Source organism: Nonomuraea sp. NPDC050404 (assembly GCF_040655495.1).
GTDB lineage: Bacteria > Actinomycetota > Actinomycetes > Streptosporangiales > Streptosporangiaceae > Nonomuraea.
Window position 1 is genome coordinate 456,036 of sequence record NZ_JBFAKB010000001.1, and the last position, 226,738, is coordinate 682,773.

At 72.2% G+C, this 226,738-nt stretch carries 203 protein-coding genes and 1 riboswitch (2 of these 204 only partly in view); of the genes, 90 read left to right on the forward strand and 113 right to left on the reverse strand.

Annotated elements, in window-relative coordinates:
• The 4 genes in view from AB0I81_RS02020 to AB0I81_RS02035 are tightly spaced (each overlapping or abutting the next) and all read left to right on the forward strand, a layout consistent with a single transcriptional unit that may run on beyond the window.
• Positions 1-250, forward strand: the end of a protein-coding gene (locus AB0I81_RS02020; RefSeq protein WP_360648322.1) for an oxidoreductase. Its footprint begins 551 nt before the window's first position; the window shows 250 of its 801 coding nt (coding positions 552-801); its start codon lies beyond the left edge, outside the window; it ends in the stop codon at positions 248-250.
• Positions 247-1,152, forward strand: coding sequence for an alpha/beta hydrolase (locus tag AB0I81_RS02025; RefSeq protein WP_360648324.1), 906 nt, complete (start codon positions 247-249; stop codon positions 1,150-1,152). Before AB0I81_RS02020 ends, AB0I81_RS02025 begins: the two co-directional genes overlap by 4 nt.
• Positions 1,145-2,263 (forward strand): aromatic ring-hydroxylating dioxygenase subunit alpha, encoded by a 1,119-nt coding sequence (locus tag AB0I81_RS02030; protein ID WP_360648327.1) that lies wholly within the window; start codon positions 1,145-1,147, stop codon positions 2,261-2,263. Before AB0I81_RS02025 ends, AB0I81_RS02030 begins: the two co-directional genes overlap by 8 nt.
• Positions 2,260-2,958: a hypothetical protein gene (locus AB0I81_RS02035; RefSeq protein ID WP_360648330.1), complete on the forward strand. Its 699-nt coding sequence runs from the start codon at positions 2,260-2,262 to the stop codon at positions 2,956-2,958. Before AB0I81_RS02030 ends, AB0I81_RS02035 begins: the two co-directional genes overlap by 4 nt.
• Before the next feature lie 111 nt (positions 2,959-3,069).
• On the opposite strand, the gene AB0I81_RS02040 is transcribed toward AB0I81_RS02035, so the two are convergent.
• Positions 3,070-3,912, reverse strand: a complete 843-nt coding sequence (locus tag AB0I81_RS02040; protein WP_360648332.1) for an aldo/keto reductase — start codon at positions 3,910-3,912, stop codon at positions 3,070-3,072.
• Between the two features lie 59 nt (positions 3,913-3,971).
• Positions 3,972-4,907 (reverse strand): PaaX family transcriptional regulator C-terminal domain-containing protein, encoded by a 936-nt coding sequence (locus AB0I81_RS02045; protein WP_360648335.1) that lies wholly within the window; start codon positions 4,905-4,907, stop codon positions 3,972-3,974.
• A gap of 183 nt (positions 4,908-5,090) precedes the next feature.
• Here AB0I81_RS02045 and AB0I81_RS02050 point away from each other — a divergent pair, with 183 nt between their 5' ends.
• Both AB0I81_RS02050 and AB0I81_RS02055 read left to right on the forward strand, forming a co-directional pair.
• Complete coding sequence (locus AB0I81_RS02050; protein ID WP_360648338.1) at positions 5,091-6,215, forward strand: serine hydrolase domain-containing protein; 1,125 nt, start codon at positions 5,091-5,093, stop codon at positions 6,213-6,215.
• A gap of 118 nt (positions 6,216-6,333) precedes the next feature.
• Positions 6,334-6,939 carry a DUF3159 domain-containing protein gene (locus tag AB0I81_RS02055; RefSeq protein ID WP_360648340.1) on the forward strand — a complete coding sequence of 202 codons (606 nt, stop codon included), beginning with the start codon at positions 6,334-6,336 and terminating at the stop codon, positions 6,937-6,939.
• On the opposite strand, the gene AB0I81_RS02060 is transcribed toward AB0I81_RS02055, so the two are convergent.
• From AB0I81_RS02060 to AB0I81_RS02085, 6 genes are all read right to left on the reverse strand, one after another.
• A complete protein-coding gene (locus AB0I81_RS02060) occupies positions 6,887-8,128 on the reverse strand; it encodes an MFS transporter (protein WP_360648343.1) in 1,242 nt (413 codons plus the stop codon). The two genes, AB0I81_RS02055 and AB0I81_RS02060, sit on opposite strands and share 53 nt — an antisense overlap.
• A 41-nt stretch (positions 8,129-8,169) precedes the next feature.
• Positions 8,170-9,321, reverse strand: a complete 1,152-nt coding sequence (locus AB0I81_RS02065) for a trypsin-like peptidase domain-containing protein (RefSeq protein ID WP_360648346.1) — start codon at positions 9,319-9,321, stop codon at positions 8,170-8,172.
• Between the two features lie 96 nt (positions 9,322-9,417).
• Positions 9,418-11,724, reverse strand: coding sequence for a penicillin acylase family protein (locus AB0I81_RS02070; RefSeq protein WP_360648349.1), 2,307 nt, complete (start codon positions 11,722-11,724; stop codon positions 9,418-9,420).
• 7 nt (positions 11,725-11,731) lie between these two features.
• Positions 11,732-14,011 (reverse strand): FtsX-like permease family protein, encoded by a 2,280-nt coding sequence (locus AB0I81_RS02075; RefSeq protein ID WP_360648352.1) that lies wholly within the window; start codon positions 14,009-14,011, stop codon positions 11,732-11,734.
• A complete protein-coding gene (locus AB0I81_RS02080; protein WP_360648355.1) occupies positions 14,008-14,688 on the reverse strand; it encodes an ABC transporter ATP-binding protein in 681 nt (226 codons plus the stop codon). Before AB0I81_RS02080 ends, AB0I81_RS02075 begins: the two co-directional genes overlap by 4 nt.
• The gene (locus AB0I81_RS02085) at positions 14,685-15,212 is read right to left on the reverse strand and encodes a PadR family transcriptional regulator (RefSeq protein ID WP_360648358.1); all 528 of its coding nucleotides are present in this window, start codon (positions 15,210-15,212) and stop codon (positions 14,685-14,687) included. Before AB0I81_RS02085 ends, AB0I81_RS02080 begins: the two co-directional genes overlap by 4 nt.
• A gap of 74 nt (positions 15,213-15,286) precedes the next feature.
• On the opposite strand from AB0I81_RS02085, the gene AB0I81_RS02090 reads away from it, so the two are divergent.
• The 11 genes from AB0I81_RS02090 to AB0I81_RS02140 all read left to right on the forward strand — a co-directional run bounded on the left by AB0I81_RS02090 (position 15,287) and on the right by AB0I81_RS02140 (position 26,611).
• On the forward strand, positions 15,287-18,277 hold the full coding sequence (locus AB0I81_RS02090) for a BTAD domain-containing putative transcriptional regulator (RefSeq protein ID WP_360648361.1): 2,991 nt from the start codon (positions 15,287-15,289) through the stop codon (positions 18,275-18,277).
• Positions 18,278-18,360: 83 nt separating this feature from the next.
• Entirely contained in the window at positions 18,361-19,011 is a 651-nt protein-coding gene (locus tag AB0I81_RS02095) for a DUF1905 domain-containing protein (protein ID WP_360648364.1), read from the forward strand.
• The gene (locus tag AB0I81_RS02100) at positions 18,998-19,387 is read left to right on the forward strand and encodes a YciI family protein (RefSeq protein ID WP_360648367.1); all 390 of its coding nucleotides are present in this window, start codon (positions 18,998-19,000) and stop codon (positions 19,385-19,387) included. The genes AB0I81_RS02095 and AB0I81_RS02100 overlap by 14 nt, the downstream gene beginning before the upstream one ends.
• A 3-nt stretch (positions 19,388-19,390) precedes the next feature.
• On the forward strand, positions 19,391-20,608 hold the full coding sequence (locus AB0I81_RS02105) for a sigma-70 family RNA polymerase sigma factor (protein ID WP_360648369.1): 1,218 nt from the start codon (positions 19,391-19,393) through the stop codon (positions 20,606-20,608).
• Between the two features lie 99 nt (positions 20,609-20,707).
• On the forward strand, positions 20,708-21,556 hold the full coding sequence (locus AB0I81_RS02110) for an SGNH/GDSL hydrolase family protein (protein ID WP_360648372.1): 849 nt from the start codon (positions 20,708-20,710) through the stop codon (positions 21,554-21,556).
• 24 nt (positions 21,557-21,580) lie between these two features.
• Positions 21,581-22,837, forward strand: coding sequence for an acyltransferase (locus AB0I81_RS02115; RefSeq protein ID WP_360648375.1), 1,257 nt, complete (start codon positions 21,581-21,583; stop codon positions 22,835-22,837).
• Positions 22,838-22,867: 30 nt separating this feature from the next.
• Entirely contained in the window at positions 22,868-23,428 is a 561-nt protein-coding gene (locus tag AB0I81_RS02120; RefSeq protein ID WP_360648378.1) for a GerMN domain-containing protein, read from the forward strand.
• A complete protein-coding gene (locus AB0I81_RS02125; RefSeq protein ID WP_360648381.1) occupies positions 23,425-24,117 on the forward strand; it encodes a response regulator transcription factor in 693 nt (230 codons plus the stop codon). Before AB0I81_RS02120 ends, AB0I81_RS02125 begins: the two co-directional genes overlap by 4 nt.
• A complete protein-coding gene (locus AB0I81_RS02130; RefSeq protein ID WP_360648384.1) occupies positions 24,114-25,604 on the forward strand; it encodes a HAMP domain-containing sensor histidine kinase in 1,491 nt (496 codons plus the stop codon). The genes AB0I81_RS02125 and AB0I81_RS02130 overlap by 4 nt, the downstream gene beginning before the upstream one ends.
• Positions 25,601-26,119, forward strand: a complete 519-nt coding sequence (locus tag AB0I81_RS02135) for a hypothetical protein (RefSeq protein ID WP_360648387.1) — start codon at positions 25,601-25,603, stop codon at positions 26,117-26,119. Before AB0I81_RS02130 ends, AB0I81_RS02135 begins: the two co-directional genes overlap by 4 nt.
• Before the next feature lie 81 nt (positions 26,120-26,200).
• A complete protein-coding gene (locus AB0I81_RS02140; protein ID WP_360648390.1) occupies positions 26,201-26,611 on the forward strand; it encodes a VOC family protein in 411 nt (136 codons plus the stop codon).
• A gap of 6 nt (positions 26,612-26,617) precedes the next feature.
• On the opposite strand, the gene AB0I81_RS02145 is transcribed toward AB0I81_RS02140, so the two are convergent.
• Positions 26,618-27,937 carry an FAD-binding oxidoreductase gene (locus AB0I81_RS02145; RefSeq protein WP_360648393.1) on the reverse strand — a complete coding sequence of 440 codons (1,320 nt, stop codon included), beginning with the start codon at positions 27,935-27,937 and terminating at the stop codon, positions 26,618-26,620.
• Positions 27,938-28,125: 188 nt separating this feature from the next.
• Between AB0I81_RS02145 and AB0I81_RS02150 the strand changes: the two genes are divergently transcribed.
• Positions 28,126-28,878 (forward strand): class I SAM-dependent methyltransferase, encoded by a 753-nt coding sequence (locus tag AB0I81_RS02150; protein WP_360648396.1) that lies wholly within the window; start codon positions 28,126-28,128, stop codon positions 28,876-28,878.
• Positions 28,879-29,008: 130 nt separating this feature from the next.
• Here AB0I81_RS02150 and AB0I81_RS02155 read toward each other — a convergent pair whose 3' ends face one another.
• Entirely contained in the window at positions 29,009-30,175 is a 1,167-nt protein-coding gene (locus AB0I81_RS02155; RefSeq protein WP_360648398.1) for a cytochrome P450, read from the reverse strand.
• Between the two features lie 250 nt (positions 30,176-30,425).
• Positions 30,426-30,854, reverse strand: a complete 429-nt coding sequence (locus tag AB0I81_RS02160; RefSeq protein WP_360648400.1) for a DUF6623 family protein — start codon at positions 30,852-30,854, stop codon at positions 30,426-30,428.
• Between the two features lie 270 nt (positions 30,855-31,124).
• Between AB0I81_RS02160 and AB0I81_RS02165 the strand changes: the two genes are divergently transcribed.
• Entirely contained in the window at positions 31,125-31,913 is a 789-nt protein-coding gene (locus tag AB0I81_RS02165) for an aminoglycoside 3'-phosphotransferase (protein ID WP_360648403.1), read from the forward strand.
• A gap of 3 nt (positions 31,914-31,916) precedes the next feature.
• Here AB0I81_RS02165 and AB0I81_RS02170 read toward each other — a convergent pair whose 3' ends face one another.
• From AB0I81_RS02170 to AB0I81_RS02185, 4 genes are all read right to left on the reverse strand, one after another.
• Positions 31,917-33,257, reverse strand: a complete 1,341-nt coding sequence (locus AB0I81_RS02170) for an FAD-binding oxidoreductase (RefSeq protein WP_360648406.1) — start codon at positions 33,255-33,257, stop codon at positions 31,917-31,919.
• A complete protein-coding gene (locus AB0I81_RS02175) occupies positions 33,254-34,153 on the reverse strand; it encodes an LLM class flavin-dependent oxidoreductase (RefSeq protein WP_360648410.1) in 900 nt (299 codons plus the stop codon). The genes AB0I81_RS02170 and AB0I81_RS02175 overlap by 4 nt, the downstream gene beginning before the upstream one ends.
• A 118-nt stretch (positions 34,154-34,271) precedes the next feature.
• Complete coding sequence (locus AB0I81_RS02180; protein ID WP_360648413.1) at positions 34,272-34,823, reverse strand: MarR family winged helix-turn-helix transcriptional regulator; 552 nt, start codon at positions 34,821-34,823, stop codon at positions 34,272-34,274.
• Positions 34,824-34,871: 48 nt separating this feature from the next.
• The gene (locus AB0I81_RS02185) at positions 34,872-38,105 is read right to left on the reverse strand and encodes a hypothetical protein (RefSeq protein WP_360648416.1); all 3,234 of its coding nucleotides are present in this window, start codon (positions 38,103-38,105) and stop codon (positions 34,872-34,874) included.
• Positions 38,106-38,239: 134 nt separating this feature from the next.
• Between AB0I81_RS02185 and AB0I81_RS02190 the strand changes: the two genes are divergently transcribed.
• On the forward strand, positions 38,240-38,896 hold the full coding sequence (locus AB0I81_RS02190) for a hypothetical protein (protein WP_360648419.1): 657 nt from the start codon (positions 38,240-38,242) through the stop codon (positions 38,894-38,896).
• Between the two features lie 112 nt (positions 38,897-39,008).
• Here AB0I81_RS02190 and AB0I81_RS02195 read toward each other — a convergent pair whose 3' ends face one another.
• Both AB0I81_RS02195 and AB0I81_RS02200 read right to left on the reverse strand, forming a co-directional pair.
• On the reverse strand, positions 39,009-39,686 hold the full coding sequence (locus AB0I81_RS02195; protein ID WP_360650158.1) for a response regulator transcription factor: 678 nt from the start codon (positions 39,684-39,686) through the stop codon (positions 39,009-39,011).
• Positions 39,687-39,744: 58 nt separating this feature from the next.
• Positions 39,745-40,572, reverse strand: coding sequence for a histidine kinase (locus AB0I81_RS02200; protein ID WP_360648422.1), 828 nt, complete (start codon positions 40,570-40,572; stop codon positions 39,745-39,747).
• 129 nt (positions 40,573-40,701) lie between these two features.
• On the opposite strand from AB0I81_RS02200, the gene AB0I81_RS02205 reads away from it, so the two are divergent.
• The 3 genes from AB0I81_RS02205 (at position 40,702) to AB0I81_RS02215 (ending at position 44,921) form a co-directional block, all read left to right on the forward strand.
• Complete coding sequence (locus AB0I81_RS02205; protein WP_360648425.1) at positions 40,702-41,397, forward strand: ABC transporter ATP-binding protein; 696 nt, start codon at positions 40,702-40,704, stop codon at positions 41,395-41,397.
• The gene (locus AB0I81_RS02210; protein ID WP_360648428.1) at positions 41,394-43,691 is read left to right on the forward strand and encodes an ABC transporter permease; all 2,298 of its coding nucleotides are present in this window, start codon (positions 41,394-41,396) and stop codon (positions 43,689-43,691) included. The genes AB0I81_RS02205 and AB0I81_RS02210 overlap by 4 nt, the downstream gene beginning before the upstream one ends.
• A gap of 108 nt (positions 43,692-43,799) precedes the next feature.
• Positions 43,800-44,921, forward strand: a complete 1,122-nt coding sequence (locus AB0I81_RS02215) for a cobalamin-independent methionine synthase II family protein (RefSeq protein ID WP_360648431.1) — start codon at positions 43,800-43,802, stop codon at positions 44,919-44,921.
• A gap of 9 nt (positions 44,922-44,930) precedes the next feature.
• Here the strand turns inward: AB0I81_RS02215 and AB0I81_RS02220 are convergent, their stop codons facing one another.
• From AB0I81_RS02220 to AB0I81_RS02245, 6 genes are all read right to left on the reverse strand, one after another.
• Positions 44,931-47,378, reverse strand: a complete 2,448-nt coding sequence (locus AB0I81_RS02220; RefSeq protein WP_360648434.1) for a WD40 repeat domain-containing protein — start codon at positions 47,376-47,378, stop codon at positions 44,931-44,933.
• A gap of 181 nt (positions 47,379-47,559) precedes the next feature.
• On the reverse strand, positions 47,560-49,383 hold the full coding sequence (locus AB0I81_RS02225; protein WP_360648437.1) for a glycoside hydrolase family 2 TIM barrel-domain containing protein: 1,824 nt from the start codon (positions 49,381-49,383) through the stop codon (positions 47,560-47,562).
• Positions 49,384-49,421: 38 nt separating this feature from the next.
• Positions 49,422-51,032: an alpha-L-arabinofuranosidase C-terminal domain-containing protein gene (locus AB0I81_RS02230; protein ID WP_360648440.1), complete on the reverse strand. Its 1,611-nt coding sequence runs from the start codon at positions 51,030-51,032 to the stop codon at positions 49,422-49,424.
• Between the two features lie 20 nt (positions 51,033-51,052).
• The gene (locus tag AB0I81_RS02235; RefSeq protein ID WP_360648443.1) at positions 51,053-51,901 is read right to left on the reverse strand and encodes a carbohydrate ABC transporter permease; all 849 of its coding nucleotides are present in this window, start codon (positions 51,899-51,901) and stop codon (positions 51,053-51,055) included.
• Positions 51,898-52,872 carry a sugar ABC transporter permease gene (locus AB0I81_RS02240; protein ID WP_360648446.1) on the reverse strand — a complete coding sequence of 325 codons (975 nt, stop codon included), beginning with the start codon at positions 52,870-52,872 and terminating at the stop codon, positions 51,898-51,900. Before AB0I81_RS02240 ends, AB0I81_RS02235 begins: the two co-directional genes overlap by 4 nt.
• A gap of 188 nt (positions 52,873-53,060) precedes the next feature.
• The gene (locus tag AB0I81_RS02245) at positions 53,061-54,530 is read right to left on the reverse strand and encodes an extracellular solute-binding protein (protein ID WP_360648449.1); all 1,470 of its coding nucleotides are present in this window, start codon (positions 54,528-54,530) and stop codon (positions 53,061-53,063) included.
• Between the two features lie 411 nt (positions 54,531-54,941).
• Here AB0I81_RS02245 and AB0I81_RS02250 point away from each other — a divergent pair, with 411 nt between their 5' ends.
• Both AB0I81_RS02250 and AB0I81_RS02255 read left to right on the forward strand, forming a co-directional pair.
• A complete protein-coding gene (locus AB0I81_RS02250) occupies positions 54,942-55,982 on the forward strand; it encodes a LacI family DNA-binding transcriptional regulator (protein WP_360648452.1) in 1,041 nt (346 codons plus the stop codon).
• Positions 55,983-56,092: 110 nt separating this feature from the next.
• Positions 56,093-57,274 carry a hypothetical protein gene (locus AB0I81_RS02255; RefSeq protein ID WP_360648456.1) on the forward strand — a complete coding sequence of 394 codons (1,182 nt, stop codon included), beginning with the start codon at positions 56,093-56,095 and terminating at the stop codon, positions 57,272-57,274.
• 141 nt (positions 57,275-57,415) lie between these two features.
• Here AB0I81_RS02255 and AB0I81_RS02260 read toward each other — a convergent pair whose 3' ends face one another.
• Positions 57,416-58,714 (reverse strand): VCBS repeat-containing protein, encoded by a 1,299-nt coding sequence (locus tag AB0I81_RS02260; protein WP_360648459.1) that lies wholly within the window; start codon positions 58,712-58,714, stop codon positions 57,416-57,418.
• 220 nt (positions 58,715-58,934) lie between these two features.
• Between AB0I81_RS02260 and AB0I81_RS02265 the strand changes: the two genes are divergently transcribed.
• Positions 58,935-59,939 (forward strand): endonuclease/exonuclease/phosphatase family protein, encoded by a 1,005-nt coding sequence (locus AB0I81_RS02265; protein WP_360648462.1) that lies wholly within the window; start codon positions 58,935-58,937, stop codon positions 59,937-59,939.
• A 198-nt stretch (positions 59,940-60,137) separates the two neighbouring features.
• The gene (locus AB0I81_RS02270; RefSeq protein WP_360648465.1) at positions 60,138-62,147 is read left to right on the forward strand and encodes an MMPL family transporter; all 2,010 of its coding nucleotides are present in this window, start codon (positions 60,138-60,140) and stop codon (positions 62,145-62,147) included.
• Here the strand turns inward: AB0I81_RS02270 and AB0I81_RS02275 are convergent.
• Positions 62,116-63,426 (reverse strand): wax ester/triacylglycerol synthase domain-containing protein, encoded by a 1,311-nt coding sequence (locus tag AB0I81_RS02275; RefSeq protein ID WP_360648468.1) that lies wholly within the window; start codon positions 63,424-63,426, stop codon positions 62,116-62,118. The two genes, AB0I81_RS02270 and AB0I81_RS02275, sit on opposite strands and share 32 nt — an antisense overlap.
• A gap of 156 nt (positions 63,427-63,582) precedes the next feature.
• On the opposite strand from AB0I81_RS02275, the gene AB0I81_RS02280 reads away from it, so the two are divergent.
• On the forward strand, positions 63,583-64,404 hold the full coding sequence (locus AB0I81_RS02280) for a phosphatase PAP2 family protein (protein WP_360648471.1): 822 nt from the start codon (positions 63,583-63,585) through the stop codon (positions 64,402-64,404).
• Here the strand turns inward: AB0I81_RS02280 and AB0I81_RS02285 are convergent.
• From AB0I81_RS02285 to AB0I81_RS02300, 4 genes are read right to left on the reverse strand one after another with little or no spacing between them, the layout of a single operon-like run.
• Positions 64,346-65,374, reverse strand: a complete 1,029-nt coding sequence (locus AB0I81_RS02285) for an NAD-dependent epimerase/dehydratase family protein (protein ID WP_360648474.1) — start codon at positions 65,372-65,374, stop codon at positions 64,346-64,348. The two genes, AB0I81_RS02280 and AB0I81_RS02285, sit on opposite strands and share 59 nt — an antisense overlap.
• Positions 65,375-65,408: 34 nt before the next feature.
• Positions 65,409-66,485: a hypothetical protein gene (locus AB0I81_RS02290; protein ID WP_360648477.1), complete on the reverse strand. Its 1,077-nt coding sequence runs from the start codon at positions 66,483-66,485 to the stop codon at positions 65,409-65,411.
• A 34-nt stretch (positions 66,486-66,519) separates the two neighbouring features.
• A complete protein-coding gene (locus tag AB0I81_RS02295) occupies positions 66,520-67,743 on the reverse strand; it encodes a beta-ketoacyl-[acyl-carrier-protein] synthase family protein (RefSeq protein ID WP_360648480.1) in 1,224 nt (407 codons plus the stop codon).
• Positions 67,743-67,991, reverse strand: a complete 249-nt coding sequence (locus AB0I81_RS02300; protein WP_360648483.1) for a phosphopantetheine-binding protein — start codon at positions 67,989-67,991, stop codon at positions 67,743-67,745. The genes AB0I81_RS02295 and AB0I81_RS02300 overlap by 1 nt, the downstream gene beginning before the upstream one ends.
• A 180-nt stretch (positions 67,992-68,171) precedes the next feature.
• Between AB0I81_RS02300 and AB0I81_RS02305 the strand changes: the two genes are divergently transcribed.
• A complete protein-coding gene (locus AB0I81_RS02305; protein ID WP_360648486.1) occupies positions 68,172-69,362 on the forward strand; it encodes an aminotransferase class I/II-fold pyridoxal phosphate-dependent enzyme in 1,191 nt (396 codons plus the stop codon).
• Between the two features lie 20 nt (positions 69,363-69,382).
• Here AB0I81_RS02305 and AB0I81_RS02310 read toward each other — a convergent pair whose 3' ends face one another.
• From AB0I81_RS02310 to AB0I81_RS02325, 4 genes are read right to left on the reverse strand one after another with little or no spacing between them, the layout of a single operon-like run.
• A complete protein-coding gene (locus tag AB0I81_RS02310; RefSeq protein WP_360648489.1) occupies positions 69,383-69,598 on the reverse strand; it encodes a hypothetical protein in 216 nt (71 codons plus the stop codon).
• Positions 69,599-69,601: 3 nt separating this feature from the next.
• Positions 69,602-70,336 carry an alpha/beta hydrolase gene (locus AB0I81_RS02315; RefSeq protein WP_360648492.1) on the reverse strand — a complete coding sequence of 245 codons (735 nt, stop codon included), beginning with the start codon at positions 70,334-70,336 and terminating at the stop codon, positions 69,602-69,604.
• Positions 70,333-70,944, reverse strand: coding sequence for a LysE family translocator (locus tag AB0I81_RS02320; protein WP_360648495.1), 612 nt, complete (start codon positions 70,942-70,944; stop codon positions 70,333-70,335). The genes AB0I81_RS02315 and AB0I81_RS02320 overlap by 4 nt, the downstream gene beginning before the upstream one ends.
• Positions 70,945-70,993: 49 nt before the next feature.
• The gene (locus tag AB0I81_RS02325) at positions 70,994-71,968 is read right to left on the reverse strand and encodes a YafY family protein (protein WP_360648498.1); all 975 of its coding nucleotides are present in this window, start codon (positions 71,966-71,968) and stop codon (positions 70,994-70,996) included.
• Between the two features lie 44 nt (positions 71,969-72,012).
• On the opposite strand from AB0I81_RS02325, the gene AB0I81_RS02330 reads away from it, so the two are divergent.
• Together AB0I81_RS02330 and AB0I81_RS02335 are read left to right on the forward strand one after the other, a co-directional pair.
• Entirely contained in the window at positions 72,013-72,765 is a 753-nt protein-coding gene (locus AB0I81_RS02330) for a DeoR/GlpR family DNA-binding transcription regulator (RefSeq protein WP_360648501.1), read from the forward strand.
• Positions 72,762-73,907, forward strand: a complete 1,146-nt coding sequence (locus AB0I81_RS02335) for an MFS transporter (RefSeq protein WP_360648504.1) — start codon at positions 72,762-72,764, stop codon at positions 73,905-73,907. The genes AB0I81_RS02330 and AB0I81_RS02335 overlap by 4 nt, the downstream gene beginning before the upstream one ends.
• A 54-nt stretch (positions 73,908-73,961) precedes the next feature.
• On the opposite strand, the gene AB0I81_RS02340 is transcribed toward AB0I81_RS02335, so the two are convergent.
• The 8 genes from AB0I81_RS02340 to AB0I81_RS02375 form a co-directional block, all read right to left on the reverse strand.
• Positions 73,962-74,723 carry a TSUP family transporter gene (locus tag AB0I81_RS02340; RefSeq protein WP_360648507.1) on the reverse strand — a complete coding sequence of 254 codons (762 nt, stop codon included), beginning with the start codon at positions 74,721-74,723 and terminating at the stop codon, positions 73,962-73,964.
• 54 nt (positions 74,724-74,777) lie between these two features.
• Positions 74,778-75,815, reverse strand: coding sequence for a 2-dehydropantoate 2-reductase (locus tag AB0I81_RS02345; RefSeq protein WP_360648510.1), 1,038 nt, complete (start codon positions 75,813-75,815; stop codon positions 74,778-74,780).
• Positions 75,812-76,576: an SDR family oxidoreductase gene (locus AB0I81_RS02350; RefSeq protein WP_360648513.1), complete on the reverse strand. Its 765-nt coding sequence runs from the start codon at positions 76,574-76,576 to the stop codon at positions 75,812-75,814. Before AB0I81_RS02350 ends, AB0I81_RS02345 begins: the two co-directional genes overlap by 4 nt.
• A complete protein-coding gene (locus tag AB0I81_RS02355) occupies positions 76,573-77,859 on the reverse strand; it encodes an MFS transporter (protein WP_360648516.1) in 1,287 nt (428 codons plus the stop codon). The genes AB0I81_RS02350 and AB0I81_RS02355 overlap by 4 nt, the downstream gene beginning before the upstream one ends.
• Entirely contained in the window at positions 77,856-78,881 is a 1,026-nt protein-coding gene (locus AB0I81_RS02360) for a polysaccharide deacetylase (protein ID WP_360648518.1), read from the reverse strand. The genes AB0I81_RS02355 and AB0I81_RS02360 overlap by 4 nt, the downstream gene beginning before the upstream one ends.
• The gene (locus AB0I81_RS02365) at positions 78,878-79,888 is read right to left on the reverse strand and encodes an AsnC family transcriptional regulator (RefSeq protein WP_360648521.1); all 1,011 of its coding nucleotides are present in this window, start codon (positions 79,886-79,888) and stop codon (positions 78,878-78,880) included. The genes AB0I81_RS02360 and AB0I81_RS02365 overlap by 4 nt, the downstream gene beginning before the upstream one ends.
• A gap of 204 nt (positions 79,889-80,092) precedes the next feature.
• Entirely contained in the window at positions 80,093-80,710 is a 618-nt protein-coding gene (locus AB0I81_RS02370) for an ATP-dependent Clp protease proteolytic subunit (protein ID WP_360648524.1), read from the reverse strand.
• 1 nt (position 80,711) lies between these two features.
• The gene (locus tag AB0I81_RS02375) at positions 80,712-81,275 is read right to left on the reverse strand and encodes an ATP-dependent Clp protease proteolytic subunit (protein ID WP_360648527.1); all 564 of its coding nucleotides are present in this window, start codon (positions 81,273-81,275) and stop codon (positions 80,712-80,714) included.
• Positions 81,276-81,419: 144 nt separating this feature from the next.
• On the opposite strand from AB0I81_RS02375, the gene AB0I81_RS02380 reads away from it, so the two are divergent.
• Both AB0I81_RS02380 and AB0I81_RS02385 read left to right on the forward strand, forming a co-directional pair.
• On the forward strand, positions 81,420-82,979 hold the full coding sequence (locus tag AB0I81_RS02380; RefSeq protein ID WP_360648530.1) for a histidine kinase: 1,560 nt from the start codon (positions 81,420-81,422) through the stop codon (positions 82,977-82,979).
• The gene (locus AB0I81_RS02385; protein ID WP_360648533.1) at positions 82,976-83,626 is read left to right on the forward strand and encodes a response regulator transcription factor; all 651 of its coding nucleotides are present in this window, start codon (positions 82,976-82,978) and stop codon (positions 83,624-83,626) included. The genes AB0I81_RS02380 and AB0I81_RS02385 overlap by 4 nt, the downstream gene beginning before the upstream one ends.
• Positions 83,627-83,746: 120 nt before the next feature.
• Here AB0I81_RS02385 and AB0I81_RS02390 read toward each other — a convergent pair whose 3' ends face one another.
• Positions 83,747-84,610: a DUF2268 domain-containing putative Zn-dependent protease gene (locus tag AB0I81_RS02390; protein ID WP_360648536.1), complete on the reverse strand. Its 864-nt coding sequence runs from the start codon at positions 84,608-84,610 to the stop codon at positions 83,747-83,749.
• Positions 84,611-84,663: 53 nt separating this feature from the next.
• On the reverse strand, positions 84,664-85,437 hold the full coding sequence (locus AB0I81_RS02395; RefSeq protein WP_360648539.1) for a hypothetical protein: 774 nt from the start codon (positions 85,435-85,437) through the stop codon (positions 84,664-84,666).
• Between the two features lie 55 nt (positions 85,438-85,492).
• Here AB0I81_RS02395 and AB0I81_RS02400 point away from each other — a divergent pair, with 55 nt between their 5' ends.
• The 9 genes from AB0I81_RS02400 to AB0I81_RS02440 all read left to right on the forward strand — a co-directional run bounded on the left by AB0I81_RS02400 (position 85,493) and on the right by AB0I81_RS02440 (position 93,028).
• Positions 85,493-86,494, forward strand: coding sequence for a MoxR family ATPase (locus AB0I81_RS02400; RefSeq protein WP_360648542.1), 1,002 nt, complete (start codon positions 85,493-85,495; stop codon positions 86,492-86,494).
• The gene (locus AB0I81_RS02405; RefSeq protein WP_360648545.1) at positions 86,491-87,432 is read left to right on the forward strand and encodes a DUF58 domain-containing protein; all 942 of its coding nucleotides are present in this window, start codon (positions 86,491-86,493) and stop codon (positions 87,430-87,432) included. The genes AB0I81_RS02400 and AB0I81_RS02405 overlap by 4 nt, the downstream gene beginning before the upstream one ends.
• Positions 87,429-88,376: a VWA domain-containing protein gene (locus tag AB0I81_RS02410; RefSeq protein WP_360648548.1), complete on the forward strand. Its 948-nt coding sequence runs from the start codon at positions 87,429-87,431 to the stop codon at positions 88,374-88,376. Before AB0I81_RS02405 ends, AB0I81_RS02410 begins: the two co-directional genes overlap by 4 nt.
• An 11-nt stretch (positions 88,377-88,387) precedes the next feature.
• Positions 88,388-88,978, forward strand: a complete 591-nt coding sequence (locus AB0I81_RS02415; RefSeq protein ID WP_360648551.1) for a methyltransferase — start codon at positions 88,388-88,390, stop codon at positions 88,976-88,978.
• A complete protein-coding gene (locus AB0I81_RS02420) occupies positions 88,975-89,514 on the forward strand; it encodes a TrmH family RNA methyltransferase (RefSeq protein WP_360648554.1) in 540 nt (179 codons plus the stop codon). The genes AB0I81_RS02415 and AB0I81_RS02420 overlap by 4 nt, the downstream gene beginning before the upstream one ends.
• 36 nt (positions 89,515-89,550) lie before the next feature.
• Entirely contained in the window at positions 89,551-90,351 is an 801-nt protein-coding gene (locus AB0I81_RS02425) for a glycerophosphodiester phosphodiesterase (RefSeq protein ID WP_360648557.1), read from the forward strand.
• Between the two features lie 50 nt (positions 90,352-90,401).
• On the forward strand, positions 90,402-91,835 hold the full coding sequence (locus AB0I81_RS02430; RefSeq protein ID WP_360648560.1) for an MFS transporter: 1,434 nt from the start codon (positions 90,402-90,404) through the stop codon (positions 91,833-91,835).
• A gap of 124 nt (positions 91,836-91,959) precedes the next feature.
• Positions 91,960-92,565: a hypothetical protein gene (locus tag AB0I81_RS02435; protein WP_360648563.1), complete on the forward strand. Its 606-nt coding sequence runs from the start codon at positions 91,960-91,962 to the stop codon at positions 92,563-92,565.
• A gap of 109 nt (positions 92,566-92,674) precedes the next feature.
• Positions 92,675-93,028 (forward strand): STAS domain-containing protein, encoded by a 354-nt coding sequence (locus AB0I81_RS02440; RefSeq protein WP_360648565.1) that lies wholly within the window; start codon positions 92,675-92,677, stop codon positions 93,026-93,028.
• Between the two features lie 4 nt (positions 93,029-93,032).
• On the opposite strand, the gene AB0I81_RS02445 is transcribed toward AB0I81_RS02440, so the two are convergent.
• The 3 genes from AB0I81_RS02445 to AB0I81_RS02455 form a co-directional block, all read right to left on the reverse strand.
• Positions 93,033-93,458 carry a hypothetical protein gene (locus AB0I81_RS02445; protein WP_360648568.1) on the reverse strand — a complete coding sequence of 142 codons (426 nt, stop codon included), beginning with the start codon at positions 93,456-93,458 and terminating at the stop codon, positions 93,033-93,035.
• On the reverse strand, positions 93,455-94,876 hold the full coding sequence (locus AB0I81_RS02450) for an Nramp family divalent metal transporter (RefSeq protein WP_360648571.1): 1,422 nt from the start codon (positions 94,874-94,876) through the stop codon (positions 93,455-93,457). The genes AB0I81_RS02445 and AB0I81_RS02450 overlap by 4 nt, the downstream gene beginning before the upstream one ends.
• Positions 94,877-95,004: 128 nt before the next feature.
• Entirely contained in the window at positions 95,005-95,775 is a 771-nt protein-coding gene (locus tag AB0I81_RS02455) for a FadR/GntR family transcriptional regulator (RefSeq protein WP_360648574.1), read from the reverse strand.
• Positions 95,776-95,949: 174 nt separating this feature from the next.
• Between AB0I81_RS02455 and AB0I81_RS02460 the strand changes: the two genes are divergently transcribed.
• Positions 95,950-97,029: a mandelate racemase/muconate lactonizing enzyme family protein gene (locus AB0I81_RS02460; RefSeq protein WP_360648577.1), complete on the forward strand. Its 1,080-nt coding sequence runs from the start codon at positions 95,950-95,952 to the stop codon at positions 97,027-97,029.
• A gap of 8 nt (positions 97,030-97,037) precedes the next feature.
• On the opposite strand, the gene AB0I81_RS02465 is transcribed toward AB0I81_RS02460, so the two are convergent.
• From AB0I81_RS02465 to AB0I81_RS02475, 3 genes are read right to left on the reverse strand one after another with little or no spacing between them, the layout of a single operon-like run.
• Entirely contained in the window at positions 97,038-98,291 is a 1,254-nt protein-coding gene (locus AB0I81_RS02465) for an extracellular solute-binding protein (protein WP_360648580.1), read from the reverse strand.
• A 23-nt stretch (positions 98,292-98,314) separates the two neighbouring features.
• On the reverse strand, positions 98,315-100,189 hold the full coding sequence (locus AB0I81_RS02470) for an ABC transporter permease subunit (protein WP_360648583.1): 1,875 nt from the start codon (positions 100,187-100,189) through the stop codon (positions 98,315-98,317).
• Positions 100,186-101,799: a beta-N-acetylhexosaminidase gene (locus AB0I81_RS02475; protein ID WP_360648586.1), complete on the reverse strand. Its 1,614-nt coding sequence runs from the start codon at positions 101,797-101,799 to the stop codon at positions 100,186-100,188. Before AB0I81_RS02475 ends, AB0I81_RS02470 begins: the two co-directional genes overlap by 4 nt.
• 180 nt (positions 101,800-101,979) lie before the next feature.
• Here AB0I81_RS02475 and AB0I81_RS02480 point away from each other — a divergent pair, with 180 nt between their 5' ends.
• Positions 101,980-103,131, forward strand: coding sequence for an ROK family transcriptional regulator (locus AB0I81_RS02480; RefSeq protein WP_360648589.1), 1,152 nt, complete (start codon positions 101,980-101,982; stop codon positions 103,129-103,131).
• 105 nt (positions 103,132-103,236) lie between these two features.
• On the opposite strand, the gene AB0I81_RS02485 is transcribed toward AB0I81_RS02480, so the two are convergent.
• The 4 genes from AB0I81_RS02485 to AB0I81_RS02500 are packed head-to-tail and all read right to left on the reverse strand — an operon-like array spanning position 103,237 to position 108,831.
• Entirely contained in the window at positions 103,237-104,718 is a 1,482-nt protein-coding gene (locus AB0I81_RS02485) for a hypothetical protein (RefSeq protein ID WP_360648592.1), read from the reverse strand.
• Positions 104,715-105,782, reverse strand: coding sequence for a hypothetical protein (locus AB0I81_RS02490; protein ID WP_360648595.1), 1,068 nt, complete (start codon positions 105,780-105,782; stop codon positions 104,715-104,717). Before AB0I81_RS02490 ends, AB0I81_RS02485 begins: the two co-directional genes overlap by 4 nt.
• Before the next feature lie 11 nt (positions 105,783-105,793).
• Positions 105,794-108,307 carry an Hsp70 family protein gene (locus AB0I81_RS02495; protein WP_360648598.1) on the reverse strand — a complete coding sequence of 838 codons (2,514 nt, stop codon included), beginning with the start codon at positions 108,305-108,307 and terminating at the stop codon, positions 105,794-105,796.
• Positions 108,304-108,831 (reverse strand): hypothetical protein, encoded by a 528-nt coding sequence (locus tag AB0I81_RS02500; protein ID WP_360648601.1) that lies wholly within the window; start codon positions 108,829-108,831, stop codon positions 108,304-108,306. Before AB0I81_RS02500 ends, AB0I81_RS02495 begins: the two co-directional genes overlap by 4 nt.
• Before the next feature lie 147 nt (positions 108,832-108,978).
• Between AB0I81_RS02500 and AB0I81_RS02505 the strand changes: the two genes are divergently transcribed.
• The 3 genes from AB0I81_RS02505 to AB0I81_RS02515 all read left to right on the forward strand — a co-directional run bounded on the left by AB0I81_RS02505 (position 108,979) and on the right by AB0I81_RS02515 (position 113,055).
• Positions 108,979-110,493 carry a hypothetical protein gene (locus tag AB0I81_RS02505; protein WP_360648604.1) on the forward strand — a complete coding sequence of 505 codons (1,515 nt, stop codon included), beginning with the start codon at positions 108,979-108,981 and terminating at the stop codon, positions 110,491-110,493.
• Positions 110,494-110,537: 44 nt separating this feature from the next.
• Positions 110,538-111,347: an FHA domain-containing protein gene (locus AB0I81_RS02510; protein ID WP_360648606.1), complete on the forward strand. Its 810-nt coding sequence runs from the start codon at positions 110,538-110,540 to the stop codon at positions 111,345-111,347.
• Positions 111,348-111,525: 178 nt separating this feature from the next.
• Positions 111,526-113,055 carry an endonuclease/exonuclease/phosphatase family protein gene (locus AB0I81_RS02515; RefSeq protein ID WP_360650161.1) on the forward strand — a complete coding sequence of 510 codons (1,530 nt, stop codon included), beginning with the start codon at positions 111,526-111,528 and terminating at the stop codon, positions 113,053-113,055.
• 709 nt (positions 113,056-113,764) lie between these two features.
• On the opposite strand, the gene AB0I81_RS02520 is transcribed toward AB0I81_RS02515, so the two are convergent.
• The 3 genes from AB0I81_RS02520 to AB0I81_RS02530 all read right to left on the reverse strand — a co-directional run bounded on the left by AB0I81_RS02520 (position 113,765) and on the right by AB0I81_RS02530 (position 116,514).
• Positions 113,765-114,892, reverse strand: a complete 1,128-nt coding sequence (locus AB0I81_RS02520; protein ID WP_360648609.1) for a hypothetical protein — start codon at positions 114,890-114,892, stop codon at positions 113,765-113,767.
• A 97-nt stretch (positions 114,893-114,989) separates the two neighbouring features.
• On the reverse strand, positions 114,990-115,700 hold the full coding sequence (locus tag AB0I81_RS02525) for a phosphonatase-like hydrolase (RefSeq protein WP_360648612.1): 711 nt from the start codon (positions 115,698-115,700) through the stop codon (positions 114,990-114,992).
• A gap of 46 nt (positions 115,701-115,746) precedes the next feature.
• Positions 115,747-116,514 carry a GntR family transcriptional regulator gene (locus AB0I81_RS02530; protein WP_360648615.1) on the reverse strand — a complete coding sequence of 256 codons (768 nt, stop codon included), beginning with the start codon at positions 116,512-116,514 and terminating at the stop codon, positions 115,747-115,749.
• 133 nt (positions 116,515-116,647) lie between these two features.
• On the opposite strand from AB0I81_RS02530, the gene AB0I81_RS02535 reads away from it, so the two are divergent.
• Positions 116,648-117,766 (forward strand): TIGR03364 family FAD-dependent oxidoreductase, encoded by a 1,119-nt coding sequence (locus AB0I81_RS02535; protein ID WP_360648617.1) that lies wholly within the window; start codon positions 116,648-116,650, stop codon positions 117,764-117,766.
• 67 nt (positions 117,767-117,833) lie between these two features.
• The gene (locus tag AB0I81_RS02540) at positions 117,834-118,115 is read left to right on the forward strand and encodes a hypothetical protein (RefSeq protein ID WP_360648620.1); all 282 of its coding nucleotides are present in this window, start codon (positions 117,834-117,836) and stop codon (positions 118,113-118,115) included.
• A 3-nt stretch (positions 118,116-118,118) separates the two neighbouring features.
• Here the strand turns inward: AB0I81_RS02540 and manD are convergent, their stop codons facing one another.
• The 5 genes from manD to AB0I81_RS02565 form a co-directional block, all read right to left on the reverse strand.
• Positions 118,119-119,306: a D-mannonate dehydratase ManD gene (gene manD, locus AB0I81_RS02545; RefSeq protein WP_360648623.1), complete on the reverse strand. Its 1,188-nt coding sequence runs from the start codon at positions 119,304-119,306 to the stop codon at positions 118,119-118,121.
• 22 nt (positions 119,307-119,328) lie between these two features.
• Complete coding sequence (locus AB0I81_RS02550; protein WP_360648626.1) at positions 119,329-120,159, reverse strand: carbohydrate ABC transporter permease; 831 nt, start codon at positions 120,157-120,159, stop codon at positions 119,329-119,331.
• Entirely contained in the window at positions 120,156-121,097 is a 942-nt protein-coding gene (locus tag AB0I81_RS02555) for a sugar ABC transporter permease (RefSeq protein WP_360648629.1), read from the reverse strand. Before AB0I81_RS02555 ends, AB0I81_RS02550 begins: the two co-directional genes overlap by 4 nt.
• Positions 121,098-121,167: 70 nt before the next feature.
• The gene (locus AB0I81_RS02560; RefSeq protein WP_360648632.1) at positions 121,168-122,472 is read right to left on the reverse strand and encodes an extracellular solute-binding protein; all 1,305 of its coding nucleotides are present in this window, start codon (positions 122,470-122,472) and stop codon (positions 121,168-121,170) included.
• A gap of 196 nt (positions 122,473-122,668) precedes the next feature.
• Positions 122,669-123,454 (reverse strand): FadR/GntR family transcriptional regulator, encoded by a 786-nt coding sequence (locus tag AB0I81_RS02565; RefSeq protein WP_360648635.1) that lies wholly within the window; start codon positions 123,452-123,454, stop codon positions 122,669-122,671.
• 402 nt (positions 123,455-123,856) lie between these two features.
• Between AB0I81_RS02565 and AB0I81_RS02570 the strand changes: the two genes are divergently transcribed.
• The 3 genes from AB0I81_RS02570 (at position 123,857) to AB0I81_RS02580 (ending at position 126,586) form a co-directional block, all read left to right on the forward strand.
• Positions 123,857-123,982, forward strand: coding sequence for a hypothetical protein (locus AB0I81_RS02570; protein ID WP_360648638.1), 126 nt, complete (start codon positions 123,857-123,859; stop codon positions 123,980-123,982).
• A gap of 226 nt (positions 123,983-124,208) precedes the next feature.
• Positions 124,209-125,849, forward strand: coding sequence for an ABC-F family ATP-binding cassette domain-containing protein (locus AB0I81_RS02575; RefSeq protein ID WP_360648641.1), 1,641 nt, complete (start codon positions 124,209-124,211; stop codon positions 125,847-125,849).
• A 392-nt stretch (positions 125,850-126,241) separates the two neighbouring features.
• Positions 126,242-126,586: an RNA polymerase-binding protein RbpA gene (locus AB0I81_RS02580; RefSeq protein WP_360648644.1), complete on the forward strand. Its 345-nt coding sequence runs from the start codon at positions 126,242-126,244 to the stop codon at positions 126,584-126,586.
• 135 nt (positions 126,587-126,721) lie between these two features.
• Here AB0I81_RS02580 and AB0I81_RS02585 read toward each other — a convergent pair whose 3' ends face one another.
• The 4 genes from AB0I81_RS02585 to AB0I81_RS02600 all read right to left on the reverse strand — a co-directional run bounded on the left by AB0I81_RS02585 (position 126,722) and on the right by AB0I81_RS02600 (position 132,653).
• The gene (locus tag AB0I81_RS02585) at positions 126,722-127,306 is read right to left on the reverse strand and encodes an FxsA family protein (protein WP_360648647.1); all 585 of its coding nucleotides are present in this window, start codon (positions 127,304-127,306) and stop codon (positions 126,722-126,724) included.
• A gap of 149 nt (positions 127,307-127,455) precedes the next feature.
• Positions 127,456-128,205: a polyprenol monophosphomannose synthase gene (locus AB0I81_RS02590; RefSeq protein WP_360648650.1), complete on the reverse strand. Its 750-nt coding sequence runs from the start codon at positions 128,203-128,205 to the stop codon at positions 127,456-127,458.
• The gene (lnt, locus tag AB0I81_RS02595; RefSeq protein ID WP_360648652.1) at positions 128,202-129,944 is read right to left on the reverse strand and encodes an apolipoprotein N-acyltransferase; all 1,743 of its coding nucleotides are present in this window, start codon (positions 129,942-129,944) and stop codon (positions 128,202-128,204) included. Before lnt ends, AB0I81_RS02590 begins: the two co-directional genes overlap by 4 nt.
• 516 nt (positions 129,945-130,460) lie before the next feature.
• A complete protein-coding gene (locus AB0I81_RS02600; protein ID WP_360648655.1) occupies positions 130,461-132,653 on the reverse strand; it encodes an ATP-binding domain-containing protein in 2,193 nt (730 codons plus the stop codon).
• A gap of 312 nt (positions 132,654-132,965) precedes the next feature.
• On the opposite strand from AB0I81_RS02600, the gene AB0I81_RS02605 reads away from it, so the two are divergent.
• The gene (locus AB0I81_RS02605) at positions 132,966-134,300 is read left to right on the forward strand and encodes an ROK family protein (RefSeq protein ID WP_360648658.1); all 1,335 of its coding nucleotides are present in this window, start codon (positions 132,966-132,968) and stop codon (positions 134,298-134,300) included.
• Between the two features lie 169 nt (positions 134,301-134,469).
• Here AB0I81_RS02605 and AB0I81_RS02610 read toward each other — a convergent pair whose 3' ends face one another.
• From AB0I81_RS02610 to AB0I81_RS02635, 6 genes are all read right to left on the reverse strand, one after another.
• The gene (locus AB0I81_RS02610) at positions 134,470-134,958 is read right to left on the reverse strand and encodes an Lrp/AsnC family transcriptional regulator (protein ID WP_360648661.1); all 489 of its coding nucleotides are present in this window, start codon (positions 134,956-134,958) and stop codon (positions 134,470-134,472) included.
• 255 nt (positions 134,959-135,213) lie between these two features.
• Positions 135,214-135,807, reverse strand: coding sequence for an ATP/GTP-binding protein (locus tag AB0I81_RS02615; protein WP_360648664.1), 594 nt, complete (start codon positions 135,805-135,807; stop codon positions 135,214-135,216).
• A 259-nt stretch (positions 135,808-136,066) separates the two neighbouring features.
• Positions 136,067-136,933 carry a terpene synthase family protein gene (locus tag AB0I81_RS02620; RefSeq protein ID WP_360648667.1) on the reverse strand — a complete coding sequence of 289 codons (867 nt, stop codon included), beginning with the start codon at positions 136,931-136,933 and terminating at the stop codon, positions 136,067-136,069.
• A gap of 251 nt (positions 136,934-137,184) precedes the next feature.
• The gene (locus AB0I81_RS02625; RefSeq protein WP_360648670.1) at positions 137,185-140,079 is read right to left on the reverse strand and encodes an AAA family ATPase; all 2,895 of its coding nucleotides are present in this window, start codon (positions 140,077-140,079) and stop codon (positions 137,185-137,187) included.
• Between the two features lie 81 nt (positions 140,080-140,160).
• A complete protein-coding gene (locus tag AB0I81_RS02630) occupies positions 140,161-140,919 on the reverse strand; it encodes a protein phosphatase 2C domain-containing protein (RefSeq protein ID WP_360648673.1) in 759 nt (252 codons plus the stop codon).
• A gap of 63 nt (positions 140,920-140,982) precedes the next feature.
• A complete protein-coding gene (locus AB0I81_RS02635; RefSeq protein ID WP_360648676.1) occupies positions 140,983-142,092 on the reverse strand; it encodes a Xaa-Pro peptidase family protein in 1,110 nt (369 codons plus the stop codon).
• A 141-nt stretch (positions 142,093-142,233) separates the two neighbouring features.
• Here AB0I81_RS02635 and AB0I81_RS02640 point away from each other — a divergent pair, with 141 nt between their 5' ends.
• Positions 142,234-143,436 carry a SpoIIE family protein phosphatase gene (locus AB0I81_RS02640; protein WP_360648679.1) on the forward strand — a complete coding sequence of 401 codons (1,203 nt, stop codon included), beginning with the start codon at positions 142,234-142,236 and terminating at the stop codon, positions 143,434-143,436.
• Positions 143,437-143,481: 45 nt separating this feature from the next.
• Positions 143,482-144,375 carry a 5'-3' exonuclease gene (locus AB0I81_RS02645; protein ID WP_360650164.1) on the forward strand — a complete coding sequence of 298 codons (894 nt, stop codon included), beginning with the start codon at positions 143,482-143,484 and terminating at the stop codon, positions 144,373-144,375.
• Positions 144,376-144,384: 9 nt separating this feature from the next.
• On the opposite strand, the gene menD is transcribed toward AB0I81_RS02645, so the two are convergent.
• Positions 144,385-146,046 carry a 2-succinyl-5-enolpyruvyl-6-hydroxy-3-cyclohexene-1-carboxylic-acid synthase gene (gene menD / locus AB0I81_RS02650; protein ID WP_360648682.1) on the reverse strand — a complete coding sequence of 554 codons (1,662 nt, stop codon included), beginning with the start codon at positions 146,044-146,046 and terminating at the stop codon, positions 144,385-144,387.
• Positions 146,043-146,969 (reverse strand): o-succinylbenzoate synthase, encoded by a 927-nt coding sequence (locus AB0I81_RS02655; RefSeq protein ID WP_360648685.1) that lies wholly within the window; start codon positions 146,967-146,969, stop codon positions 146,043-146,045. The genes menD and AB0I81_RS02655 overlap by 4 nt, the downstream gene beginning before the upstream one ends.
• Positions 146,970-147,017: 48 nt before the next feature.
• Here AB0I81_RS02655 and AB0I81_RS02660 point away from each other — a divergent pair, with 48 nt between their 5' ends.
• The 3 genes from AB0I81_RS02660 (at position 147,018) to AB0I81_RS02670 (ending at position 150,088) form a co-directional block, all read left to right on the forward strand.
• Positions 147,018-148,166, forward strand: a complete 1,149-nt coding sequence (locus AB0I81_RS02660; protein WP_360648688.1) for an AMP-binding protein — start codon at positions 147,018-147,020, stop codon at positions 148,164-148,166.
• Between the two features lie 44 nt (positions 148,167-148,210).
• A complete protein-coding gene (locus AB0I81_RS02665; RefSeq protein ID WP_360648691.1) occupies positions 148,211-148,570 on the forward strand; it encodes a hypothetical protein in 360 nt (119 codons plus the stop codon).
• 177 nt (positions 148,571-148,747) lie between these two features.
• The gene (locus AB0I81_RS02670; RefSeq protein ID WP_360648694.1) at positions 148,748-150,088 is read left to right on the forward strand and encodes an RNA polymerase sigma factor; all 1,341 of its coding nucleotides are present in this window, start codon (positions 148,748-148,750) and stop codon (positions 150,086-150,088) included.
• A gap of 55 nt (positions 150,089-150,143) precedes the next feature.
• Here AB0I81_RS02670 and AB0I81_RS02675 read toward each other — a convergent pair whose 3' ends face one another.
• A complete protein-coding gene (locus tag AB0I81_RS02675) occupies positions 150,144-150,545 on the reverse strand; it encodes a hypothetical protein (RefSeq protein WP_360648697.1) in 402 nt (133 codons plus the stop codon).
• Between the two features lie 117 nt (positions 150,546-150,662).
• Between AB0I81_RS02675 and AB0I81_RS02680 the strand changes: the two genes are divergently transcribed.
• Together AB0I81_RS02680 and AB0I81_RS02685 are read left to right on the forward strand one after the other, a co-directional pair.
• The gene (locus tag AB0I81_RS02680) at positions 150,663-151,223 is read left to right on the forward strand and encodes a TetR/AcrR family transcriptional regulator C-terminal domain-containing protein (RefSeq protein ID WP_360648699.1); all 561 of its coding nucleotides are present in this window, start codon (positions 150,663-150,665) and stop codon (positions 151,221-151,223) included.
• Positions 151,224-151,426: 203 nt separating this feature from the next.
• The gene (locus AB0I81_RS02685) at positions 151,427-151,618 is read left to right on the forward strand and encodes a DUF5999 family protein (protein WP_090931239.1); all 192 of its coding nucleotides are present in this window, start codon (positions 151,427-151,429) and stop codon (positions 151,616-151,618) included.
• 49 nt (positions 151,619-151,667) lie between these two features.
• Here the strand turns inward: AB0I81_RS02685 and AB0I81_RS02690 are convergent, their stop codons facing one another.
• Positions 151,668-152,258: an alpha/beta family hydrolase gene (locus AB0I81_RS02690; protein ID WP_360648703.1), complete on the reverse strand. Its 591-nt coding sequence runs from the start codon at positions 152,256-152,258 to the stop codon at positions 151,668-151,670.
• 83 nt (positions 152,259-152,341) lie between these two features.
• On the opposite strand from AB0I81_RS02690, the gene AB0I81_RS02695 reads away from it, so the two are divergent.
• Positions 152,342-152,686, forward strand: a complete 345-nt coding sequence (locus AB0I81_RS02695) for a hypothetical protein (RefSeq protein ID WP_360648706.1) — start codon at positions 152,342-152,344, stop codon at positions 152,684-152,686.
• 49 nt (positions 152,687-152,735) lie between these two features.
• Here AB0I81_RS02695 and AB0I81_RS02700 read toward each other — a convergent pair whose 3' ends face one another.
• The 13 genes from AB0I81_RS02700 to AB0I81_RS02760 all read right to left on the reverse strand — a co-directional run bounded on the left by AB0I81_RS02700 (position 152,736) and on the right by AB0I81_RS02760 (position 168,005).
• Positions 152,736-153,545 carry a hypothetical protein gene (locus tag AB0I81_RS02700; RefSeq protein WP_360648709.1) on the reverse strand — a complete coding sequence of 270 codons (810 nt, stop codon included), beginning with the start codon at positions 153,543-153,545 and terminating at the stop codon, positions 152,736-152,738.
• Positions 153,546-153,919: 374 nt separating this feature from the next.
• Positions 153,920-156,751 carry an aminomethyl-transferring glycine dehydrogenase gene (gcvP, locus tag AB0I81_RS02705; protein ID WP_360648711.1) on the reverse strand — a complete coding sequence of 944 codons (2,832 nt, stop codon included), beginning with the start codon at positions 156,749-156,751 and terminating at the stop codon, positions 153,920-153,922.
• A gap of 177 nt (positions 156,752-156,928) precedes the next feature.
• Positions 156,929-157,030, reverse strand: a riboswitch (glycine riboswitch).
• A 144-nt stretch (positions 157,031-157,174) separates the two neighbouring features.
• Positions 157,175-157,795 carry a MerR family transcriptional regulator gene (locus AB0I81_RS02710; RefSeq protein WP_360648714.1) on the reverse strand — a complete coding sequence of 207 codons (621 nt, stop codon included), beginning with the start codon at positions 157,793-157,795 and terminating at the stop codon, positions 157,175-157,177.
• A 147-nt stretch (positions 157,796-157,942) separates the two neighbouring features.
• Positions 157,943-158,413: a bifunctional nuclease family protein gene (locus tag AB0I81_RS02715; RefSeq protein ID WP_090771501.1), complete on the reverse strand. Its 471-nt coding sequence runs from the start codon at positions 158,411-158,413 to the stop codon at positions 157,943-157,945.
• 134 nt (positions 158,414-158,547) lie between these two features.
• Complete coding sequence (locus tag AB0I81_RS02720; RefSeq protein WP_360648717.1) at positions 158,548-159,201, reverse strand: MerR family transcriptional regulator; 654 nt, start codon at positions 159,199-159,201, stop codon at positions 158,548-158,550.
• Between the two features lie 52 nt (positions 159,202-159,253).
• Positions 159,254-159,766, reverse strand: a complete 513-nt coding sequence (locus tag AB0I81_RS02725) for an FHA domain-containing protein (protein ID WP_360648720.1) — start codon at positions 159,764-159,766, stop codon at positions 159,254-159,256.
• Positions 159,767-160,113: 347 nt separating this feature from the next.
• Complete coding sequence (locus AB0I81_RS02730; protein WP_360648723.1) at positions 160,114-162,618, reverse strand: mannose-1-phosphate guanyltransferase; 2,505 nt, start codon at positions 162,616-162,618, stop codon at positions 160,114-160,116.
• Positions 162,619-162,622: 4 nt separating this feature from the next.
• On the reverse strand, positions 162,623-163,204 hold the full coding sequence (locus AB0I81_RS02735; RefSeq protein ID WP_360648726.1) for a CDP-alcohol phosphatidyltransferase family protein: 582 nt from the start codon (positions 163,202-163,204) through the stop codon (positions 162,623-162,625).
• A 119-nt stretch (positions 163,205-163,323) separates the two neighbouring features.
• Positions 163,324-164,142, reverse strand: a complete 819-nt coding sequence (locus tag AB0I81_RS02740; RefSeq protein ID WP_360648729.1) for a GNAT family N-acetyltransferase — start codon at positions 164,140-164,142, stop codon at positions 163,324-163,326.
• Entirely contained in the window at positions 164,135-164,782 is a 648-nt protein-coding gene (locus tag AB0I81_RS02745) for a phosphoribosylanthranilate isomerase (protein ID WP_360648733.1), read from the reverse strand. Before AB0I81_RS02745 ends, AB0I81_RS02740 begins: the two co-directional genes overlap by 8 nt.
• A 198-nt stretch (positions 164,783-164,980) precedes the next feature.
• Entirely contained in the window at positions 164,981-165,394 is a 414-nt protein-coding gene (locus AB0I81_RS02750; RefSeq protein WP_360648736.1) for a hypothetical protein, read from the reverse strand.
• Between the two features lie 305 nt (positions 165,395-165,699).
• On the reverse strand, positions 165,700-166,386 hold the full coding sequence (locus tag AB0I81_RS02755; RefSeq protein WP_360648739.1) for a response regulator transcription factor: 687 nt from the start codon (positions 166,384-166,386) through the stop codon (positions 165,700-165,702).
• Entirely contained in the window at positions 166,383-168,005 is a 1,623-nt protein-coding gene (locus AB0I81_RS02760; protein WP_360648742.1) for a histidine kinase, read from the reverse strand. The genes AB0I81_RS02755 and AB0I81_RS02760 overlap by 4 nt, the downstream gene beginning before the upstream one ends.
• A gap of 289 nt (positions 168,006-168,294) precedes the next feature.
• Between AB0I81_RS02760 and AB0I81_RS02765 the strand changes: the two genes are divergently transcribed.
• On the forward strand, positions 168,295-168,882 hold the full coding sequence (locus tag AB0I81_RS02765) for an SAM-dependent methyltransferase (RefSeq protein ID WP_360648745.1): 588 nt from the start codon (positions 168,295-168,297) through the stop codon (positions 168,880-168,882).
• A 219-nt stretch (positions 168,883-169,101) separates the two neighbouring features.
• On the opposite strand, the gene AB0I81_RS02770 is transcribed toward AB0I81_RS02765, so the two are convergent.
• From AB0I81_RS02770 to AB0I81_RS02790, 5 genes are all read right to left on the reverse strand, one after another.
• Entirely contained in the window at positions 169,102-169,884 is a 783-nt protein-coding gene (locus tag AB0I81_RS02770) for an enoyl-CoA hydratase/isomerase family protein (protein ID WP_360650167.1), read from the reverse strand.
• Between the two features lie 14 nt (positions 169,885-169,898).
• Positions 169,899-170,813 (reverse strand): alpha/beta hydrolase, encoded by a 915-nt coding sequence (locus AB0I81_RS02775; RefSeq protein ID WP_360648748.1) that lies wholly within the window; start codon positions 170,811-170,813, stop codon positions 169,899-169,901.
• Positions 170,814-170,822: 9 nt separating this feature from the next.
• Positions 170,823-171,512: a gamma-glutamyl-gamma-aminobutyrate hydrolase family protein gene (locus AB0I81_RS02780; RefSeq protein ID WP_360648751.1), complete on the reverse strand. Its 690-nt coding sequence runs from the start codon at positions 171,510-171,512 to the stop codon at positions 170,823-170,825.
• Between the two features lie 164 nt (positions 171,513-171,676).
• Positions 171,677-171,973, reverse strand: a complete 297-nt coding sequence (locus AB0I81_RS02785) for a hypothetical protein (RefSeq protein ID WP_360648753.1) — start codon at positions 171,971-171,973, stop codon at positions 171,677-171,679.
• Between the two features lie 41 nt (positions 171,974-172,014).
• Positions 172,015-172,713 carry a DsbA family oxidoreductase gene (locus tag AB0I81_RS02790; RefSeq protein WP_360648756.1) on the reverse strand — a complete coding sequence of 233 codons (699 nt, stop codon included), beginning with the start codon at positions 172,711-172,713 and terminating at the stop codon, positions 172,015-172,017.
• Positions 172,714-172,778: 65 nt separating this feature from the next.
• On the opposite strand from AB0I81_RS02790, the gene AB0I81_RS02795 reads away from it, so the two are divergent.
• The 4 genes from AB0I81_RS02795 to AB0I81_RS02810 all read left to right on the forward strand — a co-directional run bounded on the left by AB0I81_RS02795 (position 172,779) and on the right by AB0I81_RS02810 (position 176,504).
• A complete protein-coding gene (locus AB0I81_RS02795; protein WP_360648759.1) occupies positions 172,779-173,150 on the forward strand; it encodes a helix-turn-helix domain-containing protein in 372 nt (123 codons plus the stop codon).
• A gap of 234 nt (positions 173,151-173,384) precedes the next feature.
• Positions 173,385-174,503, forward strand: a complete 1,119-nt coding sequence (locus AB0I81_RS02800; protein WP_360648762.1) for a globin domain-containing protein — start codon at positions 173,385-173,387, stop codon at positions 174,501-174,503.
• A gap of 144 nt (positions 174,504-174,647) precedes the next feature.
• Positions 174,648-176,069 carry a sialidase family protein gene (locus AB0I81_RS02805; protein WP_360648765.1) on the forward strand — a complete coding sequence of 474 codons (1,422 nt, stop codon included), beginning with the start codon at positions 174,648-174,650 and terminating at the stop codon, positions 176,067-176,069.
• Positions 176,070-176,213: 144 nt separating this feature from the next.
• Positions 176,214-176,504: a hypothetical protein gene (locus tag AB0I81_RS02810; protein ID WP_360648767.1), complete on the forward strand. Its 291-nt coding sequence runs from the start codon at positions 176,214-176,216 to the stop codon at positions 176,502-176,504.
• On the opposite strand, the gene AB0I81_RS02815 is transcribed toward AB0I81_RS02810, so the two are convergent.
• Positions 176,505-177,320 carry a helix-turn-helix transcriptional regulator gene (locus AB0I81_RS02815; protein WP_360648770.1) on the reverse strand — a complete coding sequence of 272 codons (816 nt, stop codon included), beginning with the start codon at positions 177,318-177,320 and terminating at the stop codon, positions 176,505-176,507.
• A 151-nt stretch (positions 177,321-177,471) separates the two neighbouring features.
• Between AB0I81_RS02815 and AB0I81_RS02820 the strand changes: the two genes are divergently transcribed.
• Positions 177,472-178,551 carry an exo-alpha-sialidase gene (locus tag AB0I81_RS02820; protein WP_360648773.1) on the forward strand — a complete coding sequence of 360 codons (1,080 nt, stop codon included), beginning with the start codon at positions 177,472-177,474 and terminating at the stop codon, positions 178,549-178,551.
• 15 nt (positions 178,552-178,566) lie between these two features.
• Positions 178,567-178,863: a hypothetical protein gene (locus tag AB0I81_RS02825; protein ID WP_360648776.1), complete on the forward strand. Its 297-nt coding sequence runs from the start codon at positions 178,567-178,569 to the stop codon at positions 178,861-178,863.
• Between the two features lie 57 nt (positions 178,864-178,920).
• Here AB0I81_RS02825 and thyX read toward each other — a convergent pair whose 3' ends face one another.
• Both thyX and AB0I81_RS02835 read right to left on the reverse strand, forming a co-directional pair.
• Positions 178,921-179,655 (reverse strand): FAD-dependent thymidylate synthase, encoded by a 735-nt coding sequence (gene thyX / locus AB0I81_RS02830; protein WP_360648779.1) that lies wholly within the window; start codon positions 179,653-179,655, stop codon positions 178,921-178,923.
• Between the two features lie 163 nt (positions 179,656-179,818).
• Complete coding sequence (locus AB0I81_RS02835; protein WP_360648782.1) at positions 179,819-182,449, reverse strand: M4 family metallopeptidase; 2,631 nt, start codon at positions 182,447-182,449, stop codon at positions 179,819-179,821.
• Positions 182,450-182,658: 209 nt separating this feature from the next.
• Between AB0I81_RS02835 and AB0I81_RS02840 the strand changes: the two genes are divergently transcribed.
• Positions 182,659-183,009 (forward strand): DoxX family protein, encoded by a 351-nt coding sequence (locus AB0I81_RS02840; RefSeq protein WP_360648785.1) that lies wholly within the window; start codon positions 182,659-182,661, stop codon positions 183,007-183,009.
• Between the two features lie 24 nt (positions 183,010-183,033).
• Complete coding sequence (locus AB0I81_RS02845; RefSeq protein ID WP_360648787.1) at positions 183,034-183,534, forward strand: MarR family transcriptional regulator; 501 nt, start codon at positions 183,034-183,036, stop codon at positions 183,532-183,534.
• Positions 183,535-183,619: 85 nt separating this feature from the next.
• Here AB0I81_RS02845 and AB0I81_RS02850 read toward each other — a convergent pair whose 3' ends face one another.
• Both AB0I81_RS02850 and AB0I81_RS02855 read right to left on the reverse strand, forming a co-directional pair.
• Positions 183,620-184,789 carry an amidohydrolase family protein gene (locus AB0I81_RS02850; RefSeq protein WP_360648790.1) on the reverse strand — a complete coding sequence of 390 codons (1,170 nt, stop codon included), beginning with the start codon at positions 184,787-184,789 and terminating at the stop codon, positions 183,620-183,622.
• A gap of 151 nt (positions 184,790-184,940) precedes the next feature.
• Positions 184,941-187,067, reverse strand: a complete 2,127-nt coding sequence (locus AB0I81_RS02855; protein ID WP_360650170.1) for an anthranilate synthase component I — start codon at positions 187,065-187,067, stop codon at positions 184,941-184,943.
• 267 nt (positions 187,068-187,334) lie between these two features.
• On the opposite strand from AB0I81_RS02855, the gene AB0I81_RS02860 reads away from it, so the two are divergent.
• From AB0I81_RS02860 to AB0I81_RS02885, 6 genes are all read left to right on the forward strand, one after another.
• A complete protein-coding gene (locus tag AB0I81_RS02860) occupies positions 187,335-188,528 on the forward strand; it encodes a cytochrome P450 (RefSeq protein WP_360648793.1) in 1,194 nt (397 codons plus the stop codon).
• A gap of 40 nt (positions 188,529-188,568) precedes the next feature.
• Positions 188,569-189,186 carry a helix-turn-helix domain-containing protein gene (locus AB0I81_RS02865; protein WP_360648796.1) on the forward strand — a complete coding sequence of 206 codons (618 nt, stop codon included), beginning with the start codon at positions 188,569-188,571 and terminating at the stop codon, positions 189,184-189,186.
• A gap of 107 nt (positions 189,187-189,293) precedes the next feature.
• A complete protein-coding gene (locus tag AB0I81_RS02870; protein WP_360648799.1) occupies positions 189,294-192,785 on the forward strand; it encodes a S8 family serine peptidase in 3,492 nt (1,163 codons plus the stop codon).
• Between the two features lie 99 nt (positions 192,786-192,884).
• Positions 192,885-193,754: a DUF4394 domain-containing protein gene (locus tag AB0I81_RS02875; RefSeq protein ID WP_360648802.1), complete on the forward strand. Its 870-nt coding sequence runs from the start codon at positions 192,885-192,887 to the stop codon at positions 193,752-193,754.
• 60 nt (positions 193,755-193,814) lie between these two features.
• Complete coding sequence (locus AB0I81_RS02880) at positions 193,815-195,401, forward strand: CocE/NonD family hydrolase (protein WP_360648805.1); 1,587 nt, start codon at positions 193,815-193,817, stop codon at positions 195,399-195,401.
• Complete coding sequence (locus tag AB0I81_RS02885; RefSeq protein WP_360648808.1) at positions 195,383-196,324, forward strand: WYL domain-containing protein; 942 nt, start codon at positions 195,383-195,385, stop codon at positions 196,322-196,324. The genes AB0I81_RS02880 and AB0I81_RS02885 overlap by 19 nt, the downstream gene beginning before the upstream one ends.
• Here the strand turns inward: AB0I81_RS02885 and AB0I81_RS02890 are convergent.
• Positions 196,321-197,214 carry an SDR family oxidoreductase gene (locus tag AB0I81_RS02890; protein WP_360648811.1) on the reverse strand — a complete coding sequence of 298 codons (894 nt, stop codon included), beginning with the start codon at positions 197,212-197,214 and terminating at the stop codon, positions 196,321-196,323. The genes AB0I81_RS02885 and AB0I81_RS02890 overlap by 4 nt on opposite strands.
• Before the next feature lie 78 nt (positions 197,215-197,292).
• On the opposite strand from AB0I81_RS02890, the gene AB0I81_RS02895 reads away from it, so the two are divergent.
• The 4 genes from AB0I81_RS02895 to mctP all read left to right on the forward strand — a co-directional run bounded on the left by AB0I81_RS02895 (position 197,293) and on the right by mctP (position 200,496).
• On the forward strand, positions 197,293-197,841 hold the full coding sequence (locus AB0I81_RS02895) for a VOC family protein (protein ID WP_360648815.1): 549 nt from the start codon (positions 197,293-197,295) through the stop codon (positions 197,839-197,841).
• A complete protein-coding gene (locus tag AB0I81_RS02900; RefSeq protein WP_360648818.1) occupies positions 197,841-198,467 on the forward strand; it encodes a carboxymuconolactone decarboxylase family protein in 627 nt (208 codons plus the stop codon). The genes AB0I81_RS02895 and AB0I81_RS02900 overlap by 1 nt, the downstream gene beginning before the upstream one ends.
• Before the next feature lie 215 nt (positions 198,468-198,682).
• A complete protein-coding gene (locus AB0I81_RS02905) occupies positions 198,683-198,892 on the forward strand; it encodes a DUF3311 domain-containing protein (RefSeq protein WP_360648821.1) in 210 nt (69 codons plus the stop codon).
• Positions 198,889-200,496, forward strand: coding sequence for a monocarboxylate uptake permease MctP (mctP, locus tag AB0I81_RS02910; protein WP_360648824.1), 1,608 nt, complete (start codon positions 198,889-198,891; stop codon positions 200,494-200,496). The genes AB0I81_RS02905 and mctP overlap by 4 nt, the downstream gene beginning before the upstream one ends.
• Positions 200,497-200,635: 139 nt before the next feature.
• On the opposite strand, the gene AB0I81_RS02915 is transcribed toward mctP, so the two are convergent.
• On the reverse strand, positions 200,636-200,980 hold the full coding sequence (locus tag AB0I81_RS02915; protein ID WP_360648826.1) for a DUF6285 domain-containing protein: 345 nt from the start codon (positions 200,978-200,980) through the stop codon (positions 200,636-200,638).
• A gap of 81 nt (positions 200,981-201,061) precedes the next feature.
• On the opposite strand from AB0I81_RS02915, the gene AB0I81_RS02920 reads away from it, so the two are divergent.
• The 3 genes from AB0I81_RS02920 to AB0I81_RS02930 are packed head-to-tail and all read left to right on the forward strand — an operon-like array spanning position 201,062 to position 204,034.
• A complete protein-coding gene (locus tag AB0I81_RS02920; RefSeq protein WP_360648828.1) occupies positions 201,062-201,844 on the forward strand; it encodes a CPBP family intramembrane glutamic endopeptidase in 783 nt (260 codons plus the stop codon).
• A gap of 40 nt (positions 201,845-201,884) precedes the next feature.
• Positions 201,885-203,075 carry an acyl-CoA dehydrogenase family protein gene (locus AB0I81_RS02925; RefSeq protein ID WP_360648831.1) on the forward strand — a complete coding sequence of 397 codons (1,191 nt, stop codon included), beginning with the start codon at positions 201,885-201,887 and terminating at the stop codon, positions 203,073-203,075.
• Positions 203,072-204,034, forward strand: a complete 963-nt coding sequence (locus AB0I81_RS02930; RefSeq protein WP_360648834.1) for a phosphotransferase family protein — start codon at positions 203,072-203,074, stop codon at positions 204,032-204,034. Before AB0I81_RS02925 ends, AB0I81_RS02930 begins: the two co-directional genes overlap by 4 nt.
• Before the next feature lie 15 nt (positions 204,035-204,049).
• Here the strand turns inward: AB0I81_RS02930 and AB0I81_RS02935 are convergent, their stop codons facing one another.
• Positions 204,050-204,646, reverse strand: coding sequence for a TetR family transcriptional regulator (locus AB0I81_RS02935; protein WP_360648837.1), 597 nt, complete (start codon positions 204,644-204,646; stop codon positions 204,050-204,052).
• Positions 204,643-205,122 (reverse strand): hypothetical protein, encoded by a 480-nt coding sequence (locus AB0I81_RS02940; protein ID WP_360648839.1) that lies wholly within the window; start codon positions 205,120-205,122, stop codon positions 204,643-204,645. Before AB0I81_RS02940 ends, AB0I81_RS02935 begins: the two co-directional genes overlap by 4 nt.
• A gap of 115 nt (positions 205,123-205,237) precedes the next feature.
• On the opposite strand from AB0I81_RS02940, the gene AB0I81_RS02945 reads away from it, so the two are divergent.
• The 5 genes from AB0I81_RS02945 (at position 205,238) to AB0I81_RS02965 (ending at position 211,306) form a co-directional block, all read left to right on the forward strand.
• Positions 205,238-205,528: a putative quinol monooxygenase gene (locus AB0I81_RS02945; RefSeq protein WP_360648842.1), complete on the forward strand. Its 291-nt coding sequence runs from the start codon at positions 205,238-205,240 to the stop codon at positions 205,526-205,528.
• 138 nt (positions 205,529-205,666) lie between these two features.
• Complete coding sequence (locus tag AB0I81_RS02950; RefSeq protein ID WP_360648845.1) at positions 205,667-207,199, forward strand: ABC transporter substrate-binding protein; 1,533 nt, start codon at positions 205,667-205,669, stop codon at positions 207,197-207,199.
• Between the two features lie 38 nt (positions 207,200-207,237).
• A complete protein-coding gene (locus AB0I81_RS02955) occupies positions 207,238-208,179 on the forward strand; it encodes an ABC transporter permease (protein WP_360648848.1) in 942 nt (313 codons plus the stop codon).
• The gene (locus AB0I81_RS02960) at positions 208,176-210,212 is read left to right on the forward strand and encodes an oligopeptide/dipeptide ABC transporter ATP-binding protein (protein ID WP_360648851.1); all 2,037 of its coding nucleotides are present in this window, start codon (positions 208,176-208,178) and stop codon (positions 210,210-210,212) included. The genes AB0I81_RS02955 and AB0I81_RS02960 overlap by 4 nt, the downstream gene beginning before the upstream one ends.
• Complete coding sequence (locus AB0I81_RS02965) at positions 210,209-211,306, forward strand: ABC transporter ATP-binding protein (RefSeq protein ID WP_360648854.1); 1,098 nt, start codon at positions 210,209-210,211, stop codon at positions 211,304-211,306. Before AB0I81_RS02960 ends, AB0I81_RS02965 begins: the two co-directional genes overlap by 4 nt.
• A 139-nt stretch (positions 211,307-211,445) precedes the next feature.
• On the opposite strand, the gene AB0I81_RS02970 is transcribed toward AB0I81_RS02965, so the two are convergent.
• The 11 genes from AB0I81_RS02970 to AB0I81_RS03020 form a co-directional block, all read right to left on the reverse strand.
• Complete coding sequence (locus tag AB0I81_RS02970) at positions 211,446-212,819, reverse strand: nucleotide pyrophosphatase/phosphodiesterase family protein (protein WP_360648857.1); 1,374 nt, start codon at positions 212,817-212,819, stop codon at positions 211,446-211,448.
• A 128-nt stretch (positions 212,820-212,947) separates the two neighbouring features.
• The gene (gene eboE, locus AB0I81_RS02975; protein ID WP_360648860.1) at positions 212,948-214,075 is read right to left on the reverse strand and encodes a metabolite traffic protein EboE; all 1,128 of its coding nucleotides are present in this window, start codon (positions 214,073-214,075) and stop codon (positions 212,948-212,950) included.
• On the reverse strand, positions 214,075-214,926 hold the full coding sequence (locus AB0I81_RS02980; RefSeq protein ID WP_360648863.1) for a TatD family hydrolase: 852 nt from the start codon (positions 214,924-214,926) through the stop codon (positions 214,075-214,077). Before AB0I81_RS02980 ends, eboE begins: the two co-directional genes overlap by 1 nt.
• Positions 214,926-215,516, reverse strand: a complete 591-nt coding sequence (locus tag AB0I81_RS02985) for an EboA domain-containing protein (protein WP_360650173.1) — start codon at positions 215,514-215,516, stop codon at positions 214,926-214,928. Before AB0I81_RS02985 ends, AB0I81_RS02980 begins: the two co-directional genes overlap by 1 nt.
• Positions 215,516-216,352, reverse strand: coding sequence for a sugar phosphate isomerase/epimerase family protein (locus tag AB0I81_RS02990; protein WP_360648865.1), 837 nt, complete (start codon positions 216,350-216,352; stop codon positions 215,516-215,518). The genes AB0I81_RS02985 and AB0I81_RS02990 overlap by 1 nt, the downstream gene beginning before the upstream one ends.
• Positions 216,349-217,323, reverse strand: a complete 975-nt coding sequence (locus AB0I81_RS02995) for an SCO3242 family prenyltransferase (RefSeq protein WP_360648868.1) — start codon at positions 217,321-217,323, stop codon at positions 216,349-216,351. Before AB0I81_RS02995 ends, AB0I81_RS02990 begins: the two co-directional genes overlap by 4 nt.
• Before the next feature lie 86 nt (positions 217,324-217,409).
• Positions 217,410-218,558 (reverse strand): inositol-3-phosphate synthase, encoded by a 1,149-nt coding sequence (locus AB0I81_RS03000; protein WP_360648871.1) that lies wholly within the window; start codon positions 218,556-218,558, stop codon positions 217,410-217,412.
• A 350-nt stretch (positions 218,559-218,908) separates the two neighbouring features.
• Positions 218,909-221,044, reverse strand: coding sequence for an alpha-galactosidase (locus tag AB0I81_RS03005; protein WP_360648874.1), 2,136 nt, complete (start codon positions 221,042-221,044; stop codon positions 218,909-218,911).
• Between the two features lie 13 nt (positions 221,045-221,057).
• Entirely contained in the window at positions 221,058-221,924 is an 867-nt protein-coding gene (locus tag AB0I81_RS03010) for a carbohydrate ABC transporter permease (RefSeq protein ID WP_360648877.1), read from the reverse strand.
• The gene (locus AB0I81_RS03015; protein WP_360648879.1) at positions 221,921-222,835 is read right to left on the reverse strand and encodes a sugar ABC transporter permease; all 915 of its coding nucleotides are present in this window, start codon (positions 222,833-222,835) and stop codon (positions 221,921-221,923) included. Before AB0I81_RS03015 ends, AB0I81_RS03010 begins: the two co-directional genes overlap by 4 nt.
• Positions 222,832-224,151 carry a sugar ABC transporter substrate-binding protein gene (locus tag AB0I81_RS03020; protein ID WP_360648882.1) on the reverse strand — a complete coding sequence of 440 codons (1,320 nt, stop codon included), beginning with the start codon at positions 224,149-224,151 and terminating at the stop codon, positions 222,832-222,834. Before AB0I81_RS03020 ends, AB0I81_RS03015 begins: the two co-directional genes overlap by 4 nt.
• Before the next feature lie 175 nt (positions 224,152-224,326).
• On the opposite strand from AB0I81_RS03020, the gene AB0I81_RS03025 reads away from it, so the two are divergent.
• The gene (locus tag AB0I81_RS03025; protein WP_360648885.1) at positions 224,327-225,499 is read left to right on the forward strand and encodes an ROK family transcriptional regulator; all 1,173 of its coding nucleotides are present in this window, start codon (positions 224,327-224,329) and stop codon (positions 225,497-225,499) included.
• 14 nt (positions 225,500-225,513) lie between these two features.
• On the forward strand, positions 225,514-226,738 hold the 5' portion of the coding sequence (locus tag AB0I81_RS03030) for a cellulase family glycosylhydrolase (RefSeq protein WP_360648888.1). It continues 719 nt past the right edge of the window; the window shows 1,225 of its 1,944 coding nt (coding positions 1-1,225); it begins with the start codon at positions 225,514-225,516; its stop codon lies off the right edge, out of view.

The window sequence follows — 226,738 nt, forward strand, 5'->3', positions numbered from 1 at the left end:
GCACCTGGACGCGGTGCGCGACCTGCTGCACGCCCGCGTCGACCGCTGGCTGGAGTGGGTGGCGGGGGCCGAGCCGGTGCCGGCGGCCGAGCGGGCGGGCCTGGCCGCCGCGGATCTGGCGGTGCGCCGCAACATCGCCGAACGCGATCCCGCGAACGTCATGGGCGTGCGTTACTTCGGCGAGGAGCTGACCGGCCGCCTGGTCAGAGGGCTCTGGGGCGGCGACCGCGAGCTGCCGAGGCCGTCATGATCCGGTCGTTGTGGTGGGCCGCCAAGACCGGCGGGCAGCCGCCCTTCGACACCGCCCACCTGAAGGTGCACTACCCGGGCGCCGCCGAGGGTGACCGGCTGAGCGGGGTCTTCGCGCCCGAGGGCGGGCCGTACCCGGTCGTGTTGTTCGTCTCGGGGATCAACGTCGGGCAGGACGCCTACCGCTGGCTGGCCGTCGAGATCGCGCGGGCCGGGTTCGTGTGCGTCACCTTCGACCGGGTCGGCGAGTTGCCCGGCGGGCACGGCCTGACGCCGGGGGTGGACCTGGAGGCCGCCGGGCCGGCCGCGTACGGGACCCGGCCGACGTGCCCGGCCATCGGCGCGGTGCTGGCGGCGCTGGCGGGGATCGACCTGCTCAAGGGGGCGATCGACCTCGACCGGGTGGCGCTGGGCGGGCACTCGGCGGGCGGCACCGTGGCGCTCCAGTCGGCCGGGCACTTCCCCTCGGTGCGGGCGGTGTTCGCCTACGGCGCGCACACCATGGCGGCCACGATGCTGGGGTGGCCGCCGGGCACCGTCCTGCCGGTGCGGGCGGACTGTCCCGTGCTGCTGGCGGCCGGCACCCGCGACGGCGTGATCATGGGCAGCGCCGGCAGGTACGGCGTGGAGGGGCACGCCCACGATCCGGTCACCCGTACCTTCGAGGAGGCCCTGGGCGAGGGCGAGCACCTGCTGTCCGTGCTGGAGGGCGCGAACCACTTCGCCATCGCCGACCCGGTGGACCCCACGGCGGCCCGCGCCTTCCTCGACCAGCCCGCCACCACCCACCGCCGGCCCGAGCTGGCCCGGCTGATCACCTCTTTCCTGCGCACCCACCTGCACGGCGACGCGGCGGCGCGTGTTGTGCTGGAGGGTCTGAACCTCAGGAGGAGCCATGCTTAAGAACTTCTGGTACGCCGTCGAGTTCAGCCACGCGGTGCGGCGCCGGCCGCGCAAGGTCACCTGCCTCGGCCAGGACTTCGTGTTGTGGCGGCGGCGCGACGGGCAGGTCGCCGTCCTGTCCGACCTGTGCGTGCACCGGGGCGGCGCCCTGTCGATGGGCACGCTCGCCGGGCAGGACCGCATCGCCTGCCCGTACCACGGCTGGGAGTACGAGCCGGACGGGACCTGCGTGAAGATCCCCGCCAATCCGCCCGGCCGCGGCATTCCCAAGAAGGCACGCGTGGACGCCTACCCGTGCGTCGAGCGCTACGGCCTGGTCTGGGCCTACCTGGGCGATCTGCCGGAGGAGCAACGCCCGCCGATGCCGCACGTCCCCGAGCACGACGACCCGTCCTTCCGCGCCGTCTACTGGGAGACGACGGTCGAGGCCAACTACGAGCGCACGATGGAGAACGTGGTGGACGCCGCGCACACGCCGTTCGTGCACGGCACCTCCTTCGGCAACCCCGACAAGCCGGAAATTCCCGATTTCGAGGTGACGCAGGACGAGTGGCAGGCGGAGGCGGACATCCGGCTCAGCCCGCCGCCGCCGAAGGGGCTGTGGGGCCTGCTGCGCTCCGGCACGCGGCCCGAGCACGTGGTCGTCACCAACGGCTGGTACCTGCCGAACGTCGTCAAGCTGCACGTACGGCTGCCGTTCGGCGACCTCATCCTGTACGACCACAACCTCCCGCTCACCCAGGGCCGCACCCTGGTGAAGATCGTCGGCTACCGCAACTTCTTCACCGGCAAGTGGGCCGACGGGAACGCGCGCAAGCGCATCGCCAAGATCTTCGAGCAGGACCGGCCCGTGGTGGAGTCGCAGCGGCCCGAACTGCTGCCCTTCGACCTGTCCGCGGAGCTGCACATCCGCAGCGACGCCCTCCAGGTCGCCTACCGGCGGCGGCGCGCGCAGCTCATCGACCGGGGCTGGTGGGTCGGGGGCGACGACCTGGTCATGGGCGACGTGCCGCGCCGCCAGGCCACCGTCATCGCCTCGCCGGCGCGCCGGGAGAACCCCGAACTGGCCCGCGCCTGGGTGCACAAGAACCGTGGAGGACAGGACGCATGAGCCTGCCCGCGACGCTGAGCGAGCACACCCTGGAACGCCTGGCCACCGCCCTGGACCTGCGCACCGGCGAGGACGTGCCGCTGACCTCGCCGATGTCACCCGCCCCGGTCGGACGCCTGCGTGTCCTGCGACCCGCCGCCGGCGAGGTGGCGAAGGTGGTCGCGGTGTCGCTGGTGGTGCCGCCGATCGGCCTGGACAGCCACATGATCTTCGCGTTCACCCGCTCCGGATCCGCGACCCCGCACTTCACGCTCGACGCCGTCGCCTCGGCCGACCACCACGCCCTGCACCTGGACCTGATCCCCCGCGCCGACCTGGCCGTCCACCTGCCCTACCTCGACCTGTGCTTCTCCCCGCTCACCGAGCCCCTGGAGGAGTCCTGGCGGATCGACGGCCTGTCCCCCGCGGCGGTCGGCCCGCGCCGGCGGGCGATGATGTCCCCCTGGATGCTGGTCTGCCGCGCCACGCAGGAGGCTTTCGCCAAGCTCGACCCCACCGTGGACGCCTACCTCACCCACTGGCTGGCCCTGCTCGCCTCGGACGTGCCGGTGCCGCCCGGCGCGGACCCGGCCGGCCGCGACCGTGCGAACAGGGCCAACCTGTTCTCCCCCGGCGTGGACCCGGTCTGGCACCAGGTGGGCCGGCTGCTGGGTGCGGAGCAGGCCGAACGCGTCCGCGGGGAGTTGCTCACGTGAGCGGGCCGAGCGAGTGACACGGCAGGCCGTCCCCGTTCGCGTTCGGGGTGACCGACGGCCTCTGGTTTCCCCTATGGAAACATTTCGGGCAGTCGCGCCAGGCCCCCGCATTTACCGCAATTGCGCCGCGTTCAGCCGGGCGATCTCGTCCGGGGTGAGCTCGATGATCGCCGCGTCCAGGTTCTCCTCCAGATGGGCGAGCGACCCCGTGCCCGGCGTGGGCAGGATGACCGGCGAGCGGTGCAGCAGCCACGCCAGCGCCACCTGCCCGGCGGTGGCCCCGCGGCGCCGCGCCACCTCCGGCAGGCCGGTCGTGGCCAGCGCGCCGTTGCCCAGCGGAAACCAGGGCAGGAACGCCAGGCCCTCGCGCTCGCACACCTCCAGCACCGGCGTCGATTCGCGATCCAGCAGGTTGAAGCGGTTCTGCACCGAGGCGATCGGCGTGATCTCCAGGGCCTGCTCCAGCTCCGCCACGCTCACCGTGTCCAGCCCGATGTGCCGGATCTTGCCCTCGGCCCGCAGCTCCGCCAGCGTGCCGAGCTGGTCTGCCGCCGGCACTTGCGGGTCGATCCGGTGGAGCTGGTAGAGGTCGATCGTCTCGGTCCGCAGGCGGCGCAGGCTCGCCTCGCACATCTCGCGCAGCCGTTCGGGCCGCCCGTCGGCGTGCCAGAGGTTGGGCCCCGTACGGACGACGCCGCCCTTCGTCGCCACCACCAGATCGTCCGCGTACGGGTGCAGCGCCTCGGCCACCAGTTCCTCGGCGAGGTCGGGCCCGTAGTTGTCGGCCGTGTCGATGAGCGTCACCCCGCGCTCCACGGCCCGGCGGAGCACCGCCACGGCGCGGCCCGGCTCCAGGCGTGGCCCCCAGTAACCGGGCCCGGTCAGCATGCCGGTGCCGTACCCCAGACGCCGCACCCGCAGCTCGCCCGCGATCTCGAACTCCTGGTTGATCATCGCGCCATTGTCCCACTCGCATCGATGACACATCTTCTGGCCGCACGTCTGTGAAAGCGTCACAGGGAACCGGGGGTCGGGTTGAGGATCAGGCTGGTGCGGTGGTGGGCCACCAGTTCGGCCAGGCCGGGATCGAACTCGGCGACGATCTGCTTGACGCGGAACTCGGCCAGAGGGCCCAGGGTGTCGTAGATCTCGACGAACACGCTCCTGGCCGCGCTCCTGGGCCAGCCGGCGGGCAGCAGTTCGGCGGGCAGATCGGGATCGTGGCCGGGGAAGGTGCGCCAGGTGTCCATGATCCCCGTACGCGCCACCAGGGCCTCGGACGCGCTCACCGCCCCGCCGCGGACGCGCTCCAGCAGCGGCGAGTACCGCGCCGTGAACTCCTCATAAGTACGCCGGAGCCGGTCGAAGTCCCACGCCTCCCGCGGCGCCCGCATGCCGGCCAGATCCACCGCCCGCACCCGGAAGATCGTGGACGTGGGCACCTCCAGCTCGGTGAGCACCGCCGCCGCGTCGTCGGCGTTCGCCGTGGGAGAGACCCACAGCCCGTCGTAGAGCGGGGCGAAGCCGAGCCAGCGCAGCCGGGAACGCAGCGCGTGGCGCAGGCCGCGCCGCTCCTCGGAGACGGAGAACGCGGCCACCGTCCAGGAGCCGTCCCACGCTTCCTGCCGAAGCCCGAACGACATGATCCGCTGCCGCCCCTCCAGCAGCACGGCGGCGGCCCGGTCGGTCAGCCGGTAGTACGTGCGCCGCCCCACCTTGGCCGACTCCAGCAGATCCCGCCTGGCCAGCCGGGACAGCCCGGCACGGGCCGCCACCGGGGACACGCCGAACTCCCCGGCCAGGCGCACCAGCGCCGCGGACGGCAACTGCTCGGGCCTGCCGATCCAGTAGTCGCCCAGCAGCGTCGTGATCAGATGTTGCGGGGGCGCCCCCGCCTGGAAGCGCGGAAGATCGACCTCGCCCGCCCCGGCCCATGCGCCGTCGGTCACGCCAGGAGTATATGAACACCGCTTACGCCAGCACCCGCAAACGATTCGTCGTACGTCGGCTCCTCCCATGGGACGGAAACGAGAAGGAAACGATCGCGGGTCTAGACATGTCGGCAACCGGCCGGACCGGCGCGTGCGGCTGACGCGTGTCCGGCGTACCCGTGACAGGAGAGGACCTTCATCGTGAACCGTGTGGCAACAGCCGGGCTGGCCGGCCTGGCGTGCGTGATGCTGACCGTGAGCCTCTCACCCGCCGCCACCGCGGGCCGCGCCCGGTTCGGTGACGTGCAGAGCGCGCTCGGCGAACTGGCGAGGAGCCAGGAGGTGGTGGGCGCGATCGGCGCGCTCTACGTGGACGGCAGGAAGGTCGGCAAGGGCTCGGCCGGGACCCGGCTGCTGAACGGGGGCGGGCGGATCCCCGCCGGCGCCCGCTTCCGGATCGGCTCGCAGACCAAGTCCATGACCCAGGTCGCCATCATGAAGCTGGTCACCGAGAACCGGCTCGGCCTGGACGACAAGCTCGCCGACCTGCTGCCGGAGGTCGCGGAGAAGGATCTGGTGAAGCTGGCCGACCAGATCACCGTCGAGCAGCTGATCCACCACACCTCCGGCATCCCCAACTGGTACACCGCCGAACTGGTCGACTTCTTCGACTTCGACACCTACTACTCGCCGATGGAGCTCATCGCGAAGACCGCCGACGTGCCGCGCCCCTTCGCCCCCGGCCAGGGGTACGCCTACTCCAACACCAACTACTTCCTGCTCGGCCTGATCATCGAGCGGCTGACCGGCCACTCCGTGGCGGCCGAGTTCTCCGAGCGTTTCTTCAAGCCGCTCCGCATGCGGGACACCTACCTGCCGGTGAAGGCCCCAGGAGGCATCAAGGGGCCGCACGGCCACGGCTACCACCCCGACGAAAAGGGCAAGCTCCACGACTTCGACCGCCTCAACGTGAGCTTCGGCTACGCCGCGGGGGGCGTCATCTCGACCACGGACGACCTCAGCACCTTCCACCGGGCCCTGGCCGGGGATGACCTGCTGTCGAAGGCGGAGAAGGACGCGCTGAACGCCGGCCGCTGGCGCCCGGAGCCGTCCCCGTCGGCGCCTCCGGGCGCGGACCCCCGCGTCTGCGGCGAGTACACGTCGATCAAGGGCGGCTCGACCGGCTTCAACGCCATCACCTACAGCTCGCGGGATGCGAAGGTGCAGTTCGTCGTGTCCCTCACGCTGGGCACCTCGCACACCGATCCCGCCCTCGACCCGAAGGTCAGGAAGGCGGCCGAGGCGATCCTCTGCCCTGCCGGATAGACCACCGGAGTGGGGTGTACTCAGCTACACCCCACCCGGCACCCAGCCGGATGTTCCCGCTCGCGTACGCGCCGTAGCTTGACTGAGACGGCGTCCCGGCGGGCGAGGAGGAAGACCGATGAGCGGTCCCCGGCACGAATCGGCGTGGGAGCGGAGCGGCGGCCTGTCCGGGCTGATCGAGTCGTCGCTGCCACCGGCCGCGCTGGTGATCATCAACACGCTGGCCGGGCTGACGGCCGCCGTGATCGGCGCGGTGGGTCTCGCGGCGGCGCTCACCGTGCTGCGTGTCCTGCGCCGCCGGCCCTTGCGCCCCGCGCTCGGCGGCTTCATCGGGGTGGCGATCGCCGCTTTCATCGCCTACCGCTCCGGCTCGGTGAGCGGGTACTTCCTGGCGGGCATCTGGTGGAGCCTGGCGTGCGCCGGCGTACTGACGTTGACGATCCTGATCCGCCGGCCGCTGGTCGGCGTGGTCTGGAGCGTGATGAACCGCGCGCCCTTCCACTGGCTCGCGGACCGGCGCGCCGTGCTCCGCTTCGATCTGGCCACGGCGACGCTCGCCGTGGTGTTCGCCGCCAGGTACGTGGTGCAGCGCTGGTTGTACGACGAGGATCTCACCGGCTGGCTGGCGTTCGCGAAGATCGCCATGGGTTTCCCGCTGTGGCTGCTGGCCCTCACGGTCGTCGTCTGGGCCGTGCGCCGCTCCCCCGCCCCGGCTCCGCGGTGATCGAACCGGGTGTGCCGAACGCGGCGACCAGCGCGAACGCGCCGACCCCGATCAGGGCCACACCTGCCGCACCCAGGTCGAACAGGCGCCCGACCACCAGGTCGCCCGCGAAGGAGAACATCCCCGCGCAGAACGCCACCACACCGTAGTACGAACCGAAGCGCTCGGCCGGGGCGTGCCGGGCGATGCGCTGGAAGATCGACGGCTGGATCAGCCCGTTCGCCACCCCGTTGAGCACGGCCGCGAGCATCAGCGGGGCCGTCTGCGTGCCGTCCAGCGGGGCGAGCACGAAGAACGTCGCCGCCGCGCACAACAACCCCAGGCGCAACACCCACGGGCGCTCGCCACGGCCGCCGGTGGCCACGAACGGCTGTGCGATTGCCGCGATCACGGCGAGCAGGCTGAAGCAGAGGGTCGCCGCCGCGGGCGCGAAGCCGAGCAGCGGCACGGCGGTCATGATGTGGTTGGCCAGCAGCGTCGTGGGCGCGGTCATCAGCGCGAAGAGCACGAACCGGCGGTCGCCGAGCACCGTGCGCACGCCCGTGACGACGTGGTGAAAACGCGCGGGCGCCGGCTTGGCACCCCGGCGCCGGGGCAGGAGCAGGAACAGCGCGCCGGCCACCAGCCACAGGGCGGAGGCGACTCCGGCCAGGAGCGCGAACCCGTTCCCGACGGACAGCAGCGCCAGCCCCATGGGCGGGCCCACGATCGTCGCGATGTGCTGGGTGGCGACATAGGCGGCGAAACCACCGGGCCGGCGGGCGGGCCCGACCCCGGCCAGCAGGCTCTGAGCCGCCGGGTTGTAGAGCGCGCCGCCCACGGCGATGACGACGGAGGCGCACAGCAGCCCGGCCACGCCGTCGGCGGCGGCGAGCAGGGCGAAGCCCGCCATCCGCAGGACGCAGGCGATCGCGCCGGTGTTGCGGGCGCCCAGCAGGTCGGTGACCGTGCCGACCGGCAGCAGGAGCGCGAACTGCAGGCCCACCCGCAGCCCGAGAATGAGGCCGACCGTGCCGGCCAGCAGGCCCAGGTCGTGCCGCAGGTGCGCGACCAGGTGCGCCATCACCGAGAAGAAGCCGAGGCAGGAGGCGAACTGGATCGCGACCACGGTCATGATCACCCGGCGGGCGGACGGGTCGGCGGCGGGATCCGGTGTCTGGGGAGCGGCTACGAGCACGGGATAGAGCACACCACAGAGATATAAAGCGGTCGAATTCCGGGATACGTGCGCTACTTCTTCTCCGCCATGGTGACGGTGACGGTGTTCTCCTTGCCCTCCCGCACGTAGGTGAGCCGCACCTGCTGGCCGACCGTGAACCCGCGGACCTGACCGATGACCGTGTCGCTGCCCTGTACGGGCGTGTCACCGATCCTGGTGATCAGGTCGCCCTGCCTCAGGCCCGCCCTCTCCGCCGGGCTGCCCGCCACCACCTGGCTGACCAGCGCCCCGGACACCGATCCGGTGGCGTCGGTGACGCTCACCCCGAGGTAGGCGTGCCGTACCGTGCCCTTGCTGATGAGCTGTTCCGAGACCTGCCTGGCGGTGTTCACCGGGATCGCGAAGCCCAGGTTCACCCCGTCGGGGGCGACCGCGCTGTTGATGCCCACCACCTCACCGGCCGCGTTCACCAGGGCGCCGCCGGAGTTGCCCGGGTTGATCGCCGCGTCCGTCTGGATCATGCCGCCCAGCGTGGTCGTCTCGCTCTCCTGCTGCCGGCCGCCCCAGCCCGGCGGCAGTTGCCGCTCGTCGGGGGCGCTGCCGGCGGTCACGGTACGGTCCAGCGCGCTGACGATGCCGGCCGTCACTGTGCCGTCAAGCCCCAGCGGGCTGCCGACGGCCAGCACGTCGTCGCCCACCTTGAGCTGATCGCTGTCGCCCAGCGTGGCCTTGGCCAGCCCCGAGACGCCCTCGGCCCGGATGACGGCCAGGTCGGTGGCGGGGTCGGCGCCGACCACACTGGCCCTGGCGCTCCCGCCGTCGTTGAACCGCACCGTCAGCCCGCCGTTCTGCCCGGCCACGACGTGGTTGTTGGTCAGGATCAGCCCGTCCTGGGACAACACGACGCCGGAGCCGCCGGTGCTCTGTCCCTGGATCATCACGACCGACGGCTGCACGCTCTCGGCGATCTGCGCGACCGTGAACCGGTCGGAGGCCGTACGGAAGATCGGGTTGGGTCCTGCCGGGCCGGCGGACGGCTGCGGACGGGCGTTCACCGTGACGTACGCTCCCAGGGCGCCGCCGCTGATCGCCGCCGCCGCGAGCGTGGTGACGGCGGCCAGCGCGAGCCCGGCGATGGCCGTGCGGGAGAGCACGAACCCGCCCTTCGGCGGCACCTGCGCGGCGGGGGGCGGCACCGGCTCCGGCTGGGGGTTCGTGTCCATGTCGCCTCCTGGGGTCGGTGGTCGAGCCGGGGATCGCCTCCCACTTTTACGGCCCGCGCCGTTTCCCCGGCGTTTCCGTGCCGCCGGGGCAACGGGTCAGCCGCTCACGGTGGTGACGCTCAGATGCGGGTCGGCCTTGATCTCCGCGTCGGTGAACCGCCCGGTGACCCACTCCCCGCGCGAGAACAGAGCCGTCTGGTCGGCGTGGTGGGGCGAGGACGGGTTGGCGGACAGGGAGTAGGTGAGGATCGTCCGCGTCCGGGGCCCGCCGGGGGTGAGCTCGACCGCCATCATGAAGCTGGAGCCGGTGTCCACGTCCGGATAGCGCCCGTTCGCATCGAGCGGCCCGCGCATGCGCACCCGGTCGAAGCAGCCCTCGAACTCGGTGCAGCCGGGAATCGGAAGCGAGGAGTAGCGCTGGGCCCGGCCGGGGGTGAGGGTCAGCGGGAGGTCGCGGGTCCGGAAATCCCGCACGGTGTCGGCCAGGGCCCGCAGCACCATCGGGTCGTCCCGCTTGAGCCCGCGGGGTGTGGTGAGCGGGTGATCGGGATCGAACGGCACGCGCCACCAGTACTGGGCGGGCTCGCCCGGCTTCACCGGGCGCGGCAGCCGGCTGTAGAACTCGCGCCACAGGATCGCCCCCCGGGCGTCCAGGGTGGCGCGCCCGTCCCAGGCCGCCAGGGTCCGGCAGGCCGCGCGGACATCGACGCGCTCGCCGCCGGTCGCGGCCGGCTTGGGGTGGGCGCGGCACAACGCCGCCACGTCCGGGCGCAGCAGTTCGAAGGTGAGGTTGCGTTTGCCCCGGGCGGTGGCCGACAGGGTGTCCAGCGTGAAACCGGGCGCGCCGAGCTTGTCGGCGCCGGAGATCCGCTGGGCGATCATGTCGAGGCTGACGCGGGGACGGGCCTCGACGTCGGTACGGCTCCGGCCCCACACCTGGTCGTAGCCCGTCATCGGCGCGGACGGGTTCGTCATCCAGGGAGTGTTGTTGGCGTTGGAGACATAGTCGGCCCTGGTCAGCCTCGGCTGGTTGCCGGGGCCGAAGATGCCGGGCACGACGGCGTCGCGGTCCTTGCCCCACAGGCACTTCGAGGTCGAGCCGTCCAGGACGTATGCCTCAAGGGACGGGTCGGGCGACGGCACGGTGCAGCGGCTCGCCCGGGCGTCGGTGACGTGGGGGACGACCGAGGCGTCGGCGAAGGAGGCGGTCCCGCCGGTGTCGGTGGCCAGCGTGTAGACGAACGGCATGCCCTGGTGGGCGTCCTGGGCCGCGCGCAACTCCTTGAGGTCGCCGGCCTTGCCCATCGCCAGCCATTCGTCGGCCGCGCGCAGGTTGGCGGCGTTGACGTCGGCGAGCGCGTAGGCGTACTTCTCGCTCCTCCCGGCGGCCAGCACGGGGCCGTAGCGGGAGGTGTGGAGGGTGCGGGCGACGAGGGTGCCGTCCTTGAGCGTCACGGTGACCTCCTGGCGGCCCATCGGCTCCACCTGGCCGTCCACCTCGTAGCCGCTCTCCCCCGCGAGCTTGAGCCGGTAGAGGCTGAAGCGGTGGGCGTGGGAGACGGTGTGCGTCCAGGCGACGTGCGCGTTGTGGCCGATCTGGACGACCGGGGTGCCGTACAGGCTGGCGCCCGCCACGTCCAGCACGCCAGGGATGGTGAGCTGCACCTGGTAGAAGCGGCGGATGCCGTTCCAGGGGAAGTGCGGGTCGGCCAGGAGCATGCCGTGGTCCGCGCGGGTGGCCCGGCGGCCCAGCGCCCAGCCGTTGCTGCCGGGCGCCGGGCCCGGCCGGTCCGTCTCCGGCTCGCCGCCGCCGGCGATGGCCTCCTTGAGCTGGGAGCCGCCCGCCATCTTGTTGAGGTCGAGGAGGTTGCTCCAGACGTCGGTGGCGGTGATGGGGCCGACCCAGGACTTGCCCCGGCAGGTGGGGTCGGGCAGGTTCGCCACTCCCGTACGGGCCAGGTAGCGGTTGTAGCCGGCCACGTAGCCGTCCACCAGTTCGCGGAGTTCGGCGCCGGGGCCCAGCGGCGGCGGCTGGGACAGGACCCGGCGGATGACGCCCGAGCCGGCGACGCTCTTGTAGTAGAGGTCGCTGGTGAGGTTGTCGACCGGGCGGATCGGGTCGTCCGACTCCGCCTCGGGGCCGAAGACGCGGGATCGTTCGCCCCGCAGCGTCACCGCCCATGAGGCCATGACGCACAGGTTGTCCTGGGCGAAGGCGTAGCCGTAGCCGAATCCGAGCCCGCCGTGGTCCTTGGCGGTGACGTGCGGGATGCCGTACTCGGTGCGCCGGATCTCGGCCGTGTAGCGCCCGCCGGCGACCGACGCCCGCGCGGGCGAGGCCACCGTGAGGGCGGCCACCAGGGTCAGCGCCGTCATCGCGGACAGCCGCTGTCTGAGCTTCATGGATCTCCTATTCGAAGCGCGCGTTGTCCGGCGCGGTCATGTGCCGCAGCAGCGGCAGGGCGGTGAGGACCACGAGCAGCGAGGCGGCCAGGCCGCCGCCGACGGTGGCGAAGTAGACGGGGCCGGGCATCGCGAGGGAGGCGCCCTTCATCGCGAGTTGGTCGATCAACGGCCCCGCCACGCCGAACCCGGCCCCCGCGGCGACGACGGCGGCCAGCACGAGCGGCAGCACCGACTCCAGCAGCACCACCGCGGACAGGGTGCGGGCGGGCGTGCCCGCCAGCCGCAGCAGGGTGAACGGCTGCCTGCGTTCCATCAGGCCGCCGCCGACCGCCACCACGAGGCTGCATCCGCCGGCGAGCAGGGTCAGCGCGACCATGGCCAGCGCGATGTTCTCGACCTGGGTGAACACCGTGGCCCTGATCTGGGCCACCTCGGTGAAGGTCATCGGCGGGCCGGCGCTGTGCCGGGCCAGAAGGGTGCGGACCTCTTCGAGCCCGGCTCTGTCATCCACGGTGTCGTCCATGCTCACCAGCACGGCGGCGAGGCTGAGGCCGGTCACGGAGACGGCCTCGCCGGCGGGACCGGCGAGCGGGAGCAGCCTGTCGACGGTCAGCGGGTTGTCCGTACCGACGAGGCGTTCAAAGTAGCCCGCCACGGCCTGCGCGCCCGCCGGGCAGTGCCCGAGTGCGGGGAAGCGGGCCAGGGCCGCGCACTCGACGGCGCTCGCGGGAGGTGGCCCGGCCTCGCTGATCACCCGGTTCTCCGTCTCTCGCGGCAGGGCGTAGATCGGCAACACGCCGACGCCCGGCCGGGCGCGCAGCTTGGCGAGCAGTTCGGCTCCTTCCCCCGGTGACAGCCCGCCCGCTTCCGGATGCTCGCTGAGCGGGGCGCGCAGCACGCCGGCCAGCGAGCCGCCGGCCACGGCCTGCTGGCCGGTGAGCACGGCCGGGACGATGCCCGCGATCGCCGTGCCGATGAACACCGCCAGGACCAGGCCGCTCACCGAGCGGAAGGCGGTCTTCGGGTCGGCCGCCAGCCGCTGGGCGGCCAGCAGCGTCGCCGCGCCGCGGGTCAGGCGGGCGGTCGCGCGGGCGGCCAGCATCGTCAGCCAGGGCCCCGCCAGGATCAGGCCCACCATGATCAGTACGAGTGCCGCACCGGCCGTCGCGGGATCCGGCTTGTTACCCGCGCCCCAGAACACCGGCCCCGCGAACAGACCGAGCCCGGCCGCCAGCGGAATGACCCGCCAGGCCCCCGGCGGGCGCGGGACGGCCTTCCTGGCGGTGCCGAGCGGCGAGATCCGTACGCGGCGCAACGACCACAACGCGGTGCAGCCGGCCAGGATCGGGACGCAGGCGAGCACGGCCGCGTACTGCCAGGGCGCGGGGGTGACGAGTTCGGGGAAGAAGCGCGAGCCGGTGACGCGTACCGTGGCCGCGGCCGGGCGCAGGAGCTGGAACAGCGCGACGCCGAGCAGCGCGCCCAGCAGCGCGCCGAGCCCCGCCTCCACCGCGGCGAACACGTTGACCTGGCGGGAGGTGGCGCCGGCCAGCCGCATCGCGGCGAAGCGCGCCTCGCGGCGGGCGGCGGCCAGCCGGGTGGCGGTGTTCACCAGCACGAGCAGCGGGACGAGCAGGCCGACGGCCGCGACGCCGAAACCGAACCGGTACAGGTCGGTGTCGTCGTCGCGCAGGGACGCCGCGGACGCGGTCTCCACCGTGTCCACCTGGCGCGTCCCGGCCAGGGCGGCGACCTCCTGCGGCGTGCGCCCGACCACGATGGCCAGCTCGTCGGGCCCGGTCAGCGCGGCCTGGCCGATGATCCCGGCGCGGGTGCCGGGGAAACGGTCGGCCAGCCGCTCGCGCGGCACCGAATCCAGCAGTTCGGCCAGCGCGGGCGAGACGGCATAGCGGCCGGGCGCGGGCATGTCCGCCAGACCGGGGATGACCGGCGCCCGCGCGCCGAGTCCGTTGCCGGGAACGCCCGACGCCTGGGGGGCGAGCGCGGCGGCGTCCAGGCGTTTGATCGGCCGGCCCGCGTAGTAGTCCTCGTGGTAGTTCCACAGCGCGCCACCGGCGGTGGCGTCGAGGGCCCAGCCGCTGGGCGCGGCGCCGGTGGTGCACTCCCAGCAGGGGCGGCCGGCGGTGGCCTCGAAGGCGTTGAAGAGCGACAACGTGATCAGCAGCACGGTGACGCCTGCGGCCACCCCGGCCACGATCAGTGCGAGCCTGGCCACCGCCTCCCTGCCACCGCGCAACGACAACCGCAGAGCCAGGGCGATCATCGTACAGCCCCGGCGGCGAACGGATCGGTGAGACGGCCGTCGCGCACGATGACCTCGCGATCGGCGAAGGCGGCCACGCGGGCGTCGTGGGTCACCACGATCACCGTCGTGCCCTCCTCGCGCGCCAGGCCGACCAGCAACTCCATGACGTGTTCGCCGGTGAGCGAGTCGAGCGCGCCGGTCGGCTCGTCGGCGAACAACACCCGCGGCCCGGTCACCAGCGCCCTGGCGATCGCCACCCGCTGCGCCTGCCCGCCGGACAACTCGCCGGTACGCCGGCCGCCCAGCTCGCCCAGCCCCAGCCGCTCCAGCCAGCGCCCCGCCCGCCGCCGGGCGTCCTTGCGACCGGCCCGGCCTAGCAGCAGCGGCAGGGCGACGTTGTCGGTCGCGGTCAGCTCCGGCACGAGCTGCCCGAACTGGAAGACGAAGCCGAAGGCGGTGCGCCGCAGCTTCGTGCGCCGGGCGTCGTTCATGGTGTCCAGCCGCCGCCCGTCGAACCACACCTCGCCGCTGTCGGGGGTGAAGATCCCGGCCAGGCAGTGCAGGAGCGTTGATTTCCCCGAGCCGCTCGGGCCCATGACCGCCAGGATCTCGCCCGCGTTCACCGTGAGGTCGGCTTCGGACAGTGCGGGCGTGCGCCCGTAGGAGCGGCTGAGCCCGCGTGCCTGGAGGATCATGACTCGCGCACCAGGTCCGCCAGCGCGCCCAGCCGCGCCGCGGTGACGTCGATCCAGCGCAGATCGGCTTCGAGGTGGAACATGCCGTGGTCGGCCAGCAGCGCGTCGGTCAGCGAGCCGGTCCGCTTGATCTGGGTGAACTCCCGCATGCGCCGCAGGTGCGTGGCCCGCTGCAGGTCCAGGTAGCCGGCCGCGTCCCGCCCCAGCATCAGCGCCAGCACGACCTTGGTGAACAACACCGTCTGCAGGTACGGCTCGGCCGCCACCGGCTCCGCCAGCCACGCCTCCACCTCGCGCGTGCCGACGGGGGTGATGGAATAGCGCTTGCGGTCGGGGCCGACGCCCGGCTCGCTCTGCCCGGCCGTGACCTTGCCGTCCCTGGCCAGCCGGCCGAGCGTCGAGTACACCTGGCCGAACGGCAGCGCCTTGCCGCGTCCGAAGAAGGTGTCGTAGTCACGCTTCAGGTCGTAGCCGTGGCTGGGCTCGCGCTCCAGCAGCCCGAGCAACGCTAGAGGAACACTCATGCCGCGGAAATATACACCAAGAGTATATACCCGGTGCATAAAAGGGGTTTGACGAGCGATTATGCTCGTTCGGGATGGACATCCGCGTGCTCGGCCCCGTCGAGGTGAACGAAGGCGGCGCTCAGGTTCCGGTCGAGGGGGCGCAGCTCCAGTGCGTGCTGGGCCTGCTGGCCGCCCATCACGGGGCGTACGTGCCGGTGGACCGGCTGATCGACGCGCTCTGGGCGGACGAGCCGCCCAAGACCGCCAGGACCATCGTGCAGCTCAAGGTCTCGCAGTTGCGCAAGACGCTGGGCGGGCGCATCGCCAGCACGACGGCGGGTTACTCGCTGGCGGTGCCGGAGCAGGAGCTGGACCTGGCCCGTTTCCGCAGGCTGGCCGCCGACGGGCGGGCGGCGGACGAGCCCGGTCAGGCGGTGCGGGACTGGGCGCGGGCGCTGGAGTTGTGGCGGGGCCGGCCGTTGCAGGGCATCGGCAGCGACTGGGTCGAGCAGCGCGTGCGTACCCCGCTGCTGCGGGAGCGGTGGGACCTGCTGGAAGAGCACGCCGCCGCGCTGATCGAGCTGGGCCGCCACCGCGAGGTGCCCGCCCTACTGGAGGACCTGCGCGGCGAGGAGCCGCTGCGCGAGACGCCGCACGCGCTGGCGATGACCGCGTTGTGGCACGACGGGCGCACGGCGGAGGCGCTGGAGCTCTACCACGGCGTGCAACGGCTGCTGGCCGAGGAGCTGGGCGTCGATCCCGGGCCGCGCCTGCGGGACCTGCACCAGCGCATCGTGCAGGGGCACCGGCCGGTGGTGCCGCGCCAGCTCCCCAGGGACGCGGCCGGCTTCGTGGGCCGGCGGCCCGAGGCGGAGCGGCTGCGGCGGTTGTTGCGCGACGGCCGGATCGCCGTGGTCACCGGCGCGGCCGGGATCGGCAAGTCCGCGCTGGCGGTGCACGTCGGCCATGAGCTGGCCGCCGGCTACCCCGACGGGCAGCTCCACGTCGATTTGGGCGGCCATGGCCGGGGCGAACCGTTGCCGCCTGAGCGGGTGCTGCCAAGGCTGCTCGGCGCGCTGGGTGTGCCCACGCCCGGCGGCGCGGCCGAGCAGCTCGATCTGTACCGTTCGACGCTGGCCACCCGGCGGGTGCTCCTCGTGCTGGACAACGCCGTCTCCGCCGAGCAGGTACGCCCGCTGCTGCCGGGCGGCCCGGCCTGCGCGGTGATCGTCACCAGCAGGGACGCGCTGCGCGGCCTGGCCCTGCAGGGGGCGCAGAGCGTACGGCTGGACCCGCTGAGCCGGGGCGAGTCCCGTGACCTGCTGGCCGACCTGGTGGGCAGGGAGCCCGTCGAAGCCGATCCCGAGGCCGCCGCCGAGCTGGCCGAGTTGTGCGGCCACCTGCCGCTGGCCCTGGCCATCGCCGGGGCCAACCTCATCGGCCGGGCCGGGCTGCGCGAGTACATCAAGGAACTGCGCGAAGACCGCTGGAACACCCTGGCCGTCGAGGGCGACGCGCGGGCGACGGTCGCCACGGCGTTCGCAGGCTCCTACGCGGCGCTGCCCCAGGACGCCCAGGTGTTGTTCCGGCGTTTCGGGCTGGTGCCCGGCTGCGACTTCACCGCCGACTCGGCCGCCCGCCTGGCCGGGACCGATCCGGGCACCGCCAGGCGGCTGCTGGCCCGGCTCGCCACGGCCCACCTCGTCGAGGAGCACGCCCCCGGCCGCTACCGGCTGCACGACCTGGTCGCCCTGTACGCCCGCGAGCGGTGCACGGAGCGGGACGACGATCCCGCGCGGCTGCACGCGTACTACCTGCACACCGCCCGCGCCGCCGCCCGGCTGGTCGCCGCCCCCATCGAACTGCTCCCGCTGACCCCGGACGACCCGCCGCACGACGCGGCGGAGTTCGCCGACGCCGACGCCGCCGACGCCTGGTGGCAGGCCGAGCAGCACAACCTGCTCGCCGTGATCGACCACGCCCGCGGGCGGGTGTTGTGGCGGCTGGCCGAGACGCTGCGGGCCTTCATGTACGTCGGGTTCAGCCCCGGCGTGGTCTTCGCACCCGTCGCCCGGGCCCTGGCGGAGGCCGAAAGGGCCGGCGACCACGCGGGCGTGGCCGGCATGCACCACACGCTGGCCAACGCCCACTTCGTGCTGAACGAGCCGGGCCCCGCCGTCGGCCACTACGAGATCGCCTCCCGCCTGTACGACGAGATCGGCTGGAAGACCGGCGCGCTGCTGGCGCTGACCAACCTCGTCGTGGTCACCGCCAGCCTCGGCGACCTGCAGAAGAGCATCGCCGGGGACGAGCGGGTCATCCGGTTGTGGGAGTCGTTCGAGCCCTCGGCCAAGCTGGCCGCCACGCTGGAGAACCACTCCATCAAGCTGCTGTGGGCGGGACGCCCGCGCGAGGCGCTGGAGCGGCAGCTGCGGTCGGTACGCCTGCGCCGCTCGCTCGGCGAGCCACCCGGCTGGGAGGCGCGGGCGTACTCCATCCTGGGCGACGTCCATCTGGCGCTGGGCGATCTGGCGGCCTCGATGGAGGCGTTCGAGCGGAGCATGGAAGCGGCGCGCGGCGCCCAGCTCGCGGACACGCTGTCCAGCACGGCCATGGCCCGGCTGCACCAGGGCGACCGCGCGCGTGCCGCCGAGCTGGCGCGCCGGGCCGTGCGGGTGGCGCGCGAGAGCGGGCCCGGCAACCACTACGAGGAGGCGCGCATCACGCTGTCCAGGGTGGACGGCTCGGTCGGCCTCGAAGAGCGTGTCGAGCTGCTCGAAGGTGTGCTGGCCGGCTACCGGGACGGGACCTTCCCCTACCTCGTCACCCGTACCCGGCTGTGGCTGGCCGAGGTGCTCCTGGAGGGCGGGCGGCTTGAGGAGGCCGCCGGTCACGCGCGGCAGGCCCGCGACTCCGCCGTCCGCCATGGGCTGCGGCGGCTGGAGGGGCAGGCGCTCACCGTGCTGGCGCGGGCCTGCCCGGACCGGCGGGAGGACGCGCGCAGGGCCGCCGAACTGCACCGCGAGTGCGGGCACCGGCTCGACGAGGCCGCGGCGCGGGCCGTACTGGACGATCTGACCTGAAAAAGTTTTTTCCGCGAGGTGTCCAGGGACGGGTGTGGCCGTTCGTCCTTCTAGTGAGCCCAACCCTATGAGGAGGAACAACCATGAACGAGCAGACTCAGCCCCGCGTCACCGGAATCCGCACGATCGGCGTGCCGGTCGCGGACCAGGAGCGCGCGCTCGGCTTCTACGTGGGCACGCTCGGCTTCGACAAGCGGCTGGACGTGCCGGTGGAGCAGTTCGGCGGGCGGTGGATCGAGGTGGCCGCGCCGGGGTCGCCGGTGTCGATCGCGCTCGTGCCCGCCCGCGAGGGTGTGCCGAGCGGGGTCGAGACGGGCATCCGGCTGACCACCGCCGACGCCGTGGCGCTGCACGCCGCGCTGCGCGAGGACGGCGTGGACGTCGGCGACCTGCTGCGCTGGGAGGGCGCGCCCGCCATGTTCGCCCTGCGCGACCCGGACGGCAACGGCCTTGAGGTGGTGGCGGAGGAGCCGCTGGCCACCTTCACCGCCGACCTGCTCAAGAGCCCCGCCAAGGGCGGCCACACGTACGTCGTGTGGCCGCGGTCCGTCGAGTTCTTCGGCACCGGGGGGCTGGTGAAGGTCCGGGGTACGATTGACGGCCATCCCTTCCAGAGTTCGTTCATGGCGCTGGGCGACGGCACCCACAAGCTTCCGGTCAAGGCCGACGTCCGCAGGGCGATCGGCAAGGAGGCCGGGCAGAGCGTGACCGTCGTGCTGCGTGAACGCGTCTGAGCCCGGCAGGAAAGGCACCCCGATGGCCCTGTACATCGCACTCACCTACAACAACGAGGTCGACTGGTCGCAGCCCGGGTTCGAGGAGGGCCTGCGCGAGTACACCGCGTTCGAGGAGGCGCACGCGACCGTGCTGAAGGGCGGCCACGCGCTCTACCCGACCTCGACCGCGACCACCGTGCGGGTGCCCGGCGGCAAGGGCGCCGAGCCGGTCGTCAGCGACGGCCCGTACGCCGAGACGAAAGAGGTGCTGACCGGCTACCTCCTGCTGGAGTGCGCCGACCTCGACGAGGCCATCGCGATCGCCGCGAAGATCCCGGCGGCCTGGTACGGCACGGTCGAGGTACGCCCGGTGCACCCCTCGCTCGGCGTCTGAGACGTGGGTGCCGGGGGTGCCGCGGAGCAGCTCGTACGTCAGGAGGGCGCCCGCGTCCTGGCCACGCTGATCCGCGTGACGGGCGATTTCGACCTGGCCCAGGACGCCGTGCAGGACGCCGTGGTCCGGGCGCTGGAGACGTGGCCGCGTGACGGCGTGCCGGACAACCCGCGCGCGTGGCTCACGGTCACCGCGAAACGGCGCGCCATCGATCTCCTGCGCAGGGAGAGCGGGCGCGCCGCGAAGGAGGCGGAGGCGATGTCGTTGCTGGACCCGGCGCCCGAGCCCGCCCAGGTCGTACGGGACGACCTGCTGCGGCTGATGTTCACCTGCTGCCATCCGGCGCTGGCGGCGGAGGCGCGGGTGGCGCTGGCGCTGCGGACGCTCGGCGGGCTGTCCACCGCCGAGATCGGCCGTGCCCTGCTGGTCCCGGAGGCCACCATGGCCAAGCGGCTCACCCGCGCCAAACAGAAGATCACGCATGCCCGGATCCCGTACCGCGTGCCGGCCGGTGAGGAGTTGCCCGGACGGCTCTCGGGCGTGGCCGCGACGATCTATCTGATCTTCAACGAGGGGTACACGGCCGGGTCGGGCGCCGAACTGGTGCGGGTCGCGCTGGCGGAGGAGGCGGTGCGGCTGGGCAGGGAGCTCGCCGCGCTGATGCCCGGCGAGCCGACCGCGCTCGGCCTGCTCTCGCTCATGCTGCTGCAGGCCGCCCGCCTTCCGGCCCGCCTGGACGGGCAGGGCCGTCCTGTGCTGCTCCCTGACCAGGACCGGACGCGCTGGGACGCCGCGCGGATCAAGGAGGGCGTCGAGCTGGTCGGCGCGGCGCTGCGGCACAGCCCCGACCGGCCGGACGCCTACGCCGTGCAGGCCGCGATCGCCGCCTGCCACGCCCTGGCCCCCGCCTACGCCGACACCGAGTGGGACGCCGTCATCTCCTGGTACGACGTGCTGCTCACCGTGCACGACACCCCCGTCGCGCGCCTCAACCGGGCCGCCGCGGTGGCCGAACGGGACGGGCCCGCGGCCGGGCTCGCCCTCGTCGATGAGCTCACCGGCCTTGAGGACTATCCGTGGTGGCACGCCGGCCGGGCCGAGCTGCTGCACCGGCTTGGCCGTGCGGAACCGGCGCGTTCCGCCTGGCGGCGGGCCGTGGAGCTGGGCCTGAACGAAGTCCTCGCCGAAGACCTGCGACGCCGCCTCGCCGCGACGTCATGAACCCGCGTCCTCGGTCTACCGTGACGGCCGTTGTGCCGTTGTGTGATGAACGTGTGACAACGCCACCGGCGGGCGATTCCCGCTGGTGTGGTGGGTGTCATGCAGATCGAAACCGGCCTTCGTGGCCGTTACTCCCGTGTCCGTGACCGCCGTTCCCCCTATGTCCGTAACGGCCGTCCCGCCGCTCTGGCGGCCGTGGTCCTGGCCGTGGCGGGCGTGCTCGCCGGTTGCGGCAGCGCCGACGGCTCCAGCGTGGGAACGTCCTCGTCGAACTCCGCGTCGCAGCAGGCGACGGGCAAGAAGGTGTTGTGGCTCGGGGACTCCATCGCGGGCGTCCAGGCTCCGGCCCTGGGCGCGGCGCTCGAGGCCAGCGGGGTGGAGTTCAGGAACAGCGCGTCCGACGGCGGGGGCACCGTCGTCGAGGGTGACAAGATGACCGCGCCGCTCGCGAAGTCGGCGTGGAAGGACCTGCGCGAGAACATCGCCTCCTTCCGGCCGGACGTGATCGCCTACCAGATCACCACCTACGACTGGGGCACGGTCCGGCAGCAGCGCGACTCCTACGACAAGCTCGCCAAGACCGCGCGGAAGGCCGATGCGGAGCTGGTGATCGTGTCGGCGCCGCCGTACAGGCTGGATGAGTTCTACAAGAAGCACGAGGGTGCGATCAGGAGCGCGCCGAAGGCGGCCGGGCAGGTCGCCGACGGCAGCGGCGGCGCGGTGCACTTCCTGGACTCGGCGGCGCTGTGGGGCGCCGACAGTGCCGCCGCCGAGGCCCAGCGGTCCTCGGACGGCATCCACTCGTGCCAGCAGGGCTCGGCGGCGTTCGCCAAGTGGTTCACCGAGCAACTCGGCAAGCGGTACGACTTCACGCCCGCCGCGCCGGAACAGTGGGCCCGGGGCTCATGGGTGTCGGACCCGCGCTTCGCCAAGCTGGGCTGCGGCTGACCGGCACGGCCTTCGAGGATCCCCATGAATCCGCATCACCTTTCCACCGCCCGCCCCGACGCCGGGCGGCCCGGTGGCCGTGTGCACATCGCCCCGCTCGACGGTCTGCGCGGGCTGGCCGTGGTGGCCGTGCTGCTCTTCCACGCCGGGCACCTCGGCGGTGGTTTTCTCGGCGTCGACCTGTTCTTCGTGTTGTCGGGCTTCCTGATCACCGGGCTGCTGCTGGGCGAGATCGGGAAGCGGGGCCGGCTCAGGCTGGGCGCCTTCTGGGGACGCAGGGCGCGGCGGCTGTTGCCGGCGCAGATCGTGATGGTGGTCGCCACCCTGCTGCTGGCCTGGGCGTTCGGTTCGCCCGCGATGCTGAGTTTCGCCCTCGACGACGCGCCCTGGGCGGCGGCGCAGGTGCTGAACTGGCACTTCATCGCCGAACAGGTCGGCTACTGGGACGCCTCCGGCACGCGCCTGTTCTCGCACCTGTGGAGCATCGCCGTGGAGTGGCAGTTCTACCTGGTCTGGCCGCCGCTGGTCGCGGTGCTCGCCCGGGGCCGTGGCGGCGAGCGGCGGGTGGCCGTCCTGGCCGTGGCGGGCGCGCTCGGCTCCCTCGCGCTGATGGTCGTGCTGGTGAGCGCGCCGGACACCACGCGGGTCTACGAGGGGACCGACACCCGGGCGTTCGCGGTGCTGCTGGGGGCCGCGGCCGCCACCCGGCCGGTGCGTACGCTGATCGCCCGCCTCCCCCGGACGGCGGCGGACGCCCTGTGCGCGCTGCTGACCTGCGGGCTGGTCGCCTCATGGGTGCTGACCGGCGGGCAGGACGCGCCCGGCCTGTTCCAGGGCGGGATGTTCGCCCACTCGCTGGCCGCCGCCCTGCTGATCGCGTTGCTGGCCCGGGTGCCGGACGGCCACACCGGGCGGGTGGTGGGCGGCGTGGTCCCGCGCCGGCTCGGAGAGGTGTCCTACAGCCTGTACCTGTGGCACTGGCCGGTGTACCTGCTGCTGCCGCCGGAGGTGCTCGGCTTCGGCGGGTGGCCCCGTACCGTGGTGCTGGTCGGGTTGTCGCTGGTGGCGGCCGTGTTGTCGAAGGTCCTCGTGGAGGATCCGGTGCGCTGGGCGGGGTGGGCCACCGGACGCCGCGGGCTGGCCGCGCTCGCCGCCACGGCCGTCGTGGCGGCCGGGGTGTGGGCGGCCGTGCCGCGCCCGCAACTGGGGACCGGGACGGTGGACCTCGACCTGCTGACGCAACCACGGCTCGGCGGGACGAGCGGCCTGAGCAGGGGCTGAGCAATGAGGGGCATGAGGGAGACTGGACGAATGCGGACCAAGCACACCCTGGCGCTCCTGCTGACGGCGGTCGTCGCGCTCGCCGGGTGCGGCGTCACGGACACCGGTCCGGTGCGGGCCGGTGCGCCGGCCCGGGGGCAGGTGACCGTTCCGGCGGCGGAGCTGCTGCGGGTGTACTTCCTCGCCCCGCACGGTACGTGGCCCGTCGCCCGCCCGGCGTCACCCGGCGCCGGGCCGCAGGCCGCGCTCAACGCGCTGCTGGCCGGTCCCACCCGTCCGGAACGGGCCCGCGGGCTGGTCACGGCGCTGCCGGGTGGTTCGCGGCGGGTGCAGGCGCGGCCGTCGGCGGGGGCCGTCGATCTCTACCTGCCGTGGGTGGTGTCGGAGCTGCGCAGGCTGGCGGTCAACCAGCTCGTGTGCACAGCGGCCGCCGCGCCCGGCATCCCGGGTGGCCGGCGGCCGGTGGACGTGGTCGTACGGGTGCACGAGTCGGGGCTGGCGGCGGGTCCCTGGCTGGTCGCGTGCGACGAGAGCGGCACCGCCGTACCCATCGATGTCCCAGCGCAACGGAAGGAAGGCGCCGCCTCATGACACGCGTCCTGCTGATCGAGGACGACCCCGCCGTGCGCCGCGGCGTCACGCTGGGCCTGCGCCGGCGCGGCCATGAGACCGAGGCGGTCGGCACGGGCGAGGACGGCCTGATGTCGCTGGCCGCCTGCCCGCCGGACGTCGTGCTGCTCGACCTGATGTTGCCCGGGATGAGCGGCCTGGAGGTGTGCCGGCGCATCCGGGAGATCAGCCAGGTGCCCATCGTGATCCTCTCGGCCCGGGGCGATGACGTGGACGTGGTCGTGGGGCTGGAGTTCGGGGCCGACGACTACATCGTCAAACCGGCCAGCGACGGCGTGATCGAGGCCCGGTTGCGCGCGGTGATGCGCCGCCTGGCCCCCTCCCAGCCCGTCGCCGGCACCGGCGACGAGCGCACCACCCACGGGGACCTGGAGATCGACCGCGTCGCCCTGCGGGTGCGCAAACGTGGCGCGGAGCTGGCGCTGGCGCCGTCGGAGCTCAAGCTCCTGCTGTTCCTGTCGGCCTGGCCGGACCAGACCTTCAGCCGTCAGCAACTGCTGGAACAGGTGTGGGAGCACAGCTACTACGGCGACTCCCGGCTGGTGGACGCGTGCGTGACGCGCCTGCGCGCCAAGACCGAGGACGATCCCCGCAACCCCCGCTACATCCAGACGGTGCGGGGCTTCGGCTACCGCTTCGGCCCATTGTGAACGACCGCGCCTTCGCACCCGGCCCACCCCGCCCGCGCCGCCGCGGTGTCACGCTGGGCCTGCGCCGTTTCTTCACGCCCGGCCTGCGTACCGGGCTGATTCTCGGTTTCGTGCTGGTGTCCGCGCTCAGCGCACTCACCACCGCCGCACTCACCTTCCACCAGGCGCGCACCGCGATCCTGCAGCGCGCACAGGACAACGCCGTGCACGACCTGCGCACCCAGGTCGGCTCCCTCGCCCCGGATCTTCCCGCCAAGCCGGACGAGACGGATCTGCGTACCCTCACCAGGCATCTCGACCGGGCGGGCGGCTCGCGTGACTGGCGCACCGCCGCCGCCCACGGCGACGGCCCGCTGGTGGCCGCGCACGGCGCCCCGCCCGAACTGCCCGCCGGGCTGCGGACGTCGGCGTCCGCGGCCACCACCGCGCTGGTCCAGCGTTTCCACCAGGGCGGGCAGCCCCGGCTCGCGGTCGCCCTGCCCGTCGCGTACGCCGACCACCCCGGCAGGCCGTCCGGCCTGGTCGTCTACGCCGTCTTCTCCCTGCGCTCCCAGCAGCAGGACGTGGACGCCCTGGTCGCCGCCGCCCGCGCCGGCGCGCTGCCCGTGGTGCTGGCCTCGGTCGTGCCCGCGCTCCTGCTGGCCCGCCGGGTCCTGCGCCCGGTACGGCGGCTGCGTTCGGCGGCCGAGCGCATGGCTCAGGGCCGGCTGGACGCCCGGATCGAGGTGAGCGGCCATGACGAGCTGGCCGACCTCGGCCGGGCCTTCAACACCATGGCGGCGACCCTGCAGGCCGACGCCGTCACCTTGCGTTCCATGGAGGGCAAGGCCCGCAGGTTCGCCGCCGACGTCTCCCACGAGTTGCGCACGCCCCTGGCCGCGATGACCGCCGTGACCGGCATCCTGGACGGCGAGGCCGCCTCCGGCCGGCTCGGCGCGGAGACCTCGGAGGTACTCGCCCTGGTCGCCGACGAGACGCGCAAGCTCGCCCACATGGTCGAGGACCTCATGGAGATCTCCAGGTTCGACGCCGGCGCCGCCCGCCTGAACCTCGACGACATCGACGTCGGCGCGCTCGTCCGCAAGAGCCTCGCCCTGCGTCACTGGCAGGACCGGGTGGACGTGGCCACGCCCGCGGAGCTGCGTGCCCGGCTGGACCCGCGCCGGATCGACGTCGTCCTGGCCAACCTCGTCGGCAACGCCCTGCGCCATGGCGGGGCACCGGTCCGCGTCCTGGCCGTGGCCGCCGGGCAGGACCTCGTCATCACCGTCAGCGACGACGGGCCGGGGCTTCCGCCCGACCTGCTGGCGCACGTCTTCGACCGCTTCACCAAGGGCGACACCTCCCGTACGCGCAGCGAGGGCAGCGGTCTGGGATTGGCGATCGCCGCGGAGAACGCCCGCCTGCACGGGGGCACCCTCACCGCCGCCAACGCACCGGAAGGAGGAGCGGTCTTCACCCTCACCCTGCCGCGTGACCCGGCATGACCCGACGGCACCCGCGCCTGGCGGGTCTCGGACTGCTCCTCCTGCCGCTGACCGCGTGCTCGATCACCGCCACCGGCCCGCAGGCGGCCGGGCCGCCCGCCGCCGGGCTGCGCGGCCCCGCCTCCAGCCTCTCCTCGGCGGTGCACGTGTACTTCTACTCCGAGCAGGGACTCGAACGCGTCTCACGCCTCTACCGGGGCGCCGACGCGCCCGGGGCCGCCCTGCGGCACCTCGCCTCCGGGCCCGACGCCGCCGAACGTGCCCGCGGCCTGGTCAGCTACGCCGACCGCGGCGCCGCCGCCCCGACCGTCACCGCTCGCACCGCCGGCACCCTGGAGGTGTACGCGCCCAGGGGGTGGGAGTCCCGCAGCGCGCAGCGCCAGCTCGTGTGCACGGCGGCCGCCGCGGCAGCCGGAACCGGTCTCCATGACGTGCGGGTGAAGGTGCACCGGGCGGCGGACGGGGACACCGTCACGCAGGTGTGCACGGGGGCCGTGCTCGCCCACCACGGGTGAACCCGGTCTTCGCGGACCGTTGACCCGATCCATCACGAATCGAGAAGCGCGGGCCGGTACGCCGCAAGTAGCGTGACCACCATGGACATCACCATTCAGGCGAGCTTCCTGCCGCACGACGACCCTGACCTGTCCCTGGCCTTCTACCGCGACGTCCTCGGGTTCGAGGTCAGGACCGACGTCGGGTACGAGGGGATGCGCTGGATCACGGTCGGCCCCGCGAACCAGCCGGGCACGTCGATCGTCCTGCAGCCGCCGGCCCCCGATCCCGGCATCACCGACGACGAGCGCCGTACCATCGCCGAGATGATGGCCAAGGGCACCTACGCCGGCATCCTGCTGTCCACCACCGACCTCGACGGCCTCTTCGAGCGGGTACGGGCCGGCGGCGCGGAGGTCGTCCAGGAGCCGACCGACCAGGACTACGGCGTGCGCGACTGCGCCATCCGCGACCCGGCGGGCAACATGATCCGCATCAGCGAGACCCGCTGAACCCTTTCACGCCCCGGCCAGCACGGGGAAGTTGGCGCGCAGCACGCCGTGCGGGTCGCGGTCCCGCTTGATGTCGCGCAGCCTGGCGAGATCCCCCTCGGCGAAGGCCGCGGCGGCGCGCTCCCCGCCGGCCAGCATCGTGTACGGCTTGCGCCCGCTGACCAGCCCGCCGAACTCTTCGACGAACCGCTCCTGCCGGGCGCCCACGGCCGCGGACAACTCCGGGTTGAACGCGAGGCCGAACAGGTAGAGCAGGTACGGCTCGGCCACGGGACCGCTCGGCCCCGCATCGGGCCGCGCCGCGGCCAGCGCCCCGCCCAGGTGCCTGACCTGCACGCCGACCAGCGGCTCCATCGGCGTTTCGAGCAGTGTCTCCACCGCCGCGTCGTCCAGGCCGGTGAGCAGTTCGGCCCGGGAGCGGCCGGGCGACGGGTCGGTGGGCTCGGCGGCGATGTTGCCCAGGTCGGCCACGGCCACCGGTCCCCGCTTGTCGGCGATCACGTCGCCGATCTTGTCCAGCCGGGCGAGCAGCGCGCGCCCCTCGCCCTCCTCGCCGAGGTAGGCGACATCCAGGGCGACCATGGGCGGCGCCTGGGGGAACTGCGCGCGGCCGAACCAGACCGACAACTCCTCCGGCGCCTCGGCGGTGATCTCGCGGAATACCTCGAACACCTCGCGGGCGCGGTGGGCGGGCCACATCATCCGGCCACCGTACAGGGCGGGCGCCGGGTGCAGGTCGAACTCGATGGCCGTGACCAGCGCGAAGTCGCCGCCGCCACCGCGCAGCGCCCAGAACAGGTCGGGGTCGGAGCCGGCGGTCACCGTGTCGGTCTCGCCGTCGGCGCGTACCACGTCGAAGGAGCGCACGCTGTCGGCGGCGAAGCCGTACTTGCGGCCGAACCAGCTCAGGCCGCCGCCGAGGGTGTAGCCGGTCACGCTCACGACGGGGCTGCTGCCCGCCAGCCCCGTCAGGCCGAGCGGCCCGGCCTCGGCGAGCACCTCGCCCCACCTGACCCCGGCCCCCACCCTGGCCGTACGCTCCTCGCGGCGCACCTTCATGCCGCCCAGCCGCCGGGTACGCAGCAGGATGACGCCTTCGGTGTCGCTCACGGCCCCGTGGCCGCTGGGCTGGGCGGTCACGGTGAGGCCGGTCTTGGCCGCGTACCGGACGACGGCCGCCACGTCGGCGGCGTCCCCCGCGTCCACGACGGCGGCCACGGGCTGGCGCACCGCCAGGTTCCACGGCTTGGCCGCCTGCTCGAACCCGTCGTCGCCGGGCAGCAGCACCCGGCCCTCGACCGTGCCGCGCAGGTCCGTGTTCGTCATATTTCCTCTGCTCTCCGTCATCGTCTCCGGCCCCGTCGTCGGGGCCCATCGGTATGACGGATGTGGCGGAGGAGATGTGACAGGCCAAAGGATGAAATTTCCGGCTTAGGGGTACTTGTCGCGGGGCGGCTTCCAGGCGGGTCAAAACGCTTTGCCATGGCGGCGGGCGCCCCGGCATAGTCCTCCGGATGGAACGTGAACTGATCAGCCACCTCGCCCACGGCGACCACCCCATCGCCGCGCCCATGAGCGAGGCCAACCTGGACCGCCTGCTCACCCGGGCGAAACTGCCGCCCGGGGCCCGCATCCTGGACCTCGGTTGCGGCGAGGCCGCCTGGCTGACCAGAGCGCTGACCCTCCACCCCGACGCGACGGCCGACGGAGTGGACCTCTCCGCGTCCGCCCTGGCCGGGGCGGCGCAGGCGGCGGAGGGGCTCGGAGTGTCCGATCGGCTCCGGCTGCACCTCATGCCCGCCGCGGACTTCGTCCCGGACTCCGCCGATGGCGGGGCCTACGATCTGGTCCTGTCCATCGGTGCCACGCACGCCTACGGCGGTCTCGCGCCGACTCTGCGGGCCGTACGCGATCATCTGCGTCCCGGTGCGCTGGCGCTGGTCGGAGAGGGGTTCTGGGAGCAGGCACCCACGCCGGACCTGCTCGCCGCGCTCGGCGAGGAGCCGGACTCCTACGCCGATCTGGCCGGTACGGTGACGCGCATGGAGAGCGCCGGGTTCGCCACCGTCTACGGTCATCGCAGCACGCTGGAGGAGTGGGACGAGTACGAGTGGTCCTGGACCGGCACGCTGGCCCGCTGGGCGCTGGAGCACCCCGGCCCCGACGGGGAGGCCGCCCTGGCCGCCGCCCGCGAGCACCGCGACCTGTGGCTCACCGGCTATCGGGGTGTCCTGGGTTTCGTCACCCTCCTGCTGCGCCGCACCTGAAAGCCGAAGCGCCTCCCCCCGCCGACCGCACAGAGCCGGAGCCGAGCGACCCACGGCCGGGCAGCCCGCAGCCGGGCAGCCCACCGTTGGGCTGCTCACGGTTGGGCTGCTCACGGTTGGGTGGGCCGGGTCACCAGGTGACGTGGAGGGCCGATGGTCCGATGTCGACCCCGTCGCGGTCCCATTCGACGTCGTCGGCCGTCCCCACCAGCCGCAGCCCTGGCAGCCGCCGGGCCAGCGCGGCCAGTGCGGCGCCCACCTCCAGGCGGGCCAGCGGCGCGCCAAGGCAGTAGTGCACTCCATGCCCGAACACCAGTGACGGGCTGGAGCGCCGCTCCGCCACGAACGCGTCGGGGTCGGCGAAGTGGGCGGGGTCCCGGTGCGCGGCTTCGAGCCGGACCAGCACCAGGTCCCCGGCGGCGATCTCGGCCCCGGCCAGGTTCAGGCCGGTCTGGGCGAAGCGCGGGAAGGGCTCGCCGGTCGCCCCGGCCTGCAGGCGCAGGACCTCTTCGACGACGGCGGCGAGCTGTTCGCGGGTGGCTCCGGCCAGGGCGGCCAGCCGGTTCTCCGACAGCAGGCGGAGCACGGCGGTGGAGATCGCGTTGCGGGCCGACAGGTGACCGGCCGAGACGATGGTCGCGGCCATGGCGACGAGTTCGCCGTCGCCCAGCCGCCCGTCGCCGGCGTCCCGTACCGAGATCAGCGAGCTGAGCAGGTCGTCGCCCGGCGCCGCCCGCCTGGCCTCGACCAGCGTGGCGGCGAACGCGACGAGGTCCTCCCACGCCTTGGCGGCCACGGCCAGCTCCTCCTCTCCCCCGAACACGAAGTCGGCTCCGCCCGCGCCCGCCACGTCACGGAAACGTTCGCGGTCGCCGGGGTCCACGCCGAGCAGGTCGCTGATCACGGTGATCGCCAGCGGCGCGGCCAGTCCGGCGACGACGTCGGCGGGCGGCCCTGAGCGGGCGAGTGCGGCGACGTTCTCCTCCGCGACCTGCTCGACGCGGACGCGCAGCCGGTCGATCGCGCGCGGCCCGAACGCCTTGGACACCAGGCGCCGCAGCCGCGCGTGCGCCTCGCCGTCCTGGAACAGGGTCTCGTTGCCCGGATGGGCGGTACCGGGCGGCGTCAGCCCGAACCGGCGGTCGGACAGGACGGTCGCGACGGCGTCGTAGGAGGTCACGAGCCAGGCCGTGCGGCCGTCCCCGATCTGGGTCCTGGCGACGGGCTCGCTCTCGCGCAGCCGCGCGTACTCGGAAGGGGGCGTGAGGGGATCGGGCCGGTCGAACGGCGCTGTCATGGCTTTGCGCACCTCTCGGAGTCGGTGGCGGTGGTCCGCCTGCCTTCAGTCAAGAGGTTGACGTCGCGACAAGGTCAAGCCGGAGCCGGGCGATCCGCCGCACCCGGAAGCGCGGCGGATCAGGCAGGCCCGCCATCAGCGCACCCGGAAGTACGGCGGATCAGGTGGCCGCACCCCAGCGCACCCCGAAGTACGGCGGATCGAGTGGCCGCAGCCAAGCGCACCCCCAAGTGCGGCGGGTCGGGTGGGCTCATTCCCAGTCGGCGCCGAATCCCGCGAAGAAGAACGACGCTTCAAAGGTCGAGGAGTCGATGAACATCGAGATGCCCAGCCCCAGGAAGATCGGGTGGTTCAGCTCGATCGTGTTGTCGGGCTTGATCTGGAGTTTGTCGCCGCAGATCAGTACCCCGCGGTCCTCCACCCGGTTGTTGTTGTCGAAGATGTGCACCCTGGTGATGCAGCTGCTGACGTCCGACCGCCCCAGGATGAAGACCCGCTTGAGCCGGGGCCGCACGCCCTGGAGGATCACCGGGGTGGGCATCGCGACGTGGAACCACTGCTTGGTGCCGCGGTGGAGCTTGGTCTGCGTACCGAACCCGAAGCGGGTGCATTCGTGGAGTAGGTGGGGAGTCTCGGGGATGACCGCGTTTCCGTGAGTCCACATCGCTGTGAGGGCCACGTCTCCTCCTTGTCGTTGGTCGTTGGAGGAAAGCGCTGCCGCGCGGCTCAGCTCAGACGTATGTCACCATGTCCCCCGGTACATGGGCGGCACCCGGCACGCCCGGCCTCGGCTTTCCCCTCATTGCCGAAGAGATCGACACCGGTCCGGCACCCCGCCAGCTCCCGTCCGGGTTAATCGACCCCACCGTAAAGGAGTTGTGCGACCTACCGGCAATCTCCGAACATGCACACTTGCCTATCGTGTAAGCCACATGTACAGGGAGTACCCATGATTCCCGAGACTCCGACCGGTCCCGTGCCCGTACCGGTGGTCGTCGCCGCGCTCGCGCGGGGCGCGGACATCACCCCCGTGTGGCGCAACGAACTGGGCGGGCTGACGTTCCGGCTCGGCCGGGCCCGCTACGCCAAGTGGGTCGCCGCGGGCACCCCCGAGATCGACCTGGCCGCCGAAGCGGAGCGGCTGGCCTGGGCCGCGCGGTGGGTGGCCGTGCCGCCCGTGCTCGAACACGGCAAGGACGCCGACGGACAGTGGCTGGTGACGGCGGCCGTGCCGGGCACCTCCGCGGTGCTGCCGCGCTGGGCCGCCGAGCCGGCCGTCGCGTGCGCCTCCATCGGCCGGGGGCTGCGCCTGCTGCACGACGCGCTGCCGGTCGCGGAGTGCCCGTTCGACTGGGGTGTGGCGCGGCGGCTGCCGCGCGCCGACGAGCGCATCGCCGGCGGCGAGGGTCCGGCCGGCTGGTCGCCCGAGCACCGGCGGCTCGGTCTCGCCGGGGCCAGGGCGCGCATCGGCGCGCCCCCGCCGATCGACCGGCTCGTCGTCTGCCACGGCGACGCGTGCGTGCCGAACACGCTGCTGCACGAGGACGGCACGTTCGCCGCGCACGTGGATCTCGGCTCGCTGGGCGTCGCCGACCGGTGGGCGGACCTCGCCGTCGCGGCGTGGAGCACGGTGCACAACTTCGGGCCCGGGTACGAGGGCCACGTGTACGAGGGGTACGGCATCGAGCCGGACGAGGAGCGCATAGCCTACTACCGGCTGCTCTGGGACCTGGCGTGACCCCTACCCGGACGGGGCGATGTTGAAGTTGTCGCGGAAGACGTTGTCCGGGTCGTAGCGGCGCTTGAGTTCCCGCAGGCGCGTCAGCGTCGTGCCGGGGTAGGCCTCGTGGAGGCGTTCGGGGCGCAGGTCGGTCTCGAAGTTGAGGTACGTGCCGTTGAAGTGGGGCAGCAGGCCGTCCCACGCCGCGTCCAGCGCGCGCCGCCCGGGGCCGAACGCCACGAGGCTGAAGTTGGCCGACCGGTTCGCGTACGCGGTCGCGTCGGGAGCGACGTCGGACACGGCGCCACCCACCGCCCTGACCTGGAAGAAGTACGTCAGCCCCGACGCGATCAGCTCTCCGGCCGCCGCGCTCAGCGCGGGCGTGAGGTGGTCGGCCAGCGCGGACCTGGTCACCGGGTCGCCCTGGGCCTGGTGCGTGGCGGGCGGGACGTGCATGATCGACTCGTAGGGGCGTACCTGGATGGAGTAGTCCAGCAGCGGGGCCGTCTCGGAGATCGGCCGCAGCCGGCTGACGATCGTGTCGGCGTCGTCGGAGTCCACCACCGCCAGGATCTGGGCGATGAGCGGCTGTCCCGGGCGGGGCCCGCCGATGATGACGGAGGCGGTCACGTCGCGCGGCGCGCTCTCCATGGCGGCGCCCCAGCGTTCGAGGAAGCCGGCCGTGTCCGAGGCGTCCATCACGAACTGGGCGAACCCCACGTCGCCCACCTCGTCCACCTCGAACTCGAAGGAGGTGACGATGCCGAAGTTGGCGCCCGCGCCGCGTACGCCCCAGAACAGCTCGGCGTTCTCCCGCTCGTCGGCGTGCACCTGGCTGCCGTCGGCCGTCACCAGGTCCACGGCGCGCAGGTGGTCGATGGTCAGGCCGTGCTCGCGGGCGAACCAGCCGATGCCCCCCGAGGTGGCCAGCCCGCCGACGCCCACGCCGCCATAGTCGCCGGAGCTCAGCGCCCAGCCGTGCGGGGCGAGCGCCGCGGCGACGTCGCTCCAGCGCGCCCCCGGCCCGACGCGGACGCGGCGGGTCTCCTTGTCCAGGATCTCGATGGCGTTCAGGCGCGACACGTCGATGACGATGCCGCCGTTGTTGGTCGATCGGCCGCTGATGCCGTGCCCGCCGCTGCGGATGCCCAGCTTCACCGGCTGCGTACGGGCGTAGCGCACGGCCTGGCCCACCTCGGCGGGCGTGCCGGGTCGCAGGATCAGGCCGGGGGATCCGCCGCGCAGGTACGTGGAGCGCACCCGCGCGAACTCGGCGTCCCCCGGTTCGACCGCCGAAGCGGCGAGGGCGGCGGGGATGGCGTCGTAGTCGATGCCCTCACGACGGCCGTGCCGGCTGCTCATCGCCCGGCCCGTTCCCCTGCCACGAGCTCCCGCACCTTGGGCGCCACCTGCTCGCCGAACGTCCGGATGGTGGCGGCGTCGTCGGTCGCGAGGATGTAGCCGGAGAAGCCGTACCGGAGGGTCAGGGCGGCGAGCTGCTCGGCCCACTGCTCCGGCGGCCCGTTCAGGAAGCCGTCCGGGTTCGCGGCGAAGCGGCCGGAGATGTTGAGCAGGCGGCGGATCGCGGCGGGGTCGCGCCCGGCCTCGGCGGCGGCCGCGTCGATGATCGTGTTGGCGTCGGCGAGCTGGTCGAGGCTCTGGACGTAGGACAGCGAGGGCAGCCAGCCGTCCGCCTTGGCGCCGATCAGGCGCAACATCCTCGGCTTGTAGGCGCCGAGCCAGATCCCGATGTCGTGTGCGGGCGCGGGCCCGCGCTTGGCCCCGTCAACCTGGTAGTACGTCCCATCCACCCGGAACAGCGACCGGTCGTCCGCGCGCCAGATGCCGCGGATGATGTCGATCGCCTCGCCGAGCGCGTCCACGGCCTGGCCCGGGGTCAGCCGCCGGCCGCCCATGGCCCCGACCGCGTCCCAGAAGGCGCCCGCGCCCAGGCCCAGCTCGAACCGGCCGCCGCTGAGCAGGTCGAGGCTGGCCGCGGCCCTGGCGAGCACGGCCGGCGGGCGGAGCGGGAGGTTGATGACGTTGCCCGACAGGTGGATGCGCTCGGTCCGCGCGGCGGCGTACGACAGCAGCGTCCAGGTGTCGAGGAAGGCCGACTGGTAGGGGTGGTCCTGGAAGGTCGCCAGGTCCAGCCCGGCGGCCTCGGACTCCTGCGCCAGCGAGACGACCTCTTTCGGGGAGGCGTTCGCGGGGGTGATGAAGGACCCGAACGTCAGGTCGTGCCCGTAGTCAGGCATGGTGTGCTCCTCCTCCGCCCGGGACGGGGCAGATATGTTGTCCCGCAGACTATCTTTGGGCCAGACGAGTTGCACAACAGCGCTTCGCGCGGGGGCATTCCCCGCACGTGGGAGGGGGTCAGGCGCCGTCCGAGAGCATCTCCTCGGCCACCTCGCACGGGTCCCTGACCGGGTCGATGTCGCGCACGTCGCAGGCCACCCGCCGCAGCAGGCTCCTGAACGTCTCGCGCTCGCCCGCGTCGAGCGCGCCGAGCAGGCCGTCCTCCGCGTCGCGGACCCGCCGTTCCAGATCGCCGAACGTGCGCAGGCCCGCGTCGGTGGCCACGATCCTGCGCTGGCGGCGGTCGGCGGGGTTGAGGCGGCGCTCCACCAGGCCGGCCTTGACCAGGTCATCGACGAGGTAGGTCATGACGGTCCTGTCGATGCCCAGGTGTGCGGCCAGGGCGAGCTGGGTGGGATGGGCGCCGCCGGCCACGGCCGCGAGGGTCTGGTAGCCGCGCGGGCCGTGCGGCAGATCGCCGATCACCGTGACGACGGAGCTCTGGTAGGCGCGCAGCAGCACCCCGAGCGTCCATCCGAGGTTGTCCTCACCGGAACCGCCGGACGCGCCGGACGCGCCCGACCCGCCGGACCCGTCGGATCTGTCGCCGGGCCGTCCAGTGGTGCTCATGCGCGCAGCATATCGCCGCACGCGACCGGCCCGGCCTACCCAGGCCCCTCACCTGCGGTAGGTGAAGCCGAACAGGCCCGCGGCGCCGGCCGCGCACACCCCGGAGCCGTCCGGGAACCAGGCGCAACCGCGCAGTTCGCCGTCCACGACGATCGCCGCCTCGGTGGTGCGGGTGGCGATGTCCCAGACCCGCAGGCAGCCGTTCATGGCGGTGGTGGCCAGGCGGTCGCCGTCCGGGGAGAAGGCGACGCCGGTCAGCCGGTCGTCCTGGCCGAACATCGCGACCCGCTCGCCACGCTCGTCGAACAACTCGACGACGCCCTCGGCGCCGCCCACCGCGAGGTGGCGGCCGTCCGGGGAGACGGCGAGCGCGTGAATGGTGCTCCGTGCGCGTGCCCAGCGGCCCAGCGGGCGCCCCTTGGCATTCCGAAGCCGCACGTCGAGGCCCGAGGCGACGACCAGCGAGGCCGAGTCGGGGGCGATGGCCACCGCGCTCACGTCCGCGCCGAAGGGGCCCACGGCCGTGGTGCCCTCCCCGTGCGTGTTCAGGATCCGCACGCCGTCGTTCATGGCCACGGCCATCCAGGTGCCGTCGGGCGCGATCGCCGCCGACGGGGCGGCCGCCATGATCCGGGTCGAGTGCACCTGTTCGGTCCTGCGTACGGACCCGTCGGGCTCGTGCAGGCGGATGCGGCCCTCGCAGTCGGCGGTCAGCACGAACGCGCCGTCGGGGGCGATCGCCACGCTGCCCATGTAGTCCCCCGGCCCGGAACCGCGCAGATCGCCGTCGGCCTCCCACAGGGTCAGCCCGTCGCGGCCGACGGTGGCCAGGCAGGAGCCGTCGCCCGCCACCGCGAGCCCATCGGAGTTCTGCCGGGCGGGCGGCGTGGATGGACCCTGCGACAGGGCCACGTCCACGTCCCAGACGCGGACCGTGCCGTCACCGCCCGCCGAGGCCAGCCGGCGGCCGTCGGAGGTGACGGCCAGGCCGGCGACCCACTCGGTGTGGCCCCTCAGCCGGGCCCGCACGGACCCGTCGAGGTCCATGATGACCACGTCGCCGTCCCAGTCGGAGGTGGCCAGCCAGCTTCCGTCCGGCGCGATCGCCAGGCCCCTGCCCGCGCAGCGGACGCCGTCGAGCAGGGCGCGCGGGCTGCCATCGGAGTTCACCAGGCGGATGTCGCCGTGCGGGTCGAGCACGGCCAGCCACTCTCCTGAGGGCGCGATGGCCACCGCGTCCGCGCCCACGCCCTCGTCGTCCTCGTCGTCGGCCGCGCGGACGGTCGCCCTGAGCGTCCCGTCGGCGTTGCGCAACTCGGTGACGTCCTCGCTCGCGGTGACCAGCCAGGCGCCGTCGGGCGCGATGGCGATGGCCTCGTAGTTCTCCCAGGTCTCCGCCACGTCCGCACGTGCCGTGCCGTCGGCGTTCCAGAACCGCAGGAACCCGTCCCCGCCCGCGACCAGCCAGGTCCCGTCCGGCGCGATCGCGACGGTCTCGGGCAGGTCCGGCAGGTCGTCGAGCACGGCGAGCGGCCTGCCGTCCTGCTCCCACAGCCGGACGGTGCCGTCCCAGCTCGCGGTGGCCAGCCACGAGGCGTCCGGGGCGACGGCCACCGACCTGACGGACGCCTCGTGGCCGAGCAGCGCGTCGATGCGGGCGCCGTCCGCACGCCGGCGCACCACCCGGCTCTGGTCCCCCGCGGCGGCCAGCCAGGCGCCGTCGGGGGTCATGGCCAGGCCGTTCATCTCGCCGCACCGGCCGTGGTGGGTGCGTACCAGCGCCGGATGCGCCAGGTCCGGCGGCGTCCAGCGGGGCTCCAGCCGGCTCTCGCCCCGGTCCGCGAGCTGCTCGCGCGCCCTCTCCTCCTCGCCGGGCAGCACCCGCAGGCGGGCGGCGAGCGTGGGCATGACGTGGAGGCCCAGCTCGCTCGCCGTTTCAAACAGATGGTACGAACCGCCCAGCACCCGCCAGAACGACTCGGCGGATCCACCGCCCGCCTTGGCCAGGTCGTCCAGCGCCGCGTGCACGCCGCTCTGCTGGATCCTGGCCGACAACCAGGTCACGTCGCAGACCAGGTCCGCCAGCCGCTCGCCCTCCCCCAGGTCGGCGTGGAGTTCCGCGAGGTTGCGCAACATCCACTTCCCGGTGCCGGGCAGCTGGGCCCAGCCTTCGGGGGTCTCCTCCGGGTCGGCCTCGACCAGCGCCCTGCGCGCCCGTTCGAGGCCGACCGTGCCGAGGAGTTCGCGCACCCGCTCGCCGACCGCGACGGGCAGGAGCAGCACCGGGTAGTCGGTGCGCCGGCTGACCAGCGACAATCCTTCCAGCCTGGCGATCAGCGCGCCGATCTGCCCGCCCGTGACGTCGCCGCCGGAGCTCCACAGCAGGGCGGCCACGCCGATCGGGATGGCCTCGTTCGCGCCGAACAGACCGAGTTGCAGGAAGCGTTCGGCGGCGATGGGATCGACCGTGCGCAGCCAGTCGAGCGAGTGGTCCACGACCGCCCCGATCAGCGCGGCCCTGGAGGCGGGGCTCGCGAGGTCCACGGGGCCGGGCAGGCGCGCGGCCAGGCCGGCCGCGGCCTCGGTGGCCGGTGCTCCCGTGACGACCTGGCTGATGATGACCCCGTGCGCCATGGTGAGGGCGAGCGGCCAGCCTCCGGTGAGCTCCGCCAGCAGCGCGGCCGTGCCCTCCGCCAGGCCGGGCAGGTCACGGCGGAGCAGCGCCGCCCCGTCCTGTCCCGTCATCGGGCCGACGGGCACGGTGGCCGCGAACCTCAGCCGCTCGTCGGCCACGCCCGCGGTGACCAGCCAGGTGCAGTCCGGCACGGTGAACGCCAGCGGCAGCACCATCCCGGCGTGGCGCAGGCCGTCGATCACGACCAGCCGGGGGGCCGGCTTGAAGATCTCCTCCTCCAGGAACCCGCCGACGGCCTCCTCGTCGTGCATGAAGTCCGCGAAGTCGAACGTCGAGAGCCAGGTGTAGGGCTCCACCTTCTCCCCGTGCAGGCGCTGCAGAACCTGGGTCAGCTCGTCGGCCCACGTCTCCGGATGGCCGCCGGCGCTCACCCAGCCGACGCCGTCGGGAAAGCGCCGGGCCACCTCGGGGCGGCGCAGGGCCGCCGCCACGACGGCGGTGACGCCCAGCCCCTCGACCCCCTCCACCTCGGGCACGACCATGATCAGGCCGCTGACGCCCGAGGTCAGCGCGGACACCACCCGGTCCACGTCCGCCGGCCGCTCGACCCAGCCGTCCGTGCTTGGAACCGTCCCCGCCTGCGCCACCTGCGCTCCCCTCCCGGCCCGCTGCTACCGGATCAACGACGAGCAGGGGTGCCGAAGTTCGCGCAAGCCGATTCGCTTCGGAAAAACCTGAAGCGTGACAGTACGGCTGCCGTCCGCGACTAACCTGACGGTCTATGACGTACGGGCCCCAGCAACCCTCCCATAACGCCCCATATCCCCCGCAGCAGCCCCCGGCGTTCGTACCGCCTCCCGTGCTGATCGACGTGGCCGGCGACGCCAAGGTCAAGGCCGTGGCGGGCGGCGCCGTCGCGGGCGCGATCGGCCTGCTCGCGATCGTCTCGGCGCTGACCGGGCAGACCACGGGCGGGGCGGGCACCGCGGTCGCCGTCGGGGTGCTCGGGCTGATCTTCCTGGCCATCGGCCTGCTGCCGCTCGTCACCTGGAAGAAGATCGCCCGCCCGCGCCGGCTCGTCTTCGACGGGTTCGGCGTGCGCTGGGACGATCCGCAGGGCCGGCCGTGGGCGGTGGCGTGGGCGGAGCTGTCCGGGGTCGGCATCTCGCGTACGCGGCAGCGCCGGGTCAAGCCCGCCGACTACCTGATGCGTAAGACGATGGTCCGGCTCGACCTGTTCCCCGCCGACCAGGGGTTCCGCTCGCGGCATCCGGAGATGGCGCACCTGTGGGAGTTCCACACGGTCAAGAACGGCTACCGGCTGCCGCTGGGGTCGAACCCCAAGTACATCCCGGTGATCGAGAACGCGATGCGGCAACACCGGCCCCAGGCGTTTCTGGGCGTCAAGGACGAAGGTTTCATGGTCGGCCTGGTCTGAGCCACGCGCCGCCGGTTTCATGGTCGGCCTGGCCCGAGTCACGCACGGCCGGTTTCATGGTCGGCCTGGTCCGAGTCACGCGCCGCCGGTTTCATGGTCGGCCTGGTCTGGGTCAGGTGCCGCCGGGTGAGACCAGACCGGTCTCGTAGGCGAGGACGACCGCCTGGGCGCGGTCGCGCAGCGCCAGCTTGGCGAAGATGCGGGCGACGTGCGTCTTGACCGTCGCCTCGCTGAGGGTCAGCGCGTAGGCCAGTTCCGCGTTGGACAGGCCCTTGCCCATCAGCGTCAGGACCTCCAGCTCACGTGGCGTCAGCGCGGCGAGGTCGCTGTGCGGCGGGACCGCCGGTGGCCCGTGGCCCCGGTCGGCGGCGGCGAAGCGTTCGACGAGACGGCGGGTGATGGAGGGCGCCAGGAGAGCGTCGCCGGTGTCGACCAGGCGCACGGCGGCGGCCAGGTGCGCCGGGGTGACGTCCTTGAGCAGGAAGCCGCTCGCGCCGAGTGCCAGGGCGGCGTAGACATAGCGGTCGAGGTCGAACGTGGTGAGCATGATCACCCGGCACCGCGAGTCGTGGGCGAGCACGCGGCGGGCCGCTTCCAGGCCGTCCATGCCGGGCATGCGGATGTCCATCAGCACCACGTCGGGCGCGAGCCGGCGGGTCTCGGCCACCGCCTGGGCCCCGTCGGCGGCCTCGCCCACCACGTCGATGCCGCGTGCCGTCAGTATGAGCCGGAAACCGGCCCTGACCAGCTCCTGATCATCGGCGATCAGCACCCGGGGCCCGCTCACCATCTCCCCGCTCGCCGCCGTTCCCGCCTCGCTCACGGTGGCCACCCCCTCCTCGCCGTGATCATGACCGTTCCAGGGGGATTCTGGCGCGTACGCGGTAGCCGCCGCCGAGCCGGCGCCGTGCGTCGAGGTCGCCACCGTACACCGCGACCCGTTCCCGCAGCCCCAGCAGGCCACGCCCGGCCCCGCCCGGCGGCCGCGCGCCCCCCGCGGGACGCCGGGCGGCGCCCGTGAGCACGCTCGGCCCGCTGTTCAGCACCTCCACCCGCAGGTACTGGTCGGTGTAGCGGATGCTCACCTCGGCTTTGGCGCCCTCCCCGTGCCTGAGCGCGTTCGTCAGTGCCTCCTGGACGATCCGGTACGCGGTCACGTCGATCCCCGCAGGGAGCGGCCGGGGCTCGCCGGAGACCCGCACCTCCACCGGCAGCCCGGCGAACGCGATCCGATCCGCCAGCCCGCCGAGCTGTCCCAGCCCCGGTTGCGGCGCGAGATCCGCCCCGGGTAAGTCGTCATCGGACCCGTCGGGAGCGGGCGCGAGCAGACCCAGCAGGTGGCGCAGCTCGGTCATCGCGTCCCGGCCCGCCGCCTCGACGGCCTTGAGCGCGTTCCCGGCCTCGCCCGGCATCGTGGGCAGCACCTCCCTGGCGGCGCTGGCCTGCACCACCATGAGGCTCACGTTGTGGCTGACGATGTCGTGCAGCTCGGCCGCGATCCTGGCCCGCTCGGCGTCCACGGCCGTCGCCGCCGCCCGCTCGCGCTCCCGTTCCAGCAGGCGGCCCTGCTCGCCGAGCACCGCCCGGTAGCGCCGCCGCGTACGCGCCAGCTCCACCGCCAGCCATCCCGCCACACCGCACGCCGTCACCAGGGCGGCGATCAGCCATTCCCGCACAGCGTTATCTTCGCGCCCCGCGCCGCACTCCACATCCTCCCCCGGCCCTACATCCACGGGATGACGGGCACCGCGATTACATCCCCCGCGGGATGCCGAGGCCGCCGTAACCGATCTAGGTTCGTGGCCATGAACTCTCCCCGCCCCGTCGTGCGGCTCGGCGACGTGCACAAGGAGTACGGCGCGGCCGGCGCCCTGGACGGTGTGTCGCTGCTGATCGGCGCCGGGGAGGCGGTCGCCGTGATGGGCCCGTCGGGCTGCGGCAAGTCCACCCTGCTCAACCTGATCGCCGGGCTGGACCGTCCCACGCGCGGCACCGTCGAGGTCGGCGGCCAGGACCTGGGCGCGATGAACGAGACCGGGCTCGCGCTGTTCCGCCGCCGGCACATCGGCATGATCTTCCAGTTCTTCAACCTCATCGAGGATCTGCCGGCGCTGGACAACGCCGCCCTGGCCGCCCAGCTCACCGGCACGCCCGCGCGGCAGGCCCGCGACCGGGCGATGGAGCTGTTCGAGGAGCTGGGCATCGCCGGTCGCGCGGACGTCTATCCGGCGGCGCTGAGCGGCGGGGAACGCCAGCGCGTCGCCGTGGCCAGGGCGCTGATGAACCGGCCCGCGCTGCTGCTGGCCGACGAGCCGACCGGGGCGCTGGACAGCCGCTCCGGCGAGCAGGTGATGGACCTGCTGATCGACCTCAACCAGATCGGCCAGACGCTGCTGATCGTCACGCACGACCCGGAGCTGGCCGGTCGCTGCGCCGGCCGGCTGGTCGAGATGCGCGACGGGCGGGTGCTCTCCGCTCAGAGCCTGGAGAGCACGCCATGACCGCTCCCGCGCAACGCCCGCTGACCGGGGCGGGGGCCGTGTGGCGGGCCGCGCGGGCGGCGGTGCGGCGGCGCAGGGTGCAGACCGTCGTGCTCGGCGTCGTGGTGTTCTGCTCGACGGTGGCGGTCGTGGTCGCGCTGGGCCTGCTGGAAGGCGTGTCCGCGCCGTTCGACCGGGCCTTCGAGGCTCAGCGGGGCGCGCATGTCGTGGCCTCCTACGACGCGGAGAAGGTCACGGCGGCACGCCTCGCGGCCCGCGTACCGGGGGTGGAGGCGGCGGCGGGGCCGTTCGCCCAGGCCACCGTCACGATTCCGGACACGTTCGAGCACCTGCCGCCCGGCCCGCTCACGCTCGTCGGCCGCGACGGCCCCGGCGGGCCGGTGGACCGGGTGGAGTTGTGGAGCGGCCGGTGGGCCGCCCGACCCGGGGAGATCGTGCTGGACCGGCCGCCAGGCTCCCACTTCGCCGGGCTCCTGGGGCTGCGGTTCGCCGTTCGCGAAGGACCGGCGTTCACGGTGGTCGGGCTGGCCTCCAGTGTGAGCGGGAGCGCCGCGTCCTGGGTCACGCCCGGTCAGGCCGCCGCGCTGAAACCGTCCGCGTACCAGATGCTCTACCGTCTCAGCGAAGTCAGGCGGGGGACGGCGGGGCTGCCGGGCGACGGGCTGCTGGCCGCGCGGTCGTATCTGGACGTCAAGCGGGAGGCGGGCCGCTCGGTCTCGCTCTACCTGCCCTTCCTGGCCTGCTTCGGCGTGCTCGGGCTGATCGTGGCGGTGCTGATCGTGGTGAACGTGGTCAGCGGCGCGGTCGTGGCCGGGCTCCGGCACATCGGGATGCTCAAGGCCCTGGGGTTCACGCCCAACCAGGTCGTCGCCGTCTACCTGACGATGGTCCTCATCCCGGCCCTCGCGGGCGGCGCGGCCGGCACCCTGGCGGGCGGCCTGGCCCTGCGGCCGCTGCTGGACGGCGTCGGCGGCGGGGCGTTCTCGGCCGGTGCGGGCCCCTGGGTGTACGCGGCCACGCTCGCCGGCATGCCGGCCGTGGTCGTGCTGGCCGCCCTGCCGCCCGCGTTGCGCGCGCACCGGCTGAACGCAGTCCTGGCGATCGGCGCGGGCGGCGCGTCCCGGCGGGGGCGGGGCCTGCGGGTGCAGCGGCTGCTGTCGGGGGCTCGGCTGCCCCGCTCGGTCAGCATGGGGCTGGGCCTGCCGTTCGCGCGGCCTGGCCGCTCCGCGCTCACCATGGCGGCCGTGGTGCTGGGATCGGCGACCGTGACGCTGGCGGCTGGCCTGACCGGCACGATGACCGCGTACGGGCAGGCCGCCCAGCGGGTCGGCCACATCCACACCGTCGTGCACGCCGGGCAGGCCCGCCAGGGAGAGACCCCGCCCCGGCACGGCGACGCCGAGATCGAGGCGCTGCTGCGCGCCCTGCCCGGCACGCTGTACGTGACCGCGGACGCCTGGATCGACCTGAACCTGACGGGCCAGCCGCAGCCCATCATGGGCAGGTTCCTGCGCGGGGACTCCGCTACGCTCGGCGAGACCCTCGTCGCGGGCCGCTGGCTGAACGGGCCTGGCGAGGCCGTGGCGACCTCGGCGTTCCTGGACAAGCGCGGCCTGGCGCTCGGCGACCGCATCTCGCTCTCCCTCGGCTCGGGCCGGGCAGGGGCGACGATCGTCGGCGTCACGATGGACGGCTCCGCCGACCTCATCCACGCCGGCTGGCAGACGCTGACCACGCTCGCACCCGCCCAGCGGGCCACCCAGTACGAGGTCCGCCTGGCCCCCGGCACCGACGTGGAGTCCTACAACGCCGCTGTGAGCAAGGCCGACCCCGGCCTGCGCCCCAGGACCAAGAGCCGGACGGACGAGACCGCCGTGGCCGTCATCAGCTTCGCCTCCCTGCTCACCCTGTTGCTGGGCACGGTCGCCGCGCTGGGCGTGCTCAACACCGTCGTGCTCGACACCCGCGAGCGGCGCCGCGACCTCGGCATGCTGAAGTCCATCGGGATGACGCCGCGCCAGGTCACGGTGATGATGGTGACGTCCATGGCGGCGCTCGGCGCGGCCGGCGGGCTGCTCGGCCTGCCGATCGGGATCGCGGCGCACCGCGTCGTCGTCCCGATGATGGCCGGGGCCGCCGGCGTGCTGCTGCCGGAGTCCATGCTGGCGGTCTGGCGGGTTCCCATGCTGGCGGTGCTCGCGCCGGCCGGCGTGGTGATCGCGGTGCTGGGGGCGTATGTGCCGGCCCGTTCCGCCTCGCGGCTCACCATCGCGGCCGTGCTGCACAACGAATGAGGCTGGACGGGGCTCGCGGGGCGGTGGACGCTGACCGTACGGGTCTGATCGTACGGGAGGCGCGGAGGCCCCTCCTTCTTCTTCGCGCCCCGACACCGAGGAGGAACCATGCCCGCGACCTACCACGCCGAACACGTAGGCAGCCTGCTGCGCCCGCCGGAGCTGCTGCGGGCCCGGCAGGCGCGTAAGCGCGGCGAAATGGGTGCGGAGGAGCTGGCGAAGGTGACGGACGACGCCGCGCTGGCCGCGATCGAGCTGCAGCGCGAGGCCGGGATCGAGGTCTTCACCGACGGCGAGGTACGGCGGGAGACCTGGCTGGCCGCGCTGCTGGAGGCGCTCGGCGGGGTCGAGCCCACCCCGGTGGACGGCGGCGGCTGGTTCCGCGGCGACGCCGAGGAGGTGCCGTCCGAGGAGACCGCCTGGGAGTCGGTGGTCGCGACCGGCAAGCTCACCCAGAAGGCCGGGCTCACCGCCGTCGAGGCCCGGTTCCTGGCCGAGCACGCCCCCGGGCCGTACAAGATCACCATGGTCAGCTCCTCCATGGGCAACATCATGTGGCAGCCCGCCCTCAGCGCGGCCACCTACCCGACGCCCGCCGACATGATGCGCGACCTGGTCGCGCTGCGGATCGAGGAGATCAGGGGCCTGATCGGGCTCGGCGTGCGGTGGATCCAGCTCGACTCGCTGGCCTACAACTCCGTGATCGATCCGCAGTTCCGCACCCGCGTGTTCGGCCCGGACGCGCCCGTTGCCGACGCGCTTCTCGACGCGACGATCGCCGTGGACGCCCAGCTCGTCCGCGCGACGAAGGAGATCGATCCCGGGGTCACGGTGGCCATGCACATCTGCCGGGGCAACAACCGCAGCGCGTGGGCGGCCAAGGGCGGTTACGAGCCGATCGCCGAGCGGCTGTTCGGCGAGGTGCCGGTGGACCGGTTCCTGCTGGAGTACGACACCGGCCGGGCGGGCGGGTTCGAGCCGCTGCGCTTCGTGCAACGGGGGACGACCGTGGTGCTCGGGCTGGTCACCTCCAAGGTGGCGCGCCTGGAGGAGCCCGACGAGCTGCGCCGCCGGATCGACGAGGCCGCCAAGTACGTGCCGCTGGAGCATCTCGCGCTCAGCCCGCAGTGCGGCTTCGCCTCCACCGCCAAGGGGAACCTGCTCACCGTGGACGAGCAGCGGCGCAAGCTGGAGCTGGTGGTACGGACCGCGGCCATGGTCTGGGGCTGACCGGTCCCGTCATGGGTGGCATACGTCCCTGAACGGAAGGTCGGGGACGTGCGCCGCCCACTCCTCGCGGGTGAGCGAGCGTGCCGCCTGGCCGCAGGCCGTGGCCGCCGGGTCGGTGGCGAGCGCGGCGGTGTCCCACTTCCAGACGGCGTAGGAGTCGCCGGTGACCTGGATGAGGTCGGCCGCGGCGGCCACCAGGGTCTTGCCGCCGTCGGCGAAGGCCAGCGCGCGCACCTCGCCCCCGTGCCCGGCCAGCGGCGGTCCGATCGCCTGCCCCGTGGCGGTGTCCCACAACCTGATGGTGCGGTCCTGGCCGCCGGTGGCCAGGTAGGTGCCGTCGGGGCTGATGGCGACGGCGCGGACCTGGCCGGTGTGGCCGGTGAGCGGGGGGCCGTGCGGGCGGGCGGCGGGCACGTCCCAAAACCTGGCCGTCCGGTCCTCACCGCCCGTCAGGAGCAGGGCGCCGCCGGGGGCGAAGGCGAGCGAGGTGACCGGCAGGGTGTGGCCGCGCAGTGTCGCGCGGCGTTTGCCCGTGGCCACCTCCCACAGCAGCACCTCGCCTTCGGAGGTGCCCACCGCGAGCAGCGCGCCGCCGTCGTCGAAGGCCGCCGCCGTCACCCTGCCGGAGTGCCCGGTCAGCGGCTTGCCCTTCGCCGTGCCGCCGGGGAGCGTCCAGAGCTGGATGGCGGCGTCCTGACCTCCAGCCGTCTCCTGACCTCCAGCCGTTTCCTGGCCTGTGGCAGGGTCCTGGCCGGTGGCAGGGTCCTGGCCTGTGGCAGGGGCCAGGCCGGTGGCCAGGAGGCGGCCGTCCGGGCTGTAGGTGAGGGGGCGGCCGCGGACCGAGTCAGGGCCGTCGAGGACGGTGGTGTGCAGGCCGCGGCCCGCGTCGCCGGAGCCGGAGGCGGCCAGCGAGCGGCCGTCGCGGTTGAGCGCCACCCCGTCCACCAGGTCGTCCGGCCGGATGCGCAACCGCTCGCCGCGTCGCCCGCGCGATCGCAGGTCCCATGACCACACGGTGCCGGCGCCCGCCCGGTTCGCCTCGTACGGCTGGACCACCAGGCGGCCGGCGTCGGCGCTCAGCACGGTCTGGGTGGTGTCGGGGCGGTCGTACCAGCGTGAGGGGATCGGCCGGTCGGCCGGGACCTCGCCGATGCCGTCCTTGCCCGGCAGGGTGAGCGGGCGGCGCACCCCGGCGGGGACGCGCCACAGGCGTACGGTCGCGTCGGCGCTCGCGCTGGCCAGCACGCCGCCGTCCGGGCCGAAGGCGACCGCGTTGACCGCGTTCGTGTGGCCGGTCAGCGGCTCACCGAGCGGCCGGTGGGTGCGCACGTCCCACAGCCGGATCGTGCGGTCCTGGCTGCCGGTGGCCAGGATGCCGCCGTCGGGGCTGAATGCGGCCGAGGTGACCAGGCCGGTGTGGCCGGTGAGCGGGCGGCCGGAGGCCCGCCTGGTGATCACGTCCCAGAGCTGGACGTGCTCGCTGCCCGTGGTGCCGGCCAGCAGCCGCCCGCCGGGGCTGAACGCGAGCGCGGCGACCTCCTCGCGCGGCTCCGGCCTGACGCTGCCCGCGGCCGGTTCCAGTGGGTCGCCCGTCAGCCTGCCCGTTCCCGCCTCGAACGTCCTGATCGGGCCGCGCGGGTAGGCGGCCGCGATGAGCGTGCCGTCCGGGCTGAACGCGACGGGGCCCGGGTCTCCTTCGAGTGAGCGCAGGGCGGCCACCTGCCTGCCCGAGGCGGCGTCCCACAACCGGGACGCGCCGCCGGTGCCGCCGGACGTGGCCAGCAGGTCGCCGTCGGGGCTGAAGGAGGCCCACTGCCTGGCCCAGGGCGCCTGCTCGCCGCCGGTCCAGGCGCGGCGGGTGCCGGTGTCCCAGACGCGTACCCGGCCGGTCGCCTCCGCCACGGCCAGGTGGCCGCCGTCGGGGCTGTAGGCCACGGACATGCCGTCGCCGCGCGACTCCCCCACCGGCCAGGGCGCGGGCGTCAGCCTGGCCACGTCCCACAGGCGCAGTGGGGCGTCGTGGCCGGCCGTGGCGAGGGTGGCGCCGGTGGGGTCGAAGGCTACGGAGTACACCTCGCCGGGGAAGCCGCGCAGTACGGCTAGCTGCGGCCGGGCCGTGGCCGCCCTGATCGCGGCCCTCGTCTCGGCCCTCGTCCCGGTGGATGCCGGTACGATCCGGGCGGCGGCGACGGCGAGCAGCCTGGCCGTCTGGGGTGAGGTGACGGCCAGGGCGTGGCTCTGGGCGATGAGCTGGCGGCTGAGTGCGAGGTCGCGCTGGGCCGCCACCCGGTCCCTTTCCGCACCCGCCCCCGCGTACAGGAAGGCCAGGGCGGTGGTCGCGGCCAGGAGCACGGCCACCGCGGCGGCCAGCACGACGATCATGGTCCGTCGCCGGTCCCGAGGGGATCCGGCGCGAACTGACGGGCGGTCCTGCGCGCCGGGCGGGAGGCGGGCCATCGCGGACCTCCACGGTCGTCAGGGGCCACCCGTCACGCTAGCCCACGCGGGCCCGCCCGCCCCTGACCGCCGACGTCTCGCTTCCGTTCTCCCATTCGCCAGGGCCTAGCCAGTAAAGGCCGGAGCCGAGGCGGGGCCGGGGCGGGGCGGGGCGGGGCCGGGGCGGGGCCGGGGCGGGAGCTCAGTCCTCCTGTCTGGCGGCGCGGCGGGCCGCGTCGATGGCCTCGGCGGGGGTCGAGCGGGCGGGCCTGGTGAGGATGCGGCGCACGGTCTCGACCGGCAGCTTGGGCTCGCGCCCCGCCGTCAGCAGCCCGTTGGTCTCCTGCTCGGTGTCGGTGAGCTGGGTCCAGCAGAAGCCGGCCAGCTCCACGCTGTCCAGCACGGCCTCCACCATCTGCCGGAACTCCTCGGCCAGTTCGCCGGCGGTGCCGAAGGCGGCGTACCCGTGCCAGGACTCGTCAGAGGCGGGCTTCAGGCTGAGGCCGCCGATCTCCGACAGCACCACCGGCCGTCCCGGCGAGGCGGGCTCGCCGAGCAGGGCGACGCGGCGCGCGGGCGGCCGGTCGGACAGGACGCGGGCGACGGCGTCCCGGTCGGCGTAGCGCTCGCGGATCGACGCGCCGGTCGGCGCGTAGTCGTGCAGGCCCCAGATGTCGCTCTCGGTGTGCTCCCAGCCGTCGTTGGAGATCACCGGCCGGGTGCCGTCGATCGCCTTGGTGAGGTGGTAGAGCGCGGTCATGGCGTGCCGCTGCTCCGGCACGTACAGCGCGTGCCAGACACCCCAGCTCTCGTTGAACGGCACCCACGTCACCACGCTGGGATGGCTGCGGTCGCGGGCCACGACCTCCAGCCATTCGCGGGTCAGCCGTTCGACGGTCCTGGGGGCGTACTCGTAGGCGCTGGGCATCTCGCTCCACACCAGCATGCCGAGCCGGTCGCACCAGGCCAGGAAGCGCGGGTCCTCGACCTTCTGGTGGATCCGCACGCCGTTGAAGCCCAGCTCCTTGGCCAGCTCCACCTCGCGGCGCAGCGCGTCGGCCGGGGCGGCCAGGTGGGAGTCGGGCCAGTAGTTCTGGGCCAGGACCAGGCGCAGGAAGCGGGGCTGGCCGTTGAGCAGCACGCGGCCGTCCTTGACGCCGACGCTGCGCAGGCCCACGTACGAGGTGACGGCGTCGATCTCCCGGCCGTCCTGGCGCAGCTCGACGCGGGCGTCCAGCAAGGTCGGCCGTTCGGGCGACCACAGCAGCCTGGCCAGCTCCATCTGGTGCCGGGCGGCCGGCAGCGCGATCACCCACCGGCCGTCCCTGCGCTCGGTGCGGCAGGTCTGGTCGGCCAGGATCTCATCGCCCAGGGACAGCACGACGTGCACGTCCACCGGCGTGGCCGGCCTGCGGGACAGCTCGACCTCCAGGGTCACCGCGGCGCCGGGCACGTCGGGCGTCCAGTGCAGGCCCTTGACGTGCAGCGCGGGCACGACCTCGGTCCAGACGGGCTGCCAGATGCCGGTGGTGCGGTGGTACCAGATGTCGTGCGGCTCGGCCCGCCAGTCCTGCTTGCCGCGCGGCTGGGTGGCGTCGTCGCAGTCGTCCTCGGCGCGTACCACGATGACCTGCTCCTCGCCCGGCACCAGGGACTCGGTGACGTCGAAGGAGAAGGGGGTGTGGCCGCCCTCGTGCCCGCCGACGTACACGCCGTTGACCCAGACGCGCGCCCGGTAGTCCACGGCGCCGAAGTGCAGCAGCAGCCGCTCCCCCGGGCCGGGCAGCCGGTCGGGGCTCAGCGCGCGGCGATACCACACCACGGGGTGCGGGGCGGTGTCGCGCAGGCCGGACAGCTCGCTCTCCGGCGGGTACGGGACGGTGATCGTGCGGGTGTACGGGCCCGGGTCGCCGTGCCAGCCGCCGGCCAGGCCGCGGTCCTCGTCGTCGGCGGCGAAGCCCCACGGGCCGCACAGATCCTGCCAGTGCGGGCGGACGAGCAGGGGGCGGGGGTAGTCGTTGCTCACAGTGCTCCGGAGGTGCTCGAAATCGTCATGCCGGGCGGTCACAGGCTCAGCACGGTGACCGAGTGCGGCGCGATGGTCCAGGTCCCGTCGCTGGACTTGACGTCTCCCAGGTCCCGTACGCCGATCGTGTCCGGCGCGGCGAGGGTGTTGACCGCGTCGAGCGCCGGCGCGTCGCCGCCCAGGCTGCGCACCCGGGCGGTCGCCGGCGTGTTCGCGCCGGAGCCGTCGAGCACGATCCGCAGCCGCGCGGCCTCCTCGCGGTGCCGGTTGACGACGGCGACGCGCACCGAGCCGTCCTCGGCGCGGGTGGCCGAGACGTCCAGGAAGGGGACGGTCATGGGCGCGGTGAGCAGGTCGCCGTCGGGGCCGCGGTTGTCGCCGAGCCTGACGGAGGTGGTCCGGGCCGGCCCCGTGACCTCGCACGGCAGCACGGTGCGGCCGGTGTGGTGCCGGTAGAGGTGCCAGATGTGGTAGATGGCGGAGCGCAGCGCGCCGCCGGGGCGGGCCACGATCACGCCGTTGGCGTTGACCAGGTTCACCGGGTTGGCCATCGAGACGGGGGCGGGCAGGCCGGCGGTGCGGAAGATGGCGTGGAAGACGCCGGCGTAGAACAGGGTGTCGGCGACCGACCTGGGGCTCCACCGGTTGACCCGCGTCTTGCCCGGCTCGTTCACGGGGCCGGTCTCGCGCGGGGCGATGCCGCCGTCGTCGCCGGGCAGCGGGGCGGCCCACTCCCGGGGTTCGAGGTGGCGGATGTTCCACTCGTCCAGGGCGAGCGCGGGCGGGCGGTCCAGCCCCGCCTCGGCGGACAGCGCGGTGACGATGCGGGAGTAGGTGTTCATCTCCTGCTCGAAGAAGAGCGACTGGGCGACGATGGCGTCGTAGTCGTCGCCGGTCCACAGGTGGGTGGCGGCGCCGTACAGGTGCAGGGACAGGTAGTCCAGCAGCTTGCCGGCCCGCTGGAGCACCGGGCGGGTCCACTCCTCCTGGTTCCACGGGATGCCGACGCCGATCGTCTTGATGTCGGGGTCGACGTGGCGCATGAACAGGGCGTGCTCGCGGGCCGCGGCGGCGTACTCGTCGGCGGTGCGGTGCCCCATCTGCCAGGGGCCGTAGACCTCGTTGCCGATCCCCCAGTAGCGCACCTTCCACGGCTCGGCCCGGCCGTTGGCGGCGCGGCGGGCGGTGAGCGCGGTGTTCCTCGCGGAGTTGGTGTACTCGACCCAGCGCACCGCGTCGTCCACGTTGCGCGCCGAGTGCGCCAGGTACGCCTCCGCCCCCACGGCCTCGCACCAGGCCAGGAACTCGTCGGTGCCGAACCGGTTGGTCTCCAGCTCGCCCCAGGCCAGCTCCAGCCGGGTGGGCCGCTCGTCCCGGGGGCCGATGCCGTCCTGCCAGTGGTAGGGCGAGGTGAAGTTGCCGCCCGGCCAGCGGATCGGGCCGGGGGCCAGCTCGCGGACGAGCTCCAGCACGTCGGCACGCACGCCGCGCAGCAGGCCGGGCTCGTCGATGGACAAGGGCGAGCCCTCGTCGAACACCCCGCCCTCGATGTTGCCGAAGAACGCCGACTCCAGGAAGTGCCCGTAGACGTCGTCGTTGATCCGGCCTACCGGACGGCGGGTGTCGATGGCGGCTATCGCCTCAGACATGAAGATGGACTCCGTTCCATTCATTGCTTGACAGCACCGGCGATGCTGTCGACGAACTTGCGCTGCAGGGCGACGAACACGGCGATCACCGGGAGCAGCGAGATCACGGCGGCCGCCGCCATGCCCGACCAGTCCGTGCTGCGTTCGCCCACGAAGACGGTCATGCCCACGGCGAGCGTGCGCAGATCGGGCTCGCTGAGTGTGAACACCAGCGGCAGCAGGTAGACGTTCCAGGCGTAGAGGTAGGTGAGGATCACCACGGTGGCGGTGATCGGCCAGGCGAGCGGCAGCATCACCCGGAAGAAGACGGTGAAGTGTCCCGCGCCGTCCAGGCGGGCGGTCTCCTCCAGTTCCTTCGGCAGGCGGCGGAAGTAGCCCGCGTACAGCAGGGTCGAGGCGATCTGGCCGCCCGCGCCCAGGCCGAGTATCACGCCGGCGTGCGTGTTGAGCAGCCTGAGCTGGTCGGTGAGCTGGGTGATCGAGATGATCGTGTAGCCCTCGGGGAGGAAGAAGGTGACCAGGAACAGGCCGATCAGGAACTTCTTGCCGATGAAGTCGTAGCGGCCGAGCACGTACCCGGCCAGGGCGCTGCGCACGACCACGAGCAGCACCGTGCCGGCGGTGATGATCAGGGTGTTGATGAAGTACGAGCTGAAGCCGACCTCGGTCCAGGCGCGGACGTAGTTCTCCCAGACCGGCGTCTCTGGCAGCAGGTTGAGTCCGCGGCCGAAGATCTCCGGCGAGGTCTTCAGCGACGCCGACACCAGCCACACGAACGGGTAGACCCACATCCCGCCCAGCACGGCCAGCACCACGACCGTCACGACCTGCCGCGTGCTCGGGCGGCGGGTCAGCAGCCGGGCCGTCATGAGGTGCCCATCCGGCTGCGCGCCCACCGCATGCCCAGCCCCTGGGCCAGCGCGAAGACCGTGGTGATCAGCCCGAACAGCACGGCGGCGGCCGAGGCGTAGCCGAGCTGCGGGACGGTGGCCTGGAAGGCCGTGCGGAAGATGAAGATCTCGATCACCTCGGATGAGAAGGACGGGCCCCCGCCGGTGAGGGTCTGCAGCAGGTCGAAGACGTTGAACGCGGCCACGGTGTCGATCAGCGTGATGATCACCAGGAACGGGACCAGCAGCGGCATCGTCACGTGCCGGAACTCCGCCCAGGCGCCCGCGCCGTCGATCATCGCGGCCTCGTGCACGCTCTGCGGGACCGTCTGCAGCGCGGCCAGCCAGTAGATCAGGGTGATGCCCAGCCACTTCCACACCCACACGGCGATGCCGGCGAACAGGGAGGTGCCGGCCTCGGCGGCGAAGTTCGCGGGCGAGTCGATCAGCCCGGACCACACCAGCGACAGGCTGATCGGTCCGCCGGCGTCGAGCAGCAGCGTGAACACCACGCCCACGATGGCGCCCGTGGTGACGACGGGCAGGAAGAACAGGGTGCGGAAGAAGCCCTTGAACGGGGTCTTCTTCGCGTTCAGCACCAGCGCCAGGAGGAGCGCCAGGCCGACCCGCGCCGGGACGGCGATCACGAGGAAGACCAGCGAGTTCCAGAACGCGTTCCAGAACAGCTCGTCACCGATCAGCCGCTCGAAGTTCTCCAGGCCGACGAAGGTGCCCGCGGTGGCGAACCCCGGCCAGTCGAGGAGGGCGAACCACCACGAGGCCAGCAGCGGGTAGATGGTGTAGGCGCCGTACCCGAGGATGGTGGGAAGCAGGAAAAGGTAGATCCACCAGTCCTTGCGCAGGCGGCGTGCCCACGACAGGCCCCGCCGGGGCGGCGGCGGGGCCTGCGTGGTGGAGCGGTGGTCGCGCTCCGGAGTTGTCGTTGTCATCGCATGTCCTCATCCGACGGGACGCGAGCGCCCGCCCGGGGTCCGTTCGGGGGTCCTTCGCGGGATCCGGTCGGAGGCCGTCGCGGCGTCCGTCCGGGTCCGTCCGGGGGTCCTTCGTGGGGTGCGTTCGGAGGCCGTCGCGGCGTCCGTCCGGGTCCGTCCGGGGGCCGGGCAGGGCTCGCGCCCGCTCAGCGCTCGGCGTAAGCCTGCTGGTCGTAGTCCTTGGTGGGGTCCCAGTTGGCGAACACCCATGCCTTCTGGTCGACCTCGACACCCTTCTCCTCGCGCACGACCTTGATGGCGCGCTCACGTTCGGCGCTGATCTGGTCGTTGTAGCGGCGCAACTGACCGCCGATGTCGGTGGAGGAGCCGGTCAGCACCGACTGGGCGATGTCACCGAAATCGGGGTGGATGTCGCGCATCTCGGCCAGCACCTGCCAGACGCCGGGGGTGCCGACCTCGGGCACCGGGTGCAGCCGGACGTCGGTCTGGAAGTTCTCCACGACCTTCTTGTACGTGGGGTGGACCTCCGCCTGGTCGATGACCTCGGCCGCCAGCGCGGGCGGCTGGTCCATGGCGGAGGCCAGCTTGGTCTGGAACTCCTTGGAGGTCATCTGCAACATGAGCTCGGCGGCGGTCTTGGCCTGCTTGGACAGCTTCGACACCCAGAACGAGCCGGGCTGCGGCGGGTTGTAGACGAAGTTCCTGGTGGTCTCCGGGCACGGGATGCGCCAGGTGCCGACGCCGCGCTCGACCGCCTCCGGCTCGTCCACCTTCAGGCCGCCGATGAACCAGGCGCCCCACAGGTAGATGGCCGCCTGCCCGGCCGCCCAGCGGGCGCGGGCGTCGCGCGGGCCCATCGAGGCGGAGGCCGGGTGCACGACCTTGTCCTTCTGCAGCGCGACCAGGAACTCGATGGCGTTGATGTACTCGTCGGAGTCGAAGTTGTACTCGCCGGTCTTCCAGTCGACGTCGCCCGGCGAGCCCGCGCTCATGGCGAGCCGGCGCACCAGCGGCTTCAGGTATTCCGTGTCCTTGAGCGGCACGACCATGCCGAAGACGTCGCCCTTGGTGGCGCGGCGGGCGAGCTCGCGGAGCTTGTCCCAGGTGGCCGGCTCCTCCTCCGGGTCGATGCCGGCCTCCTTGATCAACGCGGTGTTGAACCAGGGAACCGCGTCGTGCCAGCGGCCGGAGAACGTCGGGACGCAGTAGAGCTCGTCGTTGAAGCGGTGGATGCCGTCGTACAACATCTCGCCGACCGGGCTGCCGGCCAGGTCGGCGAGCTTGCCGATCGGCTGGAACCACTCCTCGCTCACCAGCGCGGCCGGGGAGATCCCGCCCAGTCCGGCCAGCGAGTGCACGTCGGGCATCTGGTTGCTGCGCCGCCCGACCTGTAGCGCCTGCCCGAGGTCGGGGCCCTCCATCTGGCGCCGTTCGATCTTGACGCCGGCGTGCGCCTGCATGAACGGGGCGAACAGGTCGTCCTGGAACAACTTCGTGAGCGGGCGGAACTGGTCCCACCACTGCAGGGCGCCGCTGCCGCCGCCCGCGCTCTGCTGGGCGGTCTGTCCGCCGCCCGTGCACGCGGACAGCGCGGCGGCCAGGACGGCCGCGCCCGCGCCACCGAACAGCGTGCGGCGGCTGATACTGCCGGTCATATGGTCAGGCCCGGCGCCGGTGGCGCTCGGGTGGGGTTGCTCACTGCGGTGATAACGCCGCCCCATGGCGGACTCCTCTGCGTTCTTCGACTCGGTAACCGAGAAGGTGCGCCCGGCCCCGGGACCCTCCGGAGCTTCCCCGTGGGCGGATCTATGTTTGCGCTAACTTAGGCCCGACGCCTATCAGCGTCAAGGACATGGCTGTGAGGTTTTCATCGGCGGATGGAAGTGAGGCCCGGAATAACCCTCTCTGCCTAGGGGAAATACATGTTAGCGGAAACACGAGGTAGGGCGTCGCGTGCCTGCCCGGCGCAGCGATTCCCCGACAGGATCACACGATGTAACCTGTCGGCGTTCCACCCCAGCGGCAGCGTAGGAAAGCGCTGCCCGAACGAAGGGAGACAGCCCGGCGTGGTACGACCACCGGGTACCAGGGCGTCGGGCGGGCCTTCCATGGCCGACGTCGCCAAGCTCGCCGGAGTCTCGGGCCAGACCGTGTCCCGGGTCGTGAACGGCAACGACCGGGTGACGGCCGCCACGCGGCTCAAGGTCGAGTCGGCCATGAGGCAGCTCGGCTACCGCGCCAACATCGCCGCCCGGGCGCTGGCCACCGGCCGGTTCGGCACGATCGGCGTGGTCATGTTCAACCTCAACGCGGTGCTCAACGTGCGCATCGTCGAGGCCGTCGTGTCGCAGGCGCAGGCGCACGGCTACTCGGTCAGCGTGGCCGTGGTGGACGCGCCCACCGAGAAGGACGTGCGCGCCGCCGTACGCGGGCTCACCGACCGGGCCGTGGACGGCGTGATCGTGATCGAGGCCCGCGTGCTCGACACCCCTCACCTGCGGCTTCCCGAAGAGGTGCCGCTCGTCATCGCCGACAGCAGGGCGGGCTACAAGCACCCCACGTTCGGCATGGACGAGGCCGTGGGCGCCCGCGCCGCCGTGGACCACCTGCTCGGGCTCGGGCACGCGACCGTGCACCACGTGGCGGGGCCGGCCGGCTCCAACCCGGCGCAACGGCGGCGGGCGGCCTGGCAGCGGCAGCTCAAACGCTCCGGGCGCGCGGTCCCGCCGCCTGTCGTCGGCGACTGGTCGCCGCGCTCGGGGTACGAGGCCGCCCACCGGCTGCTGACCTCCGACGACGTGAGCGCCGTCTTCGCGGCCAACGACCAGATGGCCGTGGGCGTGCTGCGGGCGGCGGAGGAACTGGGGCGGCGGGTGCCCCATGACCTGAGCGTCGTGGGCTTCGACGACCTGGACGTCGCGCCGTTCCTGTCGCCGCCGCTGACGACGGTCCGCCAGGATCTGGAGACGGTGGGACGGCGCTGCGTGAACCACCTGATCGCGCAGATCGAGGAGCCGTCGAAGGCCGCCACTTCGCAGGCCACCAGCCGGTTCGTCCGGCCCGAGCTGATCGTCCGGGCCTCCACCGCCCCGCCACGCCACGCCTGAACGCCGGCCGCCCCTTCCTCCGGAGGCCATTGACAGGCAGATCAAGTTAGCGCAAACATGAATCGCGATTCATGTCGATGGCACTCCCACCCACTGTGAGGAACGCACACATGCTTCGTCGACTGTCGATCATCGCGGCGACCACGGTGCTGGCCGTGGTCTCGCCCCTCACGCACGCAGCCACCGCAGACGGAGGCGAACCCCTGAACGACTCCCGATCACTTCCCGCCGCGTACGGCGCCCTGGGCGCGAACTTCAACCAGAACCTCGACGCCCTGGACTATCGGGAGCTGGCCGAGTCCGGCACCCGCTGGGTCCGCGGCTTCTTCCCGATGCCCGCCACCGACCAGGGCGACCCCGCCGCCCACTTCGCGATCAAGACCATCAACGAGGCCGGCGGCCGGGGCTACGACACCATCCTCAGCCTGAAGTGGCCCTACAACCAGAAGTCCTTCCCCGCGCCCGGCAGCGCCGCGATGACCGCCGAACTGGCCCGCCTGGACCGGGTGCTGCCCACAGTGCTGAACAAGGTGGACATCCTCACGATCGGCAACGAGCCGTTCATCGAGAGTCTGCCCGCCGAACGCGACGAGCGGCTCAACGTCTTCTACGAGACCGTCGCCAAGCACGTCATCGACTACCGCCGCGAGCACTGCGGCGCGGACTGCGGCACCACCCTGTACATGGGCGCGCTCAACCGGCTCGACCTGGCCGACCGCCGCACGCCCGCCGCCGCGCGCTGGATGCGCTTCGTCCGCCAGACGCCGGAGATCCAGGGCGTCGACATCCACCCGCACATCCCCTCGAAGGCCGCCGCGCAGGCGTTCCTGGACTACATCCTGCCGAAGATGCGGCCGGAGCAGACCTACCTCGTCACCGAGTTCTCCCTGGTCCACTACTGGAAGAAGCATCTGACGGACACGGTCTCGGCCGAGTTCGCGCAGCGCTACGGGTTCGCGCAGGACGCCAAGGTGTGGGAGGTGATCAAGGCCGCCATCGACAAGCCGTTCAGCGCCGAGCAGTGGGACGACTTCCTGACCGGCAGCACGTGGTTCATGGAGCAGGCGGACTTCCTGCGGCAGCAGATGGCGCTGTACCGGGGGACCGGGCGGCTGGGGGTGGCGACGTACGGCTTCAAGCAGGATGACCTGATGGTGCAGAACTTCGGGCCGGACAAGGATCCGTGGCTGCTCAACAGCGTCTACGTCCCGTACACCGTCGAGCGCCGCGACAACGGCCTGTCCGCGCCGAACTACTGGCTCAAGGACTTCAAGGCGCTCGCCGCGCAGTAGCGAGCCACGAGTCGGACGCCGAAGGTCACGGGCCTTAGCTGGAGGCCGCGGCCCGAAGGCTTCGTGGGCCGCGGGCCGCGGGCCGTGGGCTGCGGGCTGCGGGCTGCGGGCTGCGGCCCGGAATCCGGGGGCCGAAAGCGTTCATGACGTCAGGGCGGCCGCCTCGATGCTGTTCAGCCTCTTCTCGCCGTCCGTGATCACCAAGGTGGGGGCGTCGTCGTCGCCGGCCGCGAAGACCAGTTCGTCGTCGCCGTCGCCGTCGTAGTCCCCCGCCGCCAGCGGCCCGGCCTCGCCCACCCCCGGCACCTCCCGACCGGCGCCGAGGCCGCCGGAGCCGCCCCAGAAGACCTTCGGCGCGGTGTACGCGGTCAGGCCCAGCGCCCGTCCGGCCCCGCCGAAGGCGACGTCGTCGCGGCCGTCACCGTTGAAGTCACCGGAGACGGCCGGACCCGCGACGCCTTTGAAGGCCGCCTGCCGGCCGTCGCCGTAGTAGACGGTGAGGGTCTTGTCGACCGAGGGCGGCTCGGTCTCGTAGCCGGGTTCGTTGTTGCGGCTGCCGTCGTCGCCGACGGCGACGTCTCTGGTGCCGTCGCCGTCGAAATCGCCGAAGGCGGCCGACATGCCCGCGTTGAGCTCCCTGCCCGTCTTCGACAGGCCACCGGGACCGGCCGTGAGCAGCCGGCCCGACGTCTGCTCGCCGTCGTCGGCCTCGTAGACGATCAGACCCGTCGCGCGCCGCCCGCCGACCTTGTCGGAGGCCAGCCGCCAGAACTCCCCGCCGGTCGGCGACGGCTGGACGGCGCTGCGGGCGGGGACGCCCTTGCGGGTGAACGGGCCGTACAACACCATCAGGGACGCGACGTTGCCGTCCGTCGCCGCGCTCGCCATCACCGCGTCGGCGTTGCCGTCCCCGTCGAAATCGCCCGCGACCGCCCTGGACCCCGCCCTCGCGCCTCCCCCCGGCAGCAGAACGGGCGTGGGCCTCGCCACCAGGCCCTTCCGGCCGCCCCACAGAAGGTGAGGACCCTGCGCCTGCTGATCCTGACCGCCGGGGGCCCCGTAGCCGAGGATGTCGCCGAACCCGTCGCCGTCGAAGTCGCCTCTGATGCCGCCGCCGAGCAGCCACGTGGAGAACGTCTCTGGCGGTACGACGGTCCGCGTGCCGGGCTCGGGCCCCCGCGGCGAACCGTAGACGACCGCGATCCTCCTGCGATCGGAGTCACCGATCTCGGCGACCAGGTCCGCGTAGCCGTCGCCGTTGACGTCGTCGGCCCGCCCGCCGTCCCCGTCCTCAGGAGACGCGGAACCTTCCGACGGCGAGGTAGAGGCGGTGGCGGCCGGCGCGGGAGAAGGGGGCTCCGTCTGGCCCTGCGGGCGCGGCTCACCGCAGCCAGCGAGCGTCGCGACCGCCAGCAACCAGATCATCGCCTTACGTGGCACGGGCCAACAGCCTAGACCGGCCGCTGCCTTACGTGGCACGGGCCAACGACCCTCGACCGGCCGCCACCTCAGGCGGCACGGATCCGCAGCCTGGACCGGCCGTCGCCTCAGGCGGCACGGGCCGACAGGCTGGACAGGCCGCCGGTGGTCTCCGGCACTCTCACCTTCACCGGGGTCCGATCCTCATGTGACGTTAAGAATGGCCGCTTAGCGTGCGGCTGTGCTGGTGCGAGAGGATGTGAAGACGGCGGCGCCGCGGGTACGGCCGCGCCGCGTGTGGCGATCGCGGATCGCCATCGGGGTGGCGGTGCTGTTCGCGGCGGGGACGGCCGTGCGGCTCGGCGGCCTGGAGGCGGGCGTCTTCCTGGTCCCGCTGGTCTCCTTCACCCCGCACTTCGCCGTCGCGGCGCTGGTCGCGCTGGGGATCGCGGTCCTCGTACGCAGTCGCGCCGCGATCGCGATCATGCTGGCCGTGTGTGCCTGCCTGGCCTGGTGCGTGCTGCCGCGCGCGCTCGGCGGCGGCACCGGCCAAGGAGCCGCCGCCACCGGCCGGCCGCTGCGGGTCCTGACCGCCAACCTCAACGGCGGGCGCGGGGACGCGGCGGTGGTAGTCGATCTGGTACGCAGACTGAACGTGGACGTCCTCAGCATCCAGGAGCTGACCTACTCGGCAAGGGACCGGCTGGCCGCGGCGGGGCTCACGGGCCTGCTGCCGCACCACGTAGGCCGGGCCGACTTCCGGGGACCCGAGGGCAGTGGCGTGTACGCCCGGTATCCACTGCGCGAGCGGACCGGGCTGTTCCAGCCGGTCGGGCACCACATGCCGGTCGCCGAGGTGTCGCTGCCCGGCGGCCGGCCCGTCGAGGTGGTGGTCGTGCATCCGGTCGCGCCCGTACCCTCGACCGTGCCGGAGTGGGAGGCCGGGGTCGCCGCGCTGCCACCCGCACCCGACTCCGGACCGGCCCGGATCCTGGCGGGCGACTTCAACGCGACCCTCGACCACGCGGTCTTCCGCCGGCTGCTGGGCACCGGCTACACCGACGCGGCGGCCTCCACCGGGCAGGGCCTGAACCCCACATGGCCGCAGGGACGCTCGCTGCCGCCGCTGGTGACCATCGACCACGTGCTGACGGACGCGCGGGGGGCCGCGGTGCGCACGCAGGTGTACGACGTGCCGGGATCCGACCATCGGGCACTCTTCGCGGACCTGCGGGTGAATGTCTGAGATTCCGCCGATCGGGTGCGGCGAACAAAAAGGTGTTAATTGTTCTGCCATGACGCGAATATAAGACACCTGCAGAAATTTGTTTAAGCAGATCCGGGAAATTAGAGTTCACGTGCTGGCCGACACTTTCTCCTGAGGCCAGGGGGTGGGCGGGAATTGTCGGGTTTGTTTCGTATGGTTTTTTCGCGTTTGTTTCGTATGGGGGTTGCGCGGAAGATCGCGGCCGGTGTGGTGCTCGGGTGGGTGGCCCTGACCGTGGCGGCCGTGCTCGCCAGCGGCCCACTCGACGACGTCCGCATCACCAGCGGCACCTCCATGCTGGCCAGGGGCGCCGAATCCGCCCGCGTGCTCGACCTGCTGGCCAAGCAGGAGGGCAGGGTGGTGCCCACGCTGGTGGTCTACGAAAGGCCGGGGCTGCTCCAGGCGGGAGATCTCGCGGCGGCGCGGCAGGACCTGCGCGAGTTCCCGCAGGTGCCCGACGTCATAGGCACCGCCTCCGATCCGGTGCCCAGCGCCGACGGGCAGGCCCTGCAGACGACCGTGCTGATGTCCGGCAAACCGGGCGTGCTCGTCAGCCCGCTGGTCGAGCGGCTGCGCCAGATCGCGGCGGAGGGCAGCCCGCCCGGCCTGGTCACCCACGTGAGCGGCGCGGGCGGGGCGGCGGCCGACTACGTCGACTCCTTCCGCCGGGTGGACGGCACGCTGCTGGCGCTGAGCGTGGGCGTGGTGCTGCTGGTGCTGCTGGCCGTCTACCGCAGCCCCGTCCTGTGGGTGATCCCCATGCTCGCCGTGATCGTGGCCTACCTGTGCTCCGCGGCGGCGGTCTACGCGCTCGCGCGGACCGGCGTGATGACGCTGCGGGCCGCCACGCCGGAGATCTTCACCGTGCTGGTGTTCGGCGTGGCCACCGACTACGCGCTGCTGCTCGTCGCCCGCTACCGGGAGCGGCTGCGCGTGACGGCGAGCGAGACCGCGGCGCTGAAGGCGGCGCTGTCGGGCGGGATCCGCACGGTCGTCGCCTCCTCGCTCACGGTGGCGGGCGGCGTCGGCTGCCTCGTCGTCGCCGACACCCACGCGCTGCGCTCGATCGGCGCGGCGGCGGCCATCGGCATCCTGATCACGATGGGCGTGATGGTGACGCTGCTGCCCGCGCTGATGCTCCTGGGCGGACGGCGGGCGTTCTGGCCGAGCACGCCGCGCCCCGGCCACGTCACGCGCGACGGGTTGTGGCAGGGCGTGGCGGGCTTCGTCGGCCAGTGGCCCCGCCTGTCCTGGGCGGCCTCGGCCCTGCTCCTGACCGTCCTGTGCATGGGGCTGACCACGCTCGACGCCTCGGGCATCCCGCCGTCGTCGTTGTTCACCATGCGTACCGACTCCGTGGACGGCTACGACGCCCTGCGGCGGCACTACCCCGCCAGCGCCCCCGTCGTGGTCCTGGCCAGGCAGGACAAGAGCGCCGCCGTCGGCGAGGCGGTGCGCGGCGCGGAAGGCGTGGTGTCCGTACGCCCCGGGCCGCCCGCCCCCTGGCGCACCTTCGACGTGGTGCTGGCCGCCGAGCCGAACACGCCGGACGCCCAGCGCCTGGTGGAGGACCTGCGGACGGCCGTACGCGGCGCCGCCGCGGGCGCGGCCCTGCTCGGCGGGTTCACCAGCGAACTCCTCGACGTCAGGAACGCCGCACTCGACGACGCCTTCCTCGTCGTGCCGCTGATCCTGGCGGTCGTGGCGCTGATCCTGGTCGTCCTGCTGCGCTCGCTGGTCGCGCCGCTGCTGCTGATGGGCACGGTCGTGTTGTCGTTCGCCGCCACGCTGGGGCTGTGCTCGGCGCTGTTCACCCAGTTGCTGGGCTATCCGGTGATGGACGTGTCGTTCGCCCTGTACGCGTTCGTCTTCCTCATCGCCTTCGGCATCGACTACAACATCTTCCTGATGGCCCGCGTACGCGAGGAGGCCCTGCGGCTCGACACCCGCGAGGCGACCCTGCACGCGCTGCGCGCCACCGGCGGCGTGATCACCGCGGCCGGGGTCGTGCTGGCGGCGGCGTTCTTCGTGCTGACCGTGCTGCCGCTGGTGCCGATCGTCCAGCTCGGGCTGCTGGTGGCGATCGGGGTCGTCATCGACACGGTGATCGTGCGCTCGTTCCTCGTACCGGCCCTCGCCCACCACATCGGGCCGCTCATCTGGTGGCCTGCGCGTGCAACTCCTTGAGCTCCTGCTCCAGGAGACCGAGCAGGTCCTCTGAACGCGCCACCCTTGGGTCGAACACACCCGAGAACGACACGGTCTCCTCGCCGGGCAGGATCACCACCATGCCGGCCAACCCTGGCACCAGCCCGGGGACCGCGAACACCTCGCCCGGGGCCGCGAACACCTTGGGCAGGGGAACGGCGGTCACGCTGAGCCTCCTCGGCGAACCCTTCCTGAACAGCGGTGACAACAACCGCAGCAGCGGCGCCGCCACTCCGGGGGCCAGGCTGTACAGCTCGCGGCCGGCCCGGCGGGCCTGCGCCAGCCGCTGGAGCGTGGTCTGCTCGGCGACCCGTCCGAGCCGGGCCAGGGTGGCGGGCTCGTCGCAGGGGAGGGTGATGGGCAGCAGCGCGGTGTGGTTGCCCATCCCCGTGTGCTGCCGCTGCCCGCGCAGCCCAACCGGCAACGCCACCACCAGCTCCCGGGAGCCGCCGGTCAGGGTGTCGCTGATCCGGGAGTCGCCGGTCCGGGAGTCGCCGGTCAGGGTGGGCCAGGCGGGTGGGTTCCAGGAGCGTAGGGCGCCGGTGACGACGGTGAGGCCGATCTGGGCGATGGTGGCGCCGCTCGCGCGGGCGATGTCGTCGAACGGCGCCCTGTCCAGGGCGATCACCTGCAGCCGCAGATCCGGTGAGCCGCCGTCGCGGACATCGAACCAGCGTGGTTGCGGGGTCGCCAGCCGCCGCAGGTCCGCCAGTGCCTGCCGCCTCCACCCCGGCGGCTTCCGGTACGCCCCCTCAGCTCCGGGAGCCGGCAGCGTGCCGGCTCCCAGCAGAACGTGGGCGGCCCCGATGGTCCCCATGCCGTCCTGGAACGCGTGGTGCGCCCGGTAGCAGAGCACGTGTTCCCCGCCATCCGCCCTCCGGAGCACCATCAGGCTCCACAGGGGCCGGTCCCGGGACAGCGGCCGGACCCGCATGGCGTCCATGACCGCCTGATGGACACAGACCCCCGCCGGCAGCGGGTGGAACTCGACGTGGTGAGCGGGATCGAACGCCGGATCGGGCTCCCATCGCCTGCGCAGCGGGCCCCCGGCCGGCCGGTAGGCCAGCGCGGGTGCCCGCACGCGCACCGCCTCGCCGACCAGCCGGCACAACGATGCGAGCTCGGGCGCGGGTCCCGGCCGGCGGACGGCGATGCCGTTGTGCATGCGGGAGTCGCAGACCGCGCCCGCGCCGAGCCGGATCACATATCGGTCGCCGAAGGTCAGCGGCACCGCGCCGGGCAGGAATTCATTATTCATGCTTGGCCACGTTATTCGCCACGGTCCGCCGTACGCAGGAATTTCCGCCGCACGTGCCACCGCTATATTGGGACCTCCCGCGCGTCACCTGGAATATCGGAGGGCCGAGTGGAAATTCGACCGGTTGAAGCGCTTCTCATGGGCTATTTCGGACTCATGGCGCTTATCGCGTCCTTTTCCCTCGACCGGCTCGCCGACGGCCCCGCCCTGATGGCGGGATACGCGCTCGGCACCCTGCTCCTGCTCGGCCTCGCGCACGCCCACCGGCGTTTCCCCGGCAGCAGGGCGGTGTCGCTCGTCCGGTTCGCCGGGCCGCTGCTCCTGCTCCCCTTCGCCTACAACGCCGCCGCCGGGACGGTCCTCGCCCTGCACGGGCGTTACGTGGACGACGGCGTGCGCGCCTTCGAGCAGGCGCTGTTCGGCTTCTCCCCCAACCTCGCCGTCGGGGCCATCGCGGTCCCGCCGCTGACCGAGCTGCTGACGTTCTGCTACTTCTGCTACTACGGCTGCTTCTTCCTCCCGATCATCCTGTACGTCCGCGGCCGCCGGCCCCTGGCGGAGCGTTACCTGTTCGCCGTGATGGCCGCGCTGCTCACCTGCTACGTCGGGTTCATCGCCGTGCCACTGGCGGGCCCGGCGGCCGGGGAGTTCGCCGGGGAGCGCCCGGCCGGATACGTGATCACGGCCCTGCAGAACCACATCATGACCACGTTCGACCCGCCCGGCGCGTGTTTCCCCTCGGCGCACGTGGCGGGCGCCTGGATCACCCTGCTGTGCCTGCGCCGGCACGTCTCCGAGATCGCCCGCCGCCTGCTGTGGGCGCTGACCGCAGGGCTGACGGTCGCCGTCGTCTACGACTGGTACCACTACCTGTCCGACGTGGTCGCGGGGCTGGCGGTGGCGCTGGCCGTGTACGCCGTCACGAAGCGGTTCGCGGCCCGGCCGGCGCCGCCAGCGCGGCCTCGAACCCTTGCCTGAGCGCGGTGGCGGGCACGAAGCCCAGCTCACGCACGGCATCATCCGGCACGCACGTCCAGTCGGCGCGGCGCATCTCGCGGGCCTTGTCCCTGTTGAGCACCGGAACCGCCCCCCGTGAGGCGAGCTCGGACAGGGCGGCCACGACGCGCACAGCCGTCACGGGCACCGGCACCACCAGCGGCTCACGACAGCCGGCCGCACCGGCCAGGGCCCGGCAGATGTCGGCCCAGTCGTAGGCGTTGCCGTCGCTGATCGGATAACAGCCGATGCGATCGCCGGCGGGGTCATCGGCAGCGTCATCTGCGCGGCTCCCGGCGCAGCTCCCGACCCGGCTTCCAGCGGGGCTCCCGACCGGGTTGAGTACGGGGCCGCGTTCGGCGGCGGCGAGCAGGACGGTGCACAGGTCGTCGACGTAGACCAGGCCGTAGCGGCGGGGGCCGTACCCGGGCTTGATGACCACGCCGAGCCGGATCATCGGCAGCAGGGCCGGCAGCAACGCGGACTCCCCCGGGCCGTAGACGATGCCGGGCCGCAGCACGACCGTGGGCACCCGGCGGGCATGCTCCCCGGCCACCTGCTCCCCGGCCCGTTTGCTGGCCCCGTACAGGGAGATCGCCGGCCCCGCCGCCAGGGAGGAGCACAACACGAAGCGCGGCGGGCGGCGCGCCACTGCCAGCGCGCGCACCAGCCGGGCGACGCCGTCGCGGTTGACGGCCAGGTACTCGGCGGCGGTCCGGGCCCTGAGCGTCGCGGCCAGGTGGATGACCCGGTCGGCGCCCCGCACCGCCTGGCTGATGCCGCGCCCGGTGGCCAGGTCACCGAGCACCACCTCGGCCCCCAGCTCGCGCAGCTCACGGGCGCGGGCCGACGGACGGGCCAGGGCGGTGACGGTGTCGCCGCGCGCGAGGATCATGCGGGTCAGCCGCCGCCCCACGAACCCGGTGGCACCGGTGACCAGGTAACGCGTCACCGCAACCGCCCCCGGGGACAACCGGGCCGGGAGGTCACAGTGCGCGGCCGTAGATGCGGTAGGTCTTGGCTCGGGTGCAGCCTGCCTGCTCCAGGTACCGGTTGATGTCCTGGTTGTCCTCCAGCGTCCAGCCGAGCTCGATGCCGCCGCGATACCCGCCGGCCGTGATCGCCTCGAAGGCGCGGGCGAAGAGCACGGCTTCGACGCCGTGCCCGCGCAGCTCGGGGACGACGCCGAACAGCACGCCCCGTACGCGGTCGATGCGGCGGGCGGCCAGGGACAGCCGGACCAGCCCGACCGGCACCCCGAAGCGGGCCAGGCGGCCCCGCGCGGCGGACAGGGCCTGGTTGAGGTCGGGCAGCACGAAGGCCACCGCGACCGGCTCGCCCGCCACCTCGGCGATCAGCACGAGCTTGGGATTCATGATCGTACGCAGCCGGCCGGCGGCGGCGGCGAACTCCGCCTCCGTCATCGGCGTGAACCCCCAGTTGCCGCGCCAGGCCCGGTCGAAGACGTGTTTGACGCCGGCGAGGTCGGCGTCGAAGCGGGCCGGGTCGAGGCAGCGCACGGTGAGCTGGCGGCGCCGCTCGGCCCACCGCGCGACGCGCAGCAGCCGCTCCCCCGCCTCCTCGCCGCCCACCTCCCAGGCCCACAGGTCCTTCGCCTTGCCCAGCCCGCTCGACTCCAGCAGCGCCGGATAATAGGCGGGGTTGTAGGGCATCATCACGCTCGGCGGCGTCCCGAACCCGTCCACCAGCACGCCGCACTCGTCGTTGGTGGTGAAGTTGACCGGCCCGAGCATGGTCCGCAGGCCGCGCCGGCGCAGCCACCCCGCCGCGGCGTCGAGCAGCTCACGCGCGGCCGAGGGGTCGTCGGCGCAGGCGAACTGGCCGAAGAACCCGTCGGACCTGCCGTGCGTCTCGTTGTGGCGCGGGTTGTGCACGGCGGCGACCCGGCCCGCGACGCGCCCGCCCCGCCGTACGGTGAACAGCTCGGCCGCGCCGTAGGCGAAGAACGGGTTGCGCCGCCGATCGAGCAGCCACCGGCACTCGCCGCGCAGCGGCGGCACGAAGCACGGGTCGCGCCCGTGCAGCCGGTACGGCAGCTCCACGAACTCCGTGAGCCGCCGGCGCCCCCTGACGGGCTCAGCCGTGAGCGGTGAAGACGAGGCTCGCATTGTGGCCCCCGAAGGCGAAGGAGTTGGACACGACGGCGCCGGGCAGGAGCGGGCGCGGGCCGCGTACCACGTCGATCTCGCACGCGGGGTCCTGGACGTCGAGGTTGATGGTGGGATGGATCAGGCGTTCGTGCAGGGTCAGCACGCCGGCCACGGCCTCGATCGCCCCGGCCGCGCCGATCGCGTGGCCCAGCACGCTCTTGGTCGAGGTGACCGGCACCCGGCCGGGCCCGAACAGGCGGGCGATCACCTGGGCCTCGGTGACGTCGTTGAGCGGGGTGCCGCTGCCGTGCGCGTTGACGTGCGCCACGTCTCCCGGGGACAGTCCCGCGTCGGCCAGCGCCTGCTGGATGCATCGTTCCGCGCCCTCGCCCTTGGGGTCGGGCGAGGTCAGGTGGTGGGCGTCGGAGGTGCGGCCGTAGCCGGCCAGCTCGGCGTAGACGCGGGCGCCGCGCCGTACGGCGTCATCGAGGCGTTCCAGCACGACGAAGGCGGCGCCCTCGGCCAGCACGAACCCGTCACGGGTGGCGTCGAAGGGACGCGAGGCGCGTTCGGGCTCGGCGGTGCGCTGCGACAGCGCGCCGCAGCGGTGGAAGGCGAGCAGGGTCGTGGGCGTGAGGCAGGCTTCGGTGCCGCCCGCCATCACCAGGTCGGCCGAGCCGTCACGGAGCAGGCGCAGCCCTTCGCCGATCGTGTGGCCGCCCGAGGCGCACGCCGTGGAGACGGTCAGGCTGGGCCCCAGGATGCGGTGGCGCATGCTGACGAACGCGGCGGCGGCGTTGGGCATCGTGCGCGGTATGTAGAGCGCGCTCGGCTGCCCGTCGCCGAGCAGGGTGGCCTCGCTGGTCGCCGAGCCGCCCAGCGCGGTGCCGGTGACGACCGCGCGGCGCTCGGGCGGGACGCTCGGCTCACCCCCACCCGCCGCATCGGCCATCGCGTCGTCGGCCGCGCACACGGCCAGCAACGTCGCACGGTCCATCCGCCGCGCCTGCTTGCCCGTCACGTACGGGACGGTGTCGAAGTCGGGGACCTGGCAGCCGAAGCCGACCGGCAGGCCGGCGGCGTCGAAGGAGGTGATCGTGCGCGCCGTGGAGCGCCCGGCGACCAGGGTGTCCCAGAACGTGGCCAGGTCGTTGCCCGCCGGGGTGCGCACGCCCAGGCCGGTGACGGCGACGCGGACCTGTCCGCGCATCAACGCGCCTGGGCCCCGGCCAGGACCAGGGTGGCGACGTCGGCCAGGGTGCGCGCCTGCTTGGCGGTGTCGAGATCGACGGCGAACCGGAAGCGGTCCTCGCTGGCCGCCGCCAGCTCGGCCATGTCGAGGCTGTCGGCCTCCAGCTCCTCGCGCAGGTCGGTGTCGGGCGTGATGAGCTCCGCGTCCACCGACAGGATCCTGGCGCAGATGGTGCGCAGCTCGTGGAAGATCTCGTCCTCTGTCATGCGTACGTCCTTGCCGGCTGCTGCCTAGTCGGGCTGTGGGGGCTGGGGGCACGGGCAAGCGTGATCCGGACCAGCGGCGATTACTCTACTATTACGGCCCAGTACTGTCAGCTACGATCGCCCGATGCGGAGTGAGTCGCCGGAATGCTTCGGACAGAGCCGGAAAGTGAGTGCCGCGCAGTGACGGACCCGTTCAGCAAGTGCCGGCTCCCCGAGGAGTTCGAGGCACTGGCCGCGGCCGGCGTCTACCCCTTCTACCTGCCGGTGGAGGAGCGTCCCGGCGGGGGCGAGGTGGTGGTGCGCGGGCGCCGGGTGCTGATGGCGGGCTCCAACGACTATCTGGCGCTGTCGGACGACCCCCGGCTGAAGGAGGCGGGTGAGCGGGCGCTGCGCCGGCTGGGCGCGGGCAACTCGGGCTCGCGGGCGCTCAACGGCACGCTGGCCCTGCACCAGGGGCTGGAGGAGGAGCTGGCGATCTTCCTCGATCATGAGGCGGCGATGGTGGTCTCCACCGGATACCAGGCCAACCTCGCGCTCAACGCGCTGTTCGGGCCGGGCGACGTGCTGCTCGCCGACCGGCACGCGCACGCCTCGCTGATCGACGCCGCCCGCCTCGGCCAGGCCCAGCTGCGGCGATACCGGCACAACGACATGGGCCAGCTCGCGGAGCTGCTGGAGGCCGTCGAGCCCGAGTCGGGGGCGATCGTGCTGACCGAGGGCATGTTCTCGGTCGGCGGCGACCTGTGCGACCTGCCGGGCGTGGCCAAGCTCGCGGCGCGGCACGGGGCGCGGGTGGTGATGGACAGCGCGCACGACGCGGGCCTGCTGGGCGCGGGGGGCCGGGGCGCGGCCGAGCATCATGGCCTGCAGTCCGCCGTGGACGTGCAGTCCGTGACGTTCTCCAAGTGTTTCGGCACGCTCGGCGGGGCCGTCGCCGGGCCGCGGCACGTCATCGACTACCTGCGGCACAGCTCGCGGGCCGCGTTGTTCTCGGCGTCCCTGCCGCCCGCCTGCACGGCGGCGGCGCTCACGGCCCTGGGCATCATCCGTGGCGAGCCCGAGCGCCGCCGGGCCGTGTTGTCCGCGGCGGAACGGCTGCGCTCGGGGCTGGTCGCGCTCGGGTTCGCCATCCCGGCGGGCGGCACGCCGACGGTCTCGCTGCGGATGGGGGACGCGCTGACGTGCTGCCGGTTCTGGGCCGGGCTCCTGGAGGAGGGGGTGCTGGCCAACGTGATGCTGCCGCCCGCCGTTCCGGGACGTGCGGCGCTGATCCGCCTGAGCGTCACCGCGGCGCACACCGGCGGTCAGGTGGACCGGATCCTCGCCGCGGTGGCCGCGGTGGCCGCCCGGGTGGCGCCGATCAAGGACTGAGGAACCGCCGGGAACAGGGCTTAGCGGCGGCCGTACTTCTTGTGCACCGCCTGCTTGCTCACGCCGATCGCGTCGGCGATCTGGGCCCAGGCCAGTCCCGCCACCCGGGCCCGCCGCACCTGGACCGCCTCCAGGCGCTCGATCTCACGGCGCAACGCGGTGGTGGCGTGCAGCGCCAGCAGCGGGTCGTCGTCGTCCTGCGCCTGCCTCATGAGGGTCGCCAGGTCATCCGTCATGCACTAAAGGTAATCCAGCAGCAGCGCATTGATCTCCTCGGGACGTTCGAGCGCCGGCAGATGCCCGGCCCACCCCAGTTCGAGCAGCCGCGCCGCGGGCAGCTCGCGGGCCAGGTGCCGGGCGCTGTCGCGGAAGTAGGGCAGGTCGTGCGCCCCGGAGACGACCAGCGCGGGCACCTCGACGCCGGCGGGCGAGACCTCCCGCTCGATCTGCTCGGGCTCGGGGTCGGCGGCGAGCTGCAGCTCGAACGCGTGCCGCTGCATCGCCACCAGGCGCCGCCAGGCCACGTCCGTCGCCTCGGGCCCGAGCAGCGTGCGCGCGTTCAGCTCGGCGGCCCCCTGCGTGTCGCCTTCCTCCAGCAGGTGCTCCTCCTCCTTCCAGTACGCCAGCAGGTCCGGCGTGGGCTCCAGCGTGGACAGGGGGTTGAGCAGCACCAGCCGCCCGGCCAGCCCGGCGGCGGCCAATTCCAGCGCCGCCGGTGCCGCGCCTGATGAGGCGACCAGCGCGGCCCGGCCGATGCCCAGGGCGGCCAGCAGCCCGGCCACGTCGCCGGCGTCGCTGTAGGGCCCATCGGCTTGGTACGGCGTGCGCCCGTACCCGCGGAAGTCCACCTTGACCACCCGGAAACGCCCGGCCAGCGCCTCCCACTGGGCGTCCCACATGCCGGAGTCGGCCGCCGTCGAGTGCAGCAGCACCACCGGCTCGCCCGTGCCCCGCTCCGCGTGCCAGATCGTCACCTCGACTCCACCACCATCCGCACGCCCAGCCCGATGAGCACCACGCCGGAGATCCGTTCCAGCCGCCGCCGTACCGCCGGTCTGCCGAGCCAGTCCCTGGCCCTGGCCACCGCCCAGACGAGCAGCCCGTACCAGATCAGGTCCACCGCCACCCAGACCACGGCCAGCGTCACGAGCGTCAGTGGCACGTCCTGCCCAGCGGGCACGAACTGCGGCAGGAACGACATCGCGAACACCGCCGCCTTCGGGTTGGCCAGGCAGGTGCCCAGGCCGGCCAGGTACGGCCCGCGCAGGCCGGGCACGACCTCCCCTTCGGGCGGCGGCGCGCTGCGGCGGGCCTGCCACAGCGCCTGGACGCCCATCGCGAGCAGCAGCACGGCGCCGGTCACGCGCATGACGTCATAGGCGACCTGCGAGGCCACCAGCAGGGCAGAGAGGCCGAACGCGGCGGCCAGGCCCCACAGCAGGATGCCGGTCTCGTTGCCCAGGGTGGCGGCCAGGCCCGAGCCCCGGCCGGCACGCAGTGTCTGGCGCAGGATGATGGCCGTGCTGACCCCGGGCACCATGGCCACCAGGACGCACGCGCCCGCGAATGCGAGAAGGTACATGCGGGGCATGTTGACAGACGCGGTATCGCGATATCTCCTGATTTTTCGGTCAGGGGCCGTACAACTTGGCCAGCTCCCCGACCGCCTCGGCCATCAGCTCCCGCAACTCGGCAGGTTCGAGCACCTCGACGTCGGCGCCCATGCGCAGCAGCAGCCAGCGCGCGTACGTGATCGACTCGACCGGCAGGGTGAGCGTGCGCCAGCCCTCGGCGTCGGGCTCACCGGCGGCGGCCAGCGCGGCGCCGACCACGTCGGAGCCCATCGTGTACGCCAGCAGGTCCTCCCGCCCAGGCGCGAGCTTGATGACGATCTCGGCGGTGTACATGCGCTCGCGGAACTCCTTGGCGTACTGGCGCCAGAACCCGCCCAGGTCGAACCCTTCCGGCGGGACGAAGCGCCCGGGCAGCGTCTCCAGCGTCAGGATGCGCGCCACCCGATAGGTGCGCGGCGAGCCGTCCGGCGGCGCGGCGACCAGGTACCAGGAGCCGCCCTTGAGCACCAGCCCGTACGGGTGCACCACCCGGTCCACCTCCTGCCTGCCCCAGCGCCGGTAGGTCATGTGCAGCGGCCGCTGGTCCCACACCGCCTCCGAAACCTCGGCCAGATGCGGCACGTCGTCGGCCGAGCGGTACCAGCCGGGCACGTCCAGCAGGAAGCGCTCGCGCATGCGGGAGGCGTGCGAGCGCGGCTCGGGCGGCAGCGCGGCCAGCAGTTTGAGCTCGGCGTTGGCCGCCACCTCGGCCAGCCCCAGGTCGGCGGCGGGTCCCGGTAGCCCGGCCAGGAACAGCGAGGATGCCTCCTCGGCCGTCAGCCCGTTGAGCCGGGTGCGGTAGCCGTCGAGGAGCTGGTAGCCGCCCGCCGGGCCGCGATCGGCGTAGACGGGCACGCCGGCCGCCGACAGGGCCTCGACGTCGCGGTAGACGGTGCGTACCGACACCTCCAGCTCGGCGGCCAGCTCGGGCGCGGTCATGCGCCCCCGCGTCTGCAGGAGCAGGAGGAGGGAGAGCAGACGGCTGGCTCGCATATTTCAGATTGTATTGCGCACATATGTCGTGTTTGTATGAACAGATGGAACGTGTGCGAGCCATTATGAGCACCTTGCGTACGCACGACAGCGTGTCCGTGGCCGAGCTGGCCGCCGAGCACGGCGTGTCGGAGATGACGATCAGGCGTGACCTGGACGAGCTGGCCCAGCAGGGGGTGGTGCGCCGGGTCAGGGGCGGCGCGCTGTCGCTGCTGCTGCGCGGCGAGGAGCCGCCGTTCGGGGTGCGCGAGCGGGAGGCGGTGGAGGCCAAACGGCGCATCGGCGAGGAGGCGGCGGGCCTGATCGCCGACGGCGAGGCGGTGATCCTGGACGGCGGCACGACCGCGCTGGAGGTGGCCCGCGCGCTGATCGACCGGCGCGTGACCGTGCTGCCGCTGGCGCTGCAGGCGGTCGCGCTGCTGGCGGGCGCGCCGCGCGTACGGCTGGTGCTGCCGGGCGGCGAGGTGCGCAAGGGCGAGCTGAACCTCACCGGCCCGCTCACCGAGACCTCGATCGGGGCGCTGCGCTTCGACACGGCGGTGATCGGCTGCTGCGGCCTGTCCGCCGGGCACGGCCTGACCGCGCACGACCTGCCCGAGGTGGCGGTCAAGCAGGCGGCCATCGCCTCCGCGCGGCGGGTGGTCGCGGTGTGCGACTCGGCCAAGTTCTCCCGTACGGCGTTCGGCGCGGTCTGCCCGATCGACCGGCTGGACGTGGTGGTGACCGACCCCGGCATCCCGCCCGAGGAGCGCGACGCGCTGACGGCGGCCGAGGTGATCGTCAGGGAGGCCGCGTGACGCGCGAGCGGGTGGCCGTCTGCCTGCTGTTCTTCCTGTCCGGTACGGCGATCGGCACGTGGACGGCGCGCATCCCCGCCATCAAGGAGCGCCTGGAACTCGGCGACGGCCAGCTCAGCCTCGCGCTGCTGGCCGTGGCGGCGGGCGCGGTCGTCGGCATGACGGTCGTGGGTCGTCTGGTCGATCGGTACGGCAGCAGCAGGGCCGTGATCCCGGCGGCCCTGGCCCAGGGGGCGGTGCTGGTGCCGCCCGCGTACGCGCCGGATCTCCTCACGCTGTCGGTGGCGCTGCTGGTGTTCGGGGCCGTGCACGGGCTCCTGGACGTGGCCATGAACGCCAACGCCGTGGAGGTGGAGCGGGCGCACGGGCGGCCGATCATGTCCTCCTTCCACGCCGTCTACAGCGTCGGCGGGTTCGCCGGGGCCACGGCGGGCGGGTTGTTCGCGCACTTCGAGCTGACGGCGGCGGTCACGTTCTGGGTGGTCGGGGCGGTGATCACGGTGCTCGCCGCGTGGGCGGCGCGCTGGGCCATGCGCTCGGGCCCCTCCGATGCCCCGGCCGGGGCGGACCGGTCCGGGCGGCCGCGCGGGATCGTGTTCCTGGGCGTGCTGGCGTTCTGCTGCCTGGTGGGCGAGGGGGCGGCGGCCGACTGGAGCTCGGTCTACCTGCGCGAGGACCTGGCGGCCTCGCCCGGCCTGGCCGCCGCCGGGTACGCCGCCTTCTCCATCATGATGACGGCGGGCCGGCTGGCGGGCGACCGCCTGGCGGCCAGGTTCGGGCCGGTGGCCCTGGTGCGCTGCTGCGGGCTGCTGGCGGCGGCCGGGCTCGGGCTGGCGCTGCTGGTCAGTCACCAGGTGGCGGGAGTAGTCGGGTTCGGGCTGTTCGGGGCCGGGCTGTCGTGCATCGTGCCGCAGGTCTTCTCGGCCGCCGGGCACCGCGACCCGGCCTTCGCCGGGCGGGCGCTGGCGCGGGTGGCCTCGATCGGCTATCTGGGGATGCTGACGGGGCCGGTGTTCATCGGGGCGGTCGCCGAGCTGACCGGCCTGCCCCGGGCGCTGGCCATCCCCGCGCTGCTGGCCGCCTTCGTCGCCCTGACGGCCACGGCGCTGCGGGTACGGGCCCGGGAACCGGCCACGCGCTGAGCCTGGGGCCCGCGAACCCGTACACGCCAAGCCTGGGGCCCGCGAACCCGTACCTCAGCCGAACTGCTGCCAGCCCAGCCTGATCACCATCGCCACCACCACGACCAGCAGCACGATCCGGACGAAACCCGTGCCGCGCCGGATCGCCGTACGCGCCCCGAACTGGGCGCCGGCCACGTTGCACACGGCCATGGCCAGGCCGAGCGCCCAGTTCACGTACCCCTGCGAGCCGAGCACCAGCAGCGCCCCGACGTTCGTCCCGACGTTGATGATCTTCGCGGAGGCGGAGGCGGAGACGAAGTCGAGCCCGAGGATGGTGGTGAAGGCGATGATGAGGAACGTGCCCGTCCCCGGCCCCATGATCCCGTCGTAGAAGGAGATCACCACGCCCGCCACCGCGACCGCCGTGAACACCCGGGGCCCGGTGCGCAGGTGCGGCGCGGGCACGGCGCCCATGTTCGGCCGCAGCGTCACGAACGCGGCCACGGCCAGCAGCACCACCATGACGGCGGGCCGCAGCACCTCGGCCGAGATCGACGCCGCCGCCCACGCGCCCAGCCCGGCGCTGAGCACGGCCAGCGCCGCGCCGGGGATCGCCACCTGCCGGTCCACCTTGGTGGAACGGGCGTAGGCCACGGCGGCCGAGGTGGTGCCGAACACCGACGACAACTTGTTGGTCGCCATCGCCTCGACCGTCGGGACGCCGCTCACGAGGAGGGCGGGAAGCTGCAGCAGCCCGCCGCCGCCCACGACGGCGTCGACCCAGCCCGCTGCCGCCGCCGCGACGAGCAGCAGCAGGACGTGTTCCAGCGCCACCGCGCCACTCCCCCGAATCCCCCGATAAACCGCCCTGAGTGTATAAGTCGGGATTCAGTGGCTTCGCCGTGCCCTGCCCCCACTGATCCCGACCGCCTGCCCCGACAGGTTGACCAGGTGGTTCTCGCTCATCGCGGCCCGCCCCGCCTCGACGTCGGCCAGGCGCGCGAGCATGGCGCTCAGCAGCGGCGTCGCCACCCCCGCCGCCTCCGCCCGGGCGAACACCTCCCGGTAGTGGTCGTGCACCTCGATCGGCCGGCGCCGGACCGCGATGTCGCGCCAGATGCCGCTGCGGTCCTTCGGCTGGGTACGCAGCCACGCAGTCAGCCGGTCCGTCGCCTCCTCCCGCCCCGCCGGGGGCGCGCCGGGCACGTACGCCTGCGCGTCGAAGGCGTCGAACGGCTCCAGCCGCAGCCCCAGCGACGCCGCGACGGTGAACACCTCGGCCACCAGCGCGTGCATCAGCTCCCTGTGCCGGTCGATGAGGTCGGCCATGGGCGCGTCGGCCAGCGCGGTCGCGCTCAGCATGGCGCCGAAGCCCAGCTTGGCCCACAGGTGGCCGGTGACGTTCCCGGTGGCTCTGGCCCCGATCCCTGCCAGGTCGGCGACCAGCGCGTGCACGCGCGGGCCCGGGTCGCCGTCCAGTTCGCCGATCACGAACGCGCCGGGGCCGCCGTCGCGGATGATCCCCGGTTCGACCACGTCGGCGAAGATGTTGACGAACGCGCCGATGACCCGCTCCTCGCCCACGTGCTCGGCGATGAGCTGCTCGTTCAGGCCGTTCTGCACCGACACCACGTACCCGCCGGGGTCGAGCCTGGGCGCGATCCAGGCGGCGGCGCCCGCGGTGGCCTGGGCCTTGACGCACAGGAGCACCCGGTGCAGCGGCCCGTCCCATTCACCGGGCAGGGCGGCGTGCACGGGCACGGCGCGGTCGCCGCCGGCGCCCCTCAGCACCAGGCCGTCGCGGCGGATCGCCGCCACGTGCGCCTGATCGGCGTCGATGAGCAGCACGTCGTGCCCGGTCTCGGCCAGGTGGAAGGCGATGGTGCCGCCGATGGCGCCGCCGCCGACGATCGTGTAGCCGGTCATGCCTGCTGTACCTCGCTCGTTCCGTTCCAGTGCAGGGGCAGGGCGGTGGTGCCCGCCGAGGCCCCGCCGTCCACCCGCAGCACGCTGCCGGTAACCCAGGCGGCCTCTTCTCCGGCGAGCCAGCGCACGGCGCCGGCCACGTCGGCGGGCAGGCCGCGCCGGCCGAGGGGGTTGGCCGAGACGGCGGCGGCGTACTGCTCGGTGACGGGGTTGGCGGCGCTGTCCACGGTGACGAAGCCGGGGCTGACCGCGTTGACGCGCACGCCGATCGGGCCCAGTTCGACGGCGGCGGCCTTGGTGAGCATCTCCAGCGCGGCCTTGGAGGTGCAGTAGTGCGCCGCGCCGGGGCGGGCGCGCAGCGCGGCGCCGGAGGCGATGTTCACCACCGCCCCGGTCCTGCCGTTCGCCGCGCAGGCCCGGCCGAAGGCGGCGGTGATCAGCATGGGGGCGCGGACGTTGACGTCCTGCACGCGGTCCCACCGCGCGGCGGTCATCTCCAGGAACGGCGTGGCCGGGTAGATGCCGGCCGCGTTCACCACGACGTCCACCGGGCCGTGCTCCCGCCAGACCCGGTCCACCAGCCCGGCGGCGGCCCCGGCGTCGGACAGGTCGGCGACGACGCCGCGCGCGCCCCACCGCTCCAGACCCTCGGGCCGCACGTCCACGGCCGTGACCTGGGCGTCCTCGGTGGCCGCGAACAACTCGCAGACGCCGGCGCCGATGCCGCCGGCCGCGCCGGTGACCAGTATGTGGCGGCTCATGTGAGCTCCTTCCCCTTGGTCTCGGGCATGGTCGCGTACACGATCACGCCGATCAGCGCGGCGGCGGCCACGTAGATCCACACCAGGTCGCGGTGGCCGCTGGAGCTGAGCCAGGTGGTGATGTACGGGGCGGTGCCGCCGAAGACCGCCACGGCCAGCGCGTACGGCAGCCCGATCCCCGTCGTGCGCACCTCGGCGGGGAACTGCTCGGCCATGACCACCGCGCAGTTCGCCGAGTAACCGACCAGGAACACCATGCCGATCAGCTCGATGACCAGCAGCGAGCCGAACCCGCCGTCGAGGAACTGGAAGGCCGGCCAGGCCAGCACCAGGAAGCCCAGCGCGAAGGCGAGCATCGTGGGCTTGCGCCCCACCAGGTCCGACAGCAACCCGCCGAACGGCAGCAGGATCAGGAACACCAGCACCGCGATCGTGTTGGCCAGCAGCGCCTGGTTCAGCGGGATGCCGGTGTCGAGGTGGGCGAAGGTCGGCATGTAGCTGACCCAGATGTAGTACAGCAGCGTCCCGGCGATCGTCACGCCCGCCACTCGCAGCGCGGCCCTCGGGTGGTCCCTGAACATGGTGACCAGCGGGTTGGTGCGGGTCCTGCCCGACGACTCGGCCTTGGCGAACGCCTCGGTCTCCGGCACCGAGACCCGCAGCCACAGGCCGACCAGCCCGAGCAGGCCGCCGATGGCGAACGCGACGCGCCAGCCCCAGCTCTGCAGCGCCGCCTCGTCCAGGGTGGAGGTGAGCACGGTGCCCATCGCGGAGGCGATCAGCACGCCGCCGCCCACCGAGACCTGCTGCCAGGACCCGGCGAAGGCGCGCCGCCCGCGCGCCGCCGACTCCACCAGGAAGGCCGATGAGGTGCCGAACTCGCCGCCCGCCGAGAAGCCCTGCACCAGCCTGGCCAGGACCAGCACGACCGGGGCCAGGATGCCGATGCTCTCGTAGCCCGGGCAGATGGCGATCACGAACGAGGCCGCCGCCATCAGCGAGATGGTCAGCGTCAGCCCCTTCTTGCGGCCGTAACGGTCGCCGTACGCGCCCAGGATCGCGCCGCCGATGGGCCGCATGAGGAAGCCGATGGCGAAGACGGCCAGCGTGGACAGCACGCCGGCGGTCGGGTCGTCGGAGGGGAAGAACTGGCTGGAGAACACCGACGCGAACGTGGTGTAGATCGCCCAGTCCACCCATTCGACGGTGTTGCCGATGGCGCCGGCCACGATGGCCTTGCGCTGGGCCGGGTTCAGGCGCGTGCTCGCGGTGGTGGCGGTCATGAGGGCTCCACGGCTGAACGGTCCGGAACTGACTGGCCCTGGCCTGGATGCCCCGGGCCTGGATGCCCCGGGCCTGGATGCCCCGGGCCTGGATGCCCCGGGCCTGGATGCCCCGGGCCTGGATGTCCCGGGCCTGAATGCTGCTTCAGGACGTATTCGGCGATCTGGGCATGTGTGGCATACCAGACGCCCTCGTGCCCGTCGATGTGCTCGACCAGTTCGCGCAGCGCGATCATGCGGGAGCGGTGGCCGATGATGTGCGGGTGCAGGGTGAGCTGGAACAGCCCGCCCTCCTCCAGCGCGGCATCGAACTCGTCGCGCCAGATCGCCGCCGCCTGCCGCGGCGGCGTGTAGGGCCGCAACGCGCCGTAGCGCTCCATCATCAGGTACGGCGCGTCGTCCCTGATCCACTCGACCGGGATCTCCACGATGCCGGTCGGCTCGCCATCGGCCAGCAGTTCGTACGGCTCGTCGTCGGCCATCAGCGAGGAGTCGTAGCACAGGCCCAGCTCGCGCGTGATGGCGAGGGTGTGGTCGGAGAAGTCCCAGGAGGGGGTGCGGATGCCGACCGGGCGGGCGCCCGACAGCCGCTCCAGAACCTCGGCGGCGCGCAGGGCCAGGTCGCGTTCGTCGGCCGGGTCGAGCAGCATGTTGCGCTCGTGGATCCAGCCGTGCATGGCGACCTCGTGGCCGGCGGCGGCGTAGTCTCGCACCTCCTGCGGGTGCAGCAGCGCCGAGACGGCCGGCATGAAGAACGAGGCCGGGATGCCGAAGCGGTCGAGCAGGCGCAGGATGCGGGGCGCGCCGACGCGGGAGCCGTACTCGCCCTGGGCCAGCTTGCCCGGCCGGGTCTCGCCCTCGCGCAGCGGGATCGTCTCGTGGTCGGAGTCGAAGGACAGCGCGACGGCGACCCGGGCGCCGCCGGGCCAGGAGGCCGGGCGCAGGCTGCGGCCCGCGCGCACCCGGTCCACGTGGCCGCGCCAGGTCTGCTCCTCCCACTGCCAGGGCTGCTGTTCTGTCATGATCGGTTCTCCGTTCGTGCGGCGGGGGTGGGCACCCAGGCGCGTTTGAGCGTGGTGAGCTGCAGGGTGACGTCGGCGGCGCGCAGGCCGGGCAGCGAGCCGACGTCGCCGGTCAGGTAGCCGAACAGCTCCCCGTAGTGGCGCAGCGCGATCTGCCCGGCCAGGTTGAAGCGGCCGGTGGTGGCCGACAGGTAGCGGGTGGCGGGGTGCGCGGCCAGTTGCAGCCCGGCCCGTTCCAGCAGGCCGGGCTCGACCTCCAGCCACAACATGAACTCCACCGCGTACCCGAGCACCTCGGGCTCGGCCAGCGTGCGGAAACGCAGGCAGCCGCGCCGCACCAGCGACTCCACCCGCCTCTTGGCGGTCGACTCGCTGCTGCCCACCGTCTTGGCCAGGCTCTTGTACGGCATGCGCCCGTCCTCGCCGAGCGCCCGCACGATCGCCTGCTCCAGCTCGTCGAGCCGCTCGGGCGGGCCCTGCCTGAAGTGGTCCTCGAACGGCAACTCGGCCGCGTCACGCAGGTCGGCGGTGGCCTTCTCGTCCAGCACGCCGGGGTTCCAGTCGTGGTTGGAGACGAAGGTCCGCATGACCGCGTGCGTCTCACTCTCGGTGACCGACTCCCCGCCGGGCACGTCGGCCACCATCAAGCGGCCGATCTCGGCATGCGTGGGCACCACGAACTCAGCCACGCAGTCGGCACCGCCCGACACCACCGCGACAAACCTGGCCTGCGGCCGGTCGGCTATCTGGGCGGCCACCTCGTAGGTGGTGCCCGGCCGGCAACGGAACCGGCTGAGCACCGGCACCCCAAGCCCGCAACGCAGCACATCGACCACGCCGATCACGCGCAGCAGACCGTTCTCACCGAGCAGGGCGGCACGGCGGACCACGGTCGACTCACTCGCGCCGACCAGCCTGGCTATCAGGCTCCACGGGGCGCGCCCGTTGAGCTGCAGGGCCGCGACGATGGCGCGATCCAGCTCATCGATCTGGACGCCTTCTTGCATGCGTCCCATGTTTACTGACGAAATCCCCCAAAATCAAGACATGAATGACGCTCTCCCTCAAACCCCACCAAACTTTGCCGACGATCTCCCGTCTCGGCATTCCGTCTCGGACCCGCCAAGGGGGAGTGGCGTGCACCTGCCAGGACGCGCCGCTCCCCCTCTGCCCCCCTGCCCCTGCGTTTCCGTGTTCCCGTGTTCCCGTGTTCAGTGGGCTGCGGACGGGGTGCGCTTTCTCGACGCGTAGATGTCGTCGATCAGTGCATAGCTGCGCGCCTGCTCGGCCGTGAAGATGCGGTCCCGCTCGATGTCCTTCCTGATCTCCAGCAGGCCTCTGCCGGTGTACCGGGACAGGATCTCCTCCTGCTGGTCACGCATCCGCAGGATTTCCCTGGCGTGGATCTCCAGGTCGCTGCCCTGTCCGCGCCCGCCCTCCGCGTGCGGCTGGTGCAGCAGCACCCGGGCGTGCGGCAGGGCTGCTCGCTTGCCCGGCGTGCCGGCCGCCAGCAGTACGGCCGCCGCCGAGGCCGCCTCGCCGATGCAGACCGTGTGGATCTCCGGACGGACGTACTGCATCGTGTCGTAGATGGCCATCATCGCGGTGAACGACCCGCCCGGCGAGTTGATGTAGACGTTGATGTCCTGGTCGGGGTCGAGCGACTCCAGCGTCAGCAACTGCGCCATCACGTCGTTGGCGACCGCGTCGTCGATCGGCGCCGCCAGGAACACCACCCGGTCCTCGAACAGCTTGTTGTACGGGTTGGCTTCCTTCATCCCGTACGACGTGCGCTCGGTGAACGAGGGCAGCACATATCGGCCGCTCATATCAGTTCATCCCCTCTGCGATGTGGTCGACGATCCCGTAGTCCAGAGCCTCCTGGGCGGTGAACCACCGGTCGCGGTCGGAGTCGGCCTGGATGCGCTCCAGCGGCTGGCCCGTGTGCCGGGCGATGATCTCGGCCATCCGCCGCTTGGTGTAGAGCATGTTCTCGGCCTGGATCTGGATGTCGCTGGCCGAGCCGCCGATGCCGCCCAGCGGCTGGTGCATCACCACGCGGGCGTTGGGCAGGGCGTAGCGCTTGCCCTTCGCCCCGGCTGACAGCAGCACCTGCCCCATCGACGCGGCGAACCCCATCGCGACCGTCTGCACGTCGCACGGAATGAACTGCATCATGTCGTAGAGCGCCAGCCCGGCATGCACGGAGCCGCCGGGAGAATTGATGTAAAGAGTAATGTCGCGGTTGGGATCCTCGGCCGCCAGCAAAAGGAGCTCCCCGCAGAGCCGGTTGCAAATCTCGTCGTCGACCTCCTGGCCGAGGACGACGATGCGCTCCCTGAGCAGCCGCTGGCTGAGCTGATCCGGCCAGGTCGCACGCTGTGTCTCCGTCATGGCGGGTGCCTTTCTGACGCTGGTGTTTCCACGAAAAACGCTAGTGCCGGCCGACTCGAATAAAAGGCGATTTTCGCTGGCGGCACATTTCTCCTGAAGCGCATTACTCCGAGAGCGAATTTTTGTCGACATACAATCGCGGGTGTGAGAAGGAACCTCCCGCGCCGGTGGGCGTGCCTCGTCCTGGGCGGGGCGCTGCTGATGCCGTACATGATGGTCGGGGTGCTCATCTCGGGCCTGCTGCGCGGCGAGTCGGCCAACCTGCTGCTGCCCGTGCAGGTCGGCGTGTTCGGCGCGGTGCTGCCGGTGGTGGCCGTGACCGGGCTGTTCCTGCCCGTACGCGGGTTGTCGGTGAACGCGGCGCAGGGCCTGCTCGGGGCGCGCGTGGAGACCCCGCCGCGGCAGGCAGGACGGTCCTGGCAGGAGCGACGCCGCACCGCCGCCTGGTTCACGCTGCACCTGGGCGTCGGCGGCGTGGTCAGTGGCTGCACGCTGGCGATCGTGCCGTTCACGGTGTTCATGCTCGTGCTGCCGTTCACCGGGCGGGGCACGGACGTGCTCGGCTTCCTCGTCACCCCCGGGTGGAACGCCGCCGCATGGGCGGTGGGCGGCCTCGTGCTGCTGGCGGCCCTGGTCGCCACGGCCGCCGGGACCGGCGAACTGCTGGCCCGGCTGGCCCCCGTCCTGCTCGGCCCCACCCCCGCCGAACGGCTGGCCGCCGCCGAGGAGCACGCCCGTACGCTGGCCGAACGCAACCGGCTGGCCCGCGAACTGCACGACTCGGTCGGCCACGCGCTCAGCGTCGTCACCCTCCAGGCCGCCGCGGCCGGCCGGGTCCTCGACCGCGACCCGGCCACCGCCAGAACCGCGCTGACCGCCATCGAGAACTCCGCCCGCACCGCCCTGGCCGACCTCGACCACGTCCTGGGCGTCCTACGCGACGGCGAGCCCCGCCCAGACCCCTCCTCCGCCGGTATCCGGCCGGACGACCCGGACAGCGAGGCGCACCGCGACACGCACCGTGAGGCGCACCGCGACACGCACCGTGAGGCGCACCGGGGGCCGCAGGCGACGCTGGACGACCTTGGCGAACTCGTCGCCGCCTCCGGTGCTCAGGTGCGGCAGGAGGTGGGCGACCTGTCCGGTGTGCCGGCCGTGGTCTCCCGCGAGGCGTACCGCATCCTGCAAGAGGCCCTCACCAACGCCATCAAGCACGGCCACGGCCCCATCACCCTGACCGCCGCCATCCAGGACGACGCCCTGCGCCTGGAGGTCACCAACCGGCTCGGCGCCACTCCAGACGGCGCCGGGGACGACGATGCTGGGGGCGGCGGCGCTGGGAGTGGCGGCGCTGGGAGTGGCGGCGCTGGGAGTGGCGGCGCAGGAGTCGGCGGCGCTGCGGCCGGCGGCGCTGTGGGCGACGGCGCAGGAGCGCGCGCGGGCGAGCCCGGTGTCGGGAACGCACGCGTAGACCTCAGCGCCCGCGACGGGGGCGCGCCCGCAGGCAGTGGCCCTCGCAACGGAAGTGCACGCGCGGGAGGGAGGGGCATCGCCGGGATGCGGGAGCGCGTCGGGCTGCTGCGCGGCGACCTCGAAGCCGGTCCTGCCGAGATCGCCCCCGCCAACGCCGGCCCCGCCGGGACCGGGGGCGCTGAGGGTGGGTGGCGGGTTAGGGTGCGGTTGCCGCTACGGTCGAGGCCATGACACTGCGAGTCGTGATCGCCGATGACGAGGATCTCATCCGCGCCGGCCTGCGCATCATCCTCGACGCCGAACCCGATCTCAGCGTCGTCGGCGAGGCCGCCGATGGTGCCGCCGTGGTGCCCGTGGTGCGCAGGGAGCGGCCCGACGTCGTGCTCATGGACGTACGCATGCCCGCCCTCGACGGCATCCAGGCCACCGAACGCCTGCTCACCCTCGACGACCCGCCCAAGGTCCTGGTGGTGACCACGTTCGAGAACGACGACTACGTCTACGACGCGCTGCGGGCGGGCGCCAGTGGTTTCCTGCTCAAGCGCACCAGGCCGGACGACCTGATCCAGGCCGTCCGGCTGGTCGCGGCGGGCGAGTCGCTGCTGTTCCCCGCCGCGATCCGGACCCTGGCCGGCCGCCGCCCCCAGAGCCACTCCCCCGTGCACGTGCCGGGCATGGACCGGCTCACCGGGCGCGAGGGCGACGTGCTGCGGCTGATGACCAAGGGCCTGTCCAACCACGAGATCGCGGCCGAACTGGTCGTCAGCCAGGAGACGGTCAAGACGCACGTGGGCAACGTGCTGGCCAAGCTGGGCGCGCGCGACCGCACCCAGGCCGTGATCGCCGCGTACGAGTCGGGCTTCGTCTCCCCCCGCTGACCGGCGAACAGCCACCGCCCAGCCACCGCCCAGGCACCGGAAGGCCGCGAACGGCCGCAGACGGCTGCGAGACAAGCAGGCGCGGCAGCGGGGACGGCAGCGGAGGGCAAGCGGCGGAGTTTACGGGCGGATGCCTGCGCGCCGCAGGAGTTCGGCCGCGGGCAACACGGTCGCCTCAGCCGCGGACAGCCCCGCGGCGGTCAGGGCGCGGTCGACCAGGTTCAGCCCCACCGCATATCCCGCCATGTCCGGAATGCCGCGCGGTTCCTGCCCGAAGTTGCGCGTCGCGCTGTCCCCCAGCACGTACGCCGGCGTGTTCATCATCCCGGCCAGATCGAAGTTGGCCGTGATCAACTCGTAGGCCCGCTCATACTCCTCCCCCGTCACCATCGAGGACCACGGCCCCATAGCCTCCGGCCCCAGCAGCTCACGTACGAACGCCTCGGCCAGCCCTTCGGCGATCACATGCTCCCCTACGGTCACGGCGACCGGATCCCACACGACGTTGCTGAAACGCACAAGATGGTGGAACTCGTGCACCGCGAGCGCCCCGATCCGCCCGATCACCTCATCCGACGGCCACGCCAGCAGGTACAGCCACTCACTGCCGCCACCCATGCCGTAGTAACCACCGGAAATTCGCATCAGGTGCTCGTTGTCGGGATTGCCCAGCATGAGCATGACCTTCACCAGGTCGGGCTGCTTGGCCCCGCTCAGCCGTTCGGCCGAGAGGGTCAGCGCGTGCCGTACCTGACCGAGCACGTCCTGCTCGATCATGCGCCGCACGGCGGGCAGGTAGCGCGGGTCGTCGGCGTCGACCCGGAAGCCGCCGCCATTGTGGTGGATGTCGACGATGTCGCCCGGCATCGGGATCGACGAGCGCGTCGGCGCCATGATCTCCCGCACCGCGTCGGGGCGCCGTTCGAGCGGCTGCTCCAGCAGGTCGGCCATCGCCGTGAGCGTGTCCGTAACAATGATTTCCATGCCGGGGACGCTAAAGCCTCACGTTACGTGAGGGTCAAACCAATTGAGGAGCGTCACAACGGATCCCCCTCGCCCGGATCCTCCCCCGGCGAACGCCCCGGCGTGCTCTCCCCGCTCTCCGTCGGCGACGGCGACTGCGAAGGGGACGGCGAGGGCTGCGGCGTCTCGGGCGTCGGCGGCGGCGTCGGCACGAACACCGTCGGCGGCAACTGCCTGGGCTGCTGCTCGCTGTCCTGCCGCCCCAGCAACAACAGCAACAGGATCGTCGTCACCAGCAGGAGCAGCAGCACCAGCGCCAGCGCCGCCATCAGCACCCGCTTGCGCGTCTCGGTCGGCGGCCGGCGCGGCCGTCCCGTGCCAGGAAGCGCGGGCGCCCGGTCCGTCAGCCAGTACGGCACGAAGTCCGGCCCGTGCGCCTCGCCGATGAACGTCCCGCCCACCATGACGGGCTCCAGGAACCGCTCCGCCCCGGGCCGCCCCGGCGCGTACGGCACCGCCACCCACGGCGCCCGCCCGGCACCGAAGGCCAGCACCTCGGGCGTGCCCTCCAGCACCGCCCCCCGCGGCCGGCCGGGCAGTCCCAGCCAGCCACGCATCCCCGACCGCTCCCGGCCCCCTGACTCCTTGACCGCCGTGATGAACCGGTCGCGCGCCGCCGCGTCGTAGGCGGCCCCGCGCGTGAGCACCGCCAGCGACACCGCACGCCCGTCCGGCGCCTGGCCCAGGTACACGAAACCGGCGGGGGCCGTGTGCAGACGTGCCTGAACCATGTAGGGCCCCAGCCGGGGCGGGTCACCGTACTGCAGGGGACTTGCCACGTTTGCCATGAAAGCACAGACGTGGCGTCGTGCACGTTTGCGGCGCGTTTGGTGGAATGGCGTCATGAGCGTCGCCGAAGAGTTGCCGGACGGAAACGACGCGGCACTGCTGCGTCAGAGTCTCGACGAGGTCCGCCGCGTCATCGTCGGGCAGGACCACATGGTCGAAAGGCTCCTTGTGGCCCTGCTGGCGCGCGGGCACTGCCTGCTCGAAGGAGTGCCGGGCGTCGCCAAGACCCTTGCCGCGGCCACCCTGGCCACCGTCGTGGGCGGCACGTTCGCCCGGATCCAGTTCACCCCCGACCTCGTGCCGAGCGACATCGTCGGCACCCGCGTCTTCCACCCCTCCAACGAGAAGTTCGACGTCGAACTCGGCCCCGTCTTCGTCAACTTCCTGCTGGCCGACGAGATCAACCGGGCCCCCGCCAAGGTCCAGTCCGCGCTGCTGGAGGTGATGGCCGAGCGCCAGGTCACCCTCGCCGGCGTCACCCACCCGCTGCCCAGGCCGTTCATCGTGCTGGCCACCCAGAACCCCATCGAGTCCGAAGGCGTCTACCCGCTGCCCGAGGTGCAGCGCGACCGCTTCCTGTTCCGCGTCCGCGTCCCCCACCCCAGCGCCCACGAGGAGCTGGAGATCCTGCACCGCATGAGCGTCAAACCACCCGTCCCCGAACGGGTGCTCGACCCGGACAAACTGCTCGCCCTGCAGGAACAGGCCGAACAGGTCTCGGTCCACCAACTGGTCGCCGACTACGTCGTCCGCCTGGTCATGTCCACCCGCGCGCCCGCCGAATACGGCCTGGCCGACCTCGCCGAGACCATCGAGATCGGCGTCAGCCCCCGCGCCACCCTCGGTCTGGTCTCCGCCGGACGCGCCCTGGCCCTGCTGCGCGGCCGCGACTACCTGCTGCCCGACGACGTACGCGACGTCGCCGTGGACGTCATGGGCCACCGCCTCATGCTCACCTTCGACGCCCTGGCCGACGGCGTCGACCCCGAACAGGTCGTCAAGCAGATCCTGCACACCGTGCCCCCGCCCCTCGTCGTCTGGAACCAGAACCGTTGAGCCCCACCACAGCCGAACAGGCCCTGCGCCGCCTGGAGCTGACCGTCACCCGGCGGCTGGACGGCCTCCTGCACGGCGCCCACCGCGGCCTGCTGCCCGGCACCGGCAGCGAGGCCGGCGACAGCCGCGTCTACGTCCCCGGCGAGGACGACGTGCGCCGCATGGACTGGAACGTCACCGCCCGCACCACCATCCCCCACGTGCGCGACCTCATCGCCGACCGCGAACTGGAGACCTGGGCCCTGGCCGACCTGTCGGCCAGCATGGACTTCGGCACCGCCGACACCGACAAACGCGACCTCGTGGTCGCCGCCGTCGGCGCCATCGGATTCCTGTCCAGTCGCATGGGCGACCGGTTCGGCGCCCTGGTCATCCACGACGAGTTCGTGCACCGCATGCCCGCCCGCACCGGCCGCCCCGCCCTGTACGGCCTGCTGCACTCCCTCATGGACGCCCCGCGCGGCACCGTCGTCGACGACCCCCCCGACCTGGCCGAAGGCATCGAGATCCTGTCCGCCACCCGCAGGCGGCGCGGCATGCGGCTGATCGTCTCCGACTTCCTCGACGCCCACCCCGACCTCGACCCCGACGCCGAACGCCCCTGGGAGCGCCCCATCAGGCGCCTGTCCGCCCGCCACCAGGTCCTGGCCGTCGAGGTCATCGACCCCCGCGAACTCGAACTGCCCGACGTGGGCCGCGTCGCGTTCGCCGACCCCGAGACCGGGAACGTACGCGAAGTGCACCTAACGCCCAAGATTCGGCGCGCGTACGCGGAGGCCGCCGCCCTGCAGCGCGAGGGCACCCGCCTGGCCCTGCGCCGCGCCGGCATCGCCCACCTCGTCCTGCGCACCGACCGCGACTGGGTCTTCGACGTCGCACAGTTCGTGCTGCGCCAGCGCCGCATGAGCCACCTCGCCCACCGGAGGCCCACCTCATGACCTTTCTCGCGCCCGGGTGGTTGTGGCTGTTCGTCCTCATCCTGCTGCTCGTGGCCGGCTACATCCTGGCCATGTTCGCCCGCCGCCGCTACACCGTCCGCTTCACCAACCTCGCCCTGCTCAACCTCGTCGCCCCGGCGGGCCCCGGCTGGCGCCGTCACGTGGCCCCCGTCCTGTTCCTCGTCATGATGTCGCTCCTGGTCATCGGCGCCGCCAAACCCGCCGACGAGGTACGCGTCCCGCGCGACCGCGCCACCATCATGATCGCCCTGGACGTCTCCCTGTCCATGGACGCCGACGACGTCCAGCCCAACCGCATCAGCGCCGCCAAGGCCGCCGCCCAGGCCTTCGCCAACGAACTGCCCGACCGCTTCAACGTCGGCGTCGTCTCCTTCGCCCGCTCCGCCAACGTGGTCATCTCCCCCACCACCGACCACCAGGCCGTCGTCACCGCCATCGGCAACCTCACCACCCGCCCAGGCACAGCCATCGGCGAGGCCGTCTTCAACGCCCTGGAGTCGGTGCGCTCCTTCGACCAGCAGGCCGCCACCGACCCGCCGCCCGCCGCGATCGTCCTGCTCTCCGACGGCGACAACACCTCCGGCCGCTCGGTCAGCGAGGCCGTCAACGCCGCCCAGGAGGCCCGCGTACCGGTCTCCACCATCGCGTACGGCACCCAGGAGGGCACCGTCGACATCGACGGCCGGCCCGTGCAGGTCCCGGTCAACAAGCAGACCCTGCAGTCCCTGTCCGACGGCACCAGCGGCCGCGCCTACACCGCCGAGTCCGGCAGCGAGCTGCGCGAGGTCTACGAGCAGATCGGCACCTCACTCGGCTACAAGCTGGTCAACCAGGAGATCACCCAGTGGTTCATCGTGGCCGCCATCCTGGCCGGCCTGCTGGTGGCGGGCGCGGCGGTCCTGTTCGGTTCGCGGATCCCGTAACGTTTGGCGACGTGGCGCACTACTTCTCCGAGCAGCCGAAGGCCGCGAGCAAACCGGGGTCCGTCGATCTGGTCCTGCCCGATCTGCACCTGCGGCTGGAGACCGACAGCGGCGTGTTCTCCCCCGAACGGGTGGACCTCGGCACGCGGGTCCTGCTGGAGAGCGTGCCGCCGCCGCCCCGGGAGGGCGACCTGCTCGACCTGGGCTGCGGGTACGGTCCCATCGCGCTGACCATGGCCTCGCGGGCGCCGGAGGCGACGGTGTGGGCCGTCGATGTGAACCGGCGCAGCCTGGAGCTGACCGAGCGGAACGCCCAGGCCGCACGCCTTTACAAAGTAAGATCTGTACATGTTGATGAAGTGCCAGATGAAGTGAAATTTCGGGCCATCTGGTCGAATCCTGCGATCCGAATTGGAAAGCAGGCCCTGCACGAGATGCTCACCAGGTGGCTCACCCGGCTGACGCCCGACGGCGTGGCCTACCTGGTCGTCCAGAAACACCTCGGCTCGGACTCGCTGCAGCGCTGGCTCGGCGAGCAGGGCTGGCACGCCACCCGCGAGGCCAGCCGGGCCGCCTACCGCATACTGAAGGTGACCCGATGAGAAGGCAGCTGCGCCCCACCGACGTCAAGCGGCTCAACCGCACCTGGCGCAGGAACACCGGCAACCGGCTCGGCCTGATCATCGAGTCGGTGACCGGCCCGTTCAACGTCGGCTCGATCTTCCGCAGCGCCGCCGCGTTCGGGGTGGACGAGGTGTGGCTGGCCGGCAACGCCACCCCGCCCACCAATCCCAAGGCGGGCAAGACGGCGCTCGGCACCGAGCGGCTGGTGACCTGGCACGAGGCGGTGCCGGCGGTCGAGGCGGTCAAGGCCGCCAGGGAGGCCGGTTACGCGGTGCTGGCCATCGAGCTGACCGGCGAGGCGAAGCCGCTGCACCGGGCCACTCTGAACCGCGACGTGTGCCTGGTGGTCGGCAGCGAGGACCACGGCTGCTCCCCCGCCCTGCTCGACGCCGTGGACGGCGCCTGCTACATCCCGCAGGTCGGGCGGGTCGGCTCGTTCAACGTGGCGGTGGCCGCGGCCATCGCGCTGTCGGAGGTTCGCCGTCAGGAGTGGGAGAATCTCCCCGATTCGTAACCGCACCGTTCGCCTGGGCAGGGCATACTTCAGGACGTGCTGAGCCGTCGTTTCGCCTTCCTTGACCATCCGGGTCCGCTGGCCTTCGCACATCGCGGCGGGGCGGCGGAGGGCGCGGAGAACTCCGCCGCGGCCTTCGAGCGGGCGGTCGCGCTCGGCTACACCTACCTGGAGACGGACGCGCACTCCACGTCCGACGGCGTGCTCGTGGCCTTCCACGACCACACGCTCGACCGCGTGACCGACCGGCGGGGCCGCATCTCCGACCTGCCCTACCGCGCGGTCAAGCGGGCCCGCATCGGCGGCGTCCACGAGATCCCGCTGCTGGAGGAGCTGCTCGGGTCCTGGCCCGAGATCCGCTTCAACATCGACGTCAAGGAGGCGGCGGCGATCGCCCCGCTGGCCGAGGTGATCAGGCGCACCAACGCCTACGACCGCATCTGCCTGACCTCCTTCTCCGACGAGCGCCTGGTGCTGGCCAGGGCGGCCATGAGCAGGCAGGTGTGCTCGGCGCTCGGGCCGCGCGGCGTCGCGGCGCTGCGGGCCGCCGCCACCACCTCCGGCTACGGCCGGCTGCTGGCCCGCCTGTCGCGCGCCGGGGTGCCGTGCGCGCAGGTGCCGGTGGGCTTCCGCGGGCTGCGCGTCACCACCCGGCGGCTGGTCCGTACGGCGCACGCCATCGGCATGCAGGTGCACGTGTGGACGATCAACGAACCCGACCAGATGGAGCACCTGCTCGACCTGGGCGTGGACGGTCTCATGACCGACAACGTCACGGGCCTGCGCGGCGTGCTGAAGCGCCGTGGCCAGTGGCATCCCGGCCGGATGGCCGCCTGATCGCAGAGCTTCACCCCCAAACCCCTGCGTACTAGGAGCGACCCGAAACCATGCCCGTACCCGCGCCCCCCGCGGCCCTCGACGACTCGCCCGCAGCGCGCCGGCGCGAGCAGCGCGGCTGGTACTTCTACGACTGGGCCAACTCGGCCTTCTACACCACGATCATCTCGGTCTTCCTCGGCCCGTACCTCATCCCGGTCGCCAAGACCGCGGCCTGCGCCAAGGACTTCCCGACCGTGGCCGCCGCCACCTGTGTGGACACCTTCGACGAACTGGCCGCCGCCAACCCGGGGCTCGGGTACGTGGACGTGCTCGGCGCCGACATCCGGCCGGCCGCGTTCTTCGGGCTGATCACCACGGTCGCGGTGCTGCTGCAGATCCTGTTCCTGCCGATCGTGGGCGCGCTGGCCGACCACACCGGCCGCAAGCGCGAGATGCTCGGGATCTTCGCCTACGCGGGCGCGCTGGCCGCGATGGGCCTGTTCTTCGTCGAGGGCGACCGCTACCTGCTGGGCGGGGTGCTGTTCATCCTGGCCAACCTGGCCTACGGCGCCTCGGTCGTGGTCTACGACTCCTTCCTGCCGCAGATCTCCACCGCCGAGGAGCGCGACCGGGTCTCCTCGCGCGGCTGGGCGATCGGCTATCTGGGCGGCGGCCTGCTGCTGGCCCTCAACCTGGTGCTCTACCTGCAGCACGAGAGCCTGGGCCTGACCGAGGGCATGGCGGTGCGGCTGTGCATGGTGTCGGCGGGCCTGTGGTGGGCCACGTTCACGATCATTCCGCTGCTGCGGCTGCGCAACCGGCCCGTGCCCGCGCACGAGAGCACCGCGCTGCGCTCGGTCGGCGGCAGCTTCCGCCAGCTCGGCCGTACGCTGAGCGAGCTGCGGCGCTATCCGCTGACGCTGCTGTTCCTGGTGGCGTACCTGGTCTACAACGACGGCGTGCAGACGGTCATCGGCAACAGCGCGGCGTTCGCCTCCGAGGCGCTCAAGCTGGACCAGACCGTGCAGATCACGGCGATCCTGATGGTGCAGTTCGTGGCGTTCTTCGGGGCGCTGGCGCTGGCCTGGCTGGCGCGCTACTTCGGGACCAAGCGCACGGTGCTGGCGAGCCTGGTGGTGTGGACGGCGATCGTGGCCATGGCCATGTTCGTGGCCGAGGGGCAGGCGCTGCAGTTCTACCTGATGGCGTTCGCGATCGCGATCGTGCTGGGCGGCACTCAGGCGCTGTCGCGCTCGTTGTTCTCGCTGGTGATCCCGAAGGGGCGGGAGGCCGAGTACTTCAGCCTGCTGCAGATCAGCGACAAGGGCTCGGCGTTCATCGGCGCGCTGACGATCACGATCGCGCTGCAGCTCACCAACAGCTACCGGATCGCCATCCTGTCGCTGGTCATCTTCTTCGTGCTCGGCTTCGTGCTGCTGGCCCTGACGAACCTGCGCAAGGCCATCGCGGCCGCCGGGAACGAGGTGCCCGACGGGATCTAGGGAACGGGTGGCCCGGCGGCGACAAGTTCGCCGATCCAAATAGAGAGCACCGCTCTTGACAGCGACACCCTCTGGCGAGAGCATTGCTCACATAACGGAGCAACGCCCTCCCCAAGGAGCACCCATGGCCACCCGACTCACCTCCGCGGCCTTCGCCACCAGCGGAATCCTCTTCCTGCTCTATCCCGCGCTCCGCCCCTCCACCGACGACGCCGCGGCCATGGCCTCGACCGCGTGGGTGGCCGGGCACGCCGCCGCGATGATCGGGTTCATCCTGCTCGGCCTGGCCGTGCTCGGGCTGCACCAGGTGCTCGGCGACCGGCTCTCGCTGCGGGCCGCGGTGGTCACGTGGGCCGGCGCGGGCCTGACACTGCCGTACTACGGGGCCGAGGACTTCGGCCTCCACGTGATCGCCCAGCGCTCACTGCGCGACGGCATGCCGTCGCTGATGCAACTGGCCGAACAGTTCAGGTACGGCGCCGTCCCGGTCACCATGTTCGCCGCCGGGCTCCTGCTGCTGGCCGCCGGCACGGTCATGGCCGCGATCTCCGTCTGGCGCTCCGGCACGCTGCCGAAGTGGAGCGGAACGCCGCTGGCGCTGGGGTTCGTGCTGTTCATCCCGCAGTTCTTCGGCCCGTACCCGCTGCGTGTGGCGCACGGCGTCCTGATCATGATCGGCGGTCTCTGGGCGGCGCTCGCCCTGTGGCGGGCGGGGCGGCAGCAGCGGTGACCTCCCCGCCGCGACGGTCGCCGGCCCGCGCACCCGGAGTACGCTCATGAGGAGAACGGTCCGGAAGCGCGGCCGGCGACCAATCGCCTGTACGGGGTGAGGTGGGGCCATGCTGTGCACGTCGCATACGCAGACGCAGGGCCGCTGGACCGTCATCCGTGTCAGCGGCACCGCCGGCGACCGTCTCATGCCGGCCTTACGGGTGCAGCTCGCCCAGGCCGTGGCCGTCCATCCGCGCGTCGCCGTCGATCTGTCCGGCTGCCGGCTGACGGGCACCCGCTGGATGAGCATCCTGCTCGAAGCGGCGCATCTGGCCCCCGAGCACGGTCACCTGTTCGCGGTCGTCAGCCCCCGGCCGCACGCCGACCGCCTGTGCCTGCCGGTCCTGGCCAGGGGCGGTCGGCTGCTGTTGTGCGAGTCCACGGATCAGCTCGCGGGGCTGGAGCACGCCGGACGCCGCTGACCCGTCAGTGCGCGGGCAGGCGGTCCGCCGCCCTGGTCAGCACCCGGGTGGTCCTGCCGTAGCGGCGGCACCTGGCCACCGCCAGCAGCGCCACCGCCGCGGTGACGAGGGACAGCGGCGGGAACAGCGCCAGACCCGCCGCCGTCAGCGCCAGGGCGGCCCCCGCCGTCATCCGCCAGGTCGTCAGCCGCCTGCGATGCACCTCCAGAGTCCGCCGCACGGCCCCGGCCCGACTCGCTTCCGCTCGACCGGCTTCGGCCGGAGCCGCGCCGGAGCCGGCCGGCCGGTGGAGTGCCAGGAACGAGGCCGCCAGCGCGAACGCCGCGAACAGGCCCGCCGCCGGCCACGACGCGTCGGCGGCGCGCAGGGCCGCCAGCGCCGCGAACGACACCGCCGCCACGACCCAGTGCCAGCGCACCCGCCCGATCACGGCAGCACACCGGCGGTCTGCAGGATCGCGACGACGCCGAACACCATCAGCACCAGCCCGGCCACCACCATCAGCCACCAGCCGGCCCGGTTCATCCGGTACTCCGGCGGCAACACCTTGCGCTCGGTGTAGGCCATCGCGAGCGCCATCGAACCGACCCCGAGCACACCGCCCACGAGCGAGGTCGGCGTGACCAGCACGACGGGATCGATCCCGGTCCAGACGACCAGCAGCGAGGCGATCAGAATGTACGGATACACCCACCGCCGGGTGAACGCGGGACCCGCGCGCCGCGCCCGCGCGCTGACCGCGGACACCGACTCGTAGGCGGTGGCGGAGTACACCTCCCACAACGCGACGACCGTGCCGAAGAAGGCGCAGAAGATCGCCACGTAGTAGAGGTAGACCAGCCCCGGCCAGAGCACTTCGAGGAAGGCGGCCTGGTTGACCAGCAGTTCGTCGTCGGCGGGGACCAGGTGCTCCGGGTGCAGCAGATTCGCGCCGTTGATGACGAACGCGAGCGTGAACAGCACGACGGCGACGACGGACAGCAGCACGTCCGACAGCGGGGCCAGCGTCCATGCCCTGGCCTTGGCGACCTCGGCGGGTTCCCGCGACAGCGGCAGGTGCTGCCCCTTGGGCACCTCGTCGAGCCGTCGTTCGAGCTCGGCGATGTCGTCGCGGCCGAGCAGCCCCCACTTCTTCTCACGCAGCAGACCGGTGTAGCCGATGTAGTCGAACAACCCGCCGCCGATGCCGCCCATGTACATGACGACCTCGACCCAGACCGGCCGGGAGGCGATGGACTCGTACTGATCGAAGATCCACCCTTCGAACTCCGGCATCCGCGGCACGAAACCGGACAACACGCCGCCCCAGTCGGGCTTCGCCCAGAAGACGGCCACCAGGATCGCGACGAGCATCAGGCCGACGATGGCGGTCTGGGCCCGCTCCATCTTCCCGTAGCCGCCCGCCCAGGACAGCGCGCAGCAGGTGACGAGCATGATCGAGGCCCACAGCTCGCCGCTGCCGCCGAGCAGCCCTCCGGCGTAGTCGCCGATGATCAGCGAGACGGCCGCCGCGGCGGTCGGGAACGACAGGATCGCCAGCAGGCCGAGGAAGGCGGGATACCAGCCTTTCGGGCCGGGGATGACCCGGGCCCAGCGGGTCATCGGATGCTCGCCGGTCAGCACGGCGTACCGGTTCGACGAGTACATCACGACGCCCTTGAGCACGGCGCCGAGCACCAGGGCCCAGATGATCGCGTACCCGAAGACCGCTCCCCCGCGGGCGGCGAACACCGTCTCACCGCCGCCGATGGAGATCGAGGCGATCACCGCGCCAGGGCCGAAGACGCCCAGGGCGCCACGGATGCTGAACCGGCGGAAGGGCGGCTCGGGGTAGGTCAGCGCCCCCACGGGCGGAGGGAGCGGTGAGCGAGATTGATGGTCATCCACGACAGAACCCTTCACAGCGACAGGTTCGCAAACATAAGTCGTATGACGAATTATGTCCAGAGCCCAAATGAGCGATGGACGTAAACCGTTCAGGAGTCGCGGTCCAGGCGTTCGGTGCCGGCCTTGCTGGTACGGCGCCGCAACCACGCCTCGGTGATGTGGCGGTTCATCGCCTCCGCCGCGCCCCGGGCGTCGCCCGCCACCAGGCGCTCGTGGATCTCACGGTGGCCGGCGTTGGAGGCGACGACGTCGGCGACGCGCGGGTTGCCCACGTACCGGGCGGCCTGCGCGGCCTGCGACTCCAGCGACCTGACCACGCTTCGCGCGAGCCGGTTGCCGGACGCGAGCATGATCACGTCGTGGAACTCCCTGTCGCGCGGCATGTACGCCGGCCAGTCCCCGACGAGGCCGTCCATCTCCTCGACCAGCACGCGGGTCCGTTCGAGATCGTCCGCGGAGATGGTGGAGGCCGCCACGTAGACCATGTCGGCCTCCAGCAGCCTGCGGGTGACGACGAGGTCGTCGAGGAGGCCGGAGTCGTGTCCCGAGGTGATGCTCGCGGCCAGCACCTGCTCGTCGAGCAGGTCCCACGAGTCCGGGTCGGTGATCAGGGTGCCCGAGCCCTGCCGCACCCGTACCAGGCCCTTCTCCTGCAACATCTTGACCGACTCGCGGATCACCGTCCTGCTCACCGAGAAGGTCTCGCACAGGGCCGGCTCGGGAGGGAGCGCGGCGCCGGGGGCGTACCTGCCGGACACGATCCACTCGACCAGCTCGGCCGCCACGGCGCGCGACAACCCGGCGGGGCGCCGCGTCCACGCGGGCGCCTCCGCCCGCGGTCCATCCGGCTTTGCGATCACTGCGGGGCGCCTCTCGATCGGCAACGGGCTGCCCCAAACGATAACCGATATCCCCTTTGACATCAGTCCTCATACGTATTACGTTTCGCAACGAACATCGACCCGCGGAAAGGCTGCCGAGTGCGGATCACCGGATACCGGACGCTGACAACGGTCCATCAGTGGGGGCGCCCGGTGGGCGACGCCAACGGCGTGGTCGCCGACGGCGTCACCGAGGTGCCGATCGTGCTGGTGGAGACGGACGCCGGGGTCACCGGCACGGGCTTCGGACCCGGTTTCGAGCTCGACCAGGTCTTCTCCGCCATCGAGGGCGAGGATCCGCGGTCGGTCACCGCGCTCTACGACCGCATGCTCGACCGGGTGTTCAAGGCGGGTCACGCCGGCGCGGTGTTCGGCACGATCGGCGCCCTCGACACGGCGTTGTGGGACATCAAGGCCAAACTGGCCGGCGAACCGCTGTGGCGGCTGCTCGGCGCCCGCACCAGCGCCGTCCATGCCTACGCCTCCGGCCTGGACATCGGCCTGTCCGACGACGAGCTGGCCATGCTGTACGCCCGCTACGCCGAGCGCGGCCTGCGTGCCGCCAAGCTGAAGGGCGGCCTCGACGTCGAAAAGGACCTGCGCCGCCTGAAAGTCGTCCGCGACGTGCTCAGCGATGCCGGACGTCCCGCGCTGATGCTCGACGTCAACGAAAGCTGGTCCCGGGGGGAGGCGGTGCGTCACGTCGCCGAGATCGAGACCGCCGTGGACCTGACCTGGATCGAGGAGCCGGTACGCCGCTGGGACGCCGAAGGGCTCGCCGCCGTCGGCCGCGGCATCAGGGCCTCGGTGGCCAGCGGCGAGAACCTCACCGGGCTGGAGCAGTACCGCCCGCTCCTCGCCGCGGGCAGCGTCGGCGTCGTGCAGGCCGGCGCCGCCTGGGGCATCACGCACTTCCTGCGCGTCTCGGCCCTGGCCCACGGCCACGACCTGCCGGTCAGCCCCGTGGGTTCCGCGCCGAACTGGCTCGCCCACGCCGCCGCCGCGGTGCCCAACCACCTGGTCTGCGAGCTGCAGGACCTCGCCATGCCCGTCGGGATCGGCACCGACTGGGACGTCGCCGACGGGGCGATCGTGCTGGGAAGCCGGCCCGGCCACGGCATCGAGGTGGACGAGGCCGCGATCACCGCTTTCCGCGCGTCGGCCGGCTGGCGCGCACCCGCCGGGCCGCACGTCCGCCCGCGGGACGCCGGGCTGCGCCTGTTCGCCAGGTAGGCGCCCCGTCAGGAGCGCTCGGCGATCTGCTGGAACTTGCCGAGGACGGCGGCCGGATCGCCGGCGGGCGCGAGCACCGCGCCCAGTTCGGCGGCCACCGTGCCGCGCAGCTCGGCCCAGACCGGCTGCGAGGTCGGGTCGAAGCGCGCCTTGGCCACCATGTCCACGATGGGACTGACCTTCGGGTCCTCGCGCATGACGGCCGAGGCGGAGGCGGTCGTCGGCAGCAGGCCCTCGACCTTCAGGTACTTGGCGTAGTTGCCGGCCTGGTAGAAGTAGTCGAGGAACTCGCGGACCAGTTGTTGGTTGCCGTCCTTCTTGAAGGCCATCAGGTAGTCCTGGATGCCGTGCGTGGCCGGCGCCGCGCCGTGGTTGGTGGGGTGGGTGGTGGTGCCGTACTCGACTCCGCCCTTCTCCACCTGGTCGAGGAAGGCGCGGGTGCCGAAGGAGCCGTACACCATGGCGACCTTGCCCTGCGCGAACAGCGGCCAGGTGCCGTCGGGGCGGTTGGTCTGGCCGGGGTTCGGCTGGGTGTGGCCGTCCTGGGTCAGCGTCTTGAGGAAGCGCAGCGTCTCGACGGCGCGCTCGCTGTTGACGGTCCACTTGCCGCCGGTACGCCAGTCGCCGCCGTTGGCGCGCATCCAGGTGCCGAACTCGTAGTCGCCGGCCTCGGCCCCGAGCGCCAGCCCGTACGGCACGTAGCCGCCGGGCAGCGCCTTGATGGCCTTGACCGCCGCGCTGAACTCCTCCCACGTGGCCGGGGGCTTGTCGTAGCCGGCCTCCTTGAGGATCTTCTTGTTGTAGTACAGGCCGTTGACGGTGGCGACGAACGGCAGGGCGTACTGGGCGCCGTCGTAGGAGGCGTTCTCGGCGAAGGACGGCAGGAAGTCCGCCAGCACCTCCTTGGAGACCACCTCGTCGGCGCGGTACAGCAGCCCGGCCTCCGCGTAGTCGGCGAAGAGGTTGATGTTGAGCAGGTCGGGGAGCTGCTCGGTCTGGACCATGGTGTTCACCTGGCTCTGGATGTTCCCCCAGTCGATCACCTGCAGGTCCACGTTCTTGCCGGGGTGCCCGGCCTCGAAGGACCTGATGAGCTCGTCCCAGTAGGGCCGGGTGCCCTCGGTGTACTGGGCGACGACCAGCTTGATGGAGTTCCCGCCGCCGTCCGCAGCGCCGCCGGAGCCGCCGCACGCGCCGAGCGCGAGCGTGAGGGCGGTGATCGCGGCCAGGCCGCCGAACCGAGATCTTCTGCTGGGGGTCATCTCACACCGATCCTTCTTCATGGTCACTTGGTGCTGCCCGCGGTGAGGCCGCTCACCAGGTGCTTCTCGATGAGCGCGAAAAGGGTCACCGCCGGCACGATGGCCATCAGCGCCGCGGCGAAGAGGTACTGGTAGTTGGTCTCGTACAGGCCGATGAACTGCTGGACGCCGACCGTGAGGGGCACGCGGCCGTTCGCCGGGTCGTTGAAGAGCGTCAGCGCGATGACGAACTCGTTCCAGACCTGGATGAAGGTGAAGATCATCACGGTGACGAGGCCGGGCGCGGCCAGCGGCAGGATCATGCGCAGCATGATGCGGAACCTGCCGAGGCCGTCCATCATGGCGGCCTCGTCGATCTCCACGGGGATCGCGCCGAAGTGGGCGTGCAGGATCCACACGGCGAAGGCGAGGTTGAAGGCCGCGTTGATGGCGATGATGACGCCGTAGCTGTTGATCCCGTCCACGAACAGCGCCTGCCGGTACAGGCCGATGAGGAGCGCGACGGCGGGGAACATCTGCGTCACGAGGATCACGCCGAGGAACGCCGCCCGTCCCCTGAACCTGGAGCGGGCCAGCACGTACGCCGCCGGCGCGGCCACCACCAGCACGAGCGCCGTGGACACCAGCGCGACGGTCAGGCTGACCCGGAAGTAATCCGCCAGCGGGATGCGCGACCACACGTCGGCGTAGTTGGACCACGCCCAGCTCTCCGGCAGATAGCTCGCCGGGACCGCGAACAGTTCGGCGTCGGTCTTGAGCGAGCCGGACAACATCGCGGCGTAGGGCGCGAGGAAGAACAGCGCCACCGCCAGCCCGACGACCGGCAGCACGACGGGACGGATCCGCCGCCACCCACGCCCCGCCCGTATCATCACTGGCCTGCTGCGCATGACCGGCGCCGGACTCCCCGGAGAGACGTCCGAGGGTGGCGCGGGCGTGGCGTCACCGGTCGCCGGGTCCCGCTTCGGGCGCAGCACCGGCACGAAGCGCTTCGGGCGCAGCACCAGCACGAAGCGCTTCGGGCGCAGCACCAGCGCGAAGGCCAGGATGAGCAGCAGCAGGAAGGCCACGTTGAGCACGCCGAGCGCCGCCGCCTCACCCGCGTCGAGCTGCGCCGTGAACGCGATCTTGTACAGCCAGGTCACGGTCGTGTCGGCGTGGTTCCCCGCCGTCTTCCCCATGATCACCCAGATGACGGTGAACGCGTTGAAGACGTGCAACATGTTGAGCACCAGCGCGATCATGATCGACGGCCGCAGGATCGGCAGCGTCACCCGCCGCCAGGTCGCCCACGCGCCCGCGCCGTCCATCTTCGCGGCCTCCAGCACGTCGTGCGGCACCGTCTGCAACCCGGACAGCAGCACGTACGTGGTGAACGGCATCGAGGTGACGATCCCGACGGCCATGACGGCGTACAGCGCGGTGGCGGGATCCTTGTACCAGTCAACGGGCGCGGAGATGATCGACAGGTCCATCAGCAGCCGGTTGAGCAGGCCGTTGCCGCCCTCGTAGATGAAGCGCCACACGGTGGCGGTCATCACCAGCGAGGTCGCCCACGGCACCACCAGCGCGAGCCTGACCAGCTTGCGGCCGAAGAACTCCTTGGACAGGAACTGCGCCAGCGCGAGCGAGAGCAACATGGTCAGCCCGACGACGATCAGCAACCACAGCAGCGTGTTGCCGACGACGAGCCCGAGCGCGTCCTCCCGGAGCAGCCGGGCGTAGTTGTCCAGCCCGGCCATGCCCCTGACCAGGCCGATCCTGCTGATGTCGAGGAAGGACATCCACACCATGTACAGGGCGGGGAAGACGACGACGCCCGCGATGAGGACCGTGCTCGGCGTGAGCCAGCGCCACGGCACGGTGCGCTGCCACAACTCGGCGAACCTCGTGCTCATCGGAGATCTCTCAGGTTGGCGGTCCAGGAGTCGAGCGTGGCCTGCCACTCCAGCGGCTCCTCCGGCATCCCGGGCACCCCCGGCCGCCGCTGCCAGGGCAGCGGTCCCGACTCGCGCCGGTACTCCACGCCGATCGCCTCCAGCCGGGGCAGGTGATCGGCCAGGCGGCGGCGGAAGTCGGCCAGGTCTCGTTCCGGTCCCGCCCAGACGGTCTCGGCGAAGGCCGCCAGCCGGGGGAAGGCCATGTAGTCGACGTGGCGGGTGGAGTCGATCAGCTCGGTCCAGACCCCGCACTGGGCGCCCAGCACGCGCTCGGCGGCCGGGTCACCGCGCAGTTCGGCGGGGACGGGCTCGAAGGCGTAGACGTCCTCAAGGGTGAGCACCGTCCTGAACGGCAGCGGCTCGTCCTCACCGGGACTCTGCCGGTAGTCCAGGTAGACGGAGGTGTTGGAGCAGTTGATGACGTCGTGCCCGGCGCGGGCGGCGGCCACCGCGCCCACGTCGGCCCGCCAGGCGGCCACCACCGCGCCCGGCGCGAGCCCGCCCTCCAGGATCTCGTCCCAGCCGACCAGGCGCCGCCCGCGCCCGGCCAGGTGCTCGTCGAACTGGCGGATGAACCAGCTCTGCAGCTCGTCCTCGTCGCGCAGGCCCAGCTCCGCGATGCGGCGCTGGGCCGACGGGCTGGCGCGCCACTGGTCCTTGGGGCATTCGTCGCCGCCGACGCACACGTACGGGCTGGGGAACAGCTCCAGCACCTCGTCGAAGACGTTCTTGAAGAACTCGATCGTGGCGTCCTCGACGTTCAGCACGTTGACGCCGACCCCCCAGGTGGTGCCCACGCCGAGCGGGGTGTCGAGGTTGCCCAGCTCGGGGTGGGCGGCGATGGCCGACTGGGTGTGCCCGGGCAGGTCGATCTCCGGCACGACGGTGATGTGGCGGCGCGCGGCGTGGGCGACGATCTCCCGCAGGTCGTCCTGGGTGTAGAAGCCGCCGTGCGGCCGGCCGTCCATCTCGCCCATCCAGCCGACCTGGCTCTCCGTACGCCAGGAGCCGATCTCGGTCAGGCGCGGGTAGCGCTTGATCTCGATGCGCCAGCCCTGGTCGTCGGTAAGGTGCAGGTGCAGGACATTCAGCTTGTGCAGGGCCATCAGGTCGATGAAGCGCAGCACGTCCGCCTTGGTCATGAAGTGCCTGGCCACGTCGAGAATCGCGCCGCGCCAGCCGAAGCGCGGGCGGTCCTCGATGCGCGCCGCCGGCAGTTCCAGCGGCACGCCGACCGCCGCCCTGCGGTAGGCGATGGGGGGCATGAGCTGGCGCAGCGTCTGCGCCCCGTAGAAGGCCCCGGCGGCCGAGCCGGCTTCGAGCGTGACCTCGCCCGGCGCGACGGTCAGCCGGTAGCCCTCGGTCGGCAGGTCGCCCGCGTCCAGGAGCCTGATCGTTTCCGGGCCGGGGGCGGTGGGCAGAAGCTCGCCGCCGGTGATCGGGCCGAGCTCGCTCCGCAGCCAGGCCGCGACCTCGCCGAGGGCGGGATCGGCGGTGAGCGCGGTCCCCCGGCCGAGGACGAAGCGGCCTTGCCCGGCCTCGTACCGCACGGGCTTGGGAACGATCATCAACAGGCCCTCCCGGGGGACAGGTGACATTTACGAAGGAGTGCTTCATTAGTAGCACCGGTCCAGATGAGGGGTCAATGCTCATTTATGCTCACAAAGCGACAGAACGCGCAGCTGTGAGCTTGCCGTCGCTGGCATAATGGGTTCCGGCTTACAGAGGAAACCTGCGTTAGGACGACGATGGCCACACTTCGCGGCGGCGACCTGTCACGGCTCAGGCAGCTCAACTCCCTGACCGCGATCGGGACGTTGCGCGGGGCGGGGCCCCTGACGCTGTCGGCCCTGGCCGAACGCACCGGCCTGTCGCGCCCCTCCATGAAGGAGGTCGTGGAGGAGCTCATGCGGCTCGGCTGGGTGGAGGAGACCCCGCCCGCGCAGGGCGGCATGGGCCGGCCGGCCCGCCGCTACCGTTTCCGCGCCGGCAGCGGCCACCTGGTGGGGCTCGACATCGGCGGCCACAACATCCGGGCCGCCCTGGCCGACCTGGACGGCGTGATCCTCGCCGAGACCCGCCAGCCCGTGCAGCCGGACACGCCCCTGCCGGAGCGCCTGGCCGCGATCGGGCGGGCCGTCGCGAGCTGCCTGGCGCTGGGTGGCAAGACGATCGAGGACGTGTGGGTGGTCGCGGCCGGCACGATCGGCGTGATCACGCCGGAGGGCCGCATCTTCTACTGCGCCGCGATTCCCGCCTGGACCGGCTTCGACCTGGCCGGGCACCTGCGCGAGATGTTCCCCTGCGAGATCGTGGTCGAGAACGACAGCCGCCTGGCCGCCAGGGCCGAGGCGGTGCGCGGCGCCGCGCGCGGCGCGAGCGATGTGGTGTTCCTGCACGTCGGACGCCGGATGGGCGCGGCGATCATCATCGACGGCAAGGTGCACCGCGGCTTCGGCGCGGCGGCCGGCGAGATCGCCATGCTGCCGCAGGCCCAGTTGTTCGACGCCTCCGAGCACCTGCAGAACTGCTCGATCATCCCCGAGGGCACCTCACCCGCCGACGCCGCCGGCTACACCATCGCCGCGGCCCGCGCGGGCGACCCGGTGGCGCTGGCGGCGGTCGAGCGGTACGCCGATGACCTGGCGGTGGGCACCAGCGCGATGGTGCTGCTGCTCGACCCGCAGGTCGTGGTCCTGGGCGGCGGCTTCTCCCGCTCGGCCGACGTCCTGCTGCCGCCGCTGCGCGAGCGGCTGAAACGCCTGTGCATCCGGATGCCGGACGTGCGGGCCTCGACGCTGGGCGACGAGTGCGTGGTCACCGGCGCCATCGACTACGCCGTCGCCCACCTCGACCACCGCCTCTTCACCCCGGACGCTCCCCTGCCCACCTCACGATGACCGGGCGGCCGCCGCCCATCTCGCGGTGACCGGGTGGCCGCTGCTCACCGCGCGGTGACCGGGTGGTGGCTGCTGCCCCACCTCGCGGTGACCGGGTGGCCGTCATCAGCTCCTGGCCTCCGGTGGGCGGGCTCCGCGTGCCCAGCCCTTTTCGACCAGGTCCAGGATCGGCCCGAACTCGGTGACGGAGCGGCGCGTCCCGGCGATCAGCCACCCCGCCATGAGGATGCCGATCGCGACCAGGACGGCGCCCGCCTCGGCGGCGCCCGCCACGACGGCGATGAGCGTGAACACCGCCCAGGGGACGAACAGCACGCCCGTGGCGATCCGCCAGCCGCGCCTGGTCCTGCACCCGCGGCAGCGCGGGACGCTGATCGTGAGCGTGCGCCAGGTGATCCGGGTCTGGAAGTACTCGGTGAGCTCGCGGTTGACCTCACCGTGCATCGGCACCTTCTGCTCGCAGCCGTCTTCGGCGTCCTTGCCGCACAGGAAGCAGCAGGCGTAGGAGAGGTTGTCGCGGATGGTGTCGATGTTGCCCTGGATGCGGTCGCGTGCCGATTCCGTCGCCGCCAGGTCGAGGGCGGGTTCGAGCAGTTCAAGCGCCCGCCGGTACTCCTTGGTCTTGTTGACCTGGGCCACGACGCAGTAGAGCACCGTCAGGGCGATGTCCTCGCCGGCGTGGCGCACCGCCCAGTCGTCCTCGGGCAGCAGGCCGGTGATCACGTCGAGCAGGGGCCCGGCCTCGCCGAGGAACCGCTCGGCCGCCTCGTATCCCTGTCCCGGGTCCGCTTTGAGCCCCTGCTGCGCGTTCTCGCACAACGACTTGATCCTGGCCCTCTCGTGCTCCACCGCGTCGCGCAGCGCCAGGTCGATCAGCCCGGAGGCGAACCCGGAGGCCAGCATGCCGCCGATGTGGCCGCGCGCCTCCCCCGAGCGGGACTCCCGCGCGGCGGTGGCGGCGAGCTGGGCGCTGATCGACAGCAGGGCGCTGGGCAGCTCCTCGCGCAGGGCACGGACCGTGGCGGCGCTCAGCCGCGGGTCGTCGAGCTCCTTGGCCCTGGCCCGCATCAGGTCCCAGAAGGCGTCGTCGGCGATCACCTCGGCCCAGCTCGTGTACGCCCGCTTCCACAGCCGGGCCGTCTCCTCGTCGAGCCCGTCCGCGTCGAGCGCCCTGACGTGGGACAACACCGCGATGTTGTGCACCGCGACGGTCCTGGCGGCGGGCGCCGCCGTACGCTCCCACACGCGCAGCGCGTCGTGCGGACGGCCCTCCACCAGGGCGGCCATACCCTCGTCGGTGCCGTCATCGGTGCCGTCGTCGCTGATCGGCCACGGCCAGAACAGTTCGTCCACCAGCCGGGCCACGGGGTCCTTGAGCCGTTGCGCGGCCCGCTGCCCTGCCCCCTCGTCGAAGGGCCGGCCGGGCGGCAACATCCCGTCGTTCGTGCCGGCCTTGCCGAGGGTCTTCAGGAGGCGCTGCTTGTCGGCGTGCCGCCGGATGTCGCGGGCCGTCGCGCGTACCGGGAGCCCGGTGATCCGGAAGGCGTTCTCCCGGTACAGGTCCGGCCCCAGCTCCTTCAGCGTCATGCGCCTGCTCCAGAGATGCGCAGGGTGACCGTGCGGTTGCGCGCGTCGTCGCGGTGGGGCGGCAGGTGCCCGCCGAGGGACGACAACATGAACCTGGTCGTGGGGATGCGCGAGGTCTTGCGCAGGGTCTCGCGCACGTAAGTGGACCTGGCCAGGCCGAGGTCGGTGTTGCTGGCGTACTCGCCGCCCGGCAGGAGCGCGCCGCGGTCGGTGTGGCCGATGACGGCCACGTCGATCTCCCGGGCGTACGGGCGCAGGCTCCGGCCCAGGTCGTCCAGGACGGCCCGGCCGCGGCGGGTCAGTGTGACGCCCTCGCTGAAGAGTGCCTGGTCGAAGGCGATGGAGATCTCCCCCGGCGACCTGCTCACCTCGATCCCCCGGACGTCGAGATCCATCCGCGCGAGCACGTCCTGCCGTTCCGACGACGCACCCGTCCCCGGCCGCGACACTGCCCCCGGCTGCGGCACCGACTCGGACCGCGACACCGACCCTGGCTGCGGCACCGATTCCGGCTGCGACGCTGTCGCGGCGACGGTGGGTTCCCGTGCCGCGACGGGCTGCGTCGGCGGATCGGCCGGGCGGCCGGCTTCGCGCAGGGCTGCGGTCTCCAGGCGGAGATCCACGAGCAGCGCGAACATAGTGCCGGTCACCAGCACCGCGCTCCCGGCGAGCAGGACCCTGCCGAGCCTGCGCCGCCGGGCGGGCGGGCGCATGGCCGCGATCCGCCGACGCCCGGCGGCGATCTCCGCCGAGCCGGGGGCCAGCCGCTGCGCCTGCGCCCAGTACCGGTCGGCCCCGTCGAGGTCGCCCTGCTGGGCGTGGATGCGGGCCAGCAGATCCAGCACCGTAACGCTGGGCACCACCTGCGCACTCTGGGCGTCCAACGAACCCCGCACGTCCGGCAGGCCCCGCACGTCCGGCAGGCCCCGCATGTCCGGCGCGCCCCGCGTGCCCTGGGCGTCCAGTTCGTCCTGTAGCAGCTCGGCGGCCTCGGTCAGGCGGCCGGCGCGTGCGAGGGTCCTGGCCTGGGCCAGTGCCAGCTCGCGGGTGAGAGAAAGGGACATCGCGGCCTGCCTCATGACCCTCGTACGACGGTGCTGGACAGGTCGAGCGGCGGCGGCGTCGGCAACATGCCCTCCAGCTCCCGGTTCACCTGGCGTACCGTCCTGATGTCGCCCCGCTCCATCGCCCTGCTGGCGGTGTCGATGAGCTGCCTGGCCTCCTGCTTGTCCCGCATGTCCGGCAACATGGTGCGCAGGTGCCGGAACCGGATGCGGGGCAGTTCGTCGGTCCGTTCCAGCACGTCCGCCGCCAGGTCGTACAGGTCGGACACCCGTCTCTTGAGCAGTTCCGCGTCGTGATCGTTGATCGCCTCCCTGGCGGCGGACTCCAGCCTGGTCAGGGTCTGCTCGTCGTTGCGGTCTCCCCTGCTCAGCACGAGGTCGCGGACGCCGGCCAGCGTCTCCTTCGCCTCGGCGACCAGCTTGGGCCACTCCACCACCTCCTCGATCTCGTCGAGCGCGACCTGAAGGTCGCGCAGCCGCTTGGCGCACGCGGTGGCGGCGTTCGGGTCGGCGCGGGCGGCCTCGGACAGCCGGTCGAGGTCCCGGGCGGTGCCCTCCGCGTCGATCCTGGCCAGCAGCGCCCCCGCCCTGGCGTCGCCGAGGTCGCCGGCCTGCGTGCGCAGCTCGTTCAGCCGGTGCTGCTCCGCGCGTACCTTGCCCCGCAGTTCCTCGTACGTGGGGGTCGTCTCGGTACGCAGGTCCACCACGTGCTCGAACTCCTCGTCGAGCAGCGGGATGTAGGCGCGCGCGACCACCAGCCGCGACTCGTCCACCACGACGGAGAACTCCACCTCGTTGCCCGCCGGCACGTCGCGGGTGACCTGGCCGGGCTCGATCTGCAGCCGGCCGACGCGCCGGTTGCGGTCGGCCCGCGGGTGCTCTCCCTCGACGATGGGGATGCGGATGTAGCCCTCGGCGCGGCTCCTGCTGAGCGCGATCGTGGTGCGCAGCGTGTGCCTGCGCCGCGCCGGCAGCGGCGTCCCCCTCGGCAGCAGCCAGGCGACCTCGTTGCCCTCCAGCCAGACGCCGATCGCGTTGGTGAGCGTGGGCTGGGAGTCCACGGCCCCGACGGTGTAGGTCAGCCGGTCGGGGGTGATCTCGCGCCGGGTTCCCGAGCCGTCGGTGAGCTCGATGTGGAAGGTGTTCTCGCGCCCGCGCTCGGCCCACAACGAGGCGGTGAACGTCCCGTCGGCGTCCAGCGTGATCTTGCCGCTGCGCCACTCCGGCCGGGACTCGGCGTTGACGAACTGGATGGCGTACCCCGTCGTGTCCGTCCCCGACACTTTGCCGCCGACGAGCGGCTCGGTGTCGGCCCCCGTGGGCTGGTAGGCCAGTTCGACGACGCACTGGCCGGCGGCCGGGACGGGCAGCGGCTCCATCACGTCCAGGCGCTGGCTGCCGGCGAAGACCGCGGCGCCGGTGGCGACGGCGGTGATGGGGTCCCTGCTGTGGTCGAGCGGGATGCCGAGCCCCCTGCCCGCGTCGGCGAGCCGCTGCCGCAGGTACGGCGAGAGGGTGGGGCCGCCCACCAGCAGGACCTTCTCGATGTCGGCGGGGCCGAGCCCGCTCTCCCGCAGCGCCTTCATGCACAGGTTCACCGAGCGTACGGCGATGGGCTCGGTGAGCCGTTCCACGTCGGCGCGCCGCAGGTCGTAGAAGAAGTCGACCTCCTGGCCGCGGTCGTCCTTCAGCAGCAGGGAGATCGGCGCGGACTCGCCGCGCGAGAGCTGGATCTTGGCCTCTTCCGCGGCCTGCTTGAGCTGGCTGACGATCCCGAGCGAGGCGGGGTTGCCCCGGCTGAGGTCGCCGAAGCGGTGCTCCGCCGTCAGGGCCGGTATGAACAGTTCCTCGACGATGGCCCAGTCGATCAGCTTGCCGCCGAGGGTGTTGTCGCCGCGGTGGTTGACGACGGTGAACTCGCCGTCCCTGATGTTGACCACGGCCGCGTCGAACGTGCCGCCGCCCAGGTCGTACACCAGCCAGAAGGCGTTGTCGGCGGTGCTCTGGAAACCGTAGGCGAGCGCGGCCGCGGTGGGCTCCTGCAGCAGCGGCGCGTGTTCGAGGCCGGCGAGCCTGGCGGCCTGCTTGGTGGCCTCGCAGGCGCTCAGGTCGAACGCGGCGGGCACCGTGATGACCGCGGCCCGCAGGTCCTCGCCGGTGCGCTGCGCGACGTCGCCCTTCAGCGACTTCAGCACCTCGGCCGACATCTCCTCCGGCGTCATCGACCGGTCGCCGTTGGCGAAGACCTTGGGCTGGTCGGTCATGCCCATCCTGGCCTTGAACTCGATGCAGGTGTTCCAGGGGTCGAGCTCGTTGCGCTTCTTGGCGACGTCGCCGACGTGCAGGCGTTCCGCGCGGTCGATCCAGATCGCGGACGGGGTGATCTCCGACTGGCGGTTGTTCTTGACCACCTCGACGTCGACGCCGTTCAGCACGGCGATCGAGCTGTTGGTGGTGCCGAGGTCGATCCCGTAGCCGATCGTGGTCCTGGTCATCGGGGTCCTGGTCATCGGGGTCCTGGTCACGGCGTGGCTTCCTTCGCGACGGGGTCGGGGGTACCCACGATCACCTCTCCTCGTTGGATCACCTGGTCGTTCAGGTAGATGCTCGGCCGGATGGTCTCGACCACCCGGTCGCGGTCGAGCCCCGGCGCTGGCTGGTAGGACGTGACCTCCAGCGCGAGGCCGGCGTCGAAGGGGTCGTTCAGGTGTTCCTGGACCCTGACGCCCGCCTGGGTGAGGCTGTCCCACGCCATCTCCAGGTAGCGGGTCATGACCCGGTTGTCGCCCGGGAGCTTGCGCGCCCGGCGGTCGAGCCGCCAGATGCTGGTCACCACCTCGGCCACGGAAGGCCCGGGAAGAGCCTCGTCAGAGACCGGCCCCGGCGTCCCCGGCAGGTCCGTGACCAGGCGCTGCTTCCCCGGCAGGTCCGTGACCAGGCGCTCGAACGCCGCCAGGGTGTCCCCGGGCCAGGCTGCGGCGTGGATACGGAACTCCTTCGGCTGCCGCAGCTGCCGTACCTGCGCCCTCATGGAGCTCAGCAGTGCCACGTCGTACGTCCCTTCGCGCTCGCCGGCCACTGGTCACTGGTCGTTCCTCACTGGTCACGCAAGCTAGCGCGGACCGTCCGGGACCCCTCCCGGCCTGCCGGTCCGACAATGGGCATCCGCCCTCTCCCGGCAGGAAGGGGAACACCAGTGGAACCCGCACGCCGGTCCCATGACCCGCTGGCCGTCGCGCTGGCCAACGCGTCCCTGCTCAACGTCGGCTACCTGATGCTGGGGCGATGGCGGGCAGCCGTCCGCGCCGGTGGCGTCACGCTCGCGCTGATCCTGATCCTCGCCCTTTCCGTCCGGTCCGTCTGGCTGGAGATCGTCGTCCTGCTGTGGTGGCTGGCCCTGATCGCGCACGGCTGGTACCTGGCGGGCGGGCGCGAGGGACGTACGGACCGCGGGCAGCGGCTCGTCGCGCTCGGCATCACGATCCCCGTACTGGTGGCCGTCGGTTTCCTGCGTTTCGACGCCGCCCGCATCGAGGGGAGCGCCGCGCAGGCGCACCGCGAGGGGGACTGCTCGCGCGCGACCTCGATCATGAACGAGCTGCGGCCCCGTCACCTCCTGGCCGACGCGCCGCTGACCGTCCGGGTGGAGACCGCGGCCGAAGCGTGCGCGGTGCTGCTGCGGGCCGGGCGGCAGAGCGACCGGTTAGAGGCCGCCGAGACGCTGCGGGTGTACGCGGCCAGGCCCGGGGCGTTGTGGAAGGGCGCGACGGGCCGCCGGGCCGACCTGATCCTGGCGCAGGCCGCCGACGAGCTGGACACGGCGTTGACCGGCGACACCGAGGCCATGAAGACCGGCTTCGGGCACCTGTCGGCGGTGCTCAAGGGCTTCCCCGGCCAGGAGGGGAAGGTCACGCAGGTGCTGAACGGGTTCCTCGGCGGGCTGCCGCTGCAGAACCCCTGCGCCACCAGGGAGATCACCGACTGGCTCAGGCAGCGGCCGGCCGGCGGCGACGTACTGGACCGGGCCGGTGACGTCGTGCCGCGCCTGGCGCCCGCGGCCATCGTCGGGTGCGGCGGGCAGTTCATGGCGGCCAAGGAGTGGCGGCAGGCCCGCGAGCAGTACCGAGAGTTGCTCGCCCAGTATCCGCGGCATGAGCTCGCGGGCAAGGCCGAGCAGGGTGTCCGGCAGGCCGGCCAGGAGATCGAGCTGGCCAACGTGCGCGGCCTGCTCAAGACGCCGGCGGGTGGTGGGCAGCCGGCCTACTGCTCGAAGCCGGCGGTCTACAGCGGCGCCGACCCGTACAAGGGCCGCGGGCCGCACCGCGCCATGTTGTTCGGCCAGAAGGACCACAAGAAGCAGTTGCCGGGCTCGTGGCTGGCCAAGGATCCCGCCGACGCGACGCTGGTGATCTGCGCCGGGGAGTCGAAGTTCGGCTCCAGGGTCGCGTCGTGCCCGTACCGGGCCGAGCGCGCGCCGCACCGCGTCTCGTCGGTGAGCTTCCGCAAGGAGAAGGTGCCCGTACGCGCCTACGAGTTGCGGACCGGCAAGCGGGTGGGCGCCACGAGCATCCAGATCAGCGGCAAGACCTGTCCCAGGCGGCTGCCCTACTTCATCTTCGGCGACGTGGACACCGGGCCGCCGTCGAAGGTGTACGTGGACTCCGCCAAGAAGGACGTGCGCGCCGCCTACTCGGGCCTGATCAAGCCGTGATGGTCCCGGGACCCCTCCCCGCGGGCGGCGGCCATCATGGGCGGGTGACGCGCAAAGTCGACCTGCTGCCCAGAGAGTTCGGGAGCCTCGCGCACGGGCTCCCGCCGGCGCCGATCGGCACCCTGTTCCTGATGGGCCCGAACGGGGGCATGCGGGTGGCGCCGGACGCCGGGTTCGAGCTGCTGTTCGGACGCGGTGAGCCGGACGTGCACGTCTGCGTCGGCGAGGACGACCCGCACGTGAGCCGCCGGCACGGGCGCATCGCCCGCGAGGGGTCCGGGTGGATGCTGCACAACACCGGCAGGCTCGCGATCCGCTTCCCCGAGTCGCGGCTGGTGCTCGGCGGGCAGAGCACGGAGCTTCCCCTGGCGTACACGCCGCTGTTCATCGTCGGCCCACGCCGGCAACACCTGCTGGAGGTAGGCATCGCCACCGGAGCAACGCGGGGCGGATCCGCCCGCCCCGAGGACGAGACGACCGAGCCGACCTGGGACCTGAACCCGGTCGAGCGCCTGGTGCTGGTCTGCCTGAGCCAGCGCTACCTGCGGGACGAGCCCCGCCCGCAACCGCTGACCTGGGCGCAGGTGGCGCAGGAGATGCAGCGGCTGCGGCCCTCGGAGAGGTGGACGCAGAAGCGGGTCGCGCACATCGTGGCCAAGGTGCGCAACGAGCTCAGCGCCAAGGTGCCCGGGCTGCGCGAGGAGGAGATCCCGCCGCCGCTCGGGAACACGCTCAACCACAACCTCATCACCGAACTGCTGGTCACCACCACCCTCCAGGCGGGCGACCTGGGGCTGCTCGGCGACGGGTCCGAGCCGCGTTCCCGGGGGAGGCTTCCCCGCATCCGGCCGTGACGGACGTTTCCGCCGGCCGCCACGGGCCGTACACATGACGGACGTGGCTCGGGCTTTTCCGCCCGCGGCCAGAGGGCTGCCACAGGCCGTACACATGATGGTCATCTGGCCGGTCCACGCTGCACGGTGTCATCGAGGAGGCACGTGGATGCGTTGGTGGAAATCGCTCGTGACAGCGATGCTCGTCCTGGTCAGTGGCGTCATTCCGGCGTCGGCTTCGCCTTCGCCTTCGCCTTCCGCGGATGGCACGCTGACGGTCGCCTCGCCCGAGGTGCGGGTGGGCGAGGAGATCAAGCTGTCGTACGCCACCGCGCGCCCCGACCCCAAGAACTGGCTCGGCCTCTACACCGACCCGGGCAACGGGCCCGTGGAGGAGAAGTACGTCGGCCCTTCCCTGCGCTGGGTCTACATCACCGGCGAGAGCGGTGAGGCCACGCTGCCGACCGACGGGCTGGAGGCCGGCGAATACATCGTCTTCGCCCTGGCCCAGGACGGCTACCAGTGGCTCGCCACGCCAGTGAAGGTGCGCATAGTGAGCGATCAGCCCCTGCACTTCATCTCCGAGTCCTTCGACCTGCGCAACGCCCGCGCGCTCGCGCCGTACCGGGCGACGGTGGGCGGGCTGGTACGCGGGGACACCGGCGGGCTCACCTTCGGCAAGACCGGCGGCCCGGGGTGGATCAGCGTGGCGGAGGACGGGGCCGTCACCGGGACGCCGCGCCTGCGCGACTCCCTGCGCCCGGCGTCCCTGCGCGTCGAGGCCCGCAACGCCCGCGGCGAGAGCACCACGGCGACGATCGGCATCGACGTGCGCCGGCCGGGCCAGGACCTGGTGCCCGACCTCAAGGTGATGAGCTTCAACCTGTGGCACAGCGGCGGCCAGGTCGATGGCGGCCGGGAGAAGGAGCTGCGGTTCCTGCTCAAGTCCGACGTTGACGTCGTGGGCCTGCAGGAGACCTCGGCCGGCTCCACCCGCGAGCTGGCCGAGGCCCTGGGCTGGGACCACCACCAGGCGGGCACCGACCTGGGCGTGATCAGCCGGTACCCGATCACCGAACGCAGGCCGCACGTGGAGAGCGGCCCCCTGTCGGTGGCCACCAAGGTGCGGGTGCGGATCGGCGAGCGCCAGGACGTCGTGGTGTGGAACGTGCACCTCGGCTACACCCCCTACGGCCCGTACGACGCCTGCTTCGGCAAGCTGAGCCAGGAGCAGTTGCTGGCCTACGAGGTGCGCTCGGGCCGCACGCCCCAGATCGAGGCCATCCTGCGGGAGATGCGGCCCGACCTGGCGGCGGCGCGGCGGACGCCGGTGCTGCTGACCGGCGACTTCAACGCCCCGTCCCATCTCGACTGGACCAGGAAGACCGACCGGTGCGGCTACACCGGCGTGCCGTGGCCGGCCTCCGTGCTGCCCGCGCGGGCGGGGCTGCGCGACTCCTTCCGCGTGGCCAACCCGGACCCGGTGACGGAGCCGGGCATCACCTGGTCGCCGATCTATCCGGTGTTCACTGGCGGGTACGGTTACGACTCGCACAAGGGGCAGCCCGAGCCGCAGGACCGGATCGACTTCGTCTACTACTCGGGCCGGCTGCGGGTGAGCGACTCCAAGGCCCTGGTCGAGGGCACGCCGGCGGCCGTGCCCAACCATCGGGGCAACGAATGGTCCTCCGACCACGCCGCCGTCCTGACCACGTTCCGCACCTCCTGACTCCGGCCACTCCCCCGGGGCCGACCCTCGGCTCCGGCCCCGACGCGGCAGATTCTCCGGGCCCTGGCAGCACCCAGGGTCCGTTCGGTTTCACTGAGTGACCGATCTTGGGGAGAATGGTGCGTATGCCGCTGTATGTTGCACTCCAGCCTGGAGATCCCACCGTGATCGCGGGATATGAGATCAAAGGCAGGGTGGGCGCGGGCGGACAGGGTGTCGTGTACCTGGCGGCCTCCCGGGCGGGCGAGCAGGTGGCGATCAAGCTGCTGCACCCGGGGCTGTCGGGCGATCCGCCGCCGTACATGTCTCCCGAGCAGTTTCTCGGCGAGCGGGTGGGGCCCGCGTCCGACCTTTTCTCCTGGGCCTCGACCATGGTGTACGCCGCGACCGGCACGCCGCCGTTCGGCGATGACGCCGGCGCCGGCCGTGCTGACCCGCGTGCTGCACAACCCGCCGGACGTGCCGCCCTTCGAGGATCCGCTGCGCGAGGTGGTGATCGCGTGACTGGCCAAGGATCCGGCCGCCAGGCCGTCCCTCGACGAGGTGCGGCGGCGTCTGCTCCAGCGCCGGGGCACCGGCCCCACCGGCCCCGCCGGCTTCACTGCTCCGCCGGGAGCGGGCCCGGCTCCCTACCTGAACCTGGTCTACACCCGTAGGACGTGAGTGTTCCCTGCGACATTCGTCCGGCCCCGGAGAATTCACCGGCGGGTCACTCGCAGCCGCGTTTGGCCGGCTTGGCCGCCTTCCCGGCCGCGACCGGACCCTGCGCCGCGGTGTAGCCGCCCACGGCCAGGCGGTCCAGATAGACCTGCTCGGTGGTGGACAACTTGGCGATCAGCCGGGACGCGCCGGTGGAGACGTTCATGGCGTAGACGGACGAGCCGACGGGCTCCTCCGGCTCCTTGCCGGGACGCTCCCGGGCCGCCGCCGCGACGATCTCGTCGGGGCCGAGCCAGTCGATCACGTCGGCCCTGTACACGTCCGCGGGCAGCCGCGGTTTGACCGTGCGCATCTTGCCCGTCTCGGTGGTGAAGACGGCCAGCCACACCGGGGTCATGTCCGGGCCGCAGGCGGGCGGGTCCTTGGGCACCAGGTTGGCGGCCCGTCCGTCGTGCGCGGCGACCGCGCCCCAGATGAGGTGCTTGCCGGCGTTGACCGGGATCTTGGCGGTGGTGCCGCGCCGTCCCTCGACGGTGCGGAACACGCCGCGCTTCGCCATCCCCGCCGGCTGGTACAGGGTCTGACGCCCGGTCTCCGGGTCGATGTCCAGCAGCGTCCACCCCTTCGCCACGCGCCGGGCCGTACCGTCCTGCACCTGAGCGATCACGTCGGCCGCCGGCTCCAGGTCGGCGGAGCTGATCACCAGGGTGTTTCCGTCGCGGACGAACCTCAGCGTGAACGGCGAGCCCACGGAGCCGCGCGGCACCCGGTAGGAGATCGTCCGGGTCTCCCCCGAGGCCAGGTCACGTACCACGACCCGGTCGTCGCGGGCCCGGTGGTAGGCCACCCGCTGACCGTCCGGGCTGATCGCGAAGGTGCCCGGCTCGCCCAGTTCGTCGGGGTTCTTGCTCTTCTCCCAGGCCAGCGCGTCGGGCAGGGAGTAGATACGGCCGTCGGCGGTCACCACCCGCCAGGTGTCGCACGGCCCCGACGGGAGGAGGTCGCGGTCCTTGGGGTTGACGCACAGATAGGCGAAGGTGGCCGGGCCGGCCCCGGCATCCGGCAGTGCGGGCGGTCGCCGGATCTCGGCCGCTCCGGCGGTCGATGCGGGTACGGCGCAGCCGAGCGCCGCCAGGCTGATCACCGCCGCGCCGCGAAGGTAGGTTGCCGGCTTCATCTCACTCCCCGTTCAACAGGTGGTCGCACTCTGTACGAGCCTGCCACGGACCGAAAAGTTCGGGAAAACCGGAGATCGTTCCCTTCAAATTGAACGGTCAGCGCCGTCCGAGACCGAGCAGGGCGGGGATGGCGGCCACGCCGGGCAGCAGGTGGGTGTGCCGGACGGCGCCGAGCGCGGCGGCGTCCTGGCCGCCGGTGAGCACGCCGGCCACGATGGCCGCGCCCGCGTTGGTGCCGGCCCGCAGGTCGCGTACGGTGTCGCCGGCGACGAGGACCCGGCCGACGTCGTGCACGCCGGTCTCCTCCATCGCCCGGAAGATCATGTAGGGGGCGGGCCGGCCGGCCCGTACGTCGTCGATGCAGACCACGGCGTCGAGGAAACCGTCGTCCCAGCCGATCGCGCCCAGCAGCGCCCCGGTCACCTCGCGGTCGAACCCGGTGGTGAGCGCCACCTTGACGCCGGCGGCGCGCAGCGCGGTGATCGCCTCCGGCACGCCGGGCAGCGGCGCGGGCGGCGTGTCGGCGTAGGCGGCGTGCAGGCGCTTGCGGAAGTCGGCGAAGGCGCCGTCCACGGTCTCGGGGGCGGGCGTCGGGTTGCCGGACTCACCGGACTCACCGAACTCACCGGGCTCGCCGGTGAGCAGCGCGGTGATCGCCTCACGCTTGCCGGCGCCCATCCAGGCGTGGATGGCGGCGGCGTCCGGGGCGCCGCCGGCCGCGCGCACGGCCTGTTCGAGCGCGACGTAGACGGCGCCGTGCTCCTCGACGGTGGTGCCGGCGATGTCCAGAACGGCCAGTTCGATCATGACTTAGCTCCTCGCGGAAGGTTGGTACGGGCTTTCTCGCGCCAGGTCACGGCCCGGCGGCCCGGGCGGGGTCGCCGGGGTTGCCGCGGGCCAGGGCGGGGTGGGCGTGCTGGGCGTTGTCGATCGTGAAGGAGACGAGGTCGGGGCGGTAACGGTCGTCGGAGTACTCGACGGGCACGCCGTCTGCGGAGAAGGTGCTGCGGCGTTCGCGCAGCAGCGCCGAACCGGCGGCGACGGTCAGCAGCGCGGCGTCGCCCTCGTCGGCGACGATCGCGTCGATCACGTGCCGGGCCCTGCTCAGATCCACCCCTCGACCGCTCAGGTAGGCGAAGACCGAGCCGCGGTCACAGTCGAAGTCGAACAGCAACCGCCCCGCGGCCCACGTGAACGTGGTGCGTTCGATCATCGCGGGCACCCCGTCCAGCAGCCGCAGGCGCAGCAACTGCACGACCGGCTCGCCTTCCTCCACCCGCAGCGCGTCGGCGGCCTCCGCCGGGGCGGGCCGCCGCGCGATCTCCAGCGTGCGCTGCCCTGGCGTGCGCCCCATCTGCGCGGCCCACCGCGAGAACGACAGGAACGTCTCGAACGGCTGCGGCATGGTACGGCTGCGCACGACCGGCGGCCTGCCCCGCCCGCCGCCGATCAGCCCTTCGGCGCGCAGCGTCGCCAGCGCCTGCCGGATCGGCCCGCGCGAGGCGCCCCACTGCTCGCACAACCGCGACTCCGAGGGCACGGCGGCGCCCACCGGCAGCTCGCCCGAGCTGATCCGGCGGCGCAGATCCGCTGCGACCCGTTCGTGAAGTGGCCCGTCCATGCGACTTGACCATACAGGAGCTCTATCGCTCCGAAAAACCGTCTACCAGGAAATATGGCGGACAGGGAAACAGTAAATGACACATTTCCGGCACTGTTGACACCATGACGGGCAACCGGCGACCGTACTTGTCATGACAAGTTCGATCGACTCGGCCGATCTCGTCGTCGTGGGCGCGGGCATCGTGGGACTCGCCCACGCGGTGGACGCGGTGCGCCGCGGCCTGTCCGTCGCCGTCGTCGAACGGGACGAGCGGGCCGTGGGCGCCTCGGTCCGCAACTTCGGCCACGGCTGTTTCACCGCCCAGTCCGGCGACGCCCTGCGTTACGCGACGGCCGCCAGGGCCGCCTGGCTCGACCTGGCCAAGGAGGCCGGCATCTGGCTCGGCGACGGCGGCACCGTCGTGGTGGCCAGAGCCGACGACGAGTACGCGGTCCTTGAGGAGTTCAGCGCGGCCCGCGACGGCCAGGCCGTGCTGCTCGACGGCCGCGAGGTGGCCGACCGTGTGCCCGTGGGGCCGGGCGTGGTCGGCGGCGCGTGGTTGCCCATGGACCTGCGCGTCGACCCGCGCCAGGCCGTGCACGCCATCGCCGCCTGGCTGGCCCGCCGGGGGGTGCGCTTCCACTGGGCCGCCTCCGCGCGGCTCGTCGAGCCTGGCGCGGTGATCACCGGTCGCGGCCGGATCGACGCCGGCCGGGTGGTCGTGGCCATCGGCCATCACGTGGACCGGCTCTTCCCCGACCTGGCCGAACGGGCGGGGCTGCGCCGCTGCGCGCTGCACATGTTGCGGGTGGCCGACCCGCACGGCCGCCGCGTCGATCCCGCCGTGCTGACCGGCTTCTCGTTGCTGCGTTACGACGGCTTCACCGCCTGCCCCACCGGGCCCGCGCTGCGCGCCCGCCTGACCGCCGAACATCCGGAGCTGGTCGGCATCGGCCTGAACCTGATGTTCACCCAGCGCCCTGACGGCGACCTCACCATCGGCGACACCCACGCCTACGGCGGCACGTTCGACCCGTTCCGGGACGACACGCTCGACCGGCACGTCCTGGCGGAGACGGCGCGCCTGCTGGGCGCCGACCGGCTGGTGGTGCGCGAGCGCTGGCGCGGCGTGTACGCCTCGGCGCCCGAGCCGTTCCTGATCGCCGCCCCCATGGCGGGCGTGCGGGTGGTGTCGGTCACCTCCGGCATCGGCATGACCACCGCCCTGGGGCTGGCCCCCGAGGTCCTCGACGACCTGGCAGAGATGTGAGAAACGCACATACGCGGATGACGTACGGCATCTGGGCCGTCCCCGCGCGGCTCCCTACGGTGGTGGCATGTTACTCAGACGCCTTCTTCCCATCGCCCTCGGCGCCGTGCTGCTGACGACGCTCGCGCCGGCCGCTGCCGCCGGCGCGGTCGCCGACCACGAATGCTTCTCCGGCCAGCTCACCCCGACGGGAGACACGTACAAGATGACCGCGTGGGGCTGCGGCGGCGGCGGGTACGTGGACGTGACGGTCCGGCTCATGGTGGGAGCCGAGGCCGGCACCTACCTGTGCGGGCACGTCTTCTCCTGGAACGGCACCCTGGTGGGCGAGCGGTGCGTCAAGGAGTGACCCTCACCAGTCGTGGATCGTGCCGTCCTGGAGCCGGTTGATCGGCAGGTACGCCGGATCGTAGGGATGCGCCGCCGCCAGCTCCTCATCGAGGCCGATGCCGAGCCCGGGAGCCTCCCCCGGGTGCAGGTACCCGTCGGTGAAGGTGTAGGCGTGCGGGAACACCTCATGGGTCAGCGGGGTGTGCCCGGCGTACTCCTGGATGCCGAAGTTGTGGATCGCGAGGTCCAGGTGGATCGCGGCGGCCATGCCGACCGGTGAGATGTCCTCGGGCCCGTGGATGGCGCTCTTGATCTGGTGCTGGGCGGCGAAGTCGAACAGCTTGCGCAGCGGCGACACGCCGCCGAAGTGCGTGACGGCGGAGCGCACGTAGTCGATGAGCTGGTGCGTCACCAGCGTCTGGTAGTCGTAGACGGTGTTGAAGACCTCGCCGATCGCCAGCGGCGTGGTGGTGTGCTGCCGGACGAGCCGCAGCCCCTCCTGGTTCTCGGCGGGCGTGCAGTCCTCCAGCCAGAACAGGTCGTACGGCTCCAGGTTCTTGCCCAGCCGGCCCGCCTGGATCGGGGTGAGGCGGTGGTGGGCGTCGTGCAGCAGGGTCAGGTCGGGGCCGAACTCCTGGCGTACGGCGTCGAACACGCCGGGCAGGGTGCGCAGGTAGGCGTCGGTGTCCCAGTCCTCCACGACGGGGCGGTCGCCGGTGCCGGAGTCGACGCCGTACACGCGCTTGAGACCCGGCACGCCCGTCTGCACGCGGATGGCCGGATACCCCTCGGCCTGCCGGGCGCGGATGGAGTCGAACAACTCGGGCAGGTCGCGCCCGCTGGCGTGCCCGTAGGTACGTACGCGCTCGCGGCTCGCGCCGCCGAGGAGCTGGTACAGCGGCAGCCCGGCGACCTTGGCCTTGATGTCCCAGAGCGCGACGTCCACGGCGGCGATGGCGGCCATGGTCACCGGCCCGCGACGCCAGTACGCGCCCCGGTACAGGGACTGCCAGGTGTCCTCGATGCGGTGCGGGTCGGTGCCAAGCAGCAGCGGGACGACGTGGTCGCGCAGGTAGCTGGCCACCGCGAGCTCGCGCCCGTTGAGCGTGGCGTCGCCGAGCCCGGTGACGCCCTCGTCGGTCTCGATCTTCAGGGTGACGAAGTTGCGGCCAGGGCTGGTCAGGACCACCTTGGCATCGACGATCTTCATGAGCGGCCTTTCTGGTAGGTGGTCAGCCCTTGGTGGCGCCGGCGGTCAGCCCGGCCACGAGGTACTTCTGTCCGAGCACCGCGACGATGACGACGGGCACGGTCATGAGCGTGGCGGCGGCCATCAGGCCGCCCCAGTCGGTGCTGGCGTAGGAGATGAAGTTGAACAGCGTCACGGGCGCGGTCTGCGTGGTCTCGTCGGAGAAGATCAGCGCGAACATGAAGTTGTTCCAGCTGAAGATGAACGCCAGCACGGACGCGGTCGTGGTGCCCGGCGCGGCGAGCGGCAGCGCGATGCGCCAGAAGGCGCCGAAGACGGTCAGCCCGTCGGTACGCGCGGCCTCCTCCAGCTCGATCGGCAGCCCCTCGAAGAACCCGATCATGATCCACAGGATCAGCGGCACGGACACGAACATGTGGCTGAGCACCAGGACGGTGTAGCTGCCGACCAGCCCGGCCTGGGCGAACAGGTAGTACCAGGGGACGAGCAGCGAGATCGCCGGGATGATGCGCGCCACGAGCACGAGGGAGCCTGTGCGGTGCATCCTGAAACGTCCCACGGCCCAGGCCGCGGGCACGGCGATGATCGCGGACAGCACGGTGGACACGACCCCGACGATCAGGGAGTTGCGCAGCGAGGCGAGCACCTCGCCGTCGGCCAGCACGCCGCGGAAGTTGTCCAGCGTCGGGGAGAAGAACAGGCCCACGCTCGGGTCGGTGACCTGGACGTTCGTCTTGAACGCGGCGGCGAACATCCAGATGATCGGCAGGACGAAGATCAGGCACACGATCACGATGGCGATGCCGCGGGCCCAGAGCAGAGCCCGCCGCCGGGAGGACGCGGAGGCGCTCATGCGGACTTCCTTCCCGTACGGCGCCGCAACACGGCCACGACACCGACGATGGCGAGGGTGAACAGGACCAGGACGGCGGAGGCCAGGCCGTACTCCTGGTAGTCGAAGGTGAGGCCGTAGGCGTAGACGTTGAGGGTCTCGACCTCGAAGGAGGATCCGCCGCCCGGGCCCTTGGTGGCGTACAGGATGTCGAAGGTCTTCAGCGCGTCGATGGCGCGCAGCACGAGGGCGGTGAGCAGGGTCGGCAGGAGCATCGGCAGGATGACGTACCGGAAGCGCTGCCACACGCCGGCGCCGTCCACGTGGGCGGCCTCCTCCGGCTCCTCCGGCAGCGTGGACAGCCCGGCGAGCAGGAGCAGCGTCATCATGGGCGTCCACTGCCACACGTCGATGAGCATGAGCAGCGGCAGCGACTGCGACACCGAGCCGAGGAACTCCTGCGGCGGGATGCCGACGGAGGTGAGCAGGTGGTTGGCGATGCCGTTGGTGGGGTCGAGGATGAGCAGCCAGAGGATCCCGACGGCCACGGGTGTGGTCAGCAGGGGGATGATGAGCACGGTACGGACCCAGCGGATGCCGCGGAACGGCCTGCGCATGAGCATGGCCAGGGCCAGCCCCAGGACCGTCTCGATGGCGACTGCGCCGATCGTGAACAGGACGGTGCGCTGGACGGCGGGCCAGAAGCGGCGGCCGTCGGTGAGCGCGTCGCCGAAGTTCCGCAGCCCGACGTAGTCCTTGCCGGCGTTGACCGCGCCGAAGGCGTCGGTGAAGGCGAGGTTGAGGGTGAAGACCAGCGGAAAGATGATCATCAACCCGACGAAGGCGAGGGCGGGCGTGAGCATCATCCAGCGCAGCCGCCGGTTGGCCTGCTCGAACGAGCGCGCCCGCCCGCGCCCTGCGGTGCGGCCGATCGCCGGCGCGGTCCTGGTGGCAGCCATCAGCCCTCCCTGTGGCGGGTAGCCGGTGCGGCCCGGTGGCCGATGGCCGGCGTGATGCGGGTGGCGGACATCAGCCCTCCCTGTGGCGGTTGTCGCGGACGAGGAAGTCGGCGAACTCGGCGTCGGCCTCGGCCGCCACCGGCCGTACCGGCTGGCCGAGGATCCCGGCCACGAGCGGGCGGCCGATGATGTCGCGGGCCCGGCCGACCTGGAGCACGTCGGGCCGGTCGAGGCCGAGCCCGGTCCGCGCCTGGGTCTGCATCGCCTTGGCCAGCTCGGCCGGGAACGAGGCCAGCGTGCTCGCGTCCGACCAGGCCGACTGCCTGGCCCCCGGGATCCCCTCCGCCTGCAGCCGCTTGACCATCTCCGGGCCGGAGGCCCAGCGGATGAACTCCCACGACTCCTCGCGCAGCCGCGAGAAGGCGCTGATGCCCAGGCTCCAGGACGGGATGTTGAACGGCCGCGCGCCCGCGGGCCCGGCCGGGAACGGCGCGAAGCCGACGGTCTCCCGGACGGTCGAGATCTTCGGGTCGAGGAAGTTGCTGTAGATGGCGTCGGCGTCGATGTAGAAGGCCGCCTTGCCCTGGGCGAAGATCGGCATGGCCTGTTCCAGGCTCATGTTGGTGGCTCCCGGCGGCCCGGCCTGTTTCAGCAGCCTGCCGTAGTACTCGTAGGCCGCGATCGCCTCCGGCCGGCCGATGCCGGAGCGGCCTTCGAGGGTGAACGCGCCGCCGAAGGAGTACAGGAAGCTCGACCAGATGCTCACCGCGCCCGCGCGCTGCCCGCGCCCGACGAAGCCGAAGAAGCCGCGGTTCCTGTCGGTGTGCCGCAGCGCCGTCTCCAGCAGGTCGTCGAGCGTCCGTGGCGCGGCGCCCAGGTCCTTGCGGTAGTACAGGGCCGGCCGCTCGGTCACCACCGGCACGCTCAGCACCTTGCGGGCGGTGATCGAGCGTTCGCGCGGCGCCTGGAGGAAGTCGGCCCAGTTGTAGGCGGCGTCGCCCTCCACCAGGCCGGTCAGGTCGGCCAGCCAGTCGTTGTGCGCGAAGAGCAGTTGCTCCTGCAGCGCCCGCACCATCATCACGTCGATGTCGGTGGCCGAGGCGTTGAGCTTGACGTTGTAGCTGTTGGCGAGCTGGTCCGCGGTGAGCAGCGACATCGACACGCGACGGCCGATCCGCTCCTCGAACTCGGGCAGGTGCTTGTCGATGGCCTGGGACCAGACGTGGTTGAGCGCCATGATCCGCAGCGGGGTGTTCCGAGCGGGCCTGCCGCCGCCGGTGGAGCAGCCGGCGAGCGCCGCCCCGCCGAGCGTGGCGGCCGCGAGCCTGGCGAAGGCGCGGCGCGAGAGGTTGTGGCTGGTGATGGGCATGCTCATTGCTGGCTTTCTGTGCGTGCGTCCCCCGCAGCTGTGGTCCAACTGGTAGGACCAGTTGGACCATAGCAGCCCCCGCTTCACCCTGACCACTCCGGGCTGTGAGGGGTCAGGCGCGCGACGAGGCGGGTTAGGCGCGGAGGTTGCGGTGGGTTAGGCGCGGAGGTTGCGGTGGGTTAGGCGCGGAGGTTGCGGTGGGTCAGGCGCGGGTCGTGGTCTGGCTCAGCAGCGTCTCTATGTGCTGCCTGGCCATGACGTCCACGCTCACGTCGAGGTCCTTGCCGTACGTGCGCAGGCCCAGCGTGAGGTGCTCGCGCATGTACTCCCTGGCCCGCCCGGCGTCACGCGCCGCGATCGCCTCGAAGATCTCGGCGTGGTGCGGTACGCCCGGTTCGCCGATGCTCGGGTCGGAGTGCGAGCGCAGCATCATCTCGAACATCATGCCGCTGATCGACGACAACATGATCCGCAACACCGGGTTGCCGCTCGCCTGCGCGATCGCGTCGTGGAAGTCGAGGTCGGCGTGCGCCTTGTCGACCACGTCCGTCGCCTTGAGCAACGCCACGTTGGCCTGCTCGATCACCGCCAGCTCCGCCTCACTGGCACGCTCGGTCGCCAGGCCCACGATCTCGACCTCAAGGGGTATGCGGGCCTCGATGAGCTGGCGGACCGTGGGCCTGCCCGCCCGGTAGAGCGCGTCGTAGTGGCGGGCGTGACGGGAGGACTGCTCCCTGACGAACGACCCCCTGCCGGGAGCGACCTCGATGAGGTGCTGGGCCTCCAGCCGGCGCAGGACCTCGCGCACCACGTTGCGGCTGGCCCCGAACTGAACCGCCAGCTCACGCTCCGAGGGCAGCTTGACGCCCGGCTTGACGTCGCCGGAACGGATGTCGTGCTCAAGCTGGCGGGCGATGCGCTCGGTCAGCAGGCCCCGATAGGACTGCGACAGATCTTGGCCCATCGTTGCTGGCGGGTCGGTGGGCATGCACCGAGGATACAGGAGCGCCCCGGCCGAACGTGGCCCCCGGCGGCCCACCCCCTCTTCGTCCCCGTGTCACAAACGGGCGGGCGGCTCCCATCTCGTGGTTGTCACACAGCCGTACACCGGGAGAGGCGGAAACGATGAACGCACGGCACGAGACGACGGCCACACACCACGTTGTCGTCCTGGGGGCGGGGTATGCGGGCATGGCGGCGGCGATCCAGCTCGCGGCCCGTTTCATGGAGAACGGGCAGGTCCAGGTGACGCTGGTCAACCGGGCGGAGCGCTTCGTCGAGCGGCCGCGGCTGCACATGACCGCCACCGGCCAGCGGACCGCCGACGTGAGCGCCGCACTCATCGAGATCAACGGCGGTCCCGGCATCATGTTCACCGGAGCCGGGCCGGGTGGTCTCCACCCTCACCTTCGACTTCGACGCCGGGGGCCGCATCATCGCCATCCACAGCGTCGCCAACCCCGACAAACTCCGCGCCGTCGCCACGGGCGACCTCCGCGACGTCGCCACGCGGTGATCCATCGGCACCACGACAGAACAGGCCCCAATAATCCGGAGCGATGCACCTGAGACACCCGCTACAGTGGATGCGTGCATTTGTACTTCCTCTGAGGACGACGCCGGCTCGCCCGCCCGTTGATGGGCGCGGCTGAGCGACTTCGCCGTCGTCTCTCACTTTCCAGGTTCCACGCCCGCGCCGTCGCCGTGCCGAGGCGCGCCGGAGCCTGCCTTCCGGAGGAAGCATGTCCACCGACATCACCCTGCCCGCGCGTGCGCGGGCTCATCTCAATGCCAGCGATCTGCACCTCTCGCGCGGCGGCCGGCCCGTACTGACCGGCGTCGACGTGACCGTCTCGGCCGGCGTCCGGCTGGGCGTGGTCGGCGAGAACGGCCGCGGCAAGACCACGCTGCTGCAGGTGCTCGCCGGCACCCTGGCTCCCGACTCGGGCACGGTGCACCGTGCGGGCACGATGGGCATCGCCCACCAGGAGATGCCCGCCGGCGACGACCGCACCGTGGGTGACCTCATCGACGACGAGCTGGCCCAGGTACGCGCCGCGCTGCGCGCGTTCGACGCGGCCACCCTCGCGCTGACCGAGGAACGTCCGGGGGCCGACCAGACCTACGCCGACGCGCTGGAGGCCGCGGAGTCCCTCGGCGCGTGGGACGCCGACCGCCGGGTCGACATCTCGCTGGCGGCGCTCGGCGCGGTGAGCGACCGCGACCGGCCGCTGGCCGAGCTGTCCGTCGGCCAGCGCTACCGGATCAGGCTGGCCTGCCTGCTCGGCGCCGGGCACGACCTGCTGCTGCTGGACGAGCCCACCAACCATCTCGACGCAGACGGCCTCGACCACCTCACCGCCAGGCTGCGCGCGCATCCGGGCGGGGTGGTGCTGGTCAGCCACGACCGGGCGCTGCTGTCGGACGTGGTCACCACCGTGCTCGACCTCGACCCGACCAGCGACGGCCGCCCCCGCTCCTACGGCGGCGGGTACGCGGGCTACCGCGAGGGCCGCGACGCCGAACGGGAACGCTGGGAGACCGCCTTCCGCGACCAGCAGCTCGAACGCCAGCGCCTGGCCCAGGACCTGTCCGAGGCGCAGAACCGGCTGTCCACCGGATGGCGTCCCGACAAGGGCACCGGCAAGCACACCCGCGCCACCCGCGCCCCGGCCCTGGTGCGCGCCGTGCATCGGCGGCAGGAGGCGCTGGAGTCGCACGTGCTCGACGTGCCCAGGCCGCCGCTGCGCTTCCAGCTGCCGCGCCTGGACGCGCCGCCGGGCGTCACGCTGCTGCGGGCCGACGACGTACGGGTGAGCGGCCGTTTCGACAACCCGTGCTCGGTGCTCCTGCGCTCGGGCGACCGCCTGGTGATCACCGGGCCGAACGGCGCGGGCAAGTCGAGCCTGCTGCGCGTGCTCGCCGGCCGGCTCGCCCCGGACTCGGGGGCCGTACAGGCCAAGCGGGGGGCACGGATCGGGCTGCTCTCCCAGGAGTCGCCCGAGCCGTCGCGGCGCAGGGCCTTCGAGGTGTACGAGGCCGCGGTGGGCCGGCTGGTCAGCTCGGGCGAACTGGCGGAGTCCGAGGCCATCGGTCTCGGTCAGCTCGGCCTGCTGCCGTCCGAGGCGGCGCACAAGCCGGTCGCCGACCTGTCGATCGGGCAGCAGCGGCGGCTGGACCTGGCTGTTCTGCTGGCCGCCCGTCCTCAGGTCGTCCTGCTCGACGAACCCACCAACCACCTGTCCATGACCCTGGTGGAGGAGCTGACCCGGGCGCTGGACGCCACGGGCGCCGCGGTGGTGCTGGCCACGCACGACCGGCAGCTCCTGCGGGACACGGCCTCCTGGCCGCGCCTCCACCTCGACGGCCGGAAGTCCGGATGAGAGTGCCGCACGAATAACGGACGCGCCCGATCCGCCGTCCTGCGGATCGGGCGCGCCTGTAGTGAGCGCGTGTGTAGTCGGGCGCGCGTGTAGTCGGGCGAGCGACCCGGGCGGGCCGGGCGCGCACAGCGACCGTCCGGGCGCGCACCGCCACCGGAAGGGCAAGCGTGAGCACGGTTTGTCACCGGATTTTTGTTCCGCCGCATTCGCATCCACAACCAGTGAGGTGCGTTACCGCAGGACCAGCCCCTAATCGACGATCGCGCGAAGAACCGAAGCCTCAAGCGCGATTGGATCACCCTGCGATTGGGAATCCCATCACGGTACCAAGCGTTAGACACCGTGGGAGACAGACCCCCCACGCAAGGGGGCCCTGTAGGAGGCATTTAAACATGGGCGAGCGCGCGCTTCGTGGCACCCGGCTCGGGGCAACCAGCTACGAGAACGACCGTAACACGGATCTGGCCCCACGCCAGGAGGTGTCCTACACCTGTACCAAGGGCCATCGCTTCGAGGTTCCGCTTGCCGCCGAGGCTGAGATCCCCGCGACCTGGGAGTGCCGCATGTGCGGCGCGACCGCGGTGCGCGTGGACGGCGAGCAGCCGGAATCCAAGAAGACGAAGCCCCCGCGGACACACTGGGACATGCTTCTGGAGCGGCGGTCCATCGAAGATCTTGAAGAGGTGCTCAACGAACGGCTCGCGGTACTGCGGGCTCAGCGTCGTAAGAGCGCCTGACGTCCTCTCACGGTGAAACCCCCGGGCTCACGCCCGGGGGTTTTCTTCCGTTCCCGCCTCAAGGAGCACGCCGAACACCGTGTTGAACGCCGTGCCGAACGCCGTGCCGAACGGGGTGCCGAACGCCGAACGCGGTCAGGCGTCCCCGCGCGGAGCGGGTGAGGTCTCCGTGCCGCGCGGGGCGGATGACGCGTCCTGCTCTTCCCTGATGACCTCGCCGTGCACCACGCGACCACCGCGCGGGGCGCCGGAGCCGGAGCCGGCGGGCGCCCCGTCCGCACCGGGAAAGCCGCCCGCGCCGGGGAAACCACCGGACGGGGGAAAGAGGTCCGCGTACGGGGACGCGGCGGCCATCTTCTTGATCCGGCGCTCGAAGAACCACGACCCCAGGCGGCGCATCACCGGCCGGGTGAACGGCACCAGGCACAGAAGTCCGACCACGTCGGAGAGGAACCCCGGCACCATCAGCAGCGTGCCGCCCGCCAGGATGATGCCGCTGTCGGCCAGCTCGCGCTCGGGCATGCGGCCCGACTGCAGCGAGTCCTGCAACGCCCGCCAGGCCCGGCGCCCTTCACGGCGTACCAGCCAGGCGCCCAGCAGGCTGCCCGCGATGAGCAGCGCGATGGTGGGGAACCCGCCGATCGCCGCCCCGACCTGGAAGATCAGCCAGATCTCCAGAACGGGAACGGCAAGGACGGCCAGCAAGATCAGGAGCCGCATCGTTTCCTCGATTCGCACGTGCGCGTTACACCAGAAACAACGCCCGGAGCCCGCCGTACGTTCCGCCCCCGGTCAAACGCCCGCAACCTGCGACGCGCCCCATTTCCCCGTCAAACGCCCCGAACCCGCGAGGCGCCCCGCTTCCCGGGTCAATCGCGGTTTGTGCCCCTCAGCCGCTTGGGCAGGCCGGTGACGCCCCACATCCCGATCCGCCACAGCGCCTCGGACATCACCTTGCCGTTCATCTTGCTCTTGCCCACCGTACGCTCCACGAACGTGATCGGCACCTCCACCACCCGCAGCCCGTGCCTGGCCGTACGCAGCGTCAGATCGACCTGGAAGCAGTAACCCTGCGACTCCACCCCGGACAGCCCCACCTTCTCCAGCGTGGCGGCGCGGTAGGCGCGGAAGCCGGCGGTCGCGTCGCGCACGGGCAGGCCCAGCATCACCCGGGTGTAGACGTTGGCGCCCTTGGACAGCAGCTCGCGCCGCTGCGGCCAGTTGACGACCTTGCCGCCGGGCACGTAGCGCGAGCCGATCGCCAGGTCGGCGCCGTCGGCCAGCGCCTCCAGCAGTTTCGGCAGTTCCTCAGGCTGGTGTGAGCCGTCGGCGTCCATCTCGACCAGGACGTCATAGCCCTCGTCGAGCCCCCAGCGGAACCCGGCGATATAGGCGGCGCCGAGGCCCTGCTTGCCCGGCCGGTGCAGGACGTGCACGTGGTCGTCGTCGGCGGCGAGAGCGTCGGCGACCTGCCCGGTCCCGTCGGGGCTGTTGTCGTCGGCCACGAGCACGTGGGCGTCGGGGACGGCCGCGCGCACCCGTTCGACGATCGCGGGCAGGTTGTCGTGCTCGTTGTAGGTCGGTACGACGACGAGCACCCGGCCGAGAGTCTCCATCATCCGTCGTTCCTCATCCGATCGGCCATCCGAGCGCCACGCCGCCTGCCTGCCCATGCGGCGGCTCCCGCGGCCACCGCTCCCATCATCATCAGTGCCCATTCGGGAAGGGCGCCCACCCTGGTGGCGATCGTTTCCTTCGTGCGTACGGGCACCTTGACCACGTTGCTGTCCGCGACCAGTTCGCTGGTCTGCCAGGAGACCTTACCGTCCGGCGTGACATATGCCGAGATGCCGGTCGTGGCGGCGGTGACGACGGCCCTGTTGTGCTCGACGGCGCGCAGCTTGGACATGGCCAGTTGTTGCGACGGGAGGTTCGACAGGGCGTAGGAGGCGTTGTTGGTCTGCACGACGATCGGGGTGCCCCCGGCCCGTACGGTGCCGCGCACGGTGTCGTCGTAGGCGACCTCGTAACAGTTGACCGCGCCGATCGTGACCGGGCCCAGCTTGAGGTCGCCCGGCTTGTCGCCCGCCACCGACTGCCTGCCGACGAGGCCGGCCCGCTCCCACAGCGCCAGCACGATCTCCTTGAACGGCGTGTACTCCCCGAAGGGCACCAGCCGCTGCTTGTCGTAGTAGTCGCCAGCGCCGGTCACCGGGTCCCACACGAGGCTGCGGGTGGCGCGCTCGTCGGTGCCGATCGAGACCACGGCCCCGACGAGCGTGGGCACGCCGATGTCCTGGACGGAGTCCTGGATGGTCAGCCGCGCGTACTCGTCCCGGTAGGGGTCGATGTCGGTGGAGTTCTCCGGCAGGACGACCAGGTCGGGCTTGGGCACCTTGCCCTCGCGCACGGCCTTGGCCAGCCGCTTGGTCTCCTCGGCGTGGTTGCGCAGGACGACGGCCGGCTCGTCGCCGAGCGCGTACATGCCCCGGCCGGGGACGTTGCCCTGCACGATGCCGATGTTGACCGTGCGGCCCTCGTCGCCGTGCCTGGGCACGGCGAACCCCAGCGCCGGGATCGCCAGGGCCAGCGCCAGCGGCACGGCCCTGCGCGCGAGGCTCACCCGCCGGGTCAGCACGGCCTGGGCCACCAGCGCGCCGCACAGCGCCACGGCGAAGGACACCAGTGGCACGCCGCCGAGCGCGGCGTACGGCGTGAACAGCGACTCCCCCTGGCTGAACGCGGCCCGCGCCCACGGGAAGCCGCCGATGGGCACCAGCCCGCGCGCCCACTCCATCAGCACCCACAGGCCGCCGAACCACAGCGGCCAGGCCGGCAGCCGGGACACGAGCGCGACCAGGGCGGCCATGGCGGCGTAGAAGAGGCTTTCCGTGACGACGAGCATGAGCCAGACGTCGTCGCCGATGGTGCGCACCCAGGCGACGGTGGGCAGCAGGAACACCATCCCGGCCAGGAATCCGAGCCAGGCTGCCCGCCTGGGGCGGACCCGGTAGAGGGAGCCGGCGATCAGGCCGATGCCCAGCGGGGCGCACAACCACCAGTCCAGCGGCGGGAACGCGGTGTACAGCGCCAGCCCGCCGACCATGGCGGCCACGACCCTGGCGGCCAGCACCCAGCGCGTCTCGCGCCCGGCCACGCCTTCGGCCACCACCGGCTCCTCGCCCGCGCCCCCTTGACCGCCTCCGGCCCGGGCTCGCGGCGAGGCCCCCTCCGCCTCGGCCCCCGGCTCGGGCCCTGACTCCGGCGCCGTTGCGGACGCGGGCGCGGCGGCATCGGGCGCGGGCACCGCGCCGGCGGGCACGGCGGAGCCGCCTGTGCCCGTTCTATCCTGAACCACTCCGGTTCTCCTCGCCACGTCGCAACGCATCGCTAGCGAAAACGCTACCGCCCCCGGGGCCGCACTCAGGTCGGCACACCACCAGAAGATCGTATGAGAAGGGGCGGCAGGGTGATCCCGTGACGGAAACGGGACCACCCGGCGCAATGGCGGCCCTTGACGCACGAGAGCGGGAAGAGGGCCCGGAAACCCTTCGGACCGGACCCGTCTCGTCGGCGGCGAGCTCGGAATTCCGTTGTCTACTGGGCTCCCGGACCCGTCCCGGGTCCAACCCCCCGCCCGGTTGGGGTGCCCCGACTCGACGGACCGACGGCCCTGCACCTGGCTGTGTGGACGAAGTCACGCTCCGTCACGGACGCAGGATCCGGCGATGTCAGAGACGGCCAACCGGCCAAGTCCCGTGCTGGACTGCGCAGCAAACTACCGACTCCACCTCAGATGTCAACCGTGTCCCGATCAGCGGGAACATCGAGTTTCCGCAGGCAGTCCAGGTCGGGCCGGTCGCCGCGACGCAGCTCAGAGCCCGTTGGCGGCCGCCGGAGAGCGGCCACGCAAGCCCTGCAGCGCCTGCGAAAGAGGCCGCTCGTGGACGACCCCGAGCCGCTGCGTCGCACGCGTGAGAGCAACATACAGGTCGCTGGGTCCCCGTGGCGACTGGGCGGCGATCAGGTCGGGCTCGGCGACGATGACCGAGTCGAACTCCAGCCCCTTGGCGTCGGTCACGCCCATCACCGCCACGGGCGCGTCGAGCGCCTGCGCTCCCCCGTTGCGTCCGGTCCCCGGCGTGACGACCACGGTGCCCGGCACGGCGGCGGCGACCCGCGTACCGAGGTCGGACAGCAGTTCGTCGGGCACCACCACGGCGACCTTGCCGCCCTCGCCGGCCTCCTCCTTGGCCAGCCCCGGCAGCGCGGGCAGCGGCGCCGCCCACGGCTCGACGCCCAGCTCGCGGACGGAGTCGGGGGCCCGCAGCGCGGGGTCGATGGTGGCCAGCACGCGGGCGGCCACCGCCATCAGCTCCACGGGCGTGCGGTAATTGACGGTCAGCCGCTCCTGCCGCCAGCGCCCGGCCACATACGGGTCCAGCACCGACTCCCACGAGCGGGCCCCGGCCGCCGAGCCGGTCTGCGCGATGTCGCCGACGATCGTCATCGAACGCGTCGGGCAGCGCCGCATGACCACCCGCCAGGCCATCGGCGACAGCTCCTGCGCCTCGTCCACGATCACGTGCCCGTAGGCCCAGGTGCGGTCGGCGGCGGCGCGCTCGGCGGTGGTCAGGTACGGGCCCTCGCCGCGCTGGCGCTCGGCCAGCCGCTCGGCCTCCATGACGTCCGACAGGCCCGTCAGCTCCAGCACCTCGCGGGCGTAGGCCAGTTCGGCCTCGCGCTGGCTCTCCTCGGCCTGCCTGGCGGCGGCCAGCTCCTCCTCCGCCTGCAGCGCGCTGGCGCGCAGCACCTGCTCGTCGATGTCGCCGAGCAGTTCCGCGGCCTCGTCGAGCAGCGGCACGTCGGACTCGGTCCACTCGCCGCCGTCGCGCCGCAGCAACGCCCGCTCCTGCGGGGTCAGGGCGGAGGCGGCGTAGCCGAGGCGTTCGGCGGAGCCGTACAGGCCGAGCAGCAGCCGCTGCGGCGTCAGGTACGGCCACAGCCGGTTGAGCGCGGACTTGACCACCTGCTCGGTGCGCAGGTCCTCGCGCAGGTCGGCGAGGTCCTCCTCGTCCATGAGCCCCTTGCCGATCTTGCGGGCCTGCTGCCTGGCCAGCGCGTTCAGCAGCGACCTGACGAACACGGCGCGGGCCTGGTTGTGGGGGCGGCGCGAGCGGGTGGCCTTGTTCTTGGCGGCCTCCAGCATGGAGCGGTCGATGGTGAGCGTCAGGCGGCCGATGGTCAGCTCGATCGGCTGGCGCGGCACGCGCTGCCGGTCGCGTACGGCCTTGGCGAGCACCTCGGCCATGCGCGCGTCGCCCTTGAGCGCGGCGACCTCGGGCCGGTCCCTGGCGGTGGCCGTCAGCCCGGGGTAGAGCTCGCCGACCGTGGACAGCAGCACGTCGGTCTCGCCGAGCGAGGGCAGGACCTGCTCGATGTAGCGCAGGAAGGTGAGGTTGGGCCCGAGGATGAGCACGCCGCGCCGTTCGAGCCGCTCGCGGTGGGTGTAGAGCAGGTACGCGGCCCGGTGCAGCGCCACGACCGTCTTGCCGGTGCCGGGGCCGCCCTGCACGACCAGCACGCCGTTCAGGTCGCTGCGGATGACGCGGTCCTGCTCGGACTGGATGGTGGCGACGATGTCGCGCATGCGGCCCGTGCGCTTCTCGTCGAGCGCGGCCAGCAGCGCGGCCTCGCCGTTGAGCGTGGCGCGGTCGTCGTCGGTGAGCGAGTCGAGGTCGAGCAGGTCGTCGTCGACGCCCACCACGGCGCGGCCCTTGGTCTGCAGGTGACGGCGCCTGGTGACGCCCATCGGGGCGTTGGGGGTGGCGCGGTAGAACGGCTGCGCCACCGGCGCCCGCCAGTCGATGAGCAGGCGCAGCTGCTCGTCGTCGGTCAGGCCGAGCTTGCCGATGTACAGCCGCCCCTCCTCCTGGTGATCCAGCCGTCCGAAAACCAGGCCGCGCTCGACCGCCCAGAGCCGCGCGAGGCGGGTGGCGTACATCTCGGCGAACGTGTCGCGCTCCGACCTGTTCTGCATCGTGCCGACCGCGCCCGACGCCAGCACCTCCTTGAGCTGTCGTTGGGTACGCTCACGCAGCGTGTCGAGGCGCTCGTACAGGCGGGTGACGTACGCCTGCTCCTTGGCGAGCTCGGTTTGACGAGTTGCCGCCTGACCGTTAATGTGGTTAATGGGACACTCCGGGCCATTCTGCTTGTTGTTACGACAAACGACGACATTAGCACGCCTGTAGAGGCACTCCCATCACTTTCCCTCCCCGCGCCGGGTTACGTCTTGGTCGCGTCCCTTGACCGCCGCCGCGGGCGTTTTTAATCTTTAGTTAGGAAAGTTTCCTAACGGGGAGGCAGGGGAGGCGCCGTGGGCGGCTTGGTACCGGGGACACCCAGTCTGCTACGCGCCATCAATGATCGCGCCGCCCTGCGGGCCCTCATCGAGCGGGGTCCCCTGACCCGCCCCCAGATCGGCGCGCTCACCGGGCTGTCCAAGCCTACGGCCTCACAACTCCTGCTCCGTTTGCAGCAGGCGGGGCTGGTCGTGCTGGACGGCGTCAGGGAAGGCATGCCGGGCCGTACGGCCGAGGTGTACCGGATCAACCCGGCCGTGGCGTACGTGGCCGCGATCGACGTCACCCCCGCCAGGATCGAGGTCGAGGTGGCCGACATCACCGGCACGATCGTGGGCGGGCACACGCTGCCGACCCCGCGCCGGCCGCGCGGCACGCTGGTGGACCGGCTGACCGCCGCACTGCGCGGCGCGAACCCGCCGGACGGGCTGCGCAGGGTCGTGATCGGCGTGCAGGCCGCGATCGATCCGTCCACCGGCAGGCTCGGGTACGCCGCCGACGAGGACGTGCCCGGCTGGCAGATCCCCGACCTCGTGCCCGCGCTCAGCGCCGGCCTCGGCGTGCCCGTGGACGTGGAGAACAACGTCAACCTGGTCGCGGTGGCCGAGCGGGCACACGGGGCGGCGCGCGGCTGCGAGGACTTCGTGCTGCTCTGGGCCGACCAGGGCATCGGCTCGGCCATCGTGCTGGGCGGCCGCATGCACCGGGGCGCCACGGGCGGGGCCGGCGAGGTGGGCTACATGCCCACCCCCGGCGCACCCACCGCCCGCGAGGTGAGGGACGCTCCCCCACCCGCCGCGCGCGAAGCGAGGGACGCTCCCGCACCCACCGCCCGCGAAGCGAGGGACGCTCCCGCGCCCGGCGCCCGCGAGGTGAGGGACGCGTCCGCCCCTGGCGTGCCCCTTGAGCGTGGTCGTTACGCCGGCGGGCACGGCTATCAGGCGCTGACCGGCGGGGAGGCCGTGCTGGCGGTGCTGCGCTCTTATGGGGTGCGCGGCGCCGACTTCCGGCGGGGTGTCGCGAGTGCCGTACGCGCGGCTTCGGGCGGCGGGCGGAAGGCGGAGGACGCCAGGGCGGGGCTGCGCGAGGTCGCCGCCCGGCTGGCGGTGGGCCTGGCCGCCATCACCTCCGTCGTCGATCCCGCGCTGATCGTGCTGACCGGCGGCGTCGCGCTGTCGGGCGGCGAGACGCTGCGTGAGCTGGTCGAGGAGGAACTGCACGGGCTCACCATCCCCCGGCCGCCGGTCAGGCTGTCGAGCGTCGAGGGCAACCCGGTCCTGGCCGGCGGCCTCGACCTGGCCCTCACGGCCGTGCGGGAAGAGGTGTTCGGCTCAACCGTGCCATCGTGAACCGCTCGCCCGCCACGTGAGCCGCTCGCCCGCCGCGCGGCGTTGCCCCGCGCGGCGCGTTGCCCATCACATGCGCCGCTCGCCCGCCGCGCGGCCCGTTGCCCCGCGCGGCGCGTTGCCCGTCACGTGAGCCGCTGACACGCCGCGCGGCCCGTTGCCCGTCGCGCGCTCAGGAGGAGCCGTCGGAGGCGGTGGCGGGTTCGGCGGTCAGGTCGGGGGCCACGCTGGGGGCGCGGTGCTCGTAAGGGGTGCTCAGCACGACTGTGGTGCGGGTGGAGACGTTGGCCGAGGCCCTGATCTGCTGCAGCAGGTCCTCCAGCGCCACCGGCGAGGCCACCCGTACCTTAAGGATGTAGCTCTCGTCGCCGGCCACGCTGTGACACGCCTCGATGGCGCTCAGATGGGCCAGCCGCTCGGGCGCGTCGTCGGGCGCGGCCGGGTCGATCGGCTTGATCGACACGAACGCGGTCAGCGGCAGCCCCACCGCGTCATGGTCGATGATCGCGGCGTATCCACGGACGACCCCCCGCTTCTCCAGCCGGCGTACGCGCTGGTGGACCGCCGAGACGGACAATCCCGTCTCCCTGGCCAGGTCGGTGAAACTCATGCGTCCGTCGCGGGCCAGCAGCGTGACGATCCGGCGGTCGATCTCCTCCATCGGTCAAAGGTAGCCGGTCATGGTCACCTTGACCCACCCGGAATGCTTCACCGTTGACGACAAAAGAGGAACGACCAGCTTGCGCCGCTCCGATCGGCCAAGGTCAGCGTGTCGTCGATAACCAAGACGGCGTGCTGGACGGCCCCAGGGCATGGGGTCGCAGCGCGGGGAGCCCTCCAGGCAGTGGCCGGGGCCGTGAACCGCGAACCACCTGGGGCGACCCAGGAATCTCAGTCCCTCGGGGCTGAGGGGATGTCAAGACATGGTTCCGACTGGGCTGGCTCCCCTGCGCATGGCGTGCTCGACGAGCGTGATGAGAACCTCCCTGCCGGAGTCGCGGCGGCGGGCGTCGCAGCGCACGATCGGGATGTCCGCCTCCAGGCCGAGGGCGGAGCGGACCTCGCCGACGGTGAAGGGCGAGATGCCGTCGAAGCAGTTCAGGGCCACGACGAACGGCTGCTCGCGCTTCTCGAAGTAGTCGACGGAAGGGAAGCAGTCGTCCAGGCGGCGGGTGTCGGCCAGCACCACCGCGCCGAGCGCGCCCATGGCCAGTTCGTCCCAGACGAACCAGAACCGGTCCTGGCCCGGGGTGCCGAAGAGGTAGAGCATGTAGTCGTTGCGGATCGTGATGCGGCCGAAATCCATGGCCACGGTGGTGGTGAGCTTGCGCTCGACGCCTGACAGGTCGTCGATGTCGGTGCCCGCCTGGGTGAGCGCCTCTTCCGTACGGAGAGGCCGGGTTTCCGAAACGGCGCCGACCATGGTGGTCTTGCCCGCGCCGAATCCCCCAGCGATCAAGATCTTGATCGCTGTCGGCAGCCGCCAACGGTCTATGCGACCGAATTCCATCCAGCACCGCCCGTACTTATCCCGCGCATGCGCGACCCCGCCCCTGAGGTGCCGTGGTCAGTGGTACCTGTCAAGGCGCGCTCGAGTTGGCGGGTCCACATGCCTGGCAACGAGACACCCTAGCAACGCCACATTTTCCACTCAAGCCGCAATCTTTTACAAGAAACAAAATGTCACGGTTTGTCGTCTCAAGCCACGTTTTTCGCTCATCTAACAAGGCAAGAGTCAAGTTTGTCTGTCATGGATTCAGACGAGCCCATTAGGTGACGGGCTGGTAGTCCGAAATTCCGGCGAAACCGGCGTTGAAACCGAGCTGTCTGTGCAGGTAGGTGGCGGTGCGGGGGCTGTGCTCGCGTACCGGGTCGATGAGGAGGCGGGCCTCACGCGCCAGCTCCGCCATCACCGCCGTCACCTCGGCGGGATCGACGCCCAGCGCCAGCGCGTTGAGGTCGCCCCAGCTCAGGTCCCGGCGGTAGGAGGCCAGATCGCCGAGCACGTGCAGGTAGCGCTGCACCTGCCGGCTGACGCCGCGCAGCTCCTCCAGATGGGCCTTGGCCCAGTCGTCGGCGGTGTAGATCCAGTGCGACAGGTCCACGAAGCAGGAGCCGCGGCTGTCGGCGTTCTCGACGTAGCGGGCCAGCGTGGGCACGGTGTGCGTGTCCCGCCACACCCAGGCCCTGGCCATGCCCGCCAGCGTCACCACGAGCTGGTCGAGCCAGATCTCCCGCAGTTCCCCGAACCCCTTGACCGTGGCCAGCTCATCGCGCAGGTCGGCCAGGAAGCGGGTCACCGCCGAACGGGGCACCGACCCCTCCGCGACGGAGACGCACTCCGCGGCCAGGCGGTTGACCTGCTCGCGGGTGGTCGCGGCGCGATCGACGAGCCGGTCCACGGCCATGACCCACAGGGCGGCGCGGTTGGTCACCTTCAGCCGGTCCGCGCGAGCCCAGGGGGCGCTGAAGGCGGTGGCCAGGGTCAGGGAGCCGAACAGGTCGGCGGTGAAGGCCGGCGCGGGGAACAGGCCGGTGTACATCTGCGCGCACAACCGCAGGTCCCTGCCGCACTCCGCGGCCAGCGCGCACGTCCTGCCGAGCTCGAACGCCTGGTTCAGCTCGTCGTCCGGCATCCTAGGGCCACTCGATCGGCTCGCGGATCATCGGCGAGGACCCCCACTTTCCGGATACACACCTGAGGGAAATTGTTTCATGATCGCCTGCTGCCGATCAAGGCATCACCCTCGTGTCCGATCGGCCCGCTCCCATGCCCGCGACGACACCTCCCCGCGTCCCCGACCTCCCGTCGTCGCGGGCACCCCGCGTCCCGGACCACCCAGCCTCCCCGACGCCCCGTGTCCGGGACCTCCCCGCCGTTCCTGTCTCATGCGGCGAGCTTGGCGGCCAGTGCCACCCGGGAGCTGATGCCGAGCTTGGTGTAGATCTTGCCGATGTGGTACTCGACGGTCTTGACGCTGATCAGCAGTTCGCGGGCGATCTGGCGGTTGGTCAGGCCGCCGGCCACCAGCGTGGCCGTGCTCAGCTCCTGCGGGGTGAGGCCGAGCCGTACGGTGGCGGGCGGCTCCAGCCCGCACGCCTCCAGCTCGTGGGCGCACCGCTCCACCAGCGGGCGCGCCCCCAGCCGCGCGAAGATCGCGCGCGCCGCCCCGAGCCGCTCCGCCGCGGCCTTACGCCGTCCGGTACGCCGCAGCAACCGGCCCAGGTCCAGCAGCACCCGCGCCTCCTCCAGCGGGCACACCCCCGCCTCGACCAGCGAGAGCGCCCGCCCGAACCCTTCCTCGGCCCGCCCTGGAACGTTCCTGGCCGCCAGCAGCAGCGCGCCCAGCCTGATCCGCTCGGCCCGCCGCCCCGGCCCGCCCCACGCCACGTCCGCGCCGAACACGCCATCCCTGTCACAAGCAGGCCCCACAGCCCCGTCACAAGTCGCAGGCCCATCACATGTCGCAGGCTCGGCGGACGTCGTGGAGTTGTCCCGGTCGTAGGCGGTCAGGGCTCGCTCGGCCTCCTCCAGCCGCCCGTCGGCGACCAGCGCCTCGATGTGCGCGGGACGTGGATCGGGTACGAACCCGCCCCACCGCCCGGCACGGGCGTCCGGAAGGTCGCCCGTGCCGAGCAGGGCCATGGCGAGGTCCGCCTGCCGCTCCCCCATCGCGTGCCGCATGCGGCGGGCCGCCGCTCCCGCGGCCATCGCGTGGGCGAGGGCACGTTCGTGATCGCCCCTGGCGGCCAGCGGCGCCACGCAGGCCGCCTCCAGGCACGGCAGCAGCCACCGCTGCCCGAGCGCCACCGCCTCGGCGAGGGCGCCCTCCGCGGAGGCCACGGCCTCGTCCCAGCGCGCCAGGCCGTGTTCCGCGACGGCCAGCAGCGCGGTGGCCAGCAGCCGGTGATGCGGCAACCGGTGGTGCGGCAGCCCCGCCGCGCCTGCGGCGCTCGCGGCCCGCTTGAGCAGGGCGCATGCCTGACCCGCCTCATCGCGCGCCAGATACGCCACGGCCTCGGCGAGGCTGCCGGGCGGCGCGCCGGCGCCGGGTGCCCCGCCCAGCGCCAGCACGTCATAGGGCCTGGCGACCGGGCCCTGGATGGGCTGTTCGATCGCCAGGCGGGCCCAGTTCGCCGCCTCCGCGTGGTCCCCCGTGACCAGATGCAGCCATGCGAGCTGCTCCGCCACGTCCGCGGCGAATCCGGGCTCCGTGTGCCGCCACGCCTCGGCCAGCAGCTCGGACGCCTCGTCGAAGCGTCCGTCCGCCAGCGCGAGGCGTCCCAGCACGTACCGGCGTACCGGGCGCGGGTCGGCGTTGCGCGCGGCGGCGAGCTCGGCGGCGCGCAGCACGTCGCCCCCGATGAGGACGTGCTCCAGCACGGCCGTGCGCAGCTCGTCGCGGCGCGCCGCAGACTCGGTGAGCCCGGCGGCCAGCTCCAGGTGAGCGGCGGCCTCCTGCCACAGCCCGTGTTGCGCGGCCTTGGCCGCGAAGCCCGCCAGCTCCTCGGCCAGCGGCTCGTCGGGCCCGCCGGCCGCGGCGGCCCGATGCCGCAGCGCCGCGCCGTCGTCGGCGGTGGCGGCGCCGTCGTCGGCCAGCCGCGCGGCGGCCAGGTGCAGCCGTGCCCGCGCGCCCGCGCCGATCCCCCCGTAGGCGGCGGCCCTGGCCAGCGGATCGGGGAAGTCGATCAGGCGGCCGGGCAGCTCGCGCAGCAGCCCGGCCGTGACGGCCTCCTCCAGGGTGTCCAACGGCTCGCCGATCCCCGTGGCCACAGTCGCCGCCGCGTGCAGCGGGCAGCGACCGCCCAGGACGGCACAGGCCTCGACGAGCCGCCGGGTCGTGGGGGCGCAGGCGTACATGCGGCGGTTGAAGGAACGCAGGTACGTTCCCGGCGCCGGCAGACGCGCGCCCGGGTCGTCCAGGAGCGCCGGGGTGAGAGTGGTCAGGAGGGCGCGAGCGTGCAGCGGGTTGCCGAGGGTGTGCTCGCGCAACCGCGCGGCACTCGCCCCGCCGAGCCTGCACTCCCGCGCCCTGCCCCCGTGACCTGCGGACAGCTCGGCCAGGTCGGCCGCGCTGAGACCGTCGAGCGCGAGCACGAGCGTGCCCTCGCCGGTGAGCAGCCGCCGCAGCCCCTCGGGCAGCGCCGGGTCGCCGAGGTCGCGGCAGGCGACCAGGACGAGCACGCGCCCCGCCCGCAGGTGCCGCAGCACGTAGCTCAGCGCGCACAACGACGGCCGGTCCACCCACTGCGCGTCATCGACGACCACGGCGAGGGTCTGCCGCGCCGACAGGCGGGCGACGAGCTCGCACACCGCCTGCCCCGCCGCGCAAGGATCGGCCGCCCCCGTCGGCCAGACTCTCCCGGGCCGGGCAGCCGCCCCCGACAGCACGCCCACCGCGGGCCGGGCGGCCGCCACCCCTGTCGGCCGCCCGCCCGCGTCCCCCGCCAGCCCGTCCCCCGCTATCCCCTCATCCGCCGCGAGCGCCGGCGCCTCCCCCACGTCCACCGGTGTCTCCCCCAGGTCCAGCAGGGCGAGCGCTTCCAGGAGCTGCCGTACGACGCCGAGCCGGAGCTCCCGCTCGCTCTCCTCCCCACTGACGACCAGCACCCGCACGCCGGCCTCCCCGCCCGGCGTGTGGTCGATGAGCGCGTGATGGACGAACGCGGTCTTGCCGATGCCTTCAGGGCCTTCGACGACGGCCCTCCTGACGGATCCGCAACCCGCCGCGCGCAGCTCCGCGCGGAGCAAGGCGACCTCCGCCGTCCTGCCGACGAACATGCGCACTCCCTCCGCCGCCCTCGCAAAGACCAGAGCCACGGAGCCGGTGCTTGATACACCTCAAACCCGGTGGACCCGGACTCAGGACGGCAGGCGCCCCCAGACGGCGGTGGCGTCGTCGTGCCGCTTGCCCCACACGGGCCCGCGTGCCGCCTCCAGCTCCCGTACGGCCCCGATCACCGCCCCGGGCCCGCTGTCCGCCAGCACGGCGAGCACGGACTCCCAGCTCCACCCGTACCAGTCGGCCAGCCGCGCCACCCCGTCGGTGAACACCCCGACGCCGCGCGCCGCGCCGCCGTCCAGCTCACCGGTCACGCTCTCCCGCGCGGCCTCGGGCCGCGCCCCCGCCACCCAGAACCCGCCGGGCGCGTTGCGCATCCGCCGCACCAGCTCCAGGCTGTACGGCCGCCCGCCGGGCAGCCGCTCCAGCCGCTCGTCGCTCACCACCCGCGCCTGCCCGCCGGCCAGCGAGAACACCACCGGCGAGTCCCCCAGCACGAGGTACTCCAGCCGCCCGCGGAAGCGCACCATGGCCACCGTCGCCGACGGCGAGTCGGGGTTGCGCAGGTCGCAGGCGCCCGCGTGCGCCGCCCCGGTCTCCTCGATGGCCGACTCCAGGACCCGCGCCAGCGGGACCCCGCCGTCGGCGGCCAGCCGGGCGGCCAGCGCGCCGCCGAGCCGCCCCACCAGCCAGGCCACGTCGTGCACGCACCCGCTGTCCACCCCGGCCGCCGCCGTGGCCCCGTCCAGCACGACGATCCACGACGGCCCGGCGATCACCAGGTCCTCGTTGGGGCGTTCGGAACCGGGCCTGGTGGCGTGGGTGATCTCAGCGAACATGTCAGCGACTGTGCCACAGAGGCGCGTGCCACTCGCGCCCGGCCTTTCGCGACGCCTTTCCGGTCAGACGGCCACCAGTTCGCGCGGCGTGTCGTTGAGCCGTTCGCCGCCGTTCTCGGCGCACACCACGATGTCCTCGATCCTGGCCCCGTGCCGGCCGGGCAGGTAGATGCCCGGCTCCACGGAGAAGGCGAACCCGGGCTCCATCGGCTCGCCGTTGCCGGCCACGATGTAGGGCTCCTCGTGCGTCTCGATCCCGATCCCGTGCCCGGTCCTGTGGATGAAGTGCTCGCCGTACCCGGCCTCGGCGATCAGGTCGCGCGCGGCGGCGTCGATCGACTCGCACGAGACCCCGGGCCGTACGGCCTCGCAGGCCGCCTCCTGGGCGCGGCGCAGCACCTCGTAGTAGGCCGCGAACTCGGCCGGCGGCTCGCCCACGCTGTAGGTGCGCGTGGAGTCGGAGCAGTAGCCGTTGTGCAGTTGCCCGCCGATATCGACCACGACCGGCTCCCCCGCCCGGATGACCCGGTCGGACACGTCGTGGTGCGGGCTGGCGCCGTTGGGCCCGGAGGCGACGATCACGAAGTCGACGGTCTCGTGCCCGGAGGCCAGGATCGCCTCGGTGATGTCCCTGGCCACCTCGCGCTCGGTGCGCCCGGCCCGCAGGAACCCGGGCACCTGCCGGTGCACGGAGTCGATGGCCTGCCCCGCCTCACGCAGCGCCGCGACCTCGGCGGGCGACTTGCGCATCCGCAACTCCCGCAGCACGCTGCCGGCCAGCACCTCCTCGGCCCCGGGCAGCACCTCGCGGAAACGCAGCGAGTACATGGCCCACATCCGGTCGGCCAATCCCACCCTGGCCACCTTGCCGAGCCGCCGCGCGGCGATCGCGTACGGATCGTCGGTCTCGTCCCAGGCCACGAACTCCAGCCCCAGCCGGGAGGCGGGCGAGGCCTGCGCGGCGGGCAGCTCCAGGCGGGGCACCATCATGTACGCCTCGCCCGAGGCCGGCACCACGAGGCACGTCAGCCGCTCCATGGCCTTGGCGTCGTAGCCGCTGACGTAACGCAGATCGGGGCCGGGCGTGAGCAACAGGGCGTCGAGGCCGGCCTTGCCGGTGGCCTCCTGGACGGCGGCGAGACGGGACACGGGATACAGGTCTGAGGACGTCACAGGCACAATCTACTCCGGCGGCCGGTTGTAAAAATCCGCGAAAAGGTCTCACCACGCACCAAGCCCCCACTACACACCGTTCACGATCGATCACGTAGTGTGGGGCCAATTGTCGGATTCCATTGCGGCCGAGAGTGAGAAATGGTCGACCTCATAGGCGCTGCCGAGCTGCTCGGGCACGAGAGCGACACCGAGATGTTCGCCGTGCGGCTGGCGCACGCCCAGCGTCTCGGCAACATGGGCTGGGCGGAGTGGCACCTGCACACCGGCGAGACGATCTGGTCGGACCAGGTGTACACCATCTTCGGCCGCGACCCGGGCGAGGGCCCGATCGCCCTGCCCGACCTGGCCGAGCACGTCGAGCAGTGCGACACGGCCGCGCTCGACCGCCTGCTCTGGTCGGTGATGCAGGGCGTCGAGCCGGTGCAGGCCGAGTTCCGCATCCGCCGCGGCCCCTGCTCGGGCGACCTGCGCGACCTGCGGGTCGTGCTCGAACCCCTGGCGGGACCCGGCGGGATCATCGGCATGCACGGCGTCATCCAGGACATCACCGGCCGCCGCCGCGCCGAGCGCATGGTGTCGGAGTCGCGCCGCCAGCTCCTGGAGGCCCGCGAGCGGGCCGCCGAGGACCGCCACGTGATGCTCGCCCTGCGCGAGGCGATCCTGCCCGAGCCGGTCGGCTGCCTCGACCTGCCACAGGCCAGGATCGCGGTGCGGTACGTGCCCGCCGAGAAGACCGCCAACCTGGGCGGCGACTGGTTCGAGGCCGCCGCGACGCCGGACGGCCGCCTGCTGCTGGCCATCGGCGACGTCTCCGGCCACGGGCTGCCCGCGATCTCCCGCATGGCCCAGCTCCGCCACGCCCTGGTCGGCCTGACCATGACGGGGCAGGCCGCGGGCCGCCTGCTGGACTGGCTGAACGAGCTCGTCCTGCACCAGCTCAAGGACACCACCGCGACCGCGATCATCGGCCACCTGGACCCGGGGACCCGGGTGTTCGCCTGGAGCCAGGCGGGCAACCTGTCGCCCATCCTGGTGCGCGACGGCGTGGCCAGCCAGCTCGCCCAGCCCAGGGGGGTGCTGCTGGGGGCCGCGTCCGGCAGCCCGTACGAGCTGGCCACCACCCGGCTGCAACCGGGCGACCTGCTGCTGATGTTCACCGACGGGCTGGTGGAGCGGCGCACCCGCGACATCGACGTGGGCCTCGACCTGGCCCTGGCCGCCGCCCGCCGGATTCCCTGCCACGACCTGGACGCCGGGCTGGACGGCCTGCTCGCCGACATCGGCGGCCCCAACCCGGAGGACGACGCCTGCCTGCTGGCGGTGGGCATTCCGGAGCAGTAAGGGGAGGCCGGGCCGGGTGAGGAGTGCGACCATAGACGCGTGCTGATGCTTCTGGACACTCCGTCCCTCTATTTCCGTGCCTTCTACGGCATCCCGGAGTCGATCAAGGCGCCGGACGGCTCGCCCGTCAACGCGGTGCGCGGCCTGATCGACATGATCGCGACCCTCGTGCGCAAGCACTCCCCCACGGCGCTCGCGGCCACCATGGACGCCGACTGGCGGCCCGCCTTCCGGGTGGCGGCGATCCCCACGTACAAGGCGCATCGGGTCGCCCACGGCGACACCGAGGAGGTGCCGGACGCGCTCGTGCCGCAGATCGCCGTCATCCAGGACGTTCTGGACGCGCTCGGCATCGCCCGCCTGGAGTCGCCCGGCTACGAGGCCGACGACGTGATCGGCACCTTGACCCATCAGGCCACGGGCGCCGTGGACATCGTGACCGGCGACCGCGACCTGTTCCAGCTCGTCGACGACGCCCGCCCGGTGCGCGTCCTGTACACCGTGCGCGGCATCCGCAACCTGCAGATCGTGGACGAGGCGTGGGTCACGGCCAAGTACGGCGTGCCGGGGCGCGGCTACGCCGACTTCGCGACCCTGCGCGGCGACCCCAGCGACGGCCTGCCCGGCGTGCCCGGCGTCGGCGAGAAGACCGCCGCCGCCCTGATCACCCGGTTCGGCTCGCTCCCCGCCCTGCTCGAAGCGCTCGACGCGGGCGTCACCGAGGGTTTCCCCGCGGGCAGCCGCACCAAGCTGACGGCGGCCCGCGACTACCTGAACGCGGCCCCCGCCGTGGTCAAGGTGGCCCCCGACGCCCCGCTGCCCGACGCCGACCTGGCGCTGCCCGCCAAGCCGCGCGACCCCGAGGCGCTCGTCCGCCTGGCCGACCGCTACGGCCTCGACAGCCCGCTCAACCGCCTCCTGGACGTGCTGAAGGGCTGAAAGGGGTCGCTAGCCCGCGAGGCAGGCGCGCACGGCCTCCTCGGCCGCGTCGCGCAGGCGGGCGTGCACCAGCACGTTCTCCTCGCGCTCCGTACGCACCTCCACCACCCGCGGCCCCTCCCCCCGCAGCGCCTTGGGCAGGTCGGAGACGTCGCCGAGCAGCGTGTACGGCGTCCCCGTCGCCGCCGCCACATAGCCCAGGTCCACCCCGTGCGGCGTGCCGAAGACCCGCTCGAACGGATCACGCACCGCCGCCTGGGGCAGCAGCGAGAAGATGCCGCCCCCGTCGTTGTTGACCACCACGACACACAGGTCGGGCCGGGGCTCGCGGGGCCCGAGGATGAGCCCGTTCTGGTCGTGCAGGAACGACAGGTCGCCGAGCAGCGCGAAGGAGGGCCCGTTGTGCGCCAGCGCCGCCCCCATGGCCGAGGACACCAGCCCGTCGATCCCGGAGGCGCCCCGGTTGGCCATCAGCCGGATGCCGCGCCGGGGGCGCATCGCCTGGTCCAGGTCGCGGATGGGCATGGAGGACCCGCAGAACAGCAGCGCCCCGTTGGGCAGGGCGTCCACCAGGTCCCTGGCCAGGCGCGGCTCGCTGGTGCCCGAGAGGTCCAGCACCTCGTCCGTCGCCGCCCTGACCGCCCGGTCGGCCTGCCGCCAGGCGTGCAGCCAGGAGTCGTCGCCGGAGGCGACCGGGATCTCCACGGCCTGGGCCACCTGCGTGGCCGAGCGGGTCGGGTCGGGCCAGCGGTCGAGGTCGGGCGCCACCACGATGTGCTCGCCCGCCCGGCGCAACCACGACAGCAGCGGCCGTGACAGCCCCGGACGGCCCAGCGTGACCACCACGTCGGGCTGGTGGGCGTCGGCGAACTCCGGGACGCTCAGCAGGTGGTGGTAGGTGGAGATGGCGTGGTCGCCGTAGCGTCCGCCGCCGTTCGGCTCCGACAACACCGGCCAGCCGGCCATGCCCGCCGCCGCCACGTAGCGGCGCACGTTGGCGGCGCCGTCGCCGACCACCAGGACGCCGCGCCGGGTGGGCGGCAGGTGCAGGGCGACCGGCGGCGGCGCGACCCTGGTGCGCACCCACGGCGCGCCGGTGCCGAGGCCGAGCGGCTCGCACCAGCCGGTGTCGCCGTCGGGGATCAGCGGCTCCCTGAAGGCCAGGTTGAGGTGCACCGGGCCCGGGTTGCCCGCGCCGGCGGCGCGCTGGTAGGCGCGGCAGGCCAGCGAGCGCCAGTACGCGACCTGCCCGGGACGCTCCTCGGGCACGCCGACCTCGGCGAACCAGCGGGTCGCGGCGCCGTACAGCTTGACCTGGTCGATCGTCTGGTTGGCGCCGGTGCCGCGCAGCTCGGGCGGGCGGTCGGCGGTGAGCACCAGCAGCGGGACGCCGGACTCGGCGGCCTCGATCACGGCGGGGTGGAAGTTGGCGGTGGCGGTGCCGGAGGAGCAGATCAGCGCGACCGGCCGCTCGGAGCGTTTGGCCAGGCCGAGGGCCAGGAACGAGGCCGAGCGCTCGTCGATGCGCACGTGCAGGCGCACCCGGGACTCGGCGTGCAGGGCCAGCGCCAGCGGGGCCGAGCGGGAGCCGGGGGCCATCACCACGTCGGTCAGGCCGCAGCGCACCAGCTCATCGACGAGCACTGTGGCCAGCGCGGTAGCGGGGTTCAACGTGACGCCTCCTGCATCCGGCGAAGCCACTGGGGAGATTCAATCTCAAATGCCGACAAATGCTGAAAATTCACCGGAGGGCGCCGGACCTTCAGCCGGCCGTCCACCGGCACCAGCGAGTCGTCCACGACGTCTCCCGACAGCAACGACATCGTGCCGAGCCCGCACGCGTACGGCAACGCCGGCAACGCCGCGGCCAGCGCCAGCCCGGCGGCCAGCCCCACGGACGTCTCCACCGCGCTGGAGACCACGGCGGGCAGCCCGCACGCCTCCACCACGCGCAGCGCCTCGCGCACCCCGCCCAGCGGCTGCACCTTGACCACCGCGATGTCGGCGGCCTCTGCCGCCCGCACCCGCAGCGGGTCCTCGGCCCTGCGGATCGACTCGTCGGCCGCGATCGGGACGTCGCAGGCCCGCCGCACCGCCGCCAGCTCCTCCAGCGTGGCGCACGGCTGCTCGGCGTACTCCAGATCGAAACGGTCCAACCGCTTGAGCCGCCGTACGGCCTCGCCGACCTCCCAGGCCCCGTTGGCGTCGACGCGCAGCCGGCCCGACGGCCCGAGCGCGTCGCGCACGGCCTCCACCCTGGCCACGTCGTCGTCGAAGCTCTGCCCCCGCTCGGCCACCTTCACCTTCGCCGTGCCGCAGCCCGAGCGCCGCACGATGTCATGGGCCTGCGCGGGATCCACGGCCGGCACCGTCGCGTTGACCGGCACGCTGTCGCGCAGCGGCGCGGGCCAGCCCTCGAAGGCGGCCTCACGGGCGCACGCCAGCCAGCGGGCGCACTCGCGCGGGCCGTACTCGGGGAACGGCGAGAACTCGCCCCACCCGGCGGGGCCGTGCAGCAGCACCCCTTCCCTGACGGTCTGCCCGCGAAAACGCGTGCGCATCGGGATCCGGAAGACCACGGGAGAACGCGTCACGACCCTCCCTGCACCCCTGTCCGACCTGTCGCCATTAACCTTACGAGCATGTGGAGGAACCCGTCGCATCCGGACCGTCCGCTGCATGCCATTGTGCAGCCTCCCGGACCTGCCCTGTTCACGGCCGTCCGTGACGCGCTCGCGGGCGACGGGCCCGCCGTCCTCCCCCTGTCCCCCGGCCACGCCGGGCCCGCCCTCGCCGCGCTGCGCCCCACCCACGTCGAGGGCGCGCCGCGCGACGACGGGGCGGGCGTCCCCGGCGACGTGGCGGTCGTGATCGCCACCAGCGGCAGCACCGGCGCGCCCAAGGGCGTGATGCTCTCGGCCGCCGCGCTGCGCGCCTCGGCGGCGGCCTCGCTGCGCCGGGTGGGGGCCGCCGAGGGCGATCGCTGGTTGTGCTGCCTGCCCGTCTCGCACGTCTCCGGCCTGCAGGTCCTGGTACGCGCCCTGCTCTCCGGCACCGAGCCGATCATCCATCCCGCCTTCGACCCGCACGCCGTCCTGACCTCGGGGGCCCGGCACGTCTCCATGGTGCCCACCCAGCTGCACCGGCTGGTGGAGCTGGGGGCGGACCTGTCGGTGTTCAGTACGATCGTGCTCGGCGGCGCGGCGCCCAGGCCCGGCCTGGTGGAGCAGGCCACGGGCCTCGGCGCGCGGGTCATGACCACGTACGGGATGAGCGAGACGAGCGGCGGCTGCGTGTACGACGGCCGGCCCCTCGACAACGTGGATCTCAAGATCGGCGCCGACGGCCTGATCAGGATCGCGGGCCCGGTGTTGTTCTCCGGCTACCGCTTCGGCGAGCCGCCGGCCCCGCTCGACGGCGAATGGTTCGTCACCTCCGACCTGGGCGAGCTGACCGGCGGCCGGCTGCGCGTGCTGGGCAGGGCCGACGACATGATCAACACCGGCGGCGAGAAGGTCGTGGCCGCCGCCGTGACCGCCGTGTTGTGCGCCCATCCGGAGATCGCCGACGCGGCCGTGATCGGCGTTCCCAATCCGGAATGGGGCGAACTGGTCACCGCCATCGTGGTCCCCGCCAAGCCCGACACGCCCATCACACTTGAGCATTTGCGGGCATATTGCCGCGATAGGCTTCCCCCTCATGCCGCCCCGCGCGACCTGCGGCTGGTCTCGCGCCTGCCACTCCTGCCGAACGGCAAGACCGATCTGGTACGGCTGAGGGCAGGAACCTGACAAGTTGCCGCTGCGTCATAGTGAGGTAGAGGGAGGGAGCCTTCATGAACCAGACCCGCAAGATGTGGGCATCCGCGGCCACCGTCGGCGTGATCGTCGTCGGTGGCGCCTCAGTCGCGGCGGCCGCCTCGGCGGGCAAGCTCGACCAGGTCGCCAGGGAGACCCGAGCCGTGGTGGAGAAGGCGCCACCGTCCGCACAGCCGACCCCCGAGGCCACCGAGGACGATTCCGTGGTCAGCACGGAGATCAACCCCGATCCGGAAAAGGTGCTCGAATACTGGTCGGAGCAGCGGATGGAGGACGCCCAGCCCATGCCGATGCCCGAGGCGAGCCTGGGCCAGTTCGAGGAGAGCGGGAAACTCCCGCCCGAGGGTGAGCCCGGGCAGATCGACGCGACGGAATAAGACGCGTCCGGGGGCGGTTCGCCACGTGGGCGATCCGCCCTTTTCATCCCGCTTGAGCGCATCGGGGAACAAATAACGGCGAATGGCGTTATTGATACTGGTGCGCTGTGCGGACGTGGAACCGCCCCACCACAACCTGCCTGATCGCTTGCACTCCGTACGGAGGAGGTGTTCCTCATGCCCAGAACCGCCGTGGCGACCCCGCCCGCATCTCTCGACCAATTGATTGAACGAGGGCGAGCCCAGGGTCACCTGTCTCTGTCCGAGCTGCGGGACGCGTTCGCGAAGGCCGGTATCAGCCCCTCTGAAGGCCGCACGATCCTGCGTGAGCTCACAGAGGCCGGCGTGAGCCTGGCCACCGAGAACGACGCGTCTCGCAACTCCCCCAAGAGCCCTGCCCAGAAGACGACCCCCGCCAAGAAGAGCACGCGGGCAAAGAGTACCGGCCGCAAGGCGGCCGAGGCAAAAACCTCCACCACGGCCAAGTCCGTCACGCCGGCCGAGGCCAAAACCTCCGAGCCGGATGAGGAGGACGTGCCCGACGACCTCGCCGCGGGCGAGGACGCCGAACTGGAGAACGAGCCGATCGACCTGGACGACACGCAGTCCGTCATGGGCGACTCGGTGCACACCTATCTCAAGTCCATCGGCCGCCGCACGCTGCTCACCGCCGCACAGGAGGTCGAGCTGGCCAGGCGGATCGAGGCCGGCCTGTACGCCGAGTACAAGCTGGAGACCCATCAGGACCTGTCGCCCGCCGCGCGGGAGGACCTGGACCTGGTGATCGAGGACGGCCGGCTGGCCAAGGACCACATGCTGGAGGCCAACCTGCGGCTGGTGGTCTCGGTGGCCAAGAAGTACACCGACCGCGGGATGTCGCTGCTGGACGTGGTCCAGGAGGGCAACCTGGGCCTCATCAGGGCCGTGGAGAAGTTCGACTACACCAAGGGCTTCAAGTTCTCCACCTACGCCATGTGGTGGATCAGGCAGGCCATCCAGCGCGGCTTCGCCGACTCCGCCCGTACGATCCGGCTGCCCGTGCACGTGCTGGAGATGCTCTCCAAGCTGTCGCGGGTCGAGCGGGACATGCACCAGCGGCTGGGACGCGAGCCCACGCCCGAGGAGCTGGCCGTCGAGCTGGACAAGACCCCCGACCAGATCGAGGAACTGCTGCGCACCAGCCGCCAGCCGATCTCGCTCAACGCGACGATCGGCGAGGACGGGGAGACCACGATCGGCGACCTGATCGAGGACGTCGACTCGCCCGAGGCATCGGAGATCGTCGACCGCCAGCTGCTGGGCGACCAGCTGCGCGGCGTGCTCGACAACCTCTCGCCGCGCGAGTCGAAGATCATGGCGCTGCGCTTCGGCCTGGTGGACGGCAAGCCGCACACCCTCGACGAGATCGGCAAGCACCTGGGGCTGACCCGGGAGCGGATCCGGCAGCTTGAGAAGGAGTCGCTGTCCAAGCTGCGCCACCCGAGCAACACCCGCCCGCTGCTCGACTGGGCAAGCTGAACGAAACCCCCGGCACACCGTGGTGCCGGGGGTTTTCTGTGTATCTGGGAGCGGCTCAGTGGCCGGCGGTGGCCACCGGGCGCGGGACCCGGGGGATCCCCCACATGCGGTTCTCCTCGCGCAGCGTGCGCAGCCGCTCGACCTCGGAGGTCCACATGGCCCCCGCGGGCGTCGCCTTGGCCTTGCGCCGGGCGATCCGGTCATCGTAGGACTTCACGCCGAACGTGGCCCGCTGGCCCGCCTCGGCGGCCCTCAGCGCCTCCGTGAGCGTCTGGTCGAACACCTGCCCGGCCGCGCGCAGCTCGATCTCGTCGGCCGCGCCGGCACGCAGGTCGCGCACCGTCAGCTCGGCCTGCCTGGCCTTCTCGAGCAAGTCGGGGAAGCTCTTGGAGATCTCCTGGTCCGCGTGGTAGCGAACCTCTGCCTCCCGGCTCACCCGCGGACGGAAAAACGCCATCGACCCGGCCCCTTAACGCTGTATCGGCAGTGAATTCAACGGCCAAGCGTACGCCGTCGCGCGACACGGGCGGAAATCGCCCCGGTGCGAGCGCCTTTACGAAGTAAGATGATCACCATGCCCGCCAAGCGACCGCCCGTTCCCCTCTCGCGCGAGCGCATCCTCGAGGCCGCGCTGCACATCGCCGACAGCCAGGGCCTGCGCCGGCTCACCATGCGCCGCCTGGGCGACGCCCTGCAGGTGGAGGCCATGGCCATTTATCACCATCTGCCCCGGGGCAAGGAGGCGCTGATGGACGCCCTGGCCGAGCACGTCACCTGCGTACAGGCCGAGCCGGGGCCCACCTGGCAGGAGACGGCCAAGGCGTGGTGCCGGGCGAGCAGGGAGGTGCTGCGCGACCATCCGGGCGTGCTGGCCCTGGCGCTGACCAAACCGCCCAAAGGGGCCACCGCCGTGGCCATCAGGGAGCAGACCGAGCAGCTCGCGGGCGCGGGCCTGGAGGACGCCGCGGAGGCCGTACGGGCGCTGCGGGCCTTCGTCTTCGGCAGTGTGGCCGTGGAGGTGCAGCAGTCGGGATGGGCCGACCCAGAAGTTGATGAATGGGTCAGGAGGGACGAAAGGGCTGATTTGGATTTCGAGCGGGGACTCGACGCTCTGCTCAAGGGATTGCAAACGTGATGCGCGTGTCACGCTTGGACCGTTATCCTGCATAAGGCACGCTGTGTCGAAGGTCACACGCTCCGGGGATCCTCCTGTAACAGTCCTAACGGGCTATGTCGGAACGTGTGACGAACGTCGCACACTTGCCAGCACAACTACCCGAGCCGGCTCCCGACCCTCCACAAAGCGGGAGCGTCCCACGAGATATCGGAGGCACGCCGATGTGCCCGCACGACCCGGCCTGTCCGGATGCCGAGGCGCCAGACCGCGAGGCGGCACGCACCCTCGCCTGCCACCCCGAACAGGGGTGGAGCCTGCTGTGCAATGGAGTAGTCCTGTTCGAGGACACCGGTGAGCTCCTGCCCAGCGGCACCGTCATCGCGCCGCACCGGCCCGTGGTCGGCGCAGCCTGACCACACGCGGCGGACGACCACCCACACCAGCGCGTGCGAAAGAGCACGCCTACGCGTAGTGGGTGATCCACTCCGCGACGACCTCGCCCACCCGGGCGGGGTCGCGCTTGAGGTCGTGCCCCTCCCCCGGCAGCACCACCAGCCGGGCCGCGTCAGCCGCCTCGGGCACGCCGAACGGGTCCCGGTCCCCGTTCACCACCAGCACGTCCACCCCGGCACCGCGCAACTCATCCGCCCGTGACCGCTCCGGGCGTCCCGGCGGGTGCAGGGGGAAGGCCAGCGCCACCACCGCCGCCGCCCCGACCGCCCCGGCCGTCCGGCAGGCCACCCGCGCCCCGTTGCTCCGCCCGCCCTGCACCACGGGCAGCCCGGGCAGGCGCCTCCGGAGCTCGTTCAGTACGATCTCCCACGCCTCGTCCTGCTTGACCGCCGAACCCGGCGCCCGCGCCCCCGCCACCCTGAACGCCTGCGTCACCCTGGCCACACTGGCACCCGCCTTCAGGGCGGCCTCGCGCACGGCCAGCAGGTCCGGGGCGTCCACCGTCCCGGCCGAGCCGTGGGTCAGCACCAGGAGCAGCCGCGGGTCCGTGACCTCGTCGATCTCCACCAGCGCCGGCCCTCTCGGGGTCATCACCTGCATGGCAGCACCGTACCTGGGGAGGACATGACCTTTAGCCCTCAGGTCGGATGACGGCGCGCCGTCTGCGGGGGATCATTTCCCCTATGCACGAAAATCGCTCTCTCCGGGACGAGCTGCAGGCCACTCTGGACGCCCGGCGCGATCTCGGCCCCGACTACGAGGCCGCGCTCGTCGACTCCTTCGTCGAGCGACTCGACGCCACCATCGCGGCCCGTGTGCAGGCCGAGCTCCACCATCACGGGGCGATGCCGCGCAAGAGGCCCAATCCGACCGCTCCGATGGTCCCGATCGTGCTCGGCTCGCTGGGCATCGGCATACCCCTGACGGCCGTCTCGGCCAGCGCGGGGCCCTTCGGGCTGGTGATCGCCTGGCTGTCCATCGTGCTCGTCAACGTGGCCGCCGCCGCGGTCATCATGAGACGCCCCTGAGAGCGATCAGACCATCCGGCCCGGGACCACTCCCGTCACGCGTTCCGGATCAGGTATCACGCTGGTAGCGGAGCAGCACCTCGGCGGCCAGCGTCTCGTCCCCGTGCCCCAGCCCGTACGTCCAGACCCGTTCGGCGTCCTCGGCGCGCCCGCGCAGCGGCAGGGTGCGCGCGAGCAGCTCGATGGCCAGCGCGTTGGTCTGCGGGTCCGCCCCGCCCTCCACGCAGCCGGCGAATTCCGCGCAGGCGAGCTCCAGATGCGCGATGCCGAGCTGAACCCGCAGCCCCGGCACTTCGTCCTCGGGAGCGAATTCCAGGGCGTCCAGGAGCACCTCAGCGGCCTCACCGGGCTCCCCGTGCTCCACCAGCAGTTCGGCGAGTTGCTGCGCGGCGTGCGCCGCGATCCGCTCGTCGCCCGCCTCCAGACCGGCCCGCACGGCGGCGCGCAGCTCCTTCTCCACCTCTTCGGGGTGTTCGGCGGCCACGGCCAGGCGGGCCAGCGCGAGATGGGCCAGCGGCACGTACTCCGCCGTGCCGACCCCCAGGACGGCCTGCCAGGCGGCCCTGGCCTGCTCCTCGCGGCCCTCCCGCTCGAACCCCTGGGCCAGGTGGCAGGCGGCCTGCGCGGCGTACTCGGGGTGTCCGGTGGCCAGCGCGGTCCTGGCGGCGGCCCTGGCGGCCTCCACGTCGCCGCGCTGTTCGAGCACCACGGCGAGCCCCACGGCCGCCTGCGCCCTGTCGGGGCCCTCCGGGTCCGCGGCCAGCTCGCCCAGTATCGCGGCGGCGGCCTCGAGGTCACCGCGTTCCGCCAGGAGGCGGGCGGTGTCGAGGGGCGGGGTCTCCAGCTCTGAGGACGTCAAGAGAGCTCCTTGGGGCGACGGTCGCACCGAAGCCTAACGACTTCTGGCGATCATGTCTGCTCAGTTGACGCCCTGGGCCTGGCCCCGATCCCGCCCGCCGGGAGGACCGGCGCGACCCTCACGCCACAACCAGCCGGAACGCCCCCGGGCGGGGCGCCGCACGACGGAGCGGGAGCGGCCGGTCGCCACCCCCGCGCCCGCGCGTGTCAGCCTCCGGAACGCCGTGCCGGCGGGCGATCCCAGTCCTCGTACACGAAGTGACGAGGCCCCCACGCCGCAGGCTCTCAGTCCTCGTACACGAAGTGACGAGGCCCCCACGCCGCAGGCTCTCAATCCTCGTACACGAAGTGACGAGGCCCCCACGCCGCAGGCTCTCAGTCCTCGTACGCCTCCAGCGGAGGGCAGGAGCAGACCAGGTTGCGGTCCCCGTAGGCCTGGTCGATGCGGCGCACCGGCACCCAGTACTTGCCGTCGCGCAGGGAGGGCAGCGGGTAGGCCGCCTCGCTGCGCGCGTACGGGTGCGGCCACTCGTCGGCGCTGACCGCCTCAGCCGTGTGCGGCGCGTTGCGCAGCGGGTTGTCGGTCCTGTCGTAGTCACCGGCGGCCACCTTGGCGATCTCGCCGCGGATGGCGACCATCGCGTCCACGAACCGGTCGAGCTCGCCGAGGTCCTCGCTCTCGGTCGGCTCGATCATCAGCGTCCCCGCCACGGGGAAGGACATGGTCGGCGCGTGGAAGCCGTAGTCGATGAGGCGCTTGGCCACGTCGTCCACGCTGACACCGGTCTCCTTGGTGATCTGCCGCAGGTCGATGATGCACTCGTGCGCGACCAGGCCGCCGCGGCCGGTGTACAGCACGGGGTAGTGCGGGGCCAGCCGCCTGGCCAGGTAGTTCGCCGACAGGATGGCCTGCTCGGTGGCGGCGGTGAGGCCCTCGGCGCCCATCATCCTGACGTAGGCCCACGAGATCGGCAGGATGCCCGCCGAGCCGTAGGGGGCCGCGGAGACGGGCCCGACCGGGGTGCCGTTGTGCAGCGGGTGGCCGGGCAGGTAGGCGGCCAGGTGGGCGCGGACCGCGACCGGGCCGACGCCGGGGCCGCCGCCGCCGTGCGGGATGCAGAAGGTCTTGTGCAGGTTGAGGTGGGACACGTCGGCCCCGAACTCGCCGGGCTTGGCCAGCCCGACCAGCGCGTTGAGGTTGGCGCCGTCCACGTACACCTGGCCGCCGGCGTCGTGCACCTTGGCGCAGACCTCGGTGATGCTCTCCTCGTACACGCCGTGCGTGGACGGGTACGTCACCATGATCGCCGACAGCGCGTCCCGGTGCTTGTCGATCTTGGCGTCGAGGTCGGCCAGGTCGACGTTGCCCTCGCCGTCGCAGGCCACGACCACGACGCGCATGCCGGCCATGACGGCGCTGGCGGCGTTCGTGCCGTGGGCGGAGGACGGGATGAGGCAGACGTCGCGCTCACCCTGGCCCTTGGCCCGGTGGTAGGCGCGGATGGCCAGCAGCCCGGCGAACTCGCCCTGCGAGCCGGCGTTCGGCTGGATGGAGACGGCGTCGTAGCCGGTCACCTCGGCCAGCCAGTCCTCCAGCGTGCCGATCAGCTCGCAGTAGCCCTCGGCCTGCTCATCGGGCGCGTAGGGGTGGATGGCGGCGAACTCGGGCCAGGTGATGGGCTCCATCTCGGTGGTCGCGTTCAGCTTCATCGTGCAGGAGCCGAGCGGGATCATCGAACGGTCGAGCGCGATGTCCTTGTCCTGCAGCCTGCGCAGGTAACGCAGCATCGCGGTCTCGGAGCGGTGGTTGTGGAAGACCGGGTGGGTCAGGTACTCGCCCTCGCGCGCCAGCGAGGCCGGCAGCGCGTCGGGGGCGCTCTCCGGGTCCACCGCGGTCCCGGCGGCGCCGAAGGCGGCCAGCACCCCGGCCACCTCGGCGGTCCCGGTCTTCTCGTCGCAGGCGATCAGGACGTGGTCCTCGTCCCGCCGCCAGAGGTTGACGCCCCGTTCGGCGGCGGCGGCCACGACGGCGGCGGCGCGGCCGGGCACGCGGGCCAGCACGGTGTCGAAGAACTCGCCGTGCACGACCTGCACGCCCGCCTCCCGCAGCCCGCCGGCCAGGGCGGTGGCGTGGCGGTGCACGCGGCGGGCGATGCCGGCCAGGCCCTCGGGGCCGTGGTAGACGGCGTACATGCCCGCGATGACGGCGAGCAGGACCTGGGCGGTGCAGATGTTGCTGGTGGCCTTCTCGCGGCGGATGTGCTGCTCGCGGGTCTGCAGGGCCAGGCGGTAGGCGGGGTCGCCGTCGGCGTCCACGGACACGCCGACCAGGCGGCCGGGGAGCTGGCGCTGCAGCCCCTCGCGTACGGACATGTACGCGGCGTGCGGCCCGCCGAACCCGAACGGCACCCCGAACCGCTGCGAGGACCCGACCGCGATGTCGGCGCCCAGCTCGCCGGGGGCGGTGACGAGCGTCAGGGCCAGCAGGTCGGCGGCGGCCACGACCAGCGCGCCGGCCTCGTGCGCCGCGGCGGCCACGGCGCGGAAGTCACGCAGCCGCCCGGACGCGCCCGGATACTGCACGAGCAGGCCGAAACACTCGGGCAGCTCGCCGTCCAGTGAGTGCTCGGCCAGCGTGATGCCCAGCGGCTCGGCCCTGGTGGCGAGTACGGCCTTGGTCTGCGGCAGCGCGTCGGCGTCCACCACGAAGACATCGCTCTTGGACTTGCCCGCCCGGCGGGCCAGCGTCATGGCCTCGGCCGCGGCGGTGGCCTCGTCCAGCAGGGACGCGCCGGAGACGGGCAGGCCGGTCAGGTCGGAGACGACGGTCTGGAAGTTCAGCAGCGCCTCCAGGCGGCCCTGCGAGATCTCCGGCTGGTACGGGGTGTAGGCGGTGTACCAGCCCGGGTTCTCCAGCAGGTTGCGCCGGATGACGGCGGGCGTGACCGTGTCGTAGTAGCCCAGGCCGATCATGGAGGTGAGCACCCGGTTGCGCCCGGCCAGGGCGCGCAGTTCGGCGATGGCCTCGGCCTCGCCGATCGCGGGCGGCAGCTTGAGCCGGTCCTTGGCCCTGATGGCCTCGGGCACGGCCACCGCCACCAGGTCCGCGACGGATTCGAAGCCCACGGCCTCGAGCATGCGCTGCTGCTCGGCCTCCGAGGGGCCGATGTGCCGGGACGAGAACGGCGGAGCTGACAGATCGGTCATGGGGTGTGCCTCCCGAGGCTTATGGAGACCGGCGCCAGGGCGCGGACGAGTGCCGGATCTCCCCCTCTGTCAGCGCGGCGCCGTGACGGCCGTCCGCGACCTGAGAGCTTCACCCCCGGTGGGGCTTGCACCGTCGGTGAGGCGCGCCTGGCGGGTGCGCCTGCTTTCCAGAGTTGCCTCGCCCGAGCGGTACAGGGTGCCTGAGAGATTCCGGGGAGGTTTGCTCCTTCGGCGCCCCGGGGGCTCGGTGGCCCTCGAGGACTCTCCCGCACGGGGTCGTCAGCCTTGCTGTCCTAGATTACTACCTTAAGCCGCGAATGCCGTTCTGGAGGGGCCCCACGCCCCACCTCCTGCCCCATCGTCCTCATGGCTGCGCCTGCCCGTACGCGTGGCGCCGGGCAGGATCACGGGATCGGGCGGAGGTCAGCCGGAACGGCGGGCCCGGCGCCTGCGGGCGAGTTCGTCAGCGGGGTGGTCGGCCGGGACGCTGTCCTCGACCGCCGCGCGTTCCCCCGGCAGCTCCGCGAGGGAGCCCTCGACCTCTCGCCAGACCCGGCCCAGCGCGATGCCGAACACGCCCTGGCCGCCCTGGAGCAGATCGATCACCTCGTCGGCCGAGGTGCACTCGTAGACGCTGACGCCGTCGCTCATGAGCGTGATCTGCGCGAGGTCGGCGACCCCGCGGTCACGCAGGTGCTGCACGGCCGTGCGGATCTGCTGCAGCGACACTCCGGTGTCGAGCAGCCGCTTAACGACCTTGAGCACCAGGATGTCGCGGAAGCTGTAGAGCCGCTGGGAGCCCGAGCCGTGCGCGGCCCTGATCGTCGGCTCCACCAGGCCCGTGCGCGCCCAGTAGTCGAGCTGCCTGTAGGTGATGCCGGCCGCGGCGCAGGCCGTCGGCCCGCGGTATCCGATGTCGTCCGGGACCGCCGCCGGCTGCTCGTCGAAGAGCAGACCCTGCTCTCCGGCACGCTGCCGCGCGCTCTCGCGCCGCACCGGATCTTCCTGGCCGGCCGTCTTTCCCTCGCCGCTGCTGACCGCCACGCGGACCTCCGGCTTTCTCTCATCCCGTGGCCTGATCTGGGGGTACGCAAAGGGCGACCACGGGTTTCACTTGCACCGTAGGACCGTGACCATGCTCAGTCAACGATCCGGCTCGGCGCGTCGTGAAGCGTAAATGCACTGAAATACCTACCCCGCCCTGCCGAAGTCTTCGGGAGTGATCGTGTCAAGGAACTCCCTGAACTTCTCCACCTCGTCTTCCTGGTCGTCCGGGATGATGACTCCGGCCTCCTGGACGACCTCCTCGCTGGCGAAGATGCGCGCCCCCGTGCGCAGGGCGAGCGCGATCGAGTCGGACGGCCGCGCGCTCACCTCCACGCCGTTGGAGAACACCAGATCGGCGAAGAAGATGCCGTCGCGCAGGGCGACGATGTTGACCGCGCGCAGGCCGACGCCCAGGGCGCTCAGCACGTCGCGGAAGAGGTCATGGGTGAGCGGCCGCGGCGGCGGCTCCTCCGCCTGGGCCAGGGCGATGGCCGTGGCTTCCGTCATGCCGATCCATATAGGAAGGAACCGCTCCCCGTGTGCCTCCTTGAGCAAGACGATCGGCTGATTTGTGGGCATTTCAACTCGAACGCCCACGACCTCCATCTGCAACACGGGCTGCTCCGTATTCCTGACCGGTCACCCGGCACAGCTCTCTTCGATCATCGCTTCTGCTGACTTGGCTTCGCAATTCAACGTAACACCCGGCGGGCCTGGAATGTGCCTCCGCCTCCCAGCTCGCCACGGTCTCAGCGCCCAAGGACCGATCGCACACCGATTCGCACGAGGGATGCGTGCAGGTCGAGCAGGAGCGTGGACAGCTCCCTGGCGACCTCGTCCGCCTCGCCGATGGCCCCGGGACGGCGCCGTTTCAGTATGGGGGCGACGGTCTGCTCGACCAGGCCCGCCTCGCGCTCGGCCGCCGCCTTGACCGCCCGCAGGTGGCGGGCGTGCAGGCCGAAGCGGGCCAGGGCGCCCACGGTGCGGGCCACCTTGAGCGCCTCCTCGTCGTAGCGCCTGGCCACGGGGGTCAGCAGGCCGTAGTCCTCCAGCTCGGCGAGCGTCTCCTCGTCGATGGCCGCCGCCTCCAGCAGCTCGGCCCTGCTGAGCCTGATCTCCTGCGCCTGCTGCACCGCGCGGGGACGGCCGAAGCTCTCGGCCATCCTGTCCTTGATCACCCGCAGCGGCAGATAGTGGTCGCGCTGCTCGGTGAGGATGAAGCGCAGCTGCTCCACGTGCAGATGGGTGAACTTACGGTAGCCGGAAGGGCTGCGCTCGGGCTCAATCAGGCCCTCGCCCTCCAGGAACCTGATCTTGGAGATCGTGACATCGGGGAACTCGCCCTGAAGCAGGGCGAGCACCTCCCCGATGCTCATGTGCGAGCGCGCCGCCTGAGAACTCATGCGGGCCCCCGCATGGATCTTCCCGCCTCCATCGATCGCCCGCCGCGCTCGCTCATACGCCGGAGTTGCCCCGCATCAGGAAAACAAGGCGGAACTTGCCGATCTGCACCTCGTCTCCGGAGTGCAGGGGAACCTCCTCGATGCGCTCCCGGTTGACGTAGGTGCCGTTGAGGCTGCCCACGTCGCGCACCGAGAACTGCCCGCCGCGATGGCGGTAGAACTCGACGTGCCGGCGGGAGACCGTGATGTCGTCGAGGAAGATGTCGCTCTCCGGATGGCGACCGGTGGTGGTCAGCTCCTTGTCGAGCCGGAAGCGGCTCCCCTGGTTGGGGCCCCTGGTGACCGTGAGCAATGCCGTGCCGGGCGGGAGTTGCTCGACGAGCGCCCGCTCGGCGAGGAGCATGTCGCCGGCCTCAGCCTCATACGCCTCGATTCCCGCGACGGAGATCGTCGATGTGGTATCCCCCGGGACCTCGGATCTGGTCAACGGTGACCCACAGCGGGAACAGAAACGGGCATCCTCGGGGTTGGCGTGCCCGCACTGCGTGCAGTAGACGCTCGGCATCGATCGGCTCGGCCTCCTACCGCGAAGACGCGGCGACGGTGCTCAGGGGCGCGCCTCGCTTCGCTTTATCAAGTTTGCGAATGCCGCAACTTACGCTGATCAGCGGCAAAGGTCAAGACGGGGCGCTGCACGTTGGTTTGGACGCAGACAAAGTTACCGCCGCCCCCGCCCCGTGGTCCATGCCGCCGCGCGTTTCTACATTACGATCTTTCCGCACTCCGTGGGCACGTCATTTCCGATCACGGTCTGTGACGTTATCAGCCGGCGGCCCGCCCGACGATCCGGGCCCAGTGTCCGGGCGATCAACCGGCCGCCTGCCCGACGATCCGGGTTCCGCGTCCGGGAGATCAGCCGGCGGCCCGCTCGACGATCCGGGCCCAGCGTTCCAGCAGGGTCTGGGCGGCGTCCACATCCGTGGCCTCGGCCCAGAGGTCGGTGACGGGCTCCGCGGCGGCGGGCAGGACCAGCACCCAGCTGCCGTCCTCGCGGGCCACCCGCACGCCGTCGGTGGTGTCGACGCGGTGGCCGTCCGGCTCGGACTCGGCGGCCTCGATGACCGAGCGCATGACGGCGCCCTTGGCCGCCCACGGTGTGGGCACGGTGCGCTTGAGCAGCTTGACCTCGGGGATCCTGGCGTCGATCTGGCTGAGCGACAGGCGGGTGCGGGCGACCAGGCCGAGCAGGCGCATGAACGCGGCCAGCCCGTCGATCGCGGGGCTGAACTCCGGCACCACGAAGCCGCCGCGCCCGTCGGCCGCGAAGATCATGTCGGGGCCCGCGGCGGCCGAGGTGAGGGCGTCCAGCGCGGTGGAGGTCCACTGCACCTGCACGCCGTGGAAGCGGCAGACCTGCTCGGCGACCCTGGTCGTGGTGACCGGCAGGGCGACCTGGCCGCCCCTGCGCTCGGCGGCGACCAGGTCGAGCACGACGAGCAGGGCGCGTTCCTCCTCGATGAGCTGGCCCATCTCATCCACCAGGGCGATGCGCTCGCCGACCGGGTCGAAACGCACGCCGAAGGCCGCCCGCGAGGAGCTGACCAGCTCCGACAGGCGCTGCAGGTCGCGGCGGCGCCCGGCGAGCGTCTCGGTGGGCGAGACGTCGTCGAGGCGGGCGTTGACCGTGAGCACCTCGACGCCGACCCGGCCGAGCAGGGTGGGCAGCACCAGCGAGGAGGTGCCGCCCGCGCAGTCCACGACGACCTTCATGTCCCTGACGCCGGCCACGCCGACGTGGCGCAGCAACTCGTGCGTGTAGTCCTCCACGGCCCTGGCGGGGTAGGTCAGCTCGGCGATCTCGCCGGGGAAGGCGCGGCGGAACTCCTGCCGGGAGAAGACCCGCTCCAGCTTGCGCTGGGCGGCCGGGGGCAGGTCGGCGCCGCGGGTGTCCATGATGACGATGTCCACGCTCTGCGGGTCGCCGGGGGTGGTGCGCAGCGCGATGCCGCCGGCGGCCGACTCGCGGCCGGTGTGGAAGCGGGTGACGGGCAGCGGGGCGGCCTCCAGGTCCAGCACGTTGATGGCGCCCGCGGTGAGCGCGCCGATGACGGCCCGCTTGAGCGCCCTGGCGGCCAGGGAGCAGTCGCGGGAGGTGACGACGTACTCGCCCTTCTTCAGCGTGGTGGCGTACGCGCTGGCCAGCCGGACGCACAGCTCGGCGGTGATCTCGACGTTGACCAGGCCGCTGACGCCTCTCGGGCCGAACAGGTTGCGCTGGCCGCGCGACTCCCAGATGACGCTGGTGTTGACGACCGCGCCGGCCTCGATGGTCTTGAACGGGTAGACCTTGACCCCGCTGGAGACGTACGCCTCGGCCTCGATGACGCATTCGTCGCCGACGACGGCGTTCTCCTCGATGCGGGCGCCCGCCATCACGTCGGTGCTCTTGCCGATGACGCAGCCGCGCAGGTGGGTGCCGGGGCCGAGGTAGACGTTGTCGTGGACGATCGCGCGGTGCAGGAACGCGCCCTCGCGGACGACGGCGTTGTTGCCCAGCACGGTGAACTCGCGCAGTTCGGCGCCCGCCTCGACCTTGGCGTACTCGCCGACGAGCAGCGGTCCCTTGAGTATGGCGTCGGGGTCCACCGAGGCCGAGTCGGCCACCCACACGCCCGGGGACAGCTCGAACCCGCCGATGTCCAGCTCGACCTTGCCCGACAGGGCGTCTGCCTGGGCCTTGAGATAGCTGTCGTGGGTGCCGACGTCCTCCCAGTAGCCGTCGGCGACGTAGCCGTAGATGGCGGCGCCCTGTTCGAGGAGGGCGGGGAAGACGTCGGAGGACCAGTCCACGGGCTCGCCACCGGCCACGGCGTCGAGGACCTCGGGCTCCATGACGTAGATGCCGGTGTTGACGGTGTCGGAGAAGACCTGGCCCCAGGTGGGCTTCTCCAGGAAGCGTTGTACGCGGCCCTCGTCGTCCAGAATGATGATCCCGAATTCGAGAGGATTGGGGACCCGCTTCAGCCCGATCGTCACCAGGGCCTCGTTCTCCCGATGAAAGCTGATCATTTCGGATAAGTCGATATCCGTGAGCGCGTCACCGGAGATCACCAGGAATCGGTCGTCGCGCAGGCGGTCGGCGGCGTTCTTGACGCTGCCCGCGGTGCCGAGCGGGATGTCCTCGGTGGCGTACTGCAGGCTCATGCCCAGTTCGTCGCCGTCGCCGAAGTAGTTGCGCACGAGGGCGGCCAGGAACTGCAGCGTCACCACCGTCTCGGTGACGCCGTGCCGCTTGAGCAGGCGCAGGACGTGCTCCATGATCGGGCGGTTGACCACGGGCAGCAGGGGTTTGGGCTGGTTGGCGGTCATCGGACGCAGCCGAGTGCCCTCCCCGCCCGCCATGACGACCGCCTTCACCCGATCACCCCTTCTTGGCCGCCGTTACGAGTTGGCGCACCTGTACCACATACAGCACCCCCGCCCACCAGTACAGGCCCGTTCCCCAGAGCGCGAAGGCCCACCCGGCAATTCGGGCTATTTCGGCATACCACCCCGAATGGGAGGCAAGGAAGAGGAGCGGGAACGCGTACATCAGGTTGAACATGGCAGCCTTGCCCAGGAAATGCACTTGAAGTGCCTTATAGCCATGTTTGCGAAGTACAGGAATGAAACTCGCGACGAAGAGTTCGCGGCCCAGGATGACCACGACCAGCCACCACGGGATCACGTCGCGCAGCAGGAGCGCGAGGATGGTGGCGAACACGTACAGCTTGTCCGCGGCCGGGTCGATCAGCCGCCCCAGCTTGCTCGTCTGGTTGAACGCCCGCGCGATCCAGCCGTCGAGCCAGTCCGTGAAACCGGCCACCGCGAGAACGGCGATGGCCCACCCGTCCGCCTTGGGCACGAGAACCAGCCAGAGGAACACGGGGACACCGAGAAGGCGCAGGAAGCTCAGCAGGTTGGGAACCGTCCAGATCCGGTCCTCGGCGGAAGTTTCACTCACGCAGGAGACCCTACTGCGTGGAACTGCGGCGCAGCGGTCCGCACGGGCCCGGCTTTTCCCGCCACGGCCCAGCTCTCAGGTGCTTCTCAGGTGCCTGCCGGGCGCTTGTCAGGTGCTTGTCAAGTGCGCAGGAAGGCGTGGGTGCGGCCCGCTTCCTCGAAGCCGAGGCGGGCGTAGAAGTGGCGGGGCCAGTCGTCGGCGTCGGCAACCAGGAAGATGAGCTCGGCCTCGGCCGCCCGGGCCAGCAGGGCGCGCATGAGGGCCCGCGCGTGGCCGTTGCCGCGGTGGTCCTCGCCGGTGAAGACGCTCTCGATCTGGGCGACGCCGCCGTGGGCGTACAGGTCGGCGCGGGCGGCGATCGAGCCGTCCGGGGCGCGCACCCCCCAGAAGCCCACCGCCGACGCGCCGTCCCGCCGGAACTCCACCCGGCGGACCAGCCCGTCGATGGCCTCGTCCGTGGCCTGGGGCAGCGTGCGGCGCCAGTCGCGCCGCAACACGGGCGCCAGTTCGTCCAGCCCGAGCCGCTCGGCCGGCGGCGGGTCGTGCGGGACCGGGCCGCGGAAGGCCATGACGAGGTTCGTCTCGTGCTCGTAGCCGGCGGCGGCGAACGCGGGCGCGCACGCCGTGCCGAGCCGGTCGTCGTCCACGCACACCAGCCGGTGCCCGCGCCCGGCCAGCACCTCGTCGGCCGCCGCGATCAGCACCTCACCGGTCACGGGCGCGGACTCGCCGGCCGCCGCCGACGCCGGGTGGATGATCAGCTTGTTGTCATCGTACGAGCCGGGGAACCGGTCGTCGAGCACCGCGAACCCGCCCGGCACCGGCACCTGCCGCGGCGACCTGCGGCGGGCGAAGCCGTGCAGGAAGTCCACGGCGCGCGCCAGGTCGGCGGCCCTGCCGCCACGGTTCAGGGCCGGGCCCCTGGCGAGCTCATCCACCGGCCGCCCGCACCTGTCCGAGGAACGCCTCGATCAGCCCCGAGTCCTTCACGCCCGGCGCGGTCTCCAGGCCGCTGGACACGTCCACCCCCCACGGGTCCGCGGCGGCGATCGCCTCGCGCACGTTGGCCGGGGACAGGCCGCCCGCCAGCATCCACTGGCCCGTGGGCCGGCCGCGCACGGCGGCCCAGTCCCACGGCTGGCCGGAGCCGGCGTGCGGGGCGTCCACGAGCAGCAGGTCCTCGTCGTAGGCGCCGCATCGCAGGTCGGCCTGGGCGTCCACGGCCCTGATCAGGCGGACGCCGAGGTCCTTCAGGGCGGTGAAGTCCGCGTGCGGGTGCTTGCCGTGGAGCTGGACGGCCCGCACCCCGGCCGCGCGCGCCGCCGCTCGTACCGTCTCCGGGTCCTCGCCGCGGAAGACGCCGACGGTGAGCACGTGCGCGGGCACCAGCGCGGCCAGTTCCGCCGCCCGCTCGGGGGTGATCCGGCGGGGGCTCCTGGTCAGGACGAACCCGATGGCGTCGGCCCCGGCCGCGACGGCGGTGGCCACGTGCTCAGGCCGGCTCAACCCGCAGATCTTCACATACACCCTGCCCTGGCCAAGATGCTCTGCCCTTGACGGCGGAGAGGGAATGGCCATCGTCTGTCGCTCCGATCGATTATGGTTGGCGTGTCGTCGATAACCAAGACGGCATGTTGGACGGCCCCAGGGCATGGGGTCGCAGCGCGGGGAGCCCTCCAGGCACTGGCCGGGGCTGTGAACCGCGAACCACCTGGCGCGACCCAGGAATCTTAGTCCTTCCAGGGCTGAGTGGATGTCAAATACACGTCTCCGACCTTAGCGGCGGCGGGCGGCTGCCGGGGACCACGCCCAGATCAGCACGGCGGTGATGAGGCCGAACAGCACCACCCCGGTCGGCACGTGCGCGCCCAGCCACTGCGAGAGCACGTGCTGGGCGAGACCGATGATCAGCAGGGCGAGGCTGGCCGGCGCGGGCCAGCCCGCTCCCCTGCCGGGACGCCACAGGAGGACGGCCAGGATGAGCTGGATGAGGGCCACGAGGTTGACGACCAGGCCGGCCATGGCGTGGGTCGCGGACATCGGCGCCGACTCGACCGCCTGGCCGGCGAAGGAGGCGGCCACGGCCAGCGCGGCGGCGTGGGCGATGACGACGACGCGCAGGCTGTAGAGGAGGCCGGCGGAGACCTGGCCCGTGCGGTCGGCGCTGGGCCTGGTGGAGGTGTCCGGCATGGTGGTCCTTTCGCCGTTGCGGGAGAAGGAACCACATGTTCGCGCCGCGGGCCCCCGCCGGTCGTCAGCCTCTGAGCTGAATCGCCGGTACGCCCGCTGGCGTATCCCGGCGGGGCCGCCCCTCCTCGCCCTGCGGTACGGGTCGCGCGGTGCGGCCCGCCGACCTCGACGTACGGGCGCGGCTTCAGGTCTCGGTGCCACCGGCCCCCCGTACGGGCGGGGCCTCAGGTCGCGGTGCCACCGGCCCCGCCGTACAGGCGCGGCTTCAGGTCGCGGTGCCACCGGCCCCCCGTACGGGCGGGGCCTCAGGTCGCGGTGCCGCCGCGGCGCTGGTGCACGGGGCGGAAGGAGGCGTCCACCAGGCCCGTGCGGTGGGCGACGACGGCGGCCTGGATGCGGTTGCGCAGGCCCAGCTTCTCCATCGCGGCGGCGATGTGGGTCTTGACCGTGGTGACGCCGACGTGCAGTTCCTCGGCGATCTCCGCGTTGGACAGGCCGGTGCCGACCAGGGCCAGCACTTCCACCTCGCGCTCGGTCAGCCCGGACGGCGCCGCCGGGACGGCCCGCTCCTCGGCGTCCAGGAAACGTGCCACGACCCGGCGCAGCACGGACGGCGCCAGCAACTGCTCACCGGCGGCCGCCCTGCGCACGGCGTCCACCATGCGCTCGGGCTCGTCGTCCTTGACCAGGAAGCCGACCGCGCCGGCGCGCAGGGCGGCGTAGACGTTGCCGTCCTCGGCGAACGTGGTCAGCACCACGATCCTGGCCCCCGGCCGGGCCGCGAGCACCCGCCTGATGGCCTCCAGGCCGTCCACCCTGGGCATCCGCAGGTCCATGAGGATCACGTCGGGCAGGTGGCGCTCGGCCAGGCGCACGGCCTCGGCGCCGTCCTCGGCCTCGCCCACGACCTCCATGTCGCCCGTGGCCTGCAGCAACATGCGTACGCCCGCGCGTACCAGCGCCTGGTCATCGGCCACCAGCACCCGGATCACGCTGCGCTCCCCTGGCTCCCGTGGCTCCCCTGGGACAGGCGGGTGGGCAGGTGGGCGGCCAGCAGCCAGCCGCCCTCGCCGTCGGGGCCCGCGCTGAGGGTGCCGCCGACGGCGCGCACGCGCTCGCGCATGCCTGCCAGGCCGCGCCCGGAGGAGGGCAGGCGTTCGATGGCGGTCGGCGGGCGGCCGTTGCGGATCTCCACGGCCAGCCCGTCGTCCGAGGAGGTCAGGGAAACGCGGACCCGGGTGCCGGGGCCTGCGTGTTTGAGCACGTTGGTGAGTCCTTCCTGGACGATGCGCGCCGCCGAGGTGCGGGCGATCAGCGGGGCCTGGTCGGTGGCCGGGTCGAGGTCGAGGCCGACGACGAGGCCGGCCGCGGACATGCGCTCGGCGGACTCGCGTACGACGTCGGCGGGGTTGGCCAGCAGGTCGGGCTGGCGGTCGGGGTCGCGCAGCAGGTCGAGCAGGTCGCGCAGGTCCTGCAGCACCTGGTGGCCGGTCTCGCGGATGTCGTTGAGCGCGTCGGCGACGGGCCCGTCGGGGGCGGTGTAGCGGGCGGCGCTGGCCCGCAGCACCATGGCGCCGACGTGGTGGGCGACGATGTCGTGCACGTCGCGGGCGATGCGTTCGCGCTCGGCGAGCTGGTCGGCGCGCACCTGCGCGACCGCGGCGCGGGCGGCCTCCTCGGCGACCCGCCGCTCGGTGACCGTGGCGGCCCTGCGCACGCCCAGGTAGCGGCCGATCGCGATGGGCGTGGCGACCAGCGTCATCAGCACGCCGACGCGGAAGGGGGTGATCTCGGTGTTGTCGCCGACGACGGCGATGGCGGTCAGGAGGGTGCCGGTCACGTACGCGGCCGCGGTCCACGCCCAGGACGCCACGCGCATGGAGAACACGCCGATGGCGATGAGGGTGAGGATGACGCAGGTGTTGACGGCTTCGTTCAGGTAGGTGTCGGCCGAGACGAGCAGCACGCCCTGCAGCAGGAAGACCAGGCCGGGCAGCCTCCTGGCGATGCCCAGCGACAGGCCGCCCACCACGGCCAGCAGGCCGACCACCCAGACGGGCTGGGTGCCGGAGTGCCAGGTGGTCCAGGTGCTGAGCACCGTGATGGCCACGCCGCCGGCCGCGAGCAGCGCGTCGGGGGTGACGTCGCGCTCGTCGAGGCGCTCGGCGGAGCTGCGCAGGTACGCGCCGAGCACGGCGGGGAAGACGGGCAGCAGCACGGCGTACGTCCACATGTTGCCGGTGATCAGCACGCCCGGGTCGGCGATGTTCATGGCCGTCGCGGCGATCGCGGCGACGACGGCGAGTGCGGCGGCGCGCGGCCTGGCGCCGTATCCGGCCACCCCCAGGGCCACGCAGAGCAGGATCTGCGCCGTGTTGGAGGTGAAGGAGCCCAGCTCGTCGGTGACGGCCAGGACGGCCGCCAGGTAGAGGGAGACGGCTACCGGGCGGCGGCGTACCAGGCCCATGGGCAGGCCGACCAGCAGCGCCATGGGGATGTTCATTTCGGCGGGCAGGAACCGGGTGTCGCCCGCGTTCGCCGTGGTCAGCAGGTCCAGGCCCACCCCGGAGGCCGCGAGCAGGACATCCAGCGGCACGCCACGCCAACGCATGGCACCACCGTATCCGCTGGTCGGACACACCTGCATCCGCCGCTGTGGCGGGCCTGCATCCACTGGTCCGAGGGCCCCGCGGCCGCCTGCGGGGCGGGCCTGCATCCGCTGGTCCGACGGCCCCGCATCCGCCTGCGGGGCGGGCCTGCACCCGCTGGCCAGACGGCCCCGCATCCGCCCGCGGGGCGGGGCCGCTCCTCCGTGGGGAGGAGTGCGTCTCCTCCAAGTGGCCGCAAGCTCCGCCCGGACGGGGGAGCGATCACAGTGCTTATGGACCTAAATTCGAGTCATGCCTAACGACACCGCGATGCTTCTCGGCCAGTTTCTGCGCAACCCCGCGGCGATCGGTGCGCTCGCGCCCAGTTCGCGGCACCTGGCCGCGGCCGTCTGCGCTCCCGTGCCGGAGCGCGGTGAGCCGGTCGTGGTGGAGCTCGGGCCCGGCACGGGGCCCTTCACCGCGGAGATCCAGCAGCGGCTGGGCGGGCGCGGCCACCACCTGGCCGTGGAGCTGAACGAGCCGATGGCGCGGCTGCTGGCCGAGCGTTTCCCGAAGGTGGACGTGGTGAACGACGACGCCACCCGGGTGGGCGAACTGCTGGCGGAGCGCGGGCTGGGGACGGCCGACGTGGTGGTGAGCGGGCTGCCGTGGGCGGCGTTCCCGCGCGCGTTGCAGCTCGACCTGCTGGGCGCGGTGACGGGGGCGATGAGCCCGGGGGCGGCGTTCACGACGTTCTCCTACATTCACGCCATCCCGCTGAGTTCGGCGCGGCGCTTCCGCGCGCTGCTGGCCGAGCGGTTCGAAGAGGTGGTGCTGGGGCGTACGGTGTGGCGCAACACTCCCCCGGCGTTCGTCTTCCACGCCCGCAGGCCCCGTTAGATCCCGTTAGATCCCAATTGCGAGGAAGCGGGGGTCCGGCCGCCCGATCGGCGCCGTTCTCGGGCGGACCGCGCCTGTGGGCGGGGAGCTGCTGCTCAACCCCTCGCGGCGCGGGCCCCGGACCTCCCCGCGGCTTCCCGCCTGCGTCTGGATGCTGGCTGATCCCTCCTCTCCTCCACGACAGCCCGCTACCCGAGGCCCCGGGAAGCACACCCCCGCTCAGCCGAACGAGGGCGGCCGCTTGTCCCGCAGCGCGCGTACGCCCTCGGCCACGTCGGGTCCGGTGAAGCCGAGGAATTCCATCGCGAGTGAGGCGTCGAAGGAGGGACCGGCCAGGCGCAGCCAGTTGTTGAGCGAGTATTTGGTGAGCCTGATCGCCTCCTGGGCGCCGGCCGCGAGCCTGACGGCGATCTCCATGGCCCGCTCGTGCACCTGGTCGTCCTCCACGCACAGGCTGACCAGCCCCATCCGCTCGGCCTGCTCGCCCGTGACGGGCTCGCACAGCAGCAGGTGGTACTTCGCCTTGGCCAGCCCGCACAGCAGCGGCCACACGATCGCCGCGTGGTCGCCGGCCGCGACGCCGAGCCTGGTGTGGCCGTCGATGATCCGCGCGGTACGGCCGGCGACGGAGATGTCGGCCAGCAGCGCGACCGCGAGCCCGGCGCCGACGGCCGGCCCCTGGATGGCGGAGACGATCGGCTTGGAGCAGTTGAGCACGTTGTAGACGATGTCGCGGGCCTCGGTGAACACGCGCAGCCTGGTGGCGTGGTCGGCCATCATCTCCTCGATCATGGACAGGTCGCCGCCCGCGGAGAACGCCCTGCCCTCTCCCCTGACCACGATGGCGCGCACGCCGTCGTCGCGGTCGGCGTCGCGCCAGACCTCGCCCAGCTCGCGATGGGCCGCGGCGTCCACGGCGTTGAGCCTGGCGGGCTCGCTGATCGTGATCCGCAGCACGCCCTCGGCCGGGGTGTCGAGCTTCAGCTTGGCGTAGGACTCCATCAAAGACGACTCCCTCAGAAGGATTCGCGCAGCCGCTCCGCGACGTACTCGCGCGCCTCGACCGCCTGGTCGAACAGGCCGGGCAGCACGGAGAAGCCGTGCAGGGCGCCCTCGAACCTGCGCAGCGCGGCCGGGACCCCCGCCTTGGTCAGGCGGGCGGCGTAGCGTTCGCCCTCGTCCCTGAGCACGTCGTACTCGGCGGTCACGATGGTGGCCGGGGGCAGGCCGGACAGGTCGGGCAGGCGGAGCGGGGACAGCAGCGGGTCGGCCGGGTCGGCGTCGCGCGCGTACTGGCGGACGAACCACGCCATCTCCGCGGCCTCCAGCCCGAAGCCCTTGGCGTAGTCGGTGTAGCTGGGCGTGTCCATGGCCACGTCGAGGACCGGGCAGACGAGCACCTGGTGCGCCAGCCTCAGGCCGGCGTCGCGGGCCTGCCAGGCGGCGACGGCGGCCACGTTGCCGCCCGCGCTCTCGCCGCTCACCGCCACGGCCCCGTTGCTCTGGTAGAAGGCGGGCCTGGCGAAGATGTCGCGCACGACGGTCCAGGCGTCGTCGGCGGCGGCCGGGAAAGGGTGCTCCGGCGCCAGCCGGTAGTCGACCGACACCACCACGGCGCCGGTGCGGATGGCCAGGTCGCGCGCCGCCGCGTCGTTGCGCTTGACGCTGCCCAGGACCCAGCCGCCGCCGTGGAAGTAGACGACCACGGGCAGCGGGCGGTCGCCGGGGTCGGCCCGGTAGACGCGGATGGGCACGCCCTCGGCCGACTCGTCGCGGACGAACGGCAGCTTGGTCAGCGGCCCCCGGTAGGCCGCCATGCCGTCCTGCGCGCGCATTTCCCTGATCGCGTCCGGATCGAGGGCGGCCAGGTCGGCGTTGGGATCCGACGGGTACCGGGCGAGGTACTCCCGCGCCTGGGGGTGCAGCGGCATGATCGCAGCCTAGCGGGCCGCCTCGATGAACGCATCGAAGAGCCGATCGTCCCCGCCGCGTTCCGGGTGCCACTGGACGCCGACGCCGAACCGGTGCCCCTGCAGCTCGATGCCCTCGACGATCTGGTCCTCCGCCCAGGCCACGGCCAGCAGCCCGGAGCCGAGGCGGCGTACGGACTGGTGGTGCGGCGCGTTCACCTCGACCCGGTCGCCGACGGCCTTGCCGAGCTTGCTGGTGACGCTGACCTGGATCAGGTGGCCGGCGCTGCCCGGCTCGGTGTGCCGGTCGCTGTCGAGCACGTCGGGCAGCCAGGGGATCAGCGAGCCGCCCTGGGCCACGTTGAGCACGTGCATGCCCCTGGCGATGGCCAGGATGGGCACGTCGGCGCGGACGGCGGCCCTGGCCAGGGCCAGCTCGAAGCGGTCGCGGTGCGCCTGCGCCTCGTGGACGCGCCCGTCCTGTTCGCCGTTGTAGGTGTCGGCCCCCACCTCGACGCCGCTCGCCAGGACCACGCCGCGCAGGCCGCTCACGTAGTCCTCGGCGGCGCTGGGGGCCAGCGGCGGCAGCGTCACGGGCGCGCCGCCCGCCCGGCCGACCGCCTTGGCGTAGGAGGGCGGGGACAGCACGGCCTCCCGTACCCAGTCACCCCAGCGGGCGGCTTCGTAGTAGGCCGTGATGCCGATCAGCGGTCGGGACATGCGATCTCCAGGGGGCATGGTGGAGTCCGGGCGGCCGCCGGCTCCGGTGTGTGACGGCCCCATCCCCCATCATGGCGCACACCCTTTCCGATATGTCACCCCTCCCATGGATCCCGGCCCACGGGGTTTCCGGACTTCGTCCCTTCTCCGCCCCGGCGGGCGGCTCACCGGAGGCGGGCGGCCGTCTCGGTGATGAGCTGGGTGAGGATGGAGGCGGTGCCGGGGTGGGTGTCGAGGAGGTCGTCGAGGCGGGCCCGCCAGGCGCCCGTCTCCTCGTACATCGCGTCCAGGTCCGTTTCTCCCCGCAGCCGCAGGCGCGTCTCCGCGAGCTGGAGCTGGTACATGAGGCCGAGGTAGTGCCCCATCGTCTCGCCGAGCCACCCGTAGACCTCCGTGGTCGCGGCCGAGACGAACGTGCGCGCGCCTTCCCAGGCGACTCGCCTGGGATGGAGGACTGCCATGGCCGGATCGTACGCCTCGGGGCCGCGTACGGAAACCGCTTTCAACATGCGCCTCCGACTTCGCACACGCCATCGCCCCGATCGGCGGGCCCCTTCGGCCAGGCCTCGTCGAGCACCTGGGCGAAGATCTCCGCCGGCTGGGCCCCGGAGACGGCGTAGCGGCCGCCGAAGACGAAGGTGGGCACTCCGGACACGCCGAGCTCCATCGCCCGCCGCTCGTCCGCCCTGACCTCCTCGGCGAAGTCGCCGCCCGCGAGCATCGCGCGGGTGGCGCCGGGATCCAGGCCGCACCCGGCCGCCAGCAGGACCAGGGTCTCGTGGTCGGAGAGCACGGCGCCCTCGGCGACGTAGGCGCCCATGAGGCGTTCGCGCACCGCCTCTCCCCTGCCCTCGCGCTCGGCGTACTGCATGAGGCGGTGGGCGTCGAAGCTGTTGACGGGCCTGGCCCGGTCGAGGCGGTAGACGAGGCCCTCCTTGGCGGCCAGGTCGGTGACCATGGCCATGCGCCGGTCGTTGTCACTCCCGGTGCCGCCGAGGTCGCGGTGGGCACGTTCCGGCAGGGTGAGGGTGGGCTCGCGGCTGCCGCCCGGGTCGAGTTCGAAGCTGCGCCAGCGCACCTGTACGCGTTCGCGCCCGGGGTGGGCGGCCAGCGCCTGGTCGAAGCGGCGCTTGCCGATGTAGCACCAGGGGCAGACGAGGTCGGACCAGATGTCGACGGTCAAGGTCGTGGTGGTGGTCATGCCGGCCACGCTACGGGAAGCGGCTAACTTTTCGTAAGTACGTACCGTGAGGTAAGCTCCTTCCCATGGACGTCGAGGAGCTGTTCAGCAGCGACTGCCCGGGACGGCAGGTCATGGAGCACCTCACCAGCAGGTGGGGGGTGCTCGTGCTGGTCGCGCTCAAGGACGGGCCGCTCCGCTTCCACCTGCTGCGCGACCGGATCGAGGGGATCAGCGAGAAGATGTTGTCGCAGAACCTGCGCACGCTCGGCAGGGACGGGCTGCTCGACCGGTTCGTGGAGCCGTCCACGCCGCCGAAGGTGACCTACTCCCTCACGCCGCTGGGCGAGCAGGCGGTCAAGCATCTGTGCGGGCTGCTGCGGTGGATGACGCGGGCCGCCCCGGAAATTCTGGCGGCCCAGGAACGGCACGATCGCGCTTTGAATTCCGAAAATTAGTTATTTTCGCATTTGACGGCCGAATTCGAGCACAGAGAATCACGGGGCAATTACTTATAGTTCCGCTTCGCACCGTATCGGGGGAAACGGTTGTGAGGCGTCATCGGTGGTGTAAGACTCGATTTCGAGCGCAGGGATGCGCCGGGGCGGGCCCCGCGCTCATGACCCGGAACCGTCAGGGAGGTGAACGGCTAGACCGGAATTTCTTTCCGGTCAAAAGGTGGGGTTTGTTGTATGTCGTTGAATCCGCGCCTGGTCAAAGAGAGTTTCTCCGTGGTCGAGCCGCTGGCCGACAAGGCCACGGCCTACTTCTACGGCCGGTTGTTCGTTGAGAATCCACATCTGCGCGGCATGTTCCCGCCCGCCATGAACGTGCAGCGGGACCGGCTGTTCGGCGCGCTGACCCGCATCGTCTGGAGCCTGGACAGCCCGGACAGCCTGGCGGCCTATCTCGGGCAGCTCGGCAGGGACCACCGCAAGTACGGCGTCATCGCCGAACACTACACGGCCGTGGGCAACGCCCTGCTGGCCACGATCCGCCGCTTCGCGGCCGACGTCTGGAACCACGAGATCGAGGCGGCCTGGGTGGCGGCGTACACGGCGGCGGCCAACCTCATGATCGAGTCGGCCGAGTCGGACGCGGGGGTCTCCCCCGCCTGGTGGCCGGCGGAGGTGATCGACCACGAGCGGCGCCACCAGGACATCGCGGTGCTCACGCTGCGGCCCGCGCAGCGGCTGCCGTACACGCCGGGCCAGTACGTCAACGTGCAGACCCCGCGCTGGCCGCGCGTGTGGCGCACCTTCTCCATCGCCAACGCGCCGCGCCAGGACAACACGATCAGCCTGCACGTGCGCGCGGTCCCCGGCGGCTGGGTCTCCACCACCCTGATCAGGAACACCCGCATCGGCGACACGCTCCTGCTGGGCCCGCCGATGGGCACGATGACGCCGCGCGAGCACAGCGTGCGCGACGTGCTGTGCGTCGCGGGGGGCACGGGCCTGGCGCCGCTGAAGGCGATCATGGAGTCCATCATCCTGTCCGGCCGCCGCCCCAACATCCACCTGCTGTACGGCGCCCGCACCGCCGGCGAGCTCTACGACCTGCCCGACCTCATCAGGATGGAGTCGTCCTTCCCCTGGCTGCGGGTGCTGCCGGTGGTGTCGGACCAGGCCTCCTACAGCGGCATGCGCGGCCATCTGCCCGAGGTCACGCAGCGCTTCCACTCCTGGGCCGAGCACGACGTGTACGTGTGCGGCCCGCCCTCCATGGTCAACGAGACCGTACGCCGCCTGCAGAGCGACGGCGTGCCCCTGTCCCGCATCCACCGGGACGCCATCCAGGGCGAACGCTGAAAGAACTCATTAGGAAGGCAGACTTCTAGATCAAAAGGTTGACAGCGCGGGTTCGGCGGTGCCTCCTGGTACTTGACACGCCAAGTGAGGTGAACCGTGCCAACCTCCCCCAGGCGCCGAGGAATCGGCGGGCTCTTATCCGTCATGACCGCGACCCTGCTCCTCACCACTCCCATCACTGCTCTCCTCACGACGGCACCGGCGTCGGCCGAAGAGGCCGCCGTGCCGCTGATCGAGATCGGCTCCGACGCCTACTCCAATGCCACCAGCCAGCACGGCACGCAGGCCGGGCCCGACACCTTCCAGTGGGACTCCACGATCGTGGCCGCGCAGCAGGCGGGCCGCTTCCACGACGGGGGCGCCTCGGGCATCGCGTTCGCGACGTCGGCCGACAACGGCGCCACGTGGGCCAAGGGCGTGCTGCCCGGGATCACCACGTTCGGCGGCGGGGCGTACGGGCGGGTCAGCGACCCGTCGGTGGCCTTCGACGCCGCGCACGGCGTGTGGCTGATCTCCTCGCTGGCCCTCACCGACGCCGGCGGGGTCTCCGGCGCGGCGGTGCTGGCCAGCCGCTCCACCGACACCGGCCGCACCTGGGGCGCGCCGGTCACCGTCGCCGCCGGCGGCGACCTGGACAAGAGCTGGATCGTCTGCGACAACGGCGCGGACAGCAAATTCCGCGGCCGCTGCTACGCGGTGTTCGACGACCACGCCGCGGGCAACGCGATCAAGGTGGCCCGCTCCTCCGACGGCGGCCTGACCTGGACCGTCACCGCCACCTCCGCCACCGGCCTGGGCGGGCAGCCGGTGGTGCGGCCCAACGGCGCCGTGGTCGTGCCCTACCTGAGCGGTGAGGGCGAGATCCGCTCCTTCCGTTCCCGCGACGGCGGCGCGAGCTGGGGCGAGAGCGTGCTGGTCTCGAAGGTGCAGCGGCACACGGTCGCCGGCGGGCTGCGCGCCGCTCCGCTGCCGTCGGCCGAGACGGACGGCGACGGCACCGTGTACGTGGCCTGGCACGACTGCCGCTTCCAGATCGACTGCGCCGCCAACGACATCGTGCTCAGCAGGTCCGCCACGGGGGCCGCGTGGGGCGACGTCCTGCGCGTCACCGGCGACGGCGGCGACCACTTCATCCCCGGCCTCGGCGTGGACCGCCAGAGCGCAAGCGTGGGAGCCCGGCTCGCCATCACCTACTACCGCTACCCGGAGGCCGCCTGCACGCCCGCCACCTGCCGCCTCACGGTCGCCTACACCTCCTCCGTCAACAGCGGGGCAAGCTGGTCGCCGCCGCTGGAGCTGTACGGGCCGATGGCGCTGGACTGGCTGGCGGGCAGCGCTCAGGGCCGCATGCTGGGCGACTACATCTCCACCTCGGTCGTCCCCGGCGGCAGCGCCTTCCCGGCGTTCGCGGTCGCGGGCGCGCCGGCGGGCGGGGCCCACAACGTGCGCACGCACACGGTCGCGGGCGGCTTACCCCTCATGGGCGGCGCCCCGCCCAACATCGCCATCGAGTCCGCCGTCTCGATCGGCGAGCCCTTATCCGGCTTACCCGCCACCGCCCGCTGATTCTCGATTTCCCATCACCCTGCGCACATGTCGTGCCACACTCAGCGACATGCCCTCCTCCCGACACGACGCCATCGTCAAGATGCTGGCCGAAGCCCCCGAGTTGGTGCTCGAGCTGACATCCGCCTCCTCCTGGAGAAGATCATGACATCATCCACTGACTGGCCGGTTTACAGCCCGTTCGCCCGCGAACACTTCGGCCGCGGCCGCGAAGAGGGGCTAGCCGAGGGGAAGGCCAAAGGGAAGGCTGAAGGCGAGGCCAAAGCGCTGCTGGTCGTGCTGACCGCCCGTGGCCTTGACATCTCCGACGAGAATCGCACCCGGATCCAGACCTGCACGGACCTCACCCAACTCGAAATCTGGCTCGCCCGCGCCCTGACCGCCCGAACCATCCAGGACCTCTTCGACGCGCCGGACATTCAGAACGGGCCTTGATCAAGCCGTCACGACGGGGCCGCGTCTGTGGAACGCGGCCGCCGTCTCCTCGTCGCCGGGCCAGAACGTCTCGATGGCCAGTTCCGAGACCGTGACGTCCACCGGCGTGCCGAACGTGGCGATCGTGGTGAACATCGACAACACCCGGTCGCCGTCCGCGATCCGCAGGGGTATCAGGATGTCGGCGGGGCTCGGCACGTGTGCCACGTTGAGGTCCACCCCCGGATACCGGTACGACACCAGTTCCTCGTACAGCTCGGCCAGCGGCCCGTTGCCCGACATCTCGACCTGCCTGCGCAGTTGGTGCAGCAGGTAGGCGCGGACCTCGGCCAGGTTCAGCAGGCGCCCGCCCATCGCCTGCGGGTGCAGCGACAGCCGCATCACGTTGATCGGCTCCCGCAGCAGTTCGGCCGGCACCCCTTCCATGAACATGGCCGCCGCCGAGTTGGCCGCCACCAGGTTCCACACCGCGTCCACCACGACCGCCGGGTACGGCTCGTGGCTGGTGAGGATCTTGTCCAGCGCCTGCCGTACGACCTCCATCTCGGGCGCGCGCACTTCCCGCTCGGGATAGACGGGGGCGAAGCCGGCCGCCATCAGCAGCCTGTTGCGCTGCCGCAGCGGCACCTCGAGCTCCTCCGCCAGCTTCATCACCATCTCGCGGCTCGGCCGGGCGCGGCCGGTCTCCAGGAAACTGATGTGGCGGGCCGAGACCTCGGCCTCGATGGCCAGGTCGAGCTGGCTCACCCGCCGCCGCTGCCGCCACGAACGCAACAGCTCACCAAAAGTGTCTTCTTGTACGGCAACAGCACCCATACCGGACACGTTATCGAGTGCGGGGAAGGCTCTCGATTACCTGCCAGGTAATGCCGCAGGCGGCGTTCCTTCCGCGGGGAACCTCCCAGTCTTCGGTAACTGTCGGTGGCGCGTGGCACGATGGCCGCAAGTCCAACATGGGAGCGATGCTATGAGTGAGGCAATCCTCGCGATCGGCACCCGCAAGGGGCTGTTCCTCGCCCGTTCGACCGGCGGCGGGCCCTTCAGGATCGAGCCGATCCAGTTCTCCACAGTCGCGGTTCACTCGGTCGCGATCGACACGCGCGGCACCACCCCCCGGCTGCTGGCCGGCATCGAGTACGGGCACTTCGGCCCGTCCGTCATGTACTCCGACGACCTCGGCAAGACCTGGCAGGAGGCGGAGCAGCCGCCCATCGCCTTCCCCGACAAGACCGGGGCGACGCTTGCCAGGGTGTGGCAGCTCGCGCCCTCGCCGTCGGAGCCGGGCGTGGTGTGGGCGGGCGCCGAGCCCGCCGCGCTGTTCCGCTCCGAGGACCGCGGCGTCACCTACCGGCTCGTCGAGGGCCTGTGGGAGCACCCGCACCGCGAGCACTGGCAGCCGGGCGGCGGCGGGCTGTGCCTGCACACGATCGTCAGCCACCCGTCCGACCCCGGCGTCATGGCGGTCGCGGTGTCGTCCGCCGGCTTCTACCGCACGGCCGACGGCGGCCTGACGTGGGAGGCGGCCAACAAGAACATCAGGGCCCCGTTCTTCCCCGAGGGCCAGCAGTATCCGGAATACGGGCACTGCGTGCACAAGGTGTCCATGCACCCGACCCGCCCCGAGCGGCTCTACCTGCAGCATCACTTCGGCGTCTACCGCAGCGACGACTTCGGCGGCAACTGGCGGGACATCGGCTCGGAGCTGCCGTCGGACTTCGGTTTCCCGATCGCGACCCATCCGTCGCGTCCCGACACGGTCTACGTGCTGCCGCTGACGGCCGACATGGACCGCACGCCGGTCGATCACCGCTACCGGGTCTACCGCAGCGACGACGCGGGCGAGAACTGGCAGCCGTTCTCGGCGGGCCTACCCGAGGAGCCCGTGTTCGCCAGCGTGCTGCGCGATGCGTTGACGGCGTCGGAGGCGGGCGTGTTCTTCGGCACGCGCGACGGCGAGGTCTACGGCTCGCGCGACGACGGCGAGACCTGGTCCCTGGTCGGCCGGCACCTGCCCGACGTGCTCACGGTCCGCGCGGCGGTGCTCTAGCCGATGTGCGCCCCGGTGACGATGGTCGTGTTCGTGCTGCCCAGTTCGCTGCGCAGGTGGGTGAGCGGGCGGACGGAGGTCAAGGTCTTCGCCGTCGGCGCCGACCGCGAATCCCCGCCCACCCTCGGCTCGGCCCTGGACATGCTGCGGCGCACGCATCCGATGCTGGAGGAGCGGCTGCGCGACGACTACGGGCGCATCCGCAGGCACATCAGCATGATCGTGTGCGGCGAGAACACGCGGGGGCTCGGCGGCCTGGACTGCGCCCTGCCACCGGGCGCCGAGGTGTACGTCCTGCCGGCCCTGGCCTGAGCCCTGCCCGGTTGTGGCTCTGGGGGGTCGCAACCGGTCGCCGCGGTGCCCGGCGGTTCAGGGGCAGACGCGGCCGTTGTTCTCGAATGCCGCGTGGGTGAGCGGCATGAGCCCCGCCCACAACGCCTCCATCCGCTCCGCGACCATCTCGATCTCGCGTTGCGGGAAGGAGGGGAACGTGGAGTCCTCCCGCTTGACGCGCAGGGACAGGAAGTTCATCAGCGCGCGAGCGTTGCAGGTGGCGTACATCGAGGAGTAGAGCCCGACGGGAAGCACCGTGCGGGCCACCTCCCGCGCCACTCCCGCCTCCAGCATCTCCAGGTACGCGCGGTAGGACCGCCGGTAGCTCTCCCGGGTCACCTCGGTCACCAGGCCGTGCTGCTCGGGGGTGCCGTCGGTGAACACGTACTTGCCGGGCCTGCCCTCCTGGACGAGCTTGCGATCGGGCCCGGGGACGTAGAAGACCGGTTCGAGCCGCCGGTATCGGCCGGACTCCTCGTTGTAGGAGAACGTCCGGTGCCGCATGAACTCGCGGAAGACGAAGATCGGCGCGCTGACGTAGAAGGTCATCGACGAGTGTTCGAAAGGCGTGCCGTGCCGGTCGCGCATCAGGTAGTTGATCAGGCCCCGGGAGCGCCGCGGGTCGGCCTCGATCTCGGCCAGCGAGCTCTCGCCCTTGGTGGAGACGCGGGCCGCCCAGAGCACGTCGGCGTCCGACGCGGCGGACTTGATCAGCTCCACGTCCATGTCGGCACGGAACTTGACCTCGGCCTCCGGTTCGACTGCGCCCACGCGGAACCCCCGAACTGCTCGACGACGTGACCGCCCAAGCAAACCAGGTCGTGGCCCCTACTCGCGAGTCGGCGCCCGCCGCCCCCTCACAGTGGCACGGCGGGCGCCGACCGGCGCGGTGACCTGGCCCGATCCGGTTGTGGACGGGGCCGGGACCGGATGATCAGCAGCGGACGGCGGGCCTGTCGCGGGTCACCAGGTCGGTGTTGCCGTCGGTGCCGTCGAGCCAGACGAGCCTGCTGCCCTCGCCCGGCGAGAAGTAGTGCTGCGAGCCCTGGTTGCAGGAGTAGCGCCGCAGCGGGCCGCCGGCGACCGGGAGCTGGAACACCTTGGGCAGCGTGGCGTTCTCCAGCACGTCGCCGTCGGGCCACACGCCGAGCGTGATCGTGGTGTCGTTGGCGTCGAACCAGTTCAGCGCGGGCGCGGCGGGACCGTCCGGCACGACGGCGGTGGAGCCGGTGCCGTCGGGGGCGGCGCGCATGATGGCGAAGCGCCCGTCCCTATTGGTGTCGGCGGCCCAGACGAGCTGCCCGCTCAGGATGATCGGGTTGACCGCGTACGACGGCACGCCGCCGCCGCCGGGCACCTCGGGCACGACGATCTCGGTGCCGGTGGCCAGGTCGTAGATCGCCGGCGTGCTGTGGGGCAGCCCGCCCTCGATCCACTCCCGCGTGTAGGCGAGCTTTCCGCCCTTGAGTGACGGCATGTAGCCGCTGACGCCCGCCGCGGCGGTGACCTTGACCGGCGCGGCGGCGCCGCGCTTGACCCAGATCTCGACCTCGCCGGCGGCCGGGTCGAGCGCCTCCCAGGCGATGGCGTCGCCGGAGACGGCCAAACCGGTCACCAGGTCCGTCGCCTCGGCGACGACGCGCGGCGGCTGAGCGGCGTCGATCGGGCGGGCGTGGATCTGGAAGCTGGTCTGCTCGGTGTTGTAGGACGCCCAGGCGGCCTGCCTGCCGTCGGTCTTCGGGTAGTAGTTCCACCGCCCGTCCTGCGACAGGGCCGTCGTCTTGCCCCCGCGCAGGCGTCCGGTGACGATCTGGCTGGGGGTGGCGCCGTCGGGCGTGGAGTTGGAGATCACGTAGCGGTCGCCGGCCACGTCCGGGATGGCGTTGAAGTCGGTGATGTTGTCGATCAGCACGCGGCTGTCGGTGCGCAGCAGCCGCTCCCAGCCCGGCTTGATGCCGTGCCGGTCGAAGGCCCGCGCGATGGTCAGCCGGTCGCGGGCGGACATGCCGAGGGCGCGCGCGGCGGACTCGACGGCGCGGCGGCCGTCCACGAAGTCGTCGAGCGGCGTCATGTACTCGCTCAGCGCCTTGTAGGTCACCTTGTCGGCCTTCTTTCCGCCGAGCTGCTCCCTGACGTCCCACAGGGCGCCGGAGAAGATCGTGGAGTTCAGGTGCACGCCGCCGTTGTCCTGGCCGATGCTCATGCCGAGGTAGTCCTCGGCGGCCACGCGCGCGTCGTCGAGGTCGCGGGCGGCGCACTCGGCGGGCGGGAGGGTCTTGCACAGGCTGTCGCCGAGCAGGCTCGCGTCGGGGTCGCTCATCGGGATGCCGAGGGTGTCCACCTGGATGGCGTTGCCGAAGTAGTCGGCCAGGCCCTCGTTGATGGCGCCCGACTGGCCCAGGTAGGCCAGGTTCGCGGTGTGGGTGATGACGCCGTGGGTCATCTCGTGGCCGACCACGTCGAGGCCAGCGGCGAAGGAGTGGTACGTGGGCCCGCCGCCGCCATAGACCATCTTGGTGCCGTCCCAGAAGGCGTTGGCGAACGGCTGGCCGCCCAGGGTGACGTTGACGACCGAGTACATGTTGCCGCCCTGCCCGTCGAGCCCTTCGCGGCCGAGGGCGCGGTAGAACTCGTACACGTGGCCGGAGCCCCAGTGCGCGTCCACGGCGCCGGATTCGGTGTGCTGGGGGCCGAAGGCGGGCGTCGGCGACTCGGCGAGCTTGGCGCCGGCCGGGACGCCGGGGCCGAGGTAGTCGAACAGGTCGCCGCCGGCGGCGTCGTAGGTGAGGATCTCGCCGGTGGTGCCGTTCCACATCGGGCGGGAGCGGTCGCGCAGCTCGTAGGCGCCGTCGGCGCGCTGGTAGGCGTTGAGCGTGACGTTCCGCCCGTGCGCGGTCTGGCCGCTGCCCTGCACCGGTCCCTCCATGCGCAGGCGGTCCATGGTGAACAGGGGGCGGCCGGTGTGGGCGTCCACGTACGCGTCGAGCAGCAGGGGCCGGGTCGCCGAGCGCGCGGTGAGCAGGACCTGCCAGGCCAGCACGCCGCCGCCGCGCGGCACCACGACGAGTTCGCCGGCCTTGGCGGTGGCGCGAGTCCGCGCGGCGCGGTCGCCGGCCATCAGGCCGCGGGCGATCTTCTCGGCGCTCTGCTTGCTGACGGCCGGGGTGGTGGAGACGTTCAGCTCGGTGAGGAACCGGCCGCCCGCGCCGGTCACCTCACGCCCGCCGCCGTCATTGCGGAAGTGCACGAGGTAGTGGGCGCCGAACACGGGCACGCCGCGGTGACTCTGGGCGAACCTGACAGTCTCGTCCCGGCCGTCGACGACGGTCCGCAGCGGCGTGAGGTCGGCGGGGTCGAGGTGGTAGCGGGGGTCGGCCAGGTGCGCCTTGGCCGCGGCGACGGGGTCGCCCGCCGCGGCGGGCTCGGAAAGGCCGTGCACCTCGGCGGGAGCCCGGGTGCCCGCGCGCGATTCCACTTCCGGCGGCGGATCTTCCGCCGCGGCGACTCCCGGTACGGACAACGCCAGGCATAAGGCGGCGGCAAGGGTGATGGGACGCCAGGCCACGGCACCTCCAGGTGTGTGCGAAAACGGACTCTGGCTTTCCGATCATCACCGCGTTGTTGACAGGGAGACAAATCACAATTCGATTAAACGAATGAGGAAATATGCATTTCCCCGTTATGGGGAGGTGGCGCTCGTGGAGAAACTTACTTGCTGCTTCAAGCTTTTGGGTCTACCGTCGGAGTTCAGCGAATTACTTGAAGGGTCAAGCTATGGACGTCATCCTCTGGATCGTGCAGATCCTGCTCGCCCTGGCCTTCGTCATCTCCGGCGCGGGAAAGTTCGCCGAACCCGGCGAGCGAATGCGCGCGCACCAGGGCTACCGCGACGACTTCAGCACCGCCCAGCTCAGGGCCATCGGCGCGGTGGAGGTGCTCGGCGGCATCGGCGTGGTGCTGCCCTGGGCCACCGGCATCGCGCCCATCCTCACCCCGCTCGCCGCGGCCGGGCTCGGCCTGATCATGATCGGCGCCGCGCTCGTGCACCGGAGGCGGAAGGAGGGCATCGCGGTTAACCTGGTCCTGCTGGCGATGGCGGTCATCGTCGTGGCAGGACGCATCTGAGGCGCGTCCGAGGCGGGAGGTTCCTTGGCCGAGGGGCTCGGTGAGGACGAGGAGCGCGCGTGGCAGGGCCTGCTCGCGGTCATGCTGGTGGGCATCCCCCAGGTGGAGCGCACGTTCCGGGCGCACGGCCTGGTGCACGTCGAGTACGGCCTGCTCCGCGCGCTGGCCTCACGACCGCTGCGGCTGAGCGACCTGGCGGCCGTGGGCAACGTCTCGATCAGCAGGCTCAGCCACCGGGTGAGCAAGCTCGTCGATCGCGGCTACGTACGGCTGCGGCCGGACGCCAGCGACGGCCGGGCCAGCGTGGCCGAGATCACCGACGAGGGGCGCGCGGTCATCGCCGCGATCGCCCCCCATCACACCCGGGCGCTGCGCGAGGTGCTGTTCGACCACCTCACGCCGGAGCAGACGGCCGCGCTCGCCGAGGCGATGCAGGCCGTCGGCACCAAGCTGGGCGCCTGCCTCGACGGCCGGCCGCGCTCCCGCGACGTCGCGGCACAGCGTGGTGACCGGGGCGACGGCTGAGCTGACAGTGCGCACCTGTTCAGCGCCGGGCAGCGCCGGGCAGCCGCCCGGGTGGCAGCGGCCCACGCGGGCGGCGGGCCGTGGTTCACAGGCGGTAGATCCGCCGGGCGTTGCCCGAGCCGATCATGTGGGCGATCCTGGCCGCGTCGGAGGCGCTCCACTCCCCCGCGCCGATCCTGGCGGCCAGCGCGCCGGCCAGGGCCCGCCGGTAGGACAGGGCGCCCAGGTAGCCGGTCTCGGCCAGGCCACGGCAGCCGGAGCTGAACACCTGCTTGTGGAAGGGCGCCAGTTCCAGCAGCTCGTCCATGACCCGGGCCGCCGCGCCGGCGCTGAAGGGCAGGGTGAGGCCGGCGTCCACGTACACGTGCGGGTAGATCCCGGCCAGGTAGGCGGCCTGGCGGTGGAACGGGTAGCTGTGCAGCAGGATCATCGGCACGCCGAGCGGCTGCAGCGCCCCGGCGAACGCGCTCATCCTGGCCGGGTCGGCGCGGTGCGGCTCGGCCGCGCGCAGGTCGGACCTGCCTGATCCGGTGCCGCCGAACCCGCTGTGGAACTGCACCGGCAGGCCCCGCTCCCTGGCCACGTCGATCGCGCTCCAGAGCAGGTAGTGCAGCAGGACCGGATCGGTCAGCGGCTCCTTGGGGTCGGCCAGCCGCCGGTTGGCGGCCGCGATCACCGATCCCCTGGAGGGCCTGGCCGGGTCGAGGTCGAGGCCGCACAACGAGCCGGCGACCGTCTTGAGGCCGACCGCCCTGGCGGCCCGCGCGCCCAGCTGTTCGCCCAGGGTGTCCAGGTAGTCCACGGCGAGCTCGGCGGTGGCGGCCACGTCGCGTTCGATCCGCTCGATCCGTACGAGCTCGTCGGCGGCGGCCCCGCCGTGCCGGCCCATCTCGGCGGCGGTCAGCACGTCGAGGTCCTCGTGGGCCGAGTCGACCAGGAACGCCACCACCCCCGCCCCGGCCAGCAGCCGCCGGTTGACCTCGGCCGCCCCGAGCTCGGCGCGGCGGGCCAGGTAGACGGCGGGCGGGGTGTGCGGCTCCAGGTCGAGCAGCGGCGCGCACCAGCGGCGCACGGCCGCGCCGAACGGCGTGTCGAAGTGGGTGGTGCCGGGTGGCGCGGGGCTGCCGCCCTCGCCGATGAGCAGCTCGAACTGGCCTCTGCTCAGGTCGTCCCTGCGTACCCCGTGGCAGTGGTGATCGACGAGCGGGGCGAGCAGCGCGTCACGCACTGTGCCGGGCAGGTCTACGGGGAGCATGCGGGAACTCTAAGGGAGCCCCGCATGCTCGCGCCCGGGTTTTACCTACCTGCGAGACAGACGCAGCGCGTCCGCGATGACCTTCGCACGCGGGTTACCTACCCGCGGGACAGGCGCAGCTCGTCCGCGATGACCTCGCGCCCGGGTTTGCCTACCTGCGGGACAGGCGCAGCACGTTGGCGATGACCTTCGCGCCCGCGCCGCCCTCCTGGGTCAGGATCGACTCGGGGTGGAACTGCACGGCGAAGCGCCGCCGCCCGGTGTCCTCGATGGCCATGACGTTGCCGTCGGGGGTCTGCGCGGTCGGGGTGAAGCCGACCACGCCGGGCCGCTTGGCGTGCAGCGAGTGGTAGCGGGCCGCGGTGAACTCCTCGGGCAGCCCTTCCAGCAGCGCGCTGTCGCCCAGCCTGGCGACCTGGCCGCGCTTGCCGTGCTCGGGGTAGTCGAGCAGTTCCAGCGTGCCGCCCGCCTGTTCGACCATGGCCTGCAGGCCGAGGCAGACGCCGAACACCGGCAGGTCGCGGGCGTAGATCTCATCCAGCAGGGCCGAGATGCCGAAGTCGGTCGGCCAGCCGGGGCCCGGCGAGAGCACGACCAGGTCGGGCGCGATCTCGTCGAGCATGGCGGTCGGGAAGCCGTGGCGCAGCGTCACCACGTCGGCCCCCTCCTGGCGGAAGTAGTCGGCCAGGGTGTTGACGAAGGAGTCCTCGTGATCGACGAGCAGCACCTTCATGCCGGCGCCCGGCTGCGGCCTGGGCTCGGCGACCGGCACGGCGGCGGGGTCGTTGACCGCGGCCAGGGCGCCGAGCAGGGCGCTGGCCTTGAGCTCGGTCTCGCGCTCCTCGGCCTCCGGGTCGGAGTCGAACAGCAGCGTGGCGCCGGCCCTGACGGTGGCCACGCCGTTCTTGATCTGGGCGGTGCGCAGGGTCAGGCCGGTGTTCATGGAGCCGTCGAAGCCGATGAAGCCGATCGCGCCGCCGTACCACCTGCGGGTGGTGGCCTCGTGGTCCTCGATGAACTGCATGGCCCACGTCTTGGGCGCGCCGGTGACGGTGACGGCCCACATGTGGGTCAGGAAGGCGTCGAGGGCGTCGAACTCGGGGCGCAGCCGGCCCTCGATGTGGTCGACCGTGTGGATCAGGCGGGAGTAGAGCTCGATCTGGCGGCGGCCGATGACCTTGACGGTGCCGGGGACGCAGATGCGCGACTTGTCGTTGCGGTCCACGTCGGTGCACATGGTCAGCTCCGACTCCTCCTTGACGCTGGACAGCAGCGTCCGGATGGCCTCGGCGTCCTCGACGGGGTTGCTGCCGCGGGCGATGGTGCCGGAGATGGGGCAGGTCTCGACGCGGTCGCCGCTGACCCGTACGTACATCTCGGGCGAGGCGCCGACCAGGTGCTCGCCCTCGCCGAGGCTGATGATGAACTCGTACGGGGCGGGGTTGCTGTGGCGCAGTCCGCGGTAGAAGGCGGACGGGTCGGTGCAGGTGGCGTGGAAGACCTGGCCTGGCACGACCTCGAACAGGTCGCCGCGCTTGAACTTCTCCTTGGCGGCGGCCACGACCTTGGCGTACTCGCCCCGCTCCGGGTTCTTCGGCAGTTCGCCGGGCGCGACGACCGGGAAGGTCTCGCCGGAGCGCGGCAGGCCGCGGGTGCTGGTGCCGTCTACGGTGAACTCCCAGCGGTGTTCGAGGCTGGTCTCGCGCTGCCGGTCGATCACCACGAGGCGGTCGGGCAGGTGCAGCACCAGGTCGCGCTGGTCGTCGGGGCGCAGGAGCTCCTGCCTGATCGGCTCGAACTGGAAGGCCAGGTCGTAGCCGAAGGAGCCGTAGAGCCCCAGGTGCGGGTCGTCGCTCTGGAAGGCGGCGATGACCTCGCGGACCGCGGTGAAGACGGTGGGCCTGCGGCTGCGCATCTCCTCCGGCAGCAGGTCCTCGGACTCGGCCACGTGCACCTCGACGCGGTCGGCCGTGGGCTCGGTGACCGGCTTGCCCGCGGCCAGCAGGCAGGAGGCCACGACCGGCAGCACGATCCTGCCGCGCTCGTTGAGCGCGACGGCCGCGATGTTGCGGCCCTTGGCGACCAGTTCCAGGCACGGGTCGATGTAGCCGAACGCCCAGCGGCTGTAGCGGCCCGGGTAGTCCATGCCCGAGGAGAAGGCGCCGCCACGGCGCTCCGCCAGGGCGGTCACGATCTCTTCGAGGGCGGCTTCGTCCACCTCGCGTATCTCACGTTCGACCGCGACGCCCCCGGCGGTGGTATATCCGCTCGTCTCCACTACCTGCCCCTTGTCCACGTAAATGATCGAGCCCCGGGGCGGACACGAGAAAGGCCGCCATCCCGGGGCGGCCGTCCGTTGAGTGCTGCGAAACCCGCGCCGCCTAGGAGCGGCGCCACCACTGGAGCTGGGAGTGATTTCGCATGCGTCAAGGTTAGACCGCCCGACCATGATCGCGCAACGCGACCCGCCCGGGGGCGGCCGCCGAGGTTCCAATACAGAGCTGTACTGTATTCCTTGTTGTCACCGGTCGAAAGGAGACCCGAGATGGCGAAGACCGAGGCGATCACCATGCCCGTCGAGCGGACCACGCCGTTCGACCCGCCCGCCGAGCTGGCCGGGCTGCGCGAGAAGCGGCCCATCGCCCCAATGGCCTATCCCGACGGGCACCAGGGGTGGCTGGTGACCAGCCATGCCCTCGTCCGCGAGGTGCTGGCCGACCGGCGCTTCAGCGCGCGGTCGGAGCTGCGGCACCTGCCCACCAACGACGGCGGGCGGTCGGGGCAGGCCGCGCCGCCGGGAATGTTCATCTCGATGGACCCGCCCGGGCACACCCGCTACCGCCACCTGCTCACCGGCGAGTTCACCGTGCGCAGGATGCGGCAGCTCACCGAGCGGATCGAGGACGTCACGCGCGCCTACCTGGACACGATGGAGCGGCAGGGCCCGCCCGCCGACCTGGTCGAGTCGTTCACGGCCCCGATCCCGGCCGTGGTGATCTGCGAGCTGCTGGGCGTGCCGGAGGAGGACCGCGAGCGGTTCATGGCCCAGGGCACCACGCTGATGCGCGCGGACGTGCCGTACGAGGAGAAGATCGCGGCCTACACGGCCATGCAGGGCCACATGAAGGAGCTGGTGCTGGCCAAGCGGGCCGGTCCGACCGACGACATGCTCAGCGGGCTGACCAGGAGCGACCTCGACGACGAGGAGCTGGCCAACATCGGCTTCATGCTGCTGGGCGCGGGGCTGGACACCACGGCCAACATGCTCGCGCTGGGCACCTTCGCGCTGCTGCGGTATCCGGACCAGCTCGCGCTGCTGCGCTCGGGGCCGCAGGAGGTGGACCGGGGGGTGGAGGAACTGCTGCGTTACCTCAGCGTCGTGCCCTTCCTGGTACGCACCGCGCTGGAGGACGTGGAGCTGGGCGGCGAGCTGGTCAGGACCGGCGAGACGGTCACCATCTCGATCGCGGCGGCCAACCGCGACCCCGGCCGCTTCCCCGACGCCGACCACCTGGACCTGCGCCGGCACAGCGGCGGGCACGTCGCCTTCGGGCACGGCGTGCACCAGTGCCTGGGCCAGCAGCTCGCCCGGGTGGAGATGGCGGCGGGCTATCCGGCGCTGTTCGACCGCTTCCCCTCGTTGCGGCTGGCGGTCGAGCCCGGCGAGGTGCCGCTGCGCACCGACATGCTCATCTACGGCGTGCACCGGCTGCCCGTCACCTGGGATCAGGGTCAATAGACTCCTCCGGAAACGGCCGAACGAGCAGGAAGCGGGGAACATGACCGGCGCCACCCGATCGGCGCGCCCGCCGGGGCGCCCGCGCAGCCAGGAGGCCGACCTGGCCATCCTGGCCGCCGCGCTGGACCTGCTGATCGAGCAGGGCGCGGCGCAGACCAGCATCGAGCAGGTGGCCAGGCGGGCGGGGGTGACGCGGGCGACGGTCTACCGCAGGTTCGCCGACAAGACCGCGCTGCTGGTGCGGGCGCTGGAGTGGGCCAACCACGACCACGACACGGAGCTGCCCGGCTGGCGCGACGTCGAGCACATGTTCGCCGACTGGGCGGCGCATCTGGCGGTGCCGCGCAACCGCCGCCTGCTGCGCCGCCTGTTCGGCAGCGTGGACGACTATCCCGAGCTGGTCCTCACCTACCGGATGGTCAACGGGGGCCGCAGGGCGGCGGCGGTGCGCGAGGTGCTGTGCCGCACGCGCGACCTCGGGCTGCTGCCGCCGGGCCTGGACGTGCCGGTGGTGCAGGAGATGCTGAGCGCGGCGGTGGTCAACCATGTCGCCCTGCATCCCGACGACGAGGATCCCGGGCGGATCGCGGCGTACTTCATGGCGATCATGAAACAGTTCGGCCACCGCGAAGTACCAGGTGAGAGCCGCGGCACCTAGCCACGACATTTCATCTGACCAGATTACATTTCCTGACACCTCTTGCTTTCCGAACATGCTCTCTTCACCCTTCTCGGCAGAAGCGTAAAGATCGTGAAGGAGAGCCAGTGCCCCACACCCCCCGCCGGCGCGCGATCCTGGCCATGATCGCGACCGCCGCCGCGCTGTTATCCCCGCAGAACGCGGCGCAGGCGGCGCCGGATCCCGGCAAGATCGACGCGACCGTGCAGACGCAGCTCGCGCAGGACGACAAGGCCACCTTCTGGGTACGCATGAAGGGGGCGGCCGACCTGGGCCGCGCCCGCCGGGCGGTGACCAAGCAGGCCAAGGCCGAACTGGTCTACCAGGCCAAGTCCCAGCGTGCCGAGTCCGCGCAGGAGGACCTGCGCAAACTGCTCGACTCACGCAAAGCCGACTACACCTCCTACTGGATCGTCAACGCGGTCCGGGTGACCGCCGACGAGAAGCTCGCCACCGAGATCGCCGCCCTGCCCGACGTCGATCGCATCGACCCGGTACGCACCCTCACCCTGCCCAAGCCCGTCACCGGGAAGGCGGAGGCGCGGGTCAACGCCGTGGAGTGGAACATCGACCGGGTGGGCGCCCCGCGCGTGTGGAGCGAGCTGGGCAACCGCGGCGAAGGCATCGTCGTGGCCAACATCGACTCCGGCGTCCAGTACGACCACCCCGAACTGGCCGCCAGCTACCGGGGCAGGAACCCCGACGGCTCCTACAACCACGACTACAACTGGTTCGACCCGACGGGCCTGTGCGCCGGCGGCGTGCCGTGCGACAACAACGACCACGGCACCCACGTCATGGGCACGATGGTCGGCGCGAACGGCATCGGCGTGGCGCCCGGCGCCAAGTGGATCGCCGCCAAGGGCTGCGAGGTCAACACCTGCACCGACGCCTCCCTGCTGGCGGCCGGCGAGTGGATCGTGCGGCCCACCGACCGCAACGGCCAGAACCCGCGCCCCGACCTGGCGCCGGACATCGTCAACAACTCCTGGGGCGGCGATGGGTTCGACCCCTTCTACAAGGAGGTCGTCGACTCGTGGCTGGCGGCGGGGATCTTCCCCGCCTTCTCCAACGGCAACGAGGGCCCGGCCTGCCGCAGCAGCGGCTCACCCGGCCAGTACGTGACGACGTACAGCTCGGGCGGCTTCGACATCAACAACGCCCTGTACTCCAGCTCCAGCAAGGGCGACGGCGAGAACGGCGAGATCAAGCCGAACATCGCCGCCCCCGCCGTCAACGTGCGCTCCTCGATCCCCGGCGGCTACGACAACTTCACCGGCACCTCGATGGCCTCGCCGCACGTGGCGGCCACGGTGGCGCTGATCTGGTCGGCGGCCCCGAGCCTGCAGGGCGACGTGACGGCCACCCGGTCGCTGCTGGACGGCACCGCCGTGGACGTGAGCGACACCAGTTGCGGCGGCACCGCGGCCGACAACAACGTCTGGGGCGAGGGCAGGCTGGACACCTACGCCGCCGTGATAGCCGCCCCCGACGAGGGCCTGGGCGACCTGTCCGGCTCGGTCACCGCGGGCGGCGGGCCCGTGGCCGGGGTGATGGTGTCGGTGAGCGGCCCGCTGAGCCGCAGCGTGACCACGGGCGCGGACGGCGGCTACGCCATCCCGCGCCTGCCGGCCGGCCAGTACGAGCTGACCGCGGCGAAGTTCGGCTACGGCACGGCCACCTCGACCGTCACGATCACCGCCGACCAGGCCACGACCGCGGACGTGCCGCTGACGGCGCTGCCGACGGCCGTGGTGTCCGGCACCGTGACCACGGCCGGCACGCCGGAGCCCGGCGCGACCGTGGCGGCCCAGGGCACCCCGGCCAGCGCGGTGACCGACGCGTCCGGCCGGTACTCGCTGACGCTGCCGCACGGCTCGTACGAGCTGCGCGTCACCCCCGCCTCCAACTGCTCCAGCGCCGCGACGTCGGCCATCACGGTGACCGGCGACCTGGTCAAGGACGTGGAGCTGCCGCTGCGCGGCGACAACTTCGGCTACACCTGCAAGAGCGCCGCGCAGGACTTCGCGGCCGGCACCACGAAGCTGGCGCTGACCGGCGACGACGAGGCTCAGCAGGTGACGCTGCCGTTCCCCGTCCCGTTCTACGGCACCGGCTACGACAAGGCGTGGATCGGCACGAACGGGGTCGTCTCGTTCGCCACCGAGCGCAACGTCTCGCGTGCCAACGGCCCGCTGCCGTCGGCGGGCACGCCGAACAACGCCGTCTACGCCTTCTGGGACGACCTCGTCGTGGACGGCCAGTCCGGCGTCCACACGGCGGTGACGGGCACCGCGCCGCACCGGTCGTACGTGATCGAGTGGCGCAACGTCACCTTCTACCAGGCCGCCGGCCAGCGGGTGTCGTTCGCGGCGCTGCTGGGCGAGGACGGCTCGATCGGCCTGCGTTACAAGGACGTCGGCGGCGACGCCGCCCGGGGCGCGAGCGCCACGGTCGGCATCGAGAACGCGGCGGGCACCGACGCGCTGCTCTACTCCAACGACGCGGCGGTCCTGTCCAGTGGGCAGGGCCTGACGTTCACGGCCAGCAGGCACGGCCTGGTCACCGGCAAGGTCATCGACGCCAACGACGGCGACCCCATCGCCGGGGCGACGGTGAAGATCGGCGACGCGGCCACGTTCACGACCGGCGCGGACGGCTCCTTCTGGGGGCAGGTGCTGGCCGGGGACTACGAGGTCGTGGTGTCCAAGGAGCACTACGGCACCTTCACCCGGCCGGTCACGGTGGCCGCGGCGTCGGTGACACGGATCGACACGGAGCTGGTCACGGGCCGGGTGAGCGCGTCGGTCGCGGAGCTGACCGTGGTGATGCCGGCCGAGTCGAGCCGCAACCGGACGCTGGAGCTGACGAACCTGGGCTCGGCGACGCCGTACACGGCGACCGGCGAGTCGTGGTTCACGGTGAGCCCCGCCTCCGGTGAGCTGGCCAATGGGCAGTCGGTGAGCCTGAAGCTGACGGTGTCCAGCGCCGGGGTGGCGCCGGGCACGTTCAAGGAGGGCAAGCTGCTGGTCAAGTCGGCCAGCGGGCGGCAGCCCACCATCGAGGTCAAGGTGACGGTCGTGGTGCCCAAGCACCAGGTGGCCATCGACACGGGCGCGACCAGGAACTTCGTGGACGCCGCCGGTGACACCTGGACGCCGGACAAGCGGTACGCCCAGGGGAGCTACGGCTACCTGACCAACCAGAACCGCACGCAGAGCACGTCCAGGACCATCCGGGGCACCGCCGACCAGGCGCTGTTCAGGACGGCCAGGGAGTCCATGCTGGAGTACCGCTTCGACAACGTCCCGGCCGGGACGTACACCGTCGAGCTGGACTTCGCCGAGATCAGGAACATGCGGATGGGCCAGCGCGTGTTCGACGTGCTGGTCGAGGGGCAGCTGGCGATTCCGGCGCTGGACCTGGCGCTGGAGGCGGGCACGTACACGGCCGTGGCCAGGCAGTACACGGTCAGGGTGAGTGACGGGCAGCTCAACGTGCGCTTCGCGACCCGGCAGGGCGCGACGATCGTCAACGGGCTGCGCATCACCGAGCGTCCCGACCGGACGGCTCCCTGACGATCGGCGGCCCGCCCTTTCCCGGCGGGCCGCCGACATCCACGGGCGGCGGGCGAGCGAAGAGAGGAGGCAAGGCAACACCCTCTTCAAGGAGATCCGATGCGTAAGCAACTGGTACTCGCCCTCGCGGTGCTCGGGGCGGGCGCGGTCCTGGCCGCGCCCGCCCAGGCCAACCGTGGCGACGGACCGCGCGTCACCGGGCTGACCACCGCCGGTGAGCTCGTCGTCTTCGACGCCGCCACCCCGAAGAACGTCTCCAGGCTCGGCAGGATCAGCGGCCTGACGGGCGACATGAAGGTCGTCGGCATCGACTTCCGGGTGCAGAACGGCAAGCTGTACGCGGTCGGCGACAAGGGCGGCGTCTACACGGTGGACGGCAAGGCCAAGGCCACCAAGGTCTCGCAGCTCACGGTCGCGCTCAGTGGCCAGAGTTTCGGTGTGGACTTCAACCCGGCCGCCAACCGGCTGCGGGTGATCAGCGACACCGGCCAGAACCTGCGGCACAACCTCGACGACCCGAACGGCGCGCCCGCCGCGGGCACGACCGCCACCGACGGCACCCTCACCAACCCGCCCGTGCCGCCCGCGACCGCCGGGGCGACCGCGCTCGGCGTGACCGGCGCCGGCTACACCAACAACGACCTCTCCCCGGCCACCGCGACGACCCTGTTCGACGTGGACACCACGGCCGACCAGGTCTCGGTGCAGTCCCCCGCGAACGCGGGCAACCTGGCCCCCACCGGCAAGCTGGGGGTGGATCCGGTGCTCGACGCCGCGACGGATGCCGGGTTCGACGTCTACAGCAAGCTCCGCAAGGGCGTGACGGTGTCCAACGCCGCCTACGCGACGCTCAAGGTGGACGGCGCCTACCGCTTCTACACGGTGGACCTGCTGACCGGCGGCGCGACGGTCGTTGGAACGTTCCCGGGCAACCGTCAGGTCAGCGACATCGCCGTGCAGCTCGGCTGATTGCGCAACGGGTGCCCCCCGGCTACCGCACACCCGGTCCCGTATGTTACTGGTAAGTACATGAGACGCGTGCGGCTTCAGCGCGATCTACCCGTCCCGATGGCCGACGGCGTGCTGCTGCTGGCCGACCACTACGCACCGGCCGGGGGCGGCCCCGCCCCCGTCGTCCTGATGCGTTCCCCCTACGGCCGGCGCGGCCTTTTCTCCTGGTACTACGGCCGCGGCTTCGCCCGGCAGGGCTTCCACGTCGTCATCCAGAGCTGCCGGGGCGGTTTCGGCTCCGGCGGCCTGCACGATCCGCTCGGCGACGAGCGCGACGACGGCCTGGCGACCGTGGCCTGGCTGCGCGAGCAGCCCTGGTACGGTGGCTCATTCGCGATGTTCGGCCCGTCCTACCTGGGCTACACGCAGTGGGCCATCGCGCCGGAAGCCGGATCGGAGCTCAAGGCCATGGCCACCCAGATCACCGCCTCCCAGTTCAGGGACGCGGCGTACGTGGGCGGCGCGTTCGCGCTGGAGTCGGCGCTGAGCTGGACCACGCTCACCGACGGCCTGTCGCGCCCCTTCGGCGGCGCCGCGGTGGTCACCGCGCCCCGGCAGACCCGCAGGGCGGTCCTTTCCGGCCGTCCCGTGGCGGAGCTGGACCTGGCCTCCTCCGGCCGGCCCCAGCGGTTCTACCAGGACCTGCTCACCCACCACGCCGACCCGTCCGCCCCCTACTGGGACAAGCGCGACTTCTCCGCCCGGGTGGCCGAGGTGGAGGCCGAGGTGACCATGCTGGGCGGCTGGTACGACGTGTTCCTGCCGTGGCAGCTCAAGGACTACCGCACGCTGCGGGCGGCCGGGCGGCGGCCGTACCTGACGATCGGCCCCTGGTACCACATCGACTCCCGGCACAGCCGGCCCGCGATGGCCGAGGCGGCGGCCTGGTTCCGCGCCCACCTGCTCGGCGACCCCTCGGGGCTGCGTCAGGATCCGGTGCGCCTGTACGTGACCGGGGCCGGGGAGTGGCGCGACTACCCCGACTGGCCGGTGCCCGGGATGCGCGAGCAGCGCTGGCACCTGCGGGACGGCTTCGGGCTCGGCACCGAGGCGCCGCGGGAGTCCGGCCCCGACCGCTTCCGCTACCACCCCTCGCACCCGACGCCGGTCATCGGCGGCCCTGTGCTGCTGAGCGACTCCAGGCCGCGCGACCAGCGGCGGCTGGAGCGCCGCCGCGACGTGCTGGTCTACAGCTCCGACCCGCTGGAGTCCGGCACCGAGATGATCGGCCCGGTGCGCGCGGAGCTGTTCGTGCGCGCCAGCGCCCCGTCCGTGGACGTGGTGGTGCGGGTGTGCGACGTGCATCCCGGCGGGCGCTCCATGAACGTGTGCGAGGGCGTGCGCCGCCTGCGGGGCGCCGGGACCTCCGCCGACGGCGTGCACCGGGTGGAGGTGGACCTGTGGCCCATCGCCCACCGGTTCCGGCGCGGCCACCGGATCAGGGTGCACGTGGCGGCGGGCGCCTACCCGACGATCGCCCGCAACCACGGCACCGGCGACCCGCTCGGCTCGCACGGCGCGATGGTGCCCGCCGACGTCGAGGTGTTCCACTCCCCCGACCGGCCCTCCGCCGTGGTGTTGCCGCTGTGCGCGCGTCGAGACTGATGTCGCTGGTCCTGCTGCTGCAGGGCAGGGGCGGGATGACGGCGGCGGAGCTGGCCAGGGAGCTGGAGGTCTCCGAGCGCACGGTGCACCGCGACGTGCTGGCGCTGTCGGAGGCCGGTGTGCCGGTCTACGCCGATCGGGGGCGGGGTGGCGGGTACCGGCTGCTCGACGGGTACCGTACCCGGCTGACCGGGCTCGACCGGGCCGAGGCCGAGGCGCTGTTCCTGTCGGGGGTGCCCGGCGCGCTGCGCGAGATGGGGTTGCAGGAGGTGGCGGCCACGGCCCGGCTGAAGGCCGCCGCCGCGCTCTCCCCCGCGCTGCGGGACGCGCCGGCGACCGCGGCCCAGCGTTTCCACCTGGACGCGCCCGGGTGGTTCGCCGGTGACGATCCGCCGCCCGCCGCGCTGGCGCCGCTGGCCAGGGCCGTGTGGCGGGATCGGCGCATCTCGGCGGTGTACAAGGACAATCCACGCACGCTGGAGCCGTACGGGCTGGTGCTCAAGGCGGGCGTCTGGTACCTGGCGGCCCGGCACCGGCGGCGCTTCCTGATCTTCCGGCTGCACCGGTTCGGCGAGATCTCGCTGCTGGATGAGCAGTTCGACCGGGATCCGGGCTTCGACCTGGCGGCCTTCTGGGCGGAGCAGGCGGCGCAGTTCGCCCGGTCGTTGTTGCGGGAGGTGATCACGCTGCGGCTCAGCGAGCGGGGACGGTCGATGGTGCGGCACATCGCCGACCCGGCCGCGGTTGAGGACGCGCTGGCCTCGCTGCTGCCGGACGGCACCGTCCGGCTGGCGGTGGAGTCGCTGCCGGTGGCCTACTCGCAGGTGTTGCGGTTCGGGCCGGAGGCGGAGGTGCTCGATCCGCCGGAGCTGCGGGCGATGGTCGCCGGCGCCGCCGCCCGCATGTCCCGCCTGTACGACTAGCGGTAGGCCGCCCAGCTCGTCGTGTCGCCGTCCTTCTCGCGCACCTCGGTGATGTAGCTCCACACGCGCGGCCGGCTGCCGTCCACGTCCGTCAGCCCGTACGCCATCGCCAGCTCCTCGCTCGAGACCGACCTGCCCGACCAGCGCCGCCTGCCGGGGTCCCGGGCGAGGGCGGCCACGCCCCTGCCGACGTAGGCGGGGGTCTCGGAGACCATCCAGGCGGAGTCCGCCTTCGCCTCGCGCCAGTTGTCCTCGGTGACGCCGAAGTTGTCCAGCATGGCCTCCGAGCGCAGGAACCCCGGCGTCACGGCGACCGCGGTGCCGCCGTGCGGGCGCAGCTCGTGCGACCAGGCGAAGGCCAGCCGGTTCACCGACATCTTGGCCAGGTCGTAGTAGACGTTCTCGCGGTAGCGGGTCTCGTTGAACGACCAGGTGCCGTCGGTGACCTCCACGACCAGGCCGCCCTCGTTCTCGATCAGCAGCGGCAGCAGGTGGCGGCCGCTGATCAGGTGCGTGTCGATCGCCAGCCGCAGCAGCCGCAGCCCCTTGTCCTGGTCGTGCTCCCAGACGGGCGTGTTCCACTGCCAGAGGTGGTCACCGCCCCAGACGTCGTTGACCAGCACGTCGAGCCGCCCCTGCTCGCGCCGCACGCGTGCGGCCAGCTCCGCGACCTGTTCGGGGTCGAGGAAGTCGGCGCGCGCCGGGACGCCGGTCCCGCCGGCCGCGGTCACCAGGCCGGCCGTCTCCTCGATGGTCTCGGGGCGGTCCATCTCCGAGCGCCGCCCCCGTACGCTCCTGCCGGCGCAGTAGACGGTGGCGCCGGCCGCGCCCAGCGCCACCGCGATGCCCCGCCCGGTTCCGCGGGTCGCGCCCGCAACCAAAGCAATCATGTCCCGCACCCTGCCCGCCAAAGCCGACGTCTCCTGTCATGTTTTTTGGCGAACCCCTGTGGTAAGTAGGGAGTTACCATGAATGATGAATTCGAGCTCCGCGGCGTCAACCATGTCGCGCTGGTCTGCTCGGACATGAAGCAGACCGTCGACTTCTACTCCGGCGTGCTGGGCATGCCGCTGATCAAGACCATCGAGCTGCCGATGGGCTGGGGGCAGCACTTCTTCTTCGACTGCGGGGGCGGCAACGCGCTGGCCTTCTTCTGGTTCCCCGACGCGCCCGACGGCGTGCCCGGCGTGTCGGCGCCGAAGAACCTGCCCGACCGCGGCGAGTTGTTGTCGGCGGTCGGCTCGATGAACCACATCGCCTTCGACGTGCCGCCGGAGCGGATCGAGGAGTACCGCGAGCGGCTGATCGCCAAGGGCATCGACGTGGGCGTGCTGCTCAACCACGACGACAGTGAGTTCGGGGTGGCCTCCGAGTTGCACGAGGGCGTGTTCGTCCGGTCGATCTACTTCAAGGACCCCGACGGGATCCTGGTGGAGTTCGCCGCCTGGACCCGCCAGGTGGGACGGCCGGGTGACGTCAGGCACGAGCCGAGGACCGCGGCCGAGCGGACCGTGTGATGCCGCGGCTGCGCCGGGTGCCGCGCGAGGAGATGACCGACCCGGTCCTACGGTTCTTCCACGAGCGCCTGATCCTGCCGGGCGGCGGCACGGCCACCGGCTCGCCGGGCGACTGGTGGGAGGTGTTCGCCCTCGACGCGAAGATCTTCCGGCACTGCGTCAAGGGTTTCCAGGTCTACCGGGAGACCGCGCTGGATCCGGTGCTGCGCGAGCTGGGCCAGACCAGGGCGGGGTGGGCGCGGCAGAGCCAGTTCGTCTTCTCCCAGCACTGCAAGCAGTTGCGGGCGCTCGGCGTGCCGGAGGAGAAGGTGCGGGCGGTCGCGCACTGGGCGGTCAGCGACCTGTTCGGCGAGCTGGAGCGGGCCGTGCTGGCCTACGCCGACGCGCTGGTGCTGGACGGCGGGCGGGTGCCCGACGAGGTGTTCGCCGTGCTCAAGCGGCATCTGCCCGACGAGCAGATCCTGGAGCTGACGTATGTGACGTGCCTGTACGAGATGCACGCCACGATGGCGCGGGCGTTGCGGCTGGAGTTCGACGACCGGCCGGAGCCGATCGTGGAGGTGCCGGCGCCCGACGGGTACGGCGCCCGGGACATCGCCGACGACCTGACCGTTGGGCGCGAGTAATCGACCATTCGGCGATCGGTGATCCCGTTCGCCGCGTGCGCGCCGTTAAAGTCTCACCTTGTTCGCGGGCCGCGCTGTGCATCCCGACATTTAGGCCAAACCGTAACATAACGGGTATTAGGTTTAATACCGCCCCGAGGCTACCCTCCCTCCATTGACAACATGTCAGGGTCCCGGTCACCCACCGGCTCCTGATCCGTTCTTTCGGAGGGACGATGCCTACCGGCGAGCCCGGACAGCCACGTACCGACCGCAGCCCCTGGAACTGGCTGCTGGTCGTGCCGATCGCGCTGCCCCTGATGACGTTCCTGTTCAACGCCGACGAGCCGCGCCTGCTGGGCTTCCCGCTCTTCTACTGGCTGCAGATCGCCTTCATCGTGGTCGGCGTCACCTGCACGACCGTCGTTTACAGGATGACGAAGTGAGCGCGCACACGACCGAGCTGGTCGTCTTCGTCGTGCTGTTCCTGATCGTCAGCGGCATGGGCTTCGTGGCCGCCCGCTGGCGCCGCCCCACCGACCTGGCCAGCCTGAACGAGTGGGGCCTCGGCGGCCGCAGCTTCGGCACCTGGATCACCTGGTTCCTGGTCGGCGGCGACCTGTACACCGCCTACACCTTCGTCGCGGTGCCCGCGCTGGTGTTCAGCTCCGGCGCGCTCGGCTTCTACGCGCTGCCCTACACCGTGGTGGTCTACCCGCTGGTGTTCCTGGTGCTGGCCCGCATGTGGTCGGTCTCGCACGTGCACGGCTTCGTCACCCCGGCCGACTTCGTCCGGGCCAGGTTCGGCTCGCCGACGCTGGCGCTGGTCATCGCGATCACCGGCCTCATCGCCACGATGCCCTACATCGCGCTGCAACTCGTCGGCATCGAGGCCGTGCTCAAGGCGATGGGCATCACCGGGCACCTGCCGATCATCATCGCGTTCGCCATCCTGGCCGCCTACACCTACCAGTCCGGCCTGCGCGCCCCCGCGCTGATCGCGTTCGTCAAGGACTCGCTGATCTACATCGTGATCCTCGCCGCGGTCATCTACATCCCGGCCCAGCTCGGCGGCTGGGACTCGATCTTCGACGCCGCCAAGGCCAAGTTCGACGCCAGTCCGGCGCCCGGCGACGGGATCACGCTCAACGCCGCCAACCAGCTCCAGTACATCACCCTGGCCTTCGGCTCTGCGCTGGCGCTGTTCCTCTACCCGCACAGCCTCACCGGCGTGCTGGCCTCCAAGAGCCGCAACGTGATCAAGCGCAACATGTCCGCGCTGCCCGCCTACAGCTTCCTGCTGGGCCTGATCGCGCTGCTCGGCTTCATGGCCATCGCGGCCGGCACCAAGCCGGTGACCACCAACGGCAAGGCCGACGCCAACACCATCGTGCCGGTGCTGTTCGACCAGATGTTCCCCGACTGGTTCACCGGCGTGGCCTACGCCGCCATCGGCATCGGCGCGCTCGTCCCCGCGGCGATCATGTCCATCGCCGCGGCGAACCTGTTCACCCGCAACATCTACCGCGAATACCTGAACAAGAACGCCACCGACGCCCAGGAGGCCAACGTCTCCAAGCTGGTGTCGCTGGTGGTCAAGGTCGGCGCGGTGCTCTGCATCCTGCTGCTGGACCCGCAGTTCTCCATCGACCTGCAGCTCATCGGCGGCGTGATCATCCTGCAGACGCTGCCCGCGGTGGCGCTGGGCCTCTACACCCGCTGGTTCCACAAGGGCGGCCTGATCACCGGCTGGGCGGCCGGCCTGGGCGCGGGCATGTGGATGCTCTACCTGATCCCCAACCCGGCCAACGGCAAGGCGCACTTCGGCGGCTCGGCGTTCGCCCTGTCCAACTTCGGCTTCGACACCAAGATGACGATCTACGTCGGCTTCGTGGCGCTCGCCGTCAACCTGGTGATCGCCGCGCTGGCCACGCTGATCTTCCGGGCCGCCAAGGTGGCCGACGGGAAGGACGCCACCCAGCGCGACGACTACTTCGCCGACGAGGGTGACCCGAAGGTCAAGGACCTGGACCTGACCGGCTCCCACTGACGCCCATTCGTACGGCCCGTCCCCTCGCAGGCGCATTCAAGGGGGGACGGGCCTTTCGTTTCAGATGGGGTCTTTTGTTTCAAATGGGGGTCTTCCGTTCCGATCGGGCGTCTTCCGTTCCGATCGGGCGTCTTCCGTGTCAGTCGGGGGTGAGGTAGGCCGGGTTGGCCACCTCCAGCTTGGCGCGTACCGCCTGTTCGAGGACCGTCAGGAGGGCGTCGTCGGTAGGCAGGTGGCCCTCGCGGATGGCGGCGGCCAGTTCGGCGTCGTCCGCCACGCCCAGCTCCGCCAGCTGGGCGGCGTGCCGCCCGGCCTGCTCCGGGCCGAGCTCGATCTCCCGCTCGACCATGCCGAGCACGTTGATGGCGACGCGGGTGTGGTATTTGGTCCGGCCCTCGACGGCCGGGAGCACGTCGGTCTGGAGGAAGTCGCGTACGGCGGCCACGAGCTGGGCCGCGGTCGGGACGTCGTGCGGGGCGCTCACCCCCTCTGCATAGCAGACCCCGCTCTCCCCGAGAAATACCCCTTTATCGGCATCCGATCATGTACGGGCTAGTCTGCGGCCATGCACACAGAGTCCCCTCTCGCGCCTGCCCCGGTGCTCGAACCCAGGCTCATCCGGGCCGAGATCTTCGTGGTGATGTCGGTCTCGCTCGGCGCCAGCGCCCTGGTGGCGCTCGTGCGGCTGATCGGGGCCCTCACGGCGCCGAAGGAGCTCAAGGGCCAGCAGGCCGTGCTCGTGGGGTCGATGGCGCCCGACCGGCCCTGGCTGGACCTGGCGCTGCAACTCGTCCAGATCGCGGTCTCGGTGGCGCCGGTGGCGCTGGTGGCGTACCTGCTGGTGCGCTCGGGCGAGTCGATGCGCACGATCGGCGCGGACTTCCGCCGCCCCGGCGGCGACCTGGCGCGCGGCGCGCTGCTCGCGGCCGGGATCGGCGGCACGGGGCTGGCGTTCTACCTGGCGGTGTGGGCGTCCGGGATCAACCTGACCGTGGTGCCGGGGGCGCTGCCCGAGGTGTGGTGGCAGGTGCCGGTGCTGCTGCTGGCCGCGGCGCAGAACGGGGTGCTGGAGGAGGTGCTGGTCGCCGGTTACCTGCTGCACCGGCTCCAGCAGGCCGGGTGGACGCCGTGGAAGGCGCTGGCGGTGTCGTCGCTGCTGCGCGGGTCGTACCACCTGTATCAGGGTTTCGGCGGGTTCGTCGGGAACGTGGTGATGGGGGTGGTGTTCGGGTGGTGCTACCAACGGTGGGGGCGGGCCATGCCGCTGGTCATCGCGCACACGCTCATCGACGCCGTCGCCTTCGTCGGGTACGCCTTCCTGCACGGCAAGGTGAGCTGGCTGCCCTGAGGGCGTTGACCGTCCCCGGACTTTAGAATTTGATTCGGTCATGAGCTTCGTGATTCCCGACGGGGTGCGGCCGGTTCGCGACGCCGTGCACGCGTTCATGACCGAGCGGGTGGAGCCCGCCGAGCCCGTGCTGCACGCGGGCGGGCCCGAGGCCGCCGCCGCGCTGGGCGAGCTGCGCGCCCAGGCGAAGAAGGAGGGCCTGTGGGCGCTCGGGCATCCGCGTGAGCTGGGCGGTGGCGGACTGCCGTTCCTCGACTACGTCTATGTCAACGAGGTGCAGGGGCGCAGCGAGTACGGGCAGATCGCGCTGGGCACGTACACGCTGCAGGACTCGCTCATGCTGCACGAGCACGCCTCGCCCGGGCAGCGGGAGCGGTATCTGGAGCCGCTGGTGCGCGGTGACATCTCGCCGAGCTTCGCCATGACCGAGCCTAGTGTCTCCAGCAGCGACCCGACGCAGATCGTCACCTCCGCCGTGCTCGACGGCGACGAGTGGGTGATCAACGGGCACAAGTGGTTCACGACCGGGGCGTCGCGGGCGGCGTACACGACCGTGATGTGCAGGACAGAGCCGGACGCGCCCCCGCACCGGGCCTTCTCCATGATCCTGGTACCGACCGACACGCCCGGTTACACGATCGTGCGCGAGACGCCCGTGCTGGGGCTCGACGGGTCGCACTGCGAGGTGTTGTACGAGGACGTGCGCGTGCCCGCCTCGAACCTGCTCGGGCCGCGCGGCCAGGGGTTCGTCATCGCGCAGAAGCGGCTCGGGCCCGGACGGATCTTCCACTGCATGCGGTGGCTGGGGCAGGCGCAGCGGGCCTTCGACCTGATGTGCCGCAGGCTGCACGAACGCACCGCCTTCGGCGAACCGCTGGCCGCCAAGCAGCTCATGCGGCAGCATGTGTTCGACTCCTACGCCGAGATCCAGTCCGCGCGGCTGCTGACGCTGTCCGCCGCCGAGGCCATCGACCGGGGCTCGCAGGCGCGGGTGGAGATCGGGGCGATCAAGGTGGTGGGCGCGCGGATGTTGCACAACGTGATCGACCGGGCCATCCAGGTGTACGGCGCCGCCGGGCTGACCCCCGACACGCCGCTGGAGCGGATGTACCGGCACGCGCGGGCCGGCCGGATCTACGACGGGCCCGACGAGGTGCACATCGACTCGGTGGGGCGGCGGATCCTGGGGGCGTACACGGCGGGCGGATCCTGGGAGTTCGGCGCGCGATGACCGGGCCCGAGGGGGTCGTGCGGGCGGCGTTCGGGGATGAGGCGGTGGTCGCGGCCAGTGTGCGGCTGCCCGGCGGGGCCTCGCGGGAGACGTGGGCGCTGGACGTGGTCACCCCGGACGGCGGCAGGCACGAGCTGATCCTGCGGCTCGACTCCCCCGGCGCCGCTCCCGAGGCCGGCGCGGGTCTGGCCGCCGAGGCCCGGCTCATGCGGGCCGCGGCGGGCGCGGGGGTGCCGGTGCCGCGGATCATCTCCTGCGCGGAGTCCTACATCCTGATGACCCGCGTGCCGGGCGAGACCATCCCGCGCAAGATCCTGCGCGACGACGCCTACGCGGCGGCCCGGCCCCGGCTGGCGCGGCAGTGCGGGCAGGCGCTGGCCGCCATCCACCGGATGCCGCTGTCGGCGCTGCCGGCACTGCCGGCGGCGCAGGAGCGGCAGGACCCGCTGCTGCAGTGGCGCGAGGTGCTGGACCAGCTCGGCGAGCCGCATCCGGTGTTCGAGCTGGCGCTGCGGCGGCTGGCCGGCACCCGGCCGCGCGGCCGGCGGCGTACCGTCGTGCACGGCGACTTCCGCAACGGCAACCTCATCGTAGGGGCCGAGGGGATCAGGGCGGTGCTCGACTGGGAGCTGGCGCACGCCGGCGATCCGCTGGAGGACCTCGGGTGGTTGTGCGTGAAGGCGTGGCGGTTCGGCTCACCGCTGCCGGTGGGCGGGTTCGGCTCGTACGGGGAGCTCGTGAACGCCTATGAGGAGGCCGGCGGGCAGGCGGTGGACCGGGACGCGTTGCGGTGGTGGGAGACGTTCGGCGTGCTCAAGTGGGGTGTCATCTGCGTCATGCAGACCATGCGGCACCTGCGCGGGGGCGCGTCCTCCGTGGAGCTGGCGGCGATCGGGCGGCGCGTGTGCGAGAACGAGTGGGATCTGCTGCGGCTGCTGCGCGAGCGTCCGGGCACTTGAGTGCCGCGTGGTCGGTCAGCCGTGGGTGGTTGGGGTGGCAGTGCGGGTGAGCGCGGCGGCGATCACGTCCACCAGGCCCTCGACCACCTGCGCCCGGTCCACCTCCTGGTGATCCAGCCACCAGTCGCCGGTCGTCTGCACCATGCCGACGAACGCGTGCCCGAGCACCTGGGCGCGTACCGGATCGGGCACCACCCGCTCGGCCACCAGCACACCGCCCAGTTCCTCCCCCAGGCTGCGCACCAGCGAGGTCATGTGGGAGCGGACCCGGCTGTCCTCGGCGCCGGCCCGGTGGAACAGGAACCGGTAGAGGTTGAGGTTGGCCGAGATCAGGTCGAGGTAGACGCCGATCGCCGCCGCGGCCCTGGCCCGCAGGCCGGCGCCCGCCGCCGCGATCGCCGGGCGGAGCTGGCCGATGACCGTGCGCACGTGCCGGTCGGCCAGGGCCTGGTAGAGGCCGTGCTTGTCGCCGAAGTGCCGGTAGAGGACGGGCTTGGTGATGCCCGCGGCGGTGGCGATGGCGGCCATCGACACGCCGGGGCCCTCTGCCAGGATGACCCGGTCGGCCGCGTCGAGCAGTGCCCTGCGCCGATCCGGATCACGCCCGCTCACCCCTTGAGCATAGATCGCAGACGGTCCGGCAGCAGCGCCGACAGGACGAGGACGACGCCGATGAGCGCGTACAGGCCGCTGGTGCCGGCCAGGGTGCCGGGCGGCTCGCCCGGCTCGGCCCACGGCGCGCCACCCGGCAGCGACCACGGCAGGCCGCCTTCCCGTGCCCACGGCAGGGTCCCCGCCGCGCCCATCGCCGTGTCCAGGTCGAGGCCGAACACGACGCCCGCCGCGGCCAGCGGCAGGCCGCAGCAGAGCGCGGCGGCGGGCCGGGCGGTGAGCAGCGTGACGAGCACGGCGACGGCCGCCAGGCAGGCCAGCCCCATCGGCGCCGGGGCGAACGCGGCGTTGCCCGCCCGCAAGAATCGCGCGGCGGCGTCGGTGAGGTAGTAGACGGGGACGAGGGCGGCGACACCCGCGGCGGCCGCGATGAGCCGGCGATGGCGCTTCCCCTCCGGAGCCGCTGCCTCGATCACCGGGAAACCTTATCCCCGCAGGCAGGGCCGGCACGCGGGAACGGCACGCATTGGTTGCACGCCCCGCAACCCCGCTCGTGGTGGAATTCGCAACAAAACCCGCAGGAGGAAACGTATGCCATACGCTGTCGTGGCCCACTACCGGTGCGAGCCGGGTGACGCCGGGCTCGTTCGTGACGCGCTGCTGAAGATGCGCGAGCACACGCTGGCCGAACCGGGCAACCTGGCCTACGTCGTGCACGCCGACGCCGGTGAGGAAGCCGCGTTCACGCTGTACGAGCAGTACACCGACCAGGCCGCCTTCGAGGCCCACACGCGCACGGCGCACTTCGCCGAGTACATCGTGGACCTGGTCAGGCCGAAGCTGACGCGGCGGCAGGTCTGGTTCGGTGAGGTCGTCCCGTGACGGTGGCCCAAGGGCCCTCACCCGTGCGAAACGCGCATCCTAACCTTGCGACTCCTCCTCTGGAGCGCGAAGCGCCCTGGTCGGAGCATGGTGGCCTGCCCCCCGATCACCTCACGGCGCCAGGAGGAGTCCCATCCGATGAAAGCCAAGACAACGAAGGTGCCCGCCGTCGCCGCGCTGATGAGCGGCCTGCTCCTGGCCGGATGCGGGGGTGGTGGCGCGCAGGAGCCGGCGGCCTCCGCGTCCGGAGCGCGGTCGGACACGCTGAAGGTGAACTGGGGCGGGTTTCCCGACAGCTGGGCTCCCGGCGCCGAGATGGAGGCCGGGTACCTGCGGGTGCCGTACGAGACGCTCGTCGCGCTCGACGGGCAGGGCCGGATCTCTCCGGTGCTGGCCACCGCGTGGAGGCAGACCGGCAAGGCGCTCACGCTGACGCTGCGCGAGAACGTCGTCTTCCACGACGGCGCCCCGTTCGACGCCGAGGCGGTCAAGGTCAATCTGGAGAGCGTGCGGGAGGGCAGGACCGCCTTCGCGGGGCCGCTCAAGGTCATCGAGTCGATCGACGTCGTGGACGCCCGTACCGTGCGGCTGAACCTGTCCTCGCCGACCCCGTCGCTGCTCACCACGCTCACCACGCGGGTCGCGCCGATGGCCAGCCCCAGGGCGATCGAGGCGGGCACCGTCGCCCAGACACCCGCCGGGACCGGCCCGTGGGCCTACGACCCGGCCTCCTCCACGCCGGGCACCAGGATGAGCTTCACCTACTTCCCGAAATACTGGGGCGGCGAGCAGAGTGTCGGGTTCAAGACGATCGAGCTGTACGCGATCCCGGACGACAACGCCGCCTCCGGAGCGCTGGCCGGCGGCGAGATCGACATCAGCGACCTGGACCCGGCCACGCTGGAGCGCATCAAGGGCACCCCGGGCATCCGGTCGGTGGCCTACCCCGCCATCCGCAACAACCCGATGTTCTTCGACCGGGGGCCCGGCGGCGTCTTCGCCGACGTCAACGTGCGCAGGGCGGCCTGCCACGCGCTCGACACCGGCGTGGTCACCAAGCTCGAACCCGATTTCAAGGCCAGGCCGCAGCACTTCGCCGAGGGCGAGACCGGCTACAACGCGGCCGTCACCGGGTACCCGCACGACCTTGAGAAGGCCAAGCAGCTGTACGCGCGGGCCGGCAGCCCGCCGGTCAGGATCGACGTGATCGCGGCGCCGTACAACCAGAAGCAGCTCAACGTCTACGCCTCCCAGCTGGGCGAGCTCGGCATGCAGGTCAAGGTGCAGGTCGCGCCGCCGCCGCAGTACAACTCGACCTGGAACGGCGGCCGGTACGCCCTCGGCCTGGGCAGCAACGACGAGCTGACCGCGTTCGACTGGTACAAGGCGTGGTTCGCCGCCGACGCCCCCGGCAACCCGTCAGGGACCGAGAGCCCCGAGCTCAAGGCGGCGGCCGGGAAGGCGATCGCGGCCGGCACCTCCCCCGAGGCCGCGCGGTTGTGGGGCGAGGTCACCCGCGTCATCTCCGACGAGGCGCTGACCTGCGGCCATCTGGCGGGCGAAGAGCTGGTGGTGTGGCAGTCCCAGCGCGTGGACGGCGTCAAGGCGCCCACGCAGCCGTGGGAGACGAACATGGTCAACTACCGGGACCTCAAGCCCAAGGGAGCGTAGGTGGCCGCGAACCTCGCAACCCGGTGGCGGTGGTGCCGGTGAGCAAGCTCATCGCCTACCGCCTGGCCCTGGCCGTCCCGCAGCTGGCGGTGGTGGCGCTCGTCGTCTTCTCGATGATCTACCTCGTGCCGGGCAGCCCGGCGGGGGCCATCCTCGGCGCGAGCGCCACCCCGGACCGGATCCGGCAGGTCGAGGCGCAACTCGGCCTCGACCAGCCCGCGCTCGAACGGCTGGCCGAGTGGGTACGCCAGGCGCTCGGCGGCGACCTGGGCGTCTCCTACGTCTCCTCGCTCCCCGTCACCGACCTCATCACGCAGCGGCTGCCCGCCACGCTGTCGCTGACCTTCGGCGGCATGGTCGTGGCCCTGGTGTTCGGCGTCGGCCTGGGCGTGCTGGCCGCCGTGCGGGCCGGCCTGCCCGACCGGCTGATCGGCGCGGCCACCTCGGTCGGGCTGGCCGTGCCCGAGTTCTGGTTCGGGCTGGTCCTGCTGCTGCTGTTCGCCGTGGAGCTGGGCTGGGTGCCGGTCGTCGCCTACACGCCGCTGACCGGGGACCCCCTGGGCTGGCTGCGGGGCCTGATCCTGCCGTCGCTGGCGCTCGGGGCCGGCGCGGCCGCGCTGATCGCCAGGCAGACGCGCGGGGCGATGGTGGCGGCGCTGGCCTCGCCGTACGTGGACACGCTGACCGCGGCGGGCGTCCCGCGCGGGCGCATCGTGCTGCGGTACGCGCTCAAGAACGCCATGGTGCCCGTGCTGGCCACGACCGGGCTCACCTTCCGCATCCTCATCGGCACCAGCTTCGTCGTCGAGGCGATCTTCGCCTTCCCCGGCGTCGGGCAGCTCCTGCTGACGAGCGTGATCGGCAAGGACTTCCCCGTCGTGCAGGGCGGCGTGATCGTGATCGCCTGCCTGGTCATCGTCGTGAACCTGCTCATCGACGTGGGCTACGGCCTGCTGAACCCCAAGGTGCGTCCCCAATGAGCAACCCCAGGATGGCGCGGCGGGTCGCCCGGCAACCCGTGACCATGGCCGCGGCCCTCTTCCTCCTGCTGCTGGTCGCCGTGGCGATCACGGCGCCGCTGCTGGCCCCGTACGACCCGCTGGCGGAGGACTTCACCGCCGTGCTGCTCGGCCCGGAGGCCGCGCATCCGCTCGGCACCGACGAGCTGGGCCGCGACACGCTCAGCCGCCTGCTGTACGGCACCAGGGTCGCGCTCCTGGTCGCCTTCAGCTCGGTCGTCGTGGCGATGGTCATCGGGGTGCCGATGGGACTGCTGCTCGGCTACCGGGGCGGCTGGTGGGACCGGCTCGGCTCGCGGGCCTTCGACGTGGCGGACGCGCTGCCGGGGCTGCTGGTCGGGTTCGCCGTCATCGCGATACTCGGGCGCAGCCTGGTCAACCTGATCGTGGCGATCGGGCTGATCTTCTGCATGAGCTTCGCCCGGATGACCCGGGCGGTGACGCTGGCCGAACGCGAGAAGTTGTACGTGGACGCGGCACGGGTGGCCGGGCTGCGCACCCGGGAGATCCTCTTCCGCCAGGTGCTGCCGAACCTGACCGGGCCGCTGCTCGTGCAGGCCGCCGTCTTCCTCGGCTCGGCGATCGGGCTGGAGGCGGCGCTGAGCTTCCTCGGGCTGGGGCTCGACTCGGAGGTGCCGACGTGGGGCGGCATGCTCGGGGTCGCGGCGGACGAGCAGGCGCAGCAGCCGTTCCTGCCCTTTCCGCCCGGGGTGGCGATCGTGGCGAGCGTGCTGGCGTTCAACCTGGTCAGCGATGGGGTCGGGGACGCGCTGACGGGCGAGCGCCGCAGACCGGCACGGACGCGCACTCGCTCGTACGCCCCCACGCCTACTGGCCCCGCACCTTCTGGCCCCGCACCTTCTGGCCCCGCACCTTCTGGCCCCGCACCTTCTGGCTTCGCGCCTTCTGGCTTCGCGCCTTCTGGCTTCGCGCCTTCTGGCTTCGCGCCTTTTGGCTTCGCGCCTTTTGGCTCCGCGCCCACCGCCGACGCGCCTGCCATGGACGGGCCGGCGCCGGTGGGCACCGTTCTGGAGGTGCGCGGTGTCACCGTCGAGTCGCGGCAGGCCGGGGGCGAGGCGGTGCCGCTGGTGCAGGACGTGTCGCTGGCCATCGGGCAGGCCGAGGTGGTCGGGCTGCTCGGCGAGTCCGGCTCGGGCAAGTCGATGCTCGCCCGCGCCATCCTCGGCCTCCTCCCGCCCGGCACGGAACTGGCCGCCGGGTCGGTGCTGCTGGAGGGCCGCCAGATCGCGGGCCTGCCGGAGCGGGAGCTGCGCGCGGTACGGGGCCGCGGGATCGGCGTCGTCTTCCAGGACCCGATGGCCGCCCTGTCGCCCGTGCACACGGTCGGCCGCCAACTCTGTGAGCCGCTGCGCGCGCACTTCGGCATGCCGCGCAGGGCGGCCAGGGAGCGGGCCGCCGAGTTGCTGCACCGGGTCGGCGTCGAGGATCCCCGGCGCAGGCTGGACGACCACCCGCACCAGTTCTCCGGCGGCATGGCGCAGCGGGTGGCGATCGCGATGGCGCTGGCGGCCGGGCCGCGGCTGCTGATCGCGGACGAGGCCACCTCGGCCCTCGACGTCACCACCCAGAGCCATGTCCTCGATCTGCTGCTGGACCTGCGCGACGAGCTGGCCACGGCCGTCCTGCTGATCACCCACGATCTCGGGGTGGTCGCGGAGACGTGCGACAGGGCCGCGGTGCTGTACGCCGGTCAGATCGTGGAGACGGGCGAGGTCAGGACGCTGTTCGACCGGCCGCGCCACCCCTACACCGCGGCCCTGCTGGCGGCCGGCCCCTCCACCGACGCCAGAGCCGGGCGGTTGCCGACCATCCCCGGCGGCGTCCCGCTCCCGGGCGACTGGCCTTCGGGCTGCCATTTCGCCAACCGCTGCGCCTACTTCCAGGAGAGTTGCATGGGACATCCGATTCCGCTGGCCGAGGACGTCCGCTGCCTGCGCGCCGAGGAGCTGACGCTGGAGGTGTCGGAACGGTGAGCGACTCCGGCGAAGGACTTCCCGACGTATGGGGCGACACCGGCAGAGGACTTCCCGATGTGCGCGGCGATTCCGGCGAAGGGCTTCTCGACGTGCGGGGCGATTCCGGCGAAGGGCTTCTCGATGTGCGGGACCTGACGGTCGGTTACGAGGCCGGGCGGGCGCTGGGACGGCGGCGGCGCAAGATCGTCGCGGTGGACGGGGTCAGCTTCGGGCTGCGGCCCGGTGAGACGCTCGGCCTGGTCGGCGAGTCAGGATCGGGCAAGAGCACGATCGGGCGGGCCATCCTGCGGCTCGTGGACGTCACCGGCGGCAGCATCCACTTCGACGGGCTGAAGGTGACGGCGCCGCGCCGGAGCACGCCGCTGGCCTACCGGCGGGCGGTGCAGGCGGTCTTCCAGGATCCGATGTCGTCGCTGAACCCGCGCCACGTGGTCGCGGGCGCGGTGACGGCGTCCCTGCGGCGGCACGGCCTGGGGGATCGCGCCGAGCGGGCGCAGGCGGCGGCCGCCGCGTTCGAACGGGTCGGTCTGTCGCCGGCGCACCTGAACCGGTATCCGGGCCAGCTTTCCGGCGGGCAGCGGCAGCGGGTGGCCATCGCCCGCGCGCTGGCGCTGGAGCCGCGGCTGGTGGTGTGTGACGAGGCGGTGAGCGCGCTCGACGTGTCCACGCAGAGCCAGATCGTCAACCTGCTGGCCGACCTGCAGGGCTCTATGGGCGTGAGTTACCTGTTCATTACGCACGACCTCCGGATCGTCCGGCATCTCTCCCATCGGATCGCCGTGCTGCTCGCGGGGCGGCTGGTGGAGCTGGCCGGGACGGGGTCGCTGTTCGAGTCGCCGAAGCACCCGTACACGCGGGCCCTGCTCGCGGCCTCCCCCACCACCCACCCCGACGGCCGCGAACGACGCCGCGCGCGCCGCGCCGGGCACCGGGACGACCGCAACGAGCGGGCCGTCCCGCGCGGCGAGGCGGGCTGCCCGTTCCGCGGCCGGTGTTCGAGCGTGATGGAGGTGTGCCACACGGTCACACCCCCGCTGCGACGCCTCACCGACGGCGGCGAGGTCGCCTGTCACCTGTACGGGGCCTCCTGACCTTGGCCGCCCTCAGAGGATGGCCCCGTCAGTGGCCTGTCTCGTGCGCCCGCCCTCAGGGGACGTGCCGTCAGCGGGCCCCACGGGACGCTCCCGGCAACGGCCTGTCTCGTGCGCGCGGCTTCACGGGACGCTCCCGTCAGCGGCCCGCCTCCCCTGTCCCGGCCAGGGTCAGCAGCAGGTCCTTGATCTGTGCGGCCTCGTAGTGGTCGCGGGCCGGTGCCGGGTCGGAGCAGAGCAGGACGGGGGCGTCGGCGGGGTCGGCGGGTGGCAGGCCGTGGGAGCCGCGGATCGCGCGGGCGCCCGCGTCGAGGCCGACGACGTTCATGACGTAACGCAGGCCGAGCTTCTTGCGCAGCAGCGCCACCCCGGCGCGGCGTTTGGCCGCCCCCGGATCGGCGGGGTCGAAGAACAGCTCGGCCGGGTCGTAGCCGGGCTTGCGGTGGATCTCGACGACGCGGGCGAAGTCGGGGGCGCGGGCGTCGTCGAGCCAGTAGTAGTAGGTGAACCAGGCGTCCGGCTCGGCCAGCAGGACCAGCTCGCCCGAGCGCGGATGGTCCAGCCCGTACGCGGCCTTGCCGTCCGCGTCGAGCACACCGGCCACGCCGGGCACGGACGCGCACAACTTGGCCACGGCCGGCACGTCGGCGGGGTCGCGCACGTAGACGTGGGCGACCTGGTGGTCGGCGACGGCGAACGCGCGGGAGGTCCACGGGTCCAGGTACTCCATGCCGTCCTGGGTGTGCACGCGCAGCCGGCCGTCGGAGCGCAGGGCCCGGTTGATGTCGATCGGGCGGGAGACGTCGGTGATGCCGTACTCCGACAGGACCACCACGGTCCGCTCGCCCGCGGCGTCCAGCAGGGGCGCCAGCACGGTGTCCAGTTCGGCGGCGGCAGCGGCGGCGCGCGGGTCGGAGGGGCCGTAACGCTGCAGGTCGTAGTCCAGGTGCGGGACGTAGACGAGGGTCAGGTCGGGGTCCCGGGTGGCCATGATGTGCCGTGCGGCGCGGCAGATCCAGGTCGAGGAGGCGATGCCCGCGCCGGGGCCCCAGTAGGTGAACAGCGGGAACGGGGTCAGCTCGTCGTGCAGTTCCGGCGGGTCGGTGTAGCAGTCGGGGTCCTTGCGGCCGTCCGCGCGGTAGATCGGGCGGGGTGTCACGGTCCAGTCGACGTCGGCGCCCATCGCGTACCACCAGCACACGTTGGCGACCGTGTAGCCGGGGTCGGCGCGGCGGGCGGCCTGCCACACCTTCTCGCCGCCGACGAGGGCGTTGTGCTGGCGCCACAGCAGGACCTCGCCGAGGTCGCGGAAGTACCAGCCGTTGCCGACGATCCCGTGCCCGGACGGCGGCAGGCCGGTCAGGAACGTGGACTGCGCCGAGCAGGTGACGGCCGGCACGACGGTGCCCAGCCCGGCCTGGAAGCCGCCCGCGGCGACGGCGCGCAGGCGCGGCATGTGGGCCAGCAGCCGCGGGGTCAGCCCGACCACGTCCAGAACCAGCAGCTTGCTCATAGTGTCACTCCAGAGTCGAGCAGGTCCGGCAGCAGGTTGCTCATGGCGTCGCTCCCGGGTCGAGCAGGTCCACCGGCAGCTTGCTCATGGCGTCGCTCCCGAGTCGGGCAGGTCCACCGGCAGCTTGCTCATGGCGTCGCTCCCAGGTCGAGGAGGTGTGTGCGGGCGAAGTCGAGTTCGTCGGCGATGCCGGCCGCGAGCCGGTCCGGGGTGGTGGGCCGCAGCGCGGGCGGCAGCACGCCCCAGGTGTAGGTCTCCACGTCGTAGTGGTCGCACAGCGGCCGGCGGCCCCCGACCAGCTCCCTGAGCGCCTCGCGCAACACCGGGATCGTGGTGGTCAGCGGAGGTTCGGGGGCGGCGTGCAGCGGCACATGGTAGTGGACCCGCCACGGTCCCGGCAGCTCGCCGTCGAGGGCCTCGTCGAGGTCGTCCACGGCGCCGCCGTACGGGTTGCGGGTCTGGTGCAGGAAGCGGGGCTCGTCGTACTCGCGCAACGCCTCCGGATCGCCGGACTCCAGGGCGGCCGAGAGCTGGACCTTGACGATGGGCAGGCCCGCCGCCCGCAGCGTCTTCAGCGCGGCGGCCGGCTGCTCCCAGGCGCAGGCCAGGTGGGCCAGGTCCAGGCAGATGCCGAGCCGCTCGGTGTCCACGCCGGCCAGGTGGGCGGCCGCCTGGGCGGTGCTCTCCACGACGCAGCCGGGCTCGGGCTCGAAGCCGACCCGGATGAGGCGGCCGGTGCGGTACTGGATGGCGGCCAGCCCGGCGGCGAGCTGATCGAGGCGGCGGGCGGCCTCGCCGGCCATGTGGGCGTCCCAGGGGTGGCGCCAGGCGAGCGGCAGCGTGGAGACCGAGCCGCGTTCGGCGTCGTCCGGCAGCAGGCCGGCCAGGACGTGGGCCAGGTCCAAGGTGTAGGACAGGCGGGCCCGCGTGGTCCAGTCGGGGTGGTAGACGGCCTGCTTGACGACCGGGTCGTGGAAGGAGCGGTACGGGAAGCCGTTGAGCGTCACCACCTCCAAGCCCCGGGCGGTCAGCTCGGCGCGGAGCCGGGTCAGCGCGGCGGTGTCGGCGGCCAGGGCCCCGGCGACGGGCGCGGCCAGCCACAGCCCGAGCCCCAGCACGCCGGTGCCCAGGCGCTCGCGGATCGGGACCGCATACGTGTCGAGCTGGGCGATGATGCCGTCCAAATCCTCGGCCGGGTGCACGTTGGTGCAGTAGCCGAGGTGCAGCGGCGTGCCCGAGCGGTGCCGGAGCCGCATCACTCGCCGCCGCGCAGGATGGAGCTGCCCGCGTACGTGGGCCCGGTGGCGCGGGCGGCGGTCAGGTCGAGGCGGCCCGACTGGCCGTAGAACTCGGCGGGGTTGCGCCACAACACCTTGTCCACGTCGTCCTCGGTGAACCCGGCCGCCAGCATCGCTCTGCCGGTCTCCAGCGTGAGCAGCGGGTCGGAGACGCCCCAGTCGGCGGCGGAGTTGACCAGCACCCGGTCCAGGCCGTAGCGGCGCAGCAGGTCCACCATGCGGGGCGGCGACATCTTGGTCTCGGGGTAGATGGAGAAGCCCATCCAGCAGCCGGAGCCGTGCACCAGCTCGATGGTGACCTCGTTGAGGTGATCGACCACGACGTGTCCCGGCTCGATGCCCGAGGCGGCCACCAGTTCCATGGTGCGGCGGGTGCCCGCCGCCTTGTCGCGGTGCGGGGTGTGCACGAGCGCGGGCAGCTCGTACTCGACGGCCATGGCGAGCTGGCGCTCGAAGGCGTCGTCCTCCTCGGGGGTCATGGAGTCGTAGCCGATCTCGCCGACCGCGACCACCCGGTCCTTGTCCAGGTAGCGGGGCAGCAGGTCCAGCACGGGACGGCAGCGCGGGTCGCCCGCCTCCTTGGGGTTGAGCGCGATCGTGGCGTGGTGCACGACGCCGAACTGCGCGGCGCGGTACGGCTCCCAGCCGATCAGGGAGTCGAAGTAGTCGGTGAACGAGCCCGGGTTCGTCCGCGGCTGCCCCAGCCAGAACGCCGGCTCGACCACGGCCAGGACGCCGGCGGCGGCCATCCGCGCGTAGTCGTCGGTGGTGCGTGAGGTCATGTGGATGTGCGGGTCGAAGATGCGCATCAGGTCTCCTCGCTGGTCAGACGGCGGAGCAGGTCGGCGGCGTCGCCGGGCATGGGACGGCCGGCCGCCTCGCGCTCGTCGGCGAAGGCGGCCAGCATGGCGGCCAGTTCGGCATCCGCCCGCCGGTCGAGATCATGCACCCCGGCCAGCGGCACGCCCATGAACACGCACTTGAGCACCGCCTGCCGCCACGCGGCCTGGTCGAGGTGGACGGCGCAGGGCCCGAGCGCGGCGGCCAGCAGGCGGGCGTCGTTGGTGCGGATGGCGTCGTGCAGCAGGGGTACGGCGTCGGGGCCGATGGGCAGCAGGTGAAGGGCCTTGAGCACGGCCCGCTTCTCGTCGGCGTCGCCGTACCGGTACAACTCGCCCGTCTCCTCGGCGACGCGGCCCGGCGGCAGCGCGGCCAGCAGCAGCGCGCGGGCCGCCTCGTCGGCCGTCCAGCCGGGCGCGCCGGGCAGCGGCGCCCGCCCGGTACGCCGTCCGGCGGCGGCGAAGGAACGCGCGATCGTGTGCGGCCTGCCGAGGGCGTCCCGCAGCCATTCCCAGTACGGGGTGTCGCGCAACGCGGCCCGCAACCCCTCGGACGGCATCACGTCCGGCCTCCTTCCCGCTCTGCTTGTCGGAGGAAGGCGAGGGAGCGGGCGGCCACGTCGGGGGCGGCGTGGGAGTGGCGCGGGAGCTCGACGGCGACCAGGCCGCGGTAGCCGGAGTCGGCCAGCGCGCGCAGCACCGGCGGGAAGTCGATCTCGCCCTCGCCGAACTCCAGGTGTTCGTGCGTGCCTCTGCGCATGTCGTCGATCTGGACGTTGACCAGGTGCCCGGCCACGGCCGCGACGCACTCGGGCGCCGGGTCTGGCTCGTTGCAGCGGCAGTGGCCGATGTCCAGCGTGATGCCGAAGCCGTCCGGTTCGCCGAGCGCCTCGCGCAGGCTGCGCCAGCCCGCGATCGTGTCGACGAACATGCCCGGCTCGGGCTCGAACCCCAGCGGCAGGCCGTCCGCGCCGTCCAGCACCCGGGCGCAGCCGTCCACCAGCCGCTCCCAGGCCAGGGCGTGGGTGACCTGGTCCTGACGTATCCCCGACCAGAACGACAGCGCCTCCGCCCCGAGGTCGGCGCCGATGGCGGCGGCCCCGCACAGGAAGTCGATCCGCCTGTCGCGATCGTCGTCCAGCAGTGTGGGCGCGTGCTTGCGCCGGGGGTCGAGCAGGTAGCGGGCGCCGGTCTCGACGACCACGCCCAGGCCGAGGGCGCGCAGGCGGTCGGCGAGCTTGGCCACGCGCCTGGCCAGCCCGTCGGCGTAGGGGTCGAGGTGGTGGTGGTCGAGGGTGAGCGCCACCCCGGTGTAGCCGAGATCGGCGATGACGTCGAGTGCGTCGGTGAGGCGGTGGTTGGCGAAGCCGTTGGTGCCGTAGCCGAATCGGATCACGTCGGGGACAGCTTTCTGGCCAGGCGGCGGGCCAGCGGGACCGTCGCGGCGAGGATGAGACCGGTACGCGGGGCTCCGGCGCGGGCGACCAGGGCGCCCTGGAGCGCGGGCAGGCTGACGATCCCGGCGGTGACGGCCGCGCGCACCGTGTCCGCCGAGGGGTCGGCGACGGCGCGGGCCTGGGGCGCGCCGAACTGGGCGGCGTACCAGCCGGCGAGCGCGACCTGCGCGACGGCCTCGTGGGCGATGGTGGCGCGACGGCGTTCAGGGGCGGAAATGGCGGAAATGGCGCGACGGCGTTCAGGAGCGGGAATGGCGGGCGTGGCGGAGGGGGCGCGACGGCGTTCAGGAGCGGAGGTGGCGGGGATGGCGGAGGTGGCGGCCACGGCGAGGGTGCCGGTCAGGGTGGTGGCGGGGCGGCGGCCGGTGGTGCCGGTGGTCTCGCCTCTGGACAGGTCGGTGAGCAGGTACGTGTGGGCGGCGATGGTGAGCGCGGCGGGCAGTCCGGCCGACAGCCCGGCCCCGGGGGCGCGTCCCGATGTCGCGCCCAGGAGCACGTCCAGGCCACGGCACACCGCCATCGCCGCAGGTCCCGCAGGCGTGTTCTTGGCGGCCAGATCGTAGGCCCACACGGCCGCCGCCAGCGGCACGGCGACGCCCAGGGCCCGGCGGCCACCGGTGAGCCCGGCGATGGCGATCCCGGCGGCGGTGAGCCCGGCGGCCAGCCCCAGAGCGGTTCCCGGCCGCACCCGGCCCGAGGGGATGGGCCGTTCTGGACGTTCGACGGCGTCAAGGTGACGGTCGGCCCAGTCGTTGGCGGCCATGCCGGCCCAGTACAGGCAGACCGAGGAACAGGCCAGCCCGAGCGTCCGCGCGCCGAGCACCCCGGCGGCGGCGGCACCGGCGACCACGTCCCCGGGAACCGACAGCGCGGCCGGGGCGCGGACGAGTTCGACCAGATCCCGCAGCACGCCTCTCCCACGGCGAGACGGAACGGCACCTCCCTCGCCGTGAGCCGGAGAGCTCACGACACCTCCCCCGTGGTGAGGCGATGAGGTCACGACGGGTCCTCGGTGCCGAGGGCGGTGACGAGGTCGTGCAGGGACCGCCACTGCTCGGCCAGCCCGTGCGGCACCTCGCCAAGGGGGTCCTTGAAGAAGAACGCCAGCTCCGCGAGCGGCCCGGCGCGCCCGGCGCGATGCGCGGCGGCGGTGAGCCTGGCCAGGTCGAGGATCAGGGGCGCGGCCAGCGCGGAGTCGCAACCGTGCCAGGTGAACTCCATCCGCATCGCGGTGCCGAGAAAGCCCTCAAAGGTCACCAGGTCCCACGCCGTCTTGAAGTCGCCCAGATCCTCCAGGAAGTCGATCCGGGTCTCGCCCTGCGGCACGTACCCGAGCGTCTCGGACAACACCCGCTGCTTGCTGGCGGCCTTGGCCGCGTTCGCGCCCGGCCTGGCGAGGTTGGCGCCGTCGCCGCCGCCCAGCAGGTTGACGCCGGACCAGGTGCGCACCTTCAGGTTGCGCTGCGCGAACATGGGCGCGAGCACCGACTTGACCAGGGTCTCCCCCGTCTTGCCGTCGTGCCCGGCGTACGGCAGCCCCCGCTCAAGGGCCAGCGCGGCCAGCGCGGGCAGGCGCGCCCCGGTGGAGGGGGTGAAGTCGACGTACGGGCACCCGGCGCTCAGCGCGGAGTAGGCGGCCAGCGCGCTGGGCGGCAGCACCGGCTCCGGGCCCGCCAGCGCGGCCCGCAGGCCGTCGAGGCCGGCGTGGGCGGGGTGCGGCGGCGGGGTCGGCTCGGTGGTGGAGACGTTGATGACGACGACGCGCTCCAGGTCGCCCCGGCGGCGGAAGTCGTCGAGGTCGGCGGCGATGGCCCGCGCCGTCGCCTCCTGGGTCGCGGCGGCGGGCATCGGCCGGATGTGCTGCTCCACGGCGAGCAGCTCACCCCGTACGGCCGGCGCCAGCGTCACCGGCACCACTCCCGCCCCCGCCAGCTCCGCGGCCTTCTTCTCCAGCGGCACGGAGGTCACGTCGTGCCCGCCGAACACCAGGTCGCCGATGCCCGGCCGGATGCGGCCCTGCAGCGCGGGCGACTCCAGGACGCAGCCGGTCGGCGCGGTCAGGCCCGCCCGGACGGCCAGTGCGCCGATCATGCTGGTCACGGCGACGGAGCCACGCGCCCCGATCAGCCAAACTCCCGTTCTCATACGATCTCCTTCGCGCCCGGGGCGATCGTCTGCCGCCACGGTGGAACGTTCAGCGTCGAAGGCCGAGCAGGGCGGGTCGGCTGATGGGCCGGTGAACAGCGTGATCGGCCTGGGTCACGCGTCCTCCACACGTGTCGGGCGGCTGCCGCCAGCCGCAACTGCTTCAGGGAAGGCCTTCACTTTCTGGGGTGAAGCGCCCAGGCGTCGATGTAGGGATGCGATCGGACTCAGTGTTCAGGATCCGCTCGAAAGCGCCGCCGATCAAGCTGCTGTGAACCGCATTCTGGTGCGGAGGATCGAAGAACCGGGCGTCGCGCGGACGACGCCCGGTTCCTGGGTGGTGCGCGAGGTCAGCCGACGGCCACCACGTGGACCAGCGCGGACTGGTCGGGGAAGAGCGGCGGCACGGCGATGCCGGCGGCCGACAACGCCGAGCCGGGCAGCTCCGTCTCGCCCGACACCCAGGCGGGGGCGGCGCCGTGGGAGGCCACGGGCATGAGCGGGCGTACCCGGTAGACGGTGCCGGGGTCGAGGCCGGGCAGCCGCATCATGCCGGGCGGCCAGGTCGCGGGGCGATCGAGCATGGCGATCTCGTAGATGGCCTCGCTCCCGTCCCGGGCGACGACGCCGTGCGCGCGCACGCCCTGCGGGGTCTCGTCCACGCGGACCACGACGCCGGTGTGCAGCAGGTGGCGGTGCCGCTTGTGCAGGTCGATCCAGGCGGCCAGCTCGTCGAGCTCGCCGCCGGTGAGCGAGGTGAGGTCCCATTCGATGCCGTAGTGGCCGAAGAACGCGGTCGCGGCGCGGAAGGGCAGGTCGTGGCGGCGGCCGGTGGAGTGGGAACGGCCCGAGCCGATGTGGCTGCCGATCAGCTCCGGCGGCAGGAGCTGGGTGGTCCAGCGCATGATGTCCTGGCGGTCGACGGAGTCGATGCAGTCGCTGGCCCAGACGCGGTCGGTGTGCTCCAGGATGCCGAGGTCGACGCGGGCACCGCCGGAGGAGCACGCCTCGATCTCCAGCCGGGGGCAGGCGGCCCTGACCTCGTCCAGCAGCCGGTAGACGGCGTGGGTCTGGGCGTGCACGGAGGCGCGGCCCGCGCGCGTCGTGGAGCCGGCGTCCACGAGGTCGCGGTTGTGGTCCCACTTGATGAAGTCGAGCTCGTACTCGGCGACGAGGGCGAGCAGGCGCTCCTTGATGTAGGCGTAGGCGTCGGGGTTGGTCAGGTCCAGGACCTGCTGGCGGCGGGCGGGCGGGGGCAGCCGGTCGCCGGTCTGCATGATCCAGTCGGGGTGGGCGCGGGCCAGGTCGGAGTCGGGATTGACCATCTCGGGCTCGAACCAGAGGCCGAACTCCATGCCGTGCCCGCGTACCCGCTTGACCAGGGGGTGCAGGCCCTCGGGCCAGACGGCGGGGTCCACGTACCAGTCGCCGAGCCCGGCGTTGTCGGCGCGGCGGCCCAGGAACCAGCCGTCGTCGAGCACGAACCGCTCGACCCCGACCCTGGCGGCCCGGTCGGCGAGGTCGAGCAGGCGGTCCAGGTCGTGGTCGAAGTAGACGGCCTCCCACGTGTTGAGCACGACCGGGCGGGGCGCGGACGGGTGCGACGGGCGGGCGCGCAGGTGCTCGTGGAAGCGGTGGGCGGCCTGGTCCAGGCCGTGGCCGTAAGTGGCGTACACCCAGGGGCCCCGGTAGGACTCGCCGCCGGCCAGGATGACCTCGCCGGGCAGGAGCAGTTCGCCGCCGCCGAGCATGGTGCGGCCGGTGGCGGTGCGTTCGGCGTAGTGACGGTGGTTGCCGCTGTGGCCGACGTGCAGGCCCCACGCCTCGCCGCGCCGGAAGCCGAGGTCGGCGGTGGCGGCGAACAGGACGGTGGCCGCGTCGGCGCCGGTGCGTCCGCGCCGGTTCTCGCGCAGGTGGGTGCCGACGGTGAGGGGGCGGCGCTGCGGGATACGTTCCTTGGACCAGCGGCCGGCCTGGTCGAGCAGGTCGGCGGGGTCGCCGGGGACGGGGAAGACGAGGTTCAGCGCCTCCAGGGTGTACGGCACGTCGCGGTCGTTGCGCAGTTCCGCGCGGGCCCGCAGCAGCCCCGAGGGGCCGAGTTCGACGGTGAGGGTGAGTCCGAGGCGGGCGTGCGGGTCCGTGGCGGTGGCCACCAGGCGGTGCCCATCCCGCTCGTGGGTGACGGCGGTGAAGGCGGGCGACCAGTGCTCGCCCTGATGGTGACCGCTGAGTCCCGGCATGCCGATCCAGCCGGTACGCGACTCCGGCACGAGCGCGGTGCGGACCGGCACCTCGACGGTCTGGTCGGACCTGGGCCGCAGCTCGGCGGCCAGGTGCTCCAGGGCGTCGTCGCCGAGCGGGCCCAGGTCCGGTCCCCAGTGCAGGATCGCGGGCAGGGCGTCGGGCGGGCATTCGAGCAGCACGGACACGCCGGCGGCTCGGAGATGGTGCAGGTGCATGTACTGCTTTCTTGTCTCGGGGGTCATCCCTTGAGGCTGGTCATCCCTTGAGGCCGCCGCTGAGCAGGTCGAGCCGCCAGAACCGCTGCAGGAACAGCAGCAGCGCGATGAGCGGGATCACCGACACGGCGGCGCCCACGATGGCGATGCCGTACAGGGCGGGCTCGGAGGAGCCCCTGAACAGCAGGGTGTACAGGCCGACGGTGATCGGGAACTTGGACTCGTCCGACAACATGATGTACGGCAGCAGGAAGTTGTTCCAGATGCCCACGAACTGCAGCATGAAGATCGTCACCATGCCGGGGACCATCATGGGCAGCCCGACGGAGCCGAAGATGCGGTATTCGCTGGCCCCGTCGATCCTGGCGGCCTCCAGCGTGGCGTCCGGCACCGAGGACATGGCGTACACGCGGGCCAGGTAGATGCCGAACGGCGAGATGAGGCTCGGCAGCAGGACCGACCAGTAGGTGCCGACCATGCCCGTCTCGGCCATGAGCAGGTACTGCGGGATGGCCAGGGTCATGCCGGGCACGAGCACGCCGGCCAGGATCGCGTAGAACAGCACGGTACGGCCGCGGAACTCGTACTTGGCCATGCCGTATCCGGCCAGGGTCGAGATGAGGGTGGACAGGGCGGAGCCGACGACCGCGTACAGGGCGCTGTTGGCGGCCCACGTCATGAACGTGCCGTCGCCGTAGGCGAACAGGTCGCGCAGGTTGTCCAGCAGTCCCGTGCCGGGGGCGAAGGTGAAGGTGGAGAACAGCTCGGCGCTCGACTTGGTCGCGGCCACGACCACCCAGGCGACCGGCACCAGGCAGTACAGGGCGCCGACGAGCAGCACGATGGTGGGCAGGATCTTGGCCCGCTGGTGCGCGAGGGGGCCGGCGGCTGCTTTCGCGGCGGTCATGACATGCCTCCGAAGGCGCGCTTCTGCGTGACCTTGAGCAGCACCACGGACACCACCAGGGTGCCCACGGCCAGGATGACGGAGGCGGCCGAGGCCAGCGGCAGGTCGTCGCGGGTGAAGGCGTCGCGGTAGATGTGCATGAGGGGGACCCAGGTCTGGGAGATCTCCGTGGTCATGGGTTTGAGCGTGGTCGGCTCGCCGTACACCTGGAGGGTGCCGATGAGCGCGAACAGGCCGGTGAGCACGAGCGCGGGCGCCACCAGCGGGATCTTGACGTGCCAGGCGATCCGCCACTCGGAGGCGCCGTCGATGCGGGCGGCGTCGGACAGCTCGGCCGGGATGCCGCGCAGCGACGTGTAGATGATGATCATGTTGAAGCCGACGCCGCCCCAGATGGCGATGTTGGCCAGCGACGGGTAGATGGCGCCCGAGCCCAGGAACGGGATCTCGCCCAGCCCCAGCTCCCTGGTGAGGTAGCTGAAGGGGCTGGTCGAGGGCAGGTACATGAAGCCCCACAACAGGGAGGCGGTCACGCCGGGGATCGCGTACGGCAGGAAGATCGCCGTACGGGCGAAGCGGCGCCCGCGCGAGCCGGCGTAGTCGAGCAGCAGCGCGAACAGCAGCGCCAGCCCGAGCGTCAGCGGCACGGCGATCAGCCCGTACAGCGCGAGCCTGCCGAACCCGGCCAGGAACTCGGGATCGGTCAGCGTCCTGACGTAGTTGTCGAGCCCGACGAAGACCTCCTGCCGGGTGCCGAAGATGCCGCCGCCGGTCAGCCGCAGGCCACGGACGCTGAGGTAGACCGCGTAGGCGATGGGGATCGCCAGGAAGGCCAGGAACAGCAGCACGGCGGGGGCGACGAAGAGGTACGGCGCCCGCGTCCCGCGGCGGGCGCCGGTGCGGCGGGTCACTGCCCGGCGACCTTGAAGCCGGTGGACTTCATGTCGTCCACCACGGCCTGCTGGGTCTTCTTCAGCGCCTCCGACAGCGGGGTCTTGTCGCGGACGGCGGCGGCCGTGGCGTCGCGGAAGGCGCTCTCGGCGGTGCTGACGTTCGGGCCCCAGCTGATGTGCGGAATCGTGCTCTGCGCCGCCTTGGCCGCGACCTGCCAGTAGTCCTTCTGGCCCGAGACCAGCTTGGGCGGCTCGCTGGCGCTGGTGGCCTCCTGCCCGGCCAGGGCCGCCGGGTACTCGCCCTCGGCGATCTGGATGTCGTAGGCCGTCTTGTCGGTGTTCATCCACTTGGCGAACGTGGCCGCGGCCTGGGCGTGCTTGGAGTTCTTGGAGACGACGATGGCGCTGCCGCCCTGGAAGGCCACCCGGTCGTCGCCCTCGGTCCACTGCGGCAGCGGCGCGATGGCCCAGTCGCCGGCCTGCTTCTCGGCGATGCCGTACAACACGCCGGCGCCCCACAGGGCACTCGGCCAGCTCAGCACGTTGCCCTTGTTGAGCTGGCTGTTCCACTCGGGGGTGAGCAGCGGCTCGGCCTTGACCAGGCCCTTGTCGATGAGCCCCTGCCAGTAGTCGGCCACCTGGGTGGAGGGGCCGTCGGCGATGCCGACCGTCCATGTCTGGTCCTGGACCTTCCACCAGGACGAGCCGGCCTGCTGGGCCAGCCCGGCGAAGTTGCCGAACTCGGAGGGGGCGAAGGTGGCCAGGTAGGCGTCGGGGTCCTTCTTGCGGACGTCGGCGGCGACCTCGGCGAACTCCTTCCAGGTCTTGGGCACCTCGATCTTCAGCTCGTCGAACCGCTTCCTGTTGTAGACGAAGACCATCGGCCCGATGTCCTGCGGCACGCCGTAGACGGCGCCGTCGAAGCTGGTCAGCGACCAGACCTCCGGGGTGAAGGCCGCCTTGACGTCGCCGGTCTGCGCGGAGATGTCGGCCAGCGCGCCGGCCACGATCATGGCGGGCAGCGTCTGGTACTCCAGGCACGCGGCGTCGGGGGCGTTGCCCGCCCGGTTCGCGGTGAGCAGCTTGGTCGCCGTGTCCGTGCCGCCGCCCGCGTCGGTGTGCGTCACCTGGATGTTGGGGTGGGCCTTGTTGAACGCCTCGACCTTTTCCTTCTTGCCCGCGCCCCAGCACCAGAACTGCAGCGTGACCGGCCCGGTCTCGGCGGCCTGCGGAGCGGCCGCCCCGTCGCCCGCGTCCGTGCCGGACGAGCAGGCGGTCAGGAGAACGGCCATGCCGAGCGCCGCGAACGTGCTGGAGCCCCCTCTGATACCCATGCGTGTCTCCTTCCGAGGGCAAAGTCCAGAGTTGGCTTTGCAGAGAAGCCAACCTAGAGAACAAATGAGGCTCATGTCACTACCTCCGCACAAATTCGCAGGAGGGTGTGTGCGGCGGACGTCGGTTGACGGCGTGTTAGCTTTGTCGCAAAACCAATTTCGGAAGGGTGGCGCGATGCCCGTTGGGCCCCGAAGATGGGGCGGCATGTGGGACGCCCTGCCCGACGCCGCCCGCTCCATCGTCAAGGAGCTGATCATTCATGGCCCGCAGTCCAGGACCGCGCTGGCCAGGACCCTGAACCTGTCCACCGGCAGCCTGACGCGCCTGACCAAACCCATGGTCGACGCCGGGCTCCTGGTCGAGGGCGACGTGGTGCACGACCCGGTCAACGGCCGCCCGACCCGTCCGCTGGACGTGGCGGCGCGCGAGCACCGCTTCCTCGGGCTCAAGCTGACCGCGGACCGGGTGCACGCGGTGGTCACCGACCTGCGGGCCGAGGTCATCGCGGCCCGCGACGAGCCGATCGCCGACCTCGACCCCGAGGCCGTGTGCCGCCAGGCCAGGCGGCTGCTCGACGAACTGTGCGGCGGCTCCGGCGCCCCCGTGGCCGCCGGAGTGACTCTCGGGGGCAACGCCCGCGCCTCCACCCGGGTCGGCGGCGAGCAGCTGGTGGACGCCCCCTACCTGGGCTGGTCGCAGGTCGCCCTCCGGCCGCTGATGGAACGGGCGCTCGGCGTGCCGTGCGTGGTCACCAACGACGTGGCCGCGCTGGCGCACCAGCACCACTGGTTCGGCCCGGGACGCGGGATGCGCGAGTTCGCGCTGGTCACCATCGGCGCGGGCATCGGCTACGCGCTCATCGTGCACGACCACCTGGTCACCGCGACCGAGGCCGACCTGGGCATGTTCGGCCACCTGGTGCTGCACCCCGGCGGGCCGATGTGCCCCGAGGGGCATCGCGGCTGCGCGGCCGCGTACCTGTCGACCTGGTCGATCGAGGGCGCCGCCGGGCTGGCGCTGCGGCGGGCGGTGACGTACGAGGAGGTCATGCGCCTGGCCGCGGCGGGCGAGCGGGCCTGCCTCGCCCTCGTACGCGAGTCCGCCCGCGCCCTGGGCAGGCTCATCGCGCTCGTCACGACGATCTCCATGGTCAAGACGGTGGTCCTGGCGGGCGAGGGAGTGGAGCTGGCCCGCATTGCGCACAACGATCTCGACCTGGCCTTGACCGCCGACCGGCGCGACGTGCCAGGCTCGGTCGAGGTGGTGATCGAGGCCGACGACTTCCGCGAATGGGCGCGCGGCGGCGCGGTGGTCGCCATCCAGAGCTTCGTAACAGGCAGTGACTAGGAGGAAGCAATCACGTGAAGCGGCAATCAGCCAAGCTGGGCGCCCCGCACGCCCCCGACATCTGGGTGGGCGTCAACTTCTGGTCGCGGGCGGGCGGGCCGCGCATGTGGCGCTCGTACGAGCCGGACGTCGTCACCGAAGAGCTGGAGGCCATGCGGGCGCACGGCATGACCGTCACCAGGAGCTTCTTCTACTGGCCCGACTTCATGCCCACCCCCGGCGCGCTCGACGAGACCCTCGTCGCCCGCTACGCCGACTTCCTCGACCGGCACACCGCGCTCGGCATGCGCACGATCCCGACGTTCATCGTCGGCCACATGTCCGGCCAGAACTGGGACCCCGCCTGGCGGCAGGGCCGCGACCTGTTCGGCGACGTGTGGTTCGTCGCCCGCCAGGCCTGGTACGTGCGCGAGCTCACCGCCCGCTTCAAGGACCACCCCGCCGTCGCCGCCTGGCTGCTGACCAACGAGGTGCCCATCTACGGCGACTGGCGCTCGCGCGGCATCGGCACCCTGAACCCCGAGCAGGTCGGGAGCTGGGCGCAGATCCTCATCGACGCCGTCCGCGCGGGCGGCGGCCGCCAGCCGGTCTCGATCGGCGACGGCGCGTGGGGCGTGGAGGTCACCGGCGCCGACAACGGCTTCCGCGTGCGGGAGCTGGCCGGGCTGGTCGACTTCCTCGGCCCGCACGTCTACCGCATGGAGACCGACCCGGTACGCCAGCACCTCGGCGCGGCGTTCGTCTGCGAGCTGCTCGACTTCGGCGGCAAGCCGGTGATCATGGAGGAGTTCGGCCTCACCAGCGACTACACCAGCGAGGTCAACGCCGCCCACTACTACCGCCAGATCCTGCACAACACGCTGCTGGCGGGCGCGACCGGCTGGCTGGCCTGGAACAACACCGACTACGACGACCTGTGGGAGAACGAGCCGTACAGCCACCATCCGTTCGAGATGCACTTCGGGCTGATCGACGCGAACGGGCGGCCCAAGGCGCAGGCCCTGGAGGTGCGCGACTTCACCGCCGTGCTGGAGCGGGTGGACCTGGCGCGCTGCTCCCGCCCGGACGCCGAGGCGGCCCTGATCGTGCCCTCCTATCTGGAGAACCAATATCCCTTCACCCAGCCGGGCGACGCCACGATCGTCTTCGACGTCGGCCGCCAGGCGTACGTGGCCGCCCGCGAGGCCGACCTGACGGTCGGCGTGGCCCGCGAGAAGGACGGCATCCCCGGGGACTGCA

Bases quoted from the DNA above. Each gene is read 5' to 3' on its own strand.
- AB0I81_RS02025 (WP_360648324.1), top strand. From the start codon at position 247: ATGATCCGGTCGTTGTGGTGGGCCGCCAAGACCGGCGGGCAGCCGCCC.
- AB0I81_RS02030 (WP_360648327.1), top strand. From the start codon at position 1,145: ATGCTTAAGAACTTCTGGTACGCCGTCGAGTTCAGCCACGCGGTGCGG.
- AB0I81_RS02035 (WP_360648330.1), top strand. From the start codon at position 2,260: ATGAGCCTGCCCGCGACGCTGAGCGAGCACACCCTGGAACGCCTGGCC.
- AB0I81_RS02040 (WP_360648332.1), bottom strand. From the start codon at position 3,912: ATGATCAACCAGGAGTTCGAGATCGCGGGCGAGCTGCGGGTGCGGCGT.
- AB0I81_RS02055 (WP_360648340.1), top strand. From the start codon at position 6,334: ATGAGCGGTCCCCGGCACGAATCGGCGTGGGAGCGGAGCGGCGGCCTG.
- AB0I81_RS02065 (WP_360648346.1), bottom strand. From the start codon at position 9,321: ATGGACACGAACCCCCAGCCGGAGCCGGTGCCGCCCCCCGCCGCGCAG.
- AB0I81_RS02070 (WP_360648349.1), bottom strand. From the start codon at position 11,724: ATGAAGCTCAGACAGCGGCTGTCCGCGATGACGGCGCTGACCCTGGTG.
- AB0I81_RS02075 (WP_360648352.1), bottom strand. From the start codon at position 14,011: ATGATCGCCCTGGCTCTGCGGTTGTCGTTGCGCGGTGGCAGGGAGGCG.
- AB0I81_RS02080 (WP_360648355.1), bottom strand. From the start codon at position 14,688: ATGATCCTCCAGGCACGCGGGCTCAGCCGCTCCTACGGGCGCACGCCC.
- AB0I81_RS02085 (WP_360648358.1), bottom strand. From the start codon at position 15,212: ATGAGTGTTCCTCTAGCGTTGCTCGGGCTGCTGGAGCGCGAGCCCAGC.
- AB0I81_RS02090 (WP_360648361.1), top strand. From the start codon at position 15,287: ATGGACATCCGCGTGCTCGGCCCCGTCGAGGTGAACGAAGGCGGCGCT.
- AB0I81_RS02095 (WP_360648364.1), top strand. From the start codon at position 18,361: ATGAACGAGCAGACTCAGCCCCGCGTCACCGGAATCCGCACGATCGGC.
- AB0I81_RS02110 (WP_360648372.1), top strand. From the start codon at position 20,708: ATGCAGATCGAAACCGGCCTTCGTGGCCGTTACTCCCGTGTCCGTGAC.
- AB0I81_RS02115 (WP_360648375.1), top strand. From the start codon at position 21,581: ATGAATCCGCATCACCTTTCCACCGCCCGCCCCGACGCCGGGCGGCCC.
- AB0I81_RS02120 (WP_360648378.1), top strand. From the start codon at position 22,868: ATGCGGACCAAGCACACCCTGGCGCTCCTGCTGACGGCGGTCGTCGCG.
- AB0I81_RS02125 (WP_360648381.1), top strand. From the start codon at position 23,425: ATGACACGCGTCCTGCTGATCGAGGACGACCCCGCCGTGCGCCGCGGC.
- AB0I81_RS02135 (WP_360648387.1), top strand. From the start codon at position 25,601: ATGACCCGACGGCACCCGCGCCTGGCGGGTCTCGGACTGCTCCTCCTG.
- AB0I81_RS02140 (WP_360648390.1), top strand. From the start codon at position 26,201: ATGGACATCACCATTCAGGCGAGCTTCCTGCCGCACGACGACCCTGAC.
- AB0I81_RS02145 (WP_360648393.1), bottom strand. From the start codon at position 27,937: ATGACGAACACGGACCTGCGCGGCACGGTCGAGGGCCGGGTGCTGCTG.
- AB0I81_RS02150 (WP_360648396.1), top strand. From the start codon at position 28,126: ATGGAACGTGAACTGATCAGCCACCTCGCCCACGGCGACCACCCCATC.
- AB0I81_RS02155 (WP_360648398.1), bottom strand. From the start codon at position 30,175: ATGACAGCGCCGTTCGACCGGCCCGATCCCCTCACGCCCCCTTCCGAG.
- AB0I81_RS02165 (WP_360648403.1), top strand. From the start codon at position 31,125: ATGATTCCCGAGACTCCGACCGGTCCCGTGCCCGTACCGGTGGTCGTC.
- AB0I81_RS02170 (WP_360648406.1), bottom strand. From the start codon at position 33,257: ATGAGCAGCCGGCACGGCCGTCGTGAGGGCATCGACTACGACGCCATC.
- AB0I81_RS02175 (WP_360648410.1), bottom strand. From the start codon at position 34,153: ATGCCTGACTACGGGCACGACCTGACGTTCGGGTCCTTCATCACCCCC.
- AB0I81_RS02180 (WP_360648413.1), bottom strand. From the start codon at position 34,823: ATGAGCACCACTGGACGGCCCGGCGACAGATCCGACGGGTCCGGCGGG.
- AB0I81_RS02190 (WP_360648419.1), top strand. From the start codon at position 38,240: ATGACGTACGGGCCCCAGCAACCCTCCCATAACGCCCCATATCCCCCG.
- AB0I81_RS02195 (WP_360650158.1), bottom strand. From the start codon at position 39,686: ATGGTGAGCGGGCCCCGGGTGCTGATCGCCGATGATCAGGAGCTGGTC.
- AB0I81_RS02205 (WP_360648425.1), top strand. From the start codon at position 40,702: ATGAACTCTCCCCGCCCCGTCGTGCGGCTCGGCGACGTGCACAAGGAG.
- AB0I81_RS02210 (WP_360648428.1), top strand. From the start codon at position 41,394: ATGACCGCTCCCGCGCAACGCCCGCTGACCGGGGCGGGGGCCGTGTGG.
- AB0I81_RS02215 (WP_360648431.1), top strand. From the start codon at position 43,800: ATGCCCGCGACCTACCACGCCGAACACGTAGGCAGCCTGCTGCGCCCG.
- AB0I81_RS02220 (WP_360648434.1), bottom strand. From the start codon at position 47,378: ATGGCCCGCCTCCCGCCCGGCGCGCAGGACCGCCCGTCAGTTCGCGCC.
- AB0I81_RS02230 (WP_360648440.1), bottom strand. From the start codon at position 51,032: ATGTCTGAGGCGATAGCCGCCATCGACACCCGCCGTCCGGTAGGCCGG.
- AB0I81_RS02235 (WP_360648443.1), bottom strand. From the start codon at position 51,901: ATGACGGCCCGGCTGCTGACCCGCCGCCCGAGCACGCGGCAGGTCGTG.
- AB0I81_RS02240 (WP_360648446.1), bottom strand. From the start codon at position 52,872: ATGACAACGACAACTCCGGAGCGCGACCACCGCTCCACCACGCAGGCC.
- AB0I81_RS02245 (WP_360648449.1), bottom strand. From the start codon at position 54,530: ATGACCGGCAGTATCAGCCGCCGCACGCTGTTCGGTGGCGCGGGCGCG.
- AB0I81_RS02255 (WP_360648456.1), top strand. From the start codon at position 56,093: ATGCTTCGTCGACTGTCGATCATCGCGGCGACCACGGTGCTGGCCGTG.
- AB0I81_RS02270 (WP_360648465.1), top strand. From the start codon at position 60,138: ATGGGGGTTGCGCGGAAGATCGCGGCCGGTGTGGTGCTCGGGTGGGTG.
- AB0I81_RS02275 (WP_360648468.1), bottom strand. From the start codon at position 63,426: ATGAATAATGAATTCCTGCCCGGCGCGGTGCCGCTGACCTTCGGCGAC.
- AB0I81_RS02280 (WP_360648471.1), top strand. From the start codon at position 63,583: ATGGCGCTTATCGCGTCCTTTTCCCTCGACCGGCTCGCCGACGGCCCC.
- AB0I81_RS02295 (WP_360648480.1), bottom strand. From the start codon at position 67,743: ATGCGCGGACAGGTCCGCGTCGCCGTCACCGGCCTGGGCGTGCGCACC.
- AB0I81_RS02300 (WP_360648483.1), bottom strand. From the start codon at position 67,991: ATGACAGAGGACGAGATCTTCCACGAGCTGCGCACCATCTGCGCCAGG.
- AB0I81_RS02310 (WP_360648489.1), bottom strand. From the start codon at position 69,598: ATGACGGATGACCTGGCGACCCTCATGAGGCAGGCGCAGGACGACGAC.
- AB0I81_RS02320 (WP_360648495.1), bottom strand. From the start codon at position 70,944: ATGTACCTTCTCGCATTCGCGGGCGCGTGCGTCCTGGTGGCCATGGTG.
- AB0I81_RS02325 (WP_360648498.1), bottom strand. From the start codon at position 71,968: ATGCGAGCCAGCCGTCTGCTCTCCCTCCTCCTGCTCCTGCAGACGCGG.
- AB0I81_RS02330 (WP_360648501.1), top strand. From the start codon at position 72,013: ATGGAACGTGTGCGAGCCATTATGAGCACCTTGCGTACGCACGACAGC.
- AB0I81_RS02345 (WP_360648510.1), bottom strand. From the start codon at position 75,815: ATGACCGGCTACACGATCGTCGGCGGCGGCGCCATCGGCGGCACCATC.
- AB0I81_RS02350 (WP_360648513.1), bottom strand. From the start codon at position 76,576: ATGAGCCGCCACATACTGGTCACCGGCGCGGCCGGCGGCATCGGCGCC.
- AB0I81_RS02355 (WP_360648516.1), bottom strand. From the start codon at position 77,859: ATGACCGCCACCACCGCGAGCACGCGCCTGAACCCGGCCCAGCGCAAG.
- AB0I81_RS02360 (WP_360648518.1), bottom strand. From the start codon at position 78,881: ATGACAGAACAGCAGCCCTGGCAGTGGGAGGAGCAGACCTGGCGCGGC.
- AB0I81_RS02365 (WP_360648521.1), bottom strand. From the start codon at position 79,888: ATGCAAGAAGGCGTCCAGATCGATGAGCTGGATCGCGCCATCGTCGCG.
- AB0I81_RS02370 (WP_360648524.1), bottom strand. From the start codon at position 80,710: ATGAGCGGCCGATATGTGCTGCCCTCGTTCACCGAGCGCACGTCGTAC.
- AB0I81_RS02375 (WP_360648527.1), bottom strand. From the start codon at position 81,275: ATGACGGAGACACAGCGTGCGACCTGGCCGGATCAGCTCAGCCAGCGG.
- AB0I81_RS02385 (WP_360648533.1), top strand. From the start codon at position 82,976: ATGACACTGCGAGTCGTGATCGCCGATGACGAGGATCTCATCCGCGCC.
- AB0I81_RS02390 (WP_360648536.1), bottom strand. From the start codon at position 84,610: ATGGAAATCATTGTTACGGACACGCTCACGGCGATGGCCGACCTGCTG.
- AB0I81_RS02395 (WP_360648539.1), bottom strand. From the start codon at position 85,437: ATGGCAAACGTGGCAAGTCCCCTGCAGTACGGTGACCCGCCCCGGCTG.
- AB0I81_RS02400 (WP_360648542.1), top strand. From the start codon at position 85,493: ATGAGCGTCGCCGAAGAGTTGCCGGACGGAAACGACGCGGCACTGCTG.
- AB0I81_RS02410 (WP_360648548.1), top strand. From the start codon at position 87,429: ATGACCTTTCTCGCGCCCGGGTGGTTGTGGCTGTTCGTCCTCATCCTG.
- AB0I81_RS02420 (WP_360648554.1), top strand. From the start codon at position 88,975: ATGAGAAGGCAGCTGCGCCCCACCGACGTCAAGCGGCTCAACCGCACC.
- AB0I81_RS02430 (WP_360648560.1), top strand. From the start codon at position 90,402: ATGCCCGTACCCGCGCCCCCCGCGGCCCTCGACGACTCGCCCGCAGCG.
- AB0I81_RS02435 (WP_360648563.1), top strand. From the start codon at position 91,960: ATGGCCACCCGACTCACCTCCGCGGCCTTCGCCACCAGCGGAATCCTC.
- AB0I81_RS02440 (WP_360648565.1), top strand. From the start codon at position 92,675: ATGCTGTGCACGTCGCATACGCAGACGCAGGGCCGCTGGACCGTCATC.
- AB0I81_RS02465 (WP_360648580.1), bottom strand. From the start codon at position 98,291: ATGACCCCCAGCAGAAGATCTCGGTTCGGCGGCCTGGCCGCGATCACC.
- AB0I81_RS02470 (WP_360648583.1), bottom strand. From the start codon at position 100,189: ATGAGCACGAGGTTCGCCGAGTTGTGGCAGCGCACCGTGCCGTGGCGC.
- AB0I81_RS02475 (WP_360648586.1), bottom strand. From the start codon at position 101,799: ATGATCGTTCCCAAGCCCGTGCGGTACGAGGCCGGGCAAGGCCGCTTC.
- AB0I81_RS02480 (WP_360648589.1), top strand. From the start codon at position 101,980: ATGGCCACACTTCGCGGCGGCGACCTGTCACGGCTCAGGCAGCTCAAC.
- AB0I81_RS02485 (WP_360648592.1), bottom strand. From the start codon at position 104,718: ATGACGCTGAAGGAGCTGGGGCCGGACCTGTACCGGGAGAACGCCTTC.
- AB0I81_RS02490 (WP_360648595.1), bottom strand. From the start codon at position 105,782: ATGTCCCTTTCTCTCACCCGCGAGCTGGCACTGGCCCAGGCCAGGACC.
- AB0I81_RS02515 (WP_360650161.1), top strand. From the start codon at position 111,526: ATGCTCGTCCTGGTCAGTGGCGTCATTCCGGCGTCGGCTTCGCCTTCG.
- AB0I81_RS02520 (WP_360648609.1), bottom strand. From the start codon at position 114,892: ATGAAGCCGGCAACCTACCTTCGCGGCGCGGCGGTGATCAGCCTGGCG.
- AB0I81_RS02525 (WP_360648612.1), bottom strand. From the start codon at position 115,700: ATGATCGAACTGGCCGTTCTGGACATCGCCGGCACCACCGTCGAGGAG.
- AB0I81_RS02530 (WP_360648615.1), bottom strand. From the start codon at position 116,514: ATGGACGGGCCACTTCACGAACGGGTCGCAGCGGATCTGCGCCGCCGG.
- AB0I81_RS02535 (WP_360648617.1), top strand. From the start codon at position 116,648: ATGACAAGTTCGATCGACTCGGCCGATCTCGTCGTCGTGGGCGCGGGC.
- AB0I81_RS02540 (WP_360648620.1), top strand. From the start codon at position 117,834: ATGTTACTCAGACGCCTTCTTCCCATCGCCCTCGGCGCCGTGCTGCTG.
- manD (WP_360648623.1), bottom strand. From the start codon at position 119,306: ATGAAGATCGTCGATGCCAAGGTGGTCCTGACCAGCCCTGGCCGCAAC.
- AB0I81_RS02550 (WP_360648626.1), bottom strand. From the start codon at position 120,159: ATGAGCGCCTCCGCGTCCTCCCGGCGGCGGGCTCTGCTCTGGGCCCGC.
- AB0I81_RS02555 (WP_360648629.1), bottom strand. From the start codon at position 121,097: ATGGCTGCCACCAGGACCGCGCCGGCGATCGGCCGCACCGCAGGGCGC.
- AB0I81_RS02560 (WP_360648632.1), bottom strand. From the start codon at position 122,472: ATGAGCATGCCCATCACCAGCCACAACCTCTCGCGCCGCGCCTTCGCC.
- AB0I81_RS02565 (WP_360648635.1), bottom strand. From the start codon at position 123,454: ATGCCCACCGACCCGCCAGCAACGATGGGCCAAGATCTGTCGCAGTCC.
- AB0I81_RS02575 (WP_360648641.1), top strand. From the start codon at position 124,209: ATGTCCACCGACATCACCCTGCCCGCGCGTGCGCGGGCTCATCTCAAT.
- AB0I81_RS02580 (WP_360648644.1), top strand. From the start codon at position 126,242: ATGGGCGAGCGCGCGCTTCGTGGCACCCGGCTCGGGGCAACCAGCTAC.
- AB0I81_RS02585 (WP_360648647.1), bottom strand. From the start codon at position 127,306: ATGCGGCTCCTGATCTTGCTGGCCGTCCTTGCCGTTCCCGTTCTGGAG.
- AB0I81_RS02590 (WP_360648650.1), bottom strand. From the start codon at position 128,205: ATGATGGAGACTCTCGGCCGGGTGCTCGTCGTCGTACCGACCTACAAC.
- AB0I81_RS02610 (WP_360648661.1), bottom strand. From the start codon at position 134,958: ATGGAGGAGATCGACCGCCGGATCGTCACGCTGCTGGCCCGCGACGGA.
- AB0I81_RS02615 (WP_360648664.1), bottom strand. From the start codon at position 135,807: ATGGAATTCGGTCGCATAGACCGTTGGCGGCTGCCGACAGCGATCAAG.
- AB0I81_RS02620 (WP_360648667.1), bottom strand. From the start codon at position 136,933: ATGCCGGACGACGAGCTGAACCAGGCGTTCGAGCTCGGCAGGACGTGC.
- AB0I81_RS02625 (WP_360648670.1), bottom strand. From the start codon at position 140,079: ATGTTCGTCGGCAGGACGGCGGAGGTCGCCTTGCTCCGCGCGGAGCTG.
- AB0I81_RS02630 (WP_360648673.1), bottom strand. From the start codon at position 140,919: ATGTTCGCTGAGATCACCCACGCCACCAGGCCCGGTTCCGAACGCCCC.
- AB0I81_RS02640 (WP_360648679.1), top strand. From the start codon at position 142,234: ATGGTCGACCTCATAGGCGCTGCCGAGCTGCTCGGGCACGAGAGCGAC.
- AB0I81_RS02645 (WP_360650164.1), top strand. From the start codon at position 143,482: ATGCTTCTGGACACTCCGTCCCTCTATTTCCGTGCCTTCTACGGCATC.
- AB0I81_RS02660 (WP_360648688.1), top strand. From the start codon at position 147,018: ATGTGGAGGAACCCGTCGCATCCGGACCGTCCGCTGCATGCCATTGTG.
- AB0I81_RS02665 (WP_360648691.1), top strand. From the start codon at position 148,211: ATGAACCAGACCCGCAAGATGTGGGCATCCGCGGCCACCGTCGGCGTG.
- AB0I81_RS02670 (WP_360648694.1), top strand. From the start codon at position 148,748: ATGCCCAGAACCGCCGTGGCGACCCCGCCCGCATCTCTCGACCAATTG.
- AB0I81_RS02675 (WP_360648697.1), bottom strand. From the start codon at position 150,545: ATGGCGTTTTTCCGTCCGCGGGTGAGCCGGGAGGCAGAGGTTCGCTAC.
- AB0I81_RS02680 (WP_360648699.1), top strand. From the start codon at position 150,663: ATGCCCGCCAAGCGACCGCCCGTTCCCCTCTCGCGCGAGCGCATCCTC.
- AB0I81_RS02685 (WP_090931239.1), top strand. From the start codon at position 151,427: ATGTGCCCGCACGACCCGGCCTGTCCGGATGCCGAGGCGCCAGACCGC.
- AB0I81_RS02690 (WP_360648703.1), bottom strand. From the start codon at position 152,258: ATGCAGGTGATGACCCCGAGAGGGCCGGCGCTGGTGGAGATCGACGAG.
- AB0I81_RS02695 (WP_360648706.1), top strand. From the start codon at position 152,342: ATGCACGAAAATCGCTCTCTCCGGGACGAGCTGCAGGCCACTCTGGAC.
- gcvP (WP_360648711.1), bottom strand. From the start codon at position 156,751: ATGACCGATCTGTCAGCTCCGCCGTTCTCGTCCCGGCACATCGGCCCC.
- AB0I81_RS02720 (WP_360648717.1), bottom strand. From the start codon at position 159,201: ATGAGTTCTCAGGCGGCGCGCTCGCACATGAGCATCGGGGAGGTGCTC.
- AB0I81_RS02725 (WP_360648720.1), bottom strand. From the start codon at position 159,766: ATGCCGAGCGTCTACTGCACGCAGTGCGGGCACGCCAACCCCGAGGAT.
- AB0I81_RS02745 (WP_360648733.1), bottom strand. From the start codon at position 164,782: ATGGCCATTCCCTCTCCGCCGTCAAGGGCAGAGCATCTTGGCCAGGGC.
- AB0I81_RS02750 (WP_360648736.1), bottom strand. From the start codon at position 165,394: ATGCCGGACACCTCCACCAGGCCCAGCGCCGACCGCACGGGCCAGGTC.
- AB0I81_RS02760 (WP_360648742.1), bottom strand. From the start codon at position 168,005: ATGCGTTGGCGTGGCGTGCCGCTGGATGTCCTGCTCGCGGCCTCCGGG.
- AB0I81_RS02765 (WP_360648745.1), top strand. From the start codon at position 168,295: ATGCCTAACGACACCGCGATGCTTCTCGGCCAGTTTCTGCGCAACCCC.
- AB0I81_RS02770 (WP_360650167.1), bottom strand. From the start codon at position 169,884: ATGGAGTCCTACGCCAAGCTGAAGCTCGACACCCCGGCCGAGGGCGTG.
- AB0I81_RS02775 (WP_360648748.1), bottom strand. From the start codon at position 170,813: ATGCCGCTGCACCCCCAGGCGCGGGAGTACCTCGCCCGGTACCCGTCG.
- AB0I81_RS02780 (WP_360648751.1), bottom strand. From the start codon at position 171,512: ATGTCCCGACCGCTGATCGGCATCACGGCCTACTACGAAGCCGCCCGC.
- AB0I81_RS02785 (WP_360648753.1), bottom strand. From the start codon at position 171,973: ATGGCAGTCCTCCATCCCAGGCGAGTCGCCTGGGAAGGCGCGCGCACG.
- AB0I81_RS02790 (WP_360648756.1), bottom strand. From the start codon at position 172,713: ATGACCACCACCACGACCTTGACCGTCGACATCTGGTCCGACCTCGTC.
- AB0I81_RS02795 (WP_360648759.1), top strand. From the start codon at position 172,779: ATGGACGTCGAGGAGCTGTTCAGCAGCGACTGCCCGGGACGGCAGGTC.
- AB0I81_RS02800 (WP_360648762.1), top strand. From the start codon at position 173,385: ATGTCGTTGAATCCGCGCCTGGTCAAAGAGAGTTTCTCCGTGGTCGAG.
- AB0I81_RS02805 (WP_360648765.1), top strand. From the start codon at position 174,648: ATGACCGCGACCCTGCTCCTCACCACTCCCATCACTGCTCTCCTCACG.
- AB0I81_RS02810 (WP_360648767.1), top strand. From the start codon at position 176,214: ATGACATCATCCACTGACTGGCCGGTTTACAGCCCGTTCGCCCGCGAA.
- AB0I81_RS02815 (WP_360648770.1), bottom strand. From the start codon at position 177,320: ATGGGTGCTGTTGCCGTACAAGAAGACACTTTTGGTGAGCTGTTGCGT.
- AB0I81_RS02820 (WP_360648773.1), top strand. From the start codon at position 177,472: ATGAGTGAGGCAATCCTCGCGATCGGCACCCGCAAGGGGCTGTTCCTC.
- AB0I81_RS02840 (WP_360648785.1), top strand. From the start codon at position 182,659: ATGGACGTCATCCTCTGGATCGTGCAGATCCTGCTCGCCCTGGCCTTC.
- AB0I81_RS02850 (WP_360648790.1), bottom strand. From the start codon at position 184,789: ATGCTCCCCGTAGACCTGCCCGGCACAGTGCGTGACGCGCTGCTCGCC.
- AB0I81_RS02860 (WP_360648793.1), top strand. From the start codon at position 187,335: ATGGCGAAGACCGAGGCGATCACCATGCCCGTCGAGCGGACCACGCCG.
- AB0I81_RS02865 (WP_360648796.1), top strand. From the start codon at position 188,569: ATGACCGGCGCCACCCGATCGGCGCGCCCGCCGGGGCGCCCGCGCAGC.
- AB0I81_RS02875 (WP_360648802.1), top strand. From the start codon at position 192,885: ATGCGTAAGCAACTGGTACTCGCCCTCGCGGTGCTCGGGGCGGGCGCG.
- AB0I81_RS02880 (WP_360648805.1), top strand. From the start codon at position 193,815: ATGAGACGCGTGCGGCTTCAGCGCGATCTACCCGTCCCGATGGCCGAC.
- AB0I81_RS02890 (WP_360648811.1), bottom strand. From the start codon at position 197,214: ATGATTGCTTTGGTTGCGGGCGCGACCCGCGGAACCGGGCGGGGCATC.
- AB0I81_RS02895 (WP_360648815.1), top strand. From the start codon at position 197,293: ATGAATGATGAATTCGAGCTCCGCGGCGTCAACCATGTCGCGCTGGTC.
- AB0I81_RS02900 (WP_360648818.1), top strand. From the start codon at position 197,841: ATGCCGCGGCTGCGCCGGGTGCCGCGCGAGGAGATGACCGACCCGGTC.
- AB0I81_RS02905 (WP_360648821.1), top strand. From the start codon at position 198,683: ATGCCTACCGGCGAGCCCGGACAGCCACGTACCGACCGCAGCCCCTGG.
- AB0I81_RS02920 (WP_360648828.1), top strand. From the start codon at position 201,062: ATGCACACAGAGTCCCCTCTCGCGCCTGCCCCGGTGCTCGAACCCAGG.
- AB0I81_RS02925 (WP_360648831.1), top strand. From the start codon at position 201,885: ATGAGCTTCGTGATTCCCGACGGGGTGCGGCCGGTTCGCGACGCCGTG.
- AB0I81_RS02930 (WP_360648834.1), top strand. From the start codon at position 203,072: ATGACCGGGCCCGAGGGGGTCGTGCGGGCGGCGTTCGGGGATGAGGCG.
- AB0I81_RS02945 (WP_360648842.1), top strand. From the start codon at position 205,238: ATGCCATACGCTGTCGTGGCCCACTACCGGTGCGAGCCGGGTGACGCC.
- AB0I81_RS02950 (WP_360648845.1), top strand. From the start codon at position 205,667: ATGAAAGCCAAGACAACGAAGGTGCCCGCCGTCGCCGCGCTGATGAGC.
- AB0I81_RS02960 (WP_360648851.1), top strand. From the start codon at position 208,176: ATGAGCAACCCCAGGATGGCGCGGCGGGTCGCCCGGCAACCCGTGACC.
- AB0I81_RS02970 (WP_360648857.1), bottom strand. From the start codon at position 212,819: ATGAGCAAGCTGCTGGTTCTGGACGTGGTCGGGCTGACCCCGCGGCTG.
- eboE (WP_360648860.1), bottom strand. From the start codon at position 214,075: ATGCGGCTCCGGCACCGCTCGGGCACGCCGCTGCACCTCGGCTACTGC.
- AB0I81_RS02980 (WP_360648863.1), bottom strand. From the start codon at position 214,926: ATGCGCATCTTCGACCCGCACATCCACATGACCTCACGCACCACCGAC.
- AB0I81_RS02985 (WP_360650173.1), bottom strand. From the start codon at position 215,516: ATGCCGTCCGAGGGGTTGCGGGCCGCGTTGCGCGACACCCCGTACTGG.
- AB0I81_RS03000 (WP_360648871.1), bottom strand. From the start codon at position 218,558: ATGAGAACGGGAGTTTGGCTGATCGGGGCGCGTGGCTCCGTCGCCGTG.
- AB0I81_RS03005 (WP_360648874.1), bottom strand. From the start codon at position 221,044: ATGACCCCCGAGACAAGAAAGCAGTACATGCACCTGCACCATCTCCGA.
- AB0I81_RS03010 (WP_360648877.1), bottom strand. From the start codon at position 221,924: ATGACCGCCGCGAAAGCAGCCGCCGGCCCCCTCGCGCACCAGCGGGCC.
- AB0I81_RS03020 (WP_360648882.1), bottom strand. From the start codon at position 224,151: ATGGGTATCAGAGGGGGCTCCAGCACGTTCGCGGCGCTCGGCATGGCC.
- AB0I81_RS03025 (WP_360648885.1), top strand. From the start codon at position 224,327: ATGCCCGTTGGGCCCCGAAGATGGGGCGGCATGTGGGACGCCCTGCCC.